Raw genomic sequence first — 206,270 nt, forward strand, 5'->3', positions numbered from 1 at the left:
TCTATACACAAGTGTGGGGTAGGTGTGAGGGGAGAAGTGGCAACGGCACCTGGCCCGCACCGGCTCACACCTTCGCACACCTACCTCGACTCCACGCTCCAGGGATCGACACCCGATGTGTGATCATCGCCTCCGCCACACGTTTGTTCCTGCCGCTGGGATGCGCGAACGTCGACACGACTGGTACGGCGCGCGGGGGCGGGGGTGGCGGAGCCGACGGCGCAGGCCCTTACTCCTGGCAGGAGGGGCACGCTCGGTACGGCGGCCGTAGCGGGCGTGCCCCGGGACGGGTCGGTGGCGTCACAGCGCGCGTTCGTAGCCTGCCCAGGCGACGTGCGACTCGTGCAGGGTCACGGCGATCCCGGTGATGCCGCGCGCTCCCTCGCCCAGCGCGCCCTGGTGGATGCGGTCGGCGAGGCGGTCGGCGATCACCTTGGCCAGGTACTCGGTCGAGGTGTTGATGCCTGCGAAGTCCGGTTCGTCGTCGAGATTGCGGTAGTTGAGCGCTCCGACGATGACGCCGAGTTCCTGGGTGGCCAGACCGATGTCGACGACGATGTTGTCGTCGTCCAACTCCGGGCGCCGGAAGGTGGCGTCGACGAGGAAGGTCGCCCCGTGCAGACGCTGCGCCGGGCCGAAGACCTCGCCACGGAAACTGTGGGCGACCATCAGATGATCACGAACGGTGATACTGAACAAAATACGACTCCAAGTGCCTCTGGGGGATGGGGGGCCGAGCCGTACGCAGCGGTCGGCTGGTCGGCATCGGCGCCCGGACGACGGGCACACAACGTACTCCGACGTGTGCGGCCTTCTCCTTGCTGATGACGTCGGTGACGTCGGTGACGTCGGTGACGTCGGTGACGTCGGTGCGCTGGGCGCAGCCCGTGCGGTGTTACCGTCTGCCGGCCTGTCAGGGGGCCTTCGCCGTCGTCACGCGATGCGCCGCGTGCATCCTGGGCCACGACCCTGACGCCGGTCGGGTATCGGGCGGTTGCTTCCGAATGACGCGTGTCTGCGGGTCGGCGCGGCTCTGCCGGGGTAATCGAGCCGGGGAAGTCTTTCGGTAGCATCCGGCCATGACTCAAAAGATTGTGACCGTTTACTACGACGACCTCACCGGTACGGAATCGGACGAGATCGGCACGCACAGGTTCTCTCTGAACGGCGTGGACTACGAAATCGATCTGACCCCGGAAAACTATGACAAATTGGACGAGGCGCTTCGGCCATTCATCGAGAGCGGCCGGAAGTTGGGCCGGGTGAAGGGCGCGGGTCGGGTGCGCAGGGCCGCGGCGGAGGGTCCCAGCGCGGAAGAGGTTCGTGCGTGGGCCCGGGAGAACGGCTATGAGGTGAACGACCGCGGTCGCGTCCCCAAGGAAGTCCGCGACGCGTTCGACGCCTCCCACTGACCCACGAGGGATGGCCCCGGCTTCTTGCCGGGGACTGTCTCGTCCGCCGGAGCACCAGCGGACTTTGACCAGTCGGTCCAGATTTTCTCGGCCGAAGCCCGGAGCGAGGTAGAACAGAGCCGTAAAGGGCATGGAAAGGGCGATGGTGTTGTTCACCTTCGCCCTTCGATGTACGTGGGACTATTTTTTGGGCGGCGCCTTCTCGACTCGCGCGGCTGATCGGTCAGGTCCGCAGCCGGTGGCGGCGGGCGTGGTGCGCGAGCGGGGGCCGGCAGGTGGTGTGGAGCCAAGGGGCGCGCATGGTGTCGGGCTCGAACCGCTCCAGCCGGGCTACGACGGTGGCCGTGGCCTTCCAGCCCCATCGCGTCACTCTCTCCGCGCCGGCTGTATCGCCTTCTTCATAATCGTCGGGCCATTCCTCGTCGCTCATGATCGCCTCCTGCTGAACCTCGCAGGCGAGCGATCCTCGGCCTGCGCGTCCAGGTGCTTTCGCCTGTCGGACGGACGACCCACGAGCCGCCTCCGTGACGGTGCGCCGCGTTGACATCAAGAGGTCGTATGAACTCTGCGCGGCGCCGTCTCGTTTGTGTGGTTGTAGCGGGAGCCCGGCGGCACGCCGTCGCCGCCGACCGGGGCTGGAAGGAGCTTCGTATTCGCGGACGAGCCCGTGTCCCCGCTGGGCAGGTCGGAGCGGTCCCGGGATGACCGATCCGTCGCCCCGCCCCGCCGTGGTCGGGGCGTTCTCACCGGCAAGGGAGGCAACCATGGACACGCAGCACGGCAGTCGCCTGCAACAGGCTCTGGCGGCGTTCGTCAGGAAGCACGAGGCCCTGCTCAAGGCCGAGCTGAAGCTGACGGAACTGTCGGTGACGGCCCAGTCCAGGGACGGTGCCGTGGAGGCCACCGTGGGCGTCGACGGCGAGACGTCCGGCCTACGTTTTCCGAACAACAGGTTCCAGGGCATGAGTGGTCAGGCACTGGCCGACAGCGTCATGGAGGCTTTGACGACGGCGCGGGCCGAGGTCTCCGCCCGGCGCGCGGGCATCGTGGAAGCCAGCGGCCTGCATCTGACCGGCGGGCCCGGCCACTCCCTCGGCCCGGACCGGCGCGGCCTGGCCCTGCGGACCGAGCCGGGTACGCCCCCGGACGTGCTGCGGCCGCCGCGGCGCCGGGCCAGGGGCGTCGGCTGCTGAGACGTCGGGTCCGACGGCCGGCCGACAGGCCGGTGGGACGTCAGGCCGGTGGGACGTCAGGGCGTGGACCGGTCGGTCGGGCCGCATGGCGGTGGCCTTGGCGGTCTGCGGTGCGGGGGCGCGGGGGTGCGGGCAGGTCGCCCGGGGATGCCGAGCACGATCAGGCCGACGTATGACGGGTGAGGTGCGGATGACGGGTGAGGTGCCGGACCGGTCCCACAGGTGACATCAGGCAGTGACCTCAGGCAGTGACACCTGGCGGATATCGTCCGACGCTCGGAGCCCCGCACACCTGTACCGGATTCGGGGAGTGCCGGGTTCTGCTGTGTGACGTGCGACTCGTCCGCGGACGGAAGTGACGGACCCAGCCGTCGTACAGGGGGCGGGCACGGCGCGGGCTGTGGCCTGACACCTGAACACACCTGTCCGTGTGTGAAGGACACTGCCGGGCGTTGTGCCCGGGGCTGCCGCGACGGCACGGCGGCGGCACGAATTCGACAGTCTTCTGGCACTCACTCCCCCCTAGGGTGCGGATCACGGGGGCTGCATCCGGCCACCGTTCGCCGCATGCCCCAGAACCAAGACGCAGAGGATCATGTTTACGCCTCCCATGGCTGCAAGCCGGTCAGACGCCCTCGGTGCGATCATGAACGAGCACCGGGACGGACTCGTGTCCTACGCCGAGCGCATGCTCGGTGACCACGGGCTGGCCGAGGACATCGTCCAGGAGACCGCCATCCGGGCCTGGCGGAACATCGACCGCCTCGCCGGCATGGAGGGCTCGGTACGCGGCTGGCTGTTCACGGTGACCCGGCACCTGGTCGTCGACTGGGTACGCAGGCCCCACACCCGCAAGGAGGTGGTGGGAGCCTCGTACGAGGATCCCTGGTCCCCCGCGAGCGGCCTGGACACGGTGCACGACTCCCTGGTGACCAGGCCCTTGTTGCGCCTGCTGTCGCCGGAGCACCGCGCGGTCCTGATCCACATCTATCTGTGCGACCGCACGATTCAGGAGACCGCAGGCATACTCGGAGTGCCGCCGGGCACGGTCAAGTCCCGTCAGCACTACGCGCTGCGCAAACTGCGTGCCGCGGCGACCTTCGAACCGGTGTGAGCCCGGCCGTCACGGCATCCCGGAATCCAGGCACATCTCCAGCGCGGCGGTGAGCTGCCGCTGGAAGGTGTCCACCCGGGGGTAGTGGCTCAGGTCCTGGATCAGGGCCGGCAGGACGTACTGCTCGGTGACGATCCACTGTGCCGCGTCCGTCCGCTCCTTGAACTGCTGCGGACGCACACCCGGCCGGGGGGTCGGCAGGGCCACCTCGGTGTCGTGCGGGGCGATCAGGGTGGTCGCGGCGTCGGCGGTGTGCAGGTAGTGCTCGAACATCCGGGCCCGTGCCTCGGCGAGCGTGTCCGGCCCGTCCTCGGTGCGGCTGAGTTCGGCCGCGTAGGTGCGCAGCAGGCTGTGGCAGGCGTACCGGCCGGGCGTCTGCTCGACGACCATGTGGCGGTCGACGAGTTCGGCCATGTGCGCACGTGTCGTCCACGGGTCGGCACCCAGCAGACTGGTCGCGGCCGGGAGCGCGATGTCGGGGGAGGGGTGCAGGCTCAGCAGCCGGAACAGGGCCGCGGCACCCTCGCTCAGCGTCTCGTAGGAGCGCGAGAAGACACTGCGGACGTCCGTACGGGCGTCGTCGTGGCTGGAGAAGGTGATGAGGCTGTCCCGGTTGTCCCGGAGGTCCCCGGCCAGCGAACTGAGCGGGAAGTTCGGCTGCATGAGGGCCCGCGTGCCGAGGACGGCCAGGGCCAGCGGCAGGCCGCCGCAGAGGTCGACGATCTCCTGTGCCGTCGCGAGCGCGCCTCGGACCCGGTCCGCGCCCAGCCGGCCCTCCAGGAGTTCCAGGCCCTCGTGCCGGGTCATGGGGGCCAGCGGGACGAGGCGGGCGTTGTCGGTGACGGCCAGGCCCGCCAGCCGCCGCCGGCTGGTGACGATTGTCAGACAGCCCGGGGTACGGGGCAGCAGCGGACGTACCTGTTCGCAGTCACGGGCATCGTCCAGGACGATCAGCAGCCGGCGTCCGGCCAGCGTGCTGCGGTAGACCGAACAGAGCGCCGTGTTCCCGTGCGCCGGGTCCGGTCTCGCACCGAGCGTGCCCAGAATCTCGGCCATCGCCGGGACGGGGTCGAGGGGCGGTTGCGAGGCGTGATGTCCGCGCAGGTCGATGTGGATCTGCCCGTCGGGGAACCGGTCGGCGACCAGGTGGGCCCAGTGCAGCGCCAACGTGGTCTTGCCGACACCCGCCATGCCGCAGATGGCCACGGTCGTCGCCGGTGGGTGAGTCTCGCCCTCCAGGGGCAGCGACTCCAGGCACTGGCTGAGCGCCTTGTGCCGTCCCGCGAACGGCAGGTAGACCGCGGGGAGTTGCGTGGGCCTCGGGAGCGGCGCGGCCTGCGGCGGCGGCTTGCTCTCCTCCCGCGGCACCCTGCGCGCCAGCAGGTGCTGCTGGGCCGAACGCAGGCCGGGACCGGGCTCGACACCGAGTTCTTCGGCCAGGGTGCGCCGGATGCTCTCGAACTGCCGTAGTGCCTCGGCCTGCCGGCCGGTGGCGGCGAGGGCCGCGATGATCCGGGAATGGATGGCCTCGTCGAAGGGGTGTGAGTCGACCGCGCGGCGCAGCGCCGCGAGGATCTCCTCCGTCAGCGCGGGTGCGGCCGTCAGGACCACGTCGGCGGCCTCCTTCACCGTCGCGACGTATTCGTGTCCCACGGATGTGAACAGGGGGTGCTGCGCCACGTATGTGCCGGCGGCGACGGTCGGGCCGCGCCACAGGTCCAGTGCCTCGATGAAGTCCTGTGCGCCCTTCTTGGGGTCGCCCGCCTTGACCGCGAGCTGCGCCTGTGCGCGAAGGTCCCGGAAGCGGAGCAGGTCGGACGTGGCCGAGTCCACGCGGAGGCGGTACCCGTCCGCGGCCCGTACGAGGTGTTCGGCCTTGGTCCGGTTGTGCAGTCCGGGCTCCAGCGTTCTGCGCAGGGCGCCGATGTGACGGTGTACGACGTTGACGGCGCTGGGGGGCGGGTCCTCGTCCCACAGGATGTCGACGGCCTCGCTGAGCGTGAGCGGTGCCGGCGCCCGGAGCAGCAGGAGCGCGAGCAGGGCCCGTCTCTTCGGTGGACCCATGTCCAGCTCTATGTCGCCGCGCCGGACACACACGGTACCGAGGACCGAGTAGCGCACTCTTGCATCCATCCCGCGGCTGACCTCGCTGTTCCTTCCGTATCACGCCGTCTTGAGCGCCGGATCGTAGTAACCAGTTTAACTGGTTACGTCACCGTCTCATCCGTGAGCGCGGGTGTCAAGCGGACACATGCCGTCCGGTGGCCACTTGCCTCCCTCTGGATGAACCGGTGGCACACGAGAGTTGGTTCGAAGGAACGTCGTATCCGTTCGCCGCCGTGGGATGTTTGCGCGGGTTGGTCATGGATCCTCCTGTCGGACGCGGTCGGACAGGAATGGTCAAAGAGCGACGGAGACGGGCACCTGGCCCGCCGGGCGGCCCGCCGCGGGTACACACGCCCGTCGGAAATACAGGGCGGCTTGCGTACTGCGCGGCGTCAGGTGAACCTTTTCGCCGCCCCCGTCCGTGCAACAGATGGAGGAGTCGGCGCCGGGTGGTGTCCGTCCGGCGGGACAGCGTTGAGGAGATCGGCGATTGAAGATCGGCATGGGGCTGCCCCACCAGATTCGCCATGTCCGGCGCGCCGTCGTGCCCGAGTGGGCCAGGTGCTCCCAGGAGGACGGCTTCAGCTCGCTCGGCTCACTCGGACGTATCTCCTACCCGGGCGTCATGGACACGGACGCGTCGGTACCCGCGGCGAGCGTCACGAGTGAGAGGGGTCTGATGAGCACCCGGCTGCTCGGGCCCGTCCGGCCGCCGATCCCGCCGGCGAAGGAGGCGGTCGGCACTGACGCGGTGTCCGGCGGCCGTCTCACGCCGCGGCTTGGGCCGGCCGGACGGCAGGACGACTACGTGGGGTACGGCCACGAGCCGCGCGGGACCGGCAAGCGGCTCGACCGGGACATCGAGACCCACCGCAGCAGAGTGTCGCGCGGCCACCTACCCCCTGGTGGTGACACACCTCCAGGCTGTGACAACCCGGTCGTGCCCTGGGGGAGCCGCGCGGTGCCGCTGCTGTTCGGCGGCCTGGCACAGGCGTCGTCCGACCAACACGGTACGGCGAGTACGGCGGTCATGAGCGGAAGCGGTCCGGCGGGGATGAGCGGGGACGGTCCGGCGGGGATGAGCGGAAGCGGTACGGCGGCCGTGAACAGTGGCCGCTCCGGGACACATGAGCGGCGGGGGCCGCTCCGCCCGCCTGCCGCGCACGCGTGTTCGCACACCGGACGACGAGCGGCCGGAAGCCGGACGACCGGCGCCGGCAGTGCCCCGCCGAGCCGCGGTACGGCGGGGCATGTCGTGCGTGCCACCTGGGGCCGCACGGCGAACCGGACCGCGGGCGGCGCGTATCAGTCCTCGTCGTCCGCCAGGCCGTCCGCCGCGGTGACACCTGCCGCGGACTCGGCGAGGGTGTACATCACCGACCGCTGCTGCTTGTGGCGTCGGATCCGTCCCTTCGCGACGAGCGACTCAAGGGTGTTCCGCACCACCTGCGGGGTGGGCGACCTGTCCGGGTGCTTCTGCATGAGTTCGTCCCGCAGCTCCTTGGCCAGGCGCGGCTCGTCGTAGGCAGCGAGCAGGTCCGCCAGGAGATCCCCGAGCAGGGGCTGCCGCGACTTCCCCTTCGCGGCAGCCTTCGTCGTCGAGGTGCTGGTGCGTTTGCCCGCGGACGACGCCGGGCGGCGCGCCGGTGTGTCGGCGGCGGACTCCTGCTTGGCCTTCGGGTGGGACTTCGCCCGTGTGATGACGGGCTCGTCCTGCGCCTGCTCGGGCAGCGGGGACAGTTCCTCGGAACCCTCGTACCGCTCAGCGAGCACCAGGATGTCGACCAGGAGTGCTTCCTCCTGCTCCAACATCTTGATCTTCTCCGCCAGTTCTCGCTGTCGGCGACGGTTCTCCTCCAGATCCGACGCGGCCTGTGCTACGTACCGCGATCGGAGCGTGGCGGCTGAATGGCTGGTCACAACCGTTCACTCCCTAGTAATGGTTGACGCTGCGCATGGTACCTATGCCGAAGCGTCGGTGCAGAGGAGCGCTGACGACGTGAAAGGGCTCCCCGAGGCCGTGTTGCTGGTGGCGGCGGTCGCCGGTGCGTCGGGTCTCGGCACAAATATGCCCTTGAAGTGTGCAACTGAACCGCACATTGCGGCTGATCTCGGGGATGCGTATCAGATTTCCAGCGGCATATGTGATGAAGAAGACACGATGGTAGGGATATGTTCCATGCCGACATCTCACATGTGCCCTGCGGTCACCCGGACGTGCCGCCGACCGGCACCGCGGGCCGCGCGGCGACGTCGACGTGCGGCCGGGGGATGTTCCGGCAGCTCGGTCCGCCCGCCGCGTCCGAATCCGCCGACCGCCGTGTGACCCGTACGCGGAGCGCGCCCGCACCCTGCTTCTGACCGGCGGTAGCCGGGGCCGGGCGGTGCTTCCTCCGGCACGGGGCGGCGGGAGATGTGCAAGGGCGAGGCCCGGCTGCGGGTGAGCCCCACGTCTCCGCGGCCGGATCCGGTGGGTATCCGGCGGGGGAGCGGTCACGAAGGTGCCTCAGGGTGCACACGTGTGAGTAAAGGGGGTCCGCTGTGTCGGGCGCAACGTGAGTGACATTCAACTCTTACCGTACGGTAGGTCTCTGGTCCGTGACCTGCCCGTGGCGCCTTCGGAGCGGCATCATCCCTGTTCAGAGCGGATTTTCTGGTGGTGTGCCGGTTGTTCACACGTCAAGCCGTGGCGACAGGTCACACGTGTGTCACAGATGTGGAAGTTTCTCATACGTGCACTGCATAGAGTGTGCGTGCAGAGACTGCATCCGGTCTGTGTGACAGAGAAACAGGATGGCTCAGAGTATGGCTACGCTCCCCACGGCCACCACCCGGTCGGACCTGCTGGGCACGATCATGAGAGAACACTGGGACCAGCTCGTCTCGTATGCCGAGAGGATGCTGGGCGACCACGGAATCGCGGAGGACATCGTCCAGGAGACGATCATTCGGGCCTGGCGGAACATCGACCGCTTGTACGGGATGGAGGGCTCGGTCCGGGGCTGGCTCCTCACCGTGACTCGGCATCTCGTCATCGACTGGGTGCGCAAGCCTTACGCGCGCAGGGAGGTGGCCGGAGCCGCGTACACCGATCCGCAGTCGCGGACCGACGGCTTCGAAGCGGTGCACAGTGCCATGGTGGCGAGGCCCCTGCTCGGCCGGCTGTCCCCGGAGCACCGCGCGGTCCTGATCCACATATACCTGTGCGACCGTACGGTCCAGGAGACCGCAGGCATACTCGGAGTGCCCCCGGGCACGGTCAAGTCCCGGCAGCACTACGCGCTGCGCAAACTGCACACCGTGCTCAGCTCCGAAGCTGCCTGAGCGGACCTTGTGGTGCTCCGCCGGGTGTGCGGCGGGCTTCGCCAGGTGTACGGGGAGAGCCCGTGTGCGTCGGTTTGTGCGTGACAGGTCTGTGTGTGACGACCCGTGTGCGGCGGTCCGTGCGCGGACGGTCCGTGTGTGTCGACCCGTGTGCGGCGGCACGGAGACGAGCGGCAGGTCAGCGGCCCGCCAGGACGGGCGCGTTCTTCCGCCGGGCGCGGTAGGCGGCGGCCTTGACCTTGTTCCCGCAGGATTCCATGCCGCACCACTGCCGTCGTGCGCCGCGGGAGCGGTCGACGTAGACGCGGGTGCACTCGGGATTGCCGCACTCCTTGAGAAGGTGTGCCTCCGGTCCGCCGAGCAGTTCGACGGCGTGCCGGGCCACGGTGGCCAGGGCCTGTCCGGGCGTCGCCGCCGTCCGCCGCCGCGGCGGGCTGAACTGCGGTGCCGCGGAGGGCCCGCGCGCCGCGGCGTTCACCTCGGCGAGCGCGTTCTCGTCGTACCGCTCGCCGAGCCGGCGGGCCGCCACCAGTTCGTAGACGGCCTCCCGGACGGCCTTCGCCCGCTGGAGGTCGGCTTCCCCGGCCGGGGTGACCGAGTCGACGAGTCCGGACTCCCGGTACCAGGCGTCGAGCCGATCCGGTGTTGTGAGCATTTCAAATCGAGACGAGCGTCTGGCGCGCAGCGTCGCCGCGAAGTCGAGCGCGGGGTCGCCGCACACGAATACATGGTCAGGTTTCATGTAACCATTTTGACGGGTGACAGTCAGGCACGCAAGGTCCGTAACCCATTAGGCAGGTTGGCATGTTGACGGCGGTCCTGCGGCATGTCACGATCGTAACCCGTTAAGACGGTGATTCTGGGGGTTGTGATCGCAGTCGTGGCCGCCGGCGCGCGCCTGCACGCCTTGGACGGCGATTCCCGTGCGCCGCGAAGACCGTCGCCAGGTACGTCGAAGGAGCAGCGACATGGCAGAACAGCCGAGACGGCGCGCCGACGGCGCACCCGTGGGGCGGCGTGCCCTGCTGGGTGTGCTCGGCGCGGGGGCCGCGGGGCTCGCCGCCGCGCCGTACCTCCAGGGCGGCTGGGAGAAGGTCCTCGCCGCGGCCTCCCAGGTCGACTCGACCGGGCTGACCGGCCTGCTGCCCAACCCGGGCGGCTTCCGGTACTACAGCGTCGTCGGTTCGGTGCCGCACAAGGACGAGACGAACTACCGGCTGACGATCGGCGGCCTGGTCGACCGGCCGAAGACCTATTCACTCGGCGAACTGCGCGCGCTTCCGCAGACACGGATCGTCCACGACGTCCTGTGCACCGACGGATGGCGCGTGGACGACACCCCCTTCACCGGCGTGAAACTGGCCGATCTCCTGGATGCCGCCGGAGTGCGGTCACGGGGCACGGCGGTCCGGTTCACCTGCTTCGACGGCGCCTACACCGAAAGCCTCACCCTGGAGCAGGCCCGCCGCTCCGACGTCCTGGTGGCCCTGAACATGCAGGACAAGCCGATCACCCACGAGCACGGCGGCCCGGTCCGCCTGTACGTGGCGCCCATGTACTTCTACAAGTCGGCCAAGTGGCTGTCCGGCATCGAGGTCACCGACAAGGTGGTCCCCGGCTTCTGGGAGGAGCGAGGCTATGCGGTCGACGGCTGGCTCGACGACGCCGACCGGCACGATGACGCCGCCTGAGGTCTCCGGCCGGGTCCGCCGGTTCAGCACCGCCGAACGTCTGGTCCACCGGGCCACCGGCTGGCTGATGCTGCTGTGCCTGGTCACCGCGGCCTGTCTGTATCTGGGCCCGGTCGCCCAGCTCGTCGGCAGGCGGCACCTGATGGTCACCGTCCACGAGTGGTCGGGCATCCTGCTGCCGGTGCCCTTCCTGCTGGGGCTGATGTCCGCGGAGTTCCGCGCGGACCTGCGCAGACTGAACCGCTTCGCGGTGTACGACCGGCAGTGGCTGCGGGCCGTCCGCAGGCGTCTGACGTCGCCGCAGGCGCGCCCGGCCGGCAAGTTCAACGCGGGGCAGAAGCTCTACGCGGGCTGGATCGCCGGCGCCGTGCTGATGATGATGTTCACCGGCCTGCTCATGTGGTTCATGGGTCTGCTGCCCTTCATCTCCCGCACCAGCGCGATCTTCGTCCATGACTGTCTCGCCTGGGCGATGACCGCCGTCCTGCTCGGGCATCTGCGCACGGCGTACGGGGATCCGGAGGCGAGGCTAGGTATGCGGACCGGATACGTCAGCCGGGCTTGGGCGGAGCGGCACCATTCCCGATGGCTTGACGAGGACCGTCTCGGTAGGGTGGCGAAGAAAACAGTCGATAAGTGACATATATCTCAGGCGCGGTCTCATCGTGACGCCGGAGACCGTCCGTGACCCGCCGCCACGGACCGACTGGGGGGCGACCCGCCGCCACGGCGCGGGGACGACTCGCCACCGCGGACCGGACCCGCCGCCGCAGGCCCCCGCGACCCGCCGCGGGGCCCGCTCGGCCGGGCCGCGTCAAACGCGGCTGACAAGGCGGGAAACGCCCGTGCCGCACTCTCCCCCGTTCAGGGCGCACCGGGCACACATGGCAATGAGGACAGGAAACCAAATCTGTGGGTGACACTCGACCACACGCGGGAGACAAGCACGACGACGAATCCGTATCGGCCCTCGGCGAGGACCTGGCAGCCGCACTGCACTGTGCCGTCCACGAGGCGGCCCACCGCCTCGGTGCCGTCGCCGCGGCCGTGTATCTGCTGACCGCCGACGGCAGTGAGCTGCGGCCGGCCGTGATCGGCGGCAGCCCGCCCGCCGTGCTGACCCTGCCCGGGCGGATGGCCCTGGACACCCTGTACGCCTCCGCCCACGCGCTGGTCACCCGCGAGCCCGCGTTCCTGGCCGACCCCGACCCGCAGCGGGAACCGGAGCCCGGCACCGTGGCCTACCCGTACACCGTCGCCGCGGTCCCCCTCATGCAGGGTGAGCACCGCTTCGGTTCCCTGACGGTCCTGCGCACCGCGGACAGCGGCGGGTACAGCGACCTGGACTGTCGGCGACTGCGCCGGATTGGCGACCGGCACGCCGCCGCCCTGGCCGGTCTCCTGGACCAGGGCGCCGTGCTGACACCCGGGAACCTCCCGCTGCTGGTTCCGGTGTTCGGCACCCTGGCGCCCTCGCCGCCGCACGGCATACCCGAGATCACCTGGGGAGTGCCGGGCGTCGCCGGGTCCGCCGGGATGAGCCTGATGTATCCCCTGCACCGGCTGGCCGCCATGCTGAACCGGGCGACGACCATGGAGCACGTCACCGCGGCGGCGGAGTTCTGTCTCAGGGCACCCTTCCGCGCCCAGGCGATGGCCCTGGCGTCCGCGGCCGACGGCCGCCTGTGGGTGGTGGGACACAGCGGCCGGTCGTCGCGTCTCGTCCACGAGGTGCACGGCACACCCCTGCATGCCCGTACGCCCGCGGCCCGGGCCGCGCAGAGCCGGGCCGGGCGGGCCCTGTTCTTCCCCGCGTCGCCGGACGGTGAGTCGGGGCCGGGTACGGGTAGGGGCACGCCGAAGGACCGGGGACACGCCGCCGTGGTGCCGGACGGCGGGTCGGGTCCGGGCAGGGGCACGGCGAAGGACCGAGAACGCGCCGCCATGGCGCCGGACAGTGAGTCCGGCGTGGCCGGGGACCGGGGACACGCCCTCGCCTGCCTCCCGCTCATCGGCAGCAGGCACGTCGTCGATCTGCCGATCGCCAGGGACGACCACACCGTCGGGGTCTGCTGTCTGGCCTTCGGCGGACCGCGGAGCTTCGCGCCCGAGGAGATGGCCGTGCTGAGCATGATGGCCGGGCTGCTCGGCTCGGCGGTCGAGCGGGTCGTGCTGGGTGCCCGGTGTCAGGCATTCGCCGAGAACGTCCAGGCGCGGCTGCTGCCCTCCGCGCTCACGGAGGTGCCCCGGCTCAGCACCGCGGCCCGGTACCAGCCGGCCACGGTCTGCGGGGAGACGGGCGGCGACTGGTACGACGTGATCCGGACGCCGGACGACCGTGTCGCGCTGGTCATCGGTGACGTCGAGGGGCACACGATCGAGAGCGCCGCCGTCATGGGTCAGCTGCGCAGTGCCGTGGCCGCCTACGCCGCCGAGGGCCATGGGCCGGCGGCCCTGCTGCAACGGACCGGCGCCCTGCTGGCGCGGCTCGGCACCGACCTCCTCGCCACCTGCTGTGTGGTGGCCCTGGACACCGACGACGGAACGGCCGAGGTGGCGCTGGCGGGGCACCCGATGCCGCTTCTCAGGCTGCCCGACGGCACCGTGCGCCCACTGCGGGCACCCGCGAACGTCCCGCTCGGACTGACCGACGGCACGCCGTACCACGCCTGGAAGCACACCCTGCCGACGGGCGCGTTGCTCATGCTCTACTCGGACGGGCTGCTCGATCCCGTCGATTCCGGTGGGACGGGGGCCTCCGAACTGCTGGCGACCCTCGGCAGGGAGGCGGGCGACAACCTCGAAGACCTGGCCGATCGTCTGTTGCAGGGCATGACCGGTTCGTGCGGGCGGCGCGACGACACGGCGCTGCTCCTGGCCCGCTACGAAGGAGCGGACGACAGGGCGATGCCTCGGACCGGGCGGCTGCACATCCACCGGCGTGACCTGCGGGCGGTCGCACAGGCCCGTGGTTTCGTGCACGAGCGCCTGCGCGAGTGGGGGCTGGCGGACCTGTCGGACGATCTCCAGCTCATGACGTCGGAGGTCGTGACCAACGCCCTGGTCCACGCGGGCAGCGATGTCGACATCCGCATCAGGTTCTTCGGGGACCGCGTCCGCCTTGAGGTGCGGGACGAGGCCACCGACCCGCCCGTGCCCGCCCTGTACTCCCTGTCGGAGGAGGGGAGCAGCCGGGCGGAGCACGGGCGCGGCCTCTACCTGGTCGACGCGCTGGCCCGCGCGTGGAACACCTCACCGAACGGACGGGGCAAGACCGTCTGGCTCGAAGTGGACGTCCGGGAGGCGGCGGACCGTCGAATGACCTAAGCGGTCCGACCAGTATGTGTCTGCCGGACGGGCGGACACGTGTGTCTTTGGAGCGGCGTGCACATGGGTGGCCAGCCGTTTCTTCCCGTGGCTGGTCTCTGCCCCGGCTGTGCTGTTCCGGTGTGCGGACGATTCGGTACGGCGCTTCCGGGGTGACCGTCAACTGACTGATGTGCCGGGGAGAGACCCAGGCCAGAGTGGGTGGCGTCGACCTCGGTGGAGTTCCGGCCGCCCGCGCCCTGCTTCACATGTCGCCCTCGTAACCTGCTTGACCGGTGACGTATGTTCGTGTCATTCTCTTCCCGATACCTGGGCCGGAGACACGCGTATACATGTGTCACCGCTCCAGGCAGACACCTACTTCTGGATAGGAAAGTCATGAGACGACTTCTGACCGTCCTCGCGGCCGGTGTGCCGCTGGCCGGGGCGGTGTTCCTGCCGACCGCCTCGGCGGACACCGGGAGCTCCGCCTCCGCCCCGCGTACCTGCTCGTCCATCGGGGTGACGGCACCGGCCGGCACAAAGGTGGAGAACGTGACCTCGGTCAGCCGCCCGGCCGGCACGGTGGACGTGCCCGCCATCCCGCCGCTCGACGCCGCGCAGGTGCCCGACGTACCCGCCTACTGCGACGTGACCGTCACGCTGACCCATCCGGGCCAGGGCGACCACGCCAAGGTGAAGGTCTGGCTGCCGCAGAACGACTGGAACGGCCGCCTGCAGACCGTCGGCGGCAGCGCCTACGCCGCCGGTGACTACGGATCGGGCCTCGCCGCCGCGGTCAAGAACGGCTACGCCGCCGCGACCACCGACGCCGGCGTCGGGACCTACCTCGACACGAGCTGGGGGCTGAACAGCAAGGGCCAGGTCGACACGGCGCTGCTGGAGAACTTCGCCTCCCGGTCCGAGCACGAGACGGCGGTGGTCGCCAAGGAGGTCATCGACGGCTTCTACGGCCGGGCCGCCTCCTACTCGTACTTCAACGGCTGCTCGACCGGCGGCCGTCAGGGCTACATGGAGGCCCAGCGCCACCCCGACGACTACGACGGCATCCTCGCCAACGCGCCCGCCATCAACTGGGACGAGTTCGAGGTCGCCACCCTGTGGCCGCAGGTGGTGATGAACGAGGCGAAGACCTACCCGACCGACTGCGAGTTCAACGCGTTCAACGCCGCCGCGGTCAAGGCATGCGATCCGCTCGACGGCGTCAAGGACGGCCTGGTCGAGGACCCGAACCGGTGCGACTTCGACCCGCGCAAGCTGATCGGCACCACGCTGGAGTGCAACGGCAAACAGGTGACCGTCACGGCGGCCGACGCGGCCGTGGTCCGCAAGATCTGGGACGGCCCGCGCACCGCGTCGGGCAGCAAGCTGTGGTCCGGCGTGCCGATCGGGGCCTCGCTCGGCTTCCCGAACCTGGCGGGCACCCTGCCCGGCACCGACGGCAACCTCAAGGGCGCGCCGTTCCCCGTCCCCGCCTCCTGGGTGGCGACCTGGCTGAAGAAGCAGCCGTCGTTCGACGTCTCGACCATCACCTACAGCCAGTTCACCCAGCTGTTCAAGCAGTCCCAGGCCGAGTACGACAAGGTCATCGGCTCCGACGACCCGGACCTGTCGGCCTTCCGCAGGTCCGGCGGCAAGCTGCTCACCTGGCACGGCCAGGAGGACCAGCTCATCCCCACCCAGGGCACGGTGCAGTACCGCAAGCAGGTCGAGCGGAAGATGGGCGGCGCACAGCGCGTCGACGACTTCTACCGCCTCTTCCTCGCCCCGGGCACGGCCCACTGCGGCCTCAACGGCCAGACCGACGACCTCGGCGCCCTGCGGACCTGGGTCGAGCACGGCAAGGCCCCGAAGACGCTGACCGCCACGCTGACGAACTCCGCCGGCCGACAGGTCACCCGTGACCTGTGCGCCTACCCGATGGTGTCCCGCTACAAGGGCCACGGTGACCCGGCCGCCGCCGACAGCTTCCGCTGCGTCCGCGACACCCGGCACTGACCCTCCCCACGACGCACGTCACCCCAGAAAGGCCCCACGACCATGAGCACGAACACCGCGACACCCGGAGCGCCCACGGCGGCCGGTGAGCGCTCCTCCTTGCTGAGGCTCTACCTGTCCCGAGGCATCCTGGCCGTCGCGTGGGCCGCCGTCTTCGCCGGAGCCCACGAGAGCGTGGACGCCCTGGCGATCACCCTGCTGGTCGTCTACCCGCTGATCGACGCGGTCTCCTCGTTCATCGACCGCCGTGCCCTGCCGGAGGGGTCGGAGCGTCAGGTGACGACGTTCAACGGGGTGCTCAGCACCCTCGCCGCCCTCGCCGTCGGTATCGCGGGGGCCGGGGGAGTGGCGCCGGTGCTCCATGTGTTCGGCGCCTGGGCGATCCTCTCCGGAGCGGCCCAGGTGGTGGTGGGGCTGCGGCGGCGCGGCCCGGAGCTGGGCAAGCAGTGGCCGATGCTGATCGCGGGCGGCCTGTCCTTCCTCGTCGGCATCACCTACAACATCCAGGCCGCGGGCGACGATCCGTCGCTGGACGTGCTGGCCGTCTACGCCACGGGCGGCGGCGTGTTCTTCATCGCCCAGGCCGTGCTGCTGGGCTGGAAGGCCCGCCAGCTGCGGACCGCCTGAGCACCACGTCGCGTCCCGGTCCGTACCCGCACGGGTGCGGACCGGGACGCTTCCGTGCCACACCCCGGATTCACCCGGAAGGGGTGGCGGTGCCGGACCGGGACCGCCACCCCTTCGGTGTCCTCCACCCTCGTCACCGGCTCACCGGCTCACCGGCTCACCGGCTCACCGGGCGTGCGGCCGACCCCGCGCCCGCGCCGGAGCGCGCTCAGCCGATGCGGTAGCGCACCGGTAGCGACACCGCTCCCCGCATGATCCCGGACGGGATCCACCGGAGGGAGTCCACCGGAACGGCCAACTCCAGCTCGGTCACCCGGGCCAGCAGGGTGCGCAACGCGATGGTCGCCTCCAGCCGGGCCAGCGGGGCGCCCAGGCAGTAGTGGACGCCGTGGCCGAAGGCCAGATGGCGGGCGTGCGGACGGGCGACGTCCAGCACGGCGGGATCCTGCCCAGCGGCCTGCTGGGCGTCGTGCCCGGCCGAGCCGAGCGCCACGGCGACGATGCCGCCCCGGGGGATGCGCACCCCGCCCAGCTCGATGTCCTCGGACGCGAAGCGGTTCGTGGACCGCTCGACCGAGGTGTCGAACCGCAGGAACTCCTCCACCGCCCCGGGCATCAGCTCGGGACTGTCCCGCAGCAGCCGCAGCTGGTCGGGGTGGCGCAGCAGCGCGAGGGTGGCATTGCCCAGGAGATTGGCGGTGGTCTCATGGCCCGCGACCGTCAACATCAGGGCCGTACCGACCAGTTCCTCCTCCGACAGCCGACCGTCGTCCTCGTCCCGGACGGCCACCAGCGCGGACAGCAGATCGTCCTCGGGGGAGTGCCGCTTGTCCGCGATGAGGCCGCGCAGCAGGCCGTGCAGACCGGCCAGCGCCGGGCGGTGCTCCGGCGAGGCGACCTGAAGGGCGTGGCTCGACCAGCGCCGGAAGTCCTCCCGGTGCTCCACCGGGATGCCGAGCAACTCGGCGATGACGGCCACCGGCAACGGCGCGTTGAACGACTCCACGAGATCGATCTCACCGGCGAGCGGCATGGCGTCGATCAGGTCGTTTGCGATCTGCTGGATGCGCGGGGCCAGTTCGGCCGTGCGCCGCGGCGTCATGGCCCCCGCGGCCAGCCGGCGCAGCCGGGTGTGCTCCGGCGGATCGGCCTCCAGCATCTGCGCGCCGAGTCCCACCCCGGGCTGATGCAGTACGTATCCCGCGGCGGCCAGGGCGTCGGCGGCCGGCCGGTCGTCCTTCAGCAGCGCCGGGTGGGTCAGCGCCTCCCGGGCCAGATCGTGCCCGACGACCACCCAGCCCTTCAGACCCAGGTGGAACTCGGCCGGGTGGATGGGACCGAGCGCCCGCAGCCTGGCGTACTGCGCGGGGGCGTCCGCCTTGAACGCGGGGCTCAGGACCACCCTCCCGTTCCGGTGGGGGCACTGGTCTTCCTGCGGGTTCATACGGTTCTTCCCGGTCTGCGGGCCCAGGTTCCCGGGCGGGTCGGTACGGTGGGCGGCGCGCCCCGGCACGGCGTTGCGCACCTGGTGGCCGGCTTCGGGAGCCGGTACGAAGCGGTCGCCCCCACCGGCAAGCGTGCGGGGACGACCACTTCTGCCCCGCCGCCCGTGACCAGCCAATCACCATCTTGGCGGCGGGGGGTCTCCATCTGGGTCTCCATCTGGGACAACGAACAAGGACTCGGCCGGGGTTCACGGCCCCGCGCGGAGCCCGGCCGGGCGCGTCCGGGTCCGCTGCCCGCCGTCCCGGCCGTGGCTTCCTGACAGGTCCCGCGGGCTCAGGTGAGGGCGGTGACCAGCAGGGCGAAGGCGGCGATGATGACGGCGACGCGGACGTAGTGGAAGCGGTCCCAGCGGTTCATCTGCTGCTTCCAGTCGGCGGGCAGGTTCTCGGCGGTCCACGTCTTGCCCCGGTTGTTGATCGGGACGAGCAGCAGGATCGACATGATCACGCTGAGGATCAGCAGCGCGGCGGCGGTGACGACGAGGCCGGTGCCGTGGTGGTGCCGGCCGGCGATGGCCCAGACCGCGACGAGGACGAGCGAGGCGATGTACCAGAACGGCATCACGGCGCCGAGCAGCCGGGCCCCGTGGGTGCGGCCGTGCAGGCCGTTGTCGCCCGGGAGGCCGTCGAGGATCGGGTTGACGAAGAAGGCGACGGAGAACTCCACCCCCACCATCACGCCGACGACCACGGTGGTGACGACCTCGATTGCGTTGAACATGATGACCCCTCCTGGAATCTAGCGCCGCTAGATGGCGAGTCAACGCTAGTTCTACTGTCGCTCGATTGTCTAGCGGTGCTAGCATCGAATCATGTCGGTACAGGAACGCAAGGAGCGCGAACGCGCGGACCGCGAGCGCCTCATCTTGGCGACGGCCCGCGAACTCGCCGAGCAACAGGGCTGGGACGCGGTCACCACCCGCCGGCTCGCCGAGCGCATCGAATACAGCCAGCCCGTCCTCTACAGCCACTTCCGCGGCAAGCGCGAGATCGTCGGCGCCGTCGCCCTCGAAGGCGCCGCCGAGATGGCCGCGGCGGTGCGGGCCGCGGCCTCTGCGGCGGACGGCCCGCGCGCCCGGGTCACCGCCCTCGCCCGCGCCTACCTCGACTTCGCCGCACACAACCCGGCGGTCTACGACGCCATGTTCCAGCTCGACGGCGGCCTGGCGTTCGCGGACGAGGACACCCCGGAACCCCTGAAGGACGCCTTCGCCGCCCTGCTGGAGAGCCTCGGGGAGGTCGCAGGCGACGGCGTCCACCCGGCGCTGTTCACCGAGGTGTTCTGGGCGGCCCTGCACGGGCTGGCGACCCTGACCCGGGCGGGACGGCTGCCGCCGGAGGACACCGAGCGGAGGACGGAGCTGCTGGTGGACCGGCTCGCCAAGCTCTGACGCACCACCGTCCCGGCGGACACACAGCCGGGATCCCCGGGCCCCGCTGCCTGTCTGCGGCATCGCTTCCGGTCACTCGGGCCCACACGGCGCAACCGCAGATCGCCCGACCCCGTCCCCCCGACGAGACACCCGCCCCGGAAACCGCGGGTGCTCATTGTTCACGCCCCGATACGCGCCCTAGAGTCATGACCACACATATTTTTCTATCGCGAGATACATGTTCAAGGGGTGCTCATGCCAAATGTGTCCGGACCCGCGGGCGCGTCCCCGGATCACGCCCTGCCCCTGCCCGGCCTGGGCGAAGACCCCGTCGCCGTGCTGGAAGCCGCGGTGTGGGCCATGGCCGCGGTGGTGAGCACCCAGCGGCAGGCGCTCGCGGAGCCCCTCGAAGACGTCCTCGCCGCCGATCCGCAGCGTGCCGCGGTCCTGGCGAGCGTCGGCCTGCTGAGCAGGAACGGCGACGGATTCGACGTGCACCCCGCGCTGCGACCCGCCCAGGGCGCCGACGGGCGCAGCGCGGTGGAGGCCAAACTCAGCTCGCTGCGCCAGGCGGTCGCCGCCGCGGCCGTCCCGCCGGCCGGTGCGCCGCAGGGCGGCTGGGCGGCACAGACCGACGAGGTGCTGCTCGGCCAGGGCCGGGCGTCGGCCGGGACGGGTCGCGCGCTGGCCGGGAAGGTCGTGCCGCAGCTCGCCGGCGCCGCGGACCTGCTGGCCGCCGAGGGGAGCCGCGTCCTCGACGTGGGCACCGGTGTGGGGCTGCTCGCCCAGGCCCTGGCCCAATCCCTCCCGCACGCCCGGGTGACGGGCATCGACGTAATGGAACGGGCGCTGCGCCTGGCCCGGCAGGAACTGGCCGGGGCTGACCCGGCGGTGGCCGCCCGGGTGTCCTTCCGGCAGCAGGACGCGGCGGACGTGCCGGAACGCGACACCTACGCGCTCGTCTGGCTGCCGGCCCCCTTCCTGTCCGAGGAGGCGTTGCGGTCCGCCCTGCCCCGCCTCGCATCGGCCCTGGTGCCGGGCGGCTGGCTCGTGGTGGGTACCAACCCGGCCGCCGGTGACGCGCTGCGCCGGTCGGTGGGCCAGTGGCTCGCGGTGCGCAACGGCGGCAACTCCTACGACACGGCACGGATGACCGAGGTCCTGGAGTCACTCGGCCTGCGGGAGTCACGGACCTTTCCCACGGTGCCGGGCGGCCCCGTCCTCGTGGCGGCCCGGCGCCCCACGGGCTGAACCCGGCCCTGGGGACATCGGTGCGGGCGCGGGCACTCGCCAACTACCGTCACATCACGTGGGAAACGGCGCAATAGCGCCCGCATCGCCCAAGTCCGCACCTCGCTCAAGGAAGAGCTTCCGCACGCCCAGGCGACCGTGGAGATCGAGGGACCGGAGAAACCGGCCCGCATGGCGGCGGAGTTCTCCCGGTCGCTCTCCGCCTGCGTCGCCACGACCGACCCGTACACCCTCGGAGAGGGCGCGAACCTTCCCCTCTCCGATTCGGGCTCCGCACGCATCCGACGCTTCCTGAACCGTGCGGCGTCGAAGCGCACCCAGTTCGTCACACACGCGCGGAAGACCATCGACACACGCAGCGGACACGGACCCGGTCCTGAACATCACGCCCGGCGCGACGGGTCGGCGACGGCGTCGGCAGGCCCGCATGCTGATCGGCACCCCGCCCGGCCCCTGACGGCCGGCCCGGAGCCGGAGCCGGTGTAGGTCGGCTGTCGGCGGTGGACGGCGCGCTGTCGGTGATCTGTCGACGGCTGCCGGAATTCTGGCACCGGTCGGCGCCGGCCGGCAACGGCGGCACCGGCCACGTCATCACACCGTGCCGACTCACGGGGACGGGCCTCCCGGCGTACTCGGCCGGGGGCCCGCCCAGCGGTCCGCAAGCAGGAAGGAAGCACCATGACCACTCCGGTCACGATCATCGGCGCAGGACTCGGCGGCCTCACCCTGGCCCGCGTCCTGCACGTCCACGGCATCCCGGTCACGGTCCACGAGGGGGAGCCCTCCCCGTCGGCGCGTGCGCAGGGCGGGATGCTCGACATACACGACTACAACGGGCAACTCGCTCTTGAGGCAGCCGGCCTGATGGACGAGTTCCACGCCCTCGTCCTGGCGGGCCGCCAGGCGATGCGGGTACTCGACCGGGACGGGAACGTCCTGCACGACACACCCGACGACGGCACGGGCACACGTCCCGAGGTGCAGCGCGGCGAGTTGCGGCGGATCCTGCTCGACTCGCTCCCGGCGGGCACCGTCCGGTGGGGGCAGAAGGCCAACGGTGTCCGGGCGCTCGGCGAAGGGCACCACGAGGTGTCCTTCGCCGACGGCACCACCGTCACCACGAGCCTGCTGGTCGGCGCGGACGGCGCCTGGTCACGGGTCCGGCCGCTGCTCTCCACCGCCACCCCCCGGTACACCGGCATGTCCTTCGTCGAGACCTACCTGTTCGAGGGCGAGACCCGGCACCCCGCCGCCGCGAAGGCGGTCGGCGGCGGATCGATGCTCGCGCTCGCACCCGGGAAGGGGATCCAGGCCCACCACGAGAGCGGCGGCACGTTGCACACCTACGTGGCGCTGTCCAGGCCGCAGGACTGGTTCGCCGCCGTCGACTTCACCGACGCCGCGGCGGCCACCGCCCGGATCGCGCGGGAATTCGCCGACTGGGCACCGGAACTGACCGCGCTGATCACCGACAGCGACACCGCGCCGGTGCTGCGCCCCCTCAACACCCTGCCCGTCGGGCACCGGTGGGACCGGGTGCCGGGGGTGACTCTGGTCGGCGACGCCGCGCACCTAGCGGCTCCGAACGGCGAAGGCGCCAACCTGGCCATGCTCGACGGCGCCGAACTCGGCAAGGCCCTCGCCGCACACCCCGACGACACCGAGGCCGCACTCACCGAATACGAGCAGGCCATGTTCCCGCGCAGCGCCGAAGCCGCCACGGAGGGCGACGGGTTGTACGAGTTCATGTTCGGCGACGACGCACCCCACGGCCTGATCGACATGTTCACCGGATCCGAGGGGCCCCGTTGAGCAGGCCGGGTGAAGCCCGCTGCGGTTCGGCAGCGCTCTGAAGGGGGCAGCGGGGAACGGCGCGACCGGCTACGACCGCGCCTCAGGGCATCCGTCGCCGGGGCGGCCCCGGGGCGTACTCGCGCGCGCCGTCCGGCCCGCGCGGGTCCGGCCCGGGACTTCGACGGCCCGCGCCCGGCCGGCACACAGGGGTCTCACGCCTCCCGGACGCGGGGGTGTCACACCTCCCGGTCGACGGGCGTCTTGCCCAACGCGTCACGCAGCGCCGCGCGAGAGGTGATGCCCAGCTTGGGGAACACCCGGTACAGATGGGAGCTGACCGTGCGCGGGGACAGGTGCATCCGCTCGCCGATCTCCTTGTTGGTCAGGCCACTTGCGGCGAGATCGGCGATCCGGTGCTCCTGCCAGGTCAGCGAGGCCAGGTGGGCGGAGGAGGCGGGAGTGGACATTCCGGAGGCCCGCAGCTCGGCACGGGCCCGCAGGGCCCAGGCCGCGGCGCCGAGCCGCTCGAAGGACTCGGCCGCGCGGGTCAGCATGGGCCGGGCGGCCTTGGGCCCCTGCGAGTGCCGGATCCGGATGCCGTGGGCGAGCCGGATCCGGGCCAGCTCGAATGGGAACCCGGCCTCCGCCGAGAGGGCTTCGACCCGCTCGTACATCTCGGCGGCCTCCTTCTCCTCCTCCGCCGTCATGGCCAGTGCCCCGTAGGTGATCAGGGCCAGCCGGGGCGAGATGCCGGGCAGCCCCGCTTCCCGCGCGGCCACCGCGTGCCGGCGGGCCTGTTCCGCGCGGCCCGTGTGCACCGCCGCCTCGACGAGGTCGAGCAGGGTGCGCGGGGCCTGGTGGGCGCAGGGCTCGAACGAGCCGGGGGGCGTGATGCCGATGGCGTACAGGTAGGCGGTTTCGTAGTCACCCTCGCTCAGCGCCGCGATCGTACCGACCGCGTCGGCGATCTGGGTGAGGAAGCCGACGCCGCGGGGGCGTGCCCAGGCGTCGACGACGGCCTGCAACTCGCGCGCGCGGTCGGTCTCGCCCCGCATGGCGGCGAGGAGGGCCAGATAGGCACGGCTGTGATGGGCGAAGAGCGCGTGCTGGTGGGTCGTCGCCAGTTCCAGGCCGCGTCGGCCCGTGCGTTCGGCCTCGTCCCACTCACCGACGGTCATCTGATCGAGCATGATCAGGTGCAGCATGGTCATGCCGCTCGACGTCGCCCCGGTCTCGACCTCACGGTCCACGGTGCGCTGGAGGTAGGGACGGTACTGGTTCAACACATCGACGTGGTACGCCGCGACACCCAGCCGCGTGACCTCCCACGGTTCGAGGTTCGGGAGGCCGGCCAGGGCCCGCTCGACCCGCTCGCGCAAGCCGGCGCCGTGCCGCACCACGTCGCTCCACGCGTCGCGGTAGACCAGCGATCTCGGCGGAACCAGCTCGCCCAGCGAGCCGAGGAGTTCGCGGGTCTCCTGCCAGGACGCCGGATCGCTCGCGTACTGGCAGATGGCGAGCAGCAGGTTCACCAGGCGGGTCAGCACCTCGTCCGGCCCGTCGACCCCGTTCTCCCGCATGGTCTCGATCGCCGCCATGACCTGGCGGCGCGAGGACCGTACGTCGCCGTCCTGGTACAGCGCCAGATAGGAAGCCGTCACCGTCGAGGAAGGAGATTCGTTTCTGCCGGGTACGACGTCGGAGTGGACCAGCCGCTGGGCCTGCTCCAGGAGAGCGGCGTGCCCGGCGATGAAGGCCGCGTCACCCAGGCGCCGCGACCGGTCCTCGCGGTCCTCGCTCAGCTCCGCGGCGCGGGTCAGCCAGGCCATGGCCGCCAGCGCGCCACCGCGCCGGGTCGCGGAGCCGGCCGCCGCCTCCAGCTTGGCCGCGACCCGCTCGTCGGGGTCCACCGTCGAGGCCGCCAGATGGGTGGCGTGCCGCTCGATGTCGTCCTGGTGCACCCGCGCGAGGGCCGCGTGTGCCGCGCGCCGCTCGTTGGGGGTCGCCAACTGGACGACGGTCGACCGCACCAGGGGATGGCGGAAGACGAAGTCGCCGCTGAGCGGGTCGATGTCCAGGAGGCCGCGGAAGGCCGCCTCGTCGGCGTCCATCATGCGGTACCGGGTGCCGCCGCCGATCCGGCCGGTTCCCTTTCCCGCCTCGACACCGTCCAGGGCGCCGCGCAGCAGTTCCGCGCGCACGGTGGCGCTCAGGTCCTTGATACGTGTCCCGAAGACGTGCTGGAGCCGGCGGGGCAGCGGGACACCCCGGTACCCGGACGACTCCTCGGTGCCGCGTCCGGTCCGGCCCGCGCTCAGGAAGGGCGGCAGCTCCAGCAGGGCCAGCGGGTTGCCCTGGGCCTCGTCCAGGACGACCCGGCGGAGCTGCGGCTCCAGCCCGGGGTGATGCGTGTCCAGCAGTTTCTCCGCGTCCGGTTCGGACAGCGGCGGCACGTGCAGTTCCGGCAGGGCGGCGGTGTCGAACCGGGACGGGATGTCGGAACGCAGTCCGATGACGAGCTTCACCGAGCTGCCGGCGAGCCGGCGTCCCGCGAATCCGCACACCTCGGCGCTGGAGGTGTCGAGCCACTGGCCGTCGTCGACCACCAGCAGGAGAGGTTTCTGCGAGGCCGCGAGAGACAGCAGGTCGAGGACCGCGATGGCGAGGGTCATCACCGACGGAGGTCTGTCCTCACTCCGTCGGAAGACGACGTCGAACGTCGCCCGGGTCGCGTCGTCCAGCCGGTCGATGTGGGAGAGCAGCGGGTACAGGAACTGGTGCAGGCCGGCGAACGGCAGATCCGACTCCGCCTCGACCCCGGCAGCCCGGATCACCCGGTGGTCCTCCCGCGCCGCGAGCTGGGCGACGTGATCGAGCAGGGCGGTCTTGCCCACACCCGTCTCGCCCCGCAGGGTCAGGGCCTGTCCTCCGGAGTTGCTGACGAACGCGGACAGCGTTTCCCGCTCACTCTCACGGCCGATCATCGCTCCGCCGAGTGACTCCACGGCCCCGCTCCCTTCACCCCGGACCACCTCGGTCCGATCACACCCGCATCCGTGCCTGCCGCCGGTGCGCATGCACACACCGTGCCGTGTCCCCCGCGCCGCCACGAGGCGGACCAGGGTCCCGCTTCCGAAGGACATGCGTACGACGGGAATCCGCCCGGCCGCCGTCCGACGCGGCTGACCGCGCACGCATGCGGAACGTGACCACGTTGTCACACGTCCGGAATCGCCCAGGGCGGGAAGGGCTGGTCGATGCCTGCCCCTGAAGAGCGTAGTCGCTGCTCATCGCCTTCCTCCCGCTCCACCCGGACCACCGCCAAGCAGAGTAGACGCCCGACATGGCTCACGTCATCCGGAAAGTCGAGGGATTCGCATACGGGACGGATTTCACAGTATCGGAATGACATGTTTCAGCGGGGTATGGGTGACTCCCTCCGGCAATGGGAACGTGTGAGGAAGACACCCGAGAAACCTTTCGGTTCCGCACCGCCGTGTACTCCGCTGCCCCGCTCGGCAGGCACCGGGCGCTCGGCCACGCGCCACGGCCGTTCCGGGCTCGGCGCGCGCCACCGTGAACCTCGGGGCGTACTACATACGTGTCACCATCGGTCGGATTCCGTCGCCCGTATCTGCTCTTCTGCTCTGCTCTGCGCTGTGCGACGCCGGAATGTTCAGGTGCGGGGCGCTCGGCGCGCCGCGAGTGAGGTTGCGAGATCGAGATGAGTGCACAACTTTCGAGTCATGCCAGGACGAGCCTTCAGCCGGCGGAGATTGCGGCCCTCCGTGCGGCCGTGAACGGGCCGGTGCTGACGCCGGGATCCGATGGATACGACGTGGAGTGTGCCACGTACAACCTGAACACCGGCTTCCGTCCGGCGGTGGTGGTCGGTGCGGCCGACGACAGCGATGTGCGCGCGGCGGTCCGGTTCGCCGACCGGCATGGCCTGCCGATCGCCGTGAAGGCCACCGCCCATCAGGTCGTCGCTCCGGCCCACGACGGGCTGCTGATCACCACGGAACGCATGAAGGGCGTCTACGTCGACGCTCAGGCCCGGACGGTCCGGGTGGAGGCGGGAGTGCGCTGGCGCGAGGTGCTGCCCCGCACGGCCGAGTACGGTCTGGCGGCGATCGTCGGGTCCGCACCGGACGTCGGCGTCGTCGGTTACACGCTCGGCGGCGGGCAGAGTCCGCTGCTGGGCCGGACGCTGGGCTACGCGGCCGACCACGTGCGCCGCCTGAACGTGGTGACCGCGGACGGCGAACTGCGTCACGTCACCCCGGACAGCGAACCGGACCTGTACTGGGCGCTGCTGGGAGGCAAGGGCAACTTCGGTGTCGTCACCGAGATCGAGTTCGACGTGTTCCCGGTGACGCGGTTCTACGGCGGTGCCGTCTACTTCCCGGGTGAGCACCTGGCCGAGGTGCTCAGCGCGTGGTCCGGTTGGCTGCCGACCGTGGGCGAGGAGATGACCTCCTCCATCGGCATCCAGCGGCTGCCGGACCTGCCCACGCTGCCGGAGCCGTTGCGCGGTGCGTTCGTGGTGCACCTGCGGATCGGCTACCTGGGCTCGGCCGCCGAGGGCGAGAAGCTGATCGCCCCGCTGCGGTCGGCCGCGCCGGTCCTGCTCGACCTGGTGGCGGAGAAGCCCTTCACCTCCATCGGCGAGATCCACCTGGACCCGGTCGACCCGATGCCGTACTTCGACCGCAGTGTGTGCCTCGCGGAGTTCACCGAGAAGACCGCGCAGACACTGGTGGAGCTGACGGGGCCGGAGTCGCGGTCCGTGCTCGCGAACGTGGAGATCCGGGCGCTGGGCGGTGCGTTCGACCGCGAGCCCGCCGCCGCCAACTCGATACCGACCCGAGGAGTGCCGTTCGTCGTGTTCGGGTTCGCGGCGGGCGGCCTCGGCCAGGCGGAGGAACTGCGCGGGGAACTGGCCAAGGTGGTGGACGGGCTGGCGCCCTGGGCCGTGGAGCGGAACATGGTGAACTTCCTGTCGCCGGACGAGGCGACCGACACCGAGGGCGTGCGGGCCGTCTACGGGCCGGAGCGGTACGCCAGGCTCGCCCAGGTGAAGAAGGACTACGACCCGGCCAACCTCTTCCGCTTCAACCACAACATCGCGCCCGCCTGACCGGTCCGCGTGCCTCATGTACGCCGGTGACATGGGCGGGGGCACCGGGCTTTCGCCCGGTGCCGTCACGGCGAAGGGCCCTGCCGTGGACCTGCGCCCGAGAGGGGCGAGCACGAGGACCGCCACACCACTGCGCGGCATCGCCATCGATATACGTGCTCGGCCCACTCACCGCCGTTGCCGGCGTCGCCCACCGACGACGTCCGGCCGCGTCACCCCAGTGCGCCCCCGCCCGGTGAGGGAGACACCGCTCGGTCGTCGAGCGGGCCACCTCACGCGGACACGGTCCTGCGCGGACCACGGTCCTACGCGGCCCCGCCGGACGGCTGCTCGTCCGTGGCCGGTGCGGCCGTACGCCCGGCCGGTTCGGCGGCGGTGTAGTAGACGGAGCTGCCCTGCTTGGTGCGCTGAGCCGCGTTCTTGGCGACGAGCCCTTCGAGGGTGGTGCGCACGACGGTGGGCTTGATGCCGCGCTCCGGGTGCGCCGTGGCGAGCGCGGAGGTGACCTCGGCGGCGGAACGCGGTTCGTTCTGCGCGGTGAGATGACGGCGGACCAACTCCACCAGCGTGGGCTGGGACGCCTTCGCGGACGCGGCCTTGACCGCCGTCTTCTTCGCCGGAGTCTCCGCGGTCTTCTTCGCGGGAGTCTCAGCCGTCTTCTTGGCCGGGGTTTCCGCGGCCTTCGTCGCGGGAGTCTCGGCGGTCTTCTTCACCGGGGTCTCCGCGGCCTTCTTGCGGCCCCCGGTGCCCTCGGCCTTCTTCCCCCGCGTCGACTTGCCCGCGGTGGCGGGCGCACCGGAGGGCTTCTTCCGGGGAGCCGGCACAGCGGCACTGTCCGGGGTGACCTCGGGCTTGGCCGCGGGCTCGGTTACGGGCTCGGCCTCAGACTGCACCGGCGCGGGTGAAGCGCCCAACACCTCCTGCACATTGACCAGCACGGAGTGGTCGCGCCGCAGGGCTTCCAACTGCTCCTGCAACGCGGTGATCTCCGCGCTGATGCGGTCCTGTTCCTTGGTGTTGTGTTCGAGGTCGCTGTTCACCTGGGCGGCGTACTGCGACGTCAGACCGGTGCCGGCCGTCGTACTCTCCGACATGGGGTTACCTTTCTTCCGTTTCAGGACTGGGCGTCCAGCCCTTGTGGCGCAGGCATGGAAAACAGCCAAGCGCATGTGTCTCCGGGCCGGCATCCGAGTGCCCATGGCAGTACCCGAAGCGGACAGCCCGACGTAGAGATAGTACGGATGTGGGAAGCCCGTTGTTCCACCCGAGTCATGTCTGTCTCCACGCCAGGGGTCCTTGAGCATGACTCAGGTCGCACATCAGCGCAAGATTGGGAACGTGGAATCGATTTCGCCATGGTGTCACTGCGCGGTGAGCCAAGCGCCGTGGAAACGGATCAGGCTGTGGTGTGGCTAGGCCGCCGGCCGGGTGGCCGCAACCCACCGCCGTACGCTCGCGATCAGCGAACGGCTGGCCGAGAGCGCGGCGTCGAGGCCCTGCTCGGAGCCGACCCCGGCCCGCTGGTGGAGGACGACGCCCAGCACGAGCCGGTCGTGTCCGGTGCGGTCCGGCGCGGTGGCCGCCCACATCAGATTGCCGCCCGCCGGGGTGCTGGACCCGGTCTTGACACCGATCACACCGTCCTCGCCGAGCAGGGTGTTGGTGGTGTGGAGGGTGCCGGGCACACCGGGTACGGTGGCCTCCCGCTCGGCGACGACGGACCGGAACGCCGCGTCACGCATGACCTGCCGGGCCAGTTTCAACTGGTCCTCCGCGGTACTGACGGTCGTGGGGGTGATACCACTGGGGTCGGTGTACGTGGTGTGCGTCATGCCCAGGTCGCGGGCGGCGCGGTTCATCTTCCGTACGAACGCCTCCTCCGAACCGGCGTCCCAACGGGCCAGCATCCGGGCGATGTTGCCCCCGGAGGGGATCAGCATTACCTCCAGTACCTGACGCTCGGTCAGCCGCCGCCCCGCCACGACCGGCACCGTCGACTCCGCACCCAGGCTGGACTCCTGGGCGGCCTGCGCGTCGACGGTGATGCCGGCTCCGCTCCCGCCCTCCGGTATCGGGTGGTCGCGCAGGATCACGTACGCCGTCATGACCTTGGTCACGCTGGCGACCGGCACCGGCTCCTGTGCGCCGTGGGAGCCGAGGTCACCGCGGACGCCCAGACCCTCGACGAAGACGGCCGCCTGACCCCGCTCCGGCCAGGCCGGTGACCCGGCGGTGGCCGGGCCCGCGGGGTGGCCGCCGCCCGCCTCCACGGTGGCCAGCACCACCAGGGTGGCCAGCGCGGCGGCGCCTGCGGCGCCTGCGGTCGTCAGGCGCGAGCGCGGCAGCCGCCACAGCCGGGACGCACGGAACGGAGGACTGGACGGCGACGCCTGGTCCGGACGTGGATCGGGCTCGCCAGGACCGGTGACCGGGCACATGGGAACGCACCTCCTGAAGGTACGTGCGTGACCTTCACGCACCCGGGCCACCTTGCGCGGCCGGGATGTCCGGGAGGCCGTGGCCGGATCTCCCGTACCGCTCGGCCGTGTATCCGCCGTGTATCGACGGCCGGACGACGGACGACGGACGACGGACGACGGACGGCGGACGGTGGACGGCGGACTGCGGGGAATGCTCAGGAGGCTGCGGGCAGCCGCAGCACGGCGATCGCCCCGCCGTCGGGCGCGTTGGCGAAGTCCAGCCGGGCGCCGATGACCCGGGCCTGGCCCAGTGCGATGGTCAGGCCAAGACCGTGTCCCCGGCCGCGTTCGGCCGCCCCGGTGCGAAAGCGCTGCGGGCCGTGGGCCAGCAGGTGTGCGGGGAAACCGGCACCGTGGTCGCGTACGGTCACCGTCGTGCCCGCCACCTCCACCTCGACGGGAGTACGGCCGTGCCGGTGGGCGTTGGCGACCAGGTTGGCGACGATCCGGTCCAGGCGGCGCGGATCGGTCTCCACCCTCGGCTCCCCGTGTGCGGTGAACCGTGCCGCAAGGCCGGTGCGGGCCAGCGAGTCCCGGACCACCGCGGCCAGCGGCACCGGGCGCGGATCGGCGGTCTCGGCACCCGCGTCGAGCCGGGCGATCTCCAGCAGTTCCTCGACCAGGTTCCGCAGCACCGTCACCCGGTCCCGGACCAGATCGGTCGCCTCGCCCGCGGGCAGCAGCCCGCTCGCGGTGACCAGCCCCATCAGCGGGGTGCGCAGCTCATGGGCGACATCGGCGGTGAACCGCTGCTCGGCCCGCAGCCGTTCGTGCAGGCTGTCCGCCATGGAGTCCACGGTGGCCGCGATGGCGCTGATCTCGTCTCCCGCGCCCCCGGCCGCGGTCCGCGCGGCGAGGTCCCCGGCCGAGATCCGGCGCGCGGTCCGCGCCACCCGCCGCAGCCTGCGGTGAGGCAACTCGGCGGCGAGGGCGGACAAGGGCACGACGACGGCCAGCACAGCCAGCGAGTACTTCCACATGTGCCGGTCCAGCGCGCGCCGGGTGAGCAGATCGGAAGTCATGTCCACACTCACCGCGAACGGCTTGCCCCGGTAGGTCTGCGCCGCCCACATGCTGGGGTGCACGGGGTCGCCGTCGTACCAGGTGGCCGACCCGCCGGTCGAGTCCGGCCGGTCCCGGAGCCGGTGTCGCAGTTCGTCCGGTATCGCGGCCGGATCCGACTCGTCGCCGGGTGACGTCGTCCCGTCCCGCCCGTACCGCTCCATGGAGTGGGACAGGGCGGTCAGTGCCTTCGCCGCGCCGTCGTTCATGGAGCGGTCCAGGGTGCTGCGGTGGACCAGCAGACCGACGGTGAGCGCCACGGCAGCCGAGGCCGCGGCCACCAGCAGGGCGATCTTCCAGCGCAGCGAACGCCAGTTGAGCAGGGCACGGACGGCGGGCAGTGCACGGGGGATGCGGAACGTACGGGCGATGCGGAACGTACGGGCGGTGGCCAGGGCACGAGTGACGGCCTGCGCACGAGTGGTGTGCGGTGTGCGGCGGGTGGTGGGCGGCGTGGGGGTGGTGGGCACGTCAGAGCCGCCGCAGCTTGTAGCCGAAGCCGCGGACCGTCTCGATCCGGTCGGCGCCGATCTTCTTCCGCAGCCGCTGCACACACAGGTCGACCACCCGGGTGTCACCGTCCCAGCCGTAGTCCCACACGGTGCGCAGCAGCGTCTGCCGGTCGAGGACGACGCCCGGGTTCGCGGCGAACTCCAGCAGCAGCCGCAGTTCGGTGGGGGCCAGCGCGACCGGTTCGCCGCCCCGGAACACCTCAAGACCGGCGGTGTCGACGGCCAGCTCGCCGAAGACCAGCCGGGTGGTGCCGCGGGAGCCCGGGGCCGCCGGGGCGCCGGCCCCGCTGAAGGTGGCGCGGCGCAGCAGCGAGCGGATCCTGGCCACGAGCACGGCGGTGTCCACCGGCTTGACCACGTAGTCGTCGGCACCGGCCTCCAGGCCCGAGACGACGTCCAGCGCGTCGCCGCGCGCGGACATCATGAGGACGGGAACCGTGCTGGTCTCCCGGATCCGCCGGCACAGCCCGATACCGTCCAGGTCGGGCAGCATCACGTCCAGCAGCAGTACGTCGTGTCCGCCCTCGCGGAACCGCTCCAGCCCGGTCAGTCCGTCGCCCGCCGAGGCCACCCGGTAGCCGTAGCGTTCCAGTGCGAGCGTGACGGATCTGCGGATCACCTCGTCGTCCTCGACGAGCAGGATCGCGGCCGAGGCCGGGAGGTTTTCCGGTGCCGGTACGGCGGACATGTCTTCCCCTTCGGGAAACGAGTGCGGGGGGCACCATCATGCCGTCCCCGGTCGGCCGGGGCGGCCGCGACCACCTCGTCCCCGGCCGGGCCGCGGGACACCGCGGTGCCGTACTCAGGTGTCGCCGGCCCTGTCTCCCCGCGTCGGCCATGTCTCTCCTGCGCCGGCCCGGTCTCCCCTGCACCGGGAAAAAGCAGTGGACCGTGATCATGCGATGGCGACACTGGTGCGATGACCGAATCAGAGGTGAAGGCGGATCTCCGTCTCTGTCTGCAGGACGCGCGGGACGCACTGTTGTGGAAGCTGGAGGGCCTGCCGGAGTACGGCGTCCGCCGGCCCATGACACCGACGGGCACCAATCTGCTGGGCCTGGTCAAACACCTGACCGGCGCCGAAGCGGCGTACTTCGGCGAGACCTTCGGGCGGCCGGTCGAGGCGCCGCCGCTGTGGATCGTGGGGGCGGCCGAGCCGAACGCCGACCTGTGGGCGACCGCCGACGAGACACGTGAGCAGATCGTCGGCGACTACCGCCGGGTGTGCGCGCACGCGGACGTGACGATCGAGTCGCTGCCTCTCGACGCCGTGGGCGAGGTGCCGTGGGGGCCGCGGCACGTGGTGTCGCTGCGTCGGCTTCTCGTCCACATGATCGCCGAGACCCAGCGGCATGTCGGGCACGCCGACATCGTCCGTGAACTCGTCGACGGGGCCACGGGACAGCGGCCCGGGAACGACAACATGGCGCCCGGTGACGCGGCCTGGTGGGCGGAGCACCGGAGCCGACTGGAGCAGGAGGCCAGGCGGGCCGGGTCAGTCTCGTAGACCTGTGCCGGAGGGCCGGACGACCAGTCCGGACGACGACCGGACGACCGGACGGCCGAGGGTCGGAGGACCGCACGGCCGGAGGACCGTACGGCCGGTCATCCGGCTGTCCGGCCGCGCCGCACGGCGGCTCGTACCGCGCGCGGTCAGGACACGGCGTCGCCATCCGGAGGAGGAAGCGTTGCCGAACGGCGGCGCGTGCCGCGAGCCGTCACGACACGGCGTCGCCATCCTGGGGAGGAAGCGTCGCCTGCGCGGACACCGGAGGCTGGTCGGGCCAGGCGAACGCGTAGCGGGGGTCCTCCTCGCGGCTCAGCCGGACGAAGCGCAGGAGTTCGCGGACGATGCCCGCGTTGCCCATCGCCCAGCCGGTGCGCGGTTCGAGGTCGCTCGGGGTGGCCCGGTGCTCGACGTTGGACCAGCGGGCGCCGTCGGTGTCGCGGATCGCGCGGGCGGTGAGGTCGGCGACGAGGACGTGGGCGAAGTCGTGCGGGTCCCGCTGTTCGGACATCCGGTCGCAGGCCAGCGCGAGGACGCCCGCGGTGCCGCAGCAGCGACCGTTGTTGTCCCAGAAACCGGGGCGCAGCCGCTCGGGCAGGCCGGAGCGGGTGACCGTGTGCCAGCAGCGGTCGGCGAGGGCGGCCCAGGCCGGATCGGCCGTGAGGTCCCGCAGCAGCCGGAAGACCTGGGCGTCACCGGCCGGGCCGTGGCACCAGCCGAAGCTGACGGGCTCGATGACATCGGGGCGGTACTGCGGGGTGGAGTGCCGCACCAGGAAGCCCCGCGGCCCCGCTTCGTCGCGCGCCACGATGTCCGCGGCACCGGCCAGCGCCAGTTCGAGCAGGTCCGCACGGCCGGTGGCGTGGCCGACCCGGGCGAGCGCCAGGACGATGCCAAGCGTGCCGTGCGAAATGTGGTGCAGCCGGGAGTCGACGCCCGTGCGGTGCGCCCAGTGGACGCCCGCCGGGGTCTGCTCCGCCGTCCGCAGATACGGCTCCATGGCGAGGACGGCCAGTTCGGTGTCCCCGGCCACGAGCGCGCCGAGACCGATGCCCGCGTTGCCGCCCATGAGTTCGAACAGGTCGCCCCAGCGCGTCCCGTCGAAGCGTGATCGCACGTGTGCCAGCGCGCGGTCCGCTGCGGCGTCCGCGGCCGGGTCGCCGAGCGCGTCGTGGACGGCCCGCAGGGCGAGGGCCGTTCCGGTGCGGCCGAAGTACAGGGAGTCGTCGTCGAAGCCGTCGACGGCGGCAGCGAGGCTGCGTGCCGCGCGCACTGCCGTATCGGCATAGGAGTCGTCACCGAAGTGCCGCCACGCCTCCAGGAGTACGGGGAGGATCCCGGCCGTACCGCTGTAGAGCGACGGGTCGAGGCTGTCGTCCGAGGGCCTGGCCGTCCAGGCGAGGCCCCCGCCGGTGGTGTCCCGCGCCGCCGCGGTCAGCCAGCGCAGCCCGTCCACCGCGAGCCCCTCGACCTCGTCGACCGCCACGACCGTCGTTTCCGTTGCCGTCATGGGCCCACTCTCGCATGATCTTCCGGACCCGCCCAGAGTGAGTCGGAGGGCCCGCGCGGTCCGACGGGGCGCACGCGGCGGCCGGCCGACCGGCCCGGACGGCCGAGGGCGGCGACTTCTCTCGTTGAACAGATGAACTTCCCTCGTGCGGGTGAAGCATCCTGGGAAGGTGTGCGAGGCAGTGCACACACCGCCATGTGTGTGGGTGTCCCGCCCAGCACATGTATCAACAGGACGTCCCACAGCCTTGCCGCTGCCTCCGGCGCCGGACGTCCGTCGTTCGACTGTCGGTCGCTCCCTTGTCGTTTCCGCGTCGTGCCTGGTGGCGGCCATAGTCGTCAGCCCCGGACGCATACGTCACGCTGCATGCCCGCGGCGCTGGGCGGCGCCGAGTCACCGGATCGGTATCGACTAACCTGGCCCGGTCCAGGGCCGATGTGCTCGACAGGTATGTGCGTCGCCCGCTGCGCACGCCGCCCAGTGAGGAACACCGCGATGACCGCACCCAGCGCCCCGCCGGCCATGCGAGAGGCGACGTACGACACGGGCCGACAGAAGATCTTCGTCGCCGAGGCGGGGGACGGCCCGGCGGTGCTGTTGCTGCACGGTGGCGGTCCGGGCACCGACGGTGTCTCCAGCTACGTCCGCAACATCGCGGAGCTGGCGAAGGACCACCGGGTCATCGTGCCCGACCTGCCCGGCTACGGCCGCAGCAGCAAGGGCGTCGACCGCACCGACCCCTTCGGACACCTCGCGGACGGCATCCGTGCCCTGCTGGACGAGCTGGGCCTGGACAAGGCACACCTGGTCGGCCATTCCTACGGCGGAGCCTGCGCCCTGCGCCTGGCCCTGGACACCCCCGACCGGGTCGACCGCATGGTCCTGGCGGCCCCCGGCGGCATCGGCACCACCCGCGCGCTGCCCACCCCCGGCGTGAACCGTCTGCTGAACTACTACACCGGCGAGGGGCCCTCGCGACGGAAGCTGGAGGAGTTCATCCGCCACTACCTGGTCGTCGACGGCGCCGACATCCCCGACCCCGCCATCGAGGACCGCTACCGGGCCAGCCTCGACCCCGAGGCCGTCGCCGCTCCGCCACTGCGCCGCCCCGCCGGCCGCGGCGTCCTGCGCACCCTCTGGACGATGGACCTCACCCGTGATCGGCGCCTCGCCCGCCTGGCCGTGCCCACGCTGGTCGTCTGGGGCACGGCGGACAAGGTGAACCGGCCCGCCGGCGGCCGTATGCTCGCCGACCGGATGCCCTCCTGCGATCTGTATCTGCTCGCCAGGACCGGATACTGGGCCCAGTACGAACGCGCCGAGCTGTTCAACCGGGTGTGCGCCGGCTTCCTGGCCGGGCGGCGCTGAACCGGCGGCCGGAGACCGGAACCGCCCTGCCCGGGGCGTCGGGCAGGGCGGGAGACGGCCGTGTGCGGGTACGGACGTGCGCCCGCCGCCGGCGGCAGGACCGCCCCACCGGACTGCCTTGCCACCGGCGGCGGGCCGAATCAGCGCTACCGGACTGCTGCAACTGGACAGCTGCCACCGAACAGCTGCCACCGAACAGCCGCAACTGGAGTTGCTACCGGACAACTGCAACCGGAGCTGCCACCGAACAGTTGCAACCGGAGCCGCTACCGGACAGCCGCTACACCGCGTCCCGCACGACGGGGAGCGCGTAGTCCCACAGCCGGTCCGCGGTGGCCGGGTCGAGCGACCACTTGGCGACGAGACCCAGCAGGTTCTCGACGCCGCGCGACAACAGGTGGGGACCACCGTCGATGGTCTCGGCCTCCTGGTTGTCCTCGAAGTAGCGCCCGGTGACGTCGTCGAGAAGGGGCGACGCGGCGAGCAGAACAGGGGTGGCGGCGCCCTGCTCCGGGGTCTTGAAGTAGCCAGGTGTGAGCAGGTTGCCCTCGCTGTCCATGGCGTTCAGCGCCTGCATGGCGGCCCTGTCCATGTGCCGGGTCAGGGCGGTGTGGATCGTGCCCGGGGCGCAGGCGTTGGCGGAGATTCCGTCCGCGGCCCAGCGGCGGCTGATCGCGACCGCGAGGAGCACATCGGCCGTCTTCGACTGCGCGTAGGCGACGAAGGGATCGTACGGGCGCTGCTCGAACTGCGGGTCGTCGAAGTCGAAGCCCGCCACCAACTGTGCGCCGGAGCTGAGGACGACCACACGGGGATGCTCAGCGGACCGCAGGGCGTCGTGCAGCCCGAGCAGCAGCGCGAAGTGGCCCAGGTAGTTGGTGGCGAGCTGCATCTCCCAGCCCTGCGCGTTGAGCCGGCGGTCGGGCAGCATCATCACGCCGGCATTGGCGACGACGGCGTCCACCGGCCCGGACCAGGCGTCGCAGAAGGCACGAACGGAACCCAGGTCGGCGAGGTCGACGGCGACGGCGTCGGTGTACGGGAACTCATCGAGTATCGGCTTGGCGAGAGCGGGGTTACGTGTGGCGATGGTGACCCGCGCGCCCGCACCGGCGAGCGCACGGACTGTCTCCGTCCCCAGTCCGGAAGCACCTCCCGTGACGATCATGCGTCGCCCGGTCAGGTCGACTCCGGCCAGGACCTCCGAGGCTGTGGCACGCATTCCGAAAGGGGTGGAAAAAAGTGTCATACCTATTGCACGAGATCTCTCTTGTGTGAGTTCACGATATGCGGTGATCATTCAGGCGGACATGTCGCAGGCGCCTCAGTGGCGGACCAGGCTGGCCGAAGGGGCCGCGGCCGGGCCCGACCACGACACCGGTTCGCGGCTGGTCAACGGGTGCCCGGCCGGTTCGTACGGGTGCGGCTTACGGGTGCGGCTTACGGGTCCGGCTCAACGAGCCGGGTCGAGCAACAGCTTGCCCGAGGTACGCCGCGATTCGATGTCGGTGTGGGCCTGCCCGGCCGCGTCCAGCGGATAGCGTTCGGTGATGTCGATCCTCAGCCTGCCTTCGCGGATCTTCTGGAACAGGTCCCCGGTGTGCTTCAGCAGCAGTTCCCGGCTGTGAACGTGATCCGCGTACACCGCATAGGTGACCTTGATGCTCTTCGGCAGGTCGAACATCCGCACCGTGGGGATGTCACCGATCAAAGGGCCGTAGTAGACCAGGGTGCCGACCCGTCCCAGCGTCTCGATCGACGGCCAGAACGTGCTGGCACCCCCGCCGTCGAAGACCGCCTGCACCCCTTCGCCGCCGGTCAGGTCCTTGACCCGGTCCACGAAGTCACCGCCGGAGGAGACGAGCACCTCGTCCGCGCCCGCCGCCTTCGCCATCGGGACCTTCTCCGCACGGGACACCAGGCCGATCACCCGCGCGCCGCGCAGTTTCAGCAACTGGGTGACCGCACGCCCCACACCGCCGGCGGCGGAGTGCACGAGCGCGGTCTGGCCCTCGGTCAGCGGCGCCGACTCGGTGACGAAGTGGTGCGCGGTCAGTCCCTGCATCATCGTCGCGGCGGCGACATCGCTCGGGATGTCGTCCGGCACCGGGACCACCTGGTCCGCGGGGACCGCGATTTTTTCGGCATAGCTGCCGTAGACCGAGACCCAGGCCACCCGGTCACCGACGGCGAAGCCGCTGACTCCCTCGCCGAGCGCGGTGACCCGGCCGGCACCCTCGACCCCGGGGATGAACGGGACACCGCCTGGCAGCCCGAATCCGACCCGGGAGCCGGTGTCCATGAAGTTGATGCCGGCGAATTCGATGTCGACCAGCAGCTCCCCCGGTCCGGGCTCGGGGTCGGGCCATTCCTTCACCCGCAGGACTTCCGGGCCACCCAGTTCTTCCACCACCACAGCGCGCATGGCGCACACCTCTTCCTGTCGATACGTCCGCCCGGTGACCGGCGGTCGATGCGGAGGGGAGCCTCTTCTCCCGGGGAATTTCTTTGCATCTGTGACGGCGAACGCGAACGCGGGAACCCGTCGGTGCCGGTGAGCCGCTGCGTCACGACGGCGATCGTAGGACGCAAATTCTGGACCGGCAAGTCCAGGAATCGCGACGGACCTGACCGGGAGATCAGGAATGATCCGCGCGTCCAACGGTAGATACGTGTGCACCGGGCTCCCCACCAGTCTGGGTACCCTGGACGTATGGCACTGACGGCGAAGGGCCGCGCCACCCGGCAGCGCATCATCGAGGGGGCGTCGGCACACCTGAGAAGCGACGAACCGGGGACGGTGACGCTGGACGACATCAGGGAGGTCACAGGCACCAGCAAGGGACAGCTGTTCCACTACTTCCCCGGGGGCAAGGAGGAACTCCTGCTCGCCGTCGCCCGCTTCGAGGCCGAACGGGTCATCTCCGACCAGCAGCCGCACCTCGACGCGCTCACCTCCTGGTCGGCCTGGGCGCGCTGGCGGGACGCGGTGGCCGCGCGCTACCGGGCACAGGGCGCGCGCTGCCCGCTCGCGACCCTGATGGACCAGGTCGGCAGCACCCCGGGCGCGGCGGAGGTGGCCGAGTCACTGCTCGCGCGCTGGCAGCGGCTCATCCGCCAGGGCATCGCCACGATGCAGGCCGGCGACCTCATCGACCCCGCGGTCGACGCCGACCGGGCCGCCGCCGCGTTCGTCGGCGGAATCCAGGGCGGTGTCCAGATGCTCCGGTCGACCGGCAGCACCACCCATCTCGAAGCGGTCCTCGACATCCTGATCGATTACCTCAAGGCCCAGCACTCCGCCGGCCGTTGACACCGCCTGGCCTCGACAACCGGGAAGACGCCCGACGCTCTACGGTGATCAGGACAACGCTGCGGTGACCTGTGGCGATCGAGTGGGTGTCGCAGCGGCCTACGGCGTTCCGCCCCGACCCGCCCGACCCGCCCTGTTCCGCTGCGGTCAGCTGCACTCTGCTTCGGTCTGCTGTCACTCGCTTCGATGAAGCCGACCGACGGCGGCCGCACACGTCCGGCTCCGGAGCATGTGTCCCCTTGCTCGGACGCCGCCGGTCGTGCGGCCACCACCGATGACTTGGCCACCGTGGCCGGCGCAGCCGCCATGGTCGGCCCCGCCATCACGGATGGGTCGGCCGCCATGGTCGGCCCTGCCGCAACGTATGGGTCGTCTGCCACGGGTGGCTAGGCCGCCATGGATGGCTCACTGGCCGCCTGGGGTCAACGGCTCAGCAGTCGGCACAGCCAGCGGAAGCGGGCCCGGCGGGCGTCTCTGGAGACGCCGGCGTGCGGGGCCATCTGGTCGAAGCCGTGGAATCCACCTGCCCAGACGTGCAGTTCGGCGTCGCCGCCCGCCTGCCAGATGCGCGTCGCGTACTGGACGCCTTCGTCGCGGTAGGTCTCCGCGGCACCGACGTCGAGATAGGCAGGCGGCAGCCCGGACAGGTCCGTCGCGCGGGCGGCGGCACCGTAGCAGGAAACCTCAGAGCCGCCCCGGTCGCCGCCGAGGTGGGCCGTCCACCCCAGCTCGTTGGCATGGCGATCCCACACCCCCAGGCCGGTCATCTGTATCGCCGAGGGGGTGTCGTTGTGGTCGTCGAGCATCGGGCACATCATCAGCTGGCCGAGGATGCCGGGACCCTGCCGGTCGCGGGCCATGAGGGCCAGGGCCGCGGTGAGACCCCCGCCGGCGCTGCCACCTGCGATGATGATGCGCTGTGGGTCCGCGCCGAGAGTCGTGGCGTGCTGCGCGACCCACCTGAGCCCGGCATGGCAGTCCTCGATCGCCGCGGGGTAGGGGTGTTCAGGAGCCAGCCGGTAGCCGACGGACACGACGACCATTTCGAGGGGTTCGGCCCACTCCTGGAGGATCGCCTGCACTCCGGTGCGGTGTGTTCCGCTGATCATGCCTCCACCGTGCATGTGGTAGAGAACGGGCGCCTGTTGATGCAGACCCGCGGGGCGTGCGACGAGCAGGGGGACGTCCGGTGCCCCGTCCGGTCCGGGCACCAGGAGTTCCCGGACCTCGAACCTGCCCCGGTCGCGCAGCTCGTCGAGCGACGGGTCCGCTGCCGCGACGTGTGCACGCCACTGGGGGATGTCGTCGTTCGACAGCGGTACGTTCTCCAGTGCCGGACCCAGCTTCTCCAGCGCGTCGGCGAGTTCCGGTTCGAAGGGCACGGGCGGGGCCGTGCGCTGCGTCTGGCTTTCAGTGGTGTTCATGGGTCTCTCGTCCTTTCAGAAGTGTGGGAAACATGGGGCCCTCGCCTCGCCGCCGTGTCGTTCCCGGTCCGTGAACCGAACCGGTCCGGACGACCGTCGGACGGCCAGGGCCTACGGCCGGACGGCCAGGGCCTACCGTCGGACGGCCAGGGCCCGCGTCAGGTGTGTCACCTGTGGCTCTCCGCCCGCCGGCCGCACTCGGCCGCAGCCGGGCGGGACTCTTGCCGGTCGGGTGGTAGGACGCGTAGCAGCCGGTGCCCTGCGGAAGCTGTCGGCCGCTGGTCGACGTCGGAATCACCGGACGCCGTGGAGGCGACGTAGCGGGCGTGCAGTTGGCCACAGGCGGCATCGATGGAGGAGCCGAACTGACGTCGTCTGGTGGCGTGCACACCGAGTGCGCGCAGACCGGCGACGAACCGGTTGACCTGTGGCGACGACGGGGCATGGAAGGCTGGGTCCGCTCCCACCGCCTGGTTGTAGCGAATCACGCTCACGTGGAACAGTTCCGGCCTTGACCGCGCGGCCACGATCCTGGCGAGACGGTGCATATGGTCCTGGGTGTCGTTGACACCGGCGATGAGCAGATAGGCGAGATAGATCTTGCGGCGAGCGACAGCCGCGTGCTCGTCCAGAATTGCCAGGCTGTCGCCCAGGGGAAAACGCCTTTCCAGCGGGATCAGCCGGGCTCGCTCGTCACTGAACGGTGAGTGCACGGACAAGGTGATCGTGACCTGCGGGTGCTCCTTGGTGAGCGTCTGGAGATTCGGGGCGAAACCCACCGTGGACACGGTGATCCTGCGCGGGGAAATATCACCGAAACCACTGTCCGACAGCAGGGTGAGCGCATCGAACACGTGTGGATTGGCCAGTGCCTCGCCCATGCCCATGAACGCCACACTGTCCGGCAGGCCCTCGTCCTGTGGGCGCCAGCGCGGGTGCATGACCTGGGCGTAGATCTCATCGGCCGTCAGATTCCTGGCGAGACCGGTGGCACCGGTCGCGCAGAAGGTGCACCCCAATCCGCACCCGGCCTGGGAGGAAACGCAGATCGAGGACCAGCCGGCCCGGTAGCGGGAGAGAACGGTTTCGAATCGCGTTCCGGGATCCGACTCGAAGATGACCTTCTCCACTTGTTCAGCGGATCGGCAGGAGACCGGAACGATGGGCAGCAGCCGCGGACCGAACCGTTCGGTGAGGCTGCGCCGCAGGTCAGCGGGTAGTCCGTGGATGGACTCGAAGGTGTCGGGTTCGCCGCGGCGCATGGCGGTGACGACTTGGCGGTAGCGGAATCGAGGCGCGCCCATGGATTCCAGATGGTCCCGGATCGATGCCAGTCGAGTGCCCGGCGGGGGATTGGCGAGCGGGACGTCGGACCGGCGTGCGCGAGCGCGCGAACTATTGGCGTGATGCTGGTGCGTCATGACTTTGATACGTGCCATCTTGAGAAGGGATCGTTCGGGTGCCCAGGTGGGTGTGACATCACGCCACACCTGCCGCTGTGCGGAGGCGATCCGGGAATTACCGTCGCTGTCCGCATCTCGCGGTGCTGAAGCCGTCAGGATCCGCCGCACACCAAGGAGCCCCCAGCCGAAGCGTTCCGAGCCGAGACGTCCAAAGACGCGGTGCTCTCAGGAGAACGCCGAAAAGGAAAGGGGGATGGGAATGGGAATGCGGGGAATGACGGCCGAAGAAAACGCCACGTTGCCACGCAACTCCGACTCGTGCGTGGAACTGGGATGCCGCGTCATCAGGTGCGCAGGCGGTGGCGTGATGAATGCCTGGCGCGGCTACAGTCTGTCGACCTCGATAAGCATGGCGGTCACCTTAGCACACCGAAAACATGCGTCCAGTGAACAGGGGAGCCGTGTGTGTGCCGGGACGTGAGGGCCGCTCGTAGTGCCGTTCGGGCCCAGCCGGACGGCACTACGACGCGACACCACGGAAGGCTGGCGCCCGACCGCGGTTCGACAGTTCGATGCCGAGCTTGTCGAGCTGACCGTGCAGGTCGTCCCGTACCGCGGGGAGCAGGCCGGACATCAGCGGACCCGGGGCCCTGCGACGGCGAGGTCCGACAGGTGCCGTCAGCGAGACGGCGAGACGACATCAGTTGTACACGAGCAAGTAGTCACACGTGCTCGTGCCATCGTGGAGCGAGACATCACTGTTCAGGACGTAGAACGCCTGGGCGAATCCGCTGGTGGTCATCTTCGGGACCACGATCAGTGTCTGGTTCGCCATGGCCAGCCCGTTCGGCGCCACCACGTTCCGGTACAGCAGCGTGAAGAGATTCTGCATGAGGTTCGGCACCTTGAGAATGCGGTACGTGCGGTCCCCCGTACCCGGAGGGCCCGAGACGGGTGCCTGGTTCACCGGGGCAGCCCATTGCACGGGCTGGGTGGCCATGCGGCCCATGGATTCGAGTTCTTGCAGCCGCCTCTGCGTACTCGCCCGGATGCCGGCCATGTGAATGTGCAACTGGTTGAAGCGCCGGGCGCCCTGCGAATTGATCCCCAACCCGATATTGGGGTACTGCACGGGAACGCTTCCGCCGCTCCTCGCGTTCTGCCACGCGTCGTTCCAGTAGTTCGCCGCCGCGGGGTCCTCAAGAAACGGGCATTCGATACCCGTGATCCGGCAACTGGGAAGCAGTAGATAGTTGTGCTGGTTCTCGGGCTTGCCGTGCAGCACGACGTAGTTCGGGGTTGCCCGCAGGCAGTCGGGCTTGGGCTGCGGCGGGGGCGGGACCGTCCCGTTCGTGCAGTACTGGACGTCGTGCCAGAGTGCGTCGTTGTCGGTGGGCCTGCCGCAGAGCGACTGCATCTGAGCAGGTGGGCAGGGGCTCGCGCCTCCCCCAGGAGGAGGGGTCGGACACGAGCCGTACGCGGGCTCGCCGGGCACCGGGTCCGTTGCCGCGGTTGCGCTTCCGGCCGCTCCCGCGACGGTCAAGAGCGTGGCGGCGCCCATGGCGCCTGAGAACGCGACGAATTTCCGCCGAGGCATCGCAGCCGAGTTCTCGTGGTCGTGCATGGGTGATCTCCGATGGTGATGACCGCTGCCTGGGTTTACTGGCCATGAGCAGGGGAACGCGGCTCGCCTCATCCTGCCCAGCCGCTGATGCCCTCACAGGGTAAGCAGCGGCGAGCGTATTTTCCGTCAACTGAACGAGTGAGCGTGATGTGTTCCGCCATAAAGCGGTCATCTCACGGAGCGTGGCGGTGCCCCGGACGGACCCGGCACAGAGTGAGCCGCACCGCGACCAGCCGCGCCGTCGATTCCCGCACGCATCGCTCGGCCAGGGCGCCGGCCGAGGTGCGGGCCCCGTCCTGGACGACCGCGTCGACCCGGGCCCGGCCGGCCACTGGGGCGAAGACCGCACGGTGCGCACAACCGCCATGACTTTGCCGCTGTTTCACGGCCCCCCACCTGCGCATTGACTCAAGCTTTACGTCCAGGCGGTCTTGAGCTTTGCACCACGACTTCATATCTTTCCGGGCAACGGTCGACGGCGCCAGAAAGGTTCCACGTCCATGGAGGCATGCGCGATCCGGCTGCAGGGGCTGCGGAAGTCCTTCGGCGAGACGACCGCGGTGGCCGGGGTCGACCTGGAGATCCGGGACGGGGAGTTCTTCTCGATGCTCGGCCCGTCCGGTTCGGGCAAGACCACGGTGCTGCGGCTCGTCGCCGGCTTCGAGACCCCCACCGAAGGCCGGATCGAACTCGCCGGTCAGGACGTCACCGACCGCGCCCCGTTCGAGCGGGACGTGCACACCGTCTTCCAGGACTACGCCCTCTTCCCGCACATGACGGTCGAACAGAACGTCGCCTACTCCCTCAAGGTACGCAAGGTGCCCAAGGCGGAGCGCCTGGACCGGGCCCGCCAGGCACTGGCCGACGTACGCCTCGACGGGTTCGGCACGCGGCGACCGGCCCAGCTCTCCGGAGGCCAGCGCCAGCGCGTCGCGCTCGCCCGCGCCCTCGTCGGCCGGCCCCGCGTGCTGCTGCTCGACGAGCCCCTGGGCGCGCTCGACCTCAAGCTGCGCGAGCAGATGCAGGTCGAACTCAAGGCGCTCCAGCGCGAGGTCGGCATCACCTTCGTCTTCGTCACCCACGACCAGCAGGAGGCCCTGGCGATCAGTGACCGCATCGCCGTCTTCCAGCAAGGCCGCGTCGAACAGGTCGGCACCCCCGCCGAGATCTACGAACGCCCCGCGACCCCGTTCGTCGCCTCCTTCGTCGGCACCTCCAACCTGCTGGCCGGCGAGGCCGCCGAGCGTGTCGTCGGCACGCCCGGCACCTACAGCGTCCGCCCCGAGAAGATCCGTGTGCTGAAGGAGTCGGCCGGCCCCGGCGATCCCGGGCACGCCACCGCCACCGGCACGGTCGCCGAGGTCGTCTACCTGGGCGACACCACCCGCTTCCTGGTCGACCTCGACGCCGGCGGCCGCCTCACCGTGCTCCAGCAGAACCTGGAGAACACCGCCGAGGACGTCGCCGCCTACCGCGGGACCCGGGTCCGGCTCCAGTGGCAGGAGCGCCACACGGTCCAGGTCCCGTCCCCCCACTGAACCCGCCCCATGTTAGGGAGAACCGCGTGCGCCCCATCCGAACCCTTCAGACGGCGGCCGTCGCCGCGCTGCTCCTGGCCGCCACCGCCACCGCCTGCGGCTCCTCCGGCTCGGGCGGCGGATCGGCGGCCGGCGGCCTCAACCCGCCCGATCTGAAGGCCCCGTCGAAGCTGGGCGCGACCGAGGGCAGCGTCAACCTGATCGCCTGGGCCGGCTATGTGGAGGACGGCTCCAACGACCCGAAGGCCGACTGGGTCAGTGACTTCGAGCAGCGCACCGGCTGTCAGGTCCACTCGAAGGTGGCGGCCAGCTCCGACGAGATGGTCAAACTGATGAAGACGGGGGAGTACGACGCGGTCTCGGCCTCGGGCGACGCGTCCCTGCGGCTGATCGCCTCCGGTGCCGCGGCCCCCGTCAACACCGCCCTCGTCCCGAACTACAAGGACGTCTTCGCCGACCTGAAGATGCAGCCCTGGAACTCCGTGGACGGCAAGGCGTACGGCATCCCGCACGGCCGGGGCGCCAACCTCCTGATGTACAACACGCGGAAGGTCACCCCCGCCCCGACGTCCTGGGCCGCCGTCTTCGACGACGCCGCCGCCCACCGGGGCCACGTCACCGCGTACGACTCGCCGATCTACCTCGCCGACGCCGCGCTCTACCTCAAGGCCAGCAAGCCCGAACTGGGCATCAAGGACCCCTACGCGCTGGACCAGAAACAGTTCGACGCCGCCGTCGCGCTGCTGAAGAAGCAGAACGCGGACATCGGCGAGTACTGGAGCGACTACCTCAAGGAGGTCTCCGCCTTCAAGAGCGGCGACTCCGTCATCGGCACCACCTGGCAGGTCATCGCCAACCTCGCGGCCGACGAGGGCGCCGACGTCAAGGCCCTCGTCCCGAAGGAGGGCTCGACCGGCTGGTCGGACACCTGGATGGTCTCCGCGCAGGCCGCACACCCCAACTGCGCCTACAAGTGGCTCGACTGGATCATCTCGCCGAAGGTCAACGCCCAGGTCGCCGAGTACTTCGGTGAGGCCCCCGCGAACGCCAGGGCCTGCGCGGAGACCACCGACAAGAACTTCTGCACGACCTACCACGCCGCCGACAGCGCCTACTGGAAGCGGATCGCCTTCTGGAACACGCCGATCGAGCAGTGCCTGGACGGCCGCACCGACGTCAAGTGCGTGCCGTACGCCAAGTGGGTCCAGGCCTGGACCGAGATCAAGGGCTGACCATGACCGTCGTCGCGCCGACCGCCGGGCGGAACACCACCCGGCGGCTCGCCGGAGCGCTGCACCGCCGCCCCCGGCTCCGCCTCGCCCTGCTGCTCAGCGCCCCGCTGCTGTGGCTGGGCGTGCTCTACCTCGGCTCGCTGGCCGTGCTGTTCGTCTCCGCGTTCTGGACGACCGACTCCTTCACGTCCGAGGTGGTGAAGGTCTGGTCCACCGACACCTTCCGCACACTGCTGACGACCCCCGTCTACCGGCAGGTCGTCCTGCGCAGCGTCGCGGTGGCCCTCGCCGTCACCGTCCTGTGCGCCGTGATCGCCTTTCCGATGGCCTGCTACACCGCCCGCGTCGCCCGCCCGCGCCTGCGCCCGCTGCTCGTCGTCGCCATCCTCACCCCGCTGTGGGCGAGTTACCTGGTCAAGGTGTACGCCTGGCGGCTGATCCTGTCCCAGGGCGGGCTCGCCGACTGGATGCTGGCGCCGTTCGGGCTCTCCGGACCCGGTTTCGGGCTCCCCGCCACCGTGCTGACCCTGACGTACCTCTGGCTGCCGTACATGATCCTGCCGATCCACACGGCCCTGGTCCAGTTGCCGGACAGCCTGCTCGACGCCTCCGCCGACCTGGGGGCACGGCCCGGCCGCACCTTCCGCTCCGTGGTGCTGCCGACGGTGCTGCCGTCGGTCGCCGCCGGATCGGTGTTCACCTTCTCACTCAGCCTCGGCGACTACATCACCGTGCAGATAGTCGGCGGCAAGACCCAGCTCATCGGCAACCTCGTCTACTCCAACATCGAACTGAACCTGCCCATGGCCGCCGCGCTCGCCACCGTCCCGGTCGTCGTCATCGTGCTGTACCTGCTGGCCGTGCGCCGCACCGGTGCGCTGAGCAGCCTGTAGAGGAGCCCGCCGTGCAACTCTCCCGTACCGCGCGGATCGTACTGCGCGTCACCGCCGGGATCGGCTTCGCCGTCGTCTACGTGCCGCTGCTGCTGGTCCTCGTCAACTCGCTGAACCCGGACCGCAGCGCGAGCTGGCCGCCGCCCGGACTCACCGGGCACTGGTGGTCGGTCGCCTGGGACAACACGGGTGCCCGCGGCGCGCTGTGGACGTCCGTCCGGGCCGGTCTCGGCGCCACCGCCGTGGCGCTGGTGCTGGGCACCCTGATCGCCTTCGCGGTGGCCCGGTACCGGTTCTTCGGGCGGCACGCCGTCTCCTTCGTCGTCGTCCTGCCGATCGCGCTGCCCGGCATCGTCACCGGCATCGCGCTCAACTCGGCCTTCGGTACGGTCCTCGAACCGCTCGGCGTGGGGCTCGGGCTGTTCACCGTGGTCGTCGGGCACGCCACCTTCTGCATCGTGATCGTCTTCAACAACGTCGTCGCCCGGCTGCGCCGTACCTCCGCCGGGTACGAGGAGGCGGCGATGGACCTGGGCGCGCACACCTTCCGGGCCTTCGTGGACATCACCTTTCCGCTGGTGCGCTCGGCGCTCTTCGCGGGCGGGCTGCTCGCGTTCGCGCTGTCCTTCGACGAGATCGTGGTGACCACCTTCACGGCCGGCCCCGGCATCCAGACCCTGCCCGTCTGGATCTTCGAGAACATGACCCGGCCGCAGCAGGCCCCGGTGGTGAACGTGGTGGCCGCGGTGCTCGTCCTGCTCTCCGTGATCCCGATCTACCTCGCCCAGCGCCTGTCGTCGGACACCGCGGCCGCCGCCGGGAGGGCGGGCGCACGATCGGCCGGTGCATGAACGTCCGCCGTGAGGCGTGCGGCAGGCCGCCTGCCTCAGCACTCGCGGTCGGCACGCCCGTGGTCAGCCGGTCAGGGGCGGCCACCGGTCTTTCAAGGCCGGGTCGACGCCGTTGAGCCACACCAGCCTCCCACCGAGGCGGCGATGGCGGCGGGGCCGGCACCGGGGCGGAGCGCCGCGTACGAGTCGGGGGCGTTGTGCCGGAGCCAGCCGGTGATGCGACGCCAGGCATCGGCGACCTGCCGTACGGTGACCGCGGCGACGTCAGGGTCGGCGGGCCGCACCTGCTCCCGGTCCTGCTTCTGCTCCCGGTCCCGGTCCTGGGCGTCCTCGGCCTGCGGCATCCCATCGTCGGTCGGCTGATCTCCGGCGCCGAGCCGCTGACCGATGTCGCGCTCAGCCACAGCACCCGCAACGAGCGCCGGTACTTCGAGAAGTCCAAGGACTGGCCCCGCGCGGCGACGGCGGTGAACACGGGGGTGTCGTAGATTCCGTAGTGCGTCGAGTACGCGGTCGCGAGGATGCGCAGCCCGACACGGAGCGTCCCCCCGCACCTTGTGGGACCACCGCCAGCAGAGGCGGCCGGCGGTGAGGGTGGCGACGGCGTGGGCGACGAGGTGGGGGACGATCATCTCGCGGATGAACGGGGTGGTGGCGTAATACGTGTCGAAGTCCCGGCGACGTTCCGCCGGGGTGTGCCCGAGGGTGAACAGCAGCGCGATCAGGGCGCAGACGATGCCGTACGCGAGCACGGTGATGCGGGAGAGCCGCCTGGTGTGTGCCACGGCGGGGCCGCCACGCCAGTGGAGAACCAGCACGACCGACGCGCCGGAGAAGGCCATCAGCAGGATGTAGATGAGCGGGACGGCGCAGTTGGTGACGCCGGTGAGGCGGCGGAGCGCGACCACGGCGCTCTCGGGGGTGAGCACGAGCACGCCGCCGCCCGCGAGCAGCAGGGCACAGATCGAGGAGAGCAACCGGTCCCGGCCCCGGGTACGCACGACGGCCGGAAGCTTCAACAGGCTGTTCCCCCTGGCTGCCCGGCAACGCAGGCATCGGATGCTGTCCTGACCCGGCCGCTGGACCGCGTGCGGGCCGGTGCAACGGTTCCTTACGTTCCAACGTAAGGAACATTGAGAGAAGTTGGGGCGCGTGGCAAGGAACATGACATGACGAGCGAGACCGCAGCCCGGGGCGGGCCGCGCGGGTGCGCACCGAAGTGGGCGCGCACCCGCACATCCGGAAGAGGATCACGGCCATACTGGCGGGGCAGGAGTCCGGCAGCGCGGCGGGCATTCCGGCCGCGGCGCGGGAAGAGGAATGAGGAGGCGGGTCTTGCCACAGCACCGTCACGTCCGTCTGGGCGGCATCGACATGCACATCGCGGAGCAGGGCGAAGGGCCGCTCGTCCTGCTGCTGCACGGCTTTCCTGAATCGTGGTACTCCTGGCGGCACCAGATCGACGCCCTCGCCGCCGCCGGCTACCGCGTGGTCGCACCGGACCAGCGCGGCTACGGAACCACCGACCGTCCCGACGGCGTCGACCAGTACTCGATCTTCCACTTGGTCGGCGATGTCGTCGCGCTCATCCGTGAACTCGGCGAGGAACAGGCCGTCGTCGTCGGGCACGACTGGGGCGCCGTCGTCGCGTGGCACACCGCGCTGCTGCGCCCCCAGATCGTGCGCGGGGTGGTCGGCATCAGCGTGCCGCCGTGGCCCCGCGGACCGCTGCCGCCGCTGACCGTCAGCAAGCAGCGTTTCGGCGAGGGTTTCTACCAGAACTACTTCCAGGAACCGGGAGTCGCGGAGGCCGGCCTGGGCGCGGACATCACGGCCACCCTGCGGCTGGCCTACAGCGCCGTGCGCAATCCCGAGCCGACGGAAGGGTTCCTCGGCATGTTCGCCGAACCCGAGACGCTGCCGGCCTGGCTCACCGAGGAGGACCTGGCGGTCTTCGTCGAGCAGTTCACCGCGAGCGGCTTCACCGGCGGCCTGAACTGGTACCGCAACCTCGACCGCAACTGGGAGCTGACCGCCCCCTGGCAGGACGCCCCGATCACCCCGCCGTCGCTGTACATCAGCGGTGAGAAGGACGTCGTGCGCACCTTCTACGCGATGGACGACGCCGCGCGGGCGATCGTGCCGAACTTGCGGGGGATCGTCGACGTGCCTCAGTGCGGCCATTGGACCCAGCAGGAGCGCCCCGAGGCGGTCACGGACGCGCTGCTGGAGTTTCTGCGCGGCCTGTGAAATCCGGCCGGACCGCAGGGAGTTGGCACCGGGTGGCCGGGTGGCCGGGTGGCCGGGTGGCCGGGTGGCCGGGTGGCCGGGTAGCCCGTTCGACCGGCGGGGCCGCTTCTCTCCGTAGCCCCAGCGGCTCCGCGCCGGGCGGTCGGCTACCGTCGCAGCTCGGCGGCGTAGCCGGACAGGCTCTTGGCGACGCGGCGCAGGGCGTCGGCGTTCCGGGCGGCCCGGGCGAGCAGGAGGGCCCCCTCGAAGGCGGCGACGACCAGTTCGGCGTGCGCGTCGGCGGCGGACGCGTCGAAGCCGCGGCGGAGCAAGTGGTCGGCGACCAGCCGGGTCCATGCCTGATAGGTGGCCGAGCACACGGTGCGTATCTCGTCGTTGTCGCTGGCCAGTTCCAACGTGGCGGTGCTCACCGGACAGCCGAGGCGGAAGCCGCTCTGTTCCAGGTCCGTGGCGAGCGCCTCGGCGAACAGGGTCAGCGCGGTCGACTCGTCCACGTCCTCGGCGAGCAGCGCGCGCAGTTGCCCGGTCACCCGGTCGGACTCGTAACGCAACGCCGCCACGACGAGTTGGTCCTTGCCTCCCGGGAAGTGGTGGTACAGCGATCCGCGGGGTGCCTGCGCCTCGGCCAGCACGGTCAGCACGCCGGTGCCGGTCACGCCGCGTTCCCGGAAGAGGCGTGCGGCAGTACTGATGATGCGGTCACGCGCGTTCGTCCTCACGGCGCCGATTCTATCCTTGACGTACTAGACCGGTCTGCATAATGCTGGTGGTATGGAGTTGACCTTGGGAAGTGTCGGGATCTGGACCGGTGTGCTCGACGCGCTGCCGTTGCCGGAGGCCCGGGAGGTGGTGGCTGACCTCGATGAGCAGGGCTGGGGGTCGCTGTGGTTCGGCGAGGCGTTCGGCCGCGAGGCGCTGACCGCAGCACAGGTGTATCTGGCGGCCGGGCGGCGGATGGTCGTCGGCACGAGCATCGCCAGCATCTACGGGCGGGACGCCGTGGCCGCCGCGGCCGCGGCGCGCACGTTGCACGCCATGTATCCGGGGCGGTTCGTGCTCGGGCTCGGCGTGTCCCACGCGCCGCTGGTCGAAGGGATGCGTGGCCACAACTACGGCAGGCCGGTGGCGGCGATGTCGGCCTACCTGGACGCGCTGGACGCCGCCCCCGCGGGCGTCCCCGGCGAAGACCGGCTGCCGCCCCGGGTGCTGGCCGCGCTCGGCCCGCGGATGCTGGGGCTGAGCCGTGACCGGGCCGACGGCGCGAACCCCTACCTCGTCCTGCCCGAACACACGGCCATGGCTCGCGAGACCCTGGGCGGCAAGCCGGGCAACGGGCCCTTGCTGGCGGTCGAGCAGGCCGCGGTGCTCGACCCCGACCCGCAGGTCTGGCAGAGCCGGGCGCACGAGCACCTGGAGATCTACACCGGCCTGCCGAACTACCGGACATCCTGGCTGAGACAGGGCTTCGGCGAGGCCGATTTCACCCGGGGCGGCAGCCCGAGGCTGGCCGAGGCGATGGTGCCGCGCGGCCTGGAGGCGACGGTGCGGCGGATCCACGAGCATCTGGCGGCAGGCGCGGACACGGTGTGCGTCCAGGTACTCGGTCCCGACCTGGTCACACCTCCCCGGGCCGACTGGGCGCGGCTGGCGGAGGCGCTGGCGCTGCGCGGTTGACACAGCGGACCGCCTCGGCGAGCTCGCCCGCAGCATGGATCCGGGCGCCGTGCCGGCCGGTTCGGGATCGTCGACTGCCACCGCGCCACCGCGGTCCGGCGGCGCGACAACCTCGGCGCCGGCCACGTCGGCGACTTCGTGTCCCTGCTCGCCGGATTGCCCAAGCAGCACGCCGACGTCACCGCCGAGGACCCGACCGACTACCGCGCCCCACCCCCACCACAAATCTATAGTCACTTCAGAAATGCGTCGACTCCGACCTTCAAGTCACTCTGGCTGTGATGTAGGGTCGAGGCATGATCACGCAGGTACCCGGGCGCCGTGAGCGCAAGAAGGCGGCGACCCGCAAGGCACTGTCCGGCGCCGCCTTGAGGCTGTTCCTGGAGCGTGGCTACGACGGCGTCACGGTCGCCGAAGTGGCGGACGAGGCCGATACGGCCCTGGCAACCCTGTTCGCACACTTCCCGGCGGGCAAGGAAGCCTTGATCTTCGACGACGGCACCGAGCGACGCGAGGCGCTGGAGGCCGCACTCACCGAACGGCCGGCCGGAATGTCGGCCCTTGACGCCCTTGAGACCTACCTGGCCAACCGGGGCGCCTTCGCCGAAAGCCTGTCGCCGGAGGAGCAGCGGAAGCGCGAGCTGATCATTTCGACGCCGGTACTGCGGGCACACGCCCGTTCCTTGTGGATGGGCTGCGAAGGCAGCCTGACAGGGCTGCTCGCCGAGGAGAGCGGACGTGATCCTCAGGACGTCTCCTTGCGGCTGCTCGCACGCTACGTACTGGAACTGCCCGACCTGATCGGTGCCGACCGCCACTCCCGCGCATCGCTGGAGACAGCCTTCGCGCACCTGCGGCGCGGCTGGCCCGACCTGTAGACCCTGCGCCCTTCGTACCGCGACAATCCCGTCCGATCACCACCAAACGGCGTGCTCCGCACCGGCACATCACCAGGACCGGCACGCCATCGACCGACGGCGCGCACGTCAGCGGCCCCGGCGGCGCATGATCCGCGCGCATCCTCCACGTCCATGGGTTCGAAGCCACCGCCTGTTACGGCCTTCGTCCCAGGAACTCCGTGCCTTCGCCCCAAAACTCCGTGCAGTCGCACCGACGCCTGATCCGAGCGGCCCGCGCACGCGCGGCGGCCTCCCGCACCACCCGACTGACAGCCAGGAGCAAGACGATGAACGTCCTTGAACACCTCTACCCCGCAGACGACGGCTTCCCGCTGACCATCCGTGACTCCGGGCAGGGCCACCCGGTGCTGATCCTGCACGGGGGATCCGGCCCGGAGGGCGTGGACCCGCTCATCGATCACCTTTCGGGCGATCACCGGGTCCTCGCCCCGATCCACCCCGGATGGGAAGACGCACCGCGTCCCAACTGGTTCAGCGGCATCGGCGACCTCGCCGACGCCTACCTCGACGTACTGGCCGAGTTCGCCCCGCAGGGCGCGGCCGTCATCGGCAACTCCTTCGGCGGCTGGATCGCCTCCGAGATGGCCATCCGCGACCAGGCGCACACCATCGACCGGCTCATCCTCATCGACGCCATCGGACCGGAGATCCCCGGGCACCCCATCCAGGTGCCCCGGCGGCCGGGACAGGGCGAAGAACCGCCCTCCGTGGCCGCATTGCGCACCTACATCGATCCCACCAAGGGCGACGAGTCCCTGCTGCCCCGGCTCTCAGCCGTGGAAATCCCCACTCTGGTGCTGTGGGGAGAGCACGACCCCGTCGTCGGCACCGAGTTCGGCCGCATCTACGCCTCCGCGTTCCCCCACTCCCAATTCACTGTCCTGCCCGGGGCCGGTCATGTCCCCACCCGGGAGAAGCCCGCGGAGACTTTCGCGGCCATCGATACGTTTCTGACCACCGGCCGAGCCCGATAGCGCTCAGTACGACGGCAGCGGACGACTGCCGCCGACGGTGCGCCCCGACCGGCCGACCACCTGCATACGTGTCTCCGTGGCCGTAGGTGTGTCAGGACGCTCCGGCTCCGTGCAGCAGGGTGTCCACGACGACGTCGGCGGCCTGCCCGGGGCTCAGCTCCGGCAACTGCCGGGACACCAGGTGCATCAGCTGGGGCAGGAGCGCGCCCACCCAACCCTCCGGGAGTCCGGGGCGCAGTAGTCCCTCGTGGGTGGCGCGGCGCAGGAAGTCGTCGACTTTCCGGACGGACGTGTCGCGGCGCCGGCGGACGGTGTCGTCGGTGAGCATGCGGGTGAGGTCGACCGGCCAGGTGCGGTTGACGGTGATGATGTTCTCGACGTAGCGGTGCAGGGCGACGGCGACGGGTGCCTCGCGCAGCCGGGCGTCCTCGATGGCCTGCTCGATGGCTGTGAGCCGGGCTTCGTGGACGGCGGCGAGGAGGTCCTCGCGGGAGGCGAAGCGCCGGTAGACGGTGCGCCGGTCGACGCCCGCCTCGGCGGCGATGCTCGCGATGCTCGCGCCGGGGTCGGCGGCGAGCATACGTGCACCGGTGGTCATGACGGCTTGCAGATTGCGTGCTGCGTCGGCTCTCACCCTGGAAGGGTAACTCAGATGATGAGGATCGAGGCATTAGAGCAACTCTCAAGTGCAGCTAACAAGCCTAAGTGCTACATTGATGTGGCGTCTGGATGGCGCGTTCGAGCTGACTGAAACGAAAGCACCGGAAGAGAGACTGCACGTGATCACCTACGACCGGCTTTTCATCGGAGGTTCCTGGGTCGAGCCGAGCAACCCGGAACTGCTCGACATCGCCTCGCCGCACGACCGGTCGGTGGTCGGTGCCGCCGCACAGGCGCAGCCGGCGGACATCGACCGCGCGGTGGCAGCGGCACGGGCGTCGTTCGACGCCGGTGTCTGGCGTGACACACCGCCGGCGGAACGGATCGCGGTCCTGCGCCGGTTCAACACGCTGCGCGAGGAGAACGCGGAGCGGATCGCGCACCTGATCTCGCTGGAGAACGGTTCGGCGGGGTGGTTCACCCGGGCCGGACAACCCGGCCTGACCCGCCAGGCGAACGCCTATCTGAAGGCGGCGGAGGAGTTCGGCTGGGAGGAGACGCTGGTGCCCTCCGACCCGGCGTCCCCGGTGCGCAGCGTGGTGCGCCGTGAGGCGGTCGGCGTCGTCGCCGCGGTCATCCCGTGGAACTCGCCGTTCTCCTCGGCCACCTCGAAGATCATCCCCGCCCTGCTGGCCGGCAACTCCGTGGTCCTCAAGGTGTCCCCGGAGAATTCGCTGAGCATGGGCTTCCTGGCCGAGCTGGTGGAGCGGGCGGGCCTGCCCGAAGGCGTGATCAGCGTGCTGCCCGCCGACCGGGAGACCAGCGAGTACCTGGTCTCGCACCAGGACGTCGACAAGATCGCCTTCACCGGCTCGACGCGCGCCGGCCGCCGCATCGCCGCGATCGCGGGCGAGCAGCTCAAGCGGGTCAGCCTGGAGCTGGGCGGCAAGTCCGCCGCCGTCATCCTGCCGGACGCCGACATCGACAAGGCCGTCGCGGGGGTGAGGTTCGGCTCACTGCTCAACAACGGCGAGTCGTGCATCGCGCAGACCCGCATCCTGGCCCCGCGTGAGCGGTACGAGGAGGTCGTGACCGCGCTGAAGGAACTGGTGGAGTCGTTGAAGGTGGGCGACCCGGGCGACCCCGACACCTTCATCGGCCCGATGATCCGCCCCGACCAGCAGGAACGCGTACGCAGCTACATCCAGCTCGGCATCGACGAGGGCGCCCGCCTGGTCACCGGCGGCCCGCAGCTCCCCGAGGGCCTGGAGCAGGGCAACTACGTCACGCCCACCGTCTTCGCCGACGTCGACAACTCCATGCGTATCGCCCAGGAGGAGATCTTCGGCCCGGTCCTGGTCGTCATCGCCTACGACGGGGAGGACGACGCCGTCCGTATCGCCAACGACTCCGAGTACGGTCTCTCCGGTGGCGTCTGGTCCGCCGACGAGGAGCACGCGCTGGCCGTCGCCCGCCGCATCCGCACCGGCACCCTCACGGTCAACGGCGCCTCCGTCGCCTTCGACGGCCCGTTCGGCGGCTTCAAGGCCAGCGGTATCGGCCGGGAGTACGGCGCGGTCGGCCTCGGCACCTACACCGAGTACAAGACCATCACCGTCTGACCCGGTGCCTGGGTACGGCCCCCGGCTCCCGCCCCGGCCGCCTCCGTCGGCGGCCGGGGCGACGGCTGTCGCCACGGCGACGGGGTGCTGGTCGCAGGCGACGCAGGAGTGGTGTCCGTCAGAAGATCGCCAGCGGATTGACCGGGACGCCGGTCAGGCCGTGGATGCGTGGCGGTGCCACCGTGAGCAGGAAGGCGTAGCGGTTCGACTCCCCGCAGACAGCGGCCAGTTCCGTCAGCTCCGCGACGTCGATCAGGGGCATGCCCAGCAGCGGCAGAGCGACACGGTGCAGCGGTCCGGGAACGGCGGGATCCAGCGGCGGGTGGGCGTCGCCGAGGTCGCCGGCGTACAGGGACACGCCGCGCCGGTGCATCCACCGCACCGCGTCCAGGCTGATGCCCGGCATCGGCCTTGCGGGGTCGATGGCGTAGACCCACCCGCAGCGCACCACCAGGGCGTCCCCGGACTCCAGCCGTACGCCCTGGCGGGCCTCGGCCGCTTCGAAGTCCGCCGAGGTGATCGGGTGCCCCATGGGCAGCGGGCCGTCGGAGGCCAGGTCGAGCAGGACACCCCGGGTGGCGATCCCGGCGGCGAAGGCCGCCGTGGAACCGTGCAGCACGCCGGCCGGTGTCACGCTCTGGGCGAGGGGACGACCCGGGTAGACCTGGCCGTCCACGATCTGGTGCCCCAGGGCGTCGAGGTGGGTCGAGCGCACGTGGTGGTTGGCCACCAGCATCATGTCCGCCGTCGCGGGTGCGCCCCCGGTGTACTGCATCAACTGCTGGACCGGCGAGACGTCGCGGGTGGTGGGCGCGAAGGGCCCGCTGACGAGCGGTGCCGGCTGGATCGGCTGGGCCAGCGAGACCGCTCGCCCGGTACGGGCCTCCGCGGCGCCCCTGGCCCGGGCCTCCTCGGAGATCAGGTTGAGCGTGCCCACTCGTCGCCCGCACCCCATCGGCCCCAATTGCTCGGGAATTCCGGCTCGTTGGCCGGTCCGGTGACGTCGTTCTGCGGTTCCGTACCCATGGCGGTGAACCTACCGGAACGGGCCGTGCGCCCTTTCCCATGGGTGTGCCGCGGCCCCGTGGGATTCCGTCCGGCCGTCTCCCGCATCGTCGGCACCTTCGAAGCCCCGGGCAGGACCAGGGCAGGACCTGGGTATCGTCCTGCCCGGGGCGGTCCGAAGCCGGCGTCAGTCCACGGACGCTTCGACGATCGAGAAGACGGTCGAGGTGGGCACGACGCCGTCGAAGGTGAACCCGGCCCGTTCCAGCAGCGTGCGGAACTCCGGCTCGGTCCGCTCCCGGCCCGGCAGCATGCCGAGCATGGTCAGGTCCACCATCTTCATCATGTGGGGCGTGTCGCCCGGCGGGATCACGCCCTCCAGCACCAGCAGGCGGGCGCCCGGGTTCGCGGCCTTCCGGATCGACTCCAGGATGCGTACGGCGTAGTCGTCGTCCCAGTCGTGCAGGACGAAGCTGAGCACGTAGACGTCGGCCGCCGGCACCGACTCGAAGAAGTCACCCGCCGTGAACGTGATCCGGTCGTCCAGGCCCCGCTCCGCGAGGTGTGCGGTGGCCGCCGGCTCGACCGGCGGGAGGTCAAGGATGACGCCCGTACGCTCCGGCCGGTCCGCGATCAGTTGCACCAGCACCGAACCGTCGGCGCCGCCGATGTCCGCCACGACCCGGCCGGGCGGGAGGTCGTATCCGTCGAACACGCCCTCCCGCAGGGCACCGGTCACATTCGCCATGGCGCGGGTCATGAGTGCCGACCGCTCCTGGTCCTCGGACAGCCACTCGAAGAACGGCTTGCCGAAGTACTGCGTCGCCCCCGGCACGCCGGACCTGACCGTCTCCAGCAGACCGCCGAACGGGCCGTAGTGCGTCTCCATCCACAGCTCGGCCGCGCCCGCCAGCGATGCCGGGTGGTTGCGGGACAGCAGCGCGCCCAGCGGCGTGGTGGCCACCAGATCGCCCTCGCTGCGGAACACACCGACCATGGTCAGCGTGCGGATCAGCCGACCGAGCGGGTCCGCCGGCACACCGCTGTGCTCCGCGAGGTCGGCGACGGTGCGGGGGCCGTCGTCCAGCAGGGTGCAGACATCCAGCTTCGCGACGACGTACAGCGCCTGCGAGACCTGGAAGCCTGCGAGCAACTGCGTCATCACGACGCCGGGGGGTGGGGTGGGTGCGGACATGCGCGGTCGGTCCTTCCGGGGAGAACGGTGACGCGTCCACCCTCACAGCGGCCGGTTCCCGTACCGTTCACGTCCGATAGACGGCCAGTTCCCCGCTGATCGCCGCCGCCCTCGGGTCGTCGGTCTCCTCCGCCACCGCGAGCGCCCGCCGGTAGGCCGCGTCGGCCAGGTCGCGCCGCCCCGCGTCGCGGTGCACGTCGCCCAGCGCGCGCAGCGCGACCACGGCGTGGGCGTGGGCGCCGAGCCGGAGGTAGCTGTCCGCCGAGCGGGTGAAGCTCCGCTGTGCCGCCTCGTGGTCGCCGAGCCCGGCCTGCGCGCTGCCGAGCGTGTGCAAGGTGTCGGCCAGCGAGTACGGCCCGAGGCCGTCGCCGAGCGCGAGCGCCGCCTCGGCGTGTTCGAGCGCGGGGCCGAAACGGCCGAGCCGGACCTGGGACCAGCTCACCGCGTTGAGCGCCCAGGCCCGGTGCCTCGCGCCGGAGGCGAGCGGATACAGGTCCAACAGGTCCTGCGCCGACTTGAGTTGGCTCTCGTGCTCGGCGGCGCGGTCCAGGACCCAGATCTCGAAGCGGTACGTCTCGGCCAGGAACTCCTTCGCCCCCGCCGCCTCGAACGCCCCGGCCGCCTCCCGTAGCTGCTCACGGGCGGCGGAGTACCGGCCCATGTTCGACTCCACGAGCGCCAGCCCACGCCGGGAGTGCGCCTCGGCGAGCCGGTCTCCCAGGCGCCGCGCCGCCGCCAACCCGAGGTGCTGGGACGTTTGCAGGTGATGCCAGAGGCCGTGCCGGCTGAAGAAGTCGCGCAGCGCCCAGGCCAGCCGCCACGAGTGCCCGTCGAACCCGTCGCGGTGGGCGAGGTCGTGCGCGGCCAGCAGCGTCGGATGCTCGTCGACGAACCACAAGGCGGCGTTCGGCGGTGGTGCCGAGACCACCACGCCCGGCAGCGCCGGCGGGAGCGCGATCCTCGGCCGGCCCGTGAAGACGGCCGCCATCGCCTGCTCCGCGGTGTGCAGGTGGTGGTCGAGCAGCCGGTGCACAGCCTCCCGGCGCTCCTGGTCACCGGGCCACGGCAGCTCGGAGGCGAACGCGCGGACCAGGTCGTGCGCGGCGAACCGGCCCGTTCGGTGCTCGACCAGCAGCGCCGCTTCGACCAGCGCGCGCAACAGCGCTCGGGTGTGCCGCTCGGGCAGTGCCAGCATGCTCGCCGCCGCCGCGACGGTCACGTCCGGGCCGGGGTGCGTGCCGAGGACGCGCAGCGCGTCCGCGGCCGCCGGTTCGAGCGCGCGGTACGACCAGGAAAGAACCGCGCGCACATCACCGGCACCGCCGAAGGCGTCCAGCGTGCCGTGCGCGTCGTGCAGTTCGGCGGCGATCGCGGACAGCGGCAGGTGCTCCTGTGCCACGGCCCGTGCCGCGACCACGGCCAGCGCCAGCGGCAGGCCGCCGGTACCGGCGACGATCTCGCGGGCGGCGACCGGCTCGGCGCGCGTCCGGTCCGTACCGACCCGCGCCGCGAGCAGCGCCAGCGCCTCCTCGTCCTTCGGCGGCCGCAGCGCCAGCAACCGGGCGCCGACGCGGGCGAGCAGCGTCGGAAGGGTCCCCCGGCTGGTGATGACGACCAGGCCGGGCCCGGCGCCGGGGAGCAGGTCGCGCACCTGGTCGGCCCCGGCGGCGTTGTCCAGCAGGATCAGCAGCCTCCGCCCGGTGGTCAGCGTGCGGAACAGCCCGGCGCGGACCGCGAGATCGTCGGGTACGTCGGCGGGCGCGACCCCGAGTGCCTGGAGGAACCGGTCGAGGATCTCCCCGGGCGGCGTCGGTTCCCGTCCCGGGCCGAATCCGTGCAGGTCCGCGTAGAGGTGGCCGTCGCCGAACCGCTCGGCGATCCGGTGCGCACCGTGCAGCGCGAGCGTGGTCTTGCCGACCCCGGCCATCCCGGAGATCACCACGACGCCGCCGTCCGACAGAGCCTCCATCCGCTCCAGTTCCTTCGCCCGGCCGACGAACGCCGCGCTCGGGGCGGGCAGTTGCGCCGGTACGGAGGGGACGACCGGGGTGGGCGGCTGCGCCGGTACGGAGGGAACGGCCGAGGTGGGCAGCAGCGTCTCGTCGGCGTGCAGGATCCGGCCGTACAGCTCCCGCAACCGGGGATCCGGATCCACCCCCAGGTCGTCGCGGAGCAGCTTCAGGCACTCCTGATAGGAGGCGATCGCCTCTGCCTGGCGGCCACACCGGTACAGCGCCGTCATCAGCAGCAGCCGCAGGTGCTCGTCCAGCGGATGGGCGTCCGCCAGGGACCGCAGTTCCGGCAGGATCCGCTGCTCGCGGCCCAGTTCGAGGTCGATCTCCAGCCGGCTGCGCAGCGCCGCCAGGTGCTGTCCGTCGAGCACCGGCCGGTGCTGGTCCGCGCCGGGGCCGGTCACGCCGGTCAGCGCGGGCCCACGCCACAGCGCCAGCGCCTCGCGCAGCCGGCCCCCGGCGGTGTCGAGGTCACCGGCGGCGCGCGCCCGGTCCGCCGCGTGGACGGCGCGGGAGAAGTCGTCCGCGTCGAGCATCCCGGGGGCGAGCGTGAGCGCGTAACCCCGCCGGGACGATGCGATGGTCAGCTCGCCGCCGAGCAGGCGGCGCAGATGGTGCACGTACTTGCGGATGACCGCGACGGCGCTGGCCGGTGCCTCGCCGTCCCAGATGCCGGCGGCCAGCGTGGTCGCCGACAGGGGTACGCCGCGGGCCAGCACCAGCGCGGCGAACAGGGCGCGCTGCTGTGGTGGTCCGAGCGGCACCTCGGCCCCGTCACGCCGTACGGCGAACGGCCCGAGCACCTCCACCCGGATCATCCGGCACCTCCCTCGGACCGCGGCATGTGCGTATTCTCGTCCACCGCCGGATGATCGATGTGCGCGGGCGACACGCAACGCCGCCCCGGCTCAACGGCGTTGGTACCAGGATCCGTTGCCAAAGTGGATCGAGGTCCTTTGGCGTGTATCGAAAGTCCTGCCTGGCACTGGCACGCCCGCTGCTGCGTCGGGGCTGTTCGAGTACACCCAGTGCGAGGGCGGCCCTCCGCCGTGCGACGTAGGTCCGCCGCCGGATGTGGCAGGGCGCCGCGCGCCATAACCTCCCCACATGACGGCAGTTGACTCTCAGCCCAGCGGCCCCCGTAGTGCGGAGCAGCGCAAGCGCGAGGCGCTTGAACGGCTCGCCCGGGACAACGACGTATGGGTCGCCACGGCCGACGCCACCGGCGAGCCGTGCCTCGTTCCGCTGGCCTTCTGGTGGGACGGCGAGGCGGTGTGGCTGTCCACCCGCGACACCAACCCGACCGGGCGCAACCTGTGCTCCTCTGGCCGGGTCCGGCTCAGCTTCGGCCATAGCCGGGACGTGGTCCTGATCCACGGCGTCGCGCGCATGCTGACCCGCGAGGAGCTTCCGGCCGAGGTCGGCGACGCCTTCGCCGCCAAGGACGGCTGGGACCCTCGCGAGGACCACCCCTCGTACGTTTTCTTCCAGGTCACTCCGCAGGTGCTACAGGCGTGGGGAACGGTTCCCGAGATGGCCGGACGGACCCTGATGCGCGACGGGAAGTGGCTGGTCCAGGGCTGCCCTGGACGACCGCCATCAGCGGCATGCGGACCGCCGGGGGCAGCGGTGGGATGACCGGCTCGGCCTGCATGCCCTGGATCAGCAGCGCGGCGAAGCGGCGCGAGGCGGCCACCGCGGTGGCGGGGGAGGCGGTCCGGATGCCGCCGTTGGCCATGAACACCATGACCAGGTCGTCCAGGACGAACTCCGGACGCAGCTTGCCCGTCGCCTTGGCCCGGCGGGCGAGTTCGGCGACCTTGCCCAGCGCCTGCTCCCGGGCCGCGGTGAAGTCGATCGCGCGGGGGAAGGCCGAGACGAAAGCCGCGGTGAAGCCCCGGTCCCGTGCGTGCATCTCACACACTCTCTCGATCACCCGGCAGAAGCCGTGCCAAGGGTCCGGATCGGCCAGCCCCTCGTCGACGAGAGCGGCGCAGACCGCCATCTGCTCGGAGAACACCTCGGTGACCAGCGCCTCCTTGGTCGGGAAGTGCCGGTAGAGGGTTGCGGGGCCGACCTCGGCGCGCCGCGCGATCTCGCGCATCGCCACGTCCAACCCCTGCTCGGCGAAGATCGCGCGGGCCGCACCGAGGATGCGCTCGCGGTTGTCCCGGGCGTCGGAACGCAGGGAGTGCGGCTCATGGTTCGTCACCGTTCTCACTGTAGCCAAACGGACGGGGTGTTCCGATGGCGTCCGGTGCCATAGGGGCACTTGGGGTCCGGTGCCGTAGGGGTACTCGGCGTCTGGTGCCTTGTGGGAACTTGGCGCCCGGTGGACCCTGTGGTGGTTCTCCGGGCCGGCACCGGCGGGCGGCGGTCTCGCCCCGCCGTCGCCCGCGGGGCCGGTTCACGGTTCAGGGCGTCACGATGCCGTGCAGGAGCAGGTCGATGAGGCGGGAGGCCAGCTCACGCTGTTCCTCGCTGGCGGCCATGAGGCTGATCCCGCCGAGGGCCATCAGCACGTCCTGGGCACCGACCCCTGAGCGCGCCACGGACTGGTCCGCCAGGGCGGTGAGCAGATGGGTGATGGCGTCGGCGAGCAGCGCCCGGGTGTGCAGTCTCTCGCTGTCGTCGGTCAGCACCACGGCCAGCGCGTCGGCCATGCCCTGCTTGGCGGCCATGAAGTCGATGAACTGTTCCATCCAGGTCCGCAGCGCGTCCACCGGCGGCAATGTCGTCGTGAGGTGTGGTGCCACCTCGCACAGGCGCTGCACTTCTTGCCGGTAGACCGCCTCGATCAGCAGTTCTTTGGACGGGAACCGGCGGTAGAGCGTGCCGATGCCGACGCCGGCCACGCGGGCGATGTCCTTGACCGAGGCACCCGCCCCCTCGCGGGCGAAGGCGGCCGCTGCTGCCTCCAGCAGTCGGTCCTCGTTGCGTTGCGCGTCGGCGCGCAGCGGCCTGCGGTGCCGCGCTGCGCCCCCCTCGTGGCCGGTCACTCGTCCTCCCTTTCCCTCCGCACTTGCAACCGGAACTGGTTCCGCTTACTCTCGAACCGGAACCAGTTCCGAATGGAGACAGAAGCGTACGGCGGGCCCGTGCCCGCGTGCCACCGGCCACGCGGCTCACCGCCCCGATTCCGCCGCACCCGATTCCGCCGCCTTCATGTCCACCACTTCCACCGCCCGCACGGAGAACCACATGACGGACGACCTCATCACGACCCCCTTCGGCGCGCAGACGACCGCCGCCGAGGTGCTGACCGGTGTCGACCTCAGCGGCAGGCGTGCCGTCGTCACCGGGGGAGCGTCCGGCATCGGACGCGAAACCGCGCGTGTCCTGGCCGCCGCCGGCGCCGAAGTCGTCATCGGCGTCCGGGACCTGGCCGCAGGCGCACGGGCCGCCGAGGAGATCGCCCCGGCAGACGGTCCGGGATCGGTGCGCGCCGCGCTGCTCGACCTCGCCGACCGGACCTCGGTACGCGCCTTCGCGGAGGCATGGCGAGGAGGGCTGCACATCCTGGTCCTGAACGCCGGCGTGATGGCCTCGCCGCTGGAGCGGACGGAGGAGGGCTGGGAGATGCAGTTCGCCACCAACCACCTCGGCCACTTCGCCCTCGCCACCGGCCTGCACGGCGCCCTGGCGGCGGCCCACGGCGCGCGCGTGGCCGTCGTCAGCTCGGTCGGTCACGTCAACGGCGACGTGCTCTTCGACGACATCGACTTCGAACAGCATCCCTACGATCCATGGGCGGCCTACAGCCAGTCCAAGACCGCCAACGTCCTGTTCGCCGTCGAGGCCGCCCGTCGCTGGGCGCCCGACCTGATCGCCGTCAACGCGCTCAACCCCGGCCGGATCACCAGCACCCGCCTCGGCCGCCACATCGCGGACATCTCCGACAGCCCGGCCTCCTTCGACCCCACCAGCACCGACGTGTCCTGGAAGACCATCGAGCAGGGCGCCGCGACCTCGGTCCTGCTCGCCGCCTCCCCGCTGGTCGAGGGCGTGACCGGACGGTACTTCGAGGACTGCGACGAGGCCGGCCCGCACCGGCCCGGTGTGCGCCGGGGAGTGGCCGCCCACGCCGTGGACCCGCACAACGCGGCCCGCCTGTGGCAGATCTCCCTCGACCTGCTCGGCAGCGCCGCGGGCTCCGCGGCCGACGAAGCGGCGGCTGCCGGGCTTTGACCGGGCGATGCCAGGGCCGTTCGTCCATGAGCTGCCTGGCGTGGAAGGCCGAGGGAGTCCGTCCGGCCCAGGGGGCCCAGGGAGTGCGCAGGCGCCGCCCACCGACGTACCGCCGGACCGTCGGGCGGCCTGCGCAGGATTCTCGGGCGAGGCCGCGCAGCGCTTCGTCGTCCGTGCTGCCCGGTCGCGGGAAATATACGTACAGGACGTGGCCCTCGGGGTGACCGGCCCGTCGGTCATCCGGGTCGGGCGTGGAGCCGCGGCCCGGTGATCGACAGGTTGCCGCCGAACTGGGCGAGAGGGGACACGGCCGCGTCGGTGAAGGTGATCGTGCGGGTGGGGGCGGCCTGGTGCGCCAGCCAGCTGGGTACGGCGTCGGGGGCGATGGTGACGGTGCGGTCCGCGGGGAGCGGGCCGCCGCCGAGGGCCGTGACCCTGCCGGACAGCTTGCGGACGTAGAGGGTCACCACGCCGTCGCTGCCGGGGCCCGTGAGCGTCGACGTGGTTCCGCGCCCGGCCGACAGCCGCATCGCCGTGCGTCCGCCGTCGCCGTGCGTGGCCAGATCGAGGGCGGTGGCGTCCACCGAGCGCGCGGTGAACTTCAGTACCCGGACGGACCCGGTCGCGGTGCGCACGGTGACCACGCCGTGGAAGTGGAGCGAGCGGAGGACGAGCCGGTCGGCGCGCAGGACCCACGAGGTGTTCGCGGGGCGGGCGGGCAGCCGGTCGAGGGGTGCGGGGGAGGGCGTCGCCGAGGGCTTTGCGGTGGCCGGCCGGGTGTGCGCGGAGGTGTGCGCGGTGGGTGCGGACGGCCGGCCGGGTCCGGGGAGGAGCGGCGAGACACGGGCCGGGTCCGGGACGGTGCTCGTGGCGGACGGTGTGGTGTCCGGCTCCGGCGGTGCGGTGGGCGTGGGGCGCGGCAGGAAACTCGGCAGCGCCATGGGTCTGTCGGTGTCGCCACGGGGGGAGAAGGGATCGGCCGGCCCGGGGGTGGGGAAGTGCAGGGCCAGGGGCACGACGGTCACGGCAAGCGCGCAGGCGAGGGGCCGGAGCGGTCGGCCGAGCGCGAGGACGGGTCGCCGGGGGCGGCCCGAAGGGCGGGGCCGGGGCTGGGGCGAGCCCGTGGGCCGCGTGCTGTGGTGGTCAGTCGCCACGTCGGGAATCTCCCGTGGGAACGGCCTCGGAGGCGCGGTTGGCCGTTGCTGTTGTCGATGTTGTCGATGTTGTCGGTGTTGTCGGTGTTGTCGCTGTCGTTGGTGTCGTCGGTTCGGTGGCGTCGGGCGGGATCCAGGAGCAGGCGAGGGAGCCGCCGAGCAGGCCGCAGGCCAGTCCGAGGAAGAGGCCGCCGAAGTTCGCGACGGGAAAGGAGACGAGGGTGAGCAGGAGCGTGGCGATCCCGGCGAACATGCGCAGGTGCCGGCGGTACCAGAGGGTGAGGCCCTGGGTGATGAGCAGAGTCCCGATGATCAGGGATCCGGCTCCGGAGGTGGTCGACAGGGCCAGCGGGATCCCGGCCAGGTCGAGGTGCGCGTAGGGCCAGTACAGGATGGGCAGGCCCGCCAGCAAGGTGAAGAGACCGGCCCAGAAGGGACGTTCACCGCGCCAGGTTCTGAACCTGTACCGGGCGCGTGCCGCTGTGCCGCGCGGTCGGGGGTGCCTGCGGAAGTTGCTGGTGATCACGTGCCGTCCTGATCAGCGGTGCGGTGTGCGCCGGGGGCCGTGTGCGGCGGGTGCGGGAGTCCGCTCGGGGTGTTCGGCGGACGAGGGTCAGAAACATGTGTGGTCGCCCTGCTCGATCTGGACGCGCAGGCCGGGAACATTGAACGTGCCGGCGGAGACCGCGACGGCGGTCACCCGTACGTCGGTCATGGAGACCGCAGCGGCCTGCTGCCCGAAGCCGCTGGGGTCGAAGAAGCGCGAGTCCCGGTCGCCCGGGTTGATCGGTCCCTTGGTGATCTCCCCCTGTGCGATGCCCATGTCGAAGTCCGTGAAGTTCGCCTGGCCCGCTGCCTCGAAGGTCGTGTCGAGGAACAAGTTCGACGCTTCGACCGGGCGGTCGTTGCCGCCGGTGAGCCGCAGTGTGTGCGAGCCCAGGCCCGGGATGTCCATCGGTACGGATTCGCACAGGCCGCTGATGGTGGCGTGCCGGGCTCCGGTGACCAGGACCGGCACCTTCTCGCCCTTCTTGGCCACGTCCACCATGCCGTAGATGCTCACTCCGCGGGCGGTCAGTGTGTTCGCGGTGACCTGGAACCTCTGGCCGGAGATGAGGAAGGAGGCGGCGAGCACGCCCTGGGCCATGGCGATGCCGAGGGCGGCGCAGACCGCGACGCCGGGCACGAGGATGGTCGCGAAGCGCCGCCAACGGGTTCTGCCGACGTGGTGCGACATCCCGTCTCCCTCGGTGGAAAAAAGCCCGCCCACCTCCCTTGTCAGAGGGACATGGTTCTGTTGGCCGGTACGGATCCTAGGCTTCCGGGTGGGTCAACCGGCTGCATGTCAGGACCGCCGTGCGGGTGATGCAACTTCTCCTGGGCCTTTCGGAGGACAGCCTGCACCCGGCCGTTCGAGTGGCGCGAGACCGTGTGCCGGTCAGGGCGGCGGGACGGGCGGTTCATGACGGTCGTCCGTGCCCGCCGCCGTCGTACCCGCCCGGTCGGCGCCCCGCCGAGCAGTCGGCTCACGGGGTGACGACGGCGAAGTCCGGGTCCGCGGTGCCGAGGTGACCGAGGAGTTCGGTGAGTCTGCCGGGGTCACCGGAGATCTTCACGGTGTCCCGGCCCGCCAGGTCGGCCGGGCCGACCGTGCCGAGCAGGACGGCCCGCAGGTCGCTCTCGGCGAGGGTGACCTCGATGTCCGGGTCGGCCGCCGCGGGCCCGGTGCCGGTGACGTGGGTGAGGACGCCGTTGTGCAGCCGCTGGGTGTGCTGCTCGCCGTCGGTCAGGTTCCAGCGGACGGTGATGTCCGCGTCCCAGCTGCGCGGGCCGTCCACCCGGATGGCCAGGGCGTCGAAGAGTTGGTCCAGGGAGAGGGCTGCCACCACGTCGGGCGAGGCGGTGACGGTGGGCGTGCCGACCGAGCCGTGACGCAGTTCGTGGGCGCCCATGAGGAAGAAGTTCCGCCAGGTGCCGTTCTCACTGCCGTATCCGAGCTGTTCGAGCGCGTCGGCCTGCAAAGTGCGGGCCTCGGCGTTGCCGGGGTCGGCGAACACCACGTGGTCGACGACCTGGGCCACCCAGCGGAAGTCACCGTCCTCGAAGGACCGGCGGGCGCGGCGCAGGACTGCGTCCGCGCCGCCCATGAACTCCACGTACCGCCGCGCCGACTCGACCGGCGGATGCTCCCACAGATGTGCCGGGTTGCCGTCGAACCAGCCCAGGTAGCGCTGGTAGACCGCCTTGGTGTTGTGGCTGACGGAGCCGTAGTAGCCGTGGGTGTGCCACGCCCGTTCCAGCGCCGGGGGCAGTTGCATCTGCTCGGCGATCTCCAGACCGGTCAGGCCCTGGTTGAGCATGCGCAGCGTCTGGTCGTGGAGGTAGGCGTACAGGTCGCGCTGCTCGCTCAGGAACTCGATGACGTGTTCGCGGCCGAAGGTGGGCCAGTGGTGCGAGGCGAACGCCACGTCACTCGATCCCGCGAAGAGATCGATGGCCTCGGTGAGGTAGCGAGCCCAGACCCGGGGGTCGCGGACCTGCGCGCCCCGCAGGGTGAGCAGGTTGTGCAGGTTATGGGTGGCGTTCTCCGCCATGCACAGCGCAGCCCGGTCGGGGAAGTGGATGTTCATCTCCGCCGGTGCCTCGGTGCCGGGGGTCAGCTGGAAGACCATCCGGATTCCGTCGACGGTCTCCGTCTGCCCGGTATGGGTGATGTCCACGGTCGGCGGGATCAGCCCGACCGCACCCGTCGAGGTCGTCTGCCCCAGGCCCGCACCGACCTGCCCGCGCCCGCCCTTCGGCAGGGCCGCGCCGTACATGTAGGCGGCGCGGCGGCTCATGGCCGTACCCGCGTAGACGTTCTCGCTGACCGCATGCTCCAGGAACCCGTGCGGCGCGAACACCGGCACGCCGCCCGCGACGTCCGCGTCGGTGACGACACCGCGCACCCCGCCGAAGTGGTCGGCGTGGCTGTGGGTGTAGAGCACGGCGCTCACCGGGCGGTCACCGCGGTGGGAGCGGTACAGGGCCAGCGCCGCAGCCGCGGTCTCGGCCGACAGCAGCGTATCGATCACCAGGATGCCGCGCTCGCCCTCGACGATCGTCATGTTCGACAGGTCGAAGCCGCGCACCTGGTAGATGCCCTCGGCCACCTCGAACAGGCCGTGGCCGGAGCAGAGCCGGCTCTGCCGCCACAGGCTCGGGTTGGCCGTGTCCGGGCAGTCCTTGCCGAGGAACCCGTAGGCGTCGAGGTCCCACACCGCACGCCCGTCGCGGTCCCGGATCACGCTTTTCTCCGCCGTGCCCAGGAAACCTCGCCGCGCGTCCTTGAGGTCCTGGGTGTCGTCGAAGGCGAACCGCTGCCGAACCGCCGCGTTGGCCCCGGAGATCTGCTGCTCGGCGGGCTTGCCGTCAATGGTCTGGGACATCGGGATCTCCCTGCGGGCGGCGTGTGAGGACCGGCGACACCGACGGTCACGGACACACACCACCCTCAACCGGCTCCGACGGCCGCACGATCGGGCGTACGCCATTCGGGTAGCCGGCGGTGACCGGGCAGTCCGCGGCGGGGGCGCCTGCGGCCGCACCTCATACCGGCTGGAAACCGCCCTGCAGTTGCTGGACGACGTGGACCAGGGGAGCGAGCGTGGCTTCGGCCGCCGCCTGGGTGAGGGCATCGCGCAGGGCGGTGTTGAGGGTGGGACGGGCCTCCGTCAGCAGGCGCAGGCCGGCGTCGGTGACGTCGGTGTAGATGCCGCGGCGGTCGGTGGGGCACAGGTAGCGCGCGAGCAGACCGCGCTCCTCCAGCCGGGTCACCAGCCGGGTGGTGGCGCTCTGGCTGAGGACGACGGAGTCGGCGACCTGCCGCATCTGCAGATGCCCGCCCTCGCCGTCGTGCTGGCGGCTCAGCACGTCCAGCAGCGAGTACTCGCGCGCGCTCAGCCGGTGTGCGCTCTGCAGCGCACGTTCGACTCTGCTCTCGATGCGTCCGTGCAGCAGTGAGAGCGCGGACCAACTGTGCGCCAGCGCGGTCAACGCGGAGTCGGTGGCGGTCATGAACAGCTCCCTGGGTCCGGTCGTACGAGCGGAGGCCCCGGCCGGAGCTTGCCGCCGTACCACAATCACTCTCATCACTATACCCGCGTTTGCAATAGACATCGTATACAACTATTGTCGATGCGTGTAAGGCGCTCACGCATCTTCCCCTTCCCGCATGTCAAAGGACCCTCGTCATGCCGCTCGCACTGCTGGCCCTCGCCATAGGGGCCTTCGGAATCGGCACCACGGAATTCGTGATCATGGGGTTGCTGCCCCAGGTCGGCGCGGACCTCGGCGTGTCCGTACCGACGGCCGGTTTCCTGGTCACCGGCTACGCCCTCGGCGTCATGTTCGGCGCACCGATCATGACCGTCCTCGGGACCAGGATCTCCCGCAAGAACATGCTCATGCTGCTCATGGGCCTGTTCATCCTCGGCAACCTCATCTCGGCCGTCGCCCCGGTCTTCGCCGTCATGCTGATCGGCCGCGTGGTGGCCTCACTGGCCCATGGCGCCTTCTTCGGCATCGGCTCCGTCGTCGCCGCCGAATTGGTGGCGCCGGAGAAGAGGGCCGGTGCCATCTCCCTGATGTTCACCGGTCTGACCGTGGCCAATGTCGTCGGCGTGCCCCTCGGCACGTTCGTCGGCCAGAGCGCCGGCTGGCGCGTGACCTTCCTGATCGTCGCGGGCCTCGGCGTCCTCGGCCTGGCCGGCGTCGCCAAGCTCGTCCCCGACGTGCCCAAGCCGCAGGGGGTGCACCTGCGGCACGAGGTCGCCGCCTTCAGGAACGCCCAGGTCGTTCTGGCCATGGCCATGACGGTCCTCGGCTTCGGCGGCGTGTTCGCCGCCATCACCTACATCGCGCCGATGATGACCGAGGTCAGCGGCTTCGCGGAATCCTCCGTCACCTGGCTGCTGGTGGTCTTCGGGCTGGGCATGGTGGCGGGCAACCTCGCCGGCGGCCGTTTCGCCGACCGCAAGCTCATGCCCATGCTCTACACCGCGCCGGGCGGCCTGGCGCTGGTCCTGCTGCTGTTCACCTTCCTGGCCTCCGGCAAGGCCGCTTCCGTGGTGGCCGTCTTCCTCATCGGCGCCTTCGGCTTCGCCACCGTGCCGCCGCTGCAGAAGCGCGTCCTGGACCACGCCCACGGCGCGCCGACGCTGGCCTCGGCGGCCAACATCGGTGCCTTCAACCTGGGCAACGCCCTGTCCGCCTGGCTCGGCGGCCTGGTGATCTCCGCCGGCCTCGGCTATGCCGCGCCCAACGCCGTCGGGGCCGTCCTGGCCGCCGCCGCGCTGGTCCTGGCCGTCCTCTCGCACCGGCTTGAGCTGCGGAGCCCCGGCGCCACCGGGGATTCCGCCCCGGCGGACCCCGACCACGCCACGGTTTCCGGCCACGGCGCCGATCCCGCCGCGGCTTCCGACCAGCGCGTCGTCTCCGCCCCGGTCTCCGACGGTGGCGTCGCCTCCGCCACGACCGGAGTCATCCGCTCCTGATCACCCGTACCCGCCTTCCCCCTCCCCCCTCGCCCTCCCTTCTCGCCTTTCCTTCCGCTCTCTCCGACCGACCTGCCCGCGAACCGTCGGTGGCCTGCTCCAGAAGCCCCCGCTCGGGCCCCCGTTCAGGTCCCCCAGTAACCGCACCACCGAAACCGCACCACCGAATCCGAAGAAGGACCCCTGATGACTTCCGTACCGAACGTGACGCTCAACAACGGCGTGACCATGCCGCAGCTGGGCTTCGGCGTCTTCCAGGTCCCCGACGAGGAGACCACCGCCGCGGTCGCCGCCGCCCTGGAGGCCGGCTACCGCAGCATCGACACCGCCGCGATCTACGGCAACGAACGCGGCGTCGGCAAGGCCATCGCCGCCGCCGGCCTGCCCCGCGAGGAACTGTTCGTCACGACCAAGCTGTGGAACGCCGACCAGGGACACGACCGGACCCTCGCCGCGTTCGACGCCTCCCTGGACAAGCTCGGCCTCGACCACGTCGACCTCTACCTCATCCACTGGCCCACCCCGGCCCGCGACTTGTACGTGGAGACCTACCAGGCACTGGAGAAGATCCTGGCCGGCGGGCGGGCCCGCGCCATCGGCGTCTCGAACTTCCAGGTCCCGCACCTCCAGCGGCTCCTGGACCACACCGGCATCACCCCGGCGGTCAACCAGGTGGAGCTGCACCCCGGTCTCCAGCAGACCGCGCTGCGCGCCTTCCACGCCGAGCACGGCATCGCCACCGAGGCATGGAGCCCCCTGGCCCAGGGCGCGGTGCTCGGGGACGAGGCGATCGTGCGAATCGCCGAGGCGCATGGCGTAACCCCGGCGCAGGTCGTCCTGCGCTGGCACCTGCAGAGCGGCAACATTGTGATCCCGAAATCCGTCACCCCCGACCGCATCCGGCAGAACCTCGACGTCTTCGGCTTCGGCCTCACCGACGCCGAGATGACCGCCCTCACGGGCCTCGACCGGGGCCTGCGCACCGGTCCCGACCCCGACACCCTCACCTGACGAACGCCCCGGAGCGCCGGTACCGCGACAGCCGCTCCTCGCCTCGACGACGGGAACGCCTCATGCAGATCGATCTTTCCGGCCGTACCGCTCTGGTCACCGGTTCCACCCAGGGCATCGGCCAGGCCATCGCCGACGGCCTGGCCCGCGCGGGCGCCCGCGTCGTCGTCAACGGCCGCGGCGAGGAGCGCGTCGCGGAGGCCGTCCGCACCGTACGGGCCGAGTCCGGCAGCGACGACGTCACCGGCGCCGTGGGCGACCTGGCGACCGAGCGGGGCGCCGCCGCCGTACTGGACGTGGTGCCCACGGTCGACATCCTCGTCAACAACCTCGGCATCTTCGGCGCCGCCATGCCCCTGGAGATCGACGACGACGAATGGCGCCGCTACTTCGAGGTCAACGTGCTCTCCGCCGTCCGGCTCATCCGTGCCTACCTGCCCGCGATGAAGGAGCGGGGCTGGGGGCGTGTCCTCAACCTCGCCAGCGACTCGGCCGTGGCCATCCCGGCCGAGATGATCCACTACGGCATGACGAAGACGTCCCTGCTCGCCGTCAGCCGCGGATTCGCCAAGGACGCCGCGGGCACCGGCGTCACCGTCAACTCCGTCATCGCCGGACCGACCCGCACCGGCGGGGTCGAAGCTTTCGTCCGCGAACTCGTCGGTGACGAACTGCCCTGGGACGCGGCGCAGCACGAGTTCATGGTCAAGTACCGCCCGCAGTCCCTGCTGCAACGCCTCATCGAGCCCGAGGAGATCGCCAACCTGGTCGTCTACCTCGCCTCGCCCTACGCATCGGCCACCACCGGCGGCGCCGTGCGCGCCGACGGCGGCTACGTCGATTCCATCCTGCCCTGAGCCCGGCGCCGCCCGATCCCGGCCATCGGTCACCGGCCACCAGCCATCAGCCACCCCCACCAGTCATCGGCCCCGGTCCCTGCTTCTCCCCTCTCGCGGACCACGGCTCTTGCGGACGGTGGCTCTTGTGGACGGTGGCTCTGGCGGACGGCGGCGCCGAGCGGTTCACCACCGCATACGAAAGGAGGCTCCTGATGAGCCTCACCCACCTGCTGCCCGGCCCGCTGGGCTTCGGTACCGCCCCCCTGGGCAACATGTTCCGCGCCATCCCCGAGGACGAGGTGCAGGCCACCCTGCAAGCCGCCTGGGACCAGGGCATCCGGTACTACGACACCGCCCCGTTCTACGGCGCCGGACTGGCCGAGATCCGGCTCGGCGAGATGCTGTCCCGGCAGCCGCGGGACTCCTTCGTGCTGTCCACGAAGGTCGGCCGTGTCGTCCACGACGAGGTGGAGGACCCCGCCACCCGCGACCTGGGCGAGAAGGGCGGCCTGTTCGAGCACGGCCGTCCCAACAAGATGACCGACGACTACAGCGCCGATGCCACCCACCGCTCCATCGAGGACAGCCTCCGGCGGCTGGACACCGACCGGCTGGACATCGTCTGGGTGCACGACATCGCCCAGGACTTCCACGGCGACCGCTGGCTCGCCCAGTTCGAGACCGCCCGCACCGGCGCCTTCCGGGTCCTGGACGACCTGCGCGACCAGGGCGTGATCAAGGCGTGGGGCCTGGGCGTCAACCGGGTGGAGCCCGTCGAGCTGACCCTCGCCCTGGACGAGCCGCGCCCCGACGGGTTCCTCCTGGCCGGCCGCTACACCCTGCTCGACCATCACCAGGCGCTCCAGCGGCTGCTGCCCGCGGCAGTGGAACAAGGCGTCGACATGGTCGTCGGCGGCCCTTACAGCTCCGGGGTCCTGGTCGGCGGCGCCCACTTCGAGTACCAGCCGGCCCCCGCGCACATCCTGGAGACCGTCCGGCGCATCCGGGAGCTGGCCGAACGGCACGGCGTGTCCGTCAAGGCCGCCGCGCTTCAGTTCTCCCTCGCCCACCCGGCCGCCGCCGCCGCGATCCCCGGCGCCACCCGTCCCTCCCGCATCGCCGAGGACCTCGCGGCCCTGCGCGAGGAGATCCCCGCCGCCTTCTGGCACGACCTGCGGCAGGCCGGCCTGGTCGACCCGGCCGCCCCGCTGCCGGCCGGCGCCTGACCCGCCCCGCTGCCGGCCGTGCCCGCCCCGCGTCCGACCCGCACCCCACGAGAACCCCAGCCCGACGTACGAAGGACCCGTCCATGGCATCCACTTCCGTCAGCCGCGTCGTCCAAGCCTCCCCCGATGAGGTCTGGAACCTGATCGGCGGCTTCCACTCCCTGCCCGACTGGCTGCCCTTCATCCCGGCGAGCGTCTCCGAACAGGGTGGCCGCGCACGCCGACTGACCAGCGCCGACGGCGAAGTGATCGTCGAACAGCTGACGGCGTACGACCTGCTGGAGCGCTCCTACAGCTACACCTTCCTGCAGACGCCGTTCCCCGTCACCGGCTACCTCTCCACCCTCCGCGTCCACGCCCTGCCGGGCAGGCCGGAGGCGGCCGAGGTCCAGTGGAGCGGACGCTTCGTTCCCGATGGTGTGACCGACGAGGAGGTCGAAGCCCTGTTCACCGGCATCTACCGGGACGGCCTCGACGCCCTGGCCGCCGCGATCGAGCGGCGGTGAACGGCGGCCTGTGACGGGATCCCGGCTGGACGTCCGGCCGGGCGGGCGGCCCGTGGCTGCGAACCCCTCGTCACGTGTCACTGGGCCCGGGCGGCGCCGGTAGGCCGGAGTTCTCCGACGCCACCGGCGCCTCCGTGCGCCCGGCCGGACCGGTGTTGACCTTCGAGTTGGTCGAAGGGCGACGATGGCGGGGTGCCTCCTTCCGAACTCTCCGAGCTGATGCCGATCGGCGTCTTCGCCCGACGCAGTGGTCTCACTCCGAGCGCGTTGCGGTTCTACGCGGACTCCGGACTGCTGCGTCCCGCCGAGGTCGACCCGGTCACGGGCTACCGCTACTACGGCGCCGACCAGGTCGCACGGGCCACGGTGCTGCGTCGGCTCCGTGAGATCGCCATGCCGCTCACCGCGGTCGGGTCGGTCCTCGACGCCGAGCCCGCAGAGGCGGCGCGGCTGATCGACGAGCACGTCGCGCAGATCCTCGGGGACGCGGCGGCGGCGCTGGAGAAGGCCGCCGCGGTCAAGTCGTCGCTCGCCGGGGTGCCGAGCGTGCCGATCGCCGTGCTGAAGGGGCCCGTACTGGCCGGCGCGGTCGAGCAGGTCCTCACCGCGACCGCACGGGAACCAGGCATGCCGGTACTCGGCGGACTGCACATGGAGGCGGCCGGAGAAGCACTGACGCTGACCGCGACCGACCGTTTCCGTCTGTCGACACGCACCTTGGTTCCTGTCGAGCCGGCGGCCACGGCATGGGCCGCCACCGTCGACGGTGCCGCGCTGCGGGCCGCCATCGGGCAGGTGGCGGAGGCCATCGCCCGACGGGACACCGCCCGGCGAGCCTCTGCCCCGGGCCCCACCGCATGACCGCCGTCCTCGGCCCGCCACCGTACGGTCCGAACCCGACCTGAGAAAGCGGTCCCGTGCGGCCCACGCCTTCAGTAGCCTCACGGCATGGTCTCGGACACGGTCGTCGTAGGCGTTCTCACCTTCGTGGGAACGGGGTTGGCCACGGCGGCGGGGCTCTGGCAGTGGCAGCGGGCCCAGGCCCGAGAAGCACGGGCGGACTTCCGTGTCCAGCGGGTGGCGGCCCTGAAAGAGGTGTGGGAGGCACTGTCGGACTTCGAGGAGGCGCAACGTACGGCCATGTCCCGCCGGGATCCGGCCGCCGCCAACGAGACGAGACGGCTGACACAGGTCAACCTCCTCCTTCTGCGGCGTTCCCCGTTCCTCCGGCCGGACGAGCAGGAATGGGCTCAGGCATTCGCGCAGCACGTGACGGAGATCGACACACTGATCCGGGCGCAGTTGAGCGGCGGTCGAGTCGATACGGACTGGTGGGAGACGACCAGTCTGCAGCCCGCGTCGTCACATGTCGCGGCCGTGGCCGCAGGACAACTCCAAGTCCTGCGGACGAAGTTGGGAGATCGTTACGCTGCGGTGGTGCGCGGAGACAGCGAATGATCCCGCGTTCGACGAGAGCCCGGAACGCGCACACCTCGCGGCCGGCGTTCGCGGGATCGCCCAGTCAGCCGTGCGCCTGCTGGGCGTGCTTGGGCAGCAGGCCCACCAGCAGCAGTGTCAGGAAGTTCAGGCCCGCCGCGATGCCGAAGACCAGTTCCGTGGCGGCGAAGTAGGCAGGGACGGACGGGTGCCCGACCCGGGCGAAGAACACCGTGCCGAGGGCGGCGACACCGATCGCGCCGGCGAACTGCTGGACGGCGTTGAGCAGGCCCGCGCCGGTGCCGACTTCCTCGGCGGTGGCATCGCCGATGATGAAATCGACCAGCGGGACGAACACCAGCCCGGAGCCGAAGCCGGTGAGCAGCAGCGCCGGCGCCAGCTTCCAGACGGTGATACCGGTGCCCCAGTGGGCGACGGACCACCACAGGGCCAGCAGGCCGACGACGGCGATGGACAGCCCCAGGTGCAGGCTGGAGCGGCCCAGCTTCTCGGCGAGTACGGCGCCGGCGAGCAGCACGGCGACCGCGGTGCCGAGGGCCCAGGGGATCAGCGTGAGGCCCGTGTGCAGCGGCGTCCAGTGCAGGCGGCCCTGCTGCAACAGCAGGTTGATGACGAGGACGAACGCGCTCAGTGACGCGTAGAACCCGGCCACGATCACCAGGCCGACGACGAAGCTGCGCTTGCGGAACAGCGACGGTGCGATGACCGGGTGCCTGCTGCGCCGTTGGGAGACGACGAACAGCGCGAGCAGGACGGCCGAGGCGGCCATCATGAGGTAGGTCCAGGCGGGCCAGCCGAGGTCGCGTCCCTGGATGAGCGGGACGACGAGCAGGGCCGATGCCGCGGTGAGCAGGCCGACGCCGGTGAGGTCGAGGCGGGCGGACCGGTCCTCCCCGCCGTGGCGGGGCAGGACCCGCCGGCCGAGTGCGAGGGCGGCGACGCCCAACGGGACGTTGATCAGGAAGATGGAACGCCACTGGCTGCCGAACAGGTTCAGGTGGAGCAGCCAGCCGGCGAGGATGGGCCCGGCCACCATGGTCAGGCCCATCAGCGGGCCGACCGGGGTCAGTGCCTTGCGCAGGTGCTGGGGCGGGAACACGACCTTCACCAGGGCCAGGCCCTGCGGGATCATGACCGACCCGAACAGGCCCTGAAGGGTGCGGGCGACGATCAGGAAGACCACATGGGGGGCGAGCCCGCAGGCCAGTGAGGTCAGGGTGAAGCCGGACATGCCGAGCAGGAACAGCCGTCGGCGTCCGAGCAGGTCCCCGAGCCGTCCCGAGGTGACCAGGCCGAGGGCGAAGGCCGCGGTGTAGGCGCTCAGCACCCACTGCACCGTCACCTGGCCGCCGCCGAGGTCGGCGCGGATGGACGGGCCGGCGAGGCTGGCGATGCTGGAGTCGATCAGATCCATGAGGTCGGCCAGGACCACGACGGCCAGGACGAGCCACGCGGTGCGCAGCGGCAGCGTACTGGTGGGAGGCGCTTGAGATATGCGCTGGTTGATGGACACGAACGCTGTTCTACATGCGAACGACGTTCCAATCAACACGAACATTGTTCTTAGTGAGGTAGAACACTGTTCGTTCGTTCGCTAGACTGCCCGCATGTCACCGACTCCGCAGGAACGGCGCGCAGTGCGGCACCGGCTCGGCACCGGCTCGGACGCAGTCGCGGCCCGGCGTGGACCGTCCGGCGGTCGCAAGAAGCCGATCACGGTCGACGCCATCATCGACACCGCGTTCGGCATCGTGGAAAGAGAGGGGTACGAGGCCCTGACGATGCGGCGCGTGGCCACCGCGCTGGAGACGGGACCGTCCTCGCTCTACGCCCACGTGGTCAACAAGGAGGACCTGGACGAACTGCTCATCGGCCGGCTGTGCGCCGAGATCGAGCTGCCCGAGCCGGACCCCGCGTGCTGGCGGCAGCAGATCGTCAGCGTCTGTACCCAGCTGCGCGACCAGTACCTGCGCTATCCCGGCATCTCGCAGGCGGCCTTCGCCGCCGCTCCGTCCAGTCTGGACACGCTGCGCGTCGGCGAGGGACTGCTCGGCATCCTGCTCGCCGGGGGTATCGAACCGCAGCCTGCCGCCTGGGCGGTCGACTCACTGTCGCTCTACGTCAACGCCTACAGCCTTGAGGTCTCCCTGGCCAACAGGAGGATCGGCAGCAGTGACGACAACTGGGTCGTCAGCCGCGACGAACTGCTGCGCCGATTCGCCGCACTGCCGGACACCTTCCCCCACACCAAGCGCTACGCAGCCGAACTCACCGAGGGCACCGTGCACGACCGCTTCGACTTCACCATCGGCCTGATGATCGACGGGCTCCCGGGCGCACGGCGGGAGCCGTGACCGGACCGGTCGCCCGGTCTCCGCGCCGGCCGCCCGGCAGCCCCCTGAAACGCAGACGGCACCCGGCCGAGGCGGCTCGGAAGTGCCACCTGCTCCTCTGTCAGGAAGCGGCCGACGGGACGCATCAGCGTCGGGATGCATCACCGGCGGGACGCATCCCGACCGGACGCATCAGCGGCGGGACATGTAGAGGTCCAGGGCCTTGTGCAGGACCTTGTTGAGCGGGTAGTCCCACTCACCGAGGTACTCGACGGCCTGGCCGCCGGTGCCCGCCTTGAACCGCAGGAGCCCCAGCAGGTGATTGCCCTCGTCCAGGGTGTCGGTGATGCCGCGGAAGTCGTATACGCCGGCGCCCAGTTCGTGGGCGTCACACATCATCCGCCACTGGATGGCGTTGTTCGGCTGGACCTCCCGCTTGCGGCTGGTGGAGGCGCCGTAGGAGTACCAGACGTGCTCCCCGACGGTCAGCATGGTGGCGGCCGCGAGGATCTCCCCCTCGTGCTGGGCGAGGTAGAGGCGCATACGGTTCTCGTCCTCGGCCCGCAGCACGGTCCACATCCGCTGGAAGTAGGCGAGCGGACGGGGGATGAACCGGTCCCGCTCGGCCGTCTCGGCGTACAGGTCGTAGAACACGGGCAGGTCCTCGTAGCCGCCCTGGGCGACGGTGACGCCGGCCTTCTCGGCCTTCTTGATGTTGCGCCGCCACTGCTGGTTGAAGTCGCGCTGGATCTCCGCCAGCGTGCGCCCGGCGAAGGAGACCTGGAAGACGTAGCGCGGCTGGCCCGCCGCGAAACCGTCCTCGCCGCCGGGCTCGGTCTGCTGCCAGCCCAGCCGGCGCAGCCGGTCGGCGACGTCCAGGGCCTGCGGTTCGTGCGCGGTGGCCGCCACGTCCCGCAGCCGCCCGGCCTGCGGGTCGGCGATCGCGGCCTTGACCGCCTCGGCACTCCAGCGGCGGGTGACGACGGGCGGCCCCATCTTCACCGAGAACGCGCCCCGCCGCTTCAGGTACGCCAGCATCGGTTCGAGCCACCGCTCCAGATCAGGAGCGGCCCAGTCGATGACCGGGCCCTCGGGCAGATACGCCAGGTACCGCTTCAGCTTCGGCAACGGCCGCAACAGCACCAGCCCGACGCCGACCAGGCCGCCGTCCTCGTCGAACCAGCCCAGACTCTCCGCCCGCCAGTCCGGCTTCACATCGCCCCATGAGGGAACCTGCATGTGACTCACCGAGGGACGAGCCGTGACGAAGGCCAGATGTTCCTCGCGGGTGATCGCCTTGAGGCGATAGCTCATGCGCAGCTCCTTTGTTCGACGCACAAGCCTACTGAGACGCAGGAGAGCGGCTCGGGATCTCACAGGCGCACGTGTCACGGCTGCTCGGCACCTGCTGCCGTACGGTCCGCGGGCTCGGACGGGCCCGGCTCCACGAAGCTGTACGGCGGCAGCGGACCGCTGACGCGCACTTCCAGATGCGGGAGGTTCGCCCGCACGTCCTCCACGGCCGCCAGGAACGCCTGTGCCGTGTCCCGTCCCACCAGGAAGGACATGGCGACCAGGCTGCCCGTCGACTCCGGCCCGGCACTGACGGCGGCGGCCTCCGCCTTCAGGGTCCGCGTCACCGCGGCGACGTCCTCGACCTGCTGGGCCCGCACCGCGGACACGACCATGTCGCCGAGCCGGGCCTTCTGCTCGTAACTGCCGCCGCCCGCAAGGCGGTTGGCCTCCGCCAGGTCCCGGATCTCCGCGTTCTGGCTCATCACACGGTGCAGCACGGCCTTCTCGATGGGGCTGGCCCTGACGTCGTACTCGACCATGCCGCTCAGCGCCCGCAGCCGCTCCTGGTAGTGACCGGCCCGTTGTACGAGCACGTCGGTGACGGTGTCGTCGTCGCGAGCGACACTGCCGAACCGCATGGGGAGCACGCAGCCGGTCGCGCCGACCTCGGTGAGTACGTTCTGGTGGGCCAGGAGGTCCCTTCGCTCGGGACGCAGACCTTCGGGCGCGTCACTGACGACCGCCGCCAGTTCACCCTCGGTGAGCGTGCGGACCGGACGGGCCGGGTCGCCGACGCCGACCGTGCCTTCCGGCGGCGCGGGGTGCGATGCGGCCGTGATCCCGTAGACGTACGTAGTCACTCCTGCTCCCCTTTCTTCGCGTTTCCTTCGCCCTTCCTTCGCCCCTCCCTCCTTTGTGCTCCGGTGCTCTCACCTCGCCGGGGCCGGGGCCGGACTCGCTCCGTGTGGCCGAATGTGGCTCACGCGATTCATGAGGGGCCGAGACGGACCGGGTGGCGCCGCTGGACGTCGAGTCCCCTCCGGCCCGGTGCACAAACCCCAGGGCGGCGTCCTGTGGGCCGCCTCCTGACGGGCGCGCACGGAAAGGCCGTACGGGAGAAGGCCGTACGAGGCTGGGCCGCAGGAGGGCGGGCCGTGCGGAGGAGGGCCGTGCGGACGAAGGCCCTGCGTGGGAAGGCCCTGCGTGATAAGTCCGGAAGTCCGCGCACGTCGTCGCGCCGTGTGGAGGCCGCCGCCCGGGGGATCTGTGCGGCCCGCCTGTCGCGCCGCCCCGTCCTGTGCGGCCTTCCCGTCCCCGAGGAACGACCCGCACACCGGCCCCGGCCTCCGCACATGGCCCAGCCCCTGCACACCAGGCGCGGCTCCCGCACACCGGGCAAGGCCCCGCGCCCCCGCACACCGCACCCGGGATCCCCACTCCCACCCCGTGAGAGGAGCGTGACGATGGTCAGGCCCAGGACCGCGGCGGCCCTGGCGGCGGGCACGTTGCTGCTGTCCACCCCCGCATGGCTGCCCCGCTCGGTCGTCGCCCTGCGCATGAAGGTGTTCGCCAAGGTCAACGGCGACGAGGGCATCACCTTCCCCAACGCCACCGCGGGCGCGGACCGCTTCCAGGAACTCTACGGCCACCCGGCGGCGAACGGCCGGAGCGAGGGCGCCGTCCTGTCCGACCTGTTCTGGTACTGGCTCGCGCCCGGCGCCGACGTCCATCAGGAACACCTGGAGGCCGGCCCCCGCTACGACGAGGTCGCCCGATGCACCCTCGCCTTCCTCGCCGGCTCCTCCGACCACCTGTACGCGCGTGCCGCCGCGCACACCGCGGCCGTACTCGACACCGTGGCCACCGGGCGGGTGACACTCGTCCGGCCGCGTGACCTGATGATGCCGGTGTGGGCGGAGTTCTTCCACGAGTTGGTCTTCGCCCGGCCCTGCCCGGCACACGTGCGGCGGCTGATCGTGGACAACGCCGAGGACGTGGTCAACGGCCTCAAGTGCACCCGACCGCGCCACCTGGGACGCCGTGACCGGCTGACCCGGCACCTGCTGCGCCGGCTCTCCGCAGGCGACACCACGCGCCGGCCGCTGCCCGCCTGCCTGACGCCGCTCCAGCAGGCGTACTACCTACAGGGCACCTTCTTCAACACGGCCGTCGTGCAGCTGTCGGAGGCCATGGCCCACCTGCTGCTCGCGCTCGCCCAACATCCCGACGTGCAGCGGCGGGTGGCCGGGCATCCGGACGACGACCGGTATCTCTCCCACGTCATCGACGAGACCTTCCGGCGCTACCCGCTGTTCGGCGTGGCCCACCGGATCACCACCGACGACATCGCCCTGGACGGTCCGCCGACCATCCCGGCCGGGTCCGTGCTGTGCTTCAGCTACCCCGACTACCACGCCTACGGATACCAGGACCCGGACGCCTTCGACCCGGAGCGCTGGGAACACACCTCGGCCAGGAACGCCCACCACATTCCCTTCGGGGTGGCTGCCAACCGGCCCTGCCCCGCCTGGCGTCTGGCACCCCTGATCATGCGGGCCGCGACCCGTGAGACCCTGTCCCGCTTCGTGCTCGACTCCTCCGTCTCCCACACCCGGTCCATCCCGCACCGTGCCCCCTGTCTGCTGATCCGCCAGGGACTCCGGGCTGCCGCGGCGGCAACGGTCCGCCCTGCGCGGCGCGCTGTGGACGCGGGACCGTTTCGAGGACGTCGGGCGCAGCATCGCCCAACTCGGGTTCGGCACCTGGATGGTGCTGGACGCCCGCCGCACCCGGCCGGCCTCCCGCCACTTCGCCTCCCACGACGGCCAGGGGCGTCCGCCCGACCGGTCGGCCCCGCCGACGGACGGCGACCCGCACGACGACCGGCACCACGTCCCGCACGACGACCCGCACGACGACGCGGACAACGCCGTCCGCTCGGCCACCGGCACCCCCACCGATATCAGCACCGGCACCGGGACAGAGCCCGGTACCGGCACGGCACCGCCCGCGCCCACCCGTACCTGCCCGCACACGGGCCGCACACCCTGACGCGCGTCCGAGGCCGCTGTCCTTGCGTGTCCGGAGACGGCCGGATCGGGTCCGGCCCCGTGCCCCATCGTCCGCAAGCCTCAACGCGCACTCCTGGAGAACGACGTGACGCAGAAGACGCTGGACTACCTCGTCATCGGCGCCGGACCGGCCGGCGTGCAACTCGCCTACTACCGGGGCCTGGTCCCACGCGAGCACGACCACGACCACGACGCCTGACCCGCGGACGACGGCCCGCGTGCCGGGTGCCTGGGTCAGGCCGACACGGGTCAGACCGATGCGTTCGGCGCTGTCGGTCGGCGGGTTCCGGACCGGCCGGTCGCCGCGGGTCAGCCGCGCACCGCGGCCAGGCACTCGTCGTACAGGTCCATGATGTCGCCCTTGCCGTCGTCGTCGACCCACGTCATCGACGCGGCATCCAGACACGCGAACGCCGCCGCGATCACCGCGCGGGCCCCCGGATCCGTCCTGCCCGCGGCAGCGTCCATACGTGTCCTGACGAGCGGCAGCAACTCGTCCTGGAACCGCAGTCGCTTTTCGAGCCAACCGGCGCGCAGCGAGGCGGTGTTGTGCAGGAGGCGGAACCGCGCCAGGGCCTGTTCGCGGCTCTCGTGCAAGGCCAGTACGGCGGCAACCCCTGCGCGCAGGGCCTCCCAGACATCGGCTTCGGCGGGCAGTTCGCTGATCGTGTCCGTCAGGACTTGTCCGAACCGGTCCTGGTCTCCGCCGAGGAGGTCTTCCTTGGTGCCGAAGTAGCGGAAGAGGGTGCGCTGGGAGACGCCGGCCTCTCGGGCGATCTGGGCGATGGACGTCTCGTCGTAGCCCTGCTCGGTGAACAGGCGCAGAGCCGTCTCAAGGATCTCCTGGGCGGCCAGCCGCCGTGTCCGGTCCCACAGCGTGGCCGGTGCACCCGTCGCCGTCTTGGCTTCCTGCTTCATGCCACCAGATTAGCCCAGCACTGCCAGACTGGCAGTCGCATCATGCTTGGCAGCGACTGCCAAAGTGGCGTACGCTGCCAATCGTGATCGCGCGACGCAGCCCGCCGCCCCACGGCCCGGAACCGCCCACCGGTCACCCGCCCACCTCCCCGCAGCACGCAAAGGAACCCACCATGTCCGCACCCGCAGCTTTGATCACCGGTGGAACCAGCGGCATCGGCAAGGCGACCGCCGAACTGCTCCACTCCCGCGGCTACCGCGTCATGGTCACCGGCATCGACAGTCTCGCCACCGCCGGACTTCCCGAAGACATCCTGACCGTCCGGGCCGACGCACGCTCCCTGCCGGACCTCGACCGGGCGATCGACCAGGCACGCCGGCGGTTCGGCTCCCTCGACCTGCTCTTCCTCAACGCCGGTGTCTCCCGCCCCGGCCCGATCGAATCAACCGACGAAGACGCCTTCGACGCCCTGTTCGACATCAACGTCAAGGGCAACTTCTTCACCCTGCAAAAGGCGCTCCCGCTCCTCAACGAGGGCGCCTCGGTCGTGTTCACCGTGGGCGCCGGGGAAGGGCTCGGGCCCGCCGTCACAGCCGCCAAGGGCGCCCTGCTGCCCCTCATGCGGTCCCTCGCGCTCGAACTCGCCCCCCGCCGCATCCGCGTCAACGCCGTCAGCCCAGGACTGATCAACACCCCTGCCTACGGCAAGGTGGGTGTCTCCCAGGAGATGATCGACTCCTGGGCCGGGGACGTTCCGCTCGGCCGCGTCGGCGCTCCCGCCGACATCGCCGAAGCCGTGGCCTTCCTCGCCTCGGACGCCGCCGGCTACATCACCGGCGACAACCTCATCGTCTCTGGCGGCATCGGTGTTCACACCCGCCCCTGAGGAGCGGCCCCGCACTCGGCTCTGACCGGGACGTTCACCGGGTCCGGTGGTATCCGGTGCCCCGACGGGCGACGTTCGCCCCGTCGCGACGCCCGGCCAGTGCCGCAGTGATGGTCAGTAGCGGGCACTGCTCGCCCGCAGCCGCGGGGACGCCACGGACGGGATCCCGTCCACGGTGGCTCCGGCGAACTGGAGCATGGGTGCCAGCGTCCTGTTGTTCACGGCCGGGAAGTTCAGTGCGGGAGCGGACACGTCGTCCAGCGTGGTGCGCTGGGCCTCGGTCAGGGTCACGTCCAGGGCGCGCAGATTGGCCTCGAACTGGTCCAAGCGGCGCGCGCCCACCAGGGTGGAGGTGATCCCGGGACGGCCCTGCACCCAGGCCAGGGCCACTGCGGCAGGGTCGGCGCCCACGTCGCCGGCGACGGCGTTGAGCGCGTCGATCACGACATAGTCGGCCTCGCTCGGGGTGCCGACCAGCTGCGCACGAGTGGTGTCGACCGGGCCGGTGATGGCGCTGGAGTACTTGCCGGACAAGAACCCGCTCTTGAGCGGCCCCCACGGCAGCACGCCCATTCCCAGGGCTTGGGCCATCGGGATCAGCTCCCCTTCCGAGGTGCGTTCGAGCAGGGAGTACTCCAGTTGCAGCGCGATGATCGGAGCCCACCCGCGCAAGCGCGCGATGGTGGCCGCCTCGGCCGTCGCCCACGCCGGCACGTCGGAGAATCCGACGTAGCGGACCTTGCCGTCGCCGATCAGGTCGTCCAGTGCCCGGAGGGTCTCCTCGACCGGCGTGACCGGGTCGAAATTGTGCAGCCAGTAGATGTCGACGTAGTCGGTCCGCAGACGCCGCAGCGAGTTCTCCAGCTGTTGCACGATCGCCTTACGGCCTGCTCCGCCGCCGTTGGGGTCGTTCTCGTACAGGTTGCCGAAGAACTTCGTGCCGATCACCACCCGGTCACGCAGTGCTCGCCGCCCGGCGAAGTAGTCGCCGATGATCTTCTCGGAGTGGCCGTTGGTGTAGATGTTGGCGGTGTCGATCGAGTTGCCGCCCCGGTCCAGGTAGGCCGCGAGGATGTTCTTGGACTCCTCTGGGCTGCAACCCCAGCCGTGATCCTCACCGAAGGTCATGGCGCCCAGGGTGAAGGGGCTGAGGCGCAGTCCCGAGCGGCCGAGCGTGACGTAGGAATCGAGCGACATGTCGAAGCTCCGAACTGGTAGGGGTACGAGACAGCTCGGAGGCCGTCTCCCTGTGCTCCTCCATTCGAGCCCGAAGCGTCGTGATCGCCTAGAACGATGCGTGCGGACCGTTGCACGATCCGCTCAACCTCGCCCGGATCATGTTGGCCTCGCGCACCCTTCCATGGTCCACTGGTGCGGTGCATCACCTGGACGAACTTCGTCACCGGATCGGACGGCTCGCCGCGGGCAGCCCACGCCCGTTGCGGATCGAGGGAATGACGGTGTTCTCGACCGAGCACACCACCGAACCGCTGGGCTCGGTCACCGAACCCATGATCGCTCTGGTCGTGCAGGGAGCGAAGCGGTCTGTCCTCAATGACCGCGTCTTCGACTACTACGCGGGCCAGTACCTCGTCGTGACCGTCAACCTTCCCCTGACCTCACAGATCATCCAGGCCACGCCGGCCGAGCCGTTCGTCGGGTTCGGGCTTCCGCTGCAACCCGCGATCATCGCGCAACTGCTGGTGGAAGCCAACCCCGCAGTCGTTCTCCCTCACGACGGTCCGGGCATCGCGACCAGCGACGCCGACGACAAACTGCTCGACGCCGTCGTCCGGCTGCTGGGTCTGCTGGACGAGCCACGCGACATCCCGGTACTGGCGCCCGCCGTGCGACGCGAGATCCATTGGCGACTGCTGAACGGACCCCAGGCGGCCCTGGTCAGACAGATCGGCCTGGCCGACAGCCGCACGACCCTCGTCGCCCGCGCGGTCGAGTGGATCAAGACCCACTACGACGAGGTGATTCGCATCGACGACCTCGCCGACGAAGTCAGCGTGAGCGTCTCCTCGCTCAACCGGCACTTCCGTGCGGTGACCGCCATGAGCCCGCTTCAGTATCAAAAACAACTCCGACTCCAAAAGGCTCGCATCCAACTCATCGCGGCGCCGCACGACGTGGCCGCGATCGGATACGCCGTCGGGTACGACAGCCCGTCGCAGTTCAGCCGCGAGTACCGGCGCATGTTCGGAGCCCCGCCGAGCCAGGACGCGGCACGCCTCCAGACCGCGGCGATTGTCCAGGAGTAGACGCCCGGTGATGCCGCCCCCCTCCGAGTCGGCGGCCGTAGTGACACCGATCAGCGGCGGCGGCTCGTCTCGACGCAGATCCCGCCTGACGTCACCTGAGCGGTGATCACCAGGATTTGTCAAGCTGCCGGGTCGCCGGGTCGCCGGGTCGCCGGGTCGCCAGGTCGCCAGGTCGGCCATCGCCGGGACGCCGGCCTGGCCGGGGCGGGGTGCGCCTGGCTCCCGGCGGGCCGGTCCGCCCCGGTACGCCGGGAGCCGGGCGGACGGGTTGTCGCGCCCACTCGCCGAGGTCCCGGCAGCCACGGGACGGCGGGCACCGGTGCTCCTCAGTCCAGTACGAAGGTGCCGCCCGCGGTCGTCGCCAGGTCAGCCCCGAGGGCGGGTGCCGGCGTCCAGGCCCCGGGCCTGCCGACGCCACGGGCCAGCAGTTCGGTGACGGCGGCGGTGACATCGGCCGTGAAGTCCATCCCGTCGCCGGCACGGAGCCATCCTTCGCGCCGGGTGCCGTCCGCCCACTCGACGACGGCGTGCCCCCAGGAGTGCTCGCGCGGACCGGGCGCGGCTTTGACCCGTACCCGGCCGAGCCAGTCGACGGCGCGGCGCCGCACCGCCGGAACGGACAGCAGGCGGCCCAGCAGCGGGAGCAGGGCACGTATCAGCGGAGCGGTCGGCACGAGAGCGGAAGTGGCGGTGACGAACGGTGCTCCGCTCACCGCCTGCGCCGCGACCAGCTCGCCGGACGCGACACCTGCCGACTTCGCCGACTCCCCGTCCGGGAAGGTGAGTTGCTGCGGGTCGGCGCCGAGGCGCGACCTCACCAGCAGTCCGTTCTCGTACCGCCGCCCGCCGGTGGTGAGCACGTCCACGATGCCGGCCGCCAGGGCGGCACCGAGCACACCCGCCTCGACGGCCACCGAGGCCACGGCGTCCACCCGCACCCGGTGCGGCGCGGGCCGCCCTTCACACAGCTTCGCCACCACCGCCTCCGTCGCCAGCACACCGAATCCGGCGCCGGTGACCAGGGTGCTGCCCGCCCGCACCGCTTCGTCGTGCAGGGCGAGCAGCCCCTCCACGGCAACCACGTCGTTGGCCTGGTCGACGTAGTGGCCGCCGGGCATGCAGGCACGGGCGATCACCGGTGCCGTGGCGGCGAAGGCGCCCATCGTGTTCACCACCACCCGCGGGCGCTCCCGCACGATCTCGTCCGCGATCCGCTCAGCGGAGTCGGCGACGACGACCTTCGCGTCCCCGGGCAGGCCGGCTTCGGCCCCGACGGCGACCATCCGCTCCCGGCTGCGCCCGACCGGCACGACCGTCAGCCCCCGCGCGGCCAGTCGCGCGGTCACGCCCCGGCCCACACGGCCGGTCGCCCCGACTATCCATACCTCGTCGTTCGTCCTGCTCTCGCCGGTCGTCCCGCTGGTCCCGCCGGTCCCGCCGGTTTCGCTGGTCTCGGTCATGCGAACGTCACCCACCCTGCCTGCTCCGGGCCGCACCGGAGACGGGCGCCCCCAGTGATGACACACTGTGTCGTGAGTGCAGGCTAGCACCGACGACACAGTGGGACATCGCCTGTTACAGTCCACCTATGGCTAGGTGGGATCCGGGTGCCGAGCAGCGCCTGAAGCGGGCGGCTCTGGAACTGTGCCTGGAACGCGGCTACGACAACGTGACGGTGACCGACATCGCCGAGCGGGCCGGACTCACCCGGCGCTCCTACTTCCGCTACTTCCCGGACAAGCGCGAGGTCCTGTTCGCCGGTTCGGAGCGCCTGCCCCCGGCGCTCGCGGAGGCTGTCCTGAAGGCAGACCCGGATGCGGCTCCGCTCACCGCCGCCCTCGACGCGCTGGCGCACGTCGGTGCCCAGCTCGTCGAGCACATGGACGGCGCGACGGAGCGCCGCGCGGTGATCGACGCCAGCCCGGAGCTACAGGAGCGCGAGCGGACCAAGACGGCCGCGATCACCGAGGCGATCCGCGATGCCCTGACGCAGCGTCAGGTGAGCATCGGGACGGCCGAACTGGTCGCCCAGCTTGCCACGGTGGCCTGCAACAACGCCTTCCGTCGCTGGTTCGAGGCCGAGGAACGTACGAGTTTCGGCAGCTGCCTGGACGCGGTGACCGACGAACTGCGAGCCGCCCTCGCCGAGACGTGAGCGGGGCGCCTGGCCGACGCCATGACCAGCTGCCGGACACCCGCACACCCGCTTCATGACAGCGCGGGTCGAGGTAGAGAAAAAGGACGACGTACTCGTCAGTCCTGCTTCGACACCTGGTAGTGGGCGATGCGCCAGTGATCGGCGATGTGCCTGAGGACGATGCTGAGGGTGACTTTGACGGGCGGCCGGTCGGTGAAGGAGAAGTCGACACTCAGGTAGCCGAGCAGTGCGTCCGCCGCCAACTGCCGTGTTTCCAGCACCCGATAGTCGGCTGTCAACCCGAGAGGCTGGGCGTCGTAGTACTCGGCGACTCCCTGACGCCCGACGGTGTAGGGACGGAGACCCTGGAAGATCGCGTCTTCCGTGAAGTGCGAGGCGACCTGCTGCGGTTCGTGTGCGTCGACCCCGGCCTTCCATCCGTCCATGACGCCGGACAGGATCGCTTCCTGCGCTGTTGTGCTGGTCATCTGGGTTCTCCTTTTCGAAGGGGCGCGGGGATCTTTCGAAGGGGCGCGCGGGTCTTCCGAAGAGATGCGCGGGTTTTCCGAAGGGACGCGCGGGCGGTAGATCGAATACCGCCTTCCGTGGCCGTGGCTTCCGCAAGGTGCATGGGCGCGGGTCCGGAGGGGATCAGGCGGTGGGGCCGGTCGGGCCCGGGTCATTGGGGTGTGGCTGCACGGCGGTGACCACCGCGGTCATCCAGGGCCACAGGGGCAGTGTGCCAAGGACCTTCTCGCGCAGATCCGCCTCGTCCTCGGCGCGCCACACCCCGATGCTCCGAAGCTCGCCCACCGGGCGCCACAGCCGGACCAAATGACCCGCGGAGGCAAGCTCCTTCGCCCGGACGGCCTCTTCGGCGCGGCGGCGGCTGACCTCGGTGGGGTCGGTGCCCTCGGGCACGGTCGTGGTGAGCTCGACCAGGAACTCCTTCATGGCCTCTCCTCTCTCGGTTCTGCCGGGGCGCGTGCGACCTACGGTGCCGGACGGCTCCCGGTACGGCCCGTCGGGGCCGCCGGGGCAGAAGGTTAGTTGACCGGTCGGCTAGTTGCAATCTCCGGAGCACAGCCTCCGCGGCGCGCGGGGGATCGCCTGCCTGTGCGAGGCGGCGAGGTGTCGGCACGGGTTGGGTCCTCGGGCTCAAACCCGAGGGGCGCGCGGGTGTGTCCCGTGGGCGCGGCGCCCAGCACGGAATCGGCACCTCGTCGTCCGGCCCGCCATGCGGCAGATGGCCACTTCCGGCGGGTGGGGGCGGCCGTTTTCTTCTGTGGGTGCAGGCTCCCGCCGCAGGTGGCGGGCCCGCCGTGGGGCCGCAACACTGGAAGCCCCGTTGGTGGCGTTGAAAATAGTCGACCAGTCGTCTAGTTTTTCGGTCGCGAGCTGACACACGTCGGTGCGCACAACCATTCCGAGAGGGAACAGTCATGAGCACTTCCGGTCAGAAGGTCGCCGTCATCACCGGCGCATCCCAGGGCATCGGCGCAGGACTGGTGGAGGCGTACCGCAAGCTCGGCTACGCCGTCGTGGCCACTTCGCGCACCATCGCCCCCTCGCAGGATCCCGACGTCCTGACTGTTCAGGGCGACATCGCCGACCCCGCTACGGCCGAGCGGGTGGCCGCGGCCGCCGTCGAGCGCTTCGGCCGCATCGACACGGTCGTCAACAACGCGGGCGTCTTCGTCGCCAAGCCGTTCACCGAGTACACCCAGCAGGACTACGACACGGTCATCGGCGTCAACCTGGCCGGGTTCTTCCGCATCACTCAGCTCGCCGTAGAGCAGATGCTCCGCCAGGGAAGCGGTCACATCGTCCAGATCGGCACGAGTCTCGTCGACCACGCCAACTCGGCCGTCCCCTCGGTGCTCGCCTCCCTCACCAAGGGCGGGCTGCAGTCCGCCACCAAGTCGCTGGCCGTCGAGTACGCCGCCCGCGGCATCCGCAGCAACGCGGTCGCCCTCGGTGTCGTCAAGACCCCCATGCATCCGGAGGCGCAGCACGAGACGCTCGCCGCGCTGCACCCGCTCGGGCGCATGGGTGAGATCAGCGACATCGTCGACGCGGTCGTCTACCTTGAGAACGCCCCCTTCGTCACCGGTGAGATCCTCCACGTCGACGGCGGCCAGAGCGCCGGTCACTGACCGCATGCGCCCCCGGTGCCCCCGGGCGCCCCGTGCGGCGCCCGGGGACCGGCATGCGAAATAGACGATCGGTCGTATACTCTCGCCATGGGACGCACCAGTGATGCCAAGGAGAAGATCCTCACCGCCGCGCACTCGCTCATCGAGCAGCGCGGATACACAGCACTCGGTGTCGCCGAGATCTGCAAGGCCGCCGGCGTGCCCAAGGGCAGCTTCTACTACTTCTTCGATTCGAAGGAGACGCTCGCCCTGGCCGTGATCGACCAGCAGTGGGAGAGCCAGCGCGGCGACTGGACCCGGGTCCTGCGGGACGACGCGGAGCCACTGGAGCGGCTCCGCCGACTGCTGGAGGAGACCCAGGCGGACCTGCGCGAGGGCCAGCAGAGCTGCGGGACCGTTTCCGGGTGCATGTTCGGAAACCTCACCCTGGAACTGAGCAACCAGACCGAACCCATCCGCGAACGCCTCCAGGAGATCTTCGACGCCCAGGTGAAAATGGTCGACGAGGTCATCACCGAGGCCCGCGAGCGCGGAGAGGTCTCCGTCCGCGACACCACGGAAGCCGCCCGGTCGATCGTCGCCCAACTGGAGGGCCAGGTGCTGTTCGCCAAGCTCTACAACAACACCCAGCGCCTCGAAGCCCTGTGGGAGAACTGCCTGTCACTGCTCTCCGCCCGCCGAACATACACAGCGGCCTCCTGAGCAGCCGAGGCTCCCGCCACGGGGGCCGGCGTCGACGACCAGCACACCGTCCGGGCACACCGAGGTGCCCGGCGCCGCTTCCCCCAGGCCGTCCAGGCCGTCGCGTTGGCGGGCGCGGGTGCTGCTCGCGTTGGACACGTCGGTCGGTGAGGTCGATCCGCGGGCGGTGATCGCAGAGCGGGGCGGGGTCTCGTGCGAGTCGGTCCGCCTGATCTCGAAGCGGTACGTGGAGACCGGCGGCGATGTGTGGGCCACGGTCGGCCGGAAGGAGCGCGCGTTCCCGCCGGTGTCCTCCCCGGTGACCGGGGAGGTCGAGGCGAGGCTGATCGCGCTGGCCTGCTCGGCACCGCCCAGGGGACATGCCCGGTGGTCGCTGCGGCTGCTGGAGAAGCATGTCGCGCTGGTCGAGGACATCCCGGATCTGGACCACTCCACCATCGGACGCGTCTTAAAAAAACGGAACTGCGTCCTCATCCGAAGAAGTGCTGGACCATCCCACCACGGGCGAACGCGCAGTTCGCGGCCCGGATGGAAGACGTCCTGGCTGTCTACGCCCGGCCCTTCGATCCGGCACGTCCGGTGGTGTGCATGGACGAGAAGCCGTACCAGTTGCCCGGCCACGTCCGCGATCCGCTTCCCGCGCGGCCGGGCCGTGACCGTCGCGAGGACAACGAGTACGTCCGCTCGGGGACCTGCCCGATCTTCTGCTGGGTCGAGCCGCTGCGCGGATGGCGACGCGTGGACGCCCGGCCCCGCCGGACCAAGGTCGACTGGGCGCACCAGGTCGAGCACCTGATGACCGTGGACTACCCCGACGCCGCCACGGTCGTGCTGGTGATGGACAACCTCAACCCCCACACCATCGCCTCGCTCTACGAGGCGTTCGACCCGGGGAAGGCATTCGCGCTGGCCCAGCGCCTGGAGATCCACCACACCCCCAAACACGGGTCCTGGCTCAACATCGCCGAGATCGAGCTCTCCGCGCTCACCCGCCAGTGCCTGGACCGCCGCATCGACGACCTCGCCGTGCTCAACGCCGAACTCGCCGCCTGGCAGCAGCAGACCAACAACGACCAGCGCCAAGTCGCGTGGCACTTCACCACCGACGACGCACGCGTGAAACTCCGCCACCTCTACCCAACCACACAGCAAAAATAAGCCGCGACAACCTACTGGCCTCTCCGTGCCCACGGTCGGAGCTTTTCCGGGTTGCGGACGGCCCAGATCTGGGTGATACGCCCGTCGGAGACGTCGAACGAGGCCACGGTCATGACGACGCCGGCGCGCTGGGCCACCAGGCCCGGCGCACCGTTGACCGACCGCTCCAGGAGTTCGAGTCCCGGAGCCTTCTCGGCAATGGCGACCATGTACTGGGCGATACGTGCGCCGCCCTCGACCGGGCGCAGGACGGTGCCGACCTGGCCGCCGCCGTCGGCGGTCAGCACGGCGGCTGGGTCAAGGAGAGCCACGAGGGCTGCGATGTCCTTGGTCTCCCAGGCTTCTTTGACGCGCCTGACGACCTCGGCCCGGCCGGTCGCCGTCACCGGAGTGTGCGCGCCGCTCACCCGCCGCCGGGCGGAGGCCGCCAGTTGCTTGCAGGCCGCGGGGGTCCGGCCGAGAACGCCGGCGATCTCGGCGAACGGGTACCGGAAGACGTCGTGCAGGACGAACGCCACCCGCTCGGCGGGCGTCATCGACTCCAGGACGATGAGGAAGGCCATGGCCACCGATTCGTCCAGGACGACCTGGCCGGCAGGGTCCGCCGAGCCGGCGGGACCGGCGCCCGCACGATCCCACTCGGTGCGGTCAGGCAGCGGCTCGGGCAGCCACGCACCGACGTAGCGTTCACGGCGGGCCCGCGCCGAGCCGAGCAGGTCCAGGCAGATGCGGCTGGTCACCGTCGTCAGCCAGGCACCGGGGGACAGGATCTCCTCCTGCCTGCTTCGTGACAGCCCGTACCAGCGTGCGTAGGCATCCTGCACGGCGTCCTCGGCCTCGGTCACCGAACCGAGCAACCGGTAGGCGACATTGATCAGTTGGCGTCGCTCGGCGGCCATCTCAGCCGTGCTGACTCCGACAGTCCCCATGGTTCCGGCCGCCCCCTCGCCTTACCTTTCGCAGGCCCGCGTCGTCGACCTCACGAGACCTTATCGATCCACTGCCCGAGGGCGGAAAAGAGGACTGTCGACATGGCCACTCAGGCGACGACGGCGAAGGCACGGCGCGGCTCCTCGTTCCTGCGGATCGCGATCGCCCTGCAGACCCTGACCATCTTCTTCCAGGCGGTCTCCGCCGGACTGCTGCTGACCTCGTCCTACGGAGAGACGCTGCACAGCGTCGGGGCCCGTGTGATGTACGGGGCGTCGATGCTGTATCTGCTCGCGGCGGTGCTGGCGTGGAAGCCGGGCGGCGGCTCGCCCCGGCCGGTGTGGCACGCGTCGGGATTCCTCGTACTCGCCTCGGTCCAGTCGTACTCGGCATCGCGCACGTCCCGTCGGTCCATCTCCCTCTGGGGGTCCTGATGTTCGGGCTGAGCGTGCTGGCGCTGGCCCGGCGCTGAGGTCCGATCCGGGGCCCGCCAGATCAACCCGGCCGCTTCCTGTGCCACGGCCGCGTGACAGCAGGGGCATGGGCGCGGAACCTGTGGCGTTGCCGGTCGTGGCCTTCGGGGCAGACGGTACGGAGGCCGGGCCCGCGGAGCAGCCGGTGGGGCAGGGATCGCGTTGCGCTTCCGGGACGGATGCCGAGCGGGGCTGTGCTCTGGTCCGCAAGATCCACACCCGGGGAACCGACAACCGCTGGACCGGTCGGCCACAACCGACAGTTGTGCTCATAGGGTGTCGGCATGGACTTCGACACCGTCCGGACCTTCGTCGTCGCCGCCGACGTGGGGCAGTTCCAGGAGGCGGCCGCGGAGCTGGCGGTCACCCAGCAGGCCGTCTCCAAGCGGATCGCCGCGCTGGAGCGCACTCTCGGCGTGCGGCTGTTCACCCGTACGCCGCGGGGTGCCGAGCTGACCATCGACGGGCAGGCGTTCCTGCCTCACGCACGCGATCTGCTGCGGGTCGCCGAGCGCGCCGTCGCGTCCGTACGCCCCGGCCGCCGTCCACTGCGCGTCGACATGATCGCTTCGCGCGGCGCGGCGTCGGGCCTGCTGCGCGGCTTCCACCAAGCGCACCCGGACATCGATCTCGATGTGATGACCCTGTTGGACATCGAGACGGCCGTCGCCGCCATCCGGTCCGGCGCGATCGACGCGTCCTTCCGTGCCGTCGCCATGCCCGGCCGGCCCCTTCCCGAGGACATCGAGTCCGTCCGGGTGCTCGACGAGACGCTCCAGCTCCTCACCGGCCCGGAGCACGCGCTCGCGGACGCCCGGTCGGTGACCGTCGCCCAGCTCGCCGGGCACCGGATCTGGATGCCCGGCGTCGTCCCCGGCACCGAGTGGCGCGCCTACTACGACGACCTCGTCGCCGAGTTCGGCCTCACCATCGAGGTGACCGGCCCCAACTTCGGCTCCGACGCACTCCTCGACACCATCGCCGGCACCCCGGCCCTGGCGACCTTCATGGGCGAGCGGACCCGGCACGTGTGGCCCGCCGGCCACGGCCTGCGCCGCATCCCGGTGACCGACCCGACACCCGTCTACCCGCACTCGCTCCTCTGGCGCCGCGACAACCCCCACCCGGCGCTGGCCACCCTCCGCGCCCACCTCGCCGACACGGCGGCCGGCCTCGACGCCCCCGGGACCTGGAGGCCCGGCTGGGTGATGCCGCACTGAACACCGCCGCCGCGCCCACAATCACCGTGGCCGGATCGACCGGGGGCGAGGTGTCGGCGCGCGCCGCACGCGACACCACGTAGGAGCAGGAGAACGAACGCTTCCGTCTCCCGGGCAGGAGAACGAACGTCCCTTTCTCCAAAGGCCGTTGGCGGGGAGTTCGGTGTCCTGTAGCCGTGCGGGTGGTTTACCGTTCCGATCCGTGTCAAGCCGCTGGCAGTGTGCTGCTCATGTGCCCAGTGTGATGCGCGATGAGTACATACGACATGAGCACCCCCGGCGCGATCACTCCCGGTGCGACTACTTCAGGTGCGATCACTTCCGGCACGGAGAACACGGACACACCGAGCGAGAAACACCCCGAGCCGGGGGCTTTAACCACCTCGCAGCCTTCGCAGCCCGCGCAGTCCGCAGGGTCCGCGCCCCGTTCGCCGGGCGTGCGGCTGTCGCGACGTGCCGTGGTCGCGGCGAGCGGCGCCGGTGCGCTCGCCGCGGGACTGACCGCCGCGTCCGCCACGCCCGCCACGGCGCTGAGCCCCGCCGCCGCGCCCCCGCCGGCGCCCGCGGCGGTACCGCCCGGCACCGACCCCAAGGCGTACACCACGGTCGCCCGCGCCATCGCGGTCTACGACGACAACGACACATCCCTCGTACCGTCCTATCTGAAGGTCATCGAGAACGGACTGCCCGCGAGCCGGGCGAAGGCGACGAAGCGGGTCCTGGTCGTCGGTGCCGGACCGGCCGGCCTGCTCGCCGCCGACCTGCTCAACCGGGCAGGCCACGACGTCGTCGTGATCGAGGCGAACGGCAACCGCGTCGGCGGCCGCATCAAGACGTTCCGCAAGGGCGGCCACGAGAACGGGGAACAGCCCTTCGCCGACTCCAGGCAGTACGCCGAGGCCGGGGCCATGCGACTGCCCGAGAGCCACCCCCTCCTCATGGCACTGCTCAAGAAGCACAACCTCCCCCTCCAGGAGTTCTACCTCGTGGATGTGGAGGTCGAGAACCCGGCGAAGCAGGCCAACCGGGCCTGGATCCACGTCAACGGCGTCCACATGCGCCGGGCCGACTACGAGCAGCACCCGGAAAAGATCAACGACACCTTCGGTGTCACGGGCCCCCACCGTACGAAGACCGCCGCCGCCATCCTCGCGGCGGCACTCGAACCCGCGCACCAGCTCATCCGGGGCAAGGAGGGCACCGCCCTCGTGGGCGGATGGGCCGAGATCCTCAAGCGGTACGGCCACTGGTCCATGTACCGGTACCTCACCGAGGTCGGGAAACTCGACACCAGGACCATCGATCTCGTCGGCACCGTCCAGAACCTGACCTCGCGGTTGCATCTCTCCTTCACGCACAGCTTCCTGTCCGCCGCACTGATCGACCCCAAGACCAGGTTCTGGGAGATCAAGGGCGGCACCGCGCTGCTCGCGGACGCGATGTACACGCCCGTGAAGGGAAAGGTACGGCTCGACAGGCGTGCCGTACGCATCGAACGCCACGCAGGAAAAGTCAGGGTGCACACCGTTTCCGAGGAGTGCCAGACCGGCCGGGGCGGTACCACGGAAGTCTTCGAGGGCGACGAGGCGATCGTCACCGTCCCCTTCGCCGGACTGCGCCACGTGGCCTTCGACCCCCCGCTCACCTACGGCAAACGCCGGGCCGTCACGGAACTCCACTACGACGCCGCGACCAAGGTGCTGCTGGAGTTCTCCCAGCGCTGGTGGGAGTTCACCGAAGCGCAGTGGAAGAAGGCGCTGAACTCCATCGAGGACAACCTCTACGACAAGTACCGGGCGGGCAAGGTCAAGGACGGCACGTACCTCGGCGCCCACAAGTCCGTGCGGGACCTGAAGGTGACGATCCCCGACGAACTCAAGCAGTGCTTCACCTCCTTCCGTCCCACCGGCGGTGACCCCGAGGCCGCGCACATCCGGGGCGGCGGCAACGTGAGCGACAACGCCAACCGCTTCCTGTACTTCGAGCACGCACATCCCATGGAGGGCAGCGACGGAGGCATCGTGCTCGCCTCCTACAGCTGGTCCGACGACGCCCTCAAGTGGGACGCGTTCGCCGACGACGAGCGGTACCTGCGTGCGCTCGCCGGGGTGCAGGCGGTCTTCGGCCGCCGGTGCGAGGTCTTCTTCACCCACAAGTGCAAGACACAGTCGTGGATGCGTGACCACTATGCCTACGGCGAGGCGTCGGTGCTCCTCCCTGGCCAGCACACGGAACTCTTCCCTGACGTCCCCACGTCGGAGGGACCGCTGCACTTCGCGGGGGACCACACGTCCGTCAAATCGGCCTGGATCGAAGGCGCACTCGAGTCCGCGGTCCGGACCGCGCTGAAGGTCCACACGGGCTGACAGGTGTTCACGGGCTGACAGATGTCCACGGGCTCATCCGCAGCCCGGCGACCATCACCTGCATCCACAGTTCAGGACGGTGCCGGGCCTGTCGTTGACATCAGCATGCGCGGTCCGGGACGGGGGCCGGGCCCGCCGTCGACGTACGGCGGGCCCGGCCCCGATCCGCCGACAGCCCGGCCGTGCTCCCGGGTGCGGGCCGGGGCTCGTGCGCACGCTGCCGACCCGTGAGTTTGCAGTTCGGGCCACAGGTATTTTCCCGAGCCCCCGGAAGCCTCCGCCGATCAGCAATACGCTCGAACAGCGTGTCCTTGAACGGGGGTTGACGTACGTACGTGATCTGGTGCGCCAAGTGGTGGTGCAGGAAGCACCGCACGAGGTTCCCGTGCTCGACAGTCTCCGTGACTTCGACGACGACCAGGCCCTTCGTGTCCTCAACCGGACGGGGCAGAAGCAGGAGCCACTCGGTTTCGGCTACGCCGAGGCCGCCGCCGTGGTCACTCCTGTCGTCTGGATGGTCCTCGACCAGGTCGTCCGGCACGCTGTCGACCGGGCGTCGGACACGGTGCTGACCCGCGGCAGAGAGTGGGCGCGCCGCCTCCTGCGCCGGAACACGACGGAGGCGAACCGCGTCATGGTCGTCCTCGACCCCGGTCAGCTCGCGACCGTGCGGACCACGTCCTCGACCGCGCGAAGGAGCGGGGCATGCCCGGTGCGGCGGCCGAGGCCCTCGCGGACAGCGTCGTGGCGCGCATCGCGATCTCCCAGGGCAGGCCGCAGGACTCCACGGGCCGGCCGGTGCCGCCGCACCCTCCGACACCGCCGGCCGATCAGCCCGCGCACCAGCCTCCCGAGCACCCCGGGCAGTCCGGCGCCGCGTCGTGAGGCTCGTCAACGCACTGCGCAGCGGAAACGGGACCGGTCCCCGATTCGCCCTGCTCCTGGCCCTCGTCGTGGCGGCCAGTGCCACCACACTCGACGTGGTCCTGTCGAGCATCCGGGACCTGGGGACCGACTCCAGCGCCACGCCCCTGAAAGGCACGTTCGGCTGCCTGCTGGCAGCGGGCGTCGACCCGTCCAGCGCCGATGTGGACACCATCAACGCCGTCATCGGCCGCATGAAGCTGTTCGACCAGTGCGTCGGCGAGCAGCCCACGTCGTACGGAGGCGTGATCGGCACCCTCGTGCTGTTCGCCGTCGCCGCGGCGACGTACTGGCTGCTGCCCGTGTGGCGGGACCGGCGACACCGGCTGGTGCCGGTCGAGGCCGTCGACGCCGACGGAACCCTGCGGGCCGAACTGGCCACGCTGAGCGTGCCGGCGCTCCTGCTCACCGCCGTGACCTCGCCGAAGGTGACCGTCGGCACCGGGGCGGACGAGTACATGCAGAGCCGCGTCCAGCCGGCGCGGCAGCCACCCGCCAGGGCTCCCGAGCAGCAGGCCAGGATGCGGTCCTGGCAGGCATGGGCCTGGATGTATCACGGTGGGACCGAGCGGTTCGAGCAGATCCGCCACGCCCTGGAGCAGTTGAACAAGCTGCTCGGTGAGGGGCAGCAGCGGGGTGTGCAGCCGGACTGGGCCGGTTACCGGCGCACCTGCGCCGCACTGGACAGCACCGTCGAGAACACCGAGCAGTACTTCCCCGTACCGCTCGCGGACCTCCAGAAGGAGTGGGAGTCCGCGCTGCTGACGATGCGGCAGGGAGCCCGGCGCTGCGTCACGACGGCGGGCGCCCCTGCCGCGGGGCAGAACAGCCCGGGAGAGCGCGGCCAGATCGCCCTCACACTGTCCGTCCAGCAGATCGCGACCGGTGCGGTCGCCTGGCAGAAGGCGACCGTCCACATCGGGGACGTCGCGGGCGGAAGCGAACTGCCGGCCCCGTGACCGCATGCACCCCGGCGGACGTCAGAACGCCAGAACGCCAGGACGTCTGGCCGGCGGGTACCGGTCCGGCCGGCAGAACGACACCACGGGAGGCGGCCCCGCTCCCGCCGCAGACCGCGCGTTCCCGGCCGTCCGGGCCGGACTCACGAATCCGCGGCCATGTGGCGGGGTGGACGCCGGTGGCGGCCCTCGGGCTCCGGCGCCAGGTCGATGCTGATGCGCGGAACCCGCTGGGTGAGCACCGACACCGACATGGCGCGGAACGCCGTCATCACCAGGACGACCGCCGCGACGAGCAACGTCACCGCGGCCCCGCCCAACGCGATCGCCGGGCGGGGGCCCCACGTCTGTGCCAGCCAGCTCGCGATCAGGGTGCCGAGGAACCAGCCCGCGCGGTAGACGAGTTGGAAGATCGCCATCACTCGGCCACGGAATTCCGGCAGTGTCTGAAGCTGCGCCAGGCTGAGCAGGCCCGCCCGCAGGACGAGGGAGACCACTCCGACCGGCAGCAGCACCAAGCCGAGCGTCAGCAGCGACGGCATCGCCGCGGTGGCGAGTTCGAGGATCCCGAGCACGAGGCTGCTCACCAGGACCGTGCCCAGTACGACCTTGGTACGCCAGGTCAGCCACGCACCGATGAGGGAACCGACGGAAATGACGGCGAGCAGAATGCCGTACGCCCCCGCCTGCGCCGCGAGTTCGCCCGAACACAGCAGGAGCAGCAGCGAGGGAAGACTCGTGCCGAAGAGGCCGACGATGCCGATGACGAGAAGCAGGAGCGTGAGGACGGGGCTGTGCCACACGAACCCCCAGGCGCCCCGCACCCCGGGGCGCCTGCCCGGCCGCGCCGGACGGACGTGGAGTCGCGCCGGGCGGATGAGGAGGAGCGCCATGAGCATCGTCAGGTAGGAGAGCGCGTTCAGCAGGACCACCCCGCCCAGGCCCACCGCCGCCATGAGCGGTCCCGCTGCGCTGGAGCCGACGACCAACGACAGGTTGAGGATCACGTTGTTGAGCGTGACCGCCTTCTTGAGCAGGGCGTCCCCCGCGACCTCCGAGACGAAGACCTGCTCCGCCGGCAGACCGATCGCGTTGATGCTGCCGACGCAGAGTGCGCTGACCACGAGGTGCCACACCGCGAGTGAGCCGCTGTGCGCCAACAGGCCGAGCAGCAGGGCCAGCAGAGTGAGCAGGGAGTGGGTGCACAGCAGGACCCGACGCGGTGGCAGACGGTCGGCGACCACGCCGCCCAGCTGGCTGAGCAGCAGCATCGTGAAGATCGGAGCCGCGGTGACGACACCGAGCACGAGTGCGTCGTGGCTGAGCTGGTAGGTGTACCAGCCCAGCGCCACGAGCTGCGTGTTGGTGCCGACCTGGGAGACGATCAACCCGGCGTAGTAGAACCGTGGATTGCGGGACGCGAACAGTCCCGGTGTGCGTACCGCGGGCGCCGCGTCCGCCGTCCCGCCCGTTGCCCCGTCCGTCATCCGGCGACCTGTGCGTACAGGTCGGACACGCCCTCCATGTAGGCACCCGCCGACAGCCGCTCCTCCGCCAGCGCCCGGACGCCGTGCCGGTCGACGTCCAGTGCCTCGCGGATGTCCTCCATGACGAGGGCCGGGTCCCGGTCGCTGCCGACGGCGGTGAGGTTGTACCGCAGGAGGGAGTCGATGTTGTCCGCCGTGATCAGGCCGGCGTAGCCGTGGCCCGCGCACAGGGTCGGCAGCCCCGTCGCCATGGCCTCCATCGCCCCACGCCCGAGCGAGATGACCACGTCCATCTCCCCGAGCAGGTTCGGGATCGACTGGCACGGCATGTGGTTGATGAGGATGATCTCGCTGCCGAAGCGGTCGCTGGTCTCCCAGAACCCCGGACCGTCGCCCGCCACGTACAGGAGGATCTCCTCGCGGTCGATGTTCTCGATGATCCGGCCGAGGAGGGCCTCGCGCCCCGAGTCCAGCCGGCAGTAGAGCAGGACCCGTGGCTTCGGCGGGCGGCTCGTGCCGTGGACGGCGGGGAAGCGTTCCAGGTCGACCCCCTGGTGGATGAGGACTGCCTGATCCTGGGGAAGGTACTTCCGTTGCAGCGACAGGGCGTTCTCCGTCATGCACAGGAAGCGCGCGCAGCGCGCGACGAGGTAGTCCGACGAGCGGCGTCCCGCGTGGTGGACGATCCTGAACGCCGGTACGTGCTCGTCGAACTGCATCAGCATCTCGTCGGGCACCTCGTCGACCAGGATCAGATCGGTCTTGCCCGACGGATCGATCTCCTCCGTCACCGTGACGGAGTCCATGCCGCGGAACGTCGAGGTCAGGGCGAACCTGGAGGGGTCGTCGACGATGAGCTGTACGGTGTGGCCCGCTCTGCTCATCGTGCCGATCAGGTCGAGGACGAAACTTTGCTGGCCGTACGTGTGGTAGCGCCCGCGCTGACTGTACTTTCCGTCGTAGATGGCGTTGCTGCCGGTGGCGAGCAGGTAGGTGATGTGCACGCTTCCTCATCGGGTCACTGAGTGGGGGCGGTGCGTGTACGGCGGCCCTGTGCCGGACACGCACCTGGATGCCGTTCCCGGACCGGGGTCGCCGCCCTTCCGCAGGAGTGGCGGCGGGTGCCCTGCCGGTGGGTCAGGCGGTCGTGGGCCGGCTGTGCGGCGCGTGGGCCAGGAACACGGTCAGGCGCCCTTCGGGTACTGCTCGAAGCCGAACCGCCGGTCGAACTCGGCCTGGCGGTCCCTGTCGAAGAAGCGCACCATCTTGACCATCGGTCCCCAGCGCTCGTCCAGGCTCATGCCCTCGATGCTGAAGCCGTGCTTGAGCTGGAAGATCATCGCGGTGCGGTTGCTCGGGTGGTGCTCGGACGTCACACGCTCGTACCCGAGCGCCTGGAGGTAATCGAGCAGCTTGATGTAGCAGAGCGCGGCGACGCGCTGCGAGCGGTATTCGGGCAGCATCCCGCTCGTGCCCAGGTAGAAGGTGTCGGGGTCGGTCATCCGGCCCTTCAGCCACCCCATCAGTTTTCCGTCCCCGTCCTCGATGAGGATCCGTTCCTGGTGCACCCTGCGGTATTCCGCGACCAGTTCATCCGACTTCGGGCGGTACGGGTGGGCGTCCCGATCGGGGAAGACGGACGCGTATATCTGCCCGACCGCCTCCCGGAACGTCGCTTCGTCGACGCACCGGCCGACTCCGCTCCCCGCGCCAGGAAGCCGCACGGGAAAGAAGCGGCTGCGGATGTCGTCGATGGTTTCCAGAGTGTCGGAAGAAGGCATGGAGTTTCACCTGAGTTGGTTCTATCGTCATGGGTGGGCTGCGCCGTGGCCTCGGCGAAGCGGCATGGAACCGCATGTCTCTGGCCTGCCCGCAGGGTGGGAGGGCACGCCGAAGCGCTCCCGTCACCCGGGGTTGCGAAGGCGCCGGATCGCGACGCCGACGTACCGGGAGACCAGCGGTCCGCCTGCGGGGTGTTGGTGGGGGTGACCGGGATCTCCGGGCTTCCCTCTCACAAAGATGCGAGTTGCCGATCAAGGGGTTCCAGTGAACCTCGCCGGGTCTTCGGAATTGGGTGCAGATCTTGTGACGGCGCCCTCGCCGGGTGACGTTCAGGGGTCGGGGTGTAGCCGTTGGCGTCGGCATCTACCGTCGTCGGTGTCGAACTCACGGCGAATGTGCGGGTGTTGAGTGGGGGTGGGTGGGGAGTGTGCCGTCGGCGATCGAGGCGCTGAGGACCGGACGGGCCGAGCCTGCGGCCCGGCCCGAGGTCGACTGCGTCCGTCCGTCCGTCCGTCCGTTCGTACGGACGACGGCGAGCGTGGCGGAGCCGGCGGGTGTTGTGCTGACGGTATGTGAGAACGCCTTCGCCGCCTCGGCCGTGCGCCGGCGCCCGCGCCGCGCACGAACGCGCCGCCCGAGGACCCATCCGGGTGCGTCCCCGACGTACGGCCGGCCGGGAACGGCAGGGCTCGGCCACACCCGCAGGCCACAGCGACTCCCTACCACCCCGCACTGCACGACCCGTCACTGGACGAGGGCGCGGGCAAGCGCTCACGGGTGTCCCTCCGCCGTCACCGCCCGATCCTCCCCGGCCGCCACTGGTCGTGTGGGCGCTGCCGTTCGGTCCCAGCACGCCGGGACCAGGGCTGTCAGCATCAGGAGCGCGGTCAGGGCGAATGCCCAGGGGTAGCCGGTCAGGCCGGCCACCGTGCCGAAGCCGACCGCGCCGATGCCCATGCCCGCGTCGTAGGCGACATTCCACAGAGCGCTCACCGTCCCGTACCCGGAGGCCGGGACCCGGGAGTACATCAGCGTGATGGTGGCGCTCTGGGTGATGCCGAAGCCGGCCCCGAACACGGCCGCACCCACGACGACCGCGGCGGGGACGCCGGTGAGGGCGACGACGAGGAGGCCGGCGGCCGAGACGACCAGCCCCGGCACGACCAGCCCGGCGGCTCCGCGCCGGTCGGCGCGCCGACCGGCGAGCCAGCGGGATGCGGTCGCGGAAGCGCGTCGACCGCGCCGTCAGGACTGTGTCGGTACACCTGGCCGTCACCGGCGGTGCAGCACGACCTTCGCGGCTCCCGTGGTGGTGCCGTGCGCGAACACCTCGTAAGCCTCCGCCATCCGGTCGAGGGGGAAGGTGTGGGTGACCAGCGGGGTGACGGGCAGGCGTCCGAACCTCATCAGCTCCAGCAGCCAGGGAGTGGAGGACGTGTCCACCATGCCGGTGCTGATCGTCACGTTCTTGCGCCACAGGGATTCGAGGTGCAAGGTCGCCGGGCTGCCGTGTGCGCCGATGTTGGCGATGTGCCCTCCCGTGCGGACGGCCCGCGTGCACAGGACGAAGCCGTCCGGATCGCCCGACGCCTCGACGACCACGTCGGCACCTGGTCCCTCGGACAGATCGGCGATCATCTTCCCCGGCGAGTCGGCGATGTCGGCGCCCACCCGGACGGCGTTCTCCAGCCGGGCTCCGGACAGGTCCACCACGATGATCCGACGGGGCGAGTAGAGCCGGGCGAGGACGGCGGTGGCGAGACCGACGGGACCCGCGCCCACCACGACGACGGTGTCTCCCGGGCGCACGTGTCCGTTGCGCACTCCGACCTCGTAGGCGGTCGGCAGGAGTTCGCAGAGCAGCACCGCGTCGTCGAGCGGGAGGCCGGCGGGACAGAGTGTGGTGGAGTGATCGGCGAAGGGCACCCGTACCAACTCCGCCTGGGTTCCGTCGACCAGACTTCCCAGGATCCAGCCGCCGCCCCCGCCGCACTGCCCGTACCGGGAGTCACGGCACGCCCGGCAGTGCCCGCAGGCCGACACGGACGAGACGATCACCTGGTCCTCGCGGCGCACGTGGTGGACCTCGCCGCCCACCTCCATGACCTCGCCGACGGCCTCGTGGCCGAGGACCGTGCCCGGTTTCACCTCGGGAAGCTGCCCGTGCAGGATGTGCAGATCACTGCCGCAGACGGTGGTGGCGTCGACGCGTACGACGGCGTCGGTCGCCTCTTCGATCACCGGGTCCGGGACGGTGTCCCAGGAACTTCGTTCCGGTCCGTGGTAGACAAGCGCTCGCACGGTCCTCACTCTCCCTGCCCCTCTCCTCCACCGTCGCTCCCGCGGGGCTCCGGGGCAACACGGCCGCCCGTGCCGCGCGGACACATCACGCGCGTCCCGCGCGAGCACCGCGGCAGCGGACCGTCCGGCCGGGACCGGGGCCGAACGGCACTCGCCGGGCGGTGGTTCCCGTGGTGTGCTGGACATGACGGGAAGGAGCGTGGGAAGACGCGGAGAAGCGGCTCCGGGCCGTGCACCGCGCAATCCGGATCCACGAGAAGCGGATGGCCCTTCCCGTCGTATGTGGGCCGTGGCACCCGTGGTGCCGCGCCCCGGACACGTCCCGGGCGCGGAGCCGCCGTCGTCAGGGAAGCCCATGCGATGAGCCCCGTCATCACCGTGATCACGTCCCTGCCGCCCGAGCACCGCGAACGGCTGGTGCGGCTCGGGGAGTTCGACGCCGGGCCGGTCTGGGCGCTGTGCGCCGAGAGCCCCGAGTCCGGCCGGGCGACCGCGGTCCCGGTGGGACGGGCGGCGGCCGAGCGGTCGTCCGCGTCCCGGCGAGGAGGAGAGCATGCAGAGCAGTCCGCACCGGGTGAGTGACGTGATGACACACGCCGTCGTCGCGGTGGGGCGTGCGGCGCCGTTCAAGGACGTCGTGGAACGCATGGCGCGGTGGAAGGTCAGTGCGCTGCCGGTGGTGGTGGGCGACGGCCGGGTGATCGGAGTGGTGTCCGAGGCCGACCTGCTGCCCAAGGAGGAGTTCCGCGACGCCGACCCGGACCGGTTCGTCCAGCGGCGCCGCCTGGCCGACCTCGCCAAGGCCGGGGCGCTGACCGCCGGTGAACTGATGAGCACTCCGGCCGTCACCGTCCGCGCCGACGCCACCCTCGCCGAGGCCGCGCGCATCATGGCGCTGCGGCACGTGAAACGGCTTCCGGTGGTGACCGCCGAGGGCGTGCTCGACGGCGTGGTCAGCCGCGGTGACCTGCTGAAGGTCTTCCTGCGCCGGGACAACGACCTCGCCGACGAGATTCGGCGCGACGTCCTCGACCCCCTCTTCCCGTCGCCGGTCGAGCCGGTGCACATCACGGTCGCCGAGGGGGTCGCGACGCTGACCGGACGAGTCCCGGACGCCACCCGGATTCCGCTCGCCGTCCGCCTCGTGCGCGGCGTCGAAGGCGTGGTGAGCGTGGACTGCCGGCTCACCGCGGCCGACGCGTAGCTTCGGCGCCGGGGGGCCAGGGTCGCTGACAGCATGAACATGCCTGACGACGTGGCCGCCGGACCGCGCGGGCCGTGGGGACCGCCCGGCGCCGGCGCACCCGGCACGATCACGTGCAGCCCCGCCGCGCGCCGTCCGGAGTCCGTGACTGAGGCCGGGGCGGGGGCCGGAGTCAGTCGGTGGTGAGGAGGTTCTTCACCTCCACGACGTCGGTGATGCTCTCGACCTCGGCCACGAGGCGGGCCGTCGTGGCCGCGGGCATCCGTCCGGTCAGCTGCACGGCGCCGTCGTGTACGGCGACCTCCACCGCCTTCCGGTCGGCCGGCGGGCAGCACGCTTCGATCCTCGCCTCGACCTCCTCCCGTATCGCGGCGTCGTCCCTGATGAGGGCGTTCAGCAGCGCGTTGCGGCGGACCACGCCGACGAGGCGGCCGTCCTGGTCCGTGACCGGGAGCCGCTTCAGCCGGGACAGCGCGGCCAGCCACGCGGCCTCGGCGACGCTCGCACCCGGGAGCACCGTGATCGCGGGGCTCGTCATCAGATCGGCCGCCGTCTCGCCCTGGGACCTTCCGTGCAGCCGCCGCTCACGCAGTCTGCCGATGGGGCCGGGCCGGTGACCGGACGCCTCGAAGGCCACCTTCGCCAGCAGGTCGGACTCCGAGACGACACCGACCACGTGGTCCTGGGCGTCCACGACCGGGGCCGCACCGATCCGCTCGCGGGCCAGTAGCCGGGCGATGTCCCGGAACGGCATGCCGTCGCGCAAGGACACCGCGGGTACGTCCATCACGTCCCGCACCGTCGTGGCCGGAGTGTCGGGCGGGGGAGCCGGCCGGGCCGGTGACGTGGCCGCCATCGGCGGGGAGGCGGCGCCGGCGGCCGGCCGGCCCTGTTCCTCGGCGCGCGCGTGCCGGGCCGTGGCCGTGGCCACGGCGCCCAGATAGCGGATCAGCATGCCCTGCCGTCCGGTTTCGCCGGGGCTGAAGGGACGGGCGGGCAGCGTTCGCCGGGTCTCGGTCTCCGCGTGGAAGTTCTCGCGCTCGTTCACGGCAGTCTCCGGGCTCCGTCGAGTTGCCTACCGTCCCAGTCTTCCGCCCTCATGTCCGCTGCCAAGAGCCGAACGGCCCTGGTGGAACGGCGCGGCGGCCCTCAGCCGGTCGACGTGATCGAGAGGGAGCGGGCCGGGAGGAGGTGTCCCGGCCGGAAACAGCCGACGGCTGAGCAGAAAGCCGTACGGCTGACCCATCGGAGCCTCGCGGCACCCCGGGATGGGCCGCACGGCCCATCCCGGCCGTGGAGTTCTGCCCCAGCCTGGAGTACGTGGACGAGTGCATCCGAGACCCCGGGAGGTCGCCATGACGAGCGGCCGACGGTACGCCGTCAGCGACGTGATGACCCGCAAGGTCGTCGCCCTGGGCGCCAAGGCGTCCTTCAAGGACATCGTCAGGACCCTGCGCGAATGGCAGGTGACCGCGCTGCCGGTCCTGGACGGCGACCAGCGGGTCGTCGGTGTCGTCTCCGAAGCCGATCTGCTGGCCAAGGAAGAGACCCGGGACGCCGGCGGCGAACGGGACCCCGGTACGTCGGCGGCGGACCGCGCGGACCCCGTCAAGGCCGGGGCGGTCACGGCCGACCAGCTCATGAGTACGCCCGCGATCACCGTGACCGGGGACGCGACCTTGGCCTGCGCCGCGCGGGCCATGGCCTGCCACCGGGTCAAGCGGCTGCCCGTCGTCGACGGCGCGGGCAGACTCACGGGCATCGTCAGCCGCTCCGACCTGCTCAAGGTGTTCCTGCGGAGCGACGAGGAGATCGCCGAGGACGTCCGCCGTAATGTCGTCGAGCGCCTTTTCGTCTCGCCGTCCGAACCGCTGCGTATCGAGGTGCACGACGGCGTCGTGACGCTGACGGGCCGAGTCAGGGACAGCACCCTCGTGCCCGTCATGGCGCGACTGGTACGGAGTGTGGAAGGGGTGGTGGACGTCGACTGCGCGCTCATGGGTCCGCTGACCCACCCGGGCATCGACCCGGATCGGCCGGGGACCGCGGGGACCCGACTTCTCTGACGCTTCCCACGGACCGGGCGCGGAGGAGACGGTGGGGTGGGGGTGGCGGCTCACCGTGTCGTCGACGGGCGGAGCCGTGGGGGCCGCCGTCCGTGTCGTCGACGTCGTCGACGTCGTCGACGACGTCGGCGTGTGCACGGACCGCGCCGTGGTGGAGGTGCCCGCGGCCGTCGGATGCGCACCGAGCACGACAGTGTGCGAGCGGCGCCCGGACGGCCCGCTTGTCCGGTCAGCGGCGGATGAGGCCGAGGTCGGTCGCGGCGGCGACAGCGGCGGTGCGGGATTCGACGCCGAGTTTGGTGAAGACGTGCGCGAGGTGGGACTTGACGGTCGCCTCGGTGAGGTGGAGGCGGCGGCCGACGGCTTGGTTGGACAGTCCCTCGGCCACCAGGGTGAGGACTTCGGTCTCGCGCCGGGTCAGGGCGGTGCCGGGGGCGCGCAGTCGGTTCATGAGGCGGTCGGCGACCGTGGGGGCGAGGGTGGTGCGGCCGACGGCCGCCGTGCGTACGGCGGCGGCCAGGTCTTCGGGCGGGGCGTCCTTGAGGAGATAGCCGGTGGCGCCGGCCTCGATGGCGGGAAGGGTGTCGGCGTCCGAGTCGTAGGTGGTGACGACCACCACGCGGGGGGCACCCGGCCGTGCGGTGATCCGGGCGGTGGCCTCCGCGCCGCCCATGCCGCTGCCGAATTGCAGGTCCATCAGGACGACGTCGATGTCACCTTCGGCGGCGCGGGTGACGGCGTCCTCGGCGGTGGCGGCTTCGGCCACGATGGCCAGTCCGGGTTCGGTCTCCAGCACGGCACGCAGCCCGGCCCGTACCACGGGATGGTCGTCGGCCAGGAGGAGGCGGATGGGAGTGCTGGTCATGGGCGGGTCCTGGTCTCGACGTGCGGGGTGAGGGGGAGCCGGGCGGTCAGGGCGGTGCCGTGGCCGGGGGCGGACCGGATGGTCAGGGCGCCGCCGAGGGCGTGCACGCGGGCACGCATCGCCGCCAGACCGAAGCCGCCGCTCTCGCCGTCGGGGGCGGAGAGCCGGCCGGGGTCGAAGCCGCGGCCGTCGTCGACGACACCGAGGGTGATGTGGTCGCCGAGATAGCTGAGGGTGACCTCGGCTCCGGCGGCTCCGGAATGGCGGACGGTGTTGGCGAGGGCGGACTGGGCGATCCGCAGCAGGGCGACCTCGTGGGCGACTGGCAGCGGGGCGGCGTCGCCGGTGAGGCGGAAGCGGGCGGCGAGCCGGTGGCGGTCGCTGGTGGTGACACACAGGCGGGCCACGGCGTCCGCCAGTGTGGTGCCTTCCAGGGCGGGCGGGGTGAGGGCGGCGACGAAGCGGCGGGCCTCGGCGAGGTTGTCCACCGCGGCCTGCCGGGCTGCCTCCGCGTGCCGGGCGGCGGTATCGGGCCGGTCGGGCAGGGCACGTTCACAGGCCCGCAGCAGCAGTTGAATGCTGGACAGGCCCTGGGCGAGGGTGTCGTGGATCTCGCGGGCCAGGCGTTCACGTTCGGCGAGTACGCCGGCGGCGTGCTGGGCGTCGGCCAGGTCGGCGCGGGTGGCGGTGAGTTCCTCGATCAGTCGCCTGCGCTGTTCGCTCTCCCGGTACAGGGCCTGATACCCCCGCACCACCGCGACCGCGACGGCGGCACCGAGCGCGGGACCGACCACCATGGCCGGGCTGAAGGAGTGCTGGTGGGCGGCGAAGCCGGCCGCGGCCGTGGCCGCGGTGGCAGCCACGGCGGCGATCCCGGTACGGCGAGGCAGCAGGTGAAGCTGGAGGAAGTACAGCGGGAACGCCACCCATACGGCGTCGGGGGACAGGGCCAGCAGCACCAGCCACACGACGCCCACGGCGGTCAGCCACAGCGCGGCGGCCCGCCGCGAGCGGCGTACGTTCGGCAGCACGGGGCCCGCCGCGTACACCAGAGCGCATGCCGCCGCGGAAGCGACGACCGGCCCGGCATGGGGCCGACCGTCGGCGAGGGTCCGCCCGGCGGCCAGCGCGAGCAGGCCGATGACGAGCAGGTGCAGGCACCAGGCCAGGACCCGGGTGGTCGGGGTCAGGGTGGGGGCGGTCGCGTTCACAGTGCCTCCCAGGCTACGAAGGCGGAACCCCGGGGGCGTCCATCGAAAGGTGGAACCCGCGTCCCGTCTTTCGGCCCGCGAAGTGCCGTCCTGCGCCGGACGCGCTCACGGGGGGCCGACGGCGACGGTGGAGACGTACCACTTCCACCGCTGGAGAAGGCAGGCCGAGGCCGTGTTCGTCGCCTGGAGAGACCTGAAGTTCGCCAAGGGGCGGTTCGCCCTGATGGGGGCCGTCATCGTACTGATCTCGCTGCTGGTCGGGTTGCTGTCCGGGCTCACGGCCGGACTCGGCCGGCAGAACACCTCCGCGATCACGTCGCTGCCCGCCGACAGGATCGCCTTCCAGGCTCCGGCCGCCGGCCAGAACCTGTCGTACGCCGACTCCACCGTCACCGGGCGGCAATGGCGGCAGTGGTCCATGGCCCCCGGCGTCGAGAGCGCCGATCCGCTGGGGATCAGCGCCACGAAGGCCACCGCCGGGGACCGGAGCACCGGGGTGTCCGCCTTCGGTGTCCGGCCCGGCTCCCGCCTCGCCCCGGACGGCAGCCGGATCGACGACGAGTCGGTGGTGCTGTCCAGCGGCGCCGCGGACGACCTCGCGGTCGAGGCCGGGGACTTCCTCACCCTGGCCGGGCAGCGGTTGAAGGTCGCCGCGGTACGCGGCGACGCCTACTTCAGTCACACCCCGGTCGTCTGGACCAGCCTGGACACCTGGCGGAAGACCGCGCCGCCCACCGGCAGCGGTACCGGACCGGCCGCCACCGTCATCGCCCTGGACACCACGTCCGGCGCCGACGTGGCGGCCACCGACCAGCAGGCCGGCACCAGGACGGTCGCCACCGGGGACTCGCTGTCCGCGATCGGCTCCTACACCTCCGAGAACGGCTCCCTGCAACTGATGCGCGGCTTCCTGTTCGCCATCTCCGCCCTCGTCATCGGGGCCTTCTTCACCGTCTGGACCATCCAGCGCAGCGGTGACGTCGCCGTACTCAAGGCTCTCGGCGCCCCCACCGCGGGCCTGCTCAAGGACGCCCTCGGCCAGGCCGTCGTCCTGCTCACCGGCGGCACCCTGCTGGGCACCGGAATCGCCGCTGCCCTGGGGGCACTCGTGGCGGGCTCGGCGGTGCCGTTCCTCCTCACTCCCGCCACCGCCCTCCTCCCGGGCGCGATGATGATCGCGCTCGGCATGCTCGGGGCGGTCCTGTCCGTCCGCCGCATCACCTCCGTCGACCCGCTGACCGCACTGGGGAGCGCCCGATGAGCCTGCACCTGACCGACGTCACCCTCACCTACCCCGACGGCGACACCCGGTTGACCGCTCTCGACCAGGTCAGCCTGGACGTTCCGCGGGGCAGCCTGACCGCGGTGGTCGGCCCCTCCGGCTCCGGCAAGTCCAGCCTGCTGGCCGTCGCCGCCGCCCTGATCACCCCCGACGCCGGCACCGTCACCATCGACGGCACCGCCACCACCGGCATGAGTCGCAGCCGGCTCACCGACCTGCGGCGCCGCAAGATCGGCATCGTCTTCCAGCAGCCCAACCTGCTGCCCTCCCTCACCGCAGTCGAACAGCTCCAGGTCATGGGCCGGATCGACGGCCGTAAGCCCCGCACCGTCCACGGCCGGGCCATGGAACTGCTCGGTGCGGTCGGCCTGGCCGACCAGGCCCGCCGCCGACCCCACCAGCTCTCCGGCGGCCAGCGGCAGCGCGTCAGCATCGCCCGCGCCCTGATGAACGACCCCACCGTCCTCCTGGTCGACGAACCCACCAGCGCCCTCGACCAGGAACGCGGCGCCGCCGTCATCGACCTGATCACCCGTATCACCCACCAGCAGGCCACCGCCACCGTCCTGGTCACCCACGACCACACCCACCTCACCGCCGCCGACCGGATCGCCGAAGTCCATGACGGGCGCCTCCGCCTACCGGCATCAACGCGCTGAAACAGCAGTCCGCGAACGGCTCGTGCGCCGGGTCCTGATCAGCCCAGAAACTCCGCGAGCGGGAACGAACGGTGACTGCGCGGTGGGATCAGGAAGTTCTGGCGGTGGGTCGTGTTGACCACCGCGTTCAGCCCGGCCCTGGGTGAGCGCGGTGAGAAGTCGTCGACTCTTTTGCCGTCGGGATAATAGCCGTCCATTGCCAGGCGAATACGGTTGAACGTCTCAGTCGTCGGCACAAAGATCAGGAAGTGCAGTCCGGCTGCTTTCTTGGAGCTGTAATGATCACCGGCCGGGTCGGAGGTGTAGTGGAACGGGTTGTCCAGCGTGGCGAAATCACCACGGTTGGACACGGGTGTGGTGGCCGGATAGGTCACACCGTAGTTACTGGTGATCTTTTTCTGCAGACGGTTCGTCGGCTGCATGCTCCCGTTGTGGCCGTAGCTGCCGGAGTCCTTCACTCCTTGGAAGACGTCGTTCTTGTTCTGGGTGGGAGGGTTCACGGTCACTGTGCCCTGTGGGACCGACAGCCCCGGCTGGTACATCGCGCGGATCCGGTCCGGGAATCCCGGGAAGTCCTGTGTTCCCGCACGTCCTTCCCCGTACCAGGTGGCCAGGTCCGAGTACAGGTGCGAGAGGGGCATGATGGTCCCGTACCTGAAGTAGCCGTTGGGCCACTGGTCGGTGTAGCCGGGCAGCGTCTCCAGGTTCGAAACAGGGGTGGAACTCTCCGCGGACTTGAGTGTGGTGGTGAAGCCGAGAAAGAGGGGAGAATACTCGGGAACGGAGGTGGCTCCGGGCAGACCGGCCTCAAGGGCGAGTTTGCTCGCGAGCGACTGCTTCCCGGTGTGGCCACCGCCCGTGAAGCCCCTTCGGATACTGGTCACCTTGAAAAGATCACCGGCCCGGCCGGACCCCGTCCCGAACAGGGTGTTGGTGCCTTCCATGATGTGGTCGAGCGAATCACTGCGCATGAGTACGGCCAGGTGGTTCTGCTCCAGCCGGACGGCTCCGAAGCCGGGGGGCGGCTGGTCACTGGGATACGTCCGGGCGTGCTGGAGCGCGTAAATCGTGCGGCCCTGCTGTTTGGACGTCATCAGATCCACCGGCAGGTAGGCCGGGTAACGTGTTCCCGCCTTGAAGAATCCGGAGCTTTTCCCGAGGCTGGGGATGTAGTGCTCGAAATAGGGAAGTCCCCAGGTGACGACGATGCCCAGGCCGCTGGGCGGGGGTGGGAGACGTTTCTCCAGGTCCTGGATGACGGACTCCAGGTGGTGCTGTGCCTCCTGCAACGCCTTCGCGTTCGGCGCCACCTTCAATGTCGCGGTGATGACGTGGGCGTGGAACGGCGGAATCAGGACGGGGATCGTTCCGTCGCTGCTTTCGATGCCTGTGCCGTTGTCCTTGATGACCCGTGGTGCGGGAAGGGCGTACTGTTCCGGCGGCAGGGGTTTTCCGGTCTCGGCGGGGTCCCGCTCGGGTGGGGTGACCAACTTGTCGATGACCTCGTAGATGCCCGCTGAGGCAAGAGCTACGCCAAGGGTCGCTCCCGCGACGAAGTTCCGTCTGCTCGGCTTCGTGGATTCCTCCGCACCGGACGAGTCCTTACCACTCTTCTCCACCACGGGCTCCATCCTCCCTGCACGGCACGTATGCCTCTCGCCACCGCAAGCCGGGACGCAGAGGTCACCTCATTCGTACATGGAGGGGCAGCCCGAGCCAGTCGTGAGAGGCCGTTCGGTCCACACCTCAGGCAGTGACAGAACCGATGCCGGGACCCGGTCTCACGCCTGCCCGGGCCCGTCTACCGCGTCACCTTCTCCCCGGCCGGCCCCACCGCGAACCACTTGCCGTCGAGTCCCTGACCGTTGAGGTCACCCGGCTTGCCGTCGCCCGAGAAACGGTAGACGGGCTGTCCGCCCACGGTGATCTGGACCTGGCCGTCCTGCCGGCGGATGGCGCCGACCGCCTTCGGGTTCACACCCGCCAGATAGACGTTGCCGCCCTCCTGGACGGTCACGGGGGGCCACTTCGCCGCACAGGCGTCGTTGCAGGCCGACCGCGACGGGTCGGCCGTGTCGTCGTCGAAGCGGTACAGCGCCGCCTGGTTGATGTTGATGAGGTGCGGTGCGGACAGCGGCGCCGAGGTCACCGCGGACAACTGCACCCACTTGGGCGGCGCCTCCTGGACCGCAGCTCCGACCACGGTCCCGCCGGTGCCGCTGAGCCCGGCGTCCTGGGCCGTGGAGTCGACCACCTGGAGCGCCGAGTTGCCCGCGCCCTGGCCAGGTGCCGTGGCCGGGGAGGACACCGGGGCCGGCGACGAGGCGGAGGACGGCGCGGCGGACGAAGCGGCCGGGGCGGGGCTGTCGCCGATGGTGATCGTCTTGCCGCAGGCCGACAGGCTCGCCGCGCCGCACAGGGCGAGTACGGACGCGACGGCGGCACGGCGTGCGGCGGTGCGCCCGGCGGCGGCGCGGGCGGACAGCAGGCGGGGCAGGAGCCGGTTCATGCCTGCAACACGAGACAGGCCCCGGTAAGGGTTCAATGCCGCCGCGGATCGGCCGGACCGCGTAGGGAAGTGAACGCTCCGGCCCCGTGGCCTCGTGTTTCCCGAGAGACGAATCCTCACCGCACAGGAACGGGGGACCGCAGTGGCGTCGGACGTCAACATTCCGGGGAGCGAGTTGAAGGAGGCCCAGGACATGTTGGGCTTCGTGGCGGACTTCATCGACATCGGACACCACACGTTCGACTTCGACGCGGCGTTCGGCCCCGAACTCTCCCACGGCTCCGCCCAGAACTTCGAGAACAAGTGGGAAGACGGCAAGCACCAACTCCAGAAGCAGGTGAAGGGCATCCGCGACGCCATCGGCACCATCCTGGACTCCTTCGAGAAGACCGACCAGGACGCGGCGTCGAACCTCGACGACGGAAGCGGCGGATGAACACACCCCGTTCCCCCAAGCCCCCGAACCATCCCCCGAACCATTCCCCGACGGACGAAGTGGCGGCCGACCGATGAGCACTGCACAGCGATTTCTGCTGGACATCCCGGATCCGTGGCAGCAGGTCGACCTGAGCGGAGAGGAACTGGCCAGGACCCGCGCACAGGCCCTGGCCTCGACCGACGACCCGCGCCAGAAGGCACGGATCAACGACATGTTCCGGCAGGGCCGGGAGGTGAGCAGGGCGGCCCGCCGCCACGGCGCGCTGCTGTCCGCCGGCACCGCGACCATGTACACCGAGGGCCTGTTCATGGCGTACGCCATGGTGTTCGCCGTCAGCACGCCCGAGGGCGAGGAACTGACCCTGCCCGTGCTGTCCGCACGGCTCGGTGTCTCCTCGGCGACCGGTGTGGCACCCCGGGACCGGGTCATCACCTCGGTACGGGTGCCCCATGTGGGCACGGCGGCCCGGGTCACCGGCACCGAGGTGACCCGGCTGACCGGGGACGTCGACGTCAAGCTGCTGACGATGCACACGATGATGCCGGTGCCCGGCAGCACCCAGGACTTCCTCGCGGTCACCCTCGCCAGCCCCAACCTGACGCTGAAGAACGAGGTGTACGACCTCTTCGACGCCATCACCAGCACGTTCCGTTTCGTGACGGACGGCGGAGTGCAGATCCCGGCGGACGGCGACGAAGACGGCGCGGGCGACGGCGCCGCCGCCTGACTCGGGCGGCCTGATCCGGGCGGCCCGACTCGCGCGGCCTGACTCGGGCCGCCTCCGATCCTGGCCGCTTCGTACGCTTGCCAGGCCGCCTGCCACGCCGCCTCCGCATGGGCATATCGCCTGACCTGCCGAAGGGCGGCCGGACCCCCCACGGTCCGGCCGCCCTTCGTCGCTCCGCAGGACCAGCCGCTCATCCCGTCCTGCGGGCGGGGAGGGAGGTGCGCCCCCGAGGGGACACGGAGGCGCACCTCCCGGCTTCAGAGTTCCGGTGCGAGGAACGGCACCTGCACCGTCCGCAGCGTGCCGTCGCCCAGGTGCAGCAGGCCCCGGCCCGGCTGCGGAGCCTGCCCGACGACGCCTCGGGACAGCTTCACGCCGATCACCTCGCCGTCACTCGGTCCCTGGGGGGAGAGCAGCATGCCGGTGCGGTTGCGCTTCACCTGCCCCATCCAGCCGGCCAGGCTCAGCGACAGCGACTCGGCGTTGCCGGCCGCGAGGACGCCCCAGCCGGTTCCGGCACCGCCGCGGGCGAGCACCGCGAGGTCGGCGTCGATCTCCGACCCCATGAACAGCTCGGCGTCGTCCACGACGATCACACCGTGCTCCTCCGGCACATGGCCCAGCGCCTGCCGGAACTCGCCCGCCGGTACCTCGGCGTCGGTGATGACCACGGCCACACCGGGCCGTCCCCGCAACTGCCGCAGCGGCGAGCGCCGCGGTGCCAGCACGATGAGGCCCGTCCCGGCGGCCAGCAGCGACTCGGCCGCGGTCAGCAGGGCGGTGCTGCGGCCGGTGCGCGGCGGCCCGGCGACCACAAAGGTCGGCACGTCCGCCAGGTCGGGGCCGAGCGCGGACAGGGTGTCGCCACCGACGGCCACCAGGGGCCGCATCGGTCCGCCGCCGGTGTGCAGGGCCAGGGCCTCGGCGTACGTGATCCGTTCGGGGAGCACGTCCAGCCGGATCGGCCGCCTCGCCACGGGGACCGAGGACTCGCGTTCGGTCAGCTCCCGGCCCAGGGCGGCCAGGAGCTCGGCCTGCGCGCCGCCGGACAGGTCCGCGCCGAGCACCGCGATCTGCGCCTCGCTCAGATCCTGGGTGCGGATGCCGCGCCCGGGTGCCGGGTCGGACGGCGCGGACTTGGTCGGGACGCCGACACCGGAGTAGTCCTGCCGGTCGTTGAGCCTGAGGACGATCTTGTCCTCGGTGGTGCCGGAGAACCGGCCGCTGCCGAGCACCCGGTCGCCGGCCAGGACGACGTGGATGCCGACGCCCGCCCCGTCACGCAGCAGCCGCAGCATGCGTTCCATGTAGCTGCCGTTGTCGTACGAGGTGAACTCGCGTTCGAAGACCTCGAACCGGTCGACCAGCAGCACGATGTGGGCGAGCCGTTCCCCGGGCGCCTGGTCGCCGCGCAGCTCGGCCAGGTCGGCCGTGCCCCGGGCGCCCAGGAGGCCCTGGCGCGCGGTGAGTTCGGCGCCGAGCCGGTCCAGCAGACGGCCCAGGCGTTCGGTCTGGTTCCGGTCGACGACCGCCCCGCAGTGCGGCAGCGCGGTCAGCGCGTTGAGCGCGCCGTTGCCGCAGTCGATGCCGTACAGGTGGACGTCGTCGGCGCCGTGGGCCTGGCCGAGCGCCGCCGCCAGGGTGCGCAGGGTCTGGGAGCGTCCGCTGCGGGGCGAACCGACGATGTGCAGATGGCCGGCCCGGTCGAGGTCGAGGACCAGGGGAGCACGGGTCTGCTGTGCGGGCAGGTCCACCATGCCGTACTCCACGGCCGGCAAGGCTGCCGCCCGCTCCTCGGCGGGCTTGGGCGCGGGCGGCACCGTCCACGGGAGCACGGCGGGCAGCGGCGGCAGCCAGGGGCTCGGCTGGGACGGCACACCGGCGAGCCGGGCCGCCTGCGCGATGGCCGCCGCGAGCACCGCCAGGTCGGTGACCGCCTCGGTCCGCGCCGCGCCCGCACCGCCCCGCGCCCCACCGGCCGGTCGCGGGCCGCCGAGGTTCTGCCAGGTCAACGGTTCCGCCCGGACGCTCACCTCGGTCCCCTCGGAGTCCTGGACGCCGGGCCGGCGGCCGCCGATGCGCCCCGACTGGAAGGGCAGCAGGGCCGACGGGCCCAGCCGGGCGTAGGCGCGGCCGGGGTTGGCCGGGGGGATCTCCCCGGAGTCGGGGGCGTCGATGATGTCGCGGCTCTCGCTGGTGTCGGTGGTGCGCAGCGCGATCCGCAGATTGGTGTTGGCGCGGATGTCCGGGGTGACCGCGCCGCCGGGACGCTGGGTGGCCAGTACCAGATGGATGCCGAGCGACCGGCCGCGCTGCGCGATGTTCACCAGTCCCGAGATGAACTCGGGCAGTTCCCGCACCATGGACGCGAACTCGTCGATGACCAGCAGCAGCCGCGGCAGCGGCGGCAGGACGTCGCCGCCGCGGGCGCGCTTGTCGAGGTAGTCCTCGACGTCCTTGGCACCGGCCCGGGCCAACTGGGTCTCGCGGCGCCGCAGTTCCGCACCGAGGGAGACCAGCGCCCGCTCCACGAGCCGGGTGTCGAGGTCGGTGACCAGGCCGACGGTGTGCGGCAGGTCGGCGCACTCGGCGAAGGCGCTGCCGCCCTTGTAGTCGACGAGCACGAAGGTCATCTCGTCGGGCCGGTTGACCACGGCGAGGGTGGCGACCAGGGTCTGCAACAGCTCGGACTTGCCGGAGCCGGTCGTGCCGGCGACGAGGGCGTGCGGGCCGTCACGGACCAGGTCGACGGCGAACTCACCGTCGTATCCGACACCGAGCAGGGCCCTGGTGCTGCGTCCGCCCAGCGACCAGCCGGCCACCACCGCCTCCGCGGTCGGCGGCTCCACGCGCAGCAGGTCCAGCAGGCGTACGGAGGCGGGCAGCGCACCCTCGTCGCTGTCGCCGACACCGCGCAGCGGGGCCAGCGCGCGGGCGAAGTGCTCGAACCAGCCGGACTCCGGTGAGTCACCGCGTACGTCCTCCAGCGCGGCGCCGGAGCCGGTACGCACCTTGCACGTGGTGGCGCCCGCCTCGGTGACGACGACGGCGCCGCACTCCTCGGGCAGCAGCCGCTCCTCGCGGTCGATGCAGACGGTGTGGACCCCCACGGACGGGCCGTCCCGCAGCAGCGCGATCACGCCGGGCAGCGAGCGGGCCCGGCGCGCCTGTTCCAGGACGACCAGGACGTCGGGCCGGCCGGCCGCGCCGCCGCGGGTGACGTCGGGGCCGTCGGCCGTCCGGGAGGCGATGAGCTGACCGAGTTCCCCGATGCGCCGGGCCAGGGACTCGGCGGTGCTGCCGATGAGGGCGTAGGCGTCCTCACCCTGTGCCTGAGTGTGCGGCAGCCAGCGGGTCCAGGACCAGTCGCGTTCGCCGTCGGGTCCGGCGAGGACGACGACCCGCAGGTCGGTGGGGCTGTGCAGGGCGGCGGCCTGGGCGGCCAGCCAGCCGGCCAGCCGGGTCGCGCCCGGTCCGGCGACGCCGGTGACCCCGGCCTTGCGCAGCGGGACGGCGACGGGCACCTGGTTCAGCGACGGCACGGTGCTGCGCCGGTGCTCGTCCTGCTCGGGGTCGTCGACGCCGATCGAGGACGGCAGGTCGGCGGTGCCGACGCGGACGGACAGGAAGTCGGGGTCCTGCCGGCGGCGTTCCCACAGCCGCTCGGACGGCTGGGCCGCCATCTGGAGCAGCGTGGCCGGGTCGGGCAGCGAGAGGCGCAGCTCGTGCTGCTCCGCCAGCACCGCGGAGTCGATGTCGGCACGCACCCGGGCCAGGGACCCCTCGTACTCCTCCTTCTTCTCCAGGTACTTGAGCATCGCCTGCTTGCGCCCGCCGAACTGGGTGACCAGGGCGGCGATCGGCGAGAGCAGGGCGATGAAGACGAAGGACCACCGGTGGGTGACGAAGATGGCGATGGCGGCACTGCCCGCCGGCAGCAGCAGGATCGGCAGCAGCGGGACGGGCCGCTTGTCGGGCTTGACCGGCGGGGTGGGCAACCGGAACTTCGCGCCCGCGGCGCGCGGCAGGAACCTCGGCGGCCGGTTGAACTCCAGGCCCAGCCCGTCCTGGGCGGGGGTCAGCGGGGCGCGGGCGGCCGGACGGGAACTCAGCTCCAGCAGGATGTCACCGACGGCGAGCTGGCTGCCCTCCCGCCACGGGGCGGGGGCCTGCGCGGGCTTGCCGTCGAGCAACGCCATGTCGGTCATGAGCAGTTCGGCGCCGCCGTCGACACGTATCCGGGCCCGGGCCGCGAGCGCGGGTGCGCCCTCGGCGAGCCGGACGCGGCACAGTGGGCCGCTGCCGATGTCGTAGTCGCCGGGGATCAGCCGGAAGACGGTTCCGGCACCGGGTCCGGAGACGAGCCGGACCTCGGTGCGGCCCTCCGGCTCGGGCTCCCGCGGGAGGGGAGCACCGAGCCCGAGGTCCATGCCGTCGCGGACACCGGCGGCCTGGAGGGTGGTGTCCGGGTCGACGGGGGTCGGGCCGACGTAGAGGGTCGGCGCCTCGGCGGCAGCCCCCACGTAGCCGACGGCGCGGGCCAGTTCGGCCGCGAACCTGCCGGTGGGCGCGGACGGCTCGGTCTCCACGGCGACGGTGGTCGACACCCCATCGACCTGCGGGTCACGCACGCTGACGGTCAATCGCACTGCTCATCGTCCTTCTCGAATGGAGGTGGGTGCCGCACCGCCCGCCGTGGCGGCGAGCCGGGCCGTCGGGTCAGGAGAGGTTGGAGCCGAGCTGGCTGTCGGTCTGGTCGAATGCCTCACCGACGGCCCTCACGTACTGGCCGATCCCCTGCAAGCCCTGGTTGACCTGCTCGAAGCCCTTGGCGAACTCGTCGAAGAACGGCGAGAACTTCTGCTGGGCGGCCGGCGTGCTGTAGCCGTCGGCGAGCAGGTTGGAGATCTTGCCCTTGACCTCGTTGAGCTTGTCCTGCAACTGGGAGAAGTCGTTGAGGAGGGCCTGCGAGGTCGAGGAAGTGGTGTCCGAGTTGACGCTGTAGCTGGGCATGGGAGTACTCCTTGCTGGTTGTTCGGTGTGGTCCGTCCCTTTCGGGGGCGGAGGACTGGGCGCGCGGACGGCTAGCGGCCGTCGCCGCGCGGGCTCTCGGAGGGGCTCGTCGGCGCCGTGACGAACCCGTCACCGGACGGGGACGGCGAGTCGCCACCGCCGTGCGGCGGCGCGCCGGACGTGTCGATCGGCGGGAGGGTGGGCCGTCCCGGGGAGCCGCCGCCGTCCGCGGTGGCGGGCGAGGGCGGCAGCGGCACGTCGGCGGGGTTCGGTGACGGCGGCCGTGACGCGGTCGGGGAGGGGGGTAGCGGCACGTCCGCGGGGTTTACCGGTGTGGGGGTGGGTGTGGCCGGGTGCGATGTGGTCGGGGACGGTGGGAGGGGTACGTCCGCCGGGTCCACCGGGGCCGGCTGCTGGGGGCCGGGGGGTGTGTTCGCCGGGCCGGCCGGCGGTCTGGGGCTGCCCTTGGGGGGGATCTTGTCGCTGAGGCCGTCGACCGCGCGGCCGAGCCCCGCCTTGCCGACCGGCCCGACGCCCAGCTTGGGAGCGGCGTTGGCGATCTCGCCGGCCGCGACCTCGTTGGGGTCGCCGCCCTGGGCGACGCCCACGCCGATCTTGGCCCCGAGGCCGGCGCCTTCCTCGACGAGGCCGCCCACCTGGTCGCCGGCCCGCTTGCCCACGGTGTCCCCGGCTGCGGGGGCCGTGGTGTCGCCGAACCGGCCGCCCTTGCCCTCCTCCACCGGAGGGTTCCCGCGGCTCTTTCCTATCTTTCCGATCCCTCCCTTGAAGGCGGTTCCGGCCACCGCTCCGGCCGCGGCCCCGGCGAACACGCCCGCGGCCGTGATCTCGTCGTGGTTGGCCGCCTTGGCGGCGGCCTCAAGACCCGAGTTGGCCAGGAACTTGCCGGTCACTCCCGCGACCACATTGCCGACCGGGTGGGCGAGGACACCGCCGACGACCTTGGTGACACCGAGCGAGTCGCCGATCCTGGTGATCGAGCCGGTGCCCTTGGCGATGAAACCGGAGTTCTTCACGGCGGCCATGGCGGCCGGCGCGATCGCCTCGGCCGCCCTGCCGCCCAGCTTCAGCAGGGAACCGCCCGGGACGATCCCGAGCAGGCCGACCACGAAGTCACCGGCCTTGACACCGCCGGTCTGACTCGCGACGACTTGGTTGAAGAGGAACAACGCCCCGCCGAGGAGCGCGCCGACCACGGGGAAGAACACCGCCACGACGGCGATGAGAGCGGCCAGCAGGATCTGGACGAACGGGAAGTCCTTGAAGAAGTCGGCGATCTTCTGGAAGACGTTCCGTTCCGGGATCGCCTCCGACGCCGCCCGGTCCAGTACGTCGGCGCACTGCCGCTGGGCGCTCTCCCGCATCGTCCGGGCCTGTTCCGCCAGGCTCTTGGCCGCGCTCAACTCGGACTTGCCGGCGTCGATGGCGTCCTGCGTCCGGCGGGCCTGCGTCTTCTCCTCGTCCGTCGGGTTCGCACCGAGTTCCTTGGGCGCCTGGTTCGCCTGCGGCGCGGCGGCCTGCGCCTGGTCCACCGCCCGGTCGAAGGTGTCCTGGGCCTCACGCAGCCGCGGCATGTAGTCGCTGTACGCCTGGGCCGCGTCGTGGTACGAGGTCATGGTCTTGGTCAGCTTGTCGGGGAGATCGTCGCCGATCTTCTCCTTCAGCTGGTCCATCGCCGACCCGCGGCCCTGCGAGATCGTGCCGTCCTTCTTCAGGACGTTCAGTGCCTTCTCCGCGGCGTCACCGACGTCCCGGTAGCGCTGCATCACACCCTGGATGAGGTCGGGGTCGCCGGGCGTCGGGTCCGAGTCCATGCCGACGAGCCGGAAGTCCTCGGGACTGGAATGCCGACGTGCCATGAGGATCCCCCGGTGCGGTGCCTGACAGATGCGGTGTTCGCCAGGTACACGAGGCCGGGCTTCAAGAGGGTTCACACCGCGATCGCTTCGAACGTTTTCGCCGGGCGGTTCCGTGTATCCGGTGCAAGGCGACCCCGGAGGGCATGGGTGGACACGATGAGCGACGGCGCGGACCTCGGGTCCGAGCACAGGACGGCGACCGCCACGGCACGCGGCACGGCACACACACTCCGGCACGCCGTGGCCGCGCTGCTGGCGGCGTGGCTCGTGGTGCTCGGCGCGGGCACCGGCGCGCACGCGGCGCCCGGCGACGGTCTGATCAAGGTGTTCGTGGTCCCCGACCCCGCGCAGACGGGCGGACAGCCCGCCACCCTCCCGTCGATCGCCGCCGCCACCCTGGGCGACCCGGCGCGCTCCGGCGAGATCCTCGACCTCAACCGCGGCCTGGCACAGCAGGACGGCGGGGCACTGACAGGACCGGACGACCAACTCCACCCCGGCTGGATCCTGCGCCTGCCGCAGGACGCCTCGGGACCCGCGGTCCAACTGGCCCGCGACACCGGCAACCAGGACGGAGCCACCCTCCCGCCCGGCACCGGACAACGGACACCGCCGGGCACCGCTCCGTCCACGATGTTCACCATCCCGCTGGCCGCGGCCGTCGCGGTGCTCGCGACGATCCTGCTCGCCCTGGTCACCGCGGGCATCGTGGGCAGGCGCAGGGTGCGTGTCGCGTACACCGCTGTACTGCGTGCCCTGCACGGGCTGGGCGAACCGGTGCGGCGCAGGCGCCGGCTGACGCAGCGGCGGACGACGGGCCGCCGGTTCGCCGCCGACTCGGAATCGGTCCGACGCGCCTACGGCGTCCTCGGCGAGTTCGTGCCCACCCGCCGCCGGCCCGAGCGGCCGGTGCACGCGGTGCGCGTCGACGAGAGGGGCGCCACCGTGTGGCTGACGGCCGCCGACACGGCCGACGCCCCGTGGACGCACCTGGACAGCACGCGCTGGCGACGCTCCACGACCGCCGCCGGCCGGCCGGCCCGCACCGACGACACCGGCCCGGCCGCCCCGGCCTCGATCACCACGGCCTGCCTCGTCCGCGCGGGCGCGGACAGCGACGGCGCGCCCGTGTTCGTGGACCTCAGCCGACTGGACGGCGTCCTGAGTGTGAGCGGCGATCGGACCGTGGCCCGCGACGTCGTACAGAACCTGCTGGCGGAAGTCGCCCGCACCCGGCCGGACACCGCGGTGACCGTGCTGCGCGGGGCGGACGGCGGCCCGCCGCTCACCGTGCCGACGGGGCTGCGGCAGCTTCCCCGGGTGGCGGCCCCCGCTCCGTCGGCGCCCGCCGCGGACCTGGGGACGGTGCGCGCCGGGGCCGCGCGCCGCCCGGTGCGGGGCGTGGTCGTGGTGGCCGGGACGCCGGACGAGCGGGTGGCCGCCGAACTGGCCGCCCTGTGCGGGCCGGGCGGCGCGGGCTGGACCGGGCTGGTCCACGGCGAGGTGAGCGGCGCGCACTGGCGCTGGCACACCGACGCCGACGGCCGCGTCGACATCCCGGTGCTGGACGTCCGGCTCACCGTTCCGGCATGAGTGCCCGGCCGGCCTGCGCGCGCAGGATACCGAGGGCGTAGTGCCGGCGGGACTTGACGGTGCCGGCGGGTATGCCGAGGACACGGGCCGTCTCCTGCGCGGTCCGGCCGCACACGTAGGTGTGCAGAAGGATCTCCCGGTGGTCGTGGGACAACTGCCGCAGCAGGTCGGCCGCCTCGACCGAGTCCAGCACGGCGTCGGCGTGGTCGGGCAGGGCGACGTCGTGGTACTCGGCGCCGACGGTCTCGTGGCGGGCGGTGGCGCTGCGCCTCTGGTCGACGACGAGATTACGGGTCACCTTGAGGAGCCAGCCCAGTACCGATCCCTCGGTGCTGTAGAGGCGTTCCGCGTGCGGCCAGGCACGGATGAGGGTCTCCTGGACGATGTCCTCCGCAAGGTGGGGATCGTTCAGCAGCTTCTCCGCATAGCTGACCAGTGCTTTCGCGTGGTCGGACATCATCGTGCGCAGCAGTTGCTCGGGGGTCGCGGCTGGTGCGCCGGCCGCGTCGGTGGTCGTGGGCATGGCTTCGTTCCTGAGGGGGGTGTCGTGTGCGGCTCACGGCTCCTGGCTGGAGCGGAGCGCAGAGCGTAGACAGGACCCGCTTCCGGAACGCTGAATGTTTACTGACGCGGGGCCGGACCGGGTACGGCGCGGTCCCCTACGGGCATGGCGAGGTCTCGCACGGGTACGGCGCGGTCAGCTACGGGCACGGCGGGTCTCGCACGCGTACGGCGAGCTGTCCCACGGGTACGGCGAGGTCTCTCAGGCGGCTGCACGGTGGCCGTATGGCGGCTGCTCGGGAGACAGCCCCCTCGTCGCCTGCCTCCGCGATCGATGCCGGGCGGTGCGCGACGCGCCCGGCCGACCGTTTCCGGGGCGCCGCGTCCTCGTGTCAGGTCGTGGCGAGTGCCTCGGTCGGGGTGAGCCGCGCCGCACGGATCGACGGATACATGCCCGCCGCCATCCCGATCACCACGGCACCGCCCACACCCGCCCCGAGCACGGTGAGCGGGACGCTGGGCCGCCGGCCCAGGGCGCCGGGGCGACCTTCATCCTGCGTTTCCCCCGTACAGGCGGCGCTCGCCCTTCCCGGTCCATTGGGTGCGCGGACCGGGTCCGGGAAGTGACCACGACTTCAACGCCGACGGCTTGGAGGCGCTTTGCCGGACGGCCCGCCGCTCCTGCCCGGCGGCGTCACCCAGGCCCGCGGGCCGGGTCCGGCTCGCTCACCGGAGGGCGTCGAGCAGCAGGCCCGCGGCCACCGTCGCCCCGTCGGTGCGGATCTCGGTGCTCAGAGCCTTCGCCCGCGCCCGGGTCTCGGGTGCCAGGGCCGTCTTGAACGCGACGCCGAGGGACTCGACGGTCGGAGCCGGACTGTCGAGTGCCGCGCCGATGTGCAGGTCCGCCACCTGGCCGGCCCAGTACGGGTTGTCCGCCAGTTGGAGAGGCACCACCACTTGCGGCACGCCCGCCCGTGCGGCCGTCACCGTCGTGCCCGCGCCGCCGTGGTGGACCACGGCGGCCACCCTGCCGAACAGACGCTGGTGGCTGACCTCGCCGATGGCGAAGCAGTCGTCCCGGTCGTCGACCAGGTCCAGGTCCGCCCAGCCGCGGGAGACGAGCGCACGGTGACCTCGTGCGCGGATCGCCTCGATGGCCTTGCGGGCGATGTCCGGCGACGGGCGCATGCTGCCGAAACCCACGTAGACCGGCGGCGTGCCCGCGTCCAGGAACGTCACCAATGCGGCCGGGAGAGGGCGTTCGTCCGGCAGGGTCCACGCACCCGTCTGGAGCACGTCGAGGCCGGGGGTCTCGCGCCACGGTCCCAGGACCGGGTCCGCCGCCAGCCACGGCTGGTCGGTGAAGACATGGTCGCGGACGTTGTCCACCGGGGGCAGACCAAGCGCTGCCCGGTGGCCGTTGAGCGGCCCGCCGAACTGCGCGTTCACGGTGCGGGCGTCCAGCTCCCACAGCGTCAGGTTGTCGTTCACCTCCGGCTCCGGCCAGCCCGGCCGCGGTGGCGGTGCGTGGTGCGGCGACGGCAGGTTGACCGCCGAATAGCTCACGTACACGTAGCGGATGCCCGTGGCCTCGGCCACCGACCGCGCCGCAATCTGCGCCAGGCCGGCCGCCACCAGCGCGTCACACCCGTCGGCCGCCGCGGGGAAGATGTCGAACTGCGTGTGGACCATCTCGGTCCGGTACCGGGACAGATCCGCCGCCGACGGCAGACTCGCCCCGCGCATCAACGCCTTCACCGGTGGCCCGACCGGCACCAGTTGTATCCCGAGACCTGCCAGCCGCTCCGTGAACTCCTCGTCCGGCGGGGCGCACATCCGCACCTCCACGCCGAGCGCCCGGAGCCGCACCGCGAGTGCCACCAGCGGTTCGACATCGCCACGTGTCCCGTACGTGGACAACAGCACCCGCATTCCGCGTCCTCTTTCGCTCTGTCTCCTCATACGCTTCGGCCCGTGCCCGCCCACGTTTCGAGCGGTCCTTGTCGACGGCGATGCGCCGGCCGTAGCGGGTGTGCGGCAGCAGTGTACGGCGCGCGGTATTGAACGCGGGAGTGGTCACCGAACACCGAGGTGCCGGGGCGATGGGCCAACTCCTCGATTTCGACGTCGACTTCCACCCCCGCGTTCCACCCCCGCGTTCCACCCCCGTGTTCTACCCCCGTGTTCCACCTCCGTGGGCAGCGGCGAGCGTCCGCCGGCCCCCTGCTGACGATCTCGTCGATCAGCGCTCCCTCTCGCCGGGAACCGTCCTCGCTGACTACGGTGAGCGCCAGCGCGCCTGCCGGGCCGACGTGTGGCGTCTGCCGTGGGCCGCCCGTACCCGGCGCGGCGCGCGAGGTTCCCGATCGTCAACACAACCTGAGAGCCACTCGATGCATAGTGAGAACCACTCGATGCATAGCTCGTCCGTGCCCATCCCCGATGTTTCGATCATCTTGCCCTGCGCCGGATTCGGAACGCGCTTCAGCGCGCCCTACTCGAAGGAACTGCACTGTCTGGCTCCGGGGGTCACGGTGCTGGACCGCAGCCTGGAGGCCGTCGTCGAACTGGCCAAGAGCGGACTCGACGTGCGCCTGGTCGTCGTGTTCGGGACACACAAGCTGGACACGGTGAGGTATCTCGCGCGCTACGCCGAGACCTTCCACATGGCCTTCGTCTACCAGGACGAGTCCTTTGCGCCGGGGCTCGACGGGGCGATCCGGTCCGCCCTGCCGATGACGCACGGGCCGGTGGCCCTCGTCCTGCCTGACATCGTTGTCGCCGGCGCGGGGAGTGCCGGCTGTCTTCTCGCCGCGTTCCGGCACCTGGCGGTGGCGGGTTGGAGCGTAGTGGCCGCAGCGGAGCGGGATCCCGACGCGCTGCGGCAGCTGGGTGCGCTGGCCGTGGTCGAGGAGAGCGGCGTAGTGACGGTCGGGGCGGCCGCCGAAAAGCCGGCGGATCCTTCGGGCTTCAACGCGTTCTGGGGCATGGTGGCGGTCACCCAGGAGGAGGCACACCGGTTACCCGACGTGGTGAGCAAAGCGGCGGACAGCCCCCTCGGCGGCGCGGTCGCCGTCATGGTGGAGCGCGTCGTCAACTACAACACCGTCACGGGCTGACCCGCCGGGCAACGACGAGTTCGTGCGTGGTCGTGGGCACGGGCCGTGCTGGACGGGCCCGACCGGCTCGTTGTGCGGTCCGCCGCTCTCACGGCGGGATCGCCTCGATCGTCTCTCGCAGGTGGCGCAGTACGGCGCCGAGTTCGTCCGGGGCCACGGTGGCCAGTGCCAGCCGGAGCGCATGGGGCCGGTAGGGGCCGGTGGCGAAGGCGTCCGCGGTGGACACGAGGATGCCCTGCCGCGCGAGCACGGCCGCGACGTGATCGGGGCGCTGGTGCGGTTCCAGGCCGAGCCACACCGTGTACGACGCCGGGTGCGCGGTGACGTCCAGGCCGGCGAGCGCGGCGCGGGCGATGTCCTGCCGGGCGGCGGCGTCCCTGCGACGGTCCTTCTCCAGGTGTGTCACCGTGCCGTCGCCGAGCCAGCCGGTGGCGAGTGCGGTGACGAGACCAGGAGTTCCCCAGGCCGACGTGCGCAGACTCCGCGTGACCCGCTCCACGTGGTGGCCGGGTACCACGGCGAAGCCGAACCGCAGGCCAGGTGCCACGTTCTTCGACAGTCCGGCGACATAACAGGTGCGTTCGGGGGCCAGGGTCTGGAGCGGAGGAGGCGGCGACGCTTCGAGGAACGCGTAGGTGCCGTCCTCGACGATCAGGCAGTCCCGTGCACGGGCCACGGCGACCAGGTGGTCGCGCTGCTCCCGGCCCAGCACCCAGCCGAGCGGGTTGTGCACGGTGGGGATCGTGTAGATCGCGCGGACGGGCCGGGCGCGGCACAGCCGGTCGAGCGCGCTCAGGTCGGGGCCCGTCCCCGTGACCGGGATCGGCGCCAGGTCGAGATGGTGCGCCGCAGCGAGGAGCTTGATCCCCGGGTAGCTGAGCGCGTCGACCGCGAGGACGTCGCCGGGCCGGGTGAGCGCGCTCAGCACGGAGTCGAGCGCCTGCTGCGTCCCACCGGTCAGCAGGACGTTCCGTGGCGCCGTGTCGATGCCCCGCTCCAGCAGGTAGGTGGCCACGACCGCCCGGTCGGGACGGCGTCCGCCCGGCGGGTGCTGGCGCAGCAGCGCCTCGACGTCCCCCGACACCGCGAGTGCGCGCAGGGCCCGCCGCAACAGCACCCCCTGCTCCGGGGCCAGCGGCTGGTTGAACGACAGGTCCGCCACCCGTTCCACCGGTAGCGCGCGCGAGGGTTCGAGCCCGTCGTAACCGGACCGCTCCCGGACGAAGGTTCCTCGGCCCGGTTCTCCCACGACCAGGCCCATGGCGGCCAGCTCGGCGTAGACCCGGGTGGCCGTGGCCAGCGCGATCCGCCGCTCGTGGGCCAGCGCCCGGTGCGTCGGCAGCCGGGTGCCGGCCGCGAGCGCCCCGGAGCGGATCGCGGCGGCGAACTCGTCGACGACGGGTTTGTAGGAAGGCGGTCGCATGCGGCACCTGGATCGAGCGTGTCAGGGACGTACATGTCCAGGACAGAAGACGTACTACATGTTCAGGACAGAACATGTATCCAGGACAATAGCTGGATTGTACTGGAACAGGGCTCCTAGCCTCGGTGCGTCCATACCCAGGCGGGACGGAGCCCGGCATGACCGTTCACTTCGAGCGGGACGACCACGTCGTCACGCTCACCATCGACAGGCAGCACAAGCTCAATGCCCTCGACTATCCGACGATCGACGCGCTGCTCGCCGAGCTGGACCGCGTCGACTCCGACGACGGGGTCCGGGCCGTCATCCTGACCGGCGCCGGGCGCAGGGCGTTCAGCGCGGGCGCGGACATTCCCTCCCTGGCGGACAGCATCGCCGGCGGGCCCGAGCGCGCGCTGCGCGAGATCGTGCGCCGTGGACACACCCTGACCCGGCGGATCGAGGAGTTCCCCAAGCCGGTGATCGTCGCGGTCAACGGCCTCGCGTACGGCGGTGGCTGCGAGATCACCGAGGCCGCCCCGCTCGCGATCGCCGCCGAGCACGCGACCTTCGCCAAGCCGGAGATCTCCCTCGGCTTCCCGCCGCCCTTCGGCGGTTCCCAGCGGCTGCCACGCCACGTCGGCCGCAAGCGCGGCCTGGAGATGATCCTGACCGGCGACCGGATCCCGGCCGCCCGAGCCGCCGAGATCGGCCTGGTCAACACCGTCGTACCCGCCGGCGAACTCCTCGACGCCGCACGGGACCTGGCCGCACGGATCGTCCGGCACGCGCCGACGGCCGTGGCGGCCTGCCTGCGTGCTGTCACCCGCGGCATCAACCTGCCCATCGACGAGGGACTCGCCATCGAGGCGGCCTGCTTCGCCGCCACCGTGCCCACGGACGGTGTACGGAACGGACTTCGGCGCTTCCTCGACCGCTCAGCCGTCTCCGGCTGAACCCGGCCTCCGTACCGGGGTCACCGCCCAGGCCCCGATGCCGCAGCCGGCAACGGGGCCTTCGCCGCGGCGACTGTGTGCGCGCTCCGGCCCCTCCTGCCGCCGGGCGCACGGCCGAGGAGGGCCGAGTGTGCGGTATCGCCTGGTCGGTTCGCGGCGTGAGTTCCCTGAGTTCACTCACCTCCTGGCGGCCCACGCGGACATGGTCCACGCCACCTTGGCCGACCTCGGCCCGGCCGGGGTCAACGCCGCCCACAGCACCCTGCTCGAACTGGCCAAGGCGGTCGCCGGACGGTGTTTCGACGACGTGGAACCCTTGCTGGCCCCCGCACGCGCCCAGGCCGCGAAAGAACTCACCGACCGTCACCTCGCCGATCCCGAGCTGTCGCCCACGATGCCGGCGGGCGAACTCGACGTATCCGTCCGCACGCTCCACCGGGCCTTCGCCGCATCGGGAGAGTCACCGACCACCTGCATGCGCCGCCGGCGGCCGGAAGAGGCCCGGCTCGCGCTCACCGCGCCGTCCGGCCGGCTGAGCGTGTCGGAGATCGCCGCCCACTGGCAGTTCGCGGACACCAGCCGCTTCACCCGGTCCTTCAAGAAGCACTACGGCCGGACACCCACCGCATACGCACGCTCGGCCGGGGCGGTCTGATGCCGGTCAGCCGCGGCGGTTGCGACCGGGTTCCGGGTGTCGCGGCGCATCACCTGCCTCCGGACACCGGCAGTCCCTCGCACGGCCCAGGCGGGCCGGTGGGCCCGCGGGGACGGGCCGACCGACGCTCCAGAGGGGCATCGAGCCTGGTGATGTCTGCGGCGTTCACGTTCCCGCAGGAGGCTACGCTGGCCACCGTGGTGGGACAGGTCACCTAAGGCAGGGAGTTGGTCCAGAGTGTCATCGATGCCGGGGAACACCGGGGAGCCCGGGTCTGCGGGGTTCGTCGGTGGTTACGCGCTCCTCGGCAAGCTCGGCAGTGGCGGCATGGGAGTCGTCTACCTCGGACAGTCGCCCTCGGGGCGTCAGGTCGCGGTGAAGGTCGTGCACGCGCAGTACGCGCAGGACGAGGAGTTCCGGGCCCGCTTCCGGCGGGAGGTCGTGGCTGCTCGCCGAGTCAGCGGGGCGTTCACCGCGCCGGTCGTGGACGCCGACCCCGACGCGGAGCAGCCGTGGATGGCGACCCTGTACGTGCCGGGCCGAACGCTGGGCAGCACCGTGGCGGAGACGGGACCACTGACCGGGCGCGCGTTGCGTCTGCTGGCGCTGGGCCTGGTGGAGGCGCTGCGGGACATCCACCGGGCGGGCGTGGTGCACCGTGACCTCAAGCCCGGCAATGTCCTGATGGCCGAGGACGGTCCGCGCGTCATCGACTTCGGTATTTCGCACGCGGCCGACCACCAGGCCCTCACCGTGACCGGGCGGCTGATGGGCACACCGCCGTTCATGTCGCCGGAACAGTTCGAGTCGCCCCGCGACGTCTCCGCGCCGTCCGACGTGTTCTCGCTCGGGTCACTGCTCGTGTACGCGGCCACCGGCGGGGGCCCGTTCGACAGCGACAGCCCGTACCTGACGGGCTATCGGATCATGCACGAGCCGCCCGACCTGGGCCGTGCTTCACCGCCGCTGCGTTCCATCGTCGAGCGCTGCCTGGACAAGGACCCGCAGCAGCGGCCGGGACTCGACGAGTTGCAGGAGCTGTTCTCCTCGCTGCCGGACGCCGCCTTGCTCCCGCCGGCCGGTGCGCCCGCCGCGGCGCACCTGGCGGCCCAGGAGACGGTGGACGCAGGGGGGAACCGCGAAGCGCCCGGTGCGAGCGCGCGGACGCGGGACAGGACAGGCCCCGCCGGACGGGGGCGCGGGCGGGGCCGGCTCGTCCTCGCGGCCGGCGCGGTGCTGGCCGTCGCCGTGGCGGGCGTGCCGGTGTATCACTTCACGTCGGGCGGGCAGACCGGCGGGACGGCTGTCAGCGATGTCACCGCCGCCCCGGCCGGGCCCGCGGCCCCGGCGCTGCCCGTCGGCTGGCGGCCCTGGCGGACCAGCCTGACCCGGACCGTGAAGGACGGATCGACGGCCACCAACGTGGACACCGTGGACTCCGGGTGTGTGGCCGACGGGGCGTCGGTGTACTGCGCGGGGACCGGCTTCACCGTCGCACGGATCGACGCCGCGACGGGCCGGGTACGGTGGCGCTTCGGTGACAACAGCCAGGCCGCGGAGCGGCCTCTCGGCGTCCGGCGCGGACTGGTGTACGTGACGGTGCCGCCCGACGAGGACCACGTGTACTCGGCCCAGCAACTGGTGGCCCTCGACGCTGCCACCGGCAAGCGGGTCTGGACCCGCACCGTCGACGCGGGCCACTCGGCGGCCTTGTTCGGCGGCGGCGTCCTGGCGATGCCGGACGGCGCGCACGAGTTCGTCGCCCTCGACGCCGCGACCGGCAAGAACCTCTGGCACACGTCGGCGCGATCGTCCCAGGGCACCGGATGCTCCCCGCTGGTCGTGGCAGGCGCCCCCTACGGGCTGTGCACCAACGCGAACGACCCCTTCCAGGGCCAGGTCGGCTTCCTGCGCCTCGATCCCGCCGACGGCACTCCGCGAGAACTCGATCCGCTGCCTCTGACGGTGGAACCGCTCGGCTCCACCGAAGGACGGCCGTTCTTCGCCGTGCTCGCCAGTCTGGACGCCGCGGACAACAGCAGAAACGACGCCCCGTACTCCGCCCTCCTCAGGGTCGATCCGAACACCGGATCCCTCACCCACGTGCCCCTGAAGAGCGCCGTGCGGGGCACACCCCGGCTCATCGACGCCACGGTGTACTTCGTGCGCCCCGACGGCACGGTCACCGCGGTCAACGCCGTGACCGGCGAACGGAAATGGCAGAAGAGCACACAGATCGAAAACCTCTCGGCGCCCACCAGGTCCGCCACCTACGACACTCTCTACTTCGCCAACCGCTACGGCCGGCTGCTCGCCCTCGACCGTCCCACCGGTGCCACTCGGTGGACGAAGGACCAACTGGCCGATCCCGGGCCCTCAGCGCAGAACCGGCTCCCGAGTGTCGCCCTCGTGCAGGACGCGATCGTGGCGGTAGCGGGTGACACGGCCTTCTCCGTACGCCCTGATCAGCCACCGCCCGCGGCGGGGTGACGTGCTGCGACGCGCCGACCGGACGACCAACGCCGCACGCAATCGGACCGTCACCACCTGACTACGGTCGGAAGCCCCGTCGAGCACCCCTGCCCGTAGGCGAGGTGATTCGGCCACGCATCGCGCATCGGCCGTGTATCTGCCATACATCCGCCCTGTATCCGGAAGCCGCTGACCGTGCGGTTCCGAGGGCGCCCGCGGAGGCGCCGGTACCACTCACCGGCGGCACCCGGTGGCTGCGCCGACGATCCGGTTCTCGCCATGCGGCACCCTTGAGCAGGGCTGACACTCGGACATATGAACACGACGACGGGCATGCCACGAGGTGACTCCTCGAACCCACACCGGGCACCGGACGCCGACGTTCTCGTGGTCGGGGCCGGCCCGACCGGCCTCCTGCTCGCGGGTGACCTCGCCGAGTCCGGAATCGATGTCGCACTGTTGGAGCGACGCGACCACGAATCCCATCTGAGCCGCGCCTTCACCCTCCATGCGCGAACCCTGGAGCAGCTCGACGCCCGAGGCATGGCCGACGAACTCCTCCGGATCGGCACACCGACCCGGGGGCTGCATCCGTTCGGCCGTCTCAGTATCGACTTCTCCAGGCTGCGCACGCGCTTCCCCTTCATCCTCACCATTCCTCAGTGGCAGGTCGAAGGGGCCCTGCTGCGCCGGACCGAGGAGACGGGAGCCACCATCGTCCGTGGGGCCCGGGTCACCGGGCTACGGCAGGACCCGGACGGCGTCGACGTGGACGTGTCCCACCCGGACGGCACCATGACCACGCTCCGGGCCCGCTACGTCGTCGGTGCGGACGGAGTGGGCAGCACGGTCCGGCAGAGCCTGGGCATGCCGTTCCCCGGCAGGTCGGTCATTCGCTCCGTGATGCTGGCCGACGTGCTGCTCGACCGCGCCCCTGACGACATCTTCAACTTCAGCTCGAACGAAGAAGGGTTCACGTTCTTCGCGCCGTTCGGGGACGGCTGGTACCGCGTCATCGCCTGGGACCGGCGCGAACAGGCGCCTGACGATGCGCCGATCACCTTGGAGGACGTCCGGGACATCACCCGGCGTACGATCGGCAACGACCTCGGGATGCACGACCCGCGGTGGCTTTCCCGCTTCCACAGCGACGAGCGGCAGGTACCCCACTACCGGCAGGGACGAGTGTTCCTCGCGGGCGACGCCGCACACGTCCACTCACCCGCCGGCGGCATGGGCATGAACACCGGGATCCAGGACGCCGCCAACCTCGGCTGGAAACTGGCAGCCGTCCTGCACGGCTGGGCCGGTGACGCACTGCTGGACAGCTACCACACGGAACGTCACCCGGTGGGGCGTATGGTCCTGCGTGTCAGTCACGCACTCCTCACGGCCGTCACCACCGGGTCACCTCTGATCCGTAGGTTGCGGGCCGTACTGGCCACCGTCGTACACCAGTTGGTCGTGGTGGAGGCGCGCGCGGCACGCGGCATTTCCGGCATCGGGATCACCTACCGGGCGCCCCGCGGCTCTCATCCGCTCGTCGGACGCCGGGTGCCGGACCTCCGCCTGGCAGAGAAACCGGCCCGGCTCTACGAGGCACTGCGGGAGGGCAGGTTCGTACTGGTGGGCCGCGATGTCGCCGCGGTTGCCGCGCCATGGGCGGGGCGAGTGGTGACAGCGTTCCCGGCGGCCGGCCTGCGCCCGACCCTCCTGGTCCGGCCCGACGGCTACGCCGCGTGGGCGGCCGAGGACCCCGACCCGGACGAGGTGCGCGAGGCCCTGACACAGTGGCTGGGCTCGATGGACCGCGAGGGAGCGTGAACGGCCTACCCGCTCTCGTGCCCGAGAGTTCCTTGCGCACGCCACCACGCGGAGAGCTGTGCCGACGTTCGTGCTGTCCCAGCTCTACGAGGTCGCTGACGGCCGGGATGTGCCGGTCCAGGCCCGCGGCAAGCGACGACGAACGAGATTCAGGCACCTCACCAGGGCAGATGGCCGACCTGGCAGATATATCAGCTATGGCTCAGTCGGCTAGCTGGGTCCTCACCGCTCCGGCCAACCGGCTGTGGACTTCCCGCCCCCGCTACCACTTCGCAGGGCGAGCGGAGCCGGCCCGGGTGCGGTGGGCGGTCAGCCGGCGTCGGGGGTGAGGCCCGCGCTCTCGACAGCCGCGAGCGCGCAGATCTCGTCGTTGTCGGAGGTGTCGCCGCTGATGCCGACGGCGCCCAGGACATGGCGCTCGGCGTCACGGATCAGCACGCCGCCCGGTACCGGTGCGATCCGCCCACCGGAGATGGCGGTCAGGGCGTCGAAGAACGCCGGTGCCGTGGCCGCCCGCGCGGCCAGGGCGCGCCCGCCGATGCCCATGCCGAGGACCCCCCAAGCCTTGGCCTGGGCGATGTCGGGACGGAGCAGCCCGCTGCCGTTCTCCCGTTTGCAGGCGACCAGGGCCCCGCCGTGGTCGAGGACCGCGACGGTGAGCGGATGGAGGTCCAGTTCCCGGCCCTTCGCCAGTGCGGCGTCGACGATGTGGGCGGCCTGGTCCAGCGACAGGGGTTCCATGGGTGTTTCGACTCCTCAGCGTTCTTCGGTGTTCCTCGGTGGCTCTTGTGAGTTTCTCGGTTTTTCTCGGTGTTTCTCGGCGCGGCGGTGCAGGGGCGGTCAGGGGGAGCGGCCGGGCGGCGGGGGACGCTGGGCGCGGCGGCTGCCCGGACCATCTCCATCCACATGCCGCGTTCGGAGTGGGAGCCGAGGAACCTGCGGTCCACGCGCGGGGCGTCCGGGACCGGGAGCCGGTTGAAGCGCCGGGGATCGATGACCACCGCGTTCTTGTAGCGGGGCTTGGGATGGCGCAGCCGTTCGCCGTGCACGTGCTCCCAGATCGCGTTGAGGCCCCACTGTTTCCTGCCGTCGGCGAAGTAGTAGTAGTTGCCGTCGAACCGCCCGGTCCGCGCCAGCTCCTGACGAGCCCGGCGGCGCTGCTCGATGCTCATGAAACCGTAGCCGGAAGCGCCGCCGAACTGGAGGACCAACTGGACGCGTTCGCCGGGCGCGGCGTCGCCGAGCGGGTCGTCCTGGGGGCCGTAGGCGCTGCCCTCGGGGAAGTACCCGATCTCGCCCTGCCGCAGGACGAGGCCGCGCCCGATGTTCATGTCGCCGTGGATCGGCAGACGGATCTGATCGAAGTTGTGCCGGTGCCGGGGCATCCAGAAGCCGGCATCCTGGCGGCCCAGGATGTACATGAAGTTCTCGGGCGTGTCCGGTTCGCCGCGCAGCATGTGGTGGAAGGAGACGTCGCCGGTGGGGTGGTCCTTGGCCCAGACGCCGTCGTCATAGGGGACGATCTTCACGGAGTCCTCCGCTTCACTGTGTCCTGCGGTGTGGATGCGGTGTTCGAGGGAGTGGTGGTGGGTGCGGTGCCTGAGTCTGCTCGGGTCCGGTCGGCGGTGCGTGCGCCGGCGGCCGGGGCGGTGGCGGGCGGCGCCCGGTGCGGCACCGCCGGCCGGTCGGTGGCGCGGGCGGTGGTGCCGCCGGTCACCCGGCGGCGTGGGTGGAACTGCCGCCGGTCAGCCGGTGGTGCGCGGGGTGGGGACGGCGGTCTGCCTGGGCGGCCGGCCCGTGGGGCGCAGGGCGAACCGGCCGAGGGCGAGGACGGTGACCGCGCAGGCCGCGCTGACGACGCCGACGACGACGAACAGCGCGCCCATGTCGAACGAGGCGGCGATCAGCCGGCCGCCGACCGTCGGGCCGATGATGCCGCCGACCCGGCCGCAGCCCATGGCCCAGCCGACGCCGGTGCCCCGCAGCGAGGTGTCGTAGTACGTGGCGACCAGGGAGACGGTGCACATCTGCGCGCCGATCGCGAAGAAACCGGCGACGAAGGTCGTGATCAGCAGCCAGGTGCCGGAGGTGCCGGCCTGGCCGATCAGGGCGATGGCGGCGGCGCCCAGGGTGTAGGCGGCGCCGAGGGCCACACCGGGCGGGAAGCGGCGGGAGAGCGGGTTGATGACGAAGCTGCCCACGATGCCGCCCAGGTTGAGCGAGGCCACGCTGAGAATGGCGGCCGAGGAGCCGATACCTGCTGCGGTGGCGACCGTGGGGATCCAGTTGACCAGGAAGAAGGCCATCAGCAGGGTGAGGAAGAGAGCGAGCGACAGCAGGGAGGTGCCGACCGCGCGCCCCTCGGTGAACAGGTCCCGCACCGGCACCTTGCGCGGCCCCTCCACCGCTTCGAACCGGACCCGCGCCGCCTCCCGCTCCCCGATCCCCATCCGGGTCAGCAGCCGGATGATGGCGGCGTCGTCCTGCCGCAGGGACAGGAAGCGGATGGATTCCGCAACGAACGCGATGATGCAGGGCACCAGCAGCAGCGGGATCAGCCCGCCCACGACGAAGATGCTGCCCCAGCCGCTGTCCGGGATCAGGTGGGAGGCCAGCACGCTGCCGATCACGGATCCCAGCGGGATGCCGCAGAAGGCGATGGCGGCGACGGCGGCACGGGCCCGTTCCGGGGCGTACTCGGCGGCGATGGCGATGGCGCCGGGCAGCGCGCCGCCCACGCCGAGCCCGGTGACGAACCGGATGACGCCCAGGGTGGTCATCGAGTCGGCGAGCGGGGTGACGAGGGAGCCCAGCCCGAACAGCGCGACGGTGCACACCAGGGTGGGTTTGCGGCCGAACCGGTCGGCGACGACACCGGAGGTGATCGCACCGACCAGACCGCCGAACAGGCCGATGCCGAACACGAAGCCGAAGCCGGCGGGCGACACGTGCCAGGCGGCGGCGATGGCGGGAGCGGCGAAGGAGATGGACTGGGTGTCGTATCCGTCGAGGACCATCACCGCGACGCAGACGGCGATGACGAGGACCTGGAAACGGGACGTCCGGGCGTCATTGATGATCGTTTCGAGCGAGGGGCGTGACTCGGCACTCATGGCGGTCTCCTGGGTGTGAGCGGCTCTGACCAGGTCCCCGTGGTGTTGCCAGTTGCCAGTTGCCTGTGCGCGATGATCCGACCGCGTCCGACCGCGTGCGGATCGTTTCCTGCTGGCCGGCGCCGTGGTCGGGTGCGCCGGCGGCCGGGTCCGGAGGTTTCCTGTCCCTTCTGTCCGAGGGTGTACGAAGCCGTCCTTTGGTGCACATCTCCCGGGAAAGTGATGGGGGAGGCGATCGGGAAAGTGATGGGGGAGGCGATCGGGGAGGTGATTGGGGAGGTGATTGGGGAGGCCGGACCGGGGAACGGCGTCAGCGGGTGAGCGAGGCGAGCTCGGTGCGCATCAGCGACGAGATGAGTCCGGTGCAACTGGGGTCGGAGCACCGGACCTCCCGGGCCTCCGGCACCGAGGTGAGCAGGTCCAGGGCGTGTACGTGGTAGGCGCGGGTGACGCGCACCGCACGCTCGGGGTCCCGGGCCTCCAGGGCGGCGACGACGGCGATCCGGTCCTGCTGGAGCGCCCCGGCGACCTTCCGCAGCGGCAGCAGTTCCCGCTGGGACAGTTCTCTGGCCAACTCCACCTGGACCTCGCCGAGGGAGACGCAGATCTCCGCGAGTACGGGGTTGCCGCACGGCTCGGCCAGGCGCCGGAGGAAGTCACGCAGGCCGTCCATCGCCCGGTCCAGGTCGTCGAGGTCGGCGAGCCCTTCGGCGCACGTGCGCAGGGCGGCGATCTGCTCGTCGGTCGCATGGCGCGCGGTGAGGCCGGCGGCGTGCGAGTTGACCACACCGAGGATGTCCATCACGTCCGTGACCGGGGCGGACTCCAACGGGATCGCGGAGGCCATGGACACGGCGATCAGGGTCTCGGTGCGTACGGTCACGAAGGAACCGCTGCCGTGCCGGACCCGGACGAGGCGGTCCGCGCGGTGACCGGTCACTGGTCACCGCGATCCGCACGCGCACCCGTTTGCCTTGAGTGCCTCGCGCCCGCACCGTAGAGGCATGGGCGCTAAAGAGGGCCCCACGCTCATCACGTCCGTGCAGCGGGCCCTTCGGTTGATGGAGGCGGTCGGGGCGCACGAGAGCGGCGCGCCGGCCAAGCAGCTCGCGCGGGAGACGGGGCTGGCGCCGGCCACCACATACCACCTGCTGCGGACGCTGGCGCACGACGGATACGTGCGCAAACTTGAGGACGGTACCTTCGTCCTCGGCGAGAGGCTGGGTGCGCTGCACAGCGTGAGCCGGACACAGGCGCTGCTCAGCCGGGTCCGGCCGATGCTCGGTTCACTGCGGGACGACCTGTCCGCCGCCGCCTATCTCACCTTCTACGAGGACGGCGAGATCCGCGTGGCGGACATCGTCGACGGGCCCCAGGCGCCGCGCGCCGAACTGTGGGTCGGCTTCGAGGACGCCGGTCACGCCACCGCCCTGGGCAAGTGTGTGCTGCGCGAACTGGACGACGAAGGGCGCCAGGAGTACCTGACACGGCACCCCCTGGCGGACCTCACGCCCCGGACGATCACCCACCGCGAGGAGCTGCTGCGCCGGCTCGACGCCGTCCGCGAAGCCCCGACCGTCACCGATCAGGAGGAGTACTCCCTCGGGGTCGTCTGCGTCGCGGTGCCGGTGTACCGGGGCGACACCCTGGGATCGCTGGGCATCTCCCTGCGGACGGGCCGCGAGTCCACGGTCGAGGGCGCCGCCGTACGGCTGCTGGCTGCGGCGAACCGGGTGACCAGGGGCCTGTCGCTCACTATCTGAAACTCACGCCCTTGTGCCGGAAAACGCGTGAACCGTTCACTGGAGACACGGAAGCATCCAGGACGGCACGAGAGGCAGTGAGCGAAGATTGCGGACGTTCCTACAGCTCGCCCCGACGGACGACAATCTCGATCACCGTACGACGAACGGGTGGACCGTCGTCAGTGTCACTGCCGAGATGGACATCCGCTGCTCCGAGCCGATCCGCCAGACCGCCGCCCGACTCGTCGACCAGGGGCACCGGCACTTCGTCCTGGACCTGTACGGCGTGGCGTTCCTGGACTCCATGGGGCTGGGTGTGATCGTGGCGATCACCAAACTCCTCCGCGCGCACGCCGGATCCCTGGTCCTGGCCCGCGCCGACGCCCGGATACTCAGCGTGTTCAAGGCCGGCGGGCTGCACGCCGTCTACGCGTTCCACGACTCGGTCGAGGAGGCGACCCGGCACGCCCCCGACGGCAGCGGCCTGGACGGTTGGCCGTACGTCGCGCCGTGATCCGGGCACCCACGGAGGCCGCGGGTGCGCCGGACTGCTCCCACGACCGCGGGTACGTCGGACGACCGCTGTCCGCTGTCCGTGGTCCGGGCGCGACCGGTGCAAGTAGAAACACGTCCAGCGCCGCCCAATGCACACGTGTGTCCAACAGCCATCCGAAGTATGCGATCGGCGCGGGGGTGGGTGACGGCGGCGCACGCCGGGCACGGGCGCGCGCACACTCGCAGGCACGGGCACGGGCACGGGCACGGGCATGAGCACGCGCGCACGCGCACGCGCAACGGAACCGAGGGTGCCCTGGCCCAACAGGCGGCGGATTGACAGGCGATTTTTCTGCAACCATAGTGGTTGCAGTTACATCGGTGCCACTGAGGTCGTGAGGGGAAGATGGCGGGTCTCAGCAGTAGGAGTGCGGTCGCGATGCACGCGCTCACCATGCTGGCGAACCGGGGCGAGGGCTCGCTGACCTCCGCGGAGATCGCGGACAGCCTGGCGAGCAATCCGGTTCTCGTGCGGCGCATCCTCGGCAGTCTGCGAAACGCCGGCCTGGTGTGGTCCACCGAGGGCCGCGGTGGCGGCTGGACCCTGGCCCGCGCCCCACGGGACATCACGCTCCACGACGCCTATGCCGCCGTCGAGGAGGGGCGAATCCTGTCGGGGCACGCCCATCCGCCCAGCGACGTGTGTGAGATCGGACGCAACATCGGCGCCCTGCTCGAGGTGGAGTTCCGGAGCGCGGAACGAGCGATGGAGGAACGCCTCGGCCGGACGACGATCGCCGACCTGCTCCAGCAGGTGCTGGCTGCCGAGCGTGAGCACGCGCCGGCGAATCGCTGATCGAGCAGTGGCGGAGGCACTTCCTCCGCCGTTACTCGCACCCTAACTGTAACCAGTCCAGTATCAGTTCAGTCGGGATGGGCACACCGCATGCTGCCTCGCTCGGCCGGTGAGCAATGACGCGGCCGGCATCCGCGGACGCACGATCCACCTGAGTAGATCGCTCCGGCTGCGTCGTACACCCGCCGGATCACCATGTTCGAGACCTGCCACAGCGCGGTCCGACGACTTACCCGACCCGAACTCGACCCCAATCCGCATCAGTCACCGTCCGATCAGGAGTGAGAGCAATGGTCCATGAACCCGAGGCGATCACGAGGGCCGAGGTTCGCGACCCCGCGACTTACGACCTCGTCATCCGCCGGGCACATGTCTTCGACGGCCACAAGGCGCACACCGGGCTGTACGACGTCGCCATCAACGGCGGAGAGATCGCCGCCGTCTCAGCTCAGCCGCTGAGGGGCGGAGAGGAGGTGGACGCGGCCGAAGGATGGGTGCTGCCGGGCCTGATCGACACACACATCCACTTCTACGACGTGCTCGCGGTGACCGATCCGGCATCGATGCGGACGTTCGAGGAGAACGAGCTTCCCGGACGGCTCGACCTGTTCCTCCAGCACGGGATCACCACCATCAAGTCGGTGGGCGATCCCACCGCCGGGATCCTGGAGACACGGGCCAAGATCGCTGCGGGCGCGCTACGAGGCCCGCGGCTCCTGGCGACCGGCTGCGGCATCACCGGACGGGACGGGCACCCCGCGGCCACTGTCTTCGACGGCAATCCTTGGGCACGCGCACGGTTCACGGGCGAGATCGACAGCGTGCAGCAGATGCGTGATCTGGTGCACCACCTGGCCGACCGCAAGGTGGACGCGGTCAAACTCCTGTCGGAAGGTGCGTGCGCGCGCCCCGGCTCACCGACGTACGTCTGGCAGAATGCCGCTTTTCCGGTCGCTGTCGAGCTGGTGCGGCTCCCCCTCGATTTCCTTCGGGCGGGCATCGAAACCGGGCACGAGCGAGGTCTTCGAGTGACCGTCCACACGACCCAGCAGGTCGCGGCACGCGAAGCGATCGAGGCCGGCGCGGACGGCCTGGAGCACGGTGTCACCGTCGAACCCATCACCGATCACTCGCTCATCGATCTGATGCTCGCGCACGACATCACCTACACCCCGACGCTCTGGGCTCACGACGCGATTCATCCGGACGTTCGAGGCAATGTCAGGAAGGTGGCCGATGCCGGTGTGAGCATCGCCCTGGGCAGCGACACCTTCAGTGGCCGGGGCCTGTTCGGGGCGAACACACTGGAAGAGGCCGAGCTGATGGTCGCAGCAGGGATGACGCCCGTCCAGTCGCTCGTCGCAGCCACCAGCGGGGCGGCGCGGCAGTGCGTCCGCCCCGATCTCGGCGCGGTGGCGCCCGGCAAGCGCGCCGACCTGATCGTGCTGACCGCCGATCCCACCCAGGACATCAGCAACCTTCGCGAACTGAGCATGACGATCCTGAACGGCCGGATCGTCGTCGACAAACGCTAGTGCCCCGACAGGCAGCGTTCGCCCCGTCGCGACGCTCCCCCAGCCTTCGGCCGGGAGGTACCCCCAGGCACGCTCCCCCAAGCTCTTCGAGCAGGGGGGACCCCGGCTCGTCGGTCATCGCGGCCTCGTCCCGACGCAGAATGCGGCGCATCTCCTCCGCGAGCCGCGGGTCGCTGCGCATACCGGTGAACAGTGCCCCGAGGAGCCCGATCTCCTGCTCGGCGATCTGCCGGGTCGGTGACAAGGTCAAACCGGATCAGTCACCGGAGCTGTCACGGACGGCGGAGAACCGTGGTGTGATGGCGCCGTGAGCCGCGCCGCAGAAGAGACGAACCGCCGCATGCTTCGGGCACGGGACGCGATGGACCGCGCCTACGCGCGGCCGCTGGACGTCCCGGCCCTGGCCCGGATCGCCCATGTGTCCCAGGCACACTTCACGCGCACCTTCCGGGCCACGTTCGGCGAGACGCCGCACCGCTACTTGCAGCGCCGCAGGGTCGAGCGGGCGATGTTCCTGCTGCGGGAGACCGACCGCAGTGTGACGGACATCTGTTTCGAAGTCGGCTTCGGCAGCCCGGGAACCTTCAGCCGCACGTTCCGCGACATCGTCGGCCTGTCTCCACGGACGTACCGCAGGGAAGTGGCGGCGGCCACGGGTGTGCCGACCTGCTTCACGATGGCGTGGACGCGGCCGAGCGCCTGACCGTCCGCACTGCCCGCACCGGCCGTCGGCTGAGCAGTTTCGGATAAGTTTTCGTCCGGCTTGCCGAGTAGCGTGAGGCACATGTTCAACGCCATCACGCACTCGCAGATATTCGTCCTCGACCAGGACGAGGCACTCGACTTCTACGTCGGCAAGCTGGGCCTGGAGATAAACGCCGACGTCGACCTGGGCCTCATGCGCTGGCTGACCGTCAGTGTCCCCGGCCACCCGGAGCGCCAGATCCTGCTGGAGAAGCCGGGCGCTCCGGCGATGTCCGAGGAGACGGCGCAGCAGGTCCGTGAGCTGGTGACCAAGGGCGCGACGGGTGGCTGGCTCATCTTCACGACGGACGACTGCCGCAAGACGTACGAGACGCTGCTCGGCCGGGGCGTCGAGTTCACCGAGGAACCCACCGAGCGCCCGTACGGAATCGACTGCGGGCTCCGCGACCCCTTCGGCAACCGCATCCGCTTCACCCAGCTGAAGGCATAGCACTGCGCGACTCGCGGCCAGGACGCTTGCGGCCGGCACCCGTCGGTGGTCGGTGCCGTCGAGGACGAAGACAGGTCGGCGCTGTCGTCGATGACCAGGACTCGCTGGAGGTGTTCGGCCGTTGCGCGCGGGCGGTGGCGCAAGCGGTGTGTGAACCGCCTTGGCGGACGGCTCCGTAGACCGCCGGTCCCGCCGGTCTACGGTGCCATCCCGTGCTGGTACGCCCAGATGACGGTCTGCACCCGGTCCCGGGCGCCGATCTTGTGCATCGCGCGTCCGAGGTGGGATTTCACCGTACTGATCTCGACGACCATCTCGTCGGCGATCTCCGCGTTGGACAGCCCCCGGGCCAGCAGCCGGATCACCTCCGTCTCCCGGCCGGTGAGCGTGTGACCGGGCGCGGGCCCGTCGGCGCCGGGCCTGCGGCGGCGGGTGAACTCGGTGATGACCCGCCGGGTGACGGCCTGGTCGAGAAGTCCGTGACCGCCGACGAGGCGGCGGACCGCGTCGACGAGGTCGTCGGGGGCGGCGTCCTTCAGCAGGAAACCGCTGGCTCCGGCCTCCAGCGCGCCGAACACGTACGCGTCCAGGTCGAAGGTGGTCACCACGAGCACCGACGGGGCGTCCGGCCCGGCCGAGACGATCATACGGGTGGCCTCGATCCCGTCGCCGCCGGGCATCCGTACGTCCATGCACACCACGTCCGGCTTCAGCCGGCGCGCCAGTTCCACCGCGGCACGCCCGTCCGTGGCCTCGCCGACGACCGCGATGCCGTCGGTGTGCCCCAGGATGTACCGGAATCCCACCCGTACCACCGACTGGTCGTCGGCCAGCAGCACCTTGATCACGACTCTCCTTCCGAGGGGGCGGCGTTCACGGCGGCGTCGACCGGCAGCACGAGCCTGACCTGCCAGCCACCGGAGGCGGTCGGCCCGGCGTGGAACACCGCGCCGATCAGGCCGGCTCGTTCCCGCATGCCGGCCAGGCCGAATCCACTGTTCGCCCTCGGTGAGGAACTGGGCCGGCAGGGATACATGCTGACGCGGCTCGTGCAGGCCGAGGTGCCGCGGCCGGTGCTGGTGACCGGCCTCATCTGGGCGCTGTGGCACATGCCGATCATCTTCGGTGGCGTCTACCTGGCCGACTCCGGCGGATCCACACCGGTGATCGCGCTGCTGTTCCTGTTGTCGATCCTGCTGCAGAACCAGGTCATCTGCCGTCTGCGACTGACCTCGGGCAGCGTCTGGCCGTGCGTCGCCTACCACGCGGTGTGGAACGCGGTGATCCAGGCCGCACTCGATCCCGCCACCGACGGCTCCCACGCCTGGTTCCTGGTCGGAGAACAAGGCGTCATCCTCCTCGCGGTCAACCTCGCCGGTGCCCTCCTGCTGTCCACCTCCCAGGGCGCCGCGGACGGGCTGTGGGCTCCGGCGAGCGAGAAGTCCGTGCCGAACGTCTCCAAGGTGCTGTCGGGCTACGCCACCACCGGCGGGCTCGGCGCCTACATGGTGATGGACGCGATGGGCCTCATCTCCAACAAGAAGGTCATCCGCACTCCGCCCACCTCATGGACGGACCTGTTCGACTCCGCCTACCGCGGCCGCGTGACCACCTGGGACGCGCCGGCCTTCAGCGTCAACGCGGTCCCGGTGATCAACCAGATCGAGGGCGGTTCCGACGGCGACCTCTCCAAGGGCATAGCCGCCTTCTCACAGGCGGCGAAGAAGGGGCAGTTCAGCGGACTGATCAGCTCGGTCGACCAACTGCGTCAGCAGCTCAACAGCGGCCAGGTCGTCATCGCCCCCGGTTTCCAGGGTGTGGCCCAGCCGTGGATCGACGAGGGCGACCCCATCGGTTTCGCGGTGCCCAAGCAGGGCGTCATGGCGTTCCCCGAGGGCTTCCAGCTGGTGAAGGGGTCGAGCGACGAGCAACTGGGCCTGGCCGCCGACCTGATGAACGAGATCTTCGCGCCGGACGCGGTCTCCGACTACAGCGCGGCCACCGCCACCATCCCGCTGGTACAAGGCGCCGAACTGCCCGCCACATACCGTGACATCGAGAGCTTCCAGCTCAAGACCGTGCAGGACGCGCTCAAGCTCGACTGGTCCGCGCTGGTTTCCGGACTGGACAAGGCGACCACGGCCTGGAACAACGACGTGAAGGCACCTCGGCGCGGCCGTCCCCGGCCCCGGCCGTCCGGCCGGCAACCACGCCCCGACCGCCGTGTTCGACGAGGCGGTCCTGCCCGACGGCGCGCTGCTGCTGGCCGCACTCGCCTGGCAGCACGTAGACCCCGCCACGACCCCGTCCTGTCCCTGACCGACTCGCCGTCGCACCCTCGCGGCGCCCACCACCAGGAGTGTTCCGTGCACGACGTCCAGCCCCAGTGGGCGCCCCTCGCCCCGGCCGCCCCGCAGCCCGAACCCGCACCGGGCGGGCGCCGGGGGGAGCGACGCGCTGGTCACCGCGGGCGTCACCACCCTGTTCGGTGTCCCCGGCGACACCGGCGTGGCCCTGTACGACGCCCTGTACCGGCGCACGGACGACATCCGGCACGTCCTGGCCCGCGACGAACGGCACGCCGCCGCCATGGCCGACGCCTACGCCCGCAGCGGCAACCGGGTGGGCGTCGTGGAGGTGTCCAGCGGCGGCGGCACGACCTACGTGGTGGGCGGACTCGGCGAGGCGTACGCGGCGGGCGTCCCGGTGCTGCTCATCACCTCGGACATCCACGCCGCCAGCCGGGGCACCGGCGCGCTCACCGAGATCGACCAGGTCGCCCTCTTCTCCGCCGTCACCAAGCGGACCCGGGTCGCCGAGCGCGCCGACGACCTGCCGGGACTGGTCGCCGAAGCCCTGCTGGAGGCCGTGTCGCAACGCCCGGCCCCGGTCGCGCTGATCGTCCCCGAGAACGTCCTCGACGAGCCGACCGAGGCCCGGCCCGCGCCGGACGCCGGCCCGCCCGACCTGCCGGCGCGGCGCACGGCCGCCCCCGCGCCGGCCGTCGCCGAGGCGGCCCGACTGCTCTCCGCGGCGCACCGGCCGGCCGTGCTCGCCGGCTCGGGCCTCCATGTCTCCGGCGCCTGGCACAGCCTCGAACAGCTCGCCGACACCCTGGGCGCGCCGGTGGCCACCTCCCTGCACGGACGCGGCGCGGTGCGCGGCGACTCCCCCTGGTCTCTCGGCGTGGTCGGCAACAACGGCGCCCTGCCGGGGGCCAACGCCCTGATGCGGGAGGCCGACGCGGTGCTCCTGGTCGGCACCCGTGCCAACGCCACCGACACCAACAGCTGGACCGGACCCGCCCGGGGCGGTGTCCCCGTCATCCAGATCGACATCGACCCGGCCCGCGCCGGCCGTAACTTCCCCGGAGCGCTCGGCCTGCCCGGCGACGCCGACACCGTCCTGCGCCAACTGCTGGCGGCCGTCCCACCCGCCGACGAGGAGCGGCGGGCCGAGCGGCTCACCGCCGTACGCGGCGCGGCGAGCGCACCGGCACCCGCGCCCCGCCCGGCGGGTGCGCCGCCCTTGCGGGACGGACTGCTGCTGCCCGACGAGGTGGTGCGCGTCGTGTGCGCCGGCCTGCCCGCGGACACCCCCGTCATCGCCGACCCCGGCACCCCCACCCCCAATGTCGCCGTGCACTGGCGGCAGCGGCGGGCCGGCCGCACCGTGGTGATTCCCCGGGCTACGCCATCCCCGTGGCCGTCGGAGTCGCCATGGCCCGGCCCGGCACTCCCTTGGTCTCCTTCACCGCCGACGGCAGCTTCGCCATTAGTGGATGACGTGCAGGTTCGCCGAGGGCTTCTGAGAGCGAAGAAGGTGCTCGTCAGCAGGTCAGCGGCATGCGGGGCACCCATTCCATGATCTCCACGAATTTGCGAGTAACTAGGGGAAGTCCGCTGCAACTCCAGTAATCTCTGTGCTTGTGTCAGATTCCGAAGGTCGCACCCTCACTCTCGTGCCGCCGCCACGTGCTGCGAAGGAGGGCTCAGGTCCGATCGAGACCGGTTTGGCAGATGTCGTCACCCTCCAGCGGCGCCGCCAGGCACGTATGTCCGCCCAGGACGAGGAGAGCTTCTTCGTCGACGCGCTCACCGAGTACCAGTGGGCACGGGACTCAGCCGGACTGGCCCCGTCGACGATCGACCAGCTGATCAAACCGGTCATCGAGGTCTGCGACTTCTACGGCACCGTGCCGTGGCACCTGACCCCGCGCGATGTTGACAAGTACTTTGCTGGCCCGGGCAAGCGCGCACACAACACGCACCGACAGAAGCTCAACCACATCGACGCGTTCTTCGCCTTCCTCGAACAGCGCTACGCCCACGAGATCATGATGCGATTCGGGGCGACGGTGGAGTGACCGGTCGATCCGTTCAACCGGCCCGTCCACCGTGGGGACTTCGGGCTACGGATCCCACCCTCGCAGACGGCGATGAAGGAGTTCTTCGCCCGCTGGCGGGAGCAGTTGCCGTACGCCCGGAAGTACACCGTGGCCTGCCGCGACTACGTCATGACGAAGATCGCATACGTCTCAGGTGTCCGGGCTGCCGAGTTGTGCCCGGTGACGATCGGCGACGTCCACTGGGAACACGGTCAGTGGGGTCGGTTCGTCGTCCAGGGCAAGGGCGCTCGCGGCTCAGGACCGCGGCCTCGCGAGGCGTACCTGTTTCGCGAGGGACGCGAGCTGCTTTGGTGGTACATCGAGGAGGTTCGGGCGGAGTTCGGTGACGACGCCGATCACCCCTCGGCGCCCCTGTGGCCGTCCGAGCGCAAGCCCAAGGCGATAGCGGCGCTGAACCTGCCGATCGCGCCGGCAATCACCCCGTCGACGTTCCGCCGTCAGCTCCACGCGGCGGCCGCGAGCTATCTGACCGGCCCGGTCACCGACCTCTTCCCGCACCTCCTGCGGCACGCCTGCGCGACTCACAACTACGAGCGAGGCATGACGCTGTGGGAGGTCCAGCGTGTTTTGGGTCACCACTGGGCCACCACGACTCTTCGGTACATGGCGACTGCACAGGCCGACCCCGAGCATGCCAACGTGGCAGCGAGCTCGCGGGCGGCCCAGCGCCTGGTGATGGACAAGGGGAACCTTCGGTGAAGTGGAATCTGAGGATGGTGGCCGCTCAGCGGGACCTGTGGCGTCCCACCGAGTTGCTGGAGGCGTTCAAGACGGTCGGATTCACGCCGTCGCTGAGCAAGGTCGCCGCGATGTGGAGCGGCACACCGGTCACGGAGCGGCTCGACGACCTGGACAAGATTTGTGCGGTGCTGAACTGCACCGTTGGCGATCTGCTACAAGCCGAGCCCCTGGAGGCCGCTGCCGGAGAGCGCGAAGCACTGCCCAAGGCCGTGGGAGCTGAAGGCTCGGGCGGGGGTCCCGTACGGCCGACGCCCCGTCGGCAGGGCAGCCGTCGTTCGCAGCCGCCGAACTGACGAATGGCGGCACGATCTCGTCCTACTCAGTGCCCGGACTGCAAGGGCTGGGGGGTTCTCGGGCTGGCCACGTGCCAGGGGTGCATGGAGTGGCGGAAGAATCATCCTGAGCAGGGCGGATGTCTGCGCTGCCGTCACACGGGACATCTCAACTCCGACCGTCTGTGCCGGGCATGCCTGCACGCTGTCCGGCTTGACGCCGACGCCGCGTGGGTCACCGACCCGGACGGCGCTGGCCCGCGAAGCCGTCAGCTGATGCTCCTCTATTCCGGCCTCGTCCCCAGCCACGCCCAACCCTTGAAGAAGTACGGCAGACGCACCGGCCGCACTGGCACCGATCAGCGCGAGCGGCTGCACTGGGTGGAACAGATACGCGCGGCCGCGGCTCCGACCCGGGACGACCCTGCGGTCCTCCCACCCGCCGTCCTGGGGCAGCTGCCGCTCTTCCCGGTCCGCAGGATGCTGTCCATCGATGTCTGCCGGCGCATTCTGCAAAGGCCGCTCGCCGGCTATCGCGAGGTCGTCGAGCACACCGCTGCGTTCGCGGCGGACACCGGCATCGGCAAACCCATGCAGCGCAAGCTGCATGAGATGCTGCGCCTCGCTCTCGCCGTGCGCGACGCGGACGGCGACGACATCGTCGACGAGCTGGTCCTCGACGACATCCCCAACTACGGCCGGTCCGTCCGGGCGATCCTGCTGCGGGCTCAGATGCTGAGGCTCCTGCCAGAGCCGCGCGAACCCGAGCGCCCCCAGCGGTCACGGACGTCACGGACCACGCGCCGCGTCTGGGGGCCCCTGACCATGACACCGAGGTCCTGTCAGCAGTGCGGCTCCTGGTTCGCAGCGAAGATGAAGGTCATCTGCGAACCCTGCTCATCCTTCGCCCGGAAGAGAGGCATCAGCGCTGCCTCCACGGGAGCGTGCGCTCGCTGCCTCCGTGTCGATCTGCCGCTCGCCGACGGGTACTGCCGCGGATGCCGATGGCATGTAGCCAACCACGGCCCAGGGGACATCAGCCGGTTCGGAACGCAGCTGTGGCTCGGTTCACCGGTTCCGGCGCCCACAAGCCTGAGCCACTCGGGTGTGGCCCCGCCGACTCCGCAGCGGCCTGTCTCCGAGCACGTGATGGCCCCTGGGCAGGAGAGGTTGTTCGAGCTCCGGAGAGATTGGCGCCCGGTGGTCGAGCTGGCGCGGCATGATCTGCCGACGCTCACAGACTCGGCCGAGCGGCTGCTATACGATCTCGACAGCGTGATGAAGCAGGAGATGTGGTCCACGGTCCCCACCACCAAGACCCGGAACACGCTGACGGTCTTGGTGTCCTGGCTCGGCGCTGATGCACCGCTGCTGGAATCCGACATCCGGGCGCTCGTCGACAACCGCTCCCTGAAGTTCAGCGGCCGGCGGGTCACGCAGTTCCTGGAGTCCCGAGGGTTGCTGGTCCCGGATGCCGAGTTTCGCCGGGACGCGCACCAAAAGCGCTTGGAGGCCGAGCTCGCCGCACTGCCCGCGACGATCGCACAGGAACTCTCGGTCTGGATCAAAGCCGTACGCGGAGAGGGCAAGTGGGAACACACCGGCCGCACCTACCGGAGCATCGCCCGCTACTGGCATGTACTCGACCCGATCCTCAAGGGGTGGATCGCGGACGGCATCGAGAGCCTGCGCGAGATCACCCAAGACGACATCAAGCGGGCCATCGCCACCCGCAAGGGGACGCCGGCCCGCTCGATCCACATCGTCCTGCGGAACGTCTTCCGGGCCCTTCGGCAGGAAAGCGTGATCTTCCGCGATCCCACCCGCGGCCTCGTCTTCGCAGGGATCAACAACACCCCACCTTCCGTGCCTTCGGACCGGCTGGGCGGCATCCTTAGCCACGCACGCAACGACTTCCAGCGCCTCGTGATGGTGCTGGTCTGCGTCCACGCACTCAGCGGCACCGACATGCGCCACCTGCTGCTCACCGACCTCGACCTCTCCCGTGAGCGCCTCATCGTCCGGCGCCCCGGCAAACGGCACATCATCTACCTGGACGAACTCACCCACCGCTGCGCCTCCGCGTGGCTCCGTGCACGTCACCGCCGCTGGCCGGTGACCACCAACCCGCATCTGCTGATCAACCGATGGACCGCGGTAGACACCAACTACTCGCCCATCGGCACCACATTCACCGCCATCTTCCGACCCACCGGACTCACAATGCCGACGCTGCGGCAGGACCGGATCCGCGATGAGGCGTTCGAGGTCAACGACCCCCTCCACCTGATGCGTCTGTTCGGCATCTCCTCGCAGACCGCCATGCGGTACATCACCGCAGCCCATCCTGAACGCACCGCGAAGCTCCCACGGTGAGGCGAGCACACAGCGCAGGCGGCAGGTCACCTCTTCGTATTCGAGCCCCTCGGCCGCCGACTGCGCTTGGGTGATCGGAGTCCGCTTCGTCTTCGCCCTGCACGCCGCGCACGCGTAGACCGAGTCCCGGCCGTCATCGACAACTCGCCCGCGACTGATCACTGCTCAGGGACGGCCGTCTTCCGAGCCGTGGTCCGCGGCGATCGGTGTCGGCTGCACCTGAAGGGTGGTCCCCACCGCGAGGAACACCGCGCAGGCCTTCGCGATCTCCAATGCCTGCGCCAGCACCTCCGGGTTGAGCCGCTCGCCGAACATCATTGTCGCGGACTGCTCAGTCGCTGCTCGAACTCGAATTGGAAAGAGCCATGACGTTTCGGGCAATATCAGGGTGTGAACAGCGCGAAGAAGGACGTTCTGGATGCGGTCGGGCCCCGTCTGCGGGAGCTGCGGCGTCGGCGTGGGATCACGCTGGCTGAGCTTGGCCAGCGGACCGGAATCAGTGAGAGCACGCTGTCTCGTCTGGAGGGCGGCAGCCGCAAGCCGACTTTGGAGCTGCTGCTTCCACTTGCCGAGGTGTACGCGGTGCCGCTCGACCACCTCGTGGGCGCGCCCCGGACGGGAGATCCGCGCATTCACCTGCGCCCGGTGACCCGGGGCGGCATGACGTTGGTGCCGCTGAGCGATCCCGGCGGCGCCCAGGCCTACAAGCTTCTCATTTCACCCGCGCCCCACAGCGAGCCCGAGCTGCAGACTCACGATGGTTTTGAGTGGATTTATGTGCTCGCCGGACGGCTCAGGCTGCTGCTGGGCGAGCAGAGCCTGAGCCTCAAGCCGGGCGAGGCCGCGGAGTTCGACACGCACGTGCCGCACTGGATCGGCGCCGACGGCGACCAGGCGGTAGAACTTCTCATCCTGCTGGGACGCCAGGGAGAACGGGCCCACCTCCGGGTCCGCGCCACCTGACCCGGTTGCGGTGATTGCGGTGCTCAGTTCGTGTCGGGGAGGGGGCCCAGCCCGTGTGCACGGCTGCCCAGCACCCGCCGCGAGACCTCGGCCTCCATCGCCCCGCTGAAGACTCCACCGCCCTTCGCCGCGCGAGCGGCGGCTTCCGCGTCGGCCTTCAGCAGGTCCATGTGGATCGCGGCGGCCGCGGTGGTTCCGGCTGCCGCTGCAACCGGAACCCCGGCCAGCACATCGCTGACGTTCCCCGCGGCCCACACGCCCGGCACGCCGGTGAACCCGGAGGCGTCCACCCGGAGCTGCTCCCCCAGGCCCATGGGATGTTCCTGCATCGTCACGCCCAGGTCGCGCAGAAAGCCGGCGCGTGCGAGGAACCGGGGGGCGACCACCAGTTCCTGGACCGGCACCACCTTTCCTGAAGCCAGCCGCACGCCCGTCAGCTGGTCCTGGCCGTTGACCTCAAGCCCGGTTGCCGCACCGTCGACCACGCTGACACCGAGAGCGGCCAGCTGCTCCCACTGCTCGTCGGTCAGCGTCGTTCCGGTGTGCAGGAACAGTGTGACGTCCTTGGACATCTGGCGGAACAGCAGTGCCTGGTGGAAGTTGCCGAGCACCCCGATGAGCTTGTCCTGGACTTCCCAGCCGTGGCAGTACACGCAGTGCAGCACGTCCCGCCCCCACCGTTCGGCCAGCCCCGGCACGTCCGGCAGCGCATCGACCAAACCAGTGGTCACCAGCACCCTGCGGGTGCGTACGTGCTGCCCGCCCTCGGTGACGACCCAGAAACCCGCATCGTCCTGGGAGATCCCCGCGACCTGCCCCGAAACGACACGACCGCCGTACGAGGCGACTTCCTCGCGCCCGAGCCGCAGCAGCTCCAGGGGAGAGATGCCCTCGCGGCCGAGCAGGCCATGGGCCCCGGTGGCCGGGGCGTTGCGGGGCTCGCCCTTGTCGATGACCAGGACCGACCGGCGCACCCGGGCCAGATTCAAAGCCCCGGACAGGCCGGCGGTCCCGCCCCCGACCACCACGACGTCCCAGGGCTGTCCACCATCTCGTATCAACTCGAATTCGCGCATGCCCTCAGCGTGCGACGGTGCCACGGACGCCGCAAAGGTTCATGCTGTCCCGGCAAGAACGCCCCGACGCCCCATCGCCGACGGGGTCCGATCGGCTCACGGCAACCGGACCACACCGACCTTCTTGCCGGTCCAGCAAGAAGGTTCGCTGCTTGATGACGCGGGTGTGCAGGCTGCGTCCAGTCAGTTCTGGCTCGCCACCGAAAGCCGGCACCCCCAGGGCCTGGTCGTTTTCCCGCATTCGTTGGGAATTCCTCCGGCTCGGAGCGGCATGTCGGTGGTCGAAATCCTTGAGGAAGCAGCAGATGGAAAATCGCCACGTCGTGATCATTCCGATCGAGATCGACGAGGAGAAGGAGGCCTCTTATCTCGCCGCGTGGCAGGATGCCGCGGAGGTGATGGCGGCGCAGCCCGGTTTCATTCGGACGTACATGTTCCGCACCATCGTTCCGGGGAGCAAATTCTCTCTCGTCAACGTGGCGGAATGGGAGTCCACCCGCCACTGGGAAGAGGCGATGAACGTCTGCCCGATGATGGGACAGCAGATAGCCGTCGTCCATGCCTCGAACTACGAGGCGATCCGTACGGTCCTGCCCGCGCAGGACCCGGGTGCCGGCGACGGCCGCACGCCCGCCGAGCTGTCTCCTGCCGAGGCGCATCGCCGCGCCGAGGACGGGGAACTCACGCTGGTCGACGTCCGTGAAGACGATGAATGGGCGGGGCGTCACCCGGCCGACGCCGTCCACGTCGCGCTCGGCACGCTGGCCTCGTCGCTGTCGGATCTGCCTGACGGCCCACTGGCCTTCGTCTGCCGCACGGGCAACCGCAGCGCGCAGGGCGGCGTGCAGGCGATCCGCGCAGGCCGGTCCTCCGTCTACAGCGTGGCAGGCGGCCTGGAGGCGTGGGAGGCGGCGGGGCTGCCGGTCGTCGTGCCTGGCCGATAGGGCGCGGTCAACAATGCCGATCGCGTCGCAGTTGCGGTGCGTGAGGGCTGACGAAAGCAGAACCGGAACATAACCGTCGCATACCTCCGCCGGCATGAGGCCGGCCGGGTGCGCCGCCCGCTCGCAGTCTTCGGGAAATTCGCTGCCGCCATTCCATGCGGTGATCGTTTATGTAATGGCTGACGCGAATTTCCCGGAGCTGCGGCGGCCCTTCAGCAAGACAGAATTACCCGGGTATGCCATCCCGGAGAGGAGCAACACCATGTTTATCGACACCCTGGAGTTCGAGGGACTGGGCAACCGTAGTTATCTGGCTGGGGGGCGGAGAGGGGCGGTCGTGGTCGATCCGCCGCGGGACGTCGATCAGGTGATCGCCCTCGCCGCCCGGCGAGGAGTGCGCATCGCCTACGTGGCGGAGACGCACGTGCACAACGACTACGTCACCGGGGGGCTGGAGCTGGCCCGCCTCACCGGCGCCCGCTACCTCGTCCCGGCCGGCGCCCAGGTCTCCTTCACCCGCACGCCTGTCGCGGACGGGGACGTGTCCGAGGTGGACGAGGACCTGGTGCTGCGTGCGATAGCCACCCCGGGCCACACCCCGCACCACACCTCCTACGTCCTGGAGGAGAAGGGACGCGCGGTGGCTGCTTTCACAGGCGGCTCGCTGCTGATCGGCTCCGTGGGACGTCCGGACCTGGTGGACCCGCGACTGACCGAGCAACTGGCCCGAGCGCAGCACGCCTCCGTCCACCGCTTGGCAGCGGCACTCGACGACGAGGTGCCGGTACTGCCCACGCACGGTTTCGGCAGCTTCTGTTCCTCCTCCCAGGCCGAGGGCGATGCGAGCACGATCGGCCAGGAACGTACCAGCAACGACGCCTTCACCCTAGAGGCGGACGCCTTCGTCAGGCAGGTCCTGGCCGGGCTGGAGAACGTGCCCGCCTACTACACGCACATGGGCCCGGCCAACGCCGCCGGCCCCGCGCCCGTCGACCTGACCCCGCCCGAGCCCGCCGACGCCGCACAGATCGCCGAACGGCTGGCGGCGGGCGAGTGGGTGGTGGACCTGCGCAACCGGGTCGCCTTCGCCGACGGTCACGTGGCCGGATCGTTCAACTTCGAGGCCACCGGCAAGCTGGCCACCTACCTGGCCTGGCTGATCCCGTGGGGCAAGCCGGTCACCCTGCTCGGCGACACCCCGGCCCAGATCGCCGACGCGCAACGCGAGCTGACCCGGGTCGGCATCGACCGCCCGGCCGCCGCCGCCACCGGGGATCCCGCCACCTGGGTCCGCCAGGGGGAACGGCTCGCCTCCTTCCCCCGTGCCGACTTCGCCGACCTCGTCGGCGCACACGAGCGCGGCGAGGACGTGGTGGTGCTGGATGTGCGCCGCGACTCCGAACGTGCAAACGGCTTCCTCACGGGCTCCGTGCACATCCCGCTCCACGAACTGCATAGCCGGAGCGGCGAGGTGCCGGACGGAACGGTGTGGGTGCACTGCGCCGGTGGGATGCGCGCGGCGATCGCCGCATCCCTCCTGGAGGCGACCGGACGAAAAGTCATCGCCATCGATGACGGCTTCGACGCCGCCGCCGACACGGGCCTGAGCATCACCCGGCCCTGACACCCCCTGCTCCACCTGCACAGAAGGCACACGATGTTCCTCTCATGCCACGGTCCCGGCCCACTCGGCCCCGAACAGGGCCACTCGCACGTCACCGGCACCGGGCCGGTGGCCGGCGACAGCGGGCGAATAGCATGACCGTCCTGATCCTGGCCCTGACCGCAGGAGCCGTCGTCGGCCTGGTGCTCGGCGCCCTCGGCGGTGGCGGCAGCGTTCTGGCGGTGCCCGCGCTGATCTACCTGCTCGGCTTCACCCCCGCCGCAGCCACCACCGCCAGCCTGATCATCGTCACCGCCACATCCCTGACCGCCCTGTACGCGCACGCCCGGGCCGGGCACGTGCGGTGGAAGGCGGGAGCGGCGTTTGCAGCCGCCGGGATTCTCCCGGCGGCTGCCGCCGGAGCCGCCGCCGCCCACCTGCCCCAAACCGCTCTCACCGTCGCCTTCGCCGCCATAGCCGCCCTCTCCGCCATCAAAATGCTCCGGCCCGTCGGCACAGCCCGCCTCAAAGAGGGCGGCGTACGGCCGGGCAAGGCGGCCGGTGCCGGCGCCGCACTGGGCGCACTGACAGGGCTGCTCGGCGTGGGCGGCGGCTTTCTCGCCGTCCCCGCCCTGGTCACCGTCCTGGCCTTCGAGATGGACGCCGCGGTCGGCACCAGCCTGCTGGTCATCGCGGTCAACTCGCTGGCCTCCCTGGCCACTCGCTCGGGCACCGCTGCCTCGCTCGACTGGGCGCTGATCGGCCCGTTCATCGCTACCGCGATCCTGGGCGCCTGGTACGGCAAGCGCATCGCCGCGAAGGTCTCGGCAACCCACCTGCAGCGCATCTTCGCCATGGTCCTGCTGGCCGTGGCCGCCTTCATGCTCGCCGACGCCGTGACGTGACGGCGGCTCGGCCCGCGACACCTTCGACGGCCCGCATCCGCCCGGTATCCCCGGCCGCCACCTGCCCTCCTCTCTGGTTGGCCTCCCACGTGACGAGCTTTCTCGGCACCGGGATCTCGCCGCCACAAGGGCGCGGCGGTGGGCTGCAGCGCGTACGCCGACTGATCGGTTCCGGGCGCGGGGCCGAGGTAGGTGTGGCCGGCCATGCGGCACCAGGCGGGCAGGTGGAGCGGGGAGGCATGGTCTTGGCGATGACGTGGACGCCGGCGCCCGGCTCGGCGTTGCGGATCTGTTTGCGCAGACGGAGCAAGAGGCTGATCCAGAGCGGGCCGGTGCCGTCGACGGTGATGTCCGCCCTCGGCACGGATGCCGCGGTCATCGGGACAGGGTCTGGGTGACGCGCCACAGCCGGCGGTGCACGAGATCCTCGCCTGGCTCGCAGCACACGACCTGAAAGTCGGGGACTGACTCAGTGACGCGTGTCCTACTGCTGTCCCGGAAGCGGCTGGCAACCCGTAAGCGCGTCCCTACAATCCGGGGGCGCGCGTGCGGGTTCCTGTCGTTTGGCACCCAGGATTCCTGAAACCTGCGCGCCCTGGCCTGCGGCGAGCTGGAGACGGTGTCCCGCCTCGCACTGCCGGTGCTGTTCGTGCAGTTCACCAACCACAGCCTGGGCTGGATCAAGATGCTCCAGCATCTCTACACCGGCCGCCGCTACTTCGGCGTCGACCCCGGTACCATCGACGCGGTCGCCGTCGCCGGAGCATGTGGCGTGGAGGCGTACGCGGTCCGTTCCCTCGCCGAACTCGCCGCTCACGTCGCGGACTTCGCGCCGCGGCCGCGGCCGCTGTACCTGGACGTCGAGGTACCCCACATGATCGACTACACGCCCCCGGTGCCCGCCTGGGACCGCGGCCCCTCCGGCGACGCCGAACGCCCCGTGTACTGACGGCACGCGGCGGAGCGTGGACCCGGAGCGGCAACAGGACTGAACGGACAGGACGGACCAGTGACGGAACAGCAGCCGGAGGCCTCATCCGGGAGCGTGGGCAAGGCGTCCGCGCGCCGCCGCTCGGAAGAGGTTTACCGGATCCTGCGCCAGGAGATCGTCGACGGCGTCCTGCGGCCCAACGCGCCGCTCGTGGAGGACGAGATAGCGGCACGCCTCGGTGTCTCACGCACCCCGGTCCGCGAGAGCATGCAGCGGCTCATGGCCGACGGCCTCATCCGTTCACAGCGGCGCCGCTGGGTCGTGCACGAGTACACCCCGCAGGAGATCAGGCACCTCTACGAGGTCCGGGCCGGTCTCGAAGCCCACGCGGCAAGGCTGGCCGCCCTGCGCACCACCGCCGAGGAGCGGGCGGAGATCACCCGCTGGCGGGAGCGGATGACCTCGCCGACCGTGGACTCCCTGTGCGACCGCGCCTCCAGCAACGACGCCTTCCACGACACCATCACCGCTGCCTCCGGCAACCCCCGGCTGCTGGAGATGATCCACGCCAACCGGCTCTTCCACTTCAACAAGCGCATCGCCGCGCTCTACAGCCCCGAGGAGATCGCGGTCACCTCGCGGCAGCACGGTGACCTCATCACCGCGGTCTGTGACGGCGACGCGGACCGCGCCGGGGAGACCGCCCGCGAGCACACGGAGTACTCCCTTGAAATCATCCTGAAGCGGCTGTTCTGACGTTCTGAATCTCGTTCAGGCAGTGTCGGGCAGGTCCCCCCGGCGGGACGAGCGGGCCGATCGTGCGCCGGGGCGCTCGCGCACTGCTCCGAGGTGAGGCATGGGCAGTTGCTCGCCGGGTCGGGGGCCATCGGGGGGTCAGCTGAGGCCGGCGCGGATGGCGTACGGCACCGCTGGCCGGAATCATCGTGAACGGTTCCATCCGCGACGTCGCCGCACTCCGGGCTCTGCCCATCGGCGTCAAGGCCCTCGGCAGCACCCCACGACGCAGCCGCAAAGAAGACACCGGAGAGCGCGACGTCCCCCTCACTTTCACAGGAGCCACCTTCACACCGGGCCGACGGCTGGTCGGCGACGACGACGGAATCGTCATCCTCCCGGCGGACGAGGTACCGGAAGCAAGCGCGGCGGCGATGAAAGGCAGGAGTGGGTCATAGCCGGGTGGCTGTGCGGATCAGCTTGGCGAGGGCGAGGGAGTGGCTGTGGGCGGGCCAGGCGATGTGGGTGACGACGGGGGGCGCGTCGGTCAGGGGGACGGCGGTGTGTTCGGCCCACAGCCAGGCGCGGGCGGAGTCGGGGAAGACGGCCAGGGTGCGCCCGAGGGCAATCAGTTGGGCCAGTTGGGTCTGGTCGTGGATCTCGGGGCCCGGGCCGGGTGCGTATGTGCCGTTACGGGCCCAGCGGGCGAGCGGTAGGCCGGGGATGTCGCTGATGTCGGCCAGGGACAGCGTCTTGCGTGCGGCGAGGGGGTGCGTCGCGGGCAGGATGGCGATCTGCCCCTCGCTCATCAGTTCCTCGCTGTCGAACCCGGCGACGGAGTTGAACGGTGTGTGCATGAGGGCCACGTCGGCGCGGCCGTCGCGCAGCATCTCCCCCTGCTCACACGTGCCGCTCGGCAGCACCTCGATCTCGGCGGCGTCGGGCTCGGCCGCGTAGGCGTCGAGGAGCTTGTGCAGCAGTTCGTGGGCGGCGGCGGCCTTGACCGCCAGCACCAGGCGGTCGCGGGGGCCGCCCGGACGGTCGGCGCCACCGGCGCGGCGGGCGCGGCGGGCGGCGGCGGTGGTCGCGTCGAGGGCTGCGCGGCCCTCGTGCAGCAACACCTCTCCGGCGCCGGTCAGGGAGACACCGCGGCGGTTGCGGGTCAGCAGGGAGACACCGAGGCGTCGCTCAAGCTGCTGGATCGCCCGGGACAGCGGTGGCTGGGCCATGCCGAGGCGCTCGGCGGCACGGCCGTAGTGCAGTTCCTCCGCGACGGCGATGAAGTACCTCAGTTCGCGGGTCTCCAAGGTGTCCATGGCCGCAAGCATACGTCGGTGATACCTGCCGGGTATGACAGGGCACTGTATCGGTGTTGGATGCGCCGCTCGTCGGCGGGCGAACATCGACGGCACGGGCGAAGCGAAGTCCGCGCCGGGGACCGGCGCGGACAAGGGGTGCCGTTGACGAACGGCGCACCACGCGGAAGGCCGCCCTCCGCAATATCCGGCTCAGCAGGAAAGACACAGGCATGAACACACCCTCCGCGTCACTGCCCGGCGGCACCTGGACCCTGGGCGATCTGACCGTCACCCGCTTCGGCTACGGCGCCATGCAACTCGCCGGCCCCGGGGTCATGGGCCCACCCGCCGACCACGACGGTGCGCTCGCCGTCCTGCGCGAGGCCGCCGCCCTCGGGATCACCCACATCGACACCGCCGGCGCCTACGGACCACGCGTCACCAACCGGCTGATCCGTGAAACGCTGCACCCCTATCCCGCATCGCTGCACATCGTGACCAAGGTCGGGGCGGTCCGCGACCAGCAGGGCGGCTGGCCCCCTGCCCGGCAGCCCGAAGACCTGCGCCGCGCCGTCCGCCAGAACCTTGAGGACCTCGGGCTCGATTCGCTCGACGTGGTCAACCTCCGGCTCGGCGACGCCCAGGGCCCCCGGACCGGCTCGCTCGCCGAGCCCTTCGAGACCCTCGTCGAACTCCAGCAGCAGGGCCTGATCCGGCATCTCGGGGTGAGCAACGTGACGGCGGAACAGGTCGCCGAGGCGCAGGCGCTCGCGCCGATCGTGTGCGTGCAGAACATGTACAACCTCGCCTACCGCCAGGACGACGAGCTGATCGACGATCTCGCCGACAAGGGCATCGCCTACGTGCCCTTCTTCCCGCTCGGCGGCTTCACACCTCTGCAGTCCACGGCGCTTTCCGCCGTGGCCATCCGGCTGGATGCGACGCCGATGTCGGTCGCCCTGGCCTGGCTGCTGCGGCGGTCGCCGAACATCCTGCTCATTCCCGGCACCTCGTCGGTGGTGCACCTGCGCGAGAACGTCGCCGGCGCGGGACTCCCGCTCTCCGACGAGGACCTCGCCGAGTTGGACGAGATCGGCCGTTAGCAGGACACAGCCCGGCCTCCCGGCAAGACCGAGGGGCAGTGGCGGATGATGTGATGCGGGCCTCACCGCTGGTGACCGAGGGCCGTGTTCGCACATGCTGCTGCGCGGTGGAGCCACCGGAGGCGGCTCCACCGCCAGGGTTGAAGTTCTGAGCGACATCGTGACGTGGCCCGAGGTCGCGGATTACGCCAGTTGTCGGGCCACGGCGTCCCGCGCGACGTGTATTCAGCGCTTTTCGACTGCTGTTCGTTCGCCGCGGCCATCGAGTACCTGCGCGGCACCGGGGCCACCTTGCCTGACGTGACGGATGCCTCCAGCGCCCTTGACGGTGCCCAGGAGACGGTCAAACGCGCGACGATCTCCGCGTGGCCTCAGCTCGGCGGTTTGCCGGGCTGGGCGCGATGGGCTTCTCCGGTCTGCCGTGCCTGCTCTGCGATCCGGTGCAGTACCGCGATATGCGCCTGAAGTGCGTGGCGACCGGTGTTGCTGAGGTTCAGCCAGGTCCGTGGGCGGTTACCCACATAGCCCTTCCGGACTTCGATGTGTCCGGACGTGCTCAAGGTCTTCACCTGCTTGGACAGCGCCGAATCGGTCAGGCCGACCGAGTCCCGCACCCATCCGAACTCGGCCCACTGAGTCGCCGCGAGCAGCGACACGATGGACAGCCGTGTCGGATCCACGAGCAGCGGGGACAGTTCGGCTTCAGCCATTGGGGAGACTTCCCGCAGGGGGGAGACTTGCCCGCGCGGTGGCCACTGCCCGCCGGCCTGGCCAGGCCGGCGCGGAGCCGAGGACCGAACCCGATCAGTGCGATGGCCAGGACCGCGCCGAGGACCGTGCTCAGGCAGGACACGTGGACATCGAGTCCCATCAACACCACGGAGGCCGCTACCACCGCGGCGATGGTCAGCCATGCGATGAGAACGAACTTCGACGAGATCGCCCCCCGGCTCCGGCCGCTGCTCGCCGAAGTGTCCGCGAACTTCCCCGGAATTGTGCGTGATCGGTAACGGCCGGATCCGGTGGCCGCAGTCCGTCGTCCTGTCAGTTGATCGGAAGGCGACCACAGGTCGGCGAGGAACTGCGGGAGAGTGGGGCGGACATGGCACGGCGGCGCAACAGGCGGGGCTGGTACGGCAAGGCGGTCGGGGCCGCGCTCGGCGTGACGGTGCTGGCCGTCGGCGCCTCGGTGTGGACCGCGCAAGCCGGTGTCGTGGGCGGCTCGTCGCCTCAGGCGGCTGCCTCGGCCTCGCCGAGCAGTGACGTCAGACCGGTGGACGTGACCATCGCACACGCCTCGGACAAGGGGGCGCGCGGCGTCAACATCACCATCGACGACGGCCCCGACCCCGAGTGGACCCCCCAGGTACTGGACCTGCTGCGGGAGCAGGGGGTGAAGGCCACGTTCTGCATGACGGGGACGCAGGCGCAGGCCCACCCGGACCTCGTGAAGCAGGTGGTCGCGGCCGGTCACCGGCTCTGCGACCACAGCGTGTCGCACGACACCACCATGGACACCAAGTCCGAGGCATACCAGTCACGGGAGATACTCGACGCCGAACGCATGATCACTGAGGCGTCCGGTGGCGTACGGCCCATGTACTACCGGGCGCCCGGCGGGGCCTTCACCCCCTACAGCCGCAAGCTGGCCGCCTCCCGGGGCATGCGCCCGCTGGGCTGGAACGTGGACTCCAAGGACTTCGAGCGGCCGGGCACGGACGCCATCATCGCCACCGTCGAACGGGAACTGCCCAATGGGCCGACACTCCTCTTCCACGACGCGGGCGGCGACCGCTCCCAGACCGTCGAGGCCCTGCAACGGCTCCTCCCCGAACTCAGGGCACAGGGCTACTCCTTCGGCTTCCCCGTGCGCTGAGCCCCAGCCCCGGCCGATCCGCGTAACGACGGCCGATCCGCACTCGACGATGGCCGATCCGGGTCGACGACGGCCAGGGCATCGTCGGCAAGGTCGGCCCGTGGCGCTGCGAGCGGGCCTGAAGTGGTACGTCCGCTTCGTCCGGGCCGGTGTCGTGTCGGGGCGGGTCGAGGTGGGTCGGGTTCAGGGATTCAGGCACTCAGATACTCCGGGGCGGCGCGGTCGGTGTGGTGCTTGCCCTGGCGGACGAGGTGGCGGGTCCGCTGGTCCTCTGCATGGCGCGGGCTATGGTGCGTATCTCGCTCAGGACGGTCGCCACGGCCGGTACGTTCGCCATGTCGGGCCACAGCAGGGCGTAGGAACGCCGCAGCGGCCAGCGCCGTAACGGCCGGTACACCAGCCCGGGGGCCACATGGGCGTCCAGCGACAGCTCGCTCATGAGGCTGATGCCGAGCCCGGCGGACACCAGTGACTGGATGGCGATCACATCGTCGACGGTCGCCGCGATCCTGGGCTGGAAACCCAGGTTCGTGCAGGCCGCCATGAACCGGTCCCGGAAGCTCTCCATCACCCAGTCCCGGCCGGCGAGTTCCGCGAGGTCGACGGTGTCGCGTCCGGCCAGCGGATCGTCGTCGCGCATCAGTACGTAGCGGCGGTCCGTCATCAGTTCCAGGCGGAGCATGGCGCTCTCGCCCTCGGGCAGGTCCTCGTTCTCCCAGTTGCAGAGCAGACCGAGGTCGGCCTCGCCGGCGCGGAGCATCCGGCGGGCCTCGACCGGCTCCGCCTGGATGACGGTCACCCGTACCTCCGGATGGCGCGCCCGCAGCCGGACCACCAGGCGCGGCAGCAGTTCCACACAACTGCTCTGGAAGGCGACCATCCGTACCAACCCGCCACCCCGTGCCACCACCGAGGAGGTCTCCTGCTCGGCGGCGCGCAGCACGGCGAAGATGCTGTCCGCATGGCGGACGAGGGTCTGGCCCGTCTCGGTCAGTTGCAGTCCCCGCCCCACCCGGGTCACCAGGGGCGCGCCCACAGCCTGCCGGAGTCTGCGCATCTGATAACTGACGGCCGGCTGCGTATAGCCGAGGGATGCCGCGGCGGCCGTGTAGGAACCGGTCCGCGCGACTTCCGCCAGGACTTCCAACTGGTGCACGTCCAACACGCTGGAACTATAAACGACCTTGATGACTTCGAAAAAAGATCCTCGTTGGACACGGTCGAGCAGGTCGTATGAAATACGGGAAGTTCGAGGCGCGTTCATCCCGCTCTCCGGAGGAGTCCCGTGTGACCAGGACCGCTGAAGCCCCTTCCGTCATTGGTGAGGAAGGCGGCACCCGCCCGCTCGTCGAGATCCGGGGCGTCGACAAGCACTACGGCGACACCCAGGTATTGCACGGCATCGATCTCGAAGTCGCCGCGGGCGAAGTGGTGGTGGTCATCGGCCCTTCCGGATCGGGGAAGTCCACCCTGTGCCGTTGTGTGAACCGGCTGGAGAGCACGACGTCGGGGACGATCAGCATCGACGGCGTACCCCTGCCGGCCGAGGGCCGGGCTCTCGCCCGGCTCCGCGCGGACGCGGGCATGGTGTTCCAGTCCTTCAACCTCTTCGGGCATCTCACCGTCCTGCAGAACCTCATGCTGGCGCCGGTCAAGGTCCGCGGCATGGACAAGGCCGCCGCCAGGAACCGCGCCCACGAGCTGCTGGCCCGGGTCGGACTCGCCGACAAGGGCGACGCGTACCCCGCGCAGTTGTCCGGCGGCCAGCAGCAGCGCGTGGCCATCGCCCGCGCCCTGGCCATGGACCCCAAGGTCCTGCTCTGCGACGAGCCGACCTCGGCCCTGGACCCCGAGATGATCCAGGAAGTTCTCCAGGTCCTGGCCGAACTGGCCATGGAGGGTATGACCATGATCGTCGTCACCCACGAGATGGGATTCGCCCAGCAGGCCGCGGACCGCGTCGTGTTCATGGACGAGGGCCGGATTCTGGAGATCGCACCGCCTTCAGAATTCTTCACAAACCCGAAACATGAGCGCGCCGCCGAATTCCTCTCGAAAGTCCTGCGTCACTGACCGCCGCCCGGCGGTGCCCCTCGCGCCGCATTCCGCAGAGCGCGCGCCGCAACTCTTCAGGGCGCGCCGCACCCCCAGGCCCCGACCGGTCCGATGGCCGTCGCCCGGGGCTTCCCGAGACCGCCGCCGCTTCGCAGCCACCCCTCCCCCCTGGGCCGAAGCGGCGGCCCCCCTCCGTACGCACCGGACTGCCGTACAGCCGTCCGGCTCCCCAGCACCTCACCGCAACTGTCCATCCCCGCCAGAGGATTCCCTCATGAACGTCACCGGACCCGAGCCCCGTTCTCTCGGAAGGAGCGCGGCGGCAGCCGTCGCGCTCATCGCGGCGTGCACGCTCACCACCGCGTGTTCCGGCTCCTCGTCCGCCACGGCGAAGGTCCCCGGCGCGCCCGCCTCCCACGGTGGCGGAACCGCGGCGAGCAAGGTCATCGACCAGCTCATCGCGGACGAGAAGCAGGCCGATCCCTCGCTGATGCCGGCCGGCTCCACGGCCGCCGAGATCCAGCAGCGCGGCACGCTGAACGTCGGGGCCACCCAGACGGCCGCCCTCTTCTCCCTGCTCGATCCCACGACCGGCAAGGTGGAGGGCTTTGACGCCGGGCTGTGGCAGTTGCTCGCCAAGTACATCATCGGCAAGCCCGAGGCGAAGCTGACCAACGTCACCAGCGCCACCCGCGAGGCGCTGCTGAAGAACCACTCCGTGGACGCCGTCTTCGCGACCTACACCATCACGCCGGAGCGGTCGAAGGTCGTCGGCTTCGCGGGTCCCTATTACTCGGACGGCCTCGCCCTCGAAGTGAAGAAGGACAACGACTCCGTCAAGTCGCTGAAGGACCTCGACGGCAAGGTCGTCGTCACCGAGTCCGGATCGACCGCCTCCACGGTCATCAAGAAGGAAGCCCCCAAGGCGAAGATCCAGCTGTTCGACACCAACACCGAGTGCCTGCAGGCGCTCCAGCAGGGCCGCGCCGACGCGTACATCCTCGACCAGGGGATCCTGGCCGGTAACGCCAGCACCAACCCCGACGTCAAGGTCCTCGCCGGCACCTACAGTTCGGAGCCCTACGGCATCGGACTGCCGATCGACAAGCCGGACTTCAAGAAGTTCGTCAACGACTGGCTGCAGAAGATCGAGGCCGACGGCACCTGGGCCAAGCTCTGGAAGAACACCCTCGGTACGCAGGTGCCCGGCCCCGTGCCGACACCGCCGAAGATCGGCTGACCCGGCATGGACGTCATCACGTCCCATCTGGACGTCTTCGGCGGTGGCCTGCTGGTCTCCCTGGAGATCAGCGCCTGCACCTTCGTGCTGGCGGGATTCCTCGGCCTCGTCCTGGCGGTGTTCCGGATCAGCCCGGTGCGGCCGTTGCGCCTCTTCGCCCGGCTGTACGTGTCCTCGGTGCGCAGCGTGCCGTTGCTCGTGCTGCTGACGCTGTTCGTCTTCGGGCTGCCGGAGATCGGACTGGTGTACTCGCTGTTCTGGACCGCGGTGACGGCCATGAGCCTGTACTGGGCGGCCTTCTTCTGCGAGACCGTCCGCGCGGGTGTGCGCGCCGTGCCGGTCGGACAGATCGAGGCCGCCCGGGCCCTGGGCTTCACGTTCGGGCAGGTCCTGCGCCTGGTGGTGATGCCACAGGGACTGCGGTCCATCGTCCAGCCGCTGGCGTCGCTGCTGATCGCCGTACTGCTCAACTCGTCGCTCGCGGCGGCCGTCGGCGTGACGCAGGAACTGACCGGACAGACCCAGCTGCTCGACCAGCAGTACGCGCAGCCGCTGATCACCTTCGGCGCGGCAGCCCTCTGCTACGTGGTCTTCACCCTCGCCATCGGCCGCTTCGCCGCCCTCCTCGAACGCAGGCTGGTGGTGCTGCGATGACGTCGCCCGTTCAGGCACCTCCCGGTCCGGCGCCCGTCGCTCCGGCCGCCTCCGCACCGCTCCAGAAGGCACCCGCCGCGCGGCGCCTGACCGCGCTGTGGGACCGGCTGGACGACGACGACACCCAACTCTTCGACGTGCCAGGACCCCGCGGGCGGCGCCGGATCGCCCTCGCCACCGTGGTGTCGCTGCTGGTCATCGCCGGGTTCGTCGCGGCCGCACTGCATCAGTTCGCAGCGGGCGGCCAGCTGGACGCGGCGAAATGGCAGCTGTTCGGGCAATGGCCCGTCCTGAAGTATCTGCTGACCGGTCTGTGGGCGACCGTCGAGGTCACCCTGGTCAGCGGCGCGATCGCACTGCCGCTGGGCGCGCTGCTGGCGCTGGCCCGGCTCGCCCGGACGCCCCTGCTGCGGATCCCCGCCACGGTGTACGTCGAGGTCCTGCGGGCCGTACCACTGCTGCTGCTGGTGTACGCCTTCCTGTTCGGCCTGCCCGGCACGGGTGTCCAGATGTCGCTGTTCTGGATGCTGGTGTGGCCGATCGTCATCACCAACTCGGCCGTCTTCGCCGAGATCTTCCGGGCCGGTGTCCGAGCCGTCCCCAAGGGGCAGAGCGAGGCCGGTGCCGCCCTCGGGTTCGGGCACTGGTCCACCATGCGGCTGATCGTGCTGCCGCAGGCCATCAGGCAGACCGCGCCCGCGCTGGTCAGCCAGCTGGTCCGGCTGCTGAAGGACAGCACTCTCGGGTACGTCGTCAGCTTCCCCGAGCTGCTCCAGTCGGCGAAGGTGCTCGGCGAGTTCAACCACACCGTCATCCAGAGTTTTCTCGTGGTGGCGCTCGCCTTCGTCATCGTCAATGTCGCCCTGGCGTTCTCGGCGAGCCGCTTGGAGCGATGGCTGGGCGGCGGCAGCGGCCGCCCGAACGGCACCCGCAGGGCACGCGCGGCCTGACGCGGCCCGGCGGTCACATGTCGGCCGGGCCGAGACGTGCCGTGGGACGTCCGTACGACCACTGCGTACGGATTGCCCGCGTGCCGCTCGGCCCCTCGCCCCGGACCCGCCGCCACGGGTCCGGGAGCCGCCCCGCTCGGACACCCCCGGCCGAGCGGGGCGGTCACTCCAGCCACCGCGTGGCAGGCCCGCCGCTGCCCCCGTACCGACCTGACCAGTCATCAGATCGGTGCCCTTCCGACCCGTCCAAGGCGCCCGATCCACCTGATCTGCCGGATCCGTGTGATCCACGGTGTTTCCGGCGTGCCTTGCCGGGCGCCACCCCCATCCGAGAGAGAAGAGAGCGCATGTGTCGACTTCTGGGTGTCGTCGCCGGACAACCGCAGCGGATCGGCGGCCTGCTGGCCGACGATCTCGACCCGTTCCTCGCCCTGGCCTGTGAGCACCGGGACGGATGGGGGCTGGGGCTGCGCTCCGGCGACGGCACGGTGCGGAGCGTGAAGGACCCCGAGCGCGGAGACACCAGTGACCGGCTGCGCGCGCTTCTCGACGCCAGCACCACCGACATGGCCCTGCTGCACCTGCGGATGGCCAGCCAGAGCTTTCCCGTCTCGCCCGCCAACACCCACCCGTTCGGTGACAGTTCCGTCGCGTTCGCCCACAACGGCGACTTCGTGCCCTCCACCGCGCTCGACGGGGTGATCGGGCCCGAGCTGCTGGCGACGGCCGAGGGGGACACCGACAGCGAGCGCTTCTATCTCGCCGTACGCCGCCGCTTGGACGAAGGGATCGATCCGGTCAAGGCTGTCCTGCAGACCGCCGGCGACATCCGCACGAGAGCCGATGGCTTCGTCAGCCTGAACTGCCTGCTGCTGACGCCTGACGCGCTGTTCGCCTACACCGAGCACGACCCGGACTCCGAGGTCATCGGCCGTCGCGGTCCGGGCTACTTCGGCATCCACTACCGCCAGACCCCGGACGCGGTCGTCGTCGCCTCCACCGGCTGGCCGCACCCCGCCCCGGAGTGGAGTGTCCTGCCCGAACGCCATGTGCTGGAGATCAGGCCGGGCACCCTCGACGTCACCGTGTACGGCGGTTGAGCCGCGCACCGCTTCCGGACGGTTTTCGGACTGCTTCCGCAGGGCTTCCGGCCCGCTGCCGTCGCCCGCAGCGCCGTCGCCCACACCTCCTCATGACGGCCGCAGCCGCCGAGTACGTAGCTGATGCCAGGTCCGGCCGTCCGCCGTGTCCGTGTTCGTGCTCGCGTCAGTGTTCGCGTTCGTGTCCGTGTTCGTGGAACGTGGTCTGATCCTCATCCTGATCGTGGTGCGGCTCGGTTCAATGCGCGCGGAAGGGCCGGAAGAATGCGCGGAGTTCTTCCGCGTAGCGTTCCGGCTGCTCGAACGGGGCGAAGTGACCGCCGTGTTCGGGCTCGCTCAGGTAGGCGAGGTTCGTCGTCCGCTCCAGCCACGCCCGCGGGGGGCGGACGATGTCGCCGCGGAAGAGGGAGAAACCTGACGGCACCTCGACTCGTCGGGCGAGTTGCGAGGGGTCGATCGCGGCGTTCGCGTGGTACATCCGCATGGACGAGCCGATGGTGCCCGTCAGCCAGTAGATGGTGACGTTGGTGAGGATCTCGTCCTTGGTGTAGACGCGCTCGATGTCGCCGTCGCAGTCGCTCCAGGCCCGGAGCTTCTCGACGATCCACGCGGCGAGCGCGACCGGCGAGTCGGTGAGCCCGAACGCGACGGTCTGCGGCTTCGTACGGTGCATCGCCCCGTACGCGCCTTCGCTCGCCCCCCAGGCTCCGGCCTGCTCGAACCAGGCTCGTTCCTCGGGTGTCAGCTCCGCCGGATCGCCACGGAAGACGGGCAGGCCCCCGTCCATGCGGTGCACCGCCATGACCCGCTCGGGGTGGTCGAGGGCGAGGTAGCGGCTGACGTGGCTGCCGACGTCACCGCCTGCCGTGCCGAACCGTTCGTAGCCGAGCGTGGTCATCAGCTCGGCCCACAGTCCAGCCACATCGCGGGAGTTGAGCACGTCACCGGTGGGGCGGTCGGAGTAGCCGTAGCCCGGCATGTCGGGAACGATCACATCGAAGGCGTCGGCCGGGTCCCCACCGTGTGCGCCCGGGTCGGTCAGCAGCGGGATGACCTTCGCATACCGCCAGAACGAGTCCGGCCAGCCGTGGCACAGCACCAGCGGCAGCGCGGCGCCGGCCGACGCCGCGGCCCGCGCGTGCACGAAGTGGATTCCGAGACCACCGACGCGTACCCGGAACCGGGGCAGACGCGCAAGCTTCGTCTCCTGGGCCGGCCAGTCGAACTCTTCCGCCCAGTACGTCACCAGCTCGCGCAGGTAGTCGAGGTCCGTACCGAGGGACCAGCCCGCGTGCGCGGGTGCGTCCGGCCAGCGGGTCGCGCGCAGGCGGGTCCGCAGATCGTTCAGGGCGGCGGGATCCGCCGTCGGCGCGAAGGGCTCGGGTGGGGGCGCGAAGGCATCAGGGGCGTGCGTCATGGGACTCATTCTCCTCCTGGCGCGGTCGTCTTATGGTGACGGGTTCGCCGACGTGGGTGCGGCTGACGTGGAGCCGCCGGTGGGCGACCATCATGACGCCGTCGGCGGGCACCTCGCGCTCGACACGCGCCCCTCCGGTCCGGTCCGGGGGAGGAAGCCCTCCGGTGACGGCTCGGGCGCGGCGCGGACCGACACGCTGCTCGGCACCGGCCGGTGTGAGACACGTCATGGGCAGCCGTGGGAACTCCTTGATCACCGGGTCCGACTACGTGGACGAACCGGTCCGACGGCGCAGGAGCCGAACCAGGGTCCGGTTCGGCTGAGAGGTCTCAGGAGGCCGGTGATGGAAGAACCCGAGCAGTCGTCCCCGGGAGCGGGCGCGGTGCCGCGCAGGCTGGTGCCGCCGCCCGCCCTCTGGGGGTTCCTGTTGTTGCTCGCCCTGGTCTTCGCCGTGTCGTACGCCGCCGGAGCCGCGGCCGGGCCGGTCGCGCCCGGCATGCACCGCTCCGGGACGACCGGGGGCGGCGGGCAGGGCGAACAGGGCGGTGGAACGAACACCGGCGACATGGGTGGGATGGGCATGGGTGAGACGGGCATGAGCGAGTGGAGCGGAGGCCGATGAACGCGGAAGGGGTGGCGGCGCCCACGGAGGACGCGCCCGTCCTCGTCGTCACGGATCTGGCCGTCGGCGGGATGACCTGCGCAGCGTGTGTACGGCGGGTCGAGAAGAAACTGGCGAAGGTGGAGGGTGTGACCGCGACGGTCAACCTCGCCACCGGGCGTGCCCGGGTCAGCCATCCGGTGCGGGTCGGCCCTCAGAAGCTGGTGACCGCGGTCGAGCAGGCCGGGTACACGGCCACGCTCCCGGAGCCGCCCGCGCGCGGCGAGACCCCCGGGGACCAGGAGGACGGAACCGATGCCGCGCGGCAGCAGCGCGGACGTCTGCTGAGCACCGCGCTGCTGGCGGTCCCGGTGCTCGTGCTGTCGATGGTGCCGGCCTGGCAGTTCAGCAACTGGCAGTGGCTGTGCTTCGTACTCGCCGCACCCGTGGCGGTGTGGAGTTCCTGGCCCTTCCACTCCCGGGCGCTGCGCGGGCTGCGGCACTCCGCCGCGACCATGGACACGCTCGTCTCGCTCGGTGTCGTCGCCGCCTTCTCCTGGTCGGCGTACGCGCTGTTCCTCGGCGGTGCGGGCGCGACGGGCATGACGATGCCGTTCACCCTTCTGCCCGAGGCGTCGGACGGTACGGCGCAGGGCTACCTCGAAGTGGTCGTCAGCGTCCCGCTGTTCGTACTGGCCGGACGGTACCTGGAGGCGCGGGCCCGGCACGGCACCGGTGCCGCGCTGCGCTCGCTCGCCCGGCTGGCCGTCAAAGAAGCAGCGGTACGGAACAGTGACGGCACCGAACGGCACATACCCGCCGGGGAGTTGACCGTGGGGCAGGTCTTCGTCGTACGGCCCGGTGAGCGGGTGGCCACCGACGGGGAGGTGGTCGAGGGCTCCTCCGCCGTCGATCTGTCGCTGGTCACGGGGGAGAGCGAACCGGTCGAGGTGCAGCCGGGCACGGCGGTGATCGGAGGCGCCGTCAACGTCGGCGGACTGCTGCTCGTCCGTGCCACACGTGTCGGCGCGGACACCCGGCTCGCGCACATCACCCGGATGGTGACGGAGGCCCAGGCGGGCAAGGCGAGGGCGCAGCGACTGGCGGACACGGTCGCGGGTGTGTTCGTACCGGTCGTCCTGGCCCTGGCGGTGACCGTCCTCGGGTTCTGGCTCGGTGCCGGGGCCGATCCGCAGCAGGCGGTCACCGTGTGCGTGGCCGTCCTGGTGGTGGCCTGTCCCTGCGCCCTGGGCCTGGCGACACCGACCGCGCTGATGGCGGCCACCGGACGTGGCGCCCAACTGGGCGTGCTGGTCAAGGGGCCGCAGGCCCTGGAAGGACTCCAGCACCTCGACGTCGTGGTCCTGGACAAGACCGGCACCCTCACCTCGGGCCGGATGAGCGTCGCCCGCGTCACCACGGTCTCTGGCGGTCCGGGCCGGGACGGGGTACTGCGGCTGGCGGGCGCGGTGGAGCAGGGCTCCGAACACCCGCTGGGCCGGGCGATCGTCGCGTACGCGAACCGAACCCTGCCCGGGGTGCGGCTGCCGTCCGTGCGCGAGTTCGCCGCGACGGCGGGCCGGGGAGTGCGCGGACGGGTCGAGGGCCGGCGGGTGGAAGTCGTCTCCCCGGGCGACGAGTTGCCCGCCGGCCTGGCCGAGGCGCTGTCGGCGGCGGAGGCCGCCGCGCACACCCCCGTCCTGGTCCGCGTGGACGGCGCGGCGGCGGCACTGATCGAGGTCGGGGACGTCGTACGGCCCGGCAGCTACCGCGCCGTGGACCGGTTGCGGCGCGCAGGCGTACGCCCCGTGCTCGCCACCGGCGACCAGGAGGCGCCCGCACGGGCCGTCGCGTCCGCCCTCGGCATCGAGGACGTGCACGCCCGCTGCACCCCCGAGGACAAGGCCGACCTGGTACGGGACCTTCGCGAGCAGGGCTACCGGGTCGCCGTCGTCGGTGACGGCGTCAACGACGCCGCCGCGCTGGCCGGGGCCGACCTGGGCATCGCCATGGGCGGCGGAACGGACGCCGCGATCGGCGCCGCCGACGTGACCCTCGTCCGCGGGGACATCGAGGCACTGGCGGACGCCGTACGGCTCGCCCGGCGCAGCCTCGGCACCATCCGCGCCAATCTCCTGTGGGCCTTCGGCTACAACGTGGTGACCGTGCCGCTCGCCATGGTGGGCCTGCTCAACCCGATGGTCGCGGCCGCCGCCATGTCGGTCAGCTCACTGCTCGTGGTCGGCAACAGCCTGCGGTTGCGCACCTGGCAGCCGTCGCCCGCGCGCCGCCGCACCCCGACGACGGCGCGGAACGGAGCCCGGTGAACATCCTCGTCCGGCGGCCCGCCAGGCGCCGCGTCACCGACACCCTGCTCGCCGCCCTCGTGCCCGTCGCCGCGTGCGGTGTCGCCCTCGGCGGCCTGACCACCTGGGTCCGCACCGGCAACGCGGGCAGCCCACCGCGCATAGCGGTCACGGACGGGCGTGTCTGGCTTCCCTTCGGCAACATCCGGGAGACCTCCGCGTACTTCCGCATCACCAACTCCGGCGGTGCGGACGACCGGCTGCTGAAGGTGACCTCCTCCGCGGTCGCCGGCGCCCCGGTGCTCAGCCGGCACCGTATGCTCGACGGCAACTCGGCCATCGGGCAGCAGATCCAGTCCGCGGTCACCCCGGCCGGGGACACACTGGCCATGTCCCCGGACAGCCTCAACGTGGAGGTCCGGGCGCGGCCGGACTGGCGGCCCGGGGACGTCGTGCCGTTCACCCTGCACTTCGAGCACGTGGGAGCCGTCGAGGTGCAGGCGGTGGTGCAAAGGCCCGGCACGGACGGCTCGTGACAGGCTGCGTCGCCAAGACCGGGCCGCCCCGGGAACTGTTCGCGGTCACGAGCCTGCTCACCGGCGTCCTGGTCGCGGCCTGCGCAACCGTCACTGTTCCGGCGCTGCCGCAGTTGCCCGGGACATCGGCGGGCAGGCCCCGCCGGACCCCGCGCCCTGCTCAGCCCGACGGCAGGAGCGCGGCGCAGGTGTCATCCTCGTGGCACCGCACGAAGAACGCCGACCAGCCGCCCGGCAGTTGGGACGTCCCGCGGCCGAAGACCGCCACCATGTCACCGTGTTCGTAGGTCAACCCGCCCTGGTCCACGACGGGCGGGGACTCCAGCAGCCGTGCCAGCGCGGCCGGGTCGAGACCGTACTCGTCACGCCACATGGCGACGATGTCGGCGGCGCCGCACCCGGCGCACTCCTCGGTGAGGAAGTCCTTCGGACGCCCGCCGCCGAGCAGCCAGGACAGCGCGGTGAAGTCGCCCGCGCAGGCGGCCCGGTGGACCGGCTCCACCACCGCGCGCCACCCGGCGACGGCCCGCCGGCCGCCGACCCCGGTGAGGTCGACCGCGGAACAACCCGCGGTGGTCGGCGCGCCCGCCCGCGACGTGCCCGCCCGCGGCCCGCTCACCCGCGACCCGCCTGCCCGCGGCGCGTCGGACGGCCTGTCGTCCGGCCACAGCAGCCAGACCGCCGTCGCGGCCACCGCCAGCAGGAGCAGCGCCGGCAGGAGCCGGCGGGCCCGTCGGCGGTCCTCGTTCCGCCCGGTCAGCACAGGCCGCCCCCGTGCGGATCGATCCGGCGCATGGAGAAGTCCTGCTGGAGGCGGTAGACACTGCGGTAGGCCGACGCCTTGCCGGTCGCCGACAGGAGCGCGGTCACCTGGAACGGCTTGCCGTGGTCGTCGATCACGGTCTTCTTCTCGTGGCTGCCGAGCATGTAGCTCGCTTCGAGCCGGAACGCCACGTAATGCCGCTGCGTGACGGCCCTGATCAGGAGCACCTGCTGCTCGTTGTCGCGCAGGGTGACGGTGCGCCGCGCGAAGAACGGCGGTCCCATCTCCACCGACGCGCCGCCTTCGGCCCCGGGGCCGCCCCCGAACTTCACGTCGTGCGCGACGGGGAACTGGCGGTCCATGTCGATCAGCATGTTCATCGTGGACAGGTCGCCCTGCGAAGGCGCGCACAGCAGGGTGCCCGTCAACGGAGCCGTCCGTGTCACGATCAGCGGCTGGAGGTCCTTGATGTCGATCTGCTGGTTGCGGTGGCCGGTCAGGGTCACCCTGAGGGTGAGGGTGTCCAGGCCGGCCGCGCCGATCGAATGGAGCAGCCGGGTGTACGCGGCGGTGCCTGCCGAGCCCTGCCGGGCCAGCAGCGACTCCTGCGCGGCGCTCGGCCGGAACTCGTCCTTCGTGACCCCGCTCCGGCCCTCGTCGTCGAGGTGGACGAAGTCGACCGTGACGGAGAAGTCCGGCCCCTGCCGCAGCCTGTCCTTGGCGTCCTCGGAGTTGAACAGCTGTCCCGGGACCGTCAGCAGCCCGTTCGTGACGAGCGTCGCCAGGACCGCCACGACGACGGTCCCCACCCACACCTTGGTCGACCGCACCCACGCGGCGAGCCCGTGCCGCTGCTCCGGCTCCGCCGGGCGGGACACCGGCCGCGTCCGCGGAAAGGCCGTGCGCATCCTCAACCGTCTTCTGTCCACCACGGCGGTCATCGTAGTCACCCCGCGCCGCGGATCTGTGACGGTTGATCAGAAACGTATCGGTGCGTCAGCGCCGGGTGCCGTCCCGGCTCCGCCGCCGGCCATTGCCTGACGCCTTCCCGGCCGAACGGGGGTGCCGGGTGCCGTGTGACCACCCGGCACCCGGCACTCCCCGGTCAGTCAGTTGTCGGCGGGGCAGAGATGGAGTGCGAGGACGTTGTCACCGCTGACCGAGACGTGGACACGGCCGATGGTGCCGGTGTCGCCGCTGTTCGCGAGACGGAAGTCCGTCCCGCCGTTCTCACCGTTGTGGAAGGCGGCGTCGTCCACCGTGAACGTCGTCGTCTTCCAGGTGTCGGTGCCGGTCTTGGCGACCGGAGCGGTCGACTTGTAGGCGTTGCTGGTGGCGTCGTACTGGAGGCTCCAACTGCCGGTGCCGTGATCGTAGTAGTCGATCGTGACTGTCGCGTGGTAGGCGCCTCCTGGCACCACGGCATTGTCGACGTCGAAGTACTCGTACGGCGAACCGTCCGTGGTGGACCGCCCGGACCGGCCGCCCACGGTGACCGGCGCGGTATGCCCGTCGCCGCCGTCCCGCAGACGCAGCCCGCACTCGGTGTCGGTGGTGCCCAGCGTGTCGCAGGCGGTCGCGGTGCCGTCGGCGGCCGGCACGGTCATCACGGCGGCGCCACCCGGCAGCGTCTTCCCGTCGGCGGTGCGGAAGCTGACCTTGACCGGGTGATAGCCCGAGGGCGTGCCGTCCGCGACCTTGATGGTGACGGGCACCGAGGCGGTACGCGCGTGGGCGAGGTCCAGCGTGCCCGACGAGGGGGTCACACTCACCCCGGGGGTGTCCGAGCCGGCCGTCCAGTGGACCGTACCGGCGGGCCCGGCGAGCGTGGCGGCGCCGACGGTGGCCGGCAGGCTGGTACCGGCCGGGGTCACCTGGGTGCCGGTCGGCGTGAGGTAGCCGATGGCCGGCACCTCGTCGGTGCGGTACGACGGGGGCGCGGCATGCGCACCGGTGCCCCAGTGGGTGTCGGGGCGGGTGGACAGGGCGAAGTCCAGGGCGCCGCCGCGGGTGGCGAACGACGCGGGCAGTGCGGTCGATGCGTAGCGCTGTCCGTCGAGCCTCAAGTCCGTGATGTACGGCGCGTCGTCGGCGGCCTTGGGGGCGTCGATCGTGATGGTCCGGCCGGTGCCGAGGCTGATCACGGCGCGCTTGACGAGCGGGCTGTTGAGCGCGAGCGTCGGGGTGCCCGGGGTCACCGGCATCATGCCGAGCGCCGCCCACACGTACTCGGAGGAGAGCGCCCCGTTGTCGTCGTTGCCGGGCAGTCCGTCCGGCGCGGTCGTGAACAACTGCGTCTCGATGCGCCGGGTGACCTCCTGGGTCTTCCACGGCTGCCCGACGTAGTCGTACACCCACGGAGCAGTGGTGTCGATCTCGTTGCCCGCCCAGTCGTACGGGGCGTTGCCGCCCTCGTTGAGCCGGCTGAAGAAGTCGTCGAGGCGTGGGATCACCTTGTCCCTGCCGCCCATGGCGTTGACGAGCCCGGCGATGTCCTGCGGAACGGACCAGTTGTACTGTGCCGCGTTGCCCTCGTCGTAGCCGTCCTGGCCGAAGGCCCCGGCCGGCGGCGTCTGGAAGCCGGGTCCCGCCGGGAAGGCGCCGTTGTCGTCACGCGGGCGCAGGTAGCCGGTGGCCGGGTCGAAGATGTTCTGCCAGTTGTTGCCGCGTCGGGCGTACTCGGCCTCGGTCGCGTGGTCGCCGACAGCCTTGGCGAGCCGGGAGATGGCAAAGTCGTCGACGGCCCATTCAAGGGTCTCCGAAGCCCCTTGCAGTCCGTGATCGCCCTGCGAGGTGGCGTTGTTGGGCGCATAGCCGAGCTTGACGTAATCCTCGATCCCGGGCCGTTCCGTCCAGCCCCAGCCGACCTTCTGCGACTGGGTCGCGCCCTTCTTCATGATGGGCAGCGCGTCACGGATGTTCACGCCCTTGGCGCCGAAGGCGACGTACTGGGCGAACAACGGCACGCCGTTGTCGCCGTTCATCACGTTGCCGGTCATGTTCTGCGACGGCCACTTCGGCCACCAGCCGCCCTGCTGCTGGGCGTCTCGCAGCAGTGAGTTGGCCATGTCGCCGGCCTCCTGCGGATACAGCATGGTCTGCAACGGCGCCAGCGAACGGTAGATGTCCCAGTCGGAGAACGTCGCGTACTGGGTGTGTCCGGACGGCACGGTGTGGATCTCGTTGTCGAAGCCGATGTAACGGCGGTCCACGTCGTTGAAGACGCTCGGCGACTGGAACGACCGGTAGAGCGCGGTGTAGAAGGTGGTCAGCTCGTCGGAGGACGCGCCGCCGACGTCGACCTTGCGCAGCAGATCGCGCCACGCGGCGCGGGTGTCCGCCTGCACGCGGGAGACGTTCCAGCCGGGGATCTCGGCAGCCATGTTCTTCGCGGCGCCCGCCGTGCTCACGTACGACATGCCGACCTTTGCGGTCACCGTGCCGGCCGCGGACGTGTCGAAGGTCAGGTACGCGCCGGAACCGGAGCCGGTCGCGCTCGACGAGCCCGGCGTGACGGTCTTGCCCTGCCAGGTGCCGTGCGCGGTGAACGGGCGGTCGAAGGCGATGTGGAAGTACATGGTGTACTGGCTGTTGTTGCACAGCCCGTGCGGTGTGGCGGTGCCTTCGAGTTCGTGGTCGTTGACCACGTTCACCTGCGCGGACAGGTCGCCGCCGAGGCTGGTGCCGGACTTCACCAGGACCTGCGCCTGGCTGCCGGACGGATAGGTGAACGAGGCGATCCCGGTGCGGGTGGTGGCGCCGAGGGACACCTTGACGTTCGAGTCGGCCAGCTCGACCGAGTACGAACCGGGCGCCGCGTGCTCGTCGTCGTGCGAGAAGTGCTCGGTGCGGGCGGCGGGATCGTCGCCGACCGCACCGGTGACCGGCAGCAGCGGTATGTCGCCGAACGACGAGCACCCACCGGAGAAGTGGTCCAGGCTGAAACCCTTGATGGCGTTGTCGTCGTACGAGTAGCCGGTGGGGCCTGACGTGGTGTCAGGGCTGAACTGCATCATTCCGAACGGCGCCGTCACGCCGGGGAACGTGTTCTCCCAGTCCACACCCTTCTTGGTGCCGATCATGGGATCGACGTAGCCGGTCGGGTCGGACACCAGCGCCACGTGCGCCGGTTGCGACGGTGCGGCGGCGACGGCCGACGGCATGCCCGCCACGCACGTTGCCACCACCACCGCCGTGATGCCGAATCTCTTGTGTCTCAGGTGTCCGATCCAACTGCCGCTTCGTGGACGCACCCTGGGCCTCCCTGCTCGTTTCCGCTCGTTCCTCAGTGGCGCTCTCTGCGTCGGCTGCGCAAGCCGTCTTCTTGACATCGTTGTCAATGCGTTGGCAGTCTGATCCCGCGGTGATCGGCAGTCAAGGCCCGTGCGGACATGGCGTGCGGACGTGGCCCGCTGACCTGGCGTGCGGACCTGGACGTCGGCTGCCCAGCCGGCCGGTCCGCACCGCGTCAAGACGGCCGGAGTCCTTGTCCGTCGACGTCCGTCGACTCCGGCGGGGGGCGGTGCCGGTGCCTGCTGCGCCTGGCGCACCGCGGCTTCGGCCTTGCGGCGAACCCTTGCGTCGCGTCGGTTCGTTGACTAGTTTCATCCTGCTCGCGGTGTTGGCCTGTGTGTCGCTTCGGTGCGTTCGACCGACGGAACCACCTGTTCCCGAGAGGGGACGGACCGGCGGCCGAACCGGCGGCGGCTTCTGAACTCGGCCGGCACGACTCACGCACAACGGCAGGGCCTCACGCGCACAGGTCGCGGTGAGTGCCGAACTCGGCGGATTCCGTCGATGACACCTGCCGCATCCGGCAAAGGAGAAGGCGGAGCCATGCCAGGGAAGTTCGTGTTCGTCGTAGGCGACAACGCGGCCGGCGGATCGGATGCGGACGACTTGGCGCCGTTATCCCGGCTGGACCTCCTCCTGCCGGAGACGTCCGATCCTCCGCCGGTGATCGTACCGGGGGCGGGGATCGAGGAGCACGAGCGGGAGATCATCCGCGCCAGGCCGCGCCGGAGCGGCCTGCCGGAGCCGACGCAGACGGACGTGCCTCTTCCGGCGCCGCCGCGCCCCCGCGAGGTTCCCGGGCACCGCCCTGAGAACATCCTCGTAGCCGGGCCGCACACGGCCCGTGCGCTGACGGAACTCCACGCCGGGGAACCCGGCCCGACGAAGCACCCGGCCGGCAGCCGGATCGCCGGGTCCTGACCATCGGCGGCCGGCCTCGTCCGCCGGCCCCCGCCCAGTGGAGATTCCCCATGGTGTTCCTGCGCAAGTACCCCCTGTTCATCCTCGGTGTCTGTGTCGCGGTCACCGGCACGGCCGTCGTCCGCGGCCTGCTCGACCGCTCCGATCCCTGGCAGCGGATGGCAGCGACGCTCGCCGGGCTCTATCTGGTGTGGCTGCTGCTGGAGACCTGGACGACCGTCCGCAGTTCCAGGTCGACCGAGACGGCCACCGACCGCGGCACGGTCTATGTGTACGCCACCGCGCGCGCCGCCACCGTCGCCGCGGCCTGTCTGCCGTCGGCCGACGACCAGACCTACCACCCCTGGATGCCGGTGCTGCCCGTGGTCTTCACGGCGGCCGTCGGCTTCCGGCTGTGGGGAGTCCACACCCTCGGCCGGTTCTACTCGCACCGGGTCCGAGTCCTCGGCGACCACCAGGTCGTGCGCAGCGGTCCCTACCGGTGGGTGCGCCATCCCGCCTATCTCGGGATGGCCCTCGCCCACGTCGTCTTCGTGCTGTTCTTCCTCAACACCTACAGCGCCGCCGCCCTGATGGTCCTGCTGCCGACGTTGGTCGTGCGCATCCTCGTCGAGGAACGGACCTTGCGCACGCTCCCCGGCTACTCCGACTATGCGGCAACCCACCGCCGAGTCATCCCCTGGATATGGTGAAAGGCCCGATGAACACACCCCGTGCACTGCGCGCCCTCACGTTCTCGTCGCCCGGCAGGAAGCGGCCGGTACTGCGCGGGCGGGCCCTGCTGAACGAGGCGGCGGTCGGCCCGAAGTTCTCCCGGCAGGCGCGGATGGCGGCGGCGGGCTTCCCGGTGCCCCGCTTCTTCTGCGTGCCGGCGGCCGTGTTCACCGAGGTGCTGCGCCCCGTGCGGGCCGAGCTGGACGCCCTGCTCACCGGAGCCGGCACCGCGGACGCCGCGACCTTGGAAAAACGGGCTTCCGCGCTGCGCGAGACGGTGCTCGCCGCCCCCGTACCGAAGGCGGTCGAACGGCAGGTGTACGAGGCGTTCGACTCGGCCTTCGGGCCCGACGCCGTGGTCTCGGTGCGCTCCTCGGTCGTCGGCACCCGCACGGACACCGGTGAGGACTCGGCGCACGACGCGTTCGCCGGCATCAGCGACAGCTTCCTGTACGTCACCCGCGAGCGGCTGCTGGACCGGGTACGACAGTGCTGGGCCTCCGGGTTCGGGTCGCGGGCGCTGCTGTACCGGGCCGTCCGGGGCGGCGGACAGCAGGACTTCGCGGTGGCCGTCGGCGTCCAGCGCATGGAGTTCGGTCGCCGCTCCTTCGTCCTGTTCACCTGCGATCCGCTGACCGGTGCCCGCGACCGGGTGCTCGCGGCCGGCCTCGGCATCGGCGAGGGCGTGGTCCAGGAGAAGGTCCCGGTCGACCACTACTTCGTCGACCGCCGCGGCGACGCGGTGCGATCCGTGCCGGCGCACAAGGCACACATGATGCAGGAGAACCCCGACCGGCTCGCCGACGGCCCGCGCACGGTGTCCGCGCCCGAGGAGCTGCGGGACGCACCGGCACTGACCGGCGAACAGATCCAGCAGGTCGTGGCGGTCGGCGACCGGATCGAGAAGCTCTTCGGCTGCCCGCAGGACATCGAGGGCACCTTCACCGCCGACGGCCGGCTGCACATCCTCCAGGCCCGCCCGGTGGTACTGGAGCTGGACCGGCAGCGGCTGTGGAGCAACGCCAACATCACCGAGTCCTACCCGGACGTCACCACCGCGCTGACCTACTCCTTCGCCCAGCGCTTCTACCGTGAGGACTTCCACGACCTCTACCGGCTGCTGGGCGTGCCGCGCAAGGTCCTCGACCGGCACGAGGGCGAACTCCGGGGCATGATCGGCCTGTTACGCGGGCGGGTCTACTACTCGCTGAGCACCTGGTACACCCTGCACGGACTGAGCCGGACCTTCCCCCTGTGGCGGGGAAGCTTCGAGCGGATGATGGGCATGTCCCCGTCGGTCACGCACGTCCGGCCCACCCCGCCGCTCACCGATCCCACCCTGCTGCCCGCGACGGCAGCGGCCCTGACACGCCTGGTGTGGCGGCTGCTGGCCCACGGTGCGGCGGTGAAGGACTTCGAGACCTGGTGGGAACGGACCCTCACCGCACACCGGGAGGCGGCGAAGACCGCCGATCCCCTGCAACTCGCCCAATTGATGCGCTCGTTGTGGAGAGAAGCCGGCGACCGCTGGGGCATCACCCTGGTCAACGATCTGCTGCTGCAACTGCACGAGACACTGGTCATGAAGATGCTCGACCGGTGGGTGCCGCAGGCCGACCCCGGACTGCACAGCGACCTGCTGTGCGGAGGGAAGGAGAACCGCAGCGTCACCATTCTGATGTCGCTCGTCGACATCGCCGAACGGATACGCGCTGCCCCCGGCGTCCTCGACGCGCTCACCGAGAGACCCACCGAGGAAGTGTGGGACGAGATCGACGGCAACGCATACGGCAGTGACCTCGCCGACCGGATGCGCACCCACGCCCACCTGCACGGCGACCGGGGCCTGCAAGAGCTGAAGCTGGAGGTGCCGGTACCCCGCGACCAGCCCGCCCAGCTGCTGCGCACCGCCGCCGAGTACGCGCGCGGCGACCTCACCTGTGCGCTGCTGCGCGAACGGGACGCCGAGGCCCGGCGGACGGGCGAGCGGCTGCTGGCCGGGCTGCTGGCCGGCCACCCGCTGCGCCGCGGTGCCCTGCACGCCGCACTGGCCGGGCAACGTCGGTACATCGACATACGGGAGAACACCCGCTACCGCCGCAGCGAGCTGTACGGCTTCGGCCGCCAGGTGTACCGCAGGCTCGGCGCCGACCTGGCCGCGCGCGGCCTGCTGGAGAGGGCCGAGGACGTGGTGCACCTGACCGAGGAGGAGATCCTCGGCACGTACGACGGCACCGCCGTCACCGGCGACCTGCGGGGCCTGGCCGCCCTGCGCCAGGCCGAGTTCCACGCACGAGGCGCCGAACTCCCCATGGACTTCGTCACCATGGGACCCGTGCAGGACGCACTGCCCGACCTGAACCGGGACACGGCCGCCGCGGGCACCCTGCTCGGCCTGGGCTCCAGCGGCGGCGTCGTACGGGGCACCGCCCGCGTCGTCATCGACCCGCACGACGTGGGTGAGCCCTTCGACGACATGATTCTGATCGCCCGCGAAACCGACCCCGGCTGGCTGTTCCTCATGCTGTCCGTGCGCGGCATCGTGGTCGAGCGCGGCACGTTGCTCTCGCACACCGCCATCTCCGGGCGCAAGTTCGGCATCCCGACCATCGTGGCGCTTCCCCACGCCACCTCCCGTATCCCCGACGGCGCCCGGGTGGAGATGGACGGCGCGGCCGGCACCGTGAAGATCCTCAAGGAGGACGAGGCATGACCGCCACCGGCACCCCCCGCCCGGTGGCCCGCGAACCCCGCTCCACCGCCCGCCGCCTGCGTGCCTTCTTCGCCGAACGAGCCCCCGCCCGCGTCTACGTCGTCTACGCGGTCCTGTGGGTCCTCGCCCTCCAGGGCACCCTCGCGCTGCTCGCGCCCGAGCGGGACTGGAGGCTCGACGGCTCCCTCGTCGCCGAAATCGTCACCGTCTACCTGACGCTGCTGTTCATCCGGGCCGTCGACGAGCAGAAGGACCTGGAGTACGACCGGGTGCACAACCCTGACCGGCCGCTGCCACGCGGCGCGATCGACGTGCGGGAACTGCGCATCGCGATGGCGCTGATCGTCGTCGCGGAGTTGGCGCTCACCGGCTGGCGCTCGCCCCTGCTGGCCGGCTGGCTGCTGCTGGTCCTCGGCTACATCTGCTTTCTGGTGCGGCTGGAGCGCTGGTCGGCGACGGTCCGGGACCGGATCTTCGTCAACCTGCTGGTGAGTTATCCGGTGCAGGCGATGCTCAGCGTGCACATCTGGCTGTCGTTCCGGGAGGCGACCGGCCGCGGTCCCGGATCACACGCGGTCCTCGGGGCCGTGCTGTGCGCCTGTGTGTTCATGCACTTCGAATTCGCCCGCAAGACCGGCGCCCGCGTGGTGCCCGGCGCCACGCTGTACTCGAACGTCGTCGGGCTGCGCGGTTCGGTCGCACTGACCGTGGGCTGCGCGCTGGCCGGGACGGCCCTGGCACTCGGCGTGATCCGCCCCTGGGAGCTGCACGGGACGGCCACGCTGGCGGGCTGGCTGCCGCTGACCGCACTGGGCTTCCTGTGGGGCGGCGCGGAGCGGTTCGCCTCACTGCGCACGCCGACCTGGCCGCCCGGACCGGCGATGGGCTATGTGGCGTGGCTGTATCTCGGGGTGTTCGTCGCGGCGCTGGCCGTGGTGCGACCGGGGTTAGGGGCATGACACCGGCAGGCGGGGCCGCGCTGCCCGCTGTCCGCCGCGAGATCCGCCCGGCAGACCTGCCGGCGGGCCGCTTCCCCGGCCCGGTACTGGTGGAGACCACCTGAGGAAGGAGTGTGGAACGTGGAGGAGATCGTCGCCCTTTACGCCCAGGACGAGGTGCCCGGCCGGGTCGTCGGAACCGCGCCCCGCAGCCGGATGAGGGCGCGGAACCTGCCGCACGCGGCGGTGAAAATCCTGGTCCGAGATGTCGAGAGGCGGGTGTACGTGCATCGCCGCACCGAGACCAAGGACGTCTTTCCCGGCCTGGACGATGCGTGGATCGGAGGGGTGATCACGGCGGGCGAGGCGCCGGACACCGCCGCCGTACGCGAACTCGCCGAGGAACTCGGCTTGCGGGACCATGTGCTGCGCCCACTGGCCCAGCGTTGGTACACGGACGCACACACCAACTTTCTGGCGTACACCTACGAGACGGTCCACGACCCGGAGCGGCACGGGCCGATCGTCCATCAGCGGTCCGAGGTGGCCGACGGCTGGTGGTTGCCGTGGGACCGGCTGACGGCCCGGATGGCGGAGCCCGGCTCGCGGTTCGCTCCGGACAGCAGCGAACTCCTCGCCCGCTACGCCACCGCACCGCACCTACAGCCCTGACGTCAACTCAGCTTTCCTTCCTCCTTGCGGCTGTGCCGGCGGACGTGTGGGGCCGAACCTGGCCTGGAAAGACCGGAAAGATCCTTGAGCCGGGTCCGGTCACCTCGGCCGGCGGGGGAGCAGGGCGGCTCGTAGCTCGTTCTCGGTGACCTGTTCGGCGGGGCGGTGGAGCGTCCAGCGGTGGGCCTCGCCGTCCATGGGCAGCACCTCGACGACGGTCTCCAGCGGCGCGTGGCCGACTTCGCCGCGGACGAGTTGGCGGATCTTGACGGCGGTGTCGTCGTCCAGGCCGAGCAGCGCGCGTACGGCATCCTTCAGCTCGCGGACGTGCGGGCTCGGCCAGGCGATTCCTGGGCGCGGTTCCAGGTACATGGGGGTTTTCCTTCTCCTTGGTTCCGGAACGGGGGGAGGGCGGCGCAGACGGCGCCGGCGAGGTCGACGGTGCCGCCTGCGGCTCGCGCGGCGGGGGAGAGGGGGCGGTGGTCGGGCCCAGCCGAGGGCTTCGGCAGGCAGCAGGGCATGCGGCCCCTTGGCGGTCGTTCAGTGGGGTGGTGTGTGAGTAGTGGCCCAGTCGGGTGTCCTGACGGGCGGTCGGACAGCGCGGGGCCGTCTGGCCACGGCCACCTGCCAGAGGGCGAGGAGCAGCAGTGTGCCGGCTTCGGCCAGGAGGCTGAGGACGGCTTGTGGCTTGGGTTGCAGGCCGTGCTCGGTGAAGCCGAACACTCCTACGGTGCGTGAGGCGGCGAAGCCGCCGAGACCGCCGAGCGCCACGCCTGCCGCGGCGGCCCTCAGCAGCAGGGGCGGCGTGCCGATCACCAGCAGGGCGGCGAGGGCGAAGGAAGCACTCGCCTGGAGCAGGAACAGGGGGCCGATGGCGTGGATGAAGCGGTACCCGTCGAGGTAGAGCTGGGCATGCAGGTATCCACCGGCGGCCAGGGTCGCGGCGGTCATCGTCCGCAGGGCGGGGATGAGCAGTCTTTTGGTGTTCATGCCAGCCTCTGCTCCTTGATGGCCAGTTCGCGGTCGCCTTGGCGGTAGCCGACGCTGCGGATGCCGAGTGCCTCTTTGAGCTGCCGGGCGGGGACGACCTGCGGGGTGGGGGCGGGGGCGCGGCCCGGTTTGGGCAGGGGGTAGGCGGTGGTGGTGGCGGAGTGGAAGGTGATGTTGCCCTCCGTCTTGGTGAACAACTGGTGGACGTGCCCGTTGAGACAGGTGACGGAGGAGAAGCGGCGCAGCAGGGCGATGACCTTGAGGGCGTCGTCGGTGCTCCAGCCCCACTTCGGGTACATGGCGAACAGCGGGATGTGGCTGAAGACCACGATGGGCGTGTCCGCCGACAGCCCGGCGACGTCCTTGCGGACGAAGTCGATCTGCTCGGTGCCGAGGTGGCCGAGTTTCTCCAGGCTGAGGGTGTTGACCAGGGCGATGAAGTGCACGCCGTGGGTGTCGAAGCTGTACCAGCCGTCGCCGAGCGTGCCCATGCCGAAGGTCCGCCGGTAGGCGCGGCCCGCATCGCCGATGGAATCGTGCTCGCCCGGCACGGTGAAGACCCGGTCCGTCCTCATTCCGGTCATCATCTGCTTGACCTGGTCGAACTGTCCGGTCGTGGACAAGTGGGTCAGGTCGCCGCTGTGCATGACGAAGTCAGGACTGAATCCGAGCGAGTTGACCTGCTTGATCGCTTCGCCGAAGGAACCGGCCACATCCATGTTCGCCGGGCCCTGGAACCCGATGTGGCTGTCGGAGACCTGCACGAACCGCAGCGCACTGCTTCCCGCCGCGGCGGGCGCGGCCCCGGCCCCGGCCGCGGCGTTGGTGGCGCGGGAGTCGGCGATGTGACTGATCACCTCTCCACCGGCTACGGTCAGCACCACCGCGCCGCCGAACCATCCTGCGTGGCGGAGGAGCTGACGTCGTGTCATGCCGTGTTCGGTGTCGGGCCGACCGGTGTTGTCGGCCAGTGTTCCGTCGTGGCTGTCGGAGTAGTCGGTCATCGGGTCACCTCCACGGTGGCGGTCATGAACGGATGGATGGTGCAGAGGTAGGCATAGGTGCCGGGCTTGGTGAACGTGTAGCTGTAGGCGGCGTGGGTGGCCAGGGCCGCCGAATGCAGCGGGCCGCCCGATCCGGAGCTGGTGACGGTGTGGGCGTCGGTGTCCTGATTGGTCCACGTCACCTTCGTGCCGACCTTGACCTTCAGCGTGGCCGGGGAGAACGCGAAGTTGTTGATCGCCACCGCGTTCCCGGCCACCGGCGCGGTCGGCTTGCCCGTGTTCGAGGGGCTCATGGGCATGTTCATACTGGGCATCGGTGAGGCGCCGGGAGCGGAGCCTTTGTCCGGCCCGGTGGCGCCGGGCATCCCTGCCGTCTGGTGTTGCCCCGTACCGGGTGTGATGGCGCCGGCTCCGCCGGCCGAGGAGTGCGACGACTGGCCGCCGCATGAGCTGAGGAGCCCCGCCGTACCGGCGGTGGCTATGACGGCGACCGCCAGCCCGGCCGCGGCGCGGGATCGACGGCCTGGTGTGCGAAGGTTCAGGTGCATGGTGTCCGTTTCCTCACTGATCAGGCTGGAGGCGGTGACTGCGCCGGCCCGGCGCACGTGACCGCAGGAATATGTGGTGGATGCCGTGACTCGGCTCTTGTCCGGCTCCACGGACGGCAGGGGTCCTACGGTTCGGCTGATATGCACTTTTTGTGATACCTCTTGGCGTCGCCGTAGACCGGTCGGCCTCCCGGGCTCCGCCCGCCCCCGGCCCTCTTGGTGCCACCAAGTCGGGCATGGACATATCACCCACGACGCGCGCGGAGCGTCACCGCCACCATGCTGTGAGTTACAGGACAAAGCAGTACATATGCGCGATGATCTGCCTATGCACTGGAGTTCCCGAAAGCGTGGCCCAGGGACCGATCCGGATCGCTCCGCGCGCCGTGTCACTGATAAAGGGACGCTTTCGACCGCAGACGAGGAACTGCTGCGCACTCTCTACGCGGAGCACGCAGGAGCCCTGTTCCACTACGTGCTGCGACTGACCTCAGGAGATTGGCAATGGGCGGAGGATGTGGTGCAGGAGACGCTGCTGCGAGCGTGGCAGCATCCCGCCGCGTTCGACCCCGCACGCGGCCCGGCCCGGGCATGGCTGTGCACGGTCGCCCGGCACCTGGTCATCGACGCCCACCGGGCCCGGCAGGCCAGGCCGGCCGAGGCCGGTGGGGAGGCCCTTCAGCGGGCCGCCGAGCAGACACCGGGCGAGGACCAGATCGAGCAGGCACTGCAGAGCTGGGCGGTCGCCGACGCCGTCCGGTCGCTGTCCCCGGACCACCGTGCCGTCCTGCTGGAGACCTACTACCGGGGCCGGACCATGACGGAGGCCGCACAGGTGCTGGGCATCCCGCTCGGCACCGTGAAGTCGCGGACGTACTACGCCCTGCACGCCCTGCGGCTGGCACTCCAGGAACGGGGCATCGAGCCATGACCGTGGCGGGCAGGAGGTGGCGGCCATGAGCGCGGAGCACGACACCCTCCGGCTGGCGCTGGGAGGATACGTCCTGGGCACGCTGCCCACGGCGGAAATGGAACGGGTACGCGTCCACCTCGCGGAGTGCGCCGACTGCCGGGCCGAACACACCCGGCTGGCAGGACTGCCCGCGCTGCTTGCGACGGTGACCGAAGCCGAAGCAGCAGGCCGGACGGTCCCGGCGGCCGACGGGGACCTGGCCGACCGGCTGGTGGCACGGGCAGCCGAAAGCGCGCGGAGTGCCCTGCCCGAACGGCCCGCCGTGCCCGAGGTGTCGAAGGCGTCGGCAGGAGGTGTGCTGGAGAGGCTGCTCCAGCAGGCCGCGGCCCGGCGCCGTAGGACCTGGCGTCTGCAGCTGGCCGGTGCGGCCGCCTCGCTGACGTTCATCGCGGCAGCGGCCGGCGGCACCTGGCTGGCGGCCGTCGGAACCGTGGGCAGCCAGGCGAAGCCGCCCGGGCCGACCGCACCGATCGCCTGGCGCACCTTCTCCGGCAGCGATCCCGCCACCGGCGTCTCCGCCTCGGTGAAGGTCTCGCCCTCGGCCTGGGGCAGCGCCCTACAGGTCTCCGCCAAGGGGGCACCCGCCGGGATCACCTGCCGGCTACAGGCGATCGGACCCGGCGGAGTCAGAACGGACGGCGCCACCTGGCGGGCAGGCGAGTACCCTCCCGGCACCACGATCCCAGGAGCGGTTGCCATCTCCCCGGGTGCCATCTCCCACTTCGAGATCATCGCCGGCAACGGTCAGAAGCTGGTCACGATCAAGGCGTGAGGCGAGGCCGGGGTCGTCATGTCATCGGGTGGCCAGACCCTCCGGTGACATGACGACAGGTGTCGGGTGCGAGCGCACGTCGGTACGAGCGGTCAAGAAGACGTCGCCGCCGAAGGGCCGGTCGGCCAGTGGCGCAGGGCCGGGTGGTCAGTGGCGGGGGTCGGGCAGCCAGGGGCGCGGGGCCGGGCAGTCGACGGGGAGCGAGCCGCCTTAAGGACCGGTGGGTGGAACGCGCACGAACACGCACGGGACGTCCAGCCGAGGGTCATCGAGGAGGCTTGCGCTCGTGACGTCGGCTGCGCAGGCATCCTCGTGACCGCCGTCTTCGCCCGCGGGCGAACCGGCCGCGTCCGCAGCCGACTTGACTGCGTGAGTACGCCGACGGGGAGTGCACTCGGGCCCTGGCAGAGGCGAGTGAGCCCAGCCAGGCCACCGGCACGGACGTGACCCACAAAAAATCGAGCAAAAGGGGCGAACGGCTCGAACCGTTCGGCATGTGCCGTCCGTGGAACTGAATGAGCGCGCCCTTCAGGATCCGGCCCACTGACCGCCCCCGAAGCCGTCGGTGGCCTTCCCGTCCCGCTCCCCGCACCTCCACAGAAGAGCCAGAAGACCATGTTTGTGACCGATTCCCCCAGCCCGAGTTCACTGCTCGACCGGCCCCGCCGCCACGAGGCGCTACTCACCCTGCCCGCGCAGGAGGCGCACGTCTCCGCCGCACGCCACTTCGCGGCCGATCTGCTGGAGACCTGGAGCGTGCCCGCGACCGAGCGGGACTCCGCCGTACTCATCGTCGACGAACTCGCCGCCAACGCCGCCCAGTACGGCCGCGAGCGCATGACCCTGCGGCTCGTCCTCGACGACGGCACTCTGCACATCGTGGTCACGGAATCCGGCATGGCAGTTCAGCACCGTCGTCCCGACATCGCCCCCGACGAGCACGGCCGCGGCACCGGCATCGTCCAGTACCTCGCCCAGTCGACCGAGGTCCACCAGACGTGCAGCGGCCGCGAGGTCCGCGCCTGCCTCAGGTGCTCGTCATGACCGGGCCGGGCGTGCCCCACGAACAGCGGCCCCTCGCCAGGGCCGGCACCGCGGCACAGCGACGGTTCACCGGGGGCGCCCGCGGTGCCGGGTCGTCCGACGGCCCCGCCGAGGGGACCCTCGCGACCCACAAGCCGTGCCCCGTCGACGACTGCCCGGGTCCGGCCCGGGTGCCCATGCGGTCCGCGGCCCACCCACCGGCCCCTGAGCACGGCAAGAACGACCACGACACGGTGCTGTGCCGACGCTGCGGCGCCGGCCCCTGCGAGCAGACGGAGGTGTGAGCATGAACGCCACCCCGAACAGCGGCGAGTGTATCGGCGCCCCGCCCCCGCACGAGGCGTACGAAAACGCGCCGGACCTGCGCCGCGAACTGCACCAAGTACTCGCTCTCGGGGCCGAACGCGACGGCCGCCAGGCCAGGCCCGTCACCGGCCCCCTGGTCGGCCCCCTGGCCGACGCGAGGGCCGCCGAACGTGCCTGGCTGCTGCGACGGGCCGCCCTCATGGACCGGATGGCCCTCGACGCCCCCGCCCCCGGCCCGGCCGCGGCCGCCGCAGAGACCGCCGAGCAACTCGTCCTGCACGACCGCCGCCATCCCGACCTGGTGGCCGGTCCGCACCACCCCGACGCGATCACACTCGCCCCCGGCCACCGCCCCTACGTCCGCCAGGAGTACGCCGCCTGGACGGCTGCCGGGCGGCCCAGAAACTGAATCGCCCCCGATCCGACAACCGCGATCCGACAAGGAGAAGGACACATGACCCGCAAGGACATCGACACCCGGCACGCCCCCGCGGCAGCCGGTCCACCCCACTCGCCCCGCCTCACCTGTCCGACCGCCGCGCGTGAACGTCACGCCGGTCGGCGACCGGAACGTACACACCGAGGGAAGCCGATGAACGCACCGGCCGGGGTTCTGCGTCCGCCCGGAGAGCGACGGGAGCAGGCAGGGCGCGGCAGGACACGACGCGCCACGGTCACACCCGCTCCGACCGCTGCCGCACAGCAAGGAGCGGCCCGGACCGCCGAGGCGGACATGAGGACCGACGGGTTCGAAGGAGTGGTGTGACATGTTCCGCAACGCGCTGGAGCCCTGGCACCTGCTGATCCTGGTCGCGGTGGTGGTTTTGATCTTCGGCTCGAAGAAACTGCCCGACACGGCCCGGGCACTGGGCAAGTCCATGCGGATCCTCAAGAGCGAGACCCAGGCCATGAAGGACGACGGCGCCTCGAACGAGCCGCGCCCCGAGCCTGAGCCCGCATCGGAACCGGGACCGGGACCGGAACCCGGATCTGGACCGGGACCCGGACCCGGACCCGGACCCGGACCGCAGAGGATCTCGGGCGCTCCTGGAGACACCACCACCGCCCGCACCGAGCCCCCCGCCCGCATCGCGCCCACGAACCGCACCGCGCCCACGGACCGCTCGACCAGCCACCGGGACTGAGTCCGGTCGTGCGCGCCCTGGTTCACCCCCGCACGAGTCCGCCGCAGGGCCGGTGGTCACCGGTCCGCCGTACGAGATGAGGACATGGCGTGTCCCAGTCGGCCCGCAACAAGGAGAAGGATCCCGAGGGGCGGATGCCCCTCGCGGAGCACCTACGTGAGCTGCGCAACCGGCTCGTCAAGGCCGTCCTCGCCATCCTGGCCGTGACGATCGCCGCGGCCTTCGCCTACAAGGGCCTCGTGAACTTCTTCACCAGGCCGGTACTGGACTCGGTCGGCTGCCCGACGTCCTTCGCCCATCTGGCCGAGCAGACCGCGGACACCACCTGCGCGCGGATCACGATCAACGGCCTTCTCGCGCCCTTCACCCTGGCCCTGAAGGTGTCCCTGACGGCCGGTGTCGTGCTGGCCTCGCCGGTGTGGCTGTACCAGCTGTGGGCGTTCGTCGCCCCCGGCCTGCACAAGCACGAGCGGAAATACGCCTACGCGTTCGTCGGCGCGGGCGTCCCGCTGTTCCTCGGCGGTGCCTTCTTCGCCTACAAGGTGCTGCCCACGACCGCGAAGGTGCTGATCGACCTCACCCCGGACGGCGTCGACAATCTGCTGCCGCTGGACGATCTGCTCGACCTCGTCAGCCGCATGGTGGTCGTCTTCGGTCTCGCCTTCGAGATGCCACTGCTGCTGGTGATGCTGAACCTCACCGGAGTGCTGTCCGGCCGCCGGATGCTCGGCTGGTGGCGCCGCATGATCATGGGGATCACGGTCTTCTCGGCCGTGGCGACACCGAGCACGGACCCGCTGACCATGCTGGCGCTGGCCGCGCCGATCTGGGTGCTCTTCTTCGTCGCCGTTGTCTTTTCGCTGCTCCATGACCGGCGCAAGGCACGAAGAGACGCAGCGGGACCCGGTGAGGATGAGACCTCCGGCCTCGCCCTCACGCCTTGAGGACATCGGCGCAGCGGATGCGATGCCCGCAGGCCGGGCCGTCATCGACCTGCGCCTGGGTGGGGACGTATGTGCCGTTCTCCCCTTCGGCTAGGTGGCCGGGGCGACGAGACGGTAGCCGACACCGCGTACGGTCTCGATCAGTGTCGGCATGCGCAGCTTGGTGCGTACGGACGCGACGTGCAGGTCCAGGAGGCGTCGTCCGGTCTCCGCTCCGCTGGTCGGCCAGACCTCGCTGATGATCTGCTCCCGGCGGATGACGACGCCCGGGTGCCGGGCGAGCAGGGCGAGCAGACCGAACTCCTTGCGGGTGAGCTGGACGATCGAACCGCCCACGCTGACCTGCCGGGTGGGCACCTCGATGCGCACGGGGCCCAGGCGCAGGACAGCCTCACCGCTGTCCCTGTCCCTGTCCCTGTCCCTGCCTGGGTTCGGGCCCGAGTCCGGGTCCTGCGATTCCAGGATGCCGAGTACGTTGCTCGCGTGCCCGTAGCCCGACCGGGATGACGGGGACTCGGGCGCCGCAGGGCTGAGCGCCGTTGACGGCCCTGGTGCTCGGTAGAGGTAGCCGATACCGCGGGCCGATACGATGGAGGCGCTGCCGACGGCGGTCGAGTCCAGTTTCCCCCGCAGGCGTGAGATGGTGAACTTGACCTTCTCGGTGTCCCGCCCGGTGGGGTCGTCCCAAGCTCTTGCGAGCAGCTTGCGAAACGACTGGACGACTCCCGTGTTGCGCACGAGCAGATCGAGTACGCGGAACTCCGTGGGGGTCAGTTTGAGCGGCGCATCGGCCACGCGGGCCTCGAAGCTCTGGGAGTCGAGCCGTAGCAGGCCGTCGTCGTAGACGTCTTCCGCCCACTGCTCCGGAGACGCGCTGCGGTGCAGCACCCTCTCCATGCGGGCGAGGAGTTCAGGGCTTGACGACGTAGTCGTCCGCCCCCAGGTTGAGTCCGTGCAGACGTGATCGGACGTCGGAGCGCGCTGTCACCACGATGACGGGGACGTCACTGACGGCCCGAAGGCGGGTCAGGGTGTCGTAGCCATCCATATCGGGGAGCCCGAGGTCCAGCAGCACCAAGTCAGGCCGTTGGGCATACGCCGTACGCAGGCCGCCGGATCCAGATGCCTCATGGATGACGTGGTAGCGGTGCCGGGCCAGGGCCCCGATCATGGCCTGGGCGACGTGCGGGTCGTCTTCGATGAGGAGAACGCGTGCCCCGCGGACGACGGTGGTCGGCGCCGGGGCGATCGTCGGCGCCCCGTCGTCCGCCGTGCGCTCGTCCGCTTCCTCGGGCAGCAGGCGAACCTCGACCGAGGAGGCCGGCACGCCGCTTTTGAGCAGGAACGACATGGTCATGTCGTAGCATTCGGCGCAGACTTGGCTTTCGACGCCCTCCACCCTCAGGCTGTGGCGCGCGGTCCGGTCGCACCGGCGACCGGCGATGTCCGTCGAGCACCGGCGTGCAGCGGTGGCGTCCGCGGATTCCTTCTGCCGGTTACGGGACCGCCGAGCAGCCGATCTGCACACGTCCGAGCAATACCGGCGTGGCCGGCCGGTGTCCGAAGCGGGCGGCAGCGGCCCACCGCACTCCCGGCACTCGCCGTCTGCCCTCCCCATGACGCCCCCTCCCGTCCGGTCGGAACGCGAGCATGTCACGGAACCCGCTTTCGTGACGCGCCATTAGGTGCAATTGAGAGAGCGCCCCTTGGCCGGCGTCGGCGGTCCATGGTCTCCTGGATGCGGGGGGCCTGACCGCCTCTCGACGATCAGGCCCCGGGTTTCATGAGCGCTCGTGCTTGCCGGCGTCGACGATCATGTCACCAACCGCGATGAGAGCCCTTGCCCCTAGGGCAAGGGCCTCGTGCTGTTTCAGGGCCGCCACCGTGTCCACTGTGAGCAACACGGCCCGCAATCCCAACCACCACGAGCCCACATTCCGCGGATGCCACCTCGTGGGCGTTACGGGACCGGCCGAGGGGGGTTCGTCGCCCTCCGCGTCCGTGCCCGGATCGTCCGGCTCTGAGGTTCGGCACACAGCCACCTCCTCTCGACAGCGACCGCGACCATCGCGAGCTGTCGCGACGCGCACGCGGTGGATCCACGAGTCGCCGCAGTATCGTGCGAGAGGAACTGGAGGGTGCGTGGGACCCCATCACCTGAAGCGGTTCGCTCACCGTCCCTCAGAACCCGCCCACCGGCAAGGACGCGCAATCAACGTAGCGTCAGCGGCAGTTGGCGGAAGCCGTGGTGCTTCCCTTCCACTGGGCTCGGCGGGTGCGGCCGGCCTCGGGCTATTCGTTTGCCCGGATCCGAATGTCCCCGGACGAAACGGGCTCAAGGTCCGCGGTCGTGACGGTGACGGCGACTCTCCTGCCGTCGTCGCCCCGGGTGAATGCCAACGGGGGATGACCGTCCTGAAGGTGGTTGTCGCCCCACTGCACGAGGGCGAGGAACACCGGCAGCAGGTCTTCGCCGGCGGCGGTGAGCCGGTACTCCTCGCGGGGACGCGCGCCCGGCTCGTGGTAGGGCGTGCGTACGACGACGCGCGCCGACTCCAGTTGCCTGAGCGCGCGCGAGACTGCGGGCGCCGAGGCTCCGACGCGCGTCACGAAATCATCGAAGCGCGAGGTGCCGTAGAAGCATTCGCGCACGACGAGGAACACCGTCTTCGTGCTCAGCAGCTCAAGCGTCCTCGCCGCGGAGCAGCGGTCGCCGATGGACCATGCCGACCTGTCCCGCAACTGTGCCTCGAATTCCATCGCCGCCTCAACCGGGTCTCCTGGGTAATGCTTGCGTTACCCAGTCTATCGTGATTGCATCTGGGTTACGACAACGTTAGTCAGGAGGCTGCTATGGGAGCAATCGCAGGCACAACCGTCCTCGTCACGGGCGGTCGGCGCGGACTCGGCGCGGCGATCGTCGACGAGACGCTGAAGCGGGGTGCGGTGAAGGTGTACTCGACCGCGCGGACGGAGTTCGCCGACGAGCGCCCGGCCGTGCACACGCACCGGCTGGAGGTGCGGTCGCCGGAGTCCGTCGCCGAGCTGGCCGCCCTCGCCACGGACGTCGACGTCGTGATCAACAATGCCGGGGTACTGCTGCCCGCTCCGCTGCTGACCGGGAGCCTGGAGGCCGTCAGTGAGACCTTCGACGTCAACGTGCTGGGGCCGCTGCGGGTGGCACGCGCGTTCGCGCCGATCCTGGCCGCCAACGGCGGTGGCGCGCTGGTGAACATCCACTCGGTCCTGTCCTGGCTGGGCGGCAGCGGCGCGTACGGCGCGTCCAAGGCGGCGGCGTGGTCGATCACGAACTCGCTGCGTGTCGAGCTGGCCGCGCAGGGCACGCAGGTCGTCGGCGTGCACGCCGGCTTCATCGACACGGACATGATTTCCGCCATGGACGTGCCCAAGACGTCTCCGGCGGAGGTGGCCTCGCGCATCCTCGACGGGCTGGAGTCCGGGGCGGCGGAGGTGCTCGCCGACGCCGTGACGGAGAACGTGAAGAAGGCGCTCTCCGGTCCGGTGGAGAAGTTGACCTTCGAGTCCGCCCGCTGACCGAAAGGAAGCATCGTCATGCCACTGTGGACGATCTACCACTCGGCGGACACCTTCACCGTCGGTGAGCGCCGAGAACTGGCGGAAGCCATCACGGACTACTACGCCGACGTGGTCGGACTGCCACGCTTCTACGTGGTGGTCATCTTCCGCGAGCTCCCGACGGACGACTTCTACGTGGGCGGCCGACCCACTGGCAGCGCGGCGCGGGTAACCATCGACCACATCGCCCGCCGGGCTCCGGACAGCGTCACACGTCGGCGCATGACCACTCGGCTCTCCGGACTGCTGACCCCGCTGATGGAGAAGCACCCGGAGGTCCACTGGGAATTCCACATCGACGAGACCAGCGAGGAACTCTGGATGATCAACGGGCTCGTGCCACCGCCTGCCGGGTCGGACGCCGAGAAAGCCTGGGCAGCGGCGAACGCCGCGTCTCCCTACTGACGGGGAGCGCCACTGACGGGGAGCGCCACTGACGGGGAGCGCCACTGATGGGGAGCGCCACTGATGGGGCGCGCCTGACGGGGAGCGCCGCGGATGTCGAAGTGGACGGCTTGCCGGTCCGAGCGTGACGGTCACGTGCACGCCTGGCCTGACACGTAAGTAGAAGTGACCTATCGACAAACAACTACTAACTGGATCTTTCGGGTATTGGGTGACACGTTGGTCGGGTGAAGCCTCGAACTGCATCCCCGCGTTTCCTCGCGCTGGCGGGCACGGTCCTGCTGTGGGCCTCCGCCTTCCCCGCGATCCGGGTCGGCGTCGACGGGCTCGGCCTGGCCGCACTGTCCTTCCTGCGGCTGGCGGTCGCTGCCGTGGCGCTGCTCGCCATCTCGCCCATCACGGGCCTGCGCATGCCGCGCAAGCGGGACCTTCCGCTGATCGCGGCGTGCGGACTGACCGGGATGACCGCCTACCAGGTGCTGATGAACTGGGGAGAAGTGCATGTCGAGGCCGGCACCGCCAGCCTCCTGATCGCGATCGCCCCCGTGTTCAGCGTGCTGTTCGCCAGTGCGTTCCTGTCCGAGCCCGTCACCCGCAACATCGTCGTGGGCAGCGTGATCGCCGTCGCGGGCACGGCTGTCGTCACCCTGGCCAACGGGTTCTCCGGTTTCAGCCTCGCTTCGCTGGTGGTGCTGGCCGCGGCGTTGGTCCAAGGCGTCTACCACTTCGCCAGCAAGCCGCTGCTGCGCCACTACAGCGGCCTGGAGGTGGCCACGTACGCGATGGCCGCCGGTGCGGTCTTCGCCCTGCCGTTCGCACCCGCGACCGTCGAAGCGGCCGCGAACGCCCCGGCCGGCGCCCTGTGGTCGGCGGTCTTCCTCGGACTGCTCCCTTCCGCACTCGGATTCGTGATCTGGGGCTACGCCGTCGCCCGCATGCCGCTGGCCGCATCCACCGCGGCTCTGTACCTGGTACCGCCGGTGGCACTGCTCGTCTCGTTCGTCTGGCTGGGCGAGACCCCCCATCCCCTTGAGCTGATCGGAGGCGCGATCATCGCGGCCGGAGTGATCCTGATCAACCGCCGGAGCACCGCAACGCCCGCCGCAGCCGACTCGGGCTCACTCCGGGCCGACGCGCCCTTCGCCGCCGACGAGCGTGGCTCCCGGGCCGACGCGGTTCACGGGCAGCGCTGAGCCGGCGGTACGTCATGGCCCATGACCAGCGATCCACAGCGACGCGTCACCGCGAGAGGAGTCCGCATGCTTGATGTGCGACGACTTCGCATGCTGCAACACCTGGCCACCTACGGCACGGTCGCCGCGACCGCCGACGTCCTGCACCTCACCGCGCCGGCCGTCTCACAGCAACTGGCCGTGCTGGAACGCGAGGTCGGCGTGCCCGTGGTGGAGAAGAGCGGGCGCACCCTGCGTCTGACACCGGCCGGAGAACTCCTCGTGGCACACGCTGAAGTGATCCTCGGCGACCTCGCCTCCGCGGAGTCCGACCTCGCCGCCCTGAAAGGCGGACGCCACGGCCTGATCCGCGTGGCCGCCTTCGCCTCCGCCGCCCGCGCCCTCCTGCCCACGGTGTACCAGCTGCTCGCCCGGCACGAGGACGAGCAGGCGCGCACGCTCACCGTCCAGCTCGCCGAGCACGAACCCGACCAGGCATTGGACGCTCTCCAAAAGCGCCGCACCGACGTGGCCCTGGTGCACAGCTACACCGTGTTGCCCCGCAACTTCCCCCAGAACAGCCAGCAGGACATCCTCATGGAGGACCCGGTCCTGCTGTGCCTCCACCCGGATCGTGCCCGGCGCCTCGGCCTCTCTCCCGGCCAGCCCGCAGACCTCACCCGGCTGGCGAACGTCCCGTGGCTCACCCCCCATCCCGACCTCTCCTGCTACGAGATGATCCAACGCACCTGCGGCGCAGCAGGGTTCGTCCCCGACATCCGGGCCCGCAGCAGCGACTTCTCCGTGCTGGTGTCCCTGGTAGCCGCGGACGCCGGTGTCGCCTTGGCCCCCCGCTTGGCCATCCCCGGACATCACGGTGTCAGCCTGCACCCCCTCCTCACCCCGGTGACCCGCACCATCTACACCGTCATCCGCAGCGGCACCGCCCGCAGACCGGACGTACATCTCCTCCACACGCTCCTCGAACAAGCGGCGACCGAGTACGAAGCGGTCCACGGCCAGGGACACGACGGCAAAGGCGCCACCTGACCGACGAAGATCGCCGACGGAGATTCGGTCCTGTGACGTTCATGCCCCGGACATCCGCGACGGACTGCGCGGACGCCGCCCGGTGCGATCGTGAGCCCTGGACCGCCGAGCGCGCTCGACCGCATACGGGCGCCTCATCCATGCCTGAGCCCTTCCCGAGCCATTCCTGATGCAGGCATGACCCAGGTCGGTCCGGCACCGGCTCCGAAAAGCTCGAGAAACGGCGAGGAACCGATGAACCCGAGCGCAGCCGACCGTACCGAACAGACCACGGCCGAGCAGACCACGGCCGAGCAGACCACGGCCGAGCAGACCACGGCCGAGCAGACCGCCGTAAGGCAGGAAGTCGATGCCGAGGCCGGGATCAAGCCGCTGCTCGACACCCCTCAGACGGCCACGGCGGCGGCCGCGATGTGGACCTTCGTCGTCGGCCCGATGCTCTGCCTGATCGTCGCGGTGCCGCTGGCCTGGGGATGGGGTCTGTCCGCGCTGGACATCGCCATGGCCGTGGTCGCCTACCTCGTGTCCGGCTTCGGCCTCGCGGTCGGCTATCACCGTCTCTTCACGCACCGCTCGTTCAAGGCACGGCGGGGCCTGCGGATCGCGCTGGCCGTCGCGGGTTCGCTGGCCGTCGAGGGCTCGCCGGTCCAGTGGGTGGCGAACCACCGGCGCCATCATGCCTTCGCCGACCGTGAGGGCGACCCGCATTCGCCCTGGCGCTACGGCACCGACACACGCGCGCTGCTCAAGGGGCTCCTCCACGCGCACATCGGGTGGATGCTGAAGCGCGAACTGAGCAACCGCGCCAGGTTCGCGCCCGACATCGCCGCCGACCCCGATCTGCGGCTCGTCGGTCGACTCTTCGGGCCGCTGACCGCCGTCTCGCTCCTGGCCCCGGCGCTGGTCGGCGGGTTCGTCACCGGCAGTTGGACGGGTGCGCTGACCGGGTTCTTCTGGGCCGGCGTGATCCGGATGGCGCTGCTGCACCATGTCACCTGGTCGGTGAACTCCATCTGCCACGTCGCCGGCAGGCGCCCCTTCGCCAGCCGGGACAAGGCCACCAACTTCTGGCCGCTCGCCCTGCTGTCCTTCGGTGAGAGCTGGCACAACTCACATCACGCCGATCCCACGGGCGCGCGCCACGGTGTACTGCTGGGCCAGCTCGACCCGGCCGCCCGCCTCATCCGGGTGTTCGAGAGGCTCCGCTGGGTCCACGACGTGCGCTGGCCGAGCCCGGACCGTCTCGGCGCCCGGCTGCTGGCCGAACCGGGCGCCCCGCACGAGTCCACGGGCTGACACCGCTCGGACGACACGCCGTCGCGGTTTCCGGGGGCGCCATGCGGGCGGATCGGTGTGTCCGTCATCTCGCGGATCCGGGCGACGAAGGGCGACGAAGGGTACTGGCCGGGATCGACGGGTCTGCTGATGCGGCTGCTCGTCCGGCCTGACCAGCAAGCACCGGCTGAACCGGGGTGGCGACCGGCTGCGGCGCGGAACGACGCGGAGCCCCGTGCGGGGTTGACGGTATCGGGGTGGCCGCCGACCCCGCACGGGGCTCCGCATGTTCTGCCGCGCCTGTGTTACTTGGCGGAAAGGGTGATCTTGGTTACCTGCCCCTTGGAGGCGGGGGCGGTCAGCTTCAGGGTGCCGGACTTGACGTTCTTGAGGGTCCAGGTCTTCGCCCCGCCCTTGTCGGTGTAGGACTCGGAGGCGGCCTTCACACCGTTGACCGTCAGCACGGCGGTGTGCTTGGCCCCGCTGTTACCGGTGGCGTCGACCGTGATGGTCACGGTGCCGCCGCTGAACTTCTTGACCGACGCGGAGGTGCTCTTGCCGACCTGGGAGGTGCTGGTGACGTGCTGTACGTCCCGCGGCGCGGCGGAAGCGACGGCGGTGGTGGCGGTCACCGCGCCGGCGGCGGCGACGGCGACGGCAGCGGTCCTGAGAGCGATAGCGCGCATGGTGTTCTTACCTCTTTTTCCGATGGTCTCAGACGGACGAACCAGAGGGGACCCAGCCGAAGAACGGGTCCGACTCGGAAGCAGGAAACCGGTGCCGGCATCCAAGGAAGCCGAGAAAAACCAATTCCGAGGTTTGCTCGGTAGCACTGGTAGGGAGGTGTCCTTGAAATTCGCGAACTCTCCTTTTCCGTGGTTCCACTGGGGACCACTTGGCCCGCTGAGGTCCCTCGGTTCGACAAGGAACACGTTAGGGGCGCTTTTTGGGGGTCGACTGGGGGAAGTCCATGAACTGTCTGTGCGTCGCCTGAATCGATTCTCATCGTCCTCCCGGAACCGGCATGGGAGCGGATCGCCGGCTGCCAGGTTGTCGGCTCCAGCAGGGAACGTTCGGCCGGAGGAACCTTCAGCGTCGGGCCCGCGTCTTCTGGCGTGACCGCAACCACATGCCCAGGAGAACTGACCGTGGCCGACAAGGACGTTGAGCAGACCGACGAGCGGGGTGACGAACCGGGGCCCTGGTGGGCGGAGCTCGGGACGTGGGGGGCCGTCGCACTGATCGGCTTCGGGGGCCTCGCGGCCGTATGGGCCTTCTTCCGGCTGCCCGGCACCCCGGCGGAGCCGGCGTCCGGCTACTACGGGGCCGCCAAGGTCATCGCCATCGGCCTGGTGACTGTGGGATGCACCTTGCTGGGCCGCCGTCGCACCCGGGCCGCGGCCGGCGAGGAGGCGAACGAGCGAGCACGCGTCTGACGCCACCGGCCGGTGAGCGACGTCAGACGGTGGATGGCGTCGGCCGGACGCCGGTCATCGCAGACGGCGGCTACCGGGGCGCGCCGTGGTGAACTCGTCACCCGGACGCATCCAGTGATCGGTTCCCCACGGTTCGCCCCACCGGCAGAGCATGCTGCTGGTCTCGTCGCTCGCGCTCGTCCCGGACCCGCTCGCATCACCCTGACCAGCACCATGATCGGCCGGACAGCCCTAGTACTGCAGATTGGGGTACGCGGCCAGGTCGCCGCGTCCGTCCGGCGTCAGATCGAGGGCACCGAAGATCGGCCAGAGCGAGTCGAGGGCCTTGGAGTCGCCGTCTGCGAAGATCATCTCGGCTGCCCACCGATGGTGGATGGTTCCGTCCTCATCGCGCGAGAACACGTTCAGCGCCGGGATCTGCACACCCTCAGGTGTTTCCGCGTGGTAGTCACGGTTGAAGGTGTTGTTCCGCGAGGACAGCAGCCGTAGGTGGCGCCAGCCGCGTTCCTGGGCGTAGGTGCCGAGCCGATCGGGGGACGTCTTCGCGATCACCACGAGATTGATGCGCTCGGCGAGGTGGAAGGCGGCGCCCTCAAGCCCGTCGACGACCGAGGTGCACGACGGGCAGGGTTGCTCGACGAGTGGCAGCAGGGCCGTCTTTCCTCCGGGAACAGCCGCTCGTGGGTCCTCTGGCCAGCGCGGGAACATCATGCTGTAGCTGAGCAGCGAGTTCTTTCCTGGTGCGAACAGCTCTGAGAACCTCACCTCGCTGCCGTCGGCAGCGGACTCGAATACGTAGTCCTGCGCGAGAACGCCGCCGGCCGGGAGCGCTCGGCGCTGGGCGGCGACCTTCTCGTTCAGTTGCCGGAGTTCTTCCTCGGCCTTCAACAGTTCGTTGCGTGCGCGCCGGTATTCGCTCGATTCGCCGGGGAACCGGGCGTTCGGGTCACGGAGTATGTCCGACCATTTTCCCATGTCACGCGGTCCGCCTGTGCCGGCCATCTTTCGTCCCTTCCCAAGCCTCGAAGGCTCTCCCTTGTGGGAGTCGAAGATGTGGTCTTCTCTTTCATGGTCAGATGCGGCGCCGGTCGCTGCCACCGAGGCGGCCGACGACCGGCGGCGGACGACCGGCGGAGGGATGGGAGGCGTGAGTGGTGTCGCGAGTCGGGAGGGCGGCGACGGTCGCCGTCAGGCTGCCGCCAGGACCGGCCCGGTCGTCGACCTCCGTGCCCGCCTCGGCGCCTCCGAGCCTGCACTCCGGCACCACCGGGTGTGCGGGCTCGGCGGCGTGCGCGCACCTGCCCCGCGGACGTCCCAGACCGACGGATTCCCGGGCGGGGCGAGCCCCGTGTGATGCTTCCTCGTAATTCGTCAAACGTATTGACAAACTGCTGCGGTGGTTCGTAGCTTCACGTTCCGTCCACTGCACCGACCGTGGAGGTCCGGTCCATGCCGGGTGAACCGGTTACCGACGAGGGCGGGTCCCGCGGTACGGCGACGCCTTGGCCAAGGCACTCCACCACTCCTGCGACGCGCACCTCCGTGTGGACCATCCAGCGGCGGGCGGGGTGCCGGTCCACTGGTGCATCGGTTCCGTGTCCATCCCGGACCTCGGCACGAACCGGGCGCCGTACCCGGCGATCACCCTGCGTCGGCCGCGCGCCTGACGAACCGCCACCCATGCACGCCCGAACCCGCATCCACTCACCCGAGCCCGTCCCCGCACACCCACACACCCGCACCCGCACCCGCACACCCGCGTCCAGGCCGTACCAGAAAGAGGATCCGACCATGACCGTTCCGCCGGCCAGCCCGCGTCAGCCCGCGGCCGTCTCGGTGATGAGCCTCGACGTCGCCGACCTCGTGCTTCCGCAGGACCTGCGTGCGCGTCTGTCCACGTCGGTCCGGCTGGCCCCCGACCCTGTGGACCCGAGGGCGGAGGGCGCGTTCGTCGCCGCGCTCGCCGACGCGGAGGTCCTGATCAGCAGCTGGGGGTGTCCGCGCCTGACGCCCGAGGTCCTGGCACATGCGCCCCGGCTGCGCGCGGTCGTGCACGCGGCGGGCACGGTCAAGTCACTGGTGAGCGACGCGGTGTGGGAACGCGGCATCGTCGTCTCGTCGGCGGCCGACGCCAACGCCGGACCCGTCGTCTCCTACACCCTCGCCCTCGTCACGCTCGCCGCCCGGCGCACCCTGACCATGGCGGCCGGCTACACCGACGGGTGGCCCGCCACCGCCGACCGCTTCGGCGCCGACGGCCTCACCGTGGGCGTCGTGGGCGCCTCCCGCATCGGCCGCCGGGTCATCGCCGAACTCGTCGCCTCCGACGCCGGCTACCGGGTACTGCTCAGCGACCCGTACGTGACGGACGAGGAGGCCCGTGCACTCGGCGCCGAACGCGTCGAACTCGCCGAACTCTGCCGGCGGTCCGGGGTGGTCACCGTCCATGCTCCGCTCCTGCCGGAGACGACGGGCCTGCTCGACGCCGGGATGCTCGCACTCATCCCCGACGGGGGCACGCTGATCAACACCGCGCGGGGCGCGATCGTCGGCACCGAGGCCCTGACCCGCGAGTGCGCTTCGGGCCGCCTGGAGGCATACCTCGATGTCACCGACCCCGAACCCCTGCCCGCCGGGCATCCGCTGCTCTCCCTGCCGAACGCGCTCGTCACCCCGCACATCGCGGGAGCCCAGGGCAGCGAGGTACGGCGCATCGGGAGGTACGCGGTCGACGAGGTCGCCCGGTGGGTGGCCGGCGAGCCGCTGCTCGGCGAGGTCACCCGCGCCGCGCTCGCCCGCCTGGCCTGATCCGCGGCGCGGACCGGGAACGGGATCGTCCTGTGCGCGGATCGTGCGGCGCCACGACCGTCCCGAGGACCGGCGGCGCCACGAACACCGGGCGCAAGCAGACCGGCGACGAGATCCGCGCCGGGTACGACCACGCATGGGAGGCCCCCCACATGAATCGCACCCCTGCCGAGGACCGTGTGCACTGGGAGCGGACCGCGGACCGGCTGCTGCTCGCCGTGCGACGCTACGGCAGTGAGGACCACGCCTTGGTCCAACTGCCCGGTGTGCCGAGCCA

The 206,270-nt window shown here is 70.8% G+C and carries 181 protein-coding genes and 11 pseudogenes; 112 read left to right on the forward strand and 80 right to left on the reverse strand.

All coding sequences use genetic code 11. From position 1 onward, the window contains the following. Window positions 1–300: 300 nt before the first annotated feature. Complete coding sequence (locus ACFY2B_RS05395) at window positions 301–699, reverse strand: 6-pyruvoyl tetrahydropterin synthase family protein (protein ID WP_390761804.1); 399 nt, start codon at window positions 697–699, stop codon at window positions 301–303. A gap of 380 nt (window positions 700–1,079) precedes the next feature. Here ACFY2B_RS05395 and ACFY2B_RS05400 point away from each other — a divergent pair, with 380 nt between their 5' ends. Beyond that, entirely contained in the window at window positions 1,080–1,412 is a 333-nt protein-coding gene (locus ACFY2B_RS05400) for an Lsr2 family protein (RefSeq protein ID WP_390761805.1), read from the forward strand. A 223-nt stretch (window positions 1,413–1,635) separates the two neighbouring features. Here ACFY2B_RS05400 and ACFY2B_RS05405 read toward each other — a convergent pair whose 3' ends face one another. Continuing rightward, window positions 1,636–1,842 carry a hypothetical protein gene (locus tag ACFY2B_RS05405; RefSeq protein WP_390761806.1) on the reverse strand — a complete coding sequence of 69 codons (207 nt, stop codon included), beginning with the start codon at window positions 1,840–1,842 and terminating at the stop codon, window positions 1,636–1,638. A gap of 334 nt (window positions 1,843–2,176) precedes the next feature. Here ACFY2B_RS05405 and ACFY2B_RS05410 point away from each other — a divergent pair, with 334 nt between their 5' ends. Then, on the forward strand, window positions 2,177–2,605 hold the full coding sequence (locus ACFY2B_RS05410; protein WP_390761807.1) for a YbaB/EbfC family nucleoid-associated protein: 429 nt from the start codon (window positions 2,177–2,179) through the stop codon (window positions 2,603–2,605). 610 nt (window positions 2,606–3,215) lie between these two features. Then, the gene (locus ACFY2B_RS05415) at window positions 3,216–3,719 is read left to right on the forward strand and encodes a sigma-70 family RNA polymerase sigma factor (RefSeq protein WP_390761808.1); all 504 of its coding nucleotides are present in this window, start codon (window positions 3,216–3,218) and stop codon (window positions 3,717–3,719) included. Between the two features lie 9 nt (window positions 3,720–3,728). Here the strand turns inward: ACFY2B_RS05415 and ACFY2B_RS05420 are convergent, their stop codons facing one another. Further along, a complete protein-coding gene (locus ACFY2B_RS05420; RefSeq protein WP_390761809.1) occupies window positions 3,729–5,783 on the reverse strand; it encodes a BTAD domain-containing putative transcriptional regulator in 2,055 nt (684 codons plus the stop codon). A 1,347-nt stretch (window positions 5,784–7,130) separates the two neighbouring features. Next, window positions 7,131–7,745, reverse strand: coding sequence for a hypothetical protein (locus ACFY2B_RS05425; RefSeq protein WP_390761810.1), 615 nt, complete (start codon window positions 7,743–7,745; stop codon window positions 7,131–7,133). Window positions 7,746–8,630: 885 nt separating this feature from the next. Here ACFY2B_RS05425 and ACFY2B_RS05430 point away from each other — a divergent pair. Then, window positions 8,631–9,149, forward strand: coding sequence for a sigma-70 family RNA polymerase sigma factor (locus ACFY2B_RS05430; protein ID WP_390761811.1), 519 nt, complete (start codon window positions 8,631–8,633; stop codon window positions 9,147–9,149). Between the two features lie 178 nt (window positions 9,150–9,327). Here ACFY2B_RS05430 and ACFY2B_RS05435 read toward each other — a convergent pair whose 3' ends face one another. After that, entirely contained in the window at window positions 9,328–9,891 is a 564-nt protein-coding gene (locus tag ACFY2B_RS05435; protein WP_390761812.1) for a CGNR zinc finger domain-containing protein, read from the reverse strand. Between the two features lie 226 nt (window positions 9,892–10,117). Between ACFY2B_RS05435 and ACFY2B_RS05440 the strand changes: the two genes are divergently transcribed. From ACFY2B_RS05440 to ACFY2B_RS05460, 5 genes are all read left to right on the forward strand, one after another. Further along, on the forward strand, window positions 10,118–10,840 hold the full coding sequence (locus ACFY2B_RS05440; protein WP_390761813.1) for a molybdopterin-dependent oxidoreductase: 723 nt from the start codon (window positions 10,118–10,120) through the stop codon (window positions 10,838–10,840). Continuing rightward, on the forward strand, window positions 10,788–11,480 hold the full coding sequence (locus ACFY2B_RS05445) for a cytochrome b/b6 domain-containing protein (RefSeq protein WP_390761814.1): 693 nt from the start codon (window positions 10,788–10,790) through the stop codon (window positions 11,478–11,480). Before ACFY2B_RS05440 ends, ACFY2B_RS05445 begins: the two co-directional genes overlap by 53 nt. 272 nt (window positions 11,481–11,752) lie before the next feature. After that, on the forward strand, window positions 11,753–14,167 hold the full coding sequence (locus ACFY2B_RS05450; protein ID WP_390761815.1) for a SpoIIE family protein phosphatase: 2,415 nt from the start codon (window positions 11,753–11,755) through the stop codon (window positions 14,165–14,167). Between the two features lie 378 nt (window positions 14,168–14,545). Then, window positions 14,546–16,165, forward strand: a complete 1,620-nt coding sequence (locus ACFY2B_RS05455; RefSeq protein ID WP_390761816.1) for a DUF6351 family protein — start codon at window positions 14,546–14,548, stop codon at window positions 16,163–16,165. A gap of 42 nt (window positions 16,166–16,207) precedes the next feature. Continuing rightward, on the forward strand, window positions 16,208–16,792 hold the full coding sequence (locus ACFY2B_RS05460; protein ID WP_390761817.1) for a DUF308 domain-containing protein: 585 nt from the start codon (window positions 16,208–16,210) through the stop codon (window positions 16,790–16,792). A 208-nt stretch (window positions 16,793–17,000) separates the two neighbouring features. On the opposite strand, the gene ACFY2B_RS05465 is transcribed toward ACFY2B_RS05460, so the two are convergent. Together ACFY2B_RS05465 and ACFY2B_RS05470 are read right to left on the reverse strand one after the other, a co-directional pair. Next, window positions 17,001–18,236: a cytochrome P450 gene (locus ACFY2B_RS05465; protein WP_390761818.1), complete on the reverse strand. Its 1,236-nt coding sequence runs from the start codon at window positions 18,234–18,236 to the stop codon at window positions 17,001–17,003. A 335-nt stretch (window positions 18,237–18,571) separates the two neighbouring features. After that, a complete protein-coding gene (locus ACFY2B_RS05470; protein WP_390761819.1) occupies window positions 18,572–19,018 on the reverse strand; it encodes an anthrone oxygenase family protein in 447 nt (148 codons plus the stop codon). A 91-nt stretch (window positions 19,019–19,109) separates the two neighbouring features. Between ACFY2B_RS05470 and ACFY2B_RS05475 the strand changes: the two genes are divergently transcribed. The 3 genes from ACFY2B_RS05475 to ACFY2B_RS05485 all read left to right on the forward strand — a co-directional run bounded on the left by ACFY2B_RS05475 (window position 19,110) and on the right by ACFY2B_RS05485 (window position 22,733). Next, window positions 19,110–19,688, forward strand: a complete 579-nt coding sequence (locus ACFY2B_RS05475; protein ID WP_390761820.1) for a TetR/AcrR family transcriptional regulator — start codon at window positions 19,110–19,112, stop codon at window positions 19,686–19,688. 237 nt (window positions 19,689–19,925) lie between these two features. Further along, window positions 19,926–20,921, forward strand: coding sequence for a class I SAM-dependent methyltransferase (locus tag ACFY2B_RS05480; protein WP_390761821.1), 996 nt, complete (start codon window positions 19,926–19,928; stop codon window positions 20,919–20,921). A gap of 678 nt (window positions 20,922–21,599) precedes the next feature. Further along, window positions 21,600–22,733 (forward strand): FAD-dependent oxidoreductase, encoded by a 1,134-nt coding sequence (locus ACFY2B_RS05485; RefSeq protein ID WP_390761822.1) that lies wholly within the window; start codon window positions 21,600–21,602, stop codon window positions 22,731–22,733. Window positions 22,734–22,951: 218 nt separating this feature from the next. Here the strand turns inward: ACFY2B_RS05485 and ACFY2B_RS05490 are convergent, their stop codons facing one another. Beyond that, on the reverse strand, window positions 22,952–25,699 hold the full coding sequence (locus tag ACFY2B_RS05490) for an AAA family ATPase (protein ID WP_390761986.1): 2,748 nt from the start codon (window positions 25,697–25,699) through the stop codon (window positions 22,952–22,954). A gap of 854 nt (window positions 25,700–26,553) precedes the next feature. Here ACFY2B_RS05490 and ACFY2B_RS05495 point away from each other — a divergent pair. Beyond that, a complete protein-coding gene (locus ACFY2B_RS05495; protein WP_390761823.1) occupies window positions 26,554–27,855 on the forward strand; it encodes an FAD-binding protein in 1,302 nt (433 codons plus the stop codon). A gap of 305 nt (window positions 27,856–28,160) precedes the next feature. Here the strand turns inward: ACFY2B_RS05495 and ACFY2B_RS05500 are convergent, their stop codons facing one another. The 4 genes from ACFY2B_RS05500 to cseB all read right to left on the reverse strand — a co-directional run bounded on the left by ACFY2B_RS05500 (window position 28,161) and on the right by cseB (window position 32,597). Then, complete coding sequence (locus ACFY2B_RS05500; protein WP_390761824.1) at window positions 28,161–28,949, reverse strand: hypothetical protein; 789 nt, start codon at window positions 28,947–28,949, stop codon at window positions 28,161–28,163. Window positions 28,950–29,267: 318 nt separating this feature from the next. Continuing rightward, window positions 29,268–30,293 carry a D-alanyl-D-alanine carboxypeptidase family protein gene (locus ACFY2B_RS05505; protein WP_390761825.1) on the reverse strand — a complete coding sequence of 342 codons (1,026 nt, stop codon included), beginning with the start codon at window positions 30,291–30,293 and terminating at the stop codon, window positions 29,268–29,270. 197 nt (window positions 30,294–30,490) lie between these two features. Beyond that, on the reverse strand, window positions 30,491–31,738 hold the full coding sequence (locus ACFY2B_RS05510) for an ATP-binding protein (protein WP_390761987.1): 1,248 nt from the start codon (window positions 31,736–31,738) through the stop codon (window positions 30,491–30,493). 130 nt (window positions 31,739–31,868) lie between these two features. Beyond that, window positions 31,869–32,597: a two-component system response regulator CseB gene (gene cseB, locus ACFY2B_RS05515; RefSeq protein ID WP_390761826.1), complete on the reverse strand. Its 729-nt coding sequence runs from the start codon at window positions 32,595–32,597 to the stop codon at window positions 31,869–31,871. Between the two features lie 231 nt (window positions 32,598–32,828). Between cseB and ACFY2B_RS05520 the strand changes: the two genes are divergently transcribed. Beyond that, window positions 32,829–33,416: a DinB family protein gene (locus ACFY2B_RS05520; RefSeq protein ID WP_390761827.1), complete on the forward strand. Its 588-nt coding sequence runs from the start codon at window positions 32,829–32,831 to the stop codon at window positions 33,414–33,416. Between the two features lie 211 nt (window positions 33,417–33,627). Here the strand turns inward: ACFY2B_RS05520 and ACFY2B_RS05525 are convergent, their stop codons facing one another. Further along, window positions 33,628–34,926, reverse strand: coding sequence for a lanthionine synthetase LanC family protein (locus ACFY2B_RS05525; protein WP_390761828.1), 1,299 nt, complete (start codon window positions 34,924–34,926; stop codon window positions 33,628–33,630). Window positions 34,927–35,421: 495 nt separating this feature from the next. Here ACFY2B_RS05525 and ACFY2B_RS05530 point away from each other — a divergent pair, with 495 nt between their 5' ends. Then, window positions 35,422–36,294 (forward strand): alpha/beta fold hydrolase, encoded by an 873-nt coding sequence (locus ACFY2B_RS05530; RefSeq protein WP_390761829.1) that lies wholly within the window; start codon window positions 35,422–35,424, stop codon window positions 36,292–36,294. Window positions 36,295–36,574: 280 nt separating this feature from the next. Here ACFY2B_RS05530 and ACFY2B_RS05535 read toward each other — a convergent pair whose 3' ends face one another. Then, on the reverse strand, window positions 36,575–37,543 hold the full coding sequence (locus ACFY2B_RS05535) for an SDR family NAD(P)-dependent oxidoreductase (RefSeq protein ID WP_390761830.1): 969 nt from the start codon (window positions 37,541–37,543) through the stop codon (window positions 36,575–36,577). Window positions 37,544–37,747: 204 nt separating this feature from the next. Beyond that, window positions 37,748–38,719: a quinone oxidoreductase family protein gene (locus tag ACFY2B_RS05540; protein ID WP_390761831.1), complete on the reverse strand. Its 972-nt coding sequence runs from the start codon at window positions 38,717–38,719 to the stop codon at window positions 37,748–37,750. Between the two features lie 288 nt (window positions 38,720–39,007). Between ACFY2B_RS05540 and ACFY2B_RS05545 the strand changes: the two genes are divergently transcribed. Further along, complete coding sequence (locus ACFY2B_RS05545; protein ID WP_390761832.1) at window positions 39,008–39,607, forward strand: TetR/AcrR family transcriptional regulator; 600 nt, start codon at window positions 39,008–39,010, stop codon at window positions 39,605–39,607. A 422-nt stretch (window positions 39,608–40,029) separates the two neighbouring features. On the opposite strand, the gene ACFY2B_RS05550 is transcribed toward ACFY2B_RS05545, so the two are convergent. The 4 genes from ACFY2B_RS05550 to ACFY2B_RS05565 all read right to left on the reverse strand — a co-directional run bounded on the left by ACFY2B_RS05550 (window position 40,030) and on the right by ACFY2B_RS05565 (window position 44,444). Next, window positions 40,030–41,031 (reverse strand): alpha/beta hydrolase, encoded by a 1,002-nt coding sequence (locus ACFY2B_RS05550; RefSeq protein ID WP_390761833.1) that lies wholly within the window; start codon window positions 41,029–41,031, stop codon window positions 40,030–40,032. A 167-nt stretch (window positions 41,032–41,198) separates the two neighbouring features. Beyond that, window positions 41,199–42,602 (reverse strand): radical SAM protein, encoded by a 1,404-nt coding sequence (locus ACFY2B_RS05555; protein WP_390761834.1) that lies wholly within the window; start codon window positions 42,600–42,602, stop codon window positions 41,199–41,201. Window positions 42,603–43,134: 532 nt separating this feature from the next. Further along, the gene (locus tag ACFY2B_RS05560; RefSeq protein WP_390761835.1) at window positions 43,135–43,851 is read right to left on the reverse strand and encodes a CDP-diacylglycerol diphosphatase; all 717 of its coding nucleotides are present in this window, start codon (window positions 43,849–43,851) and stop codon (window positions 43,135–43,137) included. A 380-nt stretch (window positions 43,852–44,231) separates the two neighbouring features. After that, on the reverse strand, window positions 44,232–44,444 hold the full coding sequence (locus tag ACFY2B_RS05565; RefSeq protein WP_390761836.1) for a hypothetical protein: 213 nt from the start codon (window positions 44,442–44,444) through the stop codon (window positions 44,232–44,234). Window positions 44,445–44,558: 114 nt separating this feature from the next. Between ACFY2B_RS05565 and ACFY2B_RS05570 the strand changes: the two genes are divergently transcribed. Genes ACFY2B_RS05570 through ACFY2B_RS05585 form a run of 4 tightly spaced genes read left to right on the forward strand, consistent with a single transcriptional unit; the run spans window position 44,559 to window position 48,572 of the window. Then, the gene (locus tag ACFY2B_RS05570; protein ID WP_390761837.1) at window positions 44,559–45,596 is read left to right on the forward strand and encodes an ABC transporter ATP-binding protein; all 1,038 of its coding nucleotides are present in this window, start codon (window positions 44,559–44,561) and stop codon (window positions 45,594–45,596) included. 26 nt (window positions 45,597–45,622) lie between these two features. Beyond that, complete coding sequence (locus ACFY2B_RS05575) at window positions 45,623–46,828, forward strand: ABC transporter substrate-binding protein (RefSeq protein ID WP_390761838.1); 1,206 nt, start codon at window positions 45,623–45,625, stop codon at window positions 46,826–46,828. Window positions 46,829–46,830: 2 nt separating this feature from the next. Next, the gene (locus tag ACFY2B_RS05580; protein WP_390761839.1) at window positions 46,831–47,721 is read left to right on the forward strand and encodes an ABC transporter permease; all 891 of its coding nucleotides are present in this window, start codon (window positions 46,831–46,833) and stop codon (window positions 47,719–47,721) included. An 11-nt stretch (window positions 47,722–47,732) separates the two neighbouring features. Beyond that, complete coding sequence (locus tag ACFY2B_RS05585; RefSeq protein WP_390761840.1) at window positions 47,733–48,572, forward strand: ABC transporter permease; 840 nt, start codon at window positions 47,733–47,735, stop codon at window positions 48,570–48,572. Between the two features lie 92 nt (window positions 48,573–48,664). Here the strand turns inward: ACFY2B_RS05585 and ACFY2B_RS05590 are convergent, their stop codons facing one another. Continuing rightward, entirely contained in the window at window positions 48,665–49,591 is a 927-nt protein-coding gene (locus ACFY2B_RS05590; RefSeq protein ID WP_390761841.1) for a hypothetical protein, read from the reverse strand. 316 nt (window positions 49,592–49,907) lie between these two features. On the opposite strand from ACFY2B_RS05590, the gene ACFY2B_RS05595 reads away from it, so the two are divergent. Then, window positions 49,908–50,822, forward strand: a complete 915-nt coding sequence (locus ACFY2B_RS05595) for an alpha/beta fold hydrolase (protein WP_390761842.1) — start codon at window positions 49,908–49,910, stop codon at window positions 50,820–50,822. A 146-nt stretch (window positions 50,823–50,968) separates the two neighbouring features. Here ACFY2B_RS05595 and ACFY2B_RS05600 read toward each other — a convergent pair whose 3' ends face one another. Further along, window positions 50,969–51,541 (reverse strand): TetR/AcrR family transcriptional regulator, encoded by a 573-nt coding sequence (locus tag ACFY2B_RS05600; RefSeq protein ID WP_390761843.1) that lies wholly within the window; start codon window positions 51,539–51,541, stop codon window positions 50,969–50,971. Window positions 51,542–51,605: 64 nt separating this feature from the next. Between ACFY2B_RS05600 and ACFY2B_RS05605 the strand changes: the two genes are divergently transcribed. From ACFY2B_RS05605 to ACFY2B_RS05615, 3 genes are all read left to right on the forward strand, one after another. Then, window positions 51,606–52,496 (forward strand): TIGR03620 family F420-dependent LLM class oxidoreductase, encoded by an 891-nt coding sequence (locus ACFY2B_RS05605; protein WP_390761844.1) that lies wholly within the window; start codon window positions 51,606–51,608, stop codon window positions 52,494–52,496. Window positions 52,497–52,792: 296 nt separating this feature from the next. Further along, complete coding sequence (locus tag ACFY2B_RS05610) at window positions 52,793–53,374, forward strand: TetR/AcrR family transcriptional regulator (protein ID WP_390761845.1); 582 nt, start codon at window positions 52,793–52,795, stop codon at window positions 53,372–53,374. A gap of 308 nt (window positions 53,375–53,682) precedes the next feature. Beyond that, window positions 53,683–54,390 (forward strand): alpha/beta fold hydrolase, encoded by a 708-nt coding sequence (locus ACFY2B_RS05615; protein ID WP_390761846.1) that lies wholly within the window; start codon window positions 53,683–53,685, stop codon window positions 54,388–54,390. A 91-nt stretch (window positions 54,391–54,481) separates the two neighbouring features. Here the strand turns inward: ACFY2B_RS05615 and ACFY2B_RS05620 are convergent, their stop codons facing one another. Next, a complete protein-coding gene (locus ACFY2B_RS05620) occupies window positions 54,482–54,970 on the reverse strand; it encodes a TetR/AcrR family transcriptional regulator (RefSeq protein ID WP_390761988.1) in 489 nt (162 codons plus the stop codon). 199 nt (window positions 54,971–55,169) lie between these two features. Here ACFY2B_RS05620 and ACFY2B_RS05625 point away from each other — a divergent pair, with 199 nt between their 5' ends. Continuing rightward, the gene (locus tag ACFY2B_RS05625) at window positions 55,170–56,612 is read left to right on the forward strand and encodes an aldehyde dehydrogenase (RefSeq protein WP_390761847.1); all 1,443 of its coding nucleotides are present in this window, start codon (window positions 55,170–55,172) and stop codon (window positions 56,610–56,612) included. A 118-nt stretch (window positions 56,613–56,730) separates the two neighbouring features. On the opposite strand, the gene ACFY2B_RS05630 is transcribed toward ACFY2B_RS05625, so the two are convergent. From ACFY2B_RS05630 to ACFY2B_RS05640, 3 genes are all read right to left on the reverse strand, one after another. Further along, window positions 56,731–57,549, reverse strand: a complete 819-nt coding sequence (locus ACFY2B_RS05630; RefSeq protein ID WP_390761848.1) for a cyclase family protein — start codon at window positions 57,547–57,549, stop codon at window positions 56,731–56,733. A 255-nt stretch (window positions 57,550–57,804) separates the two neighbouring features. After that, window positions 57,805–58,812, reverse strand: a complete 1,008-nt coding sequence (locus tag ACFY2B_RS05635) for a methyltransferase (RefSeq protein ID WP_390761849.1) — start codon at window positions 58,810–58,812, stop codon at window positions 57,805–57,807. A gap of 67 nt (window positions 58,813–58,879) precedes the next feature. After that, window positions 58,880–61,642, reverse strand: coding sequence for a BTAD domain-containing putative transcriptional regulator (locus tag ACFY2B_RS05640; RefSeq protein ID WP_390761850.1), 2,763 nt, complete (start codon window positions 61,640–61,642; stop codon window positions 58,880–58,882). A gap of 289 nt (window positions 61,643–61,931) precedes the next feature. Between ACFY2B_RS05640 and ACFY2B_RS05645 the strand changes: the two are divergent. Continuing rightward, a pseudogene (locus tag ACFY2B_RS05645) lies at window positions 61,932–62,399 on the forward strand (pyridoxamine 5'-phosphate oxidase family protein); the annotation flags it as partial. Here ACFY2B_RS05645 and ACFY2B_RS05650 read toward each other — a convergent pair. Beyond that, complete coding sequence (locus ACFY2B_RS05650; protein WP_390761851.1) at window positions 62,317–63,036, reverse strand: TetR/AcrR family transcriptional regulator; 720 nt, start codon at window positions 63,034–63,036, stop codon at window positions 62,317–62,319. The pseudogene ACFY2B_RS05645 and the gene ACFY2B_RS05650 sit on opposite strands and share 83 nt — an antisense overlap. Before the next feature lie 202 nt (window positions 63,037–63,238). After that, window positions 63,239–63,823: a TetR/AcrR family transcriptional regulator gene (locus ACFY2B_RS05655; protein WP_390761852.1), complete on the reverse strand. Its 585-nt coding sequence runs from the start codon at window positions 63,821–63,823 to the stop codon at window positions 63,239–63,241. A 166-nt stretch (window positions 63,824–63,989) separates the two neighbouring features. On the opposite strand from ACFY2B_RS05655, the gene ACFY2B_RS05660 reads away from it, so the two are divergent. After that, window positions 63,990–65,012, forward strand: a complete 1,023-nt coding sequence (locus tag ACFY2B_RS05660) for an SDR family NAD(P)-dependent oxidoreductase (protein ID WP_390761853.1) — start codon at window positions 63,990–63,992, stop codon at window positions 65,010–65,012. Between the two features lie 236 nt (window positions 65,013–65,248). Here the strand turns inward: ACFY2B_RS05660 and ACFY2B_RS05665 are convergent, their stop codons facing one another. The 5 genes from ACFY2B_RS05665 to ACFY2B_RS05685 form a co-directional block, all read right to left on the reverse strand. Then, the gene (locus ACFY2B_RS05665; protein WP_390761854.1) at window positions 65,249–66,037 is read right to left on the reverse strand and encodes a hypothetical protein; all 789 of its coding nucleotides are present in this window, start codon (window positions 66,035–66,037) and stop codon (window positions 65,249–65,251) included. A 118-nt stretch (window positions 66,038–66,155) separates the two neighbouring features. Continuing rightward, complete coding sequence (locus ACFY2B_RS05670; RefSeq protein ID WP_390761855.1) at window positions 66,156–66,692, reverse strand: DUF6114 domain-containing protein; 537 nt, start codon at window positions 66,690–66,692, stop codon at window positions 66,156–66,158. 87 nt (window positions 66,693–66,779) lie between these two features. After that, window positions 66,780–67,403: a DUF6230 family protein gene (locus ACFY2B_RS05675; protein WP_390761856.1), complete on the reverse strand. Its 624-nt coding sequence runs from the start codon at window positions 67,401–67,403 to the stop codon at window positions 66,780–66,782. A 289-nt stretch (window positions 67,404–67,692) separates the two neighbouring features. Beyond that, the gene (locus tag ACFY2B_RS05680) at window positions 67,693–69,594 is read right to left on the reverse strand and encodes an alkyl/aryl-sulfatase (protein ID WP_390761857.1); all 1,902 of its coding nucleotides are present in this window, start codon (window positions 69,592–69,594) and stop codon (window positions 67,693–67,695) included. Window positions 69,595–69,754: 160 nt separating this feature from the next. Beyond that, a complete protein-coding gene (locus tag ACFY2B_RS05685) occupies window positions 69,755–70,222 on the reverse strand; it encodes a MarR family winged helix-turn-helix transcriptional regulator (protein ID WP_390761858.1) in 468 nt (155 codons plus the stop codon). A 176-nt stretch (window positions 70,223–70,398) separates the two neighbouring features. Between ACFY2B_RS05685 and ACFY2B_RS05690 the strand changes: the two genes are divergently transcribed. The 7 genes and pseudogenes from ACFY2B_RS05690 (at window position 70,399) to ACFY2B_RS05720 (ending at window position 76,740) form a co-directional block, all read left to right on the forward strand. Beyond that, entirely contained in the window at window positions 70,399–71,700 is a 1,302-nt protein-coding gene (locus ACFY2B_RS05690; protein WP_390761859.1) for an MFS transporter, read from the forward strand. A 186-nt stretch (window positions 71,701–71,886) separates the two neighbouring features. Next, the gene (locus ACFY2B_RS05695; protein WP_390761860.1) at window positions 71,887–72,711 is read left to right on the forward strand and encodes an aldo/keto reductase; all 825 of its coding nucleotides are present in this window, start codon (window positions 71,887–71,889) and stop codon (window positions 72,709–72,711) included. Between the two features lie 62 nt (window positions 72,712–72,773). Next, complete coding sequence (locus ACFY2B_RS05700; protein WP_390761861.1) at window positions 72,774–73,568, forward strand: SDR family NAD(P)-dependent oxidoreductase; 795 nt, start codon at window positions 72,774–72,776, stop codon at window positions 73,566–73,568. 194 nt (window positions 73,569–73,762) lie between these two features. Further along, window positions 73,763–74,776: an aldo/keto reductase gene (locus ACFY2B_RS05705; RefSeq protein WP_390761862.1), complete on the forward strand. Its 1,014-nt coding sequence runs from the start codon at window positions 73,763–73,765 to the stop codon at window positions 74,774–74,776. A gap of 83 nt (window positions 74,777–74,859) precedes the next feature. Further along, a complete protein-coding gene (locus ACFY2B_RS05710) occupies window positions 74,860–75,282 on the forward strand; it encodes an SRPBCC family protein (RefSeq protein WP_390761863.1) in 423 nt (140 codons plus the stop codon). Between the two features lie 219 nt (window positions 75,283–75,501). Continuing rightward, window positions 75,502–76,080, forward strand: a pseudogene (locus ACFY2B_RS05715) (MerR family transcriptional regulator); the annotation flags it as partial. 150 nt (window positions 76,081–76,230) lie between these two features. Next, the gene (locus ACFY2B_RS05720; protein WP_390761864.1) at window positions 76,231–76,740 is read left to right on the forward strand and encodes a hypothetical protein; all 510 of its coding nucleotides are present in this window, start codon (window positions 76,231–76,233) and stop codon (window positions 76,738–76,740) included. A 64-nt stretch (window positions 76,741–76,804) separates the two neighbouring features. Here the strand turns inward: ACFY2B_RS05720 and ACFY2B_RS05725 are convergent, their stop codons facing one another. Continuing rightward, window positions 76,805–78,253, reverse strand: a complete 1,449-nt coding sequence (locus ACFY2B_RS05725; protein ID WP_390761865.1) for an MFS transporter — start codon at window positions 78,251–78,253, stop codon at window positions 76,805–76,807. Window positions 78,254–78,347: 94 nt separating this feature from the next. On the opposite strand from ACFY2B_RS05725, the gene ACFY2B_RS05730 reads away from it, so the two are divergent. After that, on the forward strand, window positions 78,348–79,094 hold the full coding sequence (locus ACFY2B_RS05730) for a TetR/AcrR family transcriptional regulator (RefSeq protein WP_390761866.1): 747 nt from the start codon (window positions 78,348–78,350) through the stop codon (window positions 79,092–79,094). A gap of 171 nt (window positions 79,095–79,265) precedes the next feature. Here ACFY2B_RS05730 and ACFY2B_RS05735 read toward each other — a convergent pair whose 3' ends face one another. Together ACFY2B_RS05735 and ACFY2B_RS05740 are read right to left on the reverse strand one after the other, a co-directional pair. Continuing rightward, a complete protein-coding gene (locus ACFY2B_RS05735) occupies window positions 79,266–80,387 on the reverse strand; it encodes a lipid II:glycine glycyltransferase FemX (RefSeq protein ID WP_390761867.1) in 1,122 nt (373 codons plus the stop codon). Between the two features lie 74 nt (window positions 80,388–80,461). Beyond that, entirely contained in the window at window positions 80,462–81,229 is a 768-nt protein-coding gene (locus ACFY2B_RS05740) for a GvpL/GvpF family gas vesicle protein (RefSeq protein ID WP_390761868.1), read from the reverse strand. Window positions 81,230–82,558: 1,329 nt separating this feature from the next. On the opposite strand from ACFY2B_RS05740, the pseudogene ACFY2B_RS05745 reads away from it, so the two are divergent. Beyond that, window positions 82,559–82,933, forward strand: a pseudogene (locus tag ACFY2B_RS05745) (cytochrome P450); the annotation flags it as partial. A gap of 202 nt (window positions 82,934–83,135) precedes the next feature. Next, window positions 83,136–83,420: a hypothetical protein gene (locus ACFY2B_RS05750; protein WP_390761869.1), complete on the forward strand. Its 285-nt coding sequence runs from the start codon at window positions 83,136–83,138 to the stop codon at window positions 83,418–83,420. Between the two features lie 329 nt (window positions 83,421–83,749). Here the strand turns inward: ACFY2B_RS05750 and ACFY2B_RS05755 are convergent, their stop codons facing one another. Next, window positions 83,750–84,358 (reverse strand): TetR/AcrR family transcriptional regulator, encoded by a 609-nt coding sequence (locus ACFY2B_RS05755; protein ID WP_390761870.1) that lies wholly within the window; start codon window positions 84,356–84,358, stop codon window positions 83,750–83,752. Window positions 84,359–84,531: 173 nt separating this feature from the next. Here ACFY2B_RS05755 and ACFY2B_RS05760 point away from each other — a divergent pair, with 173 nt between their 5' ends. After that, window positions 84,532–85,245 carry an SDR family NAD(P)-dependent oxidoreductase gene (locus ACFY2B_RS05760; protein WP_390761871.1) on the forward strand — a complete coding sequence of 238 codons (714 nt, stop codon included), beginning with the start codon at window positions 84,532–84,534 and terminating at the stop codon, window positions 85,243–85,245. Window positions 85,246–85,359: 114 nt separating this feature from the next. Here the strand turns inward: ACFY2B_RS05760 and ACFY2B_RS05765 are convergent, their stop codons facing one another. Continuing rightward, window positions 85,360–86,442, reverse strand: a complete 1,083-nt coding sequence (locus ACFY2B_RS05765; protein WP_390761872.1) for an aldo/keto reductase — start codon at window positions 86,440–86,442, stop codon at window positions 85,360–85,362. 257 nt (window positions 86,443–86,699) lie between these two features. Between ACFY2B_RS05765 and ACFY2B_RS05770 the strand changes: the two genes are divergently transcribed. Next, a complete protein-coding gene (locus ACFY2B_RS05770) occupies window positions 86,700–87,512 on the forward strand; it encodes an AraC family transcriptional regulator N-terminal domain-containing protein (RefSeq protein ID WP_390761989.1) in 813 nt (270 codons plus the stop codon). Window positions 87,513–87,838: 326 nt separating this feature from the next. On the opposite strand, the gene ACFY2B_RS05775 is transcribed toward ACFY2B_RS05770, so the two are convergent. Continuing rightward, on the reverse strand, window positions 87,839–88,972 hold the full coding sequence (locus ACFY2B_RS05775; RefSeq protein ID WP_390761873.1) for a saccharopine dehydrogenase NADP-binding domain-containing protein: 1,134 nt from the start codon (window positions 88,970–88,972) through the stop codon (window positions 87,839–87,841). Between the two features lie 128 nt (window positions 88,973–89,100). Here ACFY2B_RS05775 and ACFY2B_RS05780 point away from each other — a divergent pair, with 128 nt between their 5' ends. Then, entirely contained in the window at window positions 89,101–89,667 is a 567-nt protein-coding gene (locus ACFY2B_RS05780; protein ID WP_390761874.1) for a TetR/AcrR family transcriptional regulator, read from the forward strand. A gap of 98 nt (window positions 89,668–89,765) precedes the next feature. On the opposite strand, the gene ACFY2B_RS05785 is transcribed toward ACFY2B_RS05780, so the two are convergent. After that, entirely contained in the window at window positions 89,766–90,137 is a 372-nt protein-coding gene (locus ACFY2B_RS05785) for a YybH family protein (protein WP_390761875.1), read from the reverse strand. Window positions 90,138–90,300: 163 nt separating this feature from the next. After that, entirely contained in the window at window positions 90,301–90,603 is a 303-nt protein-coding gene (locus ACFY2B_RS05790; protein WP_390761876.1) for a muconolactone Delta-isomerase family protein, read from the reverse strand. A gap of 488 nt (window positions 90,604–91,091) precedes the next feature. Between ACFY2B_RS05790 and ACFY2B_RS05795 the strand changes: the two genes are divergently transcribed. From ACFY2B_RS05795 to ACFY2B_RS05810, 4 genes and pseudogenes are all read left to right on the forward strand, one after another. Beyond that, complete coding sequence (locus ACFY2B_RS05795; RefSeq protein ID WP_390761877.1) at window positions 91,092–91,805, forward strand: SDR family NAD(P)-dependent oxidoreductase; 714 nt, start codon at window positions 91,092–91,094, stop codon at window positions 91,803–91,805. A gap of 87 nt (window positions 91,806–91,892) precedes the next feature. Next, window positions 91,893–92,507, forward strand: coding sequence for a TetR/AcrR family transcriptional regulator (locus tag ACFY2B_RS05800; RefSeq protein WP_390761878.1), 615 nt, complete (start codon window positions 91,893–91,895; stop codon window positions 92,505–92,507). A gap of 244 nt (window positions 92,508–92,751) precedes the next feature. Next, window positions 92,752–92,898: pseudogene (locus ACFY2B_RS05805) on the forward strand (helix-turn-helix domain-containing protein); the annotation flags it as partial. Further along, entirely contained in the window at window positions 92,874–93,665 is a 792-nt protein-coding gene (locus ACFY2B_RS05810; protein WP_390761879.1) for an IS630 family transposase, read from the forward strand. The pseudogene ACFY2B_RS05805 and the gene ACFY2B_RS05810, both read left to right, overlap by 25 nt. Window positions 93,666–93,676: 11 nt before the next feature. On the opposite strand, the gene sigJ is transcribed toward ACFY2B_RS05810, so the two are convergent. After that, on the reverse strand, window positions 93,677–94,594 hold the full coding sequence (sigJ, locus tag ACFY2B_RS05815; protein ID WP_390761880.1) for an RNA polymerase sigma factor SigJ: 918 nt from the start codon (window positions 94,592–94,594) through the stop codon (window positions 93,677–93,679). A 102-nt stretch (window positions 94,595–94,696) separates the two neighbouring features. Between sigJ and ACFY2B_RS05820 the strand changes: the two are divergent. The 5 genes and pseudogenes from ACFY2B_RS05820 (at window position 94,697) to ACFY2B_RS05840 (ending at window position 100,537) form a co-directional block, all read left to right on the forward strand. Further along, window positions 94,697–95,067, forward strand: a pseudogene (locus ACFY2B_RS05820) (hypothetical protein). 285 nt (window positions 95,068–95,352) lie between these two features. Beyond that, window positions 95,353–96,288: a LysR family transcriptional regulator gene (locus ACFY2B_RS05825; protein WP_390761881.1), complete on the forward strand. Its 936-nt coding sequence runs from the start codon at window positions 95,353–95,355 to the stop codon at window positions 96,286–96,288. 251 nt (window positions 96,289–96,539) lie between these two features. Further along, complete coding sequence (locus tag ACFY2B_RS05830; protein WP_390761882.1) at window positions 96,540–98,654, forward strand: flavin monoamine oxidase family protein; 2,115 nt, start codon at window positions 96,540–96,542, stop codon at window positions 98,652–98,654. 705 nt (window positions 98,655–99,359) lie between these two features. Then, complete coding sequence (locus ACFY2B_RS05835) at window positions 99,360–99,539, forward strand: hypothetical protein (RefSeq protein WP_390761883.1); 180 nt, start codon at window positions 99,360–99,362, stop codon at window positions 99,537–99,539. Next, a complete protein-coding gene (locus ACFY2B_RS05840) occupies window positions 99,536–100,537 on the forward strand; it encodes a hypothetical protein (RefSeq protein ID WP_390761884.1) in 1,002 nt (333 codons plus the stop codon). The genes ACFY2B_RS05835 and ACFY2B_RS05840 overlap by 4 nt, the downstream gene beginning before the upstream one ends. Window positions 100,538–100,680: 143 nt before the next feature. Here ACFY2B_RS05840 and ACFY2B_RS05845 read toward each other — a convergent pair whose 3' ends face one another. The 5 genes and pseudogenes from ACFY2B_RS05845 to ACFY2B_RS05865 all read right to left on the reverse strand — a co-directional run bounded on the left by ACFY2B_RS05845 (window position 100,681) and on the right by ACFY2B_RS05865 (window position 106,107). Further along, window positions 100,681–102,024, reverse strand: a complete 1,344-nt coding sequence (locus tag ACFY2B_RS05845) for an MFS transporter (RefSeq protein ID WP_390761885.1) — start codon at window positions 102,022–102,024, stop codon at window positions 100,681–100,683. Continuing rightward, window positions 102,021–103,028 carry a hypothetical protein gene (locus ACFY2B_RS05850; protein WP_390761886.1) on the reverse strand — a complete coding sequence of 336 codons (1,008 nt, stop codon included), beginning with the start codon at window positions 103,026–103,028 and terminating at the stop codon, window positions 102,021–102,023. Before ACFY2B_RS05850 ends, ACFY2B_RS05845 begins: the two co-directional genes overlap by 4 nt. 180 nt (window positions 103,029–103,208) lie before the next feature. Next, window positions 103,209–103,805: a GNAT family N-acetyltransferase gene (locus ACFY2B_RS05855; protein ID WP_390761887.1), complete on the reverse strand. Its 597-nt coding sequence runs from the start codon at window positions 103,803–103,805 to the stop codon at window positions 103,209–103,211. A 772-nt stretch (window positions 103,806–104,577) separates the two neighbouring features. Further along, a pseudogene (locus ACFY2B_RS05860) lies at window positions 104,578–105,000 on the reverse strand (MFS transporter); the annotation flags it as partial. 78 nt (window positions 105,001–105,078) lie between these two features. Further along, window positions 105,079–106,107 carry an alcohol dehydrogenase catalytic domain-containing protein gene (locus ACFY2B_RS05865; RefSeq protein ID WP_390761888.1) on the reverse strand — a complete coding sequence of 343 codons (1,029 nt, stop codon included), beginning with the start codon at window positions 106,105–106,107 and terminating at the stop codon, window positions 105,079–105,081. A gap of 360 nt (window positions 106,108–106,467) precedes the next feature. On the opposite strand from ACFY2B_RS05865, the gene ACFY2B_RS05870 reads away from it, so the two are divergent. Then, window positions 106,468–106,689: a hypothetical protein gene (locus ACFY2B_RS05870; protein ID WP_390761889.1), complete on the forward strand. Its 222-nt coding sequence runs from the start codon at window positions 106,468–106,470 to the stop codon at window positions 106,687–106,689. Further along, window positions 106,661–107,311 carry a CBS domain-containing protein gene (locus tag ACFY2B_RS05875; protein WP_390761890.1) on the forward strand — a complete coding sequence of 217 codons (651 nt, stop codon included), beginning with the start codon at window positions 106,661–106,663 and terminating at the stop codon, window positions 107,309–107,311. Before ACFY2B_RS05870 ends, ACFY2B_RS05875 begins: the two co-directional genes overlap by 29 nt. A gap of 172 nt (window positions 107,312–107,483) precedes the next feature. Here the strand turns inward: ACFY2B_RS05875 and ACFY2B_RS05880 are convergent, their stop codons facing one another. After that, entirely contained in the window at window positions 107,484–108,359 is an 876-nt protein-coding gene (locus ACFY2B_RS05880) for a CBS domain-containing protein (protein WP_390761891.1), read from the reverse strand. Window positions 108,360–108,666: 307 nt separating this feature from the next. On the opposite strand from ACFY2B_RS05880, the gene ACFY2B_RS05885 reads away from it, so the two are divergent. Beyond that, complete coding sequence (locus ACFY2B_RS05885) at window positions 108,667–109,377, forward strand: CBS domain-containing protein (RefSeq protein ID WP_390761892.1); 711 nt, start codon at window positions 108,667–108,669, stop codon at window positions 109,375–109,377. Between the two features lie 229 nt (window positions 109,378–109,606). On the opposite strand, the gene ACFY2B_RS05890 is transcribed toward ACFY2B_RS05885, so the two are convergent. Both ACFY2B_RS05890 and ACFY2B_RS05895 read right to left on the reverse strand, forming a co-directional pair. Then, window positions 109,607–110,242, reverse strand: coding sequence for a response regulator (locus ACFY2B_RS05890; protein ID WP_390761893.1), 636 nt, complete (start codon window positions 110,240–110,242; stop codon window positions 109,607–109,609). Next, window positions 110,239–111,453: a sensor histidine kinase gene (locus ACFY2B_RS05895; protein WP_390761894.1), complete on the reverse strand. Its 1,215-nt coding sequence runs from the start codon at window positions 111,451–111,453 to the stop codon at window positions 110,239–110,241. The genes ACFY2B_RS05890 and ACFY2B_RS05895 overlap by 4 nt, the downstream gene beginning before the upstream one ends. A 172-nt stretch (window positions 111,454–111,625) precedes the next feature. Here ACFY2B_RS05895 and ACFY2B_RS05900 point away from each other — a divergent pair, with 172 nt between their 5' ends. Beyond that, window positions 111,626–112,714 carry an ABC transporter permease gene (locus ACFY2B_RS05900; RefSeq protein WP_390761990.1) on the forward strand — a complete coding sequence of 363 codons (1,089 nt, stop codon included), beginning with the start codon at window positions 111,626–111,628 and terminating at the stop codon, window positions 112,712–112,714. Next, on the forward strand, window positions 112,711–113,394 hold the full coding sequence (locus tag ACFY2B_RS05905; protein WP_390761895.1) for an ABC transporter ATP-binding protein: 684 nt from the start codon (window positions 112,711–112,713) through the stop codon (window positions 113,392–113,394). The genes ACFY2B_RS05900 and ACFY2B_RS05905 overlap by 4 nt, the downstream gene beginning before the upstream one ends. A 38-nt stretch (window positions 113,395–113,432) precedes the next feature. Here the strand turns inward: ACFY2B_RS05905 and ACFY2B_RS05910 are convergent, their stop codons facing one another. Next, the gene (locus tag ACFY2B_RS05910) at window positions 113,433–115,013 is read right to left on the reverse strand and encodes a hypothetical protein (RefSeq protein ID WP_390761896.1); all 1,581 of its coding nucleotides are present in this window, start codon (window positions 115,011–115,013) and stop codon (window positions 113,433–113,435) included. Between the two features lie 182 nt (window positions 115,014–115,195). Further along, window positions 115,196–115,903: a hypothetical protein gene (locus tag ACFY2B_RS05915; RefSeq protein WP_390761897.1), complete on the reverse strand. Its 708-nt coding sequence runs from the start codon at window positions 115,901–115,903 to the stop codon at window positions 115,196–115,198. A gap of 193 nt (window positions 115,904–116,096) precedes the next feature. Between ACFY2B_RS05915 and ACFY2B_RS05920 the strand changes: the two genes are divergently transcribed. Continuing rightward, on the forward strand, window positions 116,097–116,339 hold the full coding sequence (locus tag ACFY2B_RS05920) for a hypothetical protein (protein WP_390761898.1): 243 nt from the start codon (window positions 116,097–116,099) through the stop codon (window positions 116,337–116,339). Window positions 116,340–116,412: 73 nt separating this feature from the next. Next, window positions 116,413–117,069: a hypothetical protein gene (locus tag ACFY2B_RS05925; RefSeq protein ID WP_390761899.1), complete on the forward strand. Its 657-nt coding sequence runs from the start codon at window positions 116,413–116,415 to the stop codon at window positions 117,067–117,069. Window positions 117,070–117,326: 257 nt separating this feature from the next. On the opposite strand, the gene ACFY2B_RS05930 is transcribed toward ACFY2B_RS05925, so the two are convergent. The 3 genes from ACFY2B_RS05930 to ACFY2B_RS05940 all read right to left on the reverse strand — a co-directional run bounded on the left by ACFY2B_RS05930 (window position 117,327) and on the right by ACFY2B_RS05940 (window position 123,959). Beyond that, on the reverse strand, window positions 117,327–121,712 hold the full coding sequence (locus ACFY2B_RS05930; protein ID WP_390761991.1) for an FtsK/SpoIIIE domain-containing protein: 4,386 nt from the start codon (window positions 121,710–121,712) through the stop codon (window positions 117,327–117,329). A 76-nt stretch (window positions 121,713–121,788) separates the two neighbouring features. After that, window positions 121,789–122,082: a WXG100 family type VII secretion target gene (locus ACFY2B_RS05935; protein WP_390761900.1), complete on the reverse strand. Its 294-nt coding sequence runs from the start codon at window positions 122,080–122,082 to the stop codon at window positions 121,789–121,791. Window positions 122,083–122,153: 71 nt separating this feature from the next. Beyond that, window positions 122,154–123,959 carry a putative T7SS-secreted protein gene (locus ACFY2B_RS05940; protein ID WP_390761901.1) on the reverse strand — a complete coding sequence of 602 codons (1,806 nt, stop codon included), beginning with the start codon at window positions 123,957–123,959 and terminating at the stop codon, window positions 122,154–122,156. A 147-nt stretch (window positions 123,960–124,106) separates the two neighbouring features. On the opposite strand from ACFY2B_RS05940, the gene ACFY2B_RS05945 reads away from it, so the two are divergent. Then, window positions 124,107–125,552, forward strand: a complete 1,446-nt coding sequence (locus tag ACFY2B_RS05945; protein WP_390761902.1) for a hypothetical protein — start codon at window positions 124,107–124,109, stop codon at window positions 125,550–125,552. Here the strand turns inward: ACFY2B_RS05945 and ACFY2B_RS05950 are convergent. Next, window positions 125,536–126,075 carry a sigma-70 family RNA polymerase sigma factor gene (locus ACFY2B_RS05950; protein ID WP_390761903.1) on the reverse strand — a complete coding sequence of 180 codons (540 nt, stop codon included), beginning with the start codon at window positions 126,073–126,075 and terminating at the stop codon, window positions 125,536–125,538. The genes ACFY2B_RS05945 and ACFY2B_RS05950 overlap by 17 nt on opposite strands. Before the next feature lie 704 nt (window positions 126,076–126,779). After that, window positions 126,780–127,985, reverse strand: a complete 1,206-nt coding sequence (locus ACFY2B_RS05955) for a glycosyltransferase (RefSeq protein ID WP_390761904.1) — start codon at window positions 127,983–127,985, stop codon at window positions 126,780–126,782. A 497-nt stretch (window positions 127,986–128,482) separates the two neighbouring features. On the opposite strand from ACFY2B_RS05955, the gene ACFY2B_RS05960 reads away from it, so the two are divergent. Beyond that, on the forward strand, window positions 128,483–129,172 hold the full coding sequence (locus tag ACFY2B_RS05960; RefSeq protein ID WP_390761905.1) for a hypothetical protein: 690 nt from the start codon (window positions 128,483–128,485) through the stop codon (window positions 129,170–129,172). 88 nt (window positions 129,173–129,260) lie between these two features. On the opposite strand, the gene ACFY2B_RS05965 is transcribed toward ACFY2B_RS05960, so the two are convergent. Further along, window positions 129,261–130,595 (reverse strand): PLP-dependent aminotransferase family protein, encoded by a 1,335-nt coding sequence (locus tag ACFY2B_RS05965; RefSeq protein WP_390761906.1) that lies wholly within the window; start codon window positions 130,593–130,595, stop codon window positions 129,261–129,263. A 158-nt stretch (window positions 130,596–130,753) separates the two neighbouring features. Between ACFY2B_RS05965 and ACFY2B_RS05970 the strand changes: the two genes are divergently transcribed. The 4 genes from ACFY2B_RS05970 to ACFY2B_RS05985 all read left to right on the forward strand — a co-directional run bounded on the left by ACFY2B_RS05970 (window position 130,754) and on the right by ACFY2B_RS05985 (window position 136,481). After that, the gene (locus ACFY2B_RS05970; protein WP_390761907.1) at window positions 130,754–131,530 is read left to right on the forward strand and encodes a crotonase/enoyl-CoA hydratase family protein; all 777 of its coding nucleotides are present in this window, start codon (window positions 130,754–130,756) and stop codon (window positions 131,528–131,530) included. Between the two features lie 130 nt (window positions 131,531–131,660). Further along, window positions 131,661–132,185, forward strand: a complete 525-nt coding sequence (locus ACFY2B_RS05975; protein WP_390761908.1) for a helix-turn-helix domain-containing protein — start codon at window positions 131,661–131,663, stop codon at window positions 132,183–132,185. A 246-nt stretch (window positions 132,186–132,431) separates the two neighbouring features. Further along, window positions 132,432–134,675, forward strand: coding sequence for a PQQ-binding-like beta-propeller repeat protein (locus ACFY2B_RS05980; protein WP_390761909.1), 2,244 nt, complete (start codon window positions 132,432–132,434; stop codon window positions 134,673–134,675). A gap of 297 nt (window positions 134,676–134,972) precedes the next feature. Further along, window positions 134,973–136,481, forward strand: a complete 1,509-nt coding sequence (locus ACFY2B_RS05985) for an FAD-dependent monooxygenase (protein ID WP_390761910.1) — start codon at window positions 134,973–134,975, stop codon at window positions 136,479–136,481. A 309-nt stretch (window positions 136,482–136,790) separates the two neighbouring features. On the opposite strand, the gene ACFY2B_RS05990 is transcribed toward ACFY2B_RS05985, so the two are convergent. The 3 genes from ACFY2B_RS05990 to ACFY2B_RS06000 all read right to left on the reverse strand — a co-directional run bounded on the left by ACFY2B_RS05990 (window position 136,791) and on the right by ACFY2B_RS06000 (window position 140,534). Beyond that, window positions 136,791–137,222 carry a heme-binding protein gene (locus ACFY2B_RS05990; RefSeq protein ID WP_390761911.1) on the reverse strand — a complete coding sequence of 144 codons (432 nt, stop codon included), beginning with the start codon at window positions 137,220–137,222 and terminating at the stop codon, window positions 136,791–136,793. Window positions 137,223–138,226: 1,004 nt separating this feature from the next. Further along, entirely contained in the window at window positions 138,227–139,594 is a 1,368-nt protein-coding gene (locus tag ACFY2B_RS05995) for an MFS transporter (RefSeq protein WP_390761912.1), read from the reverse strand. Between the two features lie 310 nt (window positions 139,595–139,904). Beyond that, on the reverse strand, window positions 139,905–140,534 hold the full coding sequence (locus ACFY2B_RS06000) for a FadR/GntR family transcriptional regulator (protein ID WP_390761913.1): 630 nt from the start codon (window positions 140,532–140,534) through the stop codon (window positions 139,905–139,907). 64 nt (window positions 140,535–140,598) lie between these two features. Between ACFY2B_RS06000 and ACFY2B_RS06005 the strand changes: the two genes are divergently transcribed. The 6 genes from ACFY2B_RS06005 (at window position 140,599) to ACFY2B_RS06030 (ending at window position 145,420) form a co-directional block, all read left to right on the forward strand. Beyond that, window positions 140,599–141,357 carry an IclR family transcriptional regulator gene (locus tag ACFY2B_RS06005; RefSeq protein WP_390761914.1) on the forward strand — a complete coding sequence of 253 codons (759 nt, stop codon included), beginning with the start codon at window positions 140,599–140,601 and terminating at the stop codon, window positions 141,355–141,357. An 88-nt stretch (window positions 141,358–141,445) separates the two neighbouring features. Continuing rightward, window positions 141,446–141,853, forward strand: a complete 408-nt coding sequence (locus ACFY2B_RS06010) for an STAS domain-containing protein (RefSeq protein ID WP_390761915.1) — start codon at window positions 141,446–141,448, stop codon at window positions 141,851–141,853. Window positions 141,854–142,240: 387 nt separating this feature from the next. Then, entirely contained in the window at window positions 142,241–142,690 is a 450-nt protein-coding gene (locus ACFY2B_RS06015; protein WP_390761916.1) for an Rrf2 family transcriptional regulator, read from the forward strand. A 290-nt stretch (window positions 142,691–142,980) separates the two neighbouring features. After that, window positions 142,981–144,225, forward strand: a complete 1,245-nt coding sequence (locus ACFY2B_RS06020; RefSeq protein WP_390761917.1) for an amidohydrolase family protein — start codon at window positions 142,981–142,983, stop codon at window positions 144,223–144,225. 307 nt (window positions 144,226–144,532) lie between these two features. Beyond that, window positions 144,533–144,928 carry a helix-turn-helix domain-containing protein gene (locus ACFY2B_RS06025; RefSeq protein ID WP_390761918.1) on the forward strand — a complete coding sequence of 132 codons (396 nt, stop codon included), beginning with the start codon at window positions 144,533–144,535 and terminating at the stop codon, window positions 144,926–144,928. Between the two features lie 81 nt (window positions 144,929–145,009). After that, entirely contained in the window at window positions 145,010–145,420 is a 411-nt protein-coding gene (locus ACFY2B_RS06030; RefSeq protein ID WP_390761919.1) for a VOC family protein, read from the forward strand. Between the two features lie 197 nt (window positions 145,421–145,617). On the opposite strand, the gene ACFY2B_RS06035 is transcribed toward ACFY2B_RS06030, so the two are convergent. After that, window positions 145,618–146,268 (reverse strand): response regulator, encoded by a 651-nt coding sequence (locus ACFY2B_RS06035; RefSeq protein ID WP_390761920.1) that lies wholly within the window; start codon window positions 146,266–146,268, stop codon window positions 145,618–145,620. Beyond that, on the reverse strand, window positions 146,265–146,396 hold the full coding sequence (locus ACFY2B_RS06040) for a hypothetical protein (RefSeq protein WP_390761921.1): 132 nt from the start codon (window positions 146,394–146,396) through the stop codon (window positions 146,265–146,267). Before ACFY2B_RS06040 ends, ACFY2B_RS06035 begins: the two co-directional genes overlap by 4 nt. Here ACFY2B_RS06040 and ACFY2B_RS06045 point away from each other — a divergent pair. From ACFY2B_RS06045 to ACFY2B_RS06070, 6 genes and pseudogenes are all read left to right on the forward strand, one after another. Beyond that, window positions 146,395–147,411 (forward strand): annotated as a pseudogene (locus ACFY2B_RS06045) (extracellular solute-binding protein); the annotation flags it as partial. The gene ACFY2B_RS06040 and the pseudogene ACFY2B_RS06045 overlap by 2 nt on opposite strands. 466 nt (window positions 147,412–147,877) lie before the next feature. Beyond that, window positions 147,878–148,825 (forward strand): annotated as a pseudogene (locus ACFY2B_RS06050) (thiamine pyrophosphate-binding protein); the annotation flags it as partial. Window positions 148,826–149,139: 314 nt separating this feature from the next. Further along, the gene (locus ACFY2B_RS06055; protein ID WP_390761992.1) at window positions 149,140–149,205 is read left to right on the forward strand and encodes a hypothetical protein; all 66 of its coding nucleotides are present in this window, start codon (window positions 149,140–149,142) and stop codon (window positions 149,203–149,205) included. A 269-nt stretch (window positions 149,206–149,474) separates the two neighbouring features. Next, window positions 149,475–150,527, forward strand: a pseudogene (locus ACFY2B_RS06060) (tyrosine-type recombinase/integrase). Next, the gene (locus tag ACFY2B_RS06065) at window positions 150,524–150,862 is read left to right on the forward strand and encodes a helix-turn-helix domain-containing protein (protein WP_390761922.1); all 339 of its coding nucleotides are present in this window, start codon (window positions 150,524–150,526) and stop codon (window positions 150,860–150,862) included. Before ACFY2B_RS06060 ends, ACFY2B_RS06065 begins: the two are co-directional and overlap by 4 nt. 255 nt (window positions 150,863–151,117) lie before the next feature. Then, entirely contained in the window at window positions 151,118–153,217 is a 2,100-nt protein-coding gene (locus ACFY2B_RS06070) for a hypothetical protein (RefSeq protein ID WP_390761923.1), read from the forward strand. A gap of 183 nt (window positions 153,218–153,400) precedes the next feature. Here ACFY2B_RS06070 and ACFY2B_RS06075 read toward each other — a convergent pair. Further along, window positions 153,401–153,547, reverse strand: a pseudogene (locus tag ACFY2B_RS06075) (NAD-dependent deacetylase); the annotation flags it as partial. A 60-nt stretch (window positions 153,548–153,607) separates the two neighbouring features. Between ACFY2B_RS06075 and ACFY2B_RS06080 the strand changes: the two are divergent. Further along, window positions 153,608–154,180, forward strand: a complete 573-nt coding sequence (locus ACFY2B_RS06080) for a helix-turn-helix domain-containing protein (protein WP_381740199.1) — start codon at window positions 153,608–153,610, stop codon at window positions 154,178–154,180. Between the two features lie 23 nt (window positions 154,181–154,203). Here ACFY2B_RS06080 and ACFY2B_RS06085 read toward each other — a convergent pair whose 3' ends face one another. Then, on the reverse strand, window positions 154,204–155,256 hold the full coding sequence (locus ACFY2B_RS06085) for an NAD(P)/FAD-dependent oxidoreductase (RefSeq protein WP_390761924.1): 1,053 nt from the start codon (window positions 155,254–155,256) through the stop codon (window positions 154,204–154,206). A 305-nt stretch (window positions 155,257–155,561) separates the two neighbouring features. Here ACFY2B_RS06085 and ACFY2B_RS06090 point away from each other — a divergent pair, with 305 nt between their 5' ends. The 6 genes from ACFY2B_RS06090 to ACFY2B_RS06115 all read left to right on the forward strand — a co-directional run bounded on the left by ACFY2B_RS06090 (window position 155,562) and on the right by ACFY2B_RS06115 (window position 160,832). Continuing rightward, on the forward strand, window positions 155,562–156,200 hold the full coding sequence (locus tag ACFY2B_RS06090; protein WP_390761925.1) for a rhodanese-like domain-containing protein: 639 nt from the start codon (window positions 155,562–155,564) through the stop codon (window positions 156,198–156,200). Window positions 156,201–156,462: 262 nt separating this feature from the next. Next, a complete protein-coding gene (locus ACFY2B_RS06095) occupies window positions 156,463–157,824 on the forward strand; it encodes a rhodanese-like domain-containing protein (RefSeq protein WP_390761926.1) in 1,362 nt (453 codons plus the stop codon). 134 nt (window positions 157,825–157,958) lie between these two features. Next, the gene (locus tag ACFY2B_RS06100; RefSeq protein WP_390761927.1) at window positions 157,959–158,708 is read left to right on the forward strand and encodes a sulfite exporter TauE/SafE family protein; all 750 of its coding nucleotides are present in this window, start codon (window positions 157,959–157,961) and stop codon (window positions 158,706–158,708) included. Window positions 158,709–159,318: 610 nt separating this feature from the next. Then, the gene (locus tag ACFY2B_RS06105; RefSeq protein WP_390761993.1) at window positions 159,319–159,657 is read left to right on the forward strand and encodes a thiamine pyrophosphate-dependent enzyme; all 339 of its coding nucleotides are present in this window, start codon (window positions 159,319–159,321) and stop codon (window positions 159,655–159,657) included. Window positions 159,658–159,717: 60 nt separating this feature from the next. Further along, the gene (locus tag ACFY2B_RS06110) at window positions 159,718–160,395 is read left to right on the forward strand and encodes a GntR family transcriptional regulator (protein WP_390761928.1); all 678 of its coding nucleotides are present in this window, start codon (window positions 159,718–159,720) and stop codon (window positions 160,393–160,395) included. 185 nt (window positions 160,396–160,580) lie between these two features. After that, entirely contained in the window at window positions 160,581–160,832 is a 252-nt protein-coding gene (locus tag ACFY2B_RS06115) for a hypothetical protein (RefSeq protein WP_390761994.1), read from the forward strand. On the opposite strand, the gene ACFY2B_RS06120 is transcribed toward ACFY2B_RS06115, so the two are convergent. Continuing rightward, complete coding sequence (locus ACFY2B_RS06120) at window positions 160,827–161,690, reverse strand: LysR family transcriptional regulator (RefSeq protein WP_390761929.1); 864 nt, start codon at window positions 161,688–161,690, stop codon at window positions 160,827–160,829. The two genes, ACFY2B_RS06115 and ACFY2B_RS06120, sit on opposite strands and share 6 nt — an antisense overlap. A 212-nt stretch (window positions 161,691–161,902) precedes the next feature. Between ACFY2B_RS06120 and ACFY2B_RS06125 the strand changes: the two genes are divergently transcribed. After that, window positions 161,903–162,775 (forward strand): aldo/keto reductase family oxidoreductase, encoded by an 873-nt coding sequence (locus ACFY2B_RS06125; protein WP_390761930.1) that lies wholly within the window; start codon window positions 161,903–161,905, stop codon window positions 162,773–162,775. A gap of 371 nt (window positions 162,776–163,146) precedes the next feature. Here ACFY2B_RS06125 and ACFY2B_RS06130 read toward each other — a convergent pair whose 3' ends face one another. Continuing rightward, the gene (locus tag ACFY2B_RS06130; protein ID WP_390761931.1) at window positions 163,147–163,485 is read right to left on the reverse strand and encodes a winged helix-turn-helix domain-containing protein; all 339 of its coding nucleotides are present in this window, start codon (window positions 163,483–163,485) and stop codon (window positions 163,147–163,149) included. A 392-nt stretch (window positions 163,486–163,877) separates the two neighbouring features. Here ACFY2B_RS06130 and ACFY2B_RS06135 point away from each other — a divergent pair, with 392 nt between their 5' ends. Continuing rightward, a complete protein-coding gene (locus tag ACFY2B_RS06135) occupies window positions 163,878–164,651 on the forward strand; it encodes a polysaccharide deacetylase family protein (protein WP_390761932.1) in 774 nt (257 codons plus the stop codon). A gap of 199 nt (window positions 164,652–164,850) precedes the next feature. On the opposite strand, the gene ACFY2B_RS06140 is transcribed toward ACFY2B_RS06135, so the two are convergent. After that, a complete protein-coding gene (locus ACFY2B_RS06140) occupies window positions 164,851–165,816 on the reverse strand; it encodes a LysR family transcriptional regulator (protein ID WP_390761933.1) in 966 nt (321 codons plus the stop codon). Between the two features lie 122 nt (window positions 165,817–165,938). Here ACFY2B_RS06140 and ACFY2B_RS06145 point away from each other — a divergent pair, with 122 nt between their 5' ends. The 5 genes from ACFY2B_RS06145 to ACFY2B_RS06165 all read left to right on the forward strand — a co-directional run bounded on the left by ACFY2B_RS06145 (window position 165,939) and on the right by ACFY2B_RS06165 (window position 170,650). Then, on the forward strand, window positions 165,939–166,724 hold the full coding sequence (locus tag ACFY2B_RS06145; protein WP_390761934.1) for an amino acid ABC transporter ATP-binding protein: 786 nt from the start codon (window positions 165,939–165,941) through the stop codon (window positions 166,722–166,724). A gap of 256 nt (window positions 166,725–166,980) precedes the next feature. After that, window positions 166,981–167,946, forward strand: a complete 966-nt coding sequence (locus ACFY2B_RS06150; RefSeq protein ID WP_390761935.1) for a glutamate ABC transporter substrate-binding protein — start codon at window positions 166,981–166,983, stop codon at window positions 167,944–167,946. Between the two features lie 6 nt (window positions 167,947–167,952). Continuing rightward, window positions 167,953–168,600, forward strand: a complete 648-nt coding sequence (locus ACFY2B_RS06155) for an amino acid ABC transporter permease (RefSeq protein ID WP_390761936.1) — start codon at window positions 167,953–167,955, stop codon at window positions 168,598–168,600. Then, window positions 168,597–169,550, forward strand: coding sequence for an amino acid ABC transporter permease (locus tag ACFY2B_RS06160; RefSeq protein ID WP_390761937.1), 954 nt, complete (start codon window positions 168,597–168,599; stop codon window positions 169,548–169,550). The genes ACFY2B_RS06155 and ACFY2B_RS06160 overlap by 4 nt, the downstream gene beginning before the upstream one ends. 347 nt (window positions 169,551–169,897) lie before the next feature. Continuing rightward, window positions 169,898–170,650, forward strand: a complete 753-nt coding sequence (locus tag ACFY2B_RS06165; protein WP_390761938.1) for a class II glutamine amidotransferase — start codon at window positions 169,898–169,900, stop codon at window positions 170,648–170,650. A gap of 238 nt (window positions 170,651–170,888) precedes the next feature. Here ACFY2B_RS06165 and ACFY2B_RS06170 read toward each other — a convergent pair whose 3' ends face one another. Next, a complete protein-coding gene (locus ACFY2B_RS06170; RefSeq protein WP_390761939.1) occupies window positions 170,889–172,067 on the reverse strand; it encodes an epoxide hydrolase family protein in 1,179 nt (392 codons plus the stop codon). A gap of 343 nt (window positions 172,068–172,410) precedes the next feature. Here ACFY2B_RS06170 and ACFY2B_RS06175 point away from each other — a divergent pair, with 343 nt between their 5' ends. From ACFY2B_RS06175 to ACFY2B_RS06185, 3 genes are read left to right on the forward strand one after another with little or no spacing between them, the layout of a single operon-like run. Next, window positions 172,411–172,689, forward strand: coding sequence for a hypothetical protein (locus ACFY2B_RS06175; RefSeq protein WP_390761940.1), 279 nt, complete (start codon window positions 172,411–172,413; stop codon window positions 172,687–172,689). Continuing rightward, window positions 172,686–174,995 (forward strand): heavy metal translocating P-type ATPase, encoded by a 2,310-nt coding sequence (locus ACFY2B_RS06180; RefSeq protein ID WP_390761941.1) that lies wholly within the window; start codon window positions 172,686–172,688, stop codon window positions 174,993–174,995. Before ACFY2B_RS06175 ends, ACFY2B_RS06180 begins: the two co-directional genes overlap by 4 nt. Next, entirely contained in the window at window positions 174,992–175,510 is a 519-nt protein-coding gene (locus tag ACFY2B_RS06185; RefSeq protein WP_390761942.1) for a copper chaperone PCu(A)C, read from the forward strand. The genes ACFY2B_RS06180 and ACFY2B_RS06185 overlap by 4 nt, the downstream gene beginning before the upstream one ends. Window positions 175,511–175,670: 160 nt before the next feature. Here ACFY2B_RS06185 and ACFY2B_RS06190 read toward each other — a convergent pair whose 3' ends face one another. From ACFY2B_RS06190 to ACFY2B_RS06200, 3 genes are all read right to left on the reverse strand, one after another. Next, window positions 175,671–176,273 carry a hypothetical protein gene (locus ACFY2B_RS06190; RefSeq protein ID WP_390761943.1) on the reverse strand — a complete coding sequence of 201 codons (603 nt, stop codon included), beginning with the start codon at window positions 176,271–176,273 and terminating at the stop codon, window positions 175,671–175,673. Next, window positions 176,267–177,205, reverse strand: coding sequence for a hypothetical protein (locus ACFY2B_RS06195; RefSeq protein WP_390761944.1), 939 nt, complete (start codon window positions 177,203–177,205; stop codon window positions 176,267–176,269). Before ACFY2B_RS06195 ends, ACFY2B_RS06190 begins: the two co-directional genes overlap by 7 nt. 177 nt (window positions 177,206–177,382) lie before the next feature. Beyond that, window positions 177,383–180,526, reverse strand: a complete 3,144-nt coding sequence (locus ACFY2B_RS06200; RefSeq protein WP_390761945.1) for a GH92 family glycosyl hydrolase — start codon at window positions 180,524–180,526, stop codon at window positions 177,383–177,385. 583 nt (window positions 180,527–181,109) lie between these two features. On the opposite strand from ACFY2B_RS06200, the gene ACFY2B_RS06205 reads away from it, so the two are divergent. The 5 genes from ACFY2B_RS06205 (at window position 181,110) to ACFY2B_RS06225 (ending at window position 186,524) form a co-directional block, all read left to right on the forward strand. After that, entirely contained in the window at window positions 181,110–181,487 is a 378-nt protein-coding gene (locus ACFY2B_RS06205; protein WP_390761946.1) for a hypothetical protein, read from the forward strand. A 50-nt stretch (window positions 181,488–181,537) separates the two neighbouring features. Beyond that, complete coding sequence (locus ACFY2B_RS06210) at window positions 181,538–182,179, forward strand: methyltransferase family protein (RefSeq protein WP_390761947.1); 642 nt, start codon at window positions 181,538–181,540, stop codon at window positions 182,177–182,179. 8 nt (window positions 182,180–182,187) lie between these two features. Further along, on the forward strand, window positions 182,188–184,914 hold the full coding sequence (locus ACFY2B_RS06215) for a PEP/pyruvate-binding domain-containing protein (RefSeq protein WP_390761948.1): 2,727 nt from the start codon (window positions 182,188–182,190) through the stop codon (window positions 184,912–184,914). Next, a complete protein-coding gene (locus ACFY2B_RS06220) occupies window positions 184,911–185,873 on the forward strand; it encodes a hypothetical protein (RefSeq protein ID WP_390761949.1) in 963 nt (320 codons plus the stop codon). The genes ACFY2B_RS06215 and ACFY2B_RS06220 overlap by 4 nt, the downstream gene beginning before the upstream one ends. A gap of 120 nt (window positions 185,874–185,993) precedes the next feature. Continuing rightward, window positions 185,994–186,524 carry an NUDIX domain-containing protein gene (locus ACFY2B_RS06225; protein WP_390761950.1) on the forward strand — a complete coding sequence of 177 codons (531 nt, stop codon included), beginning with the start codon at window positions 185,994–185,996 and terminating at the stop codon, window positions 186,522–186,524. A 99-nt stretch (window positions 186,525–186,623) separates the two neighbouring features. On the opposite strand, the gene ACFY2B_RS06230 is transcribed toward ACFY2B_RS06225, so the two are convergent. From ACFY2B_RS06230 to ACFY2B_RS06245, 4 genes are all read right to left on the reverse strand, one after another. After that, window positions 186,624–186,896, reverse strand: coding sequence for a hypothetical protein (locus ACFY2B_RS06230; protein ID WP_390761951.1), 273 nt, complete (start codon window positions 186,894–186,896; stop codon window positions 186,624–186,626). Window positions 186,897–187,064: 168 nt separating this feature from the next. Next, window positions 187,065–187,514 (reverse strand): hypothetical protein, encoded by a 450-nt coding sequence (locus ACFY2B_RS06235; RefSeq protein WP_390761952.1) that lies wholly within the window; start codon window positions 187,512–187,514, stop codon window positions 187,065–187,067. Next, on the reverse strand, window positions 187,511–188,518 hold the full coding sequence (locus tag ACFY2B_RS06240) for a metallophosphoesterase family protein (protein ID WP_390761953.1): 1,008 nt from the start codon (window positions 188,516–188,518) through the stop codon (window positions 187,511–187,513). Before ACFY2B_RS06240 ends, ACFY2B_RS06235 begins: the two co-directional genes overlap by 4 nt. After that, window positions 188,515–188,811 (reverse strand): plastocyanin/azurin family copper-binding protein, encoded by a 297-nt coding sequence (locus ACFY2B_RS06245; RefSeq protein WP_390761954.1) that lies wholly within the window; start codon window positions 188,809–188,811, stop codon window positions 188,515–188,517. Before ACFY2B_RS06245 ends, ACFY2B_RS06240 begins: the two co-directional genes overlap by 4 nt. Window positions 188,812–189,394: 583 nt before the next feature. Between ACFY2B_RS06245 and ACFY2B_RS06250 the strand changes: the two genes are divergently transcribed. The 7 genes and pseudogenes from ACFY2B_RS06250 (at window position 189,395) to tatC (ending at window position 194,344) form a co-directional block, all read left to right on the forward strand. Next, on the forward strand, window positions 189,395–189,997 hold the full coding sequence (locus tag ACFY2B_RS06250; RefSeq protein ID WP_390761995.1) for a sigma-70 family RNA polymerase sigma factor: 603 nt from the start codon (window positions 189,395–189,397) through the stop codon (window positions 189,995–189,997). Window positions 189,998–190,022: 25 nt separating this feature from the next. After that, complete coding sequence (locus ACFY2B_RS06255; protein ID WP_390761955.1) at window positions 190,023–190,811, forward strand: zf-HC2 domain-containing protein; 789 nt, start codon at window positions 190,023–190,025, stop codon at window positions 190,809–190,811. Window positions 190,812–191,426: 615 nt separating this feature from the next. After that, complete coding sequence (locus ACFY2B_RS06260) at window positions 191,427–191,855, forward strand: ATP-binding protein (protein WP_390761956.1); 429 nt, start codon at window positions 191,427–191,429, stop codon at window positions 191,853–191,855. Continuing rightward, on the forward strand, window positions 191,852–192,139 hold the full coding sequence (locus ACFY2B_RS06265) for a hypothetical protein (protein WP_390761957.1): 288 nt from the start codon (window positions 191,852–191,854) through the stop codon (window positions 192,137–192,139). Before ACFY2B_RS06260 ends, ACFY2B_RS06265 begins: the two co-directional genes overlap by 4 nt. Before the next feature lie 2 nt (window positions 192,140–192,141). After that, the gene (locus ACFY2B_RS06270) at window positions 192,142–192,570 is read left to right on the forward strand and encodes a hypothetical protein (protein ID WP_390761958.1); all 429 of its coding nucleotides are present in this window, start codon (window positions 192,142–192,144) and stop codon (window positions 192,568–192,570) included. A 358-nt stretch (window positions 192,571–192,928) separates the two neighbouring features. Further along, window positions 192,929–193,306 carry a Sec-independent protein translocase subunit TatA gene (tatA, locus tag ACFY2B_RS06275; RefSeq protein ID WP_390761959.1) on the forward strand — a complete coding sequence of 126 codons (378 nt, stop codon included), beginning with the start codon at window positions 192,929–192,931 and terminating at the stop codon, window positions 193,304–193,306. 89 nt (window positions 193,307–193,395) lie between these two features. Then, window positions 193,396–194,344, forward strand: a pseudogene (gene tatC, locus ACFY2B_RS06280) (twin-arginine translocase subunit TatC). On the opposite strand, the gene ACFY2B_RS06285 reads toward tatC, so the two are convergent. The 3 genes from ACFY2B_RS06285 to ACFY2B_RS06295 all read right to left on the reverse strand — a co-directional run bounded on the left by ACFY2B_RS06285 (window position 194,341) and on the right by ACFY2B_RS06295 (window position 197,010). Further along, window positions 194,341–195,147 carry a winged helix-turn-helix domain-containing protein gene (locus ACFY2B_RS06285; protein ID WP_390761960.1) on the reverse strand — a complete coding sequence of 269 codons (807 nt, stop codon included), beginning with the start codon at window positions 195,145–195,147 and terminating at the stop codon, window positions 194,341–194,343. The pseudogene tatC and the gene ACFY2B_RS06285 sit on opposite strands and share 4 nt — an antisense overlap. Window positions 195,148–195,160: 13 nt before the next feature. Next, window positions 195,161–195,601: a response regulator gene (locus ACFY2B_RS06290; RefSeq protein WP_390761961.1), complete on the reverse strand. Its 441-nt coding sequence runs from the start codon at window positions 195,599–195,601 to the stop codon at window positions 195,161–195,163. A gap of 941 nt (window positions 195,602–196,542) precedes the next feature. After that, the gene (locus ACFY2B_RS06295; RefSeq protein ID WP_390761962.1) at window positions 196,543–197,010 is read right to left on the reverse strand and encodes a winged helix-turn-helix transcriptional regulator; all 468 of its coding nucleotides are present in this window, start codon (window positions 197,008–197,010) and stop codon (window positions 196,543–196,545) included. A 93-nt stretch (window positions 197,011–197,103) separates the two neighbouring features. On the opposite strand from ACFY2B_RS06295, the gene ACFY2B_RS06300 reads away from it, so the two are divergent. The 5 genes from ACFY2B_RS06300 (at window position 197,104) to ACFY2B_RS06320 (ending at window position 201,770) form a co-directional block, all read left to right on the forward strand. Beyond that, window positions 197,104–197,805: an SDR family oxidoreductase gene (locus tag ACFY2B_RS06300; protein WP_390761963.1), complete on the forward strand. Its 702-nt coding sequence runs from the start codon at window positions 197,104–197,106 to the stop codon at window positions 197,803–197,805. Between the two features lie 18 nt (window positions 197,806–197,823). Continuing rightward, on the forward strand, window positions 197,824–198,252 hold the full coding sequence (locus tag ACFY2B_RS06305) for a tautomerase family protein (RefSeq protein WP_390761964.1): 429 nt from the start codon (window positions 197,824–197,826) through the stop codon (window positions 198,250–198,252). Between the two features lie 227 nt (window positions 198,253–198,479). Further along, complete coding sequence (locus ACFY2B_RS06310) at window positions 198,480–199,445, forward strand: DMT family transporter (RefSeq protein ID WP_390761965.1); 966 nt, start codon at window positions 198,480–198,482, stop codon at window positions 199,443–199,445. Window positions 199,446–199,511: 66 nt separating this feature from the next. Continuing rightward, on the forward strand, window positions 199,512–200,474 hold the full coding sequence (locus tag ACFY2B_RS06315) for a LysR family transcriptional regulator (RefSeq protein WP_390761966.1): 963 nt from the start codon (window positions 199,512–199,514) through the stop codon (window positions 200,472–200,474). Between the two features lie 234 nt (window positions 200,475–200,708). Then, the gene (locus ACFY2B_RS06320; RefSeq protein WP_390761967.1) at window positions 200,709–201,770 is read left to right on the forward strand and encodes an acyl-CoA desaturase; all 1,062 of its coding nucleotides are present in this window, start codon (window positions 200,709–200,711) and stop codon (window positions 201,768–201,770) included. A 284-nt stretch (window positions 201,771–202,054) separates the two neighbouring features. On the opposite strand, the gene ACFY2B_RS06325 is transcribed toward ACFY2B_RS06320, so the two are convergent. Next, window positions 202,055–202,435 (reverse strand): hypothetical protein, encoded by a 381-nt coding sequence (locus ACFY2B_RS06325; RefSeq protein ID WP_390761968.1) that lies wholly within the window; start codon window positions 202,433–202,435, stop codon window positions 202,055–202,057. Between the two features lie 462 nt (window positions 202,436–202,897). Between ACFY2B_RS06325 and ACFY2B_RS06330 the strand changes: the two genes are divergently transcribed. Beyond that, window positions 202,898–203,185 (forward strand): hypothetical protein, encoded by a 288-nt coding sequence (locus ACFY2B_RS06330; protein ID WP_390761969.1) that lies wholly within the window; start codon window positions 202,898–202,900, stop codon window positions 203,183–203,185. A gap of 231 nt (window positions 203,186–203,416) precedes the next feature. Here ACFY2B_RS06330 and ACFY2B_RS06335 read toward each other — a convergent pair whose 3' ends face one another. Beyond that, on the reverse strand, window positions 203,417–204,160 hold the full coding sequence (locus ACFY2B_RS06335) for a DUF899 family protein (protein WP_390761970.1): 744 nt from the start codon (window positions 204,158–204,160) through the stop codon (window positions 203,417–203,419). Window positions 204,161–204,687: 527 nt separating this feature from the next. On the opposite strand from ACFY2B_RS06335, the gene ACFY2B_RS06340 reads away from it, so the two are divergent. The 3 genes from ACFY2B_RS06340 to ACFY2B_RS06350 all read left to right on the forward strand — a co-directional run. Next, complete coding sequence (locus ACFY2B_RS06340; protein ID WP_390761971.1) at window positions 204,688–204,852, forward strand: hypothetical protein; 165 nt, start codon at window positions 204,688–204,690, stop codon at window positions 204,850–204,852. Window positions 204,853–204,976: 124 nt separating this feature from the next. Next, on the forward strand, window positions 204,977–205,993 hold the full coding sequence (locus tag ACFY2B_RS06345; RefSeq protein WP_390761972.1) for a hydroxyacid dehydrogenase: 1,017 nt from the start codon (window positions 204,977–204,979) through the stop codon (window positions 205,991–205,993). A gap of 32 nt (window positions 205,994–206,025) precedes the next feature. After that, window positions 206,026–206,270, forward strand: a 245-nt coding sequence (locus ACFY2B_RS06350) for a hypothetical protein (protein ID WP_390761973.1), incomplete at its 3' end; no start/stop codon positions are given.

The sequence above is a fragment of the Streptomyces sp. NPDC001270 genome (assembly GCF_042896695.1).
Classification (GTDB): Bacteria; Actinomycetota; Actinomycetes; order Streptomycetales; family Streptomycetaceae; genus Streptomyces.

Bases quoted from the DNA above. Each gene is read 5' to 3' on its own strand.
- ACFY2B_RS05420 (WP_390761809.1), bottom strand. From the start codon at position 5,783: ATGGGTCCACCGAAGAGACGGGCCCTGCTCGCGCTCCTGCTGCTCCGG.
- ACFY2B_RS06265 (WP_390761957.1), top strand. From the start codon at position 191,852: ATGACCGGGCCGGGCGTGCCCCACGAACAGCGGCCCCTCGCCAGGGCC.
- ACFY2B_RS05440 (WP_390761813.1), top strand. From the start codon at position 10,118: ATGGCAGAACAGCCGAGACGGCGCGCCGACGGCGCACCCGTGGGGCGG.
- ACFY2B_RS05825 (WP_390761881.1), top strand. From the start codon at position 95,353: ATGGACTTCGACACCGTCCGGACCTTCGTCGTCGCCGCCGACGTGGGG.
- ACFY2B_RS05580 (WP_390761839.1), top strand. From the start codon at position 46,831: ATGACCGTCGTCGCGCCGACCGCCGGGCGGAACACCACCCGGCGGCTC.
- ACFY2B_RS05400 (WP_390761805.1), top strand. From the start codon at position 1,080: ATGACTCAAAAGATTGTGACCGTTTACTACGACGACCTCACCGGTACG.
- ACFY2B_RS06130 (WP_390761931.1), bottom strand. From the start codon at position 163,485: ATGGCTGAAGCCGAACTGTCCCCGCTGCTCGTGGATCCGACACGGCTG.
- ACFY2B_RS06320 (WP_390761967.1), top strand. From the start codon at position 200,709: ATGAACCCGAGCGCAGCCGACCGTACCGAACAGACCACGGCCGAGCAG.
- ACFY2B_RS05550 (WP_390761833.1), bottom strand. From the start codon at position 41,031: ATGAACACCACTGAAAGCCAGACGCAGCGCACGGCCCCGCCCGTGCCC.
- ACFY2B_RS06030 (WP_390761919.1), top strand. From the start codon at position 145,010: ATGTTCAACGCCATCACGCACTCGCAGATATTCGTCCTCGACCAGGAC.
- ACFY2B_RS06135 (WP_390761932.1), top strand. From the start codon at position 163,878: ATGGCACGGCGGCGCAACAGGCGGGGCTGGTACGGCAAGGCGGTCGGG.
- ACFY2B_RS06020 (WP_390761917.1), top strand. From the start codon at position 142,981: ATGGTCCATGAACCCGAGGCGATCACGAGGGCCGAGGTTCGCGACCCC.
- ACFY2B_RS05520 (WP_390761827.1), top strand. From the start codon at position 32,829: ATGACCGAATCAGAGGTGAAGGCGGATCTCCGTCTCTGTCTGCAGGAC.
- ACFY2B_RS05465 (WP_390761818.1), bottom strand. From the start codon at position 18,236: ATGAACCCGCAGGAAGACCAGTGCCCCCACCGGAACGGGAGGGTGGTC.
- ACFY2B_RS05505 (WP_390761825.1), bottom strand. From the start codon at position 30,293: ATGTGCCCGGTCACCGGTCCTGGCGAGCCCGATCCACGTCCGGACCAG.
- ACFY2B_RS06125 (WP_390761930.1), top strand. From the start codon at position 161,903: ATGAACACACCCTCCGCGTCACTGCCCGGCGGCACCTGGACCCTGGGC.
- ACFY2B_RS06100 (WP_390761927.1), top strand. From the start codon at position 157,959: ATGACCGTCCTGATCCTGGCCCTGACCGCAGGAGCCGTCGTCGGCCTG.
- ACFY2B_RS05620 (WP_390761988.1), bottom strand. From the start codon at position 54,970: ATGCTCGCCGCCGACCCCGGCGCGAGCATCGCGAGCATCGCCGCCGAG.
- ACFY2B_RS05720 (WP_390761864.1), top strand. From the start codon at position 76,231: ATGGTCTCGGACACGGTCGTCGTAGGCGTTCTCACCTTCGTGGGAACG.
- ACFY2B_RS06345 (WP_390761972.1), top strand. From the start codon at position 204,977: ATGACCGTTCCGCCGGCCAGCCCGCGTCAGCCCGCGGCCGTCTCGGTG.
- sigJ (WP_390761880.1), bottom strand. From the start codon at position 94,594: ATGGGGACTGTCGGAGTCAGCACGGCTGAGATGGCCGCCGAGCGACGC.
- ACFY2B_RS05470 (WP_390761819.1), bottom strand. From the start codon at position 19,018: ATGTTCAACGCAATCGAGGTCGTCACCACCGTGGTCGTCGGCGTGATG.
- ACFY2B_RS06205 (WP_390761946.1), top strand. From the start codon at position 181,110: ATGCCAGGGAAGTTCGTGTTCGTCGTAGGCGACAACGCGGCCGGCGGA.
- ACFY2B_RS05415 (WP_390761808.1), top strand. From the start codon at position 3,216: ATGGCTGCAAGCCGGTCAGACGCCCTCGGTGCGATCATGAACGAGCAC.
- ACFY2B_RS06015 (WP_390761916.1), top strand. From the start codon at position 142,241: ATGGCGGGTCTCAGCAGTAGGAGTGCGGTCGCGATGCACGCGCTCACC.
- ACFY2B_RS06260 (WP_390761956.1), top strand. From the start codon at position 191,427: ATGTTTGTGACCGATTCCCCCAGCCCGAGTTCACTGCTCGACCGGCCC.
- ACFY2B_RS05490 (WP_390761986.1), bottom strand. From the start codon at position 25,699: ATGATCGGCCGTGAGAGTGAGCGGGAAACGCTGTCCGCGTTCGTCAGC.
- ACFY2B_RS05875 (WP_390761890.1), top strand. From the start codon at position 106,661: ATGCAGAGCAGTCCGCACCGGGTGAGTGACGTGATGACACACGCCGTC.
- ACFY2B_RS05685 (WP_390761858.1), bottom strand. From the start codon at position 70,222: ATGACCGCCACCGACTCCGCGTTGACCGCGCTGGCGCACAGTTGGTCC.
- ACFY2B_RS05705 (WP_390761862.1), top strand. From the start codon at position 73,763: ATGAGCCTCACCCACCTGCTGCCCGGCCCGCTGGGCTTCGGTACCGCC.
- ACFY2B_RS05675 (WP_390761856.1), bottom strand. From the start codon at position 67,403: ATGTCGCACCACGTCGGCAGAACCCGTTGGCGGCGCTTCGCGACCATC.
- ACFY2B_RS06180 (WP_390761941.1), top strand. From the start codon at position 172,686: ATGAACGCGGAAGGGGTGGCGGCGCCCACGGAGGACGCGCCCGTCCTC.
- ACFY2B_RS05845 (WP_390761885.1), bottom strand. From the start codon at position 102,024: ATGACGGACGGGGCAACGGGCGGGACGGCGGACGCGGCGCCCGCGGTA.
- ACFY2B_RS05755 (WP_390761870.1), bottom strand. From the start codon at position 84,358: ATGAAGCAGGAAGCCAAGACGGCGACGGGTGCACCGGCCACGCTGTGG.
- ACFY2B_RS05445 (WP_390761814.1), top strand. From the start codon at position 10,788: ATGCGGTCGACGGCTGGCTCGACGACGCCGACCGGCACGATGACGCCG.
- ACFY2B_RS06305 (WP_390761964.1), top strand. From the start codon at position 197,824: ATGCCACTGTGGACGATCTACCACTCGGCGGACACCTTCACCGTCGGT.
- ACFY2B_RS06235 (WP_390761952.1), bottom strand. From the start codon at position 187,514: ATGAACACCAAAAGACTGCTCATCCCCGCCCTGCGGACGATGACCGCC.
- ACFY2B_RS06255 (WP_390761955.1), top strand. From the start codon at position 190,023: ATGAGCGCGGAGCACGACACCCTCCGGCTGGCGCTGGGAGGATACGTC.
- ACFY2B_RS05485 (WP_390761822.1), top strand. From the start codon at position 21,600: ATGACCACTCCGGTCACGATCATCGGCGCAGGACTCGGCGGCCTCACC.
- ACFY2B_RS05765 (WP_390761872.1), bottom strand. From the start codon at position 86,442: ATGTCGCTCGATTCCTACGTCACGCTCGGCCGCTCGGGACTGCGCCTC.
- ACFY2B_RS05870 (WP_390761889.1), top strand. From the start codon at position 106,468: ATGAGCCCCGTCATCACCGTGATCACGTCCCTGCCGCCCGAGCACCGC.
- ACFY2B_RS05950 (WP_390761903.1), bottom strand. From the start codon at position 126,075: ATGCCCACGACCACCGACGCGGCCGGCGCACCAGCCGCGACCCCCGAG.
- ACFY2B_RS05480 (WP_390761821.1), top strand. From the start codon at position 19,926: ATGCCAAATGTGTCCGGACCCGCGGGCGCGTCCCCGGATCACGCCCTG.
- ACFY2B_RS05475 (WP_390761820.1), top strand. From the start codon at position 19,110: ATGTCGGTACAGGAACGCAAGGAGCGCGAACGCGCGGACCGCGAGCGC.
- cseB (WP_390761826.1), bottom strand. From the start codon at position 32,597: ATGTCCGCCGTACCGGCACCGGAAAACCTCCCGGCCTCGGCCGCGATC.
- ACFY2B_RS05435 (WP_390761812.1), bottom strand. From the start codon at position 9,891: ATGAAACCTGACCATGTATTCGTGTGCGGCGACCCCGCGCTCGACTTC.
- ACFY2B_RS06165 (WP_390761938.1), top strand. From the start codon at position 169,898: ATGTGTCGACTTCTGGGTGTCGTCGCCGGACAACCGCAGCGGATCGGC.
- ACFY2B_RS06155 (WP_390761936.1), top strand. From the start codon at position 167,953: ATGGACGTCATCACGTCCCATCTGGACGTCTTCGGCGGTGGCCTGCTG.
- ACFY2B_RS06160 (WP_390761937.1), top strand. From the start codon at position 168,597: ATGACGTCGCCCGTTCAGGCACCTCCCGGTCCGGCGCCCGTCGCTCCG.
- ACFY2B_RS06245 (WP_390761954.1), bottom strand. From the start codon at position 188,811: ATGAGCCCCTCGAACACGGGCAAGCCGACCGCGCCGGTGGCCGGGAAC.
- ACFY2B_RS05560 (WP_390761835.1), bottom strand. From the start codon at position 43,851: ATGCAGTCGCTCTGCGGCAGGCCCACCGACAACGACGCACTCTGGCAC.
- ACFY2B_RS06290 (WP_390761961.1), bottom strand. From the start codon at position 195,601: ATGTCGTTCCTGCTCAAAAGCGGCGTGCCGGCCTCCTCGGTCGAGGTT.
- ACFY2B_RS05855 (WP_390761887.1), bottom strand. From the start codon at position 103,805: ATGCCTTCTTCCGACACTCTGGAAACCATCGACGACATCCGCAGCCGC.
- ACFY2B_RS05540 (WP_390761831.1), bottom strand. From the start codon at position 38,719: ATGCGCGCTGTGGTGGTGGAAGAACTGGGTGGCCCGGAAGTCCTGCGG.
- ACFY2B_RS05615 (WP_390761846.1), top strand. From the start codon at position 53,683: ATGAACGTCCTTGAACACCTCTACCCCGCAGACGACGGCTTCCCGCTG.
- ACFY2B_RS06315 (WP_390761966.1), top strand. From the start codon at position 199,512: ATGCTTGATGTGCGACGACTTCGCATGCTGCAACACCTGGCCACCTAC.
- ACFY2B_RS05890 (WP_390761893.1), bottom strand. From the start codon at position 110,242: ATGACCAGCACTCCCATCCGCCTCCTCCTGGCCGACGACCATCCCGTG.
- ACFY2B_RS06230 (WP_390761951.1), bottom strand. From the start codon at position 186,896: ATGTACCTGGAACCGCGCCCAGGAATCGCCTGGCCGAGCCCGCACGTC.
- ACFY2B_RS05780 (WP_390761874.1), top strand. From the start codon at position 89,101: ATGGCTAGGTGGGATCCGGGTGCCGAGCAGCGCCTGAAGCGGGCGGCT.
- ACFY2B_RS06005 (WP_390761914.1), top strand. From the start codon at position 140,599: ATGGGCGCTAAAGAGGGCCCCACGCTCATCACGTCCGTGCAGCGGGCC.
- ACFY2B_RS06325 (WP_390761968.1), bottom strand. From the start codon at position 202,435: ATGCGCGCTATCGCTCTCAGGACCGCTGCCGTCGCCGTCGCCGCCGCC.
- ACFY2B_RS05830 (WP_390761882.1), top strand. From the start codon at position 96,540: ATGAGTACATACGACATGAGCACCCCCGGCGCGATCACTCCCGGTGCG.
- ACFY2B_RS06175 (WP_390761940.1), top strand. From the start codon at position 172,411: ATGGAAGAACCCGAGCAGTCGTCCCCGGGAGCGGGCGCGGTGCCGCGC.
- ACFY2B_RS05610 (WP_390761845.1), top strand. From the start codon at position 52,793: ATGATCACGCAGGTACCCGGGCGCCGTGAGCGCAAGAAGGCGGCGACC.
- ACFY2B_RS05940 (WP_390761901.1), bottom strand. From the start codon at position 123,959: ATGGCACGTCGGCATTCCAGTCCCGAGGACTTCCGGCTCGTCGGCATG.
- ACFY2B_RS05970 (WP_390761907.1), top strand. From the start codon at position 130,754: ATGACCGTTCACTTCGAGCGGGACGACCACGTCGTCACGCTCACCATC.
- ACFY2B_RS06250 (WP_390761995.1), top strand. From the start codon at position 189,395: ATGCACTGGAGTTCCCGAAAGCGTGGCCCAGGGACCGATCCGGATCGC.
- ACFY2B_RS06085 (WP_390761924.1), bottom strand. From the start codon at position 155,256: ATGCGCGAATTCGAGTTGATACGAGATGGTGGACAGCCCTGGGACGTC.
- ACFY2B_RS05545 (WP_390761832.1), top strand. From the start codon at position 39,008: ATGGCACTGACGGCGAAGGGCCGCGCCACCCGGCAGCGCATCATCGAG.
- ACFY2B_RS06210 (WP_390761947.1), top strand. From the start codon at position 181,538: ATGGTGTTCCTGCGCAAGTACCCCCTGTTCATCCTCGGTGTCTGTGTC.
- ACFY2B_RS05980 (WP_390761909.1), top strand. From the start codon at position 132,432: ATGCCGGGGAACACCGGGGAGCCCGGGTCTGCGGGGTTCGTCGGTGGT.
- ACFY2B_RS05690 (WP_390761859.1), top strand. From the start codon at position 70,399: ATGCCGCTCGCACTGCTGGCCCTCGCCATAGGGGCCTTCGGAATCGGC.
- ACFY2B_RS06220 (WP_390761949.1), top strand. From the start codon at position 184,911: ATGACCGCCACCGGCACCCCCCGCCCGGTGGCCCGCGAACCCCGCTCC.
- ACFY2B_RS06335 (WP_390761970.1), bottom strand. From the start codon at position 204,160: ATGGGAAAATGGTCGGACATACTCCGTGACCCGAACGCCCGGTTCCCC.
- ACFY2B_RS06040 (WP_390761921.1), bottom strand. From the start codon at position 146,396: ATGCGGGAACGAGCCGGCCTGATCGGCGCGGTGTTCCACGCCGGGCCG.
- ACFY2B_RS05730 (WP_390761866.1), top strand. From the start codon at position 78,348: ATGTCACCGACTCCGCAGGAACGGCGCGCAGTGCGGCACCGGCTCGGC.
- ACFY2B_RS06150 (WP_390761935.1), top strand. From the start codon at position 166,981: ATGAACGTCACCGGACCCGAGCCCCGTTCTCTCGGAAGGAGCGCGGCG.
- ACFY2B_RS05760 (WP_390761871.1), top strand. From the start codon at position 84,532: ATGTCCGCACCCGCAGCTTTGATCACCGGTGGAACCAGCGGCATCGGC.
- ACFY2B_RS06295 (WP_390761962.1), bottom strand. From the start codon at position 197,010: ATGGAATTCGAGGCACAGTTGCGGGACAGGTCGGCATGGTCCATCGGC.
- ACFY2B_RS06300 (WP_390761963.1), top strand. From the start codon at position 197,104: ATGGGAGCAATCGCAGGCACAACCGTCCTCGTCACGGGCGGTCGGCGC.
- ACFY2B_RS05835 (WP_390761883.1), top strand. From the start codon at position 99,360: ATGCCCGGTGCGGCGGCCGAGGCCCTCGCGGACAGCGTCGTGGCGCGC.
- ACFY2B_RS06215 (WP_390761948.1), top strand. From the start codon at position 182,188: ATGAACACACCCCGTGCACTGCGCGCCCTCACGTTCTCGTCGCCCGGC.
- ACFY2B_RS05990 (WP_390761911.1), bottom strand. From the start codon at position 137,222: ATGGAACCCCTGTCGCTGGACCAGGCCGCCCACATCGTCGACGCCGCA.
- ACFY2B_RS05920 (WP_390761898.1), top strand. From the start codon at position 116,097: ATGTTGGGCTTCGTGGCGGACTTCATCGACATCGGACACCACACGTTC.
- ACFY2B_RS05525 (WP_390761828.1), bottom strand. From the start codon at position 34,926: ATGACGGCAACGGAAACGACGGTCGTGGCGGTCGACGAGGTCGAGGGG.
- ACFY2B_RS05455 (WP_390761816.1), top strand. From the start codon at position 14,546: ATGAGACGACTTCTGACCGTCCTCGCGGCCGGTGTGCCGCTGGCCGGG.
- ACFY2B_RS06095 (WP_390761926.1), top strand. From the start codon at position 156,463: ATGTTTATCGACACCCTGGAGTTCGAGGGACTGGGCAACCGTAGTTAT.
- ACFY2B_RS05770 (WP_390761989.1), top strand. From the start codon at position 86,700: ATGACGGTGTTCTCGACCGAGCACACCACCGAACCGCTGGGCTCGGTC.
- ACFY2B_RS05410 (WP_390761807.1), top strand. From the start codon at position 2,177: ATGGACACGCAGCACGGCAGTCGCCTGCAACAGGCTCTGGCGGCGTTC.
- ACFY2B_RS05735 (WP_390761867.1), bottom strand. From the start codon at position 80,387: ATGAGCTATCGCCTCAAGGCGATCACCCGCGAGGAACATCTGGCCTTC.
- ACFY2B_RS05535 (WP_390761830.1), bottom strand. From the start codon at position 37,543: ATGACACTTTTTTCCACCCCTTTCGGAATGCGTGCCACAGCCTCGGAG.
- ACFY2B_RS05570 (WP_390761837.1), top strand. From the start codon at position 44,559: ATGGAGGCATGCGCGATCCGGCTGCAGGGGCTGCGGAAGTCCTTCGGC.
- ACFY2B_RS05795 (WP_390761877.1), top strand. From the start codon at position 91,092: ATGAGCACTTCCGGTCAGAAGGTCGCCGTCATCACCGGCGCATCCCAG.
- ACFY2B_RS05915 (WP_390761897.1), bottom strand. From the start codon at position 115,903: ATGAACCGGCTCCTGCCCCGCCTGCTGTCCGCCCGCGCCGCCGCCGGG.
- ACFY2B_RS06240 (WP_390761953.1), bottom strand. From the start codon at position 188,518: ATGACCGACTACTCCGACAGCCACGACGGAACACTGGCCGACAACACC.
- ACFY2B_RS05925 (WP_390761899.1), top strand. From the start codon at position 116,413: ATGAGCACTGCACAGCGATTTCTGCTGGACATCCCGGATCCGTGGCAG.
- ACFY2B_RS06090 (WP_390761925.1), top strand. From the start codon at position 155,562: ATGGAAAATCGCCACGTCGTGATCATTCCGATCGAGATCGACGAGGAG.
- ACFY2B_RS05680 (WP_390761857.1), bottom strand. From the start codon at position 69,594: ATGTCCCAGACCATTGACGGCAAGCCCGCCGAGCAGCAGATCTCCGGG.
- ACFY2B_RS06070 (WP_390761923.1), top strand. From the start codon at position 151,118: ATGCTCCTCTATTCCGGCCTCGTCCCCAGCCACGCCCAACCCTTGAAG.
- ACFY2B_RS05790 (WP_390761876.1), bottom strand. From the start codon at position 90,603: ATGAAGGAGTTCCTGGTCGAGCTCACCACGACCGTGCCCGAGGGCACC.
- ACFY2B_RS06120 (WP_390761929.1), bottom strand. From the start codon at position 161,690: ATGGACACCTTGGAGACCCGCGAACTGAGGTACTTCATCGCCGTCGCG.
- ACFY2B_RS05460 (WP_390761817.1), top strand. From the start codon at position 16,208: ATGAGCACGAACACCGCGACACCCGGAGCGCCCACGGCGGCCGGTGAG.
- ACFY2B_RS05530 (WP_390761829.1), top strand. From the start codon at position 35,422: ATGACCGCACCCAGCGCCCCGCCGGCCATGCGAGAGGCGACGTACGAC.
- ACFY2B_RS05785 (WP_390761875.1), bottom strand. From the start codon at position 90,137: ATGACCAGCACAACAGCGCAGGAAGCGATCCTGTCCGGCGTCATGGAC.
- ACFY2B_RS05695 (WP_390761860.1), top strand. From the start codon at position 71,887: ATGACTTCCGTACCGAACGTGACGCTCAACAACGGCGTGACCATGCCG.
- ACFY2B_RS06170 (WP_390761939.1), bottom strand. From the start codon at position 172,067: ATGACGCACGCCCCTGATGCCTTCGCGCCCCCACCCGAGCCCTTCGCG.
- ACFY2B_RS05700 (WP_390761861.1), top strand. From the start codon at position 72,774: ATGCAGATCGATCTTTCCGGCCGTACCGCTCTGGTCACCGGTTCCACC.
- ACFY2B_RS05750 (WP_390761869.1), top strand. From the start codon at position 83,136: ATGGTGCTGGACGCCCGCCGCACCCGGCCGGCCTCCCGCCACTTCGCC.
- ACFY2B_RS05905 (WP_390761895.1), top strand. From the start codon at position 112,711: ATGAGCCTGCACCTGACCGACGTCACCCTCACCTACCCCGACGGCGAC.
- ACFY2B_RS05635 (WP_390761849.1), bottom strand. From the start codon at position 58,812: ATGTCCGCACCCACCCCACCCCCCGGCGTCGTGATGACGCAGTTGCTC.
- tatA (WP_390761959.1), top strand. From the start codon at position 192,929: ATGTTCCGCAACGCGCTGGAGCCCTGGCACCTGCTGATCCTGGTCGCG.
- ACFY2B_RS05985 (WP_390761910.1), top strand. From the start codon at position 134,973: ATGAACACGACGACGGGCATGCCACGAGGTGACTCCTCGAACCCACAC.
- ACFY2B_RS05775 (WP_390761873.1), bottom strand. From the start codon at position 88,972: ATGACCGAGACCAGCGAAACCGGCGGGACCGGCGGGACCAGCGGGACG.
- ACFY2B_RS06285 (WP_390761960.1), bottom strand. From the start codon at position 195,147: ATGGAGAGGGTGCTGCACCGCAGCGCGTCTCCGGAGCAGTGGGCGGAA.
- ACFY2B_RS05405 (WP_390761806.1), bottom strand. From the start codon at position 1,842: ATGAGCGACGAGGAATGGCCCGACGATTATGAAGAAGGCGATACAGCC.
- ACFY2B_RS05935 (WP_390761900.1), bottom strand. From the start codon at position 122,082: ATGCCCAGCTACAGCGTCAACTCGGACACCACTTCCTCGACCTCGCAG.
- ACFY2B_RS05955 (WP_390761904.1), bottom strand. From the start codon at position 127,985: ATGCGGGTGCTGTTGTCCACGTACGGGACACGTGGCGATGTCGAACCG.
- ACFY2B_RS05640 (WP_390761850.1), bottom strand. From the start codon at position 61,642: ATGATCCGGGTGGAGGTGCTCGGGCCGTTCGCCGTACGGCGTGACGGG.
- ACFY2B_RS05430 (WP_390761811.1), top strand. From the start codon at position 8,631: ATGGCTACGCTCCCCACGGCCACCACCCGGTCGGACCTGCTGGGCACG.
- ACFY2B_RS05965 (WP_390761906.1), bottom strand. From the start codon at position 130,595: ATGCGACCGCCTTCCTACAAACCCGTCGTCGACGAGTTCGCCGCCGCG.
- ACFY2B_RS05885 (WP_390761892.1), top strand. From the start codon at position 108,667: ATGACGAGCGGCCGACGGTACGCCGTCAGCGACGTGATGACCCGCAAG.
- ACFY2B_RS05500 (WP_390761824.1), bottom strand. From the start codon at position 28,949: ATGTCGGAGAGTACGACGGCCGGCACCGGTCTGACGTCGCAGTACGCC.
- ACFY2B_RS05710 (WP_390761863.1), top strand. From the start codon at position 74,860: ATGGCATCCACTTCCGTCAGCCGCGTCGTCCAAGCCTCCCCCGATGAG.
- ACFY2B_RS06270 (WP_390761958.1), top strand. From the start codon at position 192,142: ATGAACGCCACCCCGAACAGCGGCGAGTGTATCGGCGCCCCGCCCCCG.
- ACFY2B_RS05995 (WP_390761912.1), bottom strand. From the start codon at position 139,594: ATGAGTGCCGAGTCACGCCCCTCGCTCGAAACGATCATCAATGACGCC.
- ACFY2B_RS05660 (WP_390761853.1), top strand. From the start codon at position 63,990: ATGTCCACCACTTCCACCGCCCGCACGGAGAACCACATGACGGACGAC.
- ACFY2B_RS05800 (WP_390761878.1), top strand. From the start codon at position 91,893: ATGGGACGCACCAGTGATGCCAAGGAGAAGATCCTCACCGCCGCGCAC.